General features: G+C 52.6%; 204 protein-coding genes, 10 tRNA genes, 3 rRNA genes, 1 other RNA gene and 1 pseudogene (2 of these 219 only partly in view). 118 read left to right on the top strand and 101 right to left on the bottom strand.

What is annotated here, in order from left to right; all coding sequences use genetic code 11:
• Both EL111_RS01110 and EL111_RS01115 read left to right on the top strand, forming a co-directional pair.
• On the top strand, nt 1-1,695 hold the 3' portion of the coding sequence (locus EL111_RS01110; protein ID WP_123795199.1) for an ABC transporter ATP-binding protein. 156 nt of this gene lie to the left of the window's left edge; the window shows 1,695 of its 1,851 coding nt (coding positions 157-1,851); the start codon falls outside the window, past its left edge; the stop codon is at nt 1,693-1,695.
• Nucleotides 1,696-2,049: 354 nt separating this feature from the next.
• Nucleotides 2,050-2,268: a hypothetical protein gene (locus EL111_RS01115; protein ID WP_123795200.1), complete on the top strand. Its 219-nt coding sequence runs from the start codon at nt 2,050-2,052 to the stop codon at nt 2,266-2,268.
• Between the two features lie 365 nt (nt 2,269-2,633).
• Here EL111_RS01115 and mnmG read toward each other — a convergent pair whose 3' ends face one another.
• Both mnmG and murJ read right to left on the bottom strand, forming a co-directional pair.
• Complete coding sequence (gene mnmG / locus EL111_RS01120; RefSeq protein ID WP_123795201.1) at nt 2,634-4,520, bottom strand: tRNA uridine-5-carboxymethylaminomethyl(34) synthesis enzyme MnmG; 1,887 nt, start codon at nt 4,518-4,520, stop codon at nt 2,634-2,636.
• A gap of 211 nt (nt 4,521-4,731) precedes the next feature.
• A complete protein-coding gene (gene murJ, locus EL111_RS01125) occupies nt 4,732-6,276 on the bottom strand; it encodes a murein biosynthesis integral membrane protein MurJ (RefSeq protein WP_123795202.1) in 1,545 nt (514 codons plus the stop codon).
• Between the two features lie 522 nt (nt 6,277-6,798).
• Here murJ and obgE point away from each other — a divergent pair.
• The 8 genes and pseudogenes from obgE to proB all read left to right on the top strand — a co-directional run bounded on the left by obgE (nt 6,799) and on the right by proB (nt 15,183).
• Nucleotides 6,799-7,953: a GTPase ObgE gene (gene obgE / locus EL111_RS01130; protein ID WP_123795203.1), complete on the top strand. Its 1,155-nt coding sequence runs from the start codon at nt 6,799-6,801 to the stop codon at nt 7,951-7,953.
• Between the two features lie 198 nt (nt 7,954-8,151).
• A pseudogene (locus tag EL111_RS01135) lies at nt 8,152-9,489 on the top strand (Sau3AI family type II restriction endonuclease).
• A gap of 35 nt (nt 9,490-9,524) precedes the next feature.
• The gene (gene dcm, locus EL111_RS01140) at nt 9,525-10,727 is read left to right on the top strand and encodes a DNA (cytosine-5-)-methyltransferase (protein ID WP_231998391.1); all 1,203 of its coding nucleotides are present in this window, start codon (nt 9,525-9,527) and stop codon (nt 10,725-10,727) included.
• A gap of 43 nt (nt 10,728-10,770) precedes the next feature.
• Nucleotides 10,771-12,183 carry a cysteine--tRNA ligase gene (cysS, locus tag EL111_RS01145; RefSeq protein WP_123795205.1) on the top strand — a complete coding sequence of 471 codons (1,413 nt, stop codon included), beginning with the start codon at nt 10,771-10,773 and terminating at the stop codon, nt 12,181-12,183.
• Nucleotides 12,184-12,362: 179 nt separating this feature from the next.
• The gene (locus EL111_RS01150) at nt 12,363-12,662 is read left to right on the top strand and encodes a DUF2818 family protein (protein WP_123795206.1); all 300 of its coding nucleotides are present in this window, start codon (nt 12,363-12,365) and stop codon (nt 12,660-12,662) included.
• Between the two features lie 35 nt (nt 12,663-12,697).
• Nucleotides 12,698-13,336: a leucine efflux protein LeuE gene (gene leuE, locus EL111_RS01155; RefSeq protein WP_123795207.1), complete on the top strand. Its 639-nt coding sequence runs from the start codon at nt 12,698-12,700 to the stop codon at nt 13,334-13,336.
• A 113-nt stretch (nt 13,337-13,449) separates the two neighbouring features.
• Nucleotides 13,450-13,977, top strand: a complete 528-nt coding sequence (locus tag EL111_RS01160; protein ID WP_123795208.1) for a YbaK/EbsC family protein — start codon at nt 13,450-13,452, stop codon at nt 13,975-13,977.
• Between the two features lie 81 nt (nt 13,978-14,058).
• A complete protein-coding gene (proB, locus tag EL111_RS01165; protein ID WP_123795209.1) occupies nt 14,059-15,183 on the top strand; it encodes a glutamate 5-kinase in 1,125 nt (374 codons plus the stop codon).
• 565 nt (nt 15,184-15,748) lie between these two features.
• Here proB and EL111_RS01170 read toward each other — a convergent pair.
• Together EL111_RS01170 and EL111_RS01175 are read right to left on the bottom strand one after the other, a co-directional pair.
• Complete coding sequence (locus EL111_RS01170) at nt 15,749-17,047, bottom strand: M16 family metallopeptidase (RefSeq protein WP_123795210.1); 1,299 nt, start codon at nt 17,045-17,047, stop codon at nt 15,749-15,751.
• Nucleotides 17,048-17,181: 134 nt separating this feature from the next.
• Nucleotides 17,182-18,489 (bottom strand): M16 family metallopeptidase, encoded by a 1,308-nt coding sequence (locus tag EL111_RS01175; protein WP_123795211.1) that lies wholly within the window; start codon nt 18,487-18,489, stop codon nt 17,182-17,184.
• Between the two features lie 148 nt (nt 18,490-18,637).
• On the opposite strand from EL111_RS01175, the gene cysM reads away from it, so the two are divergent.
• Nucleotides 18,638-19,522 carry a cysteine synthase CysM gene (cysM, locus tag EL111_RS01180; RefSeq protein ID WP_123795212.1) on the top strand — a complete coding sequence of 295 codons (885 nt, stop codon included), beginning with the start codon at nt 18,638-18,640 and terminating at the stop codon, nt 19,520-19,522.
• A 240-nt stretch (nt 19,523-19,762) separates the two neighbouring features.
• On the opposite strand, the gene EL111_RS01185 is transcribed toward cysM, so the two are convergent.
• The gene (locus EL111_RS01185) at nt 19,763-21,421 is read right to left on the bottom strand and encodes a glycosyltransferase family protein (protein WP_123795213.1); all 1,659 of its coding nucleotides are present in this window, start codon (nt 21,419-21,421) and stop codon (nt 19,763-19,765) included.
• A gap of 269 nt (nt 21,422-21,690) precedes the next feature.
• Nucleotides 21,691-21,906 (bottom strand): 50S ribosomal protein L31, encoded by a 216-nt coding sequence (gene rpmE / locus EL111_RS01190; RefSeq protein ID WP_123795214.1) that lies wholly within the window; start codon nt 21,904-21,906, stop codon nt 21,691-21,693.
• A gap of 175 nt (nt 21,907-22,081) precedes the next feature.
• Between rpmE and EL111_RS01195 the strand changes: the two genes are divergently transcribed.
• The 4 genes from EL111_RS01195 (at nt 22,082) to EL111_RS01210 (ending at nt 23,971) form a co-directional block, all read left to right on the top strand.
• Nucleotides 22,082-22,594 carry an acyltransferase gene (locus EL111_RS01195; protein WP_123795215.1) on the top strand — a complete coding sequence of 171 codons (513 nt, stop codon included), beginning with the start codon at nt 22,082-22,084 and terminating at the stop codon, nt 22,592-22,594.
• A gap of 69 nt (nt 22,595-22,663) precedes the next feature.
• Nucleotides 22,664-23,026, top strand: a complete 363-nt coding sequence (locus EL111_RS01200; protein WP_123795216.1) for a VacJ — start codon at nt 22,664-22,666, stop codon at nt 23,024-23,026.
• Nucleotides 23,027-23,096: 70 nt separating this feature from the next.
• Nucleotides 23,097-23,486: an acyl-CoA thioesterase gene (locus EL111_RS01205; protein ID WP_123795217.1), complete on the top strand. Its 390-nt coding sequence runs from the start codon at nt 23,097-23,099 to the stop codon at nt 23,484-23,486.
• On the top strand, nt 23,483-23,971 hold the full coding sequence (locus EL111_RS01210) for a peroxiredoxin family protein (RefSeq protein ID WP_123795218.1): 489 nt from the start codon (nt 23,483-23,485) through the stop codon (nt 23,969-23,971). Before EL111_RS01205 ends, EL111_RS01210 begins: the two co-directional genes overlap by 4 nt.
• A gap of 355 nt (nt 23,972-24,326) precedes the next feature.
• On the opposite strand, the gene gcvA is transcribed toward EL111_RS01210, so the two are convergent.
• The gene (gene gcvA / locus EL111_RS01215) at nt 24,327-25,238 is read right to left on the bottom strand and encodes a transcriptional regulator GcvA (RefSeq protein WP_123795219.1); all 912 of its coding nucleotides are present in this window, start codon (nt 25,236-25,238) and stop codon (nt 24,327-24,329) included.
• Between the two features lie 162 nt (nt 25,239-25,400).
• Between gcvA and EL111_RS01220 the strand changes: the two genes are divergently transcribed.
• From EL111_RS01220 to EL111_RS01245, 6 genes are all read left to right on the top strand, one after another.
• Nucleotides 25,401-26,174, top strand: coding sequence for an SDR family NAD(P)-dependent oxidoreductase (locus tag EL111_RS01220; RefSeq protein WP_123795220.1), 774 nt, complete (start codon nt 25,401-25,403; stop codon nt 26,172-26,174).
• Nucleotides 26,175-26,405: 231 nt separating this feature from the next.
• The gene (locus EL111_RS01225; protein WP_123795221.1) at nt 26,406-27,170 is read left to right on the top strand and encodes a TSUP family transporter; all 765 of its coding nucleotides are present in this window, start codon (nt 26,406-26,408) and stop codon (nt 27,168-27,170) included.
• Between the two features lie 20 nt (nt 27,171-27,190).
• Entirely contained in the window at nt 27,191-28,270 is a 1,080-nt protein-coding gene (locus tag EL111_RS01230; protein ID WP_123795222.1) for a flavin monoamine oxidase family protein, read from the top strand.
• Between the two features lie 62 nt (nt 28,271-28,332).
• A complete protein-coding gene (locus tag EL111_RS01235; RefSeq protein ID WP_123795223.1) occupies nt 28,333-28,674 on the top strand; it encodes a thioredoxin family protein in 342 nt (113 codons plus the stop codon).
• Nucleotides 28,675-28,946: 272 nt separating this feature from the next.
• Nucleotides 28,947-29,600, top strand: a complete 654-nt coding sequence (nfsB, locus tag EL111_RS01240; protein ID WP_231998392.1) for an oxygen-insensitive NAD(P)H nitroreductase — start codon at nt 28,947-28,949, stop codon at nt 29,598-29,600.
• Between the two features lie 103 nt (nt 29,601-29,703).
• Entirely contained in the window at nt 29,704-30,813 is a 1,110-nt protein-coding gene (locus EL111_RS01245) for an NADH-dependent flavin oxidoreductase (protein WP_123795306.1), read from the top strand.
• Between the two features lie 370 nt (nt 30,814-31,183).
• Here the strand turns inward: EL111_RS01245 and EL111_RS01250 are convergent, their stop codons facing one another.
• The 3 genes from EL111_RS01250 to EL111_RS01260 are packed head-to-tail and all read right to left on the bottom strand — an operon-like array spanning nt 31,184 to nt 32,532.
• A complete protein-coding gene (locus tag EL111_RS01250) occupies nt 31,184-31,648 on the bottom strand; it encodes an antibiotic biosynthesis monooxygenase family protein (protein WP_197717764.1) in 465 nt (154 codons plus the stop codon).
• A gap of 55 nt (nt 31,649-31,703) precedes the next feature.
• A complete protein-coding gene (locus EL111_RS01255) occupies nt 31,704-32,135 on the bottom strand; it encodes a cytochrome b (protein ID WP_123795224.1) in 432 nt (143 codons plus the stop codon).
• A gap of 22 nt (nt 32,136-32,157) precedes the next feature.
• Nucleotides 32,158-32,532: a hypothetical protein gene (locus EL111_RS01260; RefSeq protein WP_231998394.1), complete on the bottom strand. Its 375-nt coding sequence runs from the start codon at nt 32,530-32,532 to the stop codon at nt 32,158-32,160.
• Between the two features lie 329 nt (nt 32,533-32,861).
• Here EL111_RS01260 and EL111_RS01265 point away from each other — a divergent pair, with 329 nt between their 5' ends.
• The 23 genes from EL111_RS01265 (at nt 32,862) to EL111_RS01380 (ending at nt 56,060) form a co-directional block, all read left to right on the top strand.
• Entirely contained in the window at nt 32,862-33,302 is a 441-nt protein-coding gene (locus tag EL111_RS01265; protein ID WP_123795225.1) for a MarR family winged helix-turn-helix transcriptional regulator, read from the top strand.
• A 101-nt stretch (nt 33,303-33,403) separates the two neighbouring features.
• On the top strand, nt 33,404-34,294 hold the full coding sequence (locus EL111_RS01270) for a homocysteine S-methyltransferase family protein (RefSeq protein WP_123795226.1): 891 nt from the start codon (nt 33,404-33,406) through the stop codon (nt 34,292-34,294).
• Nucleotides 34,295-34,945: 651 nt separating this feature from the next.
• A complete protein-coding gene (locus tag EL111_RS01280) occupies nt 34,946-35,677 on the top strand; it encodes an LOG family protein (protein WP_123795227.1) in 732 nt (243 codons plus the stop codon).
• Between the two features lie 622 nt (nt 35,678-36,299).
• Entirely contained in the window at nt 36,300-36,656 is a 357-nt protein-coding gene (locus tag EL111_RS01285) for an NADH-quinone oxidoreductase subunit A (protein ID WP_123795308.1), read from the top strand.
• Nucleotides 36,647-37,126, top strand: coding sequence for a NuoB/complex I 20 kDa subunit family protein (locus EL111_RS01290; protein WP_123795228.1), 480 nt, complete (start codon nt 36,647-36,649; stop codon nt 37,124-37,126). Before EL111_RS01285 ends, EL111_RS01290 begins: the two co-directional genes overlap by 10 nt.
• A 9-nt stretch (nt 37,127-37,135) precedes the next feature.
• Entirely contained in the window at nt 37,136-37,726 is a 591-nt protein-coding gene (locus EL111_RS01295) for an NADH-quinone oxidoreductase subunit C (protein ID WP_123795229.1), read from the top strand.
• Nucleotides 37,719-38,981 carry an NADH dehydrogenase (quinone) subunit D gene (nuoD, locus tag EL111_RS01300; RefSeq protein ID WP_123795230.1) on the top strand — a complete coding sequence of 421 codons (1,263 nt, stop codon included), beginning with the start codon at nt 37,719-37,721 and terminating at the stop codon, nt 38,979-38,981. Before EL111_RS01295 ends, nuoD begins: the two co-directional genes overlap by 8 nt.
• Before the next feature lie 68 nt (nt 38,982-39,049).
• Entirely contained in the window at nt 39,050-39,523 is a 474-nt protein-coding gene (nuoE, locus tag EL111_RS01305; RefSeq protein WP_123795231.1) for an NADH-quinone oxidoreductase subunit NuoE, read from the top strand.
• Nucleotides 39,524-39,571: 48 nt separating this feature from the next.
• Nucleotides 39,572-39,979, top strand: a complete 408-nt coding sequence (locus tag EL111_RS01310) for an OsmC family protein (RefSeq protein WP_123795232.1) — start codon at nt 39,572-39,574, stop codon at nt 39,977-39,979.
• Nucleotides 39,980-40,142: 163 nt separating this feature from the next.
• The gene (nuoF, locus tag EL111_RS01315; RefSeq protein ID WP_123795233.1) at nt 40,143-41,438 is read left to right on the top strand and encodes an NADH-quinone oxidoreductase subunit NuoF; all 1,296 of its coding nucleotides are present in this window, start codon (nt 40,143-40,145) and stop codon (nt 41,436-41,438) included.
• A 123-nt stretch (nt 41,439-41,561) separates the two neighbouring features.
• Nucleotides 41,562-41,981: an ACT domain-containing protein gene (locus tag EL111_RS01320; protein ID WP_123795234.1), complete on the top strand. Its 420-nt coding sequence runs from the start codon at nt 41,562-41,564 to the stop codon at nt 41,979-41,981.
• Between the two features lie 190 nt (nt 41,982-42,171).
• A complete protein-coding gene (gene nuoG, locus EL111_RS01325) occupies nt 42,172-44,430 on the top strand; it encodes an NADH-quinone oxidoreductase subunit NuoG (protein ID WP_123795235.1) in 2,259 nt (752 codons plus the stop codon).
• A gap of 2 nt (nt 44,431-44,432) precedes the next feature.
• On the top strand, nt 44,433-45,506 hold the full coding sequence (gene nuoH / locus EL111_RS01330) for an NADH-quinone oxidoreductase subunit NuoH (RefSeq protein ID WP_123795236.1): 1,074 nt from the start codon (nt 44,433-44,435) through the stop codon (nt 45,504-45,506).
• A 16-nt stretch (nt 45,507-45,522) separates the two neighbouring features.
• Nucleotides 45,523-45,939 carry a hypothetical protein gene (locus EL111_RS01335; protein WP_197717765.1) on the top strand — a complete coding sequence of 139 codons (417 nt, stop codon included), beginning with the start codon at nt 45,523-45,525 and terminating at the stop codon, nt 45,937-45,939.
• Between the two features lie 15 nt (nt 45,940-45,954).
• Nucleotides 45,955-46,434: an NADH-quinone oxidoreductase subunit NuoI gene (nuoI, locus tag EL111_RS01340; RefSeq protein WP_123795237.1), complete on the top strand. Its 480-nt coding sequence runs from the start codon at nt 45,955-45,957 to the stop codon at nt 46,432-46,434.
• 12 nt (nt 46,435-46,446) lie between these two features.
• Complete coding sequence (locus tag EL111_RS01345) at nt 46,447-47,106, top strand: NADH-quinone oxidoreductase subunit J (protein ID WP_123795238.1); 660 nt, start codon at nt 46,447-46,449, stop codon at nt 47,104-47,106.
• Entirely contained in the window at nt 47,103-47,408 is a 306-nt protein-coding gene (gene nuoK / locus EL111_RS01350; RefSeq protein WP_095503504.1) for an NADH-quinone oxidoreductase subunit NuoK, read from the top strand. The genes EL111_RS01345 and nuoK overlap by 4 nt, the downstream gene beginning before the upstream one ends.
• Nucleotides 47,409-47,425: 17 nt before the next feature.
• Nucleotides 47,426-49,453 (top strand): NADH-quinone oxidoreductase subunit L, encoded by a 2,028-nt coding sequence (gene nuoL, locus EL111_RS01355; RefSeq protein ID WP_123795239.1) that lies wholly within the window; start codon nt 47,426-47,428, stop codon nt 49,451-49,453.
• Nucleotides 49,454-49,524: 71 nt separating this feature from the next.
• Nucleotides 49,525-51,024, top strand: a complete 1,500-nt coding sequence (locus tag EL111_RS01360; RefSeq protein ID WP_123795240.1) for an NADH-quinone oxidoreductase subunit M — start codon at nt 49,525-49,527, stop codon at nt 51,022-51,024.
• Between the two features lie 9 nt (nt 51,025-51,033).
• Nucleotides 51,034-52,476, top strand: coding sequence for an NADH-quinone oxidoreductase subunit NuoN (gene nuoN / locus EL111_RS01365; RefSeq protein ID WP_123795241.1), 1,443 nt, complete (start codon nt 51,034-51,036; stop codon nt 52,474-52,476).
• A gap of 302 nt (nt 52,477-52,778) precedes the next feature.
• Entirely contained in the window at nt 52,779-53,531 is a 753-nt protein-coding gene (locus tag EL111_RS01370) for a GNAT family N-acetyltransferase (RefSeq protein WP_123795242.1), read from the top strand.
• A 205-nt stretch (nt 53,532-53,736) separates the two neighbouring features.
• Entirely contained in the window at nt 53,737-54,483 is a 747-nt protein-coding gene (locus tag EL111_RS01375; RefSeq protein ID WP_123795243.1) for a lysophospholipid acyltransferase family protein, read from the top strand.
• Between the two features lie 221 nt (nt 54,484-54,704).
• Nucleotides 54,705-56,060, top strand: a complete 1,356-nt coding sequence (locus EL111_RS01380) for an MFS transporter (protein WP_123795244.1) — start codon at nt 54,705-54,707, stop codon at nt 56,058-56,060.
• Between the two features lie 444 nt (nt 56,061-56,504).
• Here EL111_RS01380 and EL111_RS01385 read toward each other — a convergent pair whose 3' ends face one another.
• The 5 genes from EL111_RS01385 to EL111_RS01405 all read right to left on the bottom strand — a co-directional run bounded on the left by EL111_RS01385 (nt 56,505) and on the right by EL111_RS01405 (nt 63,139).
• Nucleotides 56,505-57,173, bottom strand: coding sequence for a hypothetical protein (locus tag EL111_RS01385; RefSeq protein ID WP_123795245.1), 669 nt, complete (start codon nt 57,171-57,173; stop codon nt 56,505-56,507).
• Between the two features lie 493 nt (nt 57,174-57,666).
• On the bottom strand, nt 57,667-58,512 hold the full coding sequence (locus EL111_RS01390) for a hypothetical protein (protein WP_123795246.1): 846 nt from the start codon (nt 58,510-58,512) through the stop codon (nt 57,667-57,669).
• 181 nt (nt 58,513-58,693) lie between these two features.
• Nucleotides 58,694-61,498 carry a DNA polymerase I gene (gene polA / locus EL111_RS01395; protein ID WP_415065353.1) on the bottom strand — a complete coding sequence of 935 codons (2,805 nt, stop codon included), beginning with the start codon at nt 61,496-61,498 and terminating at the stop codon, nt 58,694-58,696.
• A gap of 98 nt (nt 61,499-61,596) precedes the next feature.
• The gene (locus EL111_RS01400) at nt 61,597-62,070 is read right to left on the bottom strand and encodes a PM0630 family protein (protein WP_123795248.1); all 474 of its coding nucleotides are present in this window, start codon (nt 62,068-62,070) and stop codon (nt 61,597-61,599) included.
• A gap of 64 nt (nt 62,071-62,134) precedes the next feature.
• Nucleotides 62,135-63,139 (bottom strand): quinone-dependent dihydroorotate dehydrogenase, encoded by a 1,005-nt coding sequence (locus EL111_RS01405; protein WP_123795249.1) that lies wholly within the window; start codon nt 63,137-63,139, stop codon nt 62,135-62,137.
• Between the two features lie 326 nt (nt 63,140-63,465).
• On the opposite strand from EL111_RS01405, the gene EL111_RS01410 reads away from it, so the two are divergent.
• Entirely contained in the window at nt 63,466-64,527 is a 1,062-nt protein-coding gene (locus EL111_RS01410) for an NAD(P)-dependent alcohol dehydrogenase (protein WP_123795250.1), read from the top strand.
• An 81-nt stretch (nt 64,528-64,608) separates the two neighbouring features.
• Here the strand turns inward: EL111_RS01410 and trpC are convergent, their stop codons facing one another.
• From trpC to EL111_RS01435, 5 genes are all read right to left on the bottom strand, one after another.
• Nucleotides 64,609-65,391, bottom strand: a complete 783-nt coding sequence (gene trpC / locus EL111_RS01415; RefSeq protein ID WP_123795251.1) for an indole-3-glycerol phosphate synthase TrpC — start codon at nt 65,389-65,391, stop codon at nt 64,609-64,611.
• 171 nt (nt 65,392-65,562) lie between these two features.
• On the bottom strand, nt 65,563-66,168 hold the full coding sequence (locus EL111_RS01420; RefSeq protein ID WP_123795252.1) for a trimeric intracellular cation channel family protein: 606 nt from the start codon (nt 66,166-66,168) through the stop codon (nt 65,563-65,565).
• Between the two features lie 409 nt (nt 66,169-66,577).
• Nucleotides 66,578-67,570, bottom strand: coding sequence for a YheT family hydrolase (locus EL111_RS01425; RefSeq protein ID WP_123795253.1), 993 nt, complete (start codon nt 67,568-67,570; stop codon nt 66,578-66,580).
• Nucleotides 67,567-68,211, bottom strand: coding sequence for a phosphatase PAP2 family protein (locus EL111_RS01430; protein ID WP_123795254.1), 645 nt, complete (start codon nt 68,209-68,211; stop codon nt 67,567-67,569). The genes EL111_RS01425 and EL111_RS01430 overlap by 4 nt, the downstream gene beginning before the upstream one ends.
• A gap of 193 nt (nt 68,212-68,404) precedes the next feature.
• On the bottom strand, nt 68,405-69,820 hold the full coding sequence (locus tag EL111_RS01435; protein WP_123795255.1) for an alanine/glycine:cation symporter family protein: 1,416 nt from the start codon (nt 69,818-69,820) through the stop codon (nt 68,405-68,407).
• Between the two features lie 254 nt (nt 69,821-70,074).
• Between EL111_RS01435 and EL111_RS01440 the strand changes: the two genes are divergently transcribed.
• Entirely contained in the window at nt 70,075-71,349 is a 1,275-nt protein-coding gene (locus EL111_RS01440; RefSeq protein ID WP_123795256.1) for an FAD-binding domain-containing protein, read from the top strand.
• A gap of 591 nt (nt 71,350-71,940) precedes the next feature.
• Entirely contained in the window at nt 71,941-73,206 is a 1,266-nt protein-coding gene (gene waaA / locus EL111_RS01445; protein WP_123795257.1) for a lipid IV(A) 3-deoxy-D-manno-octulosonic acid transferase, read from the top strand.
• 317 nt (nt 73,207-73,523) lie between these two features.
• Here the strand turns inward: waaA and EL111_RS01450 are convergent, their stop codons facing one another.
• From EL111_RS01450 to pgi, 5 genes are all read right to left on the bottom strand, one after another.
• Entirely contained in the window at nt 73,524-74,030 is a 507-nt protein-coding gene (locus tag EL111_RS01450) for a protein disulfide oxidoreductase (RefSeq protein ID WP_123795258.1), read from the bottom strand.
• A gap of 53 nt (nt 74,031-74,083) precedes the next feature.
• Nucleotides 74,084-74,332, bottom strand: a complete 249-nt coding sequence (locus EL111_RS01455) for a GlsB/YeaQ/YmgE family stress response membrane protein (RefSeq protein WP_123795259.1) — start codon at nt 74,330-74,332, stop codon at nt 74,084-74,086.
• Between the two features lie 655 nt (nt 74,333-74,987).
• Entirely contained in the window at nt 74,988-75,380 is a 393-nt protein-coding gene (rpsI, locus tag EL111_RS01460) for a 30S ribosomal protein S9 (RefSeq protein ID WP_123795260.1), read from the bottom strand.
• A 9-nt stretch (nt 75,381-75,389) separates the two neighbouring features.
• The gene (gene rplM, locus EL111_RS01465; protein ID WP_123795261.1) at nt 75,390-75,821 is read right to left on the bottom strand and encodes a 50S ribosomal protein L13; all 432 of its coding nucleotides are present in this window, start codon (nt 75,819-75,821) and stop codon (nt 75,390-75,392) included.
• A 229-nt stretch (nt 75,822-76,050) separates the two neighbouring features.
• Nucleotides 76,051-77,685, bottom strand: a complete 1,635-nt coding sequence (pgi, locus tag EL111_RS01470) for a glucose-6-phosphate isomerase (protein ID WP_123795262.1) — start codon at nt 77,683-77,685, stop codon at nt 76,051-76,053.
• A 349-nt stretch (nt 77,686-78,034) separates the two neighbouring features.
• Here pgi and EL111_RS01475 point away from each other — a divergent pair, with 349 nt between their 5' ends.
• The 3 genes from EL111_RS01475 to lysS all read left to right on the top strand — a co-directional run bounded on the left by EL111_RS01475 (nt 78,035) and on the right by lysS (nt 82,335).
• Nucleotides 78,035-79,081, top strand: a complete 1,047-nt coding sequence (locus EL111_RS01475) for a LacI family DNA-binding transcriptional regulator (RefSeq protein WP_123795263.1) — start codon at nt 78,035-78,037, stop codon at nt 79,079-79,081.
• Nucleotides 79,082-79,264: 183 nt separating this feature from the next.
• A complete protein-coding gene (locus EL111_RS01480) occupies nt 79,265-80,587 on the top strand; it encodes an MFS transporter (protein ID WP_123795264.1) in 1,323 nt (440 codons plus the stop codon).
• 236 nt (nt 80,588-80,823) lie between these two features.
• Nucleotides 80,824-82,335 carry a lysine--tRNA ligase gene (lysS, locus tag EL111_RS01485; RefSeq protein WP_123795265.1) on the top strand — a complete coding sequence of 504 codons (1,512 nt, stop codon included), beginning with the start codon at nt 80,824-80,826 and terminating at the stop codon, nt 82,333-82,335.
• A gap of 347 nt (nt 82,336-82,682) precedes the next feature.
• Here the strand turns inward: lysS and EL111_RS01490 are convergent, their stop codons facing one another.
• From EL111_RS01490 to EL111_RS01515, 6 genes are all read right to left on the bottom strand, one after another.
• A complete protein-coding gene (locus tag EL111_RS01490; RefSeq protein ID WP_123795266.1) occupies nt 82,683-82,967 on the bottom strand; it encodes a hypothetical protein in 285 nt (94 codons plus the stop codon).
• A 113-nt stretch (nt 82,968-83,080) separates the two neighbouring features.
• Nucleotides 83,081-83,773, bottom strand: coding sequence for a M48 family metallopeptidase (locus tag EL111_RS01495; protein WP_123795267.1), 693 nt, complete (start codon nt 83,771-83,773; stop codon nt 83,081-83,083).
• A 3-nt stretch (nt 83,774-83,776) separates the two neighbouring features.
• Nucleotides 83,777-84,508 (bottom strand): lysophospholipid acyltransferase family protein, encoded by a 732-nt coding sequence (locus EL111_RS01500; RefSeq protein ID WP_123795268.1) that lies wholly within the window; start codon nt 84,506-84,508, stop codon nt 83,777-83,779.
• Nucleotides 84,509-84,554: 46 nt separating this feature from the next.
• The gene (gene gmhB / locus EL111_RS01505) at nt 84,555-85,115 is read right to left on the bottom strand and encodes a D-glycero-beta-D-manno-heptose 1,7-bisphosphate 7-phosphatase (RefSeq protein ID WP_123795269.1); all 561 of its coding nucleotides are present in this window, start codon (nt 85,113-85,115) and stop codon (nt 84,555-84,557) included.
• A gap of 49 nt (nt 85,116-85,164) precedes the next feature.
• Nucleotides 85,165-86,223, bottom strand: a complete 1,059-nt coding sequence (locus EL111_RS01510) for a glycosyltransferase family 4 protein (RefSeq protein WP_123795270.1) — start codon at nt 86,221-86,223, stop codon at nt 85,165-85,167.
• A 66-nt stretch (nt 86,224-86,289) separates the two neighbouring features.
• Complete coding sequence (locus tag EL111_RS01515; RefSeq protein ID WP_123795271.1) at nt 86,290-86,736, bottom strand: DUF7832 domain-containing protein; 447 nt, start codon at nt 86,734-86,736, stop codon at nt 86,290-86,292.
• A 281-nt stretch (nt 86,737-87,017) separates the two neighbouring features.
• Between EL111_RS01515 and EL111_RS01520 the strand changes: the two genes are divergently transcribed.
• Nucleotides 87,018-87,530, top strand: a complete 513-nt coding sequence (locus EL111_RS01520) for a pilin (protein WP_123795310.1) — start codon at nt 87,018-87,020, stop codon at nt 87,528-87,530.
• Nucleotides 87,531-87,681: 151 nt separating this feature from the next.
• Here EL111_RS01520 and EL111_RS01525 read toward each other — a convergent pair whose 3' ends face one another.
• From EL111_RS01525 to EL111_RS01535, 3 genes are all read right to left on the bottom strand, one after another.
• Complete coding sequence (locus tag EL111_RS01525) at nt 87,682-88,374, bottom strand: 7-cyano-7-deazaguanine/7-aminomethyl-7-deazaguanine transporter (RefSeq protein ID WP_123795272.1); 693 nt, start codon at nt 88,372-88,374, stop codon at nt 87,682-87,684.
• Between the two features lie 142 nt (nt 88,375-88,516).
• On the bottom strand, nt 88,517-88,990 hold the full coding sequence (gene queF, locus EL111_RS01530) for a preQ(1) synthase (RefSeq protein ID WP_123795273.1): 474 nt from the start codon (nt 88,988-88,990) through the stop codon (nt 88,517-88,519).
• A gap of 162 nt (nt 88,991-89,152) precedes the next feature.
• On the bottom strand, nt 89,153-90,256 hold the full coding sequence (locus EL111_RS01535; RefSeq protein ID WP_123795274.1) for an anhydro-N-acetylmuramic acid kinase: 1,104 nt from the start codon (nt 90,254-90,256) through the stop codon (nt 89,153-89,155).
• A 330-nt stretch (nt 90,257-90,586) separates the two neighbouring features.
• Here EL111_RS01535 and ileS point away from each other — a divergent pair, with 330 nt between their 5' ends.
• Nucleotides 90,587-93,379, top strand: a complete 2,793-nt coding sequence (gene ileS / locus EL111_RS01540; protein ID WP_123795311.1) for an isoleucine--tRNA ligase — start codon at nt 90,587-90,589, stop codon at nt 93,377-93,379.
• Between the two features lie 133 nt (nt 93,380-93,512).
• Nucleotides 93,513-94,754 carry an aromatic amino acid transporter gene (locus EL111_RS01545; RefSeq protein WP_123795275.1) on the top strand — a complete coding sequence of 414 codons (1,242 nt, stop codon included), beginning with the start codon at nt 93,513-93,515 and terminating at the stop codon, nt 94,752-94,754.
• 514 nt (nt 94,755-95,268) lie between these two features.
• On the opposite strand, the gene argG is transcribed toward EL111_RS01545, so the two are convergent.
• A complete protein-coding gene (gene argG, locus EL111_RS01550; RefSeq protein ID WP_123795276.1) occupies nt 95,269-96,612 on the bottom strand; it encodes an argininosuccinate synthase in 1,344 nt (447 codons plus the stop codon).
• A gap of 243 nt (nt 96,613-96,855) precedes the next feature.
• Here argG and EL111_RS01555 point away from each other — a divergent pair, with 243 nt between their 5' ends.
• The 7 genes from EL111_RS01555 (at nt 96,856) to hpf (ending at nt 102,258) form a co-directional block, all read left to right on the top strand.
• Nucleotides 96,856-97,659 (top strand): competence/damage-inducible protein A, encoded by an 804-nt coding sequence (locus EL111_RS01555; protein ID WP_123795277.1) that lies wholly within the window; start codon nt 96,856-96,858, stop codon nt 97,657-97,659.
• 189 nt (nt 97,660-97,848) lie between these two features.
• Nucleotides 97,849-98,385, top strand: coding sequence for a KdsC family phosphatase (locus tag EL111_RS01560; protein ID WP_123795278.1), 537 nt, complete (start codon nt 97,849-97,851; stop codon nt 98,383-98,385).
• A complete protein-coding gene (gene lptC / locus EL111_RS01565; RefSeq protein WP_123795279.1) occupies nt 98,382-98,963 on the top strand; it encodes an LPS export ABC transporter periplasmic protein LptC in 582 nt (193 codons plus the stop codon). The genes EL111_RS01560 and lptC overlap by 4 nt, the downstream gene beginning before the upstream one ends.
• Complete coding sequence (gene lptA, locus EL111_RS01570; RefSeq protein ID WP_123795280.1) at nt 98,944-99,474, top strand: lipopolysaccharide transport periplasmic protein LptA; 531 nt, start codon at nt 98,944-98,946, stop codon at nt 99,472-99,474. Before lptC ends, lptA begins: the two co-directional genes overlap by 20 nt.
• A gap of 55 nt (nt 99,475-99,529) precedes the next feature.
• Nucleotides 99,530-100,264, top strand: coding sequence for an LPS export ABC transporter ATP-binding protein (gene lptB / locus EL111_RS01575; protein WP_123795281.1), 735 nt, complete (start codon nt 99,530-99,532; stop codon nt 100,262-100,264).
• 269 nt (nt 100,265-100,533) lie between these two features.
• Nucleotides 100,534-101,889: an RNA polymerase factor sigma-54 gene (gene rpoN / locus EL111_RS01580; protein WP_123795282.1), complete on the top strand. Its 1,356-nt coding sequence runs from the start codon at nt 100,534-100,536 to the stop codon at nt 101,887-101,889.
• Nucleotides 101,890-101,943: 54 nt separating this feature from the next.
• A complete protein-coding gene (gene hpf, locus EL111_RS01585) occupies nt 101,944-102,258 on the top strand; it encodes a ribosome hibernation-promoting factor, HPF/YfiA family (RefSeq protein ID WP_123795283.1) in 315 nt (104 codons plus the stop codon).
• A gap of 128 nt (nt 102,259-102,386) precedes the next feature.
• On the opposite strand, the gene folD is transcribed toward hpf, so the two are convergent.
• Nucleotides 102,387-103,238: a bifunctional methylenetetrahydrofolate dehydrogenase/methenyltetrahydrofolate cyclohydrolase FolD gene (folD, locus tag EL111_RS01590; RefSeq protein WP_123795284.1), complete on the bottom strand. Its 852-nt coding sequence runs from the start codon at nt 103,236-103,238 to the stop codon at nt 102,387-102,389.
• 240 nt (nt 103,239-103,478) lie between these two features.
• Here folD and EL111_RS01595 point away from each other — a divergent pair.
• The 5 genes from EL111_RS01595 (at nt 103,479) to EL111_RS01615 (ending at nt 105,511) form a co-directional block, all read left to right on the top strand.
• Nucleotides 103,479-103,556, top strand: a tRNA-Pro gene (locus EL111_RS01595).
• Between the two features lie 28 nt (nt 103,557-103,584).
• Nucleotides 103,585-103,661: transfer RNA gene (locus tag EL111_RS01600), tRNA-Arg, on the top strand.
• A gap of 10 nt (nt 103,662-103,671) precedes the next feature.
• Nucleotides 103,672-103,747 (top strand) — tRNA-His (locus tag EL111_RS01605).
• 323 nt (nt 103,748-104,070) lie between these two features.
• Nucleotides 104,071-105,255 (top strand): 5-demethoxyubiquinol-8 5-hydroxylase UbiM, encoded by a 1,185-nt coding sequence (gene ubiM / locus EL111_RS01610; RefSeq protein ID WP_123795285.1) that lies wholly within the window; start codon nt 104,071-104,073, stop codon nt 105,253-105,255.
• 180 nt (nt 105,256-105,435) lie between these two features.
• A tRNA-Lys gene (locus tag EL111_RS01615) sits at nt 105,436-105,511 on the top strand.
• 877 nt (nt 105,512-106,388) lie between these two features.
• On the opposite strand, the gene rpmG is transcribed toward EL111_RS01615, so the two are convergent.
• The 3 genes from rpmG to EL111_RS01635 form a co-directional block, all read right to left on the bottom strand.
• The gene (rpmG, locus tag EL111_RS01620) at nt 106,389-106,544 is read right to left on the bottom strand and encodes a 50S ribosomal protein L33 (protein WP_003684373.1); all 156 of its coding nucleotides are present in this window, start codon (nt 106,542-106,544) and stop codon (nt 106,389-106,391) included.
• A gap of 31 nt (nt 106,545-106,575) precedes the next feature.
• Nucleotides 106,576-106,809 (bottom strand): 50S ribosomal protein L28, encoded by a 234-nt coding sequence (gene rpmB, locus EL111_RS01625; RefSeq protein WP_002216391.1) that lies wholly within the window; start codon nt 106,807-106,809, stop codon nt 106,576-106,578.
• Between the two features lie 211 nt (nt 106,810-107,020).
• Complete coding sequence (locus EL111_RS01635) at nt 107,021-108,343, bottom strand: M23 family metallopeptidase (protein WP_415065367.1); 1,323 nt, start codon at nt 108,341-108,343, stop codon at nt 107,021-107,023.
• 501 nt (nt 108,344-108,844) lie between these two features.
• Here EL111_RS01635 and EL111_RS01640 point away from each other — a divergent pair.
• The 3 genes from EL111_RS01640 to EL111_RS01650 all read left to right on the top strand — a co-directional run bounded on the left by EL111_RS01640 (nt 108,845) and on the right by EL111_RS01650 (nt 111,564).
• A complete protein-coding gene (locus EL111_RS01640) occupies nt 108,845-109,831 on the top strand; it encodes a hypothetical protein (protein WP_123795286.1) in 987 nt (328 codons plus the stop codon).
• Between the two features lie 226 nt (nt 109,832-110,057).
• Entirely contained in the window at nt 110,058-111,224 is a 1,167-nt protein-coding gene (locus EL111_RS01645; RefSeq protein WP_197717766.1) for a multidrug effflux MFS transporter, read from the top strand.
• Nucleotides 111,211-111,564, top strand: coding sequence for a MarR family winged helix-turn-helix transcriptional regulator (locus EL111_RS01650; RefSeq protein WP_123795287.1), 354 nt, complete (start codon nt 111,211-111,213; stop codon nt 111,562-111,564). The genes EL111_RS01645 and EL111_RS01650 overlap by 14 nt, the downstream gene beginning before the upstream one ends.
• Before the next feature lie 354 nt (nt 111,565-111,918).
• Here the strand turns inward: EL111_RS01650 and apbC are convergent, their stop codons facing one another.
• A complete protein-coding gene (gene apbC / locus EL111_RS01655; protein ID WP_123795288.1) occupies nt 111,919-112,998 on the bottom strand; it encodes an iron-sulfur cluster carrier protein ApbC in 1,080 nt (359 codons plus the stop codon).
• A gap of 298 nt (nt 112,999-113,296) precedes the next feature.
• On the opposite strand from apbC, the gene dnaE reads away from it, so the two are divergent.
• Nucleotides 113,297-116,731 carry a DNA polymerase III subunit alpha gene (gene dnaE / locus EL111_RS01660; protein ID WP_123795289.1) on the top strand — a complete coding sequence of 1,145 codons (3,435 nt, stop codon included), beginning with the start codon at nt 113,297-113,299 and terminating at the stop codon, nt 116,729-116,731.
• Nucleotides 116,732-117,166: 435 nt separating this feature from the next.
• Here dnaE and EL111_RS01665 read toward each other — a convergent pair whose 3' ends face one another.
• On the bottom strand, nt 117,167-118,318 hold the full coding sequence (locus EL111_RS01665; RefSeq protein WP_123795290.1) for a cytochrome-c peroxidase: 1,152 nt from the start codon (nt 118,316-118,318) through the stop codon (nt 117,167-117,169).
• A 265-nt stretch (nt 118,319-118,583) separates the two neighbouring features.
• Between EL111_RS01665 and EL111_RS01670 the strand changes: the two genes are divergently transcribed.
• The 16 genes from EL111_RS01670 (at nt 118,584) to EL111_RS01745 (ending at nt 139,341) form a co-directional block, all read left to right on the top strand.
• Nucleotides 118,584-119,573 (top strand): NAD(P)H-dependent glycerol-3-phosphate dehydrogenase, encoded by a 990-nt coding sequence (locus EL111_RS01670; protein WP_123795291.1) that lies wholly within the window; start codon nt 118,584-118,586, stop codon nt 119,571-119,573.
• Between the two features lie 101 nt (nt 119,574-119,674).
• Nucleotides 119,675-119,998, top strand: a complete 324-nt coding sequence (locus EL111_RS01675) for a hypothetical protein (RefSeq protein ID WP_123795292.1) — start codon at nt 119,675-119,677, stop codon at nt 119,996-119,998.
• 13 nt (nt 119,999-120,011) lie between these two features.
• Nucleotides 120,012-120,311, top strand: a complete 300-nt coding sequence (locus tag EL111_RS01680) for a cell division protein ZapA (RefSeq protein WP_123795293.1) — start codon at nt 120,012-120,014, stop codon at nt 120,309-120,311.
• Nucleotides 120,312-120,318: 7 nt separating this feature from the next.
• Nucleotides 120,319-120,499, top strand: a non-coding RNA gene (gene ssrS / locus EL111_RS01685) — 6S RNA.
• 132 nt (nt 120,500-120,631) lie between these two features.
• Complete coding sequence (tpiA, locus tag EL111_RS01690) at nt 120,632-121,408, top strand: triose-phosphate isomerase (RefSeq protein ID WP_123795294.1); 777 nt, start codon at nt 120,632-120,634, stop codon at nt 121,406-121,408.
• Between the two features lie 5 nt (nt 121,409-121,413).
• Nucleotides 121,414-121,761 carry a preprotein translocase subunit SecG gene (gene secG, locus EL111_RS01695; protein WP_123795295.1) on the top strand — a complete coding sequence of 116 codons (348 nt, stop codon included), beginning with the start codon at nt 121,414-121,416 and terminating at the stop codon, nt 121,759-121,761.
• 15 nt (nt 121,762-121,776) lie between these two features.
• Nucleotides 121,777-121,862, top strand: a tRNA-Leu gene (locus EL111_RS01700).
• Nucleotides 121,863-122,219: 357 nt separating this feature from the next.
• Nucleotides 122,220-122,477 carry a type II toxin-antitoxin system prevent-host-death family antitoxin gene (locus EL111_RS01705; protein ID WP_123795296.1) on the top strand — a complete coding sequence of 86 codons (258 nt, stop codon included), beginning with the start codon at nt 122,220-122,222 and terminating at the stop codon, nt 122,475-122,477.
• Nucleotides 122,477-122,896 carry a type II toxin-antitoxin system VapC family toxin gene (locus EL111_RS01710; RefSeq protein ID WP_123795297.1) on the top strand — a complete coding sequence of 140 codons (420 nt, stop codon included), beginning with the start codon at nt 122,477-122,479 and terminating at the stop codon, nt 122,894-122,896. Before EL111_RS01705 ends, EL111_RS01710 begins: the two co-directional genes overlap by 1 nt.
• Nucleotides 122,897-123,100: 204 nt before the next feature.
• Complete coding sequence (locus EL111_RS01715; protein WP_123795298.1) at nt 123,101-123,397, top strand: type II toxin-antitoxin system MqsR family toxin; 297 nt, start codon at nt 123,101-123,103, stop codon at nt 123,395-123,397.
• Nucleotides 123,398-123,399: 2 nt separating this feature from the next.
• Nucleotides 123,400-123,798 (top strand): type II toxin-antitoxin system MqsA family antitoxin, encoded by a 399-nt coding sequence (locus EL111_RS01720; RefSeq protein WP_123795299.1) that lies wholly within the window; start codon nt 123,400-123,402, stop codon nt 123,796-123,798.
• Nucleotides 123,799-123,982: 184 nt separating this feature from the next.
• Nucleotides 123,983-124,255, top strand: coding sequence for a helix-turn-helix domain-containing protein (locus tag EL111_RS01725; protein ID WP_415065771.1), 273 nt, complete (start codon nt 123,983-123,985; stop codon nt 124,253-124,255).
• A gap of 1,091 nt (nt 124,256-125,346) precedes the next feature.
• A complete protein-coding gene (locus EL111_RS01730; RefSeq protein WP_123795301.1) occupies nt 125,347-126,975 on the top strand; it encodes an ESPR-type extended signal peptide-containing protein in 1,629 nt (542 codons plus the stop codon).
• Nucleotides 126,976-127,310: 335 nt separating this feature from the next.
• Nucleotides 127,311-137,366, top strand: a complete 10,056-nt coding sequence (locus EL111_RS01735; protein ID WP_126325828.1) for a YadA-like family protein — start codon at nt 127,311-127,313, stop codon at nt 137,364-137,366.
• A 189-nt stretch (nt 137,367-137,555) separates the two neighbouring features.
• Entirely contained in the window at nt 137,556-138,413 is an 858-nt protein-coding gene (locus EL111_RS01740; RefSeq protein ID WP_197717767.1) for an OmpA family protein, read from the top strand.
• Between the two features lie 175 nt (nt 138,414-138,588).
• The gene (locus tag EL111_RS01745) at nt 138,589-139,341 is read left to right on the top strand and encodes a class I SAM-dependent methyltransferase (RefSeq protein WP_123796347.1); all 753 of its coding nucleotides are present in this window, start codon (nt 138,589-138,591) and stop codon (nt 139,339-139,341) included.
• A 625-nt stretch (nt 139,342-139,966) separates the two neighbouring features.
• Here EL111_RS01745 and EL111_RS01750 read toward each other — a convergent pair.
• The 3 genes from EL111_RS01750 to EL111_RS01760 all read right to left on the bottom strand — a co-directional run bounded on the left by EL111_RS01750 (nt 139,967) and on the right by EL111_RS01760 (nt 142,065).
• Entirely contained in the window at nt 139,967-140,182 is a 216-nt protein-coding gene (locus EL111_RS01750) for a hypothetical protein (RefSeq protein WP_123796346.1), read from the bottom strand.
• A 426-nt stretch (nt 140,183-140,608) separates the two neighbouring features.
• Nucleotides 140,609-141,547 carry a bifunctional riboflavin kinase/FAD synthetase gene (gene ribF, locus EL111_RS01755; RefSeq protein WP_123796345.1) on the bottom strand — a complete coding sequence of 313 codons (939 nt, stop codon included), beginning with the start codon at nt 141,545-141,547 and terminating at the stop codon, nt 140,609-140,611.
• Between the two features lie 122 nt (nt 141,548-141,669).
• A complete protein-coding gene (locus EL111_RS01760) occupies nt 141,670-142,065 on the bottom strand; it encodes a hypothetical protein (protein ID WP_123796344.1) in 396 nt (131 codons plus the stop codon).
• Between the two features lie 157 nt (nt 142,066-142,222).
• Here EL111_RS01760 and EL111_RS01765 point away from each other — a divergent pair, with 157 nt between their 5' ends.
• Both EL111_RS01765 and EL111_RS01770 read left to right on the top strand, forming a co-directional pair.
• Nucleotides 142,223-143,098 carry a YoaK family protein gene (locus EL111_RS01765; protein WP_123796343.1) on the top strand — a complete coding sequence of 292 codons (876 nt, stop codon included), beginning with the start codon at nt 142,223-142,225 and terminating at the stop codon, nt 143,096-143,098.
• A gap of 199 nt (nt 143,099-143,297) precedes the next feature.
• On the top strand, nt 143,298-143,975 hold the full coding sequence (locus tag EL111_RS01770) for a YiaD family glycine zipper/OmpA-like lipoprotein (protein WP_123796342.1): 678 nt from the start codon (nt 143,298-143,300) through the stop codon (nt 143,973-143,975).
• 303 nt (nt 143,976-144,278) lie between these two features.
• On the opposite strand, the gene ptsP is transcribed toward EL111_RS01770, so the two are convergent.
• The 6 genes from ptsP to EL111_RS01800 all read right to left on the bottom strand — a co-directional run bounded on the left by ptsP (nt 144,279) and on the right by EL111_RS01800 (nt 149,267).
• Nucleotides 144,279-146,015 carry a phosphoenolpyruvate--protein phosphotransferase gene (gene ptsP, locus EL111_RS01775; RefSeq protein ID WP_123796341.1) on the bottom strand — a complete coding sequence of 579 codons (1,737 nt, stop codon included), beginning with the start codon at nt 146,013-146,015 and terminating at the stop codon, nt 144,279-144,281.
• 1 nt (nt 146,016) lies between these two features.
• A complete protein-coding gene (locus tag EL111_RS01780; protein WP_123796340.1) occupies nt 146,017-146,286 on the bottom strand; it encodes an HPr family phosphocarrier protein in 270 nt (89 codons plus the stop codon).
• A 24-nt stretch (nt 146,287-146,310) separates the two neighbouring features.
• Nucleotides 146,311-146,754: a PTS sugar transporter subunit IIA gene (locus EL111_RS01785; RefSeq protein WP_123796339.1), complete on the bottom strand. Its 444-nt coding sequence runs from the start codon at nt 146,752-146,754 to the stop codon at nt 146,311-146,313.
• Nucleotides 146,755-146,934: 180 nt separating this feature from the next.
• A complete protein-coding gene (locus EL111_RS01790) occupies nt 146,935-147,498 on the bottom strand; it encodes a hypoxanthine-guanine phosphoribosyltransferase (RefSeq protein WP_123796338.1) in 564 nt (187 codons plus the stop codon).
• A gap of 134 nt (nt 147,499-147,632) precedes the next feature.
• Nucleotides 147,633-148,856: an NADH:flavin oxidoreductase/NADH oxidase family protein gene (locus EL111_RS01795; protein ID WP_123796337.1), complete on the bottom strand. Its 1,224-nt coding sequence runs from the start codon at nt 148,854-148,856 to the stop codon at nt 147,633-147,635.
• Between the two features lie 81 nt (nt 148,857-148,937).
• The gene (locus EL111_RS01800; RefSeq protein ID WP_078275558.1) at nt 148,938-149,267 is read right to left on the bottom strand and encodes an ArsR/SmtB family transcription factor; all 330 of its coding nucleotides are present in this window, start codon (nt 149,265-149,267) and stop codon (nt 148,938-148,940) included.
• 378 nt (nt 149,268-149,645) lie between these two features.
• Here EL111_RS01800 and EL111_RS01805 point away from each other — a divergent pair, with 378 nt between their 5' ends.
• Entirely contained in the window at nt 149,646-150,527 is an 882-nt protein-coding gene (locus EL111_RS01805) for an EamA family transporter (protein WP_123796336.1), read from the top strand.
• 324 nt (nt 150,528-150,851) lie between these two features.
• Here the strand turns inward: EL111_RS01805 and EL111_RS10455 are convergent, their stop codons facing one another.
• Nucleotides 150,852-151,115: a type 2 periplasmic-binding domain-containing protein gene (locus tag EL111_RS10455; protein ID WP_164715650.1), complete on the bottom strand. Its 264-nt coding sequence runs from the start codon at nt 151,113-151,115 to the stop codon at nt 150,852-150,854.
• Between the two features lie 131 nt (nt 151,116-151,246).
• Here EL111_RS10455 and EL111_RS01815 point away from each other — a divergent pair, with 131 nt between their 5' ends.
• Together EL111_RS01815 and EL111_RS01820 are read left to right on the top strand one after the other, a co-directional pair.
• A complete protein-coding gene (locus tag EL111_RS01815) occupies nt 151,247-151,513 on the top strand; it encodes a putative hemolysin (protein WP_123796335.1) in 267 nt (88 codons plus the stop codon).
• A 76-nt stretch (nt 151,514-151,589) separates the two neighbouring features.
• On the top strand, nt 151,590-153,692 hold the full coding sequence (locus EL111_RS01820; RefSeq protein WP_331838776.1) for a prolyl oligopeptidase family serine peptidase: 2,103 nt from the start codon (nt 151,590-151,592) through the stop codon (nt 153,690-153,692).
• Nucleotides 153,693-153,876: 184 nt separating this feature from the next.
• Here EL111_RS01820 and plsX read toward each other — a convergent pair whose 3' ends face one another.
• From plsX to EL111_RS01840, 4 genes are all read right to left on the bottom strand, one after another.
• Nucleotides 153,877-154,968, bottom strand: coding sequence for a phosphate acyltransferase PlsX (gene plsX / locus EL111_RS01825; protein ID WP_123796333.1), 1,092 nt, complete (start codon nt 154,966-154,968; stop codon nt 153,877-153,879).
• Nucleotides 154,969-155,008: 40 nt separating this feature from the next.
• Nucleotides 155,009-155,539, bottom strand: coding sequence for a phosphoribosyltransferase (locus EL111_RS01830; RefSeq protein ID WP_123796332.1), 531 nt, complete (start codon nt 155,537-155,539; stop codon nt 155,009-155,011).
• 163 nt (nt 155,540-155,702) lie between these two features.
• Nucleotides 155,703-155,882, bottom strand: coding sequence for a 50S ribosomal protein L32 (rpmF, locus tag EL111_RS01835; protein WP_002214744.1), 180 nt, complete (start codon nt 155,880-155,882; stop codon nt 155,703-155,705).
• 92 nt (nt 155,883-155,974) lie between these two features.
• Entirely contained in the window at nt 155,975-156,475 is a 501-nt protein-coding gene (locus EL111_RS01840) for a YceD family protein (RefSeq protein ID WP_123796331.1), read from the bottom strand.
• Nucleotides 156,476-156,528: 53 nt separating this feature from the next.
• Here EL111_RS01840 and EL111_RS01845 point away from each other — a divergent pair, with 53 nt between their 5' ends.
• From EL111_RS01845 to EL111_RS01855, 3 genes are read left to right on the top strand one after another with little or no spacing between them, the layout of a single operon-like run.
• Nucleotides 156,529-157,119 carry a Maf family protein gene (locus EL111_RS01845; RefSeq protein WP_123796330.1) on the top strand — a complete coding sequence of 197 codons (591 nt, stop codon included), beginning with the start codon at nt 156,529-156,531 and terminating at the stop codon, nt 157,117-157,119.
• A gap of 53 nt (nt 157,120-157,172) precedes the next feature.
• On the top strand, nt 157,173-158,015 hold the full coding sequence (locus EL111_RS01850) for a hypothetical protein (protein ID WP_123796329.1): 843 nt from the start codon (nt 157,173-157,175) through the stop codon (nt 158,013-158,015).
• Between the two features lie 11 nt (nt 158,016-158,026).
• The gene (locus tag EL111_RS01855; protein WP_123796328.1) at nt 158,027-158,734 is read left to right on the top strand and encodes an SAM-dependent methyltransferase; all 708 of its coding nucleotides are present in this window, start codon (nt 158,027-158,029) and stop codon (nt 158,732-158,734) included.
• A gap of 166 nt (nt 158,735-158,900) precedes the next feature.
• On the opposite strand, the gene thrB is transcribed toward EL111_RS01855, so the two are convergent.
• Complete coding sequence (gene thrB / locus EL111_RS01860) at nt 158,901-159,818, bottom strand: homoserine kinase (RefSeq protein ID WP_123796327.1); 918 nt, start codon at nt 159,816-159,818, stop codon at nt 158,901-158,903.
• A 592-nt stretch (nt 159,819-160,410) separates the two neighbouring features.
• Here thrB and EL111_RS01865 point away from each other — a divergent pair.
• The 8 genes from EL111_RS01865 (at nt 160,411) to EL111_RS10460 (ending at nt 167,698) form a co-directional block, all read left to right on the top strand.
• Nucleotides 160,411-161,951, top strand: a 16S ribosomal RNA gene (locus EL111_RS01865).
• 104 nt (nt 161,952-162,055) lie between these two features.
• Nucleotides 162,056-162,132 (top strand) — tRNA-Ile (locus tag EL111_RS01870).
• 10 nt (nt 162,133-162,142) lie between these two features.
• A tRNA-Ala gene (locus EL111_RS01875) sits at nt 162,143-162,218 on the top strand.
• 375 nt (nt 162,219-162,593) lie between these two features.
• Nucleotides 162,594-165,484 (top strand): 23S ribosomal RNA (locus tag EL111_RS01880).
• A 121-nt stretch (nt 165,485-165,605) separates the two neighbouring features.
• Nucleotides 165,606-165,719 (top strand): 5S ribosomal RNA (gene rrf, locus EL111_RS01885).
• The 16S, 23S and 5S rRNA genes sit together here with 2 tRNA genes alongside, the layout of an rRNA operon.
• A 227-nt stretch (nt 165,720-165,946) precedes the next feature.
• Nucleotides 165,947-166,234: a ComEA family DNA-binding protein gene (locus tag EL111_RS01890; protein ID WP_126325826.1), complete on the top strand. Its 288-nt coding sequence runs from the start codon at nt 165,947-165,949 to the stop codon at nt 166,232-166,234.
• A gap of 422 nt (nt 166,235-166,656) precedes the next feature.
• Complete coding sequence (locus EL111_RS01895) at nt 166,657-167,499, top strand: GNAT family N-acetyltransferase (RefSeq protein ID WP_123795691.1); 843 nt, start codon at nt 166,657-166,659, stop codon at nt 167,497-167,499.
• A gap of 58 nt (nt 167,500-167,557) precedes the next feature.
• Nucleotides 167,558-167,698, top strand: a complete 141-nt coding sequence (locus EL111_RS10460) for a hypothetical protein (RefSeq protein WP_162842986.1) — start codon at nt 167,558-167,560, stop codon at nt 167,696-167,698.
• 105 nt (nt 167,699-167,803) lie between these two features.
• On the opposite strand, the gene miaB is transcribed toward EL111_RS10460, so the two are convergent.
• Both miaB and EL111_RS01905 read right to left on the bottom strand, forming a co-directional pair.
• Nucleotides 167,804-169,132 (bottom strand): tRNA (N6-isopentenyl adenosine(37)-C2)-methylthiotransferase MiaB, encoded by a 1,329-nt coding sequence (gene miaB, locus EL111_RS01900; RefSeq protein ID WP_123795690.1) that lies wholly within the window; start codon nt 169,130-169,132, stop codon nt 167,804-167,806.
• A gap of 146 nt (nt 169,133-169,278) precedes the next feature.
• On the bottom strand, nt 169,279-169,656 hold the full coding sequence (locus tag EL111_RS01905) for a hypothetical protein (protein ID WP_123795689.1): 378 nt from the start codon (nt 169,654-169,656) through the stop codon (nt 169,279-169,281).
• 240 nt (nt 169,657-169,896) lie between these two features.
• Here EL111_RS01905 and fabI point away from each other — a divergent pair, with 240 nt between their 5' ends.
• Nucleotides 169,897-170,682 carry an enoyl-ACP reductase FabI gene (gene fabI, locus EL111_RS01910; protein ID WP_123795688.1) on the top strand — a complete coding sequence of 262 codons (786 nt, stop codon included), beginning with the start codon at nt 169,897-169,899 and terminating at the stop codon, nt 170,680-170,682.
• 210 nt (nt 170,683-170,892) lie between these two features.
• A complete protein-coding gene (mscL, locus tag EL111_RS01915; protein WP_123795687.1) occupies nt 170,893-171,333 on the top strand; it encodes a large conductance mechanosensitive channel protein MscL in 441 nt (146 codons plus the stop codon).
• A gap of 460 nt (nt 171,334-171,793) precedes the next feature.
• Here mscL and fabG read toward each other — a convergent pair whose 3' ends face one another.
• The 5 genes from fabG to EL111_RS01940 all read right to left on the bottom strand — a co-directional run bounded on the left by fabG (nt 171,794) and on the right by EL111_RS01940 (nt 176,127).
• Nucleotides 171,794-172,540, bottom strand: coding sequence for a 3-oxoacyl-ACP reductase FabG (gene fabG, locus EL111_RS01920; RefSeq protein WP_123795686.1), 747 nt, complete (start codon nt 172,538-172,540; stop codon nt 171,794-171,796).
• A 146-nt stretch (nt 172,541-172,686) separates the two neighbouring features.
• Entirely contained in the window at nt 172,687-173,715 is a 1,029-nt protein-coding gene (locus EL111_RS01925; RefSeq protein ID WP_123795685.1) for a WaaS/CpsH family glycosyltransferase, read from the bottom strand.
• 79 nt (nt 173,716-173,794) lie between these two features.
• Nucleotides 173,795-174,721 (bottom strand): ACP S-malonyltransferase, encoded by a 927-nt coding sequence (gene fabD, locus EL111_RS01930; protein WP_123795684.1) that lies wholly within the window; start codon nt 174,719-174,721, stop codon nt 173,795-173,797.
• 57 nt (nt 174,722-174,778) lie between these two features.
• On the bottom strand, nt 174,779-175,117 hold the full coding sequence (locus EL111_RS01935; protein ID WP_162842985.1) for a DUF1294 domain-containing protein: 339 nt from the start codon (nt 175,115-175,117) through the stop codon (nt 174,779-174,781).
• Between the two features lie 47 nt (nt 175,118-175,164).
• On the bottom strand, nt 175,165-176,127 hold the full coding sequence (locus EL111_RS01940) for a beta-ketoacyl-ACP synthase III (RefSeq protein ID WP_123795699.1): 963 nt from the start codon (nt 176,125-176,127) through the stop codon (nt 175,165-175,167).
• Nucleotides 176,128-176,581: 454 nt separating this feature from the next.
• Here EL111_RS01940 and EL111_RS01945 point away from each other — a divergent pair, with 454 nt between their 5' ends.
• From EL111_RS01945 to tldD, 3 genes are all read left to right on the top strand, one after another.
• Nucleotides 176,582-177,967 (top strand): GntP family permease, encoded by a 1,386-nt coding sequence (locus EL111_RS01945; RefSeq protein ID WP_123795682.1) that lies wholly within the window; start codon nt 176,582-176,584, stop codon nt 177,965-177,967.
• Between the two features lie 16 nt (nt 177,968-177,983).
• Entirely contained in the window at nt 177,984-178,502 is a 519-nt protein-coding gene (locus tag EL111_RS01950) for a gluconokinase (RefSeq protein WP_123795681.1), read from the top strand.
• 687 nt (nt 178,503-179,189) lie between these two features.
• On the top strand, nt 179,190-180,632 hold the full coding sequence (tldD, locus tag EL111_RS01955; RefSeq protein WP_123795680.1) for a metalloprotease TldD: 1,443 nt from the start codon (nt 179,190-179,192) through the stop codon (nt 180,630-180,632).
• Between the two features lie 640 nt (nt 180,633-181,272).
• On the opposite strand, the gene EL111_RS01960 is transcribed toward tldD, so the two are convergent.
• On the bottom strand, nt 181,273-181,788 hold the full coding sequence (locus EL111_RS01960) for a cytochrome b (RefSeq protein WP_123795679.1): 516 nt from the start codon (nt 181,786-181,788) through the stop codon (nt 181,273-181,275).
• Between the two features lie 210 nt (nt 181,789-181,998).
• On the opposite strand from EL111_RS01960, the gene prmC reads away from it, so the two are divergent.
• Nucleotides 181,999-182,835 carry a peptide chain release factor N(5)-glutamine methyltransferase gene (gene prmC, locus EL111_RS01965; protein ID WP_123795678.1) on the top strand — a complete coding sequence of 279 codons (837 nt, stop codon included), beginning with the start codon at nt 181,999-182,001 and terminating at the stop codon, nt 182,833-182,835.
• A gap of 8 nt (nt 182,836-182,843) precedes the next feature.
• Here the strand turns inward: prmC and EL111_RS01970 are convergent, their stop codons facing one another.
• From EL111_RS01970 to EL111_RS01985, 4 genes are all read right to left on the bottom strand, one after another.
• A complete protein-coding gene (locus EL111_RS01970) occupies nt 182,844-183,272 on the bottom strand; it encodes a hypothetical protein (RefSeq protein WP_123795677.1) in 429 nt (142 codons plus the stop codon).
• Nucleotides 183,273-183,274: 2 nt separating this feature from the next.
• A complete protein-coding gene (locus EL111_RS01975; RefSeq protein WP_123795676.1) occupies nt 183,275-184,081 on the bottom strand; it encodes an NUDIX domain-containing protein in 807 nt (268 codons plus the stop codon).
• A 49-nt stretch (nt 184,082-184,130) separates the two neighbouring features.
• Entirely contained in the window at nt 184,131-184,508 is a 378-nt protein-coding gene (acpS, locus tag EL111_RS01980) for a holo-ACP synthase (RefSeq protein ID WP_123795675.1), read from the bottom strand.
• 185 nt (nt 184,509-184,693) lie between these two features.
• Nucleotides 184,694-185,500 (bottom strand): cytochrome C assembly family protein, encoded by an 807-nt coding sequence (locus EL111_RS01985; RefSeq protein WP_123795674.1) that lies wholly within the window; start codon nt 185,498-185,500, stop codon nt 184,694-184,696.
• Nucleotides 185,501-185,626: 126 nt separating this feature from the next.
• Here EL111_RS01985 and ffh point away from each other — a divergent pair, with 126 nt between their 5' ends.
• Complete coding sequence (gene ffh / locus EL111_RS01990) at nt 185,627-186,997, top strand: signal recognition particle protein (protein WP_123795673.1); 1,371 nt, start codon at nt 185,627-185,629, stop codon at nt 186,995-186,997.
• A 380-nt stretch (nt 186,998-187,377) separates the two neighbouring features.
• On the opposite strand, the gene EL111_RS01995 is transcribed toward ffh, so the two are convergent.
• Both EL111_RS01995 and EL111_RS02000 read right to left on the bottom strand, forming a co-directional pair.
• Nucleotides 187,378-187,704, bottom strand: a complete 327-nt coding sequence (locus EL111_RS01995) for a rhodanese-like domain-containing protein (RefSeq protein WP_123795672.1) — start codon at nt 187,702-187,704, stop codon at nt 187,378-187,380.
• A 262-nt stretch (nt 187,705-187,966) separates the two neighbouring features.
• Entirely contained in the window at nt 187,967-188,623 is a 657-nt protein-coding gene (locus EL111_RS02000; protein WP_123795671.1) for a protein-L-isoaspartate O-methyltransferase family protein, read from the bottom strand.
• A gap of 465 nt (nt 188,624-189,088) precedes the next feature.
• Between EL111_RS02000 and porB the strand changes: the two genes are divergently transcribed.
• On the top strand, nt 189,089-190,213 hold the full coding sequence (gene porB, locus EL111_RS02005; RefSeq protein ID WP_123795670.1) for a trimeric porin PorB: 1,125 nt from the start codon (nt 189,089-189,091) through the stop codon (nt 190,211-190,213).
• Between the two features lie 754 nt (nt 190,214-190,967).
• On the opposite strand, the gene dtd is transcribed toward porB, so the two are convergent.
• The 6 genes from dtd to EL111_RS02035 all read right to left on the bottom strand — a co-directional run bounded on the left by dtd (nt 190,968) and on the right by EL111_RS02035 (nt 194,435).
• Nucleotides 190,968-191,429, bottom strand: a complete 462-nt coding sequence (gene dtd, locus EL111_RS02010) for a D-aminoacyl-tRNA deacylase (RefSeq protein ID WP_123795669.1) — start codon at nt 191,427-191,429, stop codon at nt 190,968-190,970.
• A gap of 215 nt (nt 191,430-191,644) precedes the next feature.
• Complete coding sequence (locus EL111_RS02015; protein WP_123795668.1) at nt 191,645-192,415, bottom strand: peptidylprolyl isomerase; 771 nt, start codon at nt 192,413-192,415, stop codon at nt 191,645-191,647.
• A gap of 15 nt (nt 192,416-192,430) precedes the next feature.
• Nucleotides 192,431-193,303 carry a peptidylprolyl isomerase gene (locus tag EL111_RS02020; protein WP_123795667.1) on the bottom strand — a complete coding sequence of 291 codons (873 nt, stop codon included), beginning with the start codon at nt 193,301-193,303 and terminating at the stop codon, nt 192,431-192,433.
• Nucleotides 193,304-193,338: 35 nt separating this feature from the next.
• Complete coding sequence (locus EL111_RS02025; RefSeq protein WP_123795666.1) at nt 193,339-193,608, bottom strand: BolA family protein; 270 nt, start codon at nt 193,606-193,608, stop codon at nt 193,339-193,341.
• Entirely contained in the window at nt 193,608-193,898 is a 291-nt protein-coding gene (locus EL111_RS02030; RefSeq protein WP_123795665.1) for a YciI family protein, read from the bottom strand. The genes EL111_RS02025 and EL111_RS02030 overlap by 1 nt, the downstream gene beginning before the upstream one ends.
• A gap of 3 nt (nt 193,899-193,901) precedes the next feature.
• Complete coding sequence (locus EL111_RS02035) at nt 193,902-194,435, bottom strand: septation protein A (RefSeq protein ID WP_123795664.1); 534 nt, start codon at nt 194,433-194,435, stop codon at nt 193,902-193,904.
• A 315-nt stretch (nt 194,436-194,750) separates the two neighbouring features.
• On the opposite strand from EL111_RS02035, the gene EL111_RS10815 reads away from it, so the two are divergent.
• The gene (locus EL111_RS10815; protein WP_331838777.1) at nt 194,751-196,130 is read left to right on the top strand and encodes a motility hub landmark protein FimV; all 1,380 of its coding nucleotides are present in this window, start codon (nt 194,751-194,753) and stop codon (nt 196,128-196,130) included.
• A 61-nt stretch (nt 196,131-196,191) separates the two neighbouring features.
• Complete coding sequence (gene truA / locus EL111_RS02045; RefSeq protein WP_231998397.1) at nt 196,192-197,001, top strand: tRNA pseudouridine(38-40) synthase TruA; 810 nt, start codon at nt 196,192-196,194, stop codon at nt 196,999-197,001.
• A 341-nt stretch (nt 197,002-197,342) separates the two neighbouring features.
• Here the strand turns inward: truA and msrC are convergent, their stop codons facing one another.
• Both msrC and EL111_RS02055 read right to left on the bottom strand, forming a co-directional pair.
• The gene (msrC, locus tag EL111_RS02050; RefSeq protein ID WP_123795663.1) at nt 197,343-197,843 is read right to left on the bottom strand and encodes a free L-methionine (R)-S-oxide reductase MsrC; all 501 of its coding nucleotides are present in this window, start codon (nt 197,841-197,843) and stop codon (nt 197,343-197,345) included.
• A 28-nt stretch (nt 197,844-197,871) separates the two neighbouring features.
• The gene (locus EL111_RS02055) at nt 197,872-199,665 is read right to left on the bottom strand and encodes a bifunctional chorismate-binding protein/class IV aminotransferase (RefSeq protein ID WP_123795662.1); all 1,794 of its coding nucleotides are present in this window, start codon (nt 199,663-199,665) and stop codon (nt 197,872-197,874) included.
• A gap of 168 nt (nt 199,666-199,833) precedes the next feature.
• On the opposite strand from EL111_RS02055, the gene ppk2 reads away from it, so the two are divergent.
• The gene (gene ppk2 / locus EL111_RS02060) at nt 199,834-200,757 is read left to right on the top strand and encodes a polyphosphate kinase 2 (protein ID WP_123795661.1); all 924 of its coding nucleotides are present in this window, start codon (nt 199,834-199,836) and stop codon (nt 200,755-200,757) included.
• Between the two features lie 461 nt (nt 200,758-201,218).
• Here ppk2 and hemL read toward each other — a convergent pair whose 3' ends face one another.
• The 8 genes from hemL to aat all read right to left on the bottom strand — a co-directional run bounded on the left by hemL (nt 201,219) and on the right by aat (nt 210,125).
• Nucleotides 201,219-202,520 (bottom strand): glutamate-1-semialdehyde 2,1-aminomutase, encoded by a 1,302-nt coding sequence (hemL, locus tag EL111_RS02065; RefSeq protein ID WP_123795660.1) that lies wholly within the window; start codon nt 202,518-202,520, stop codon nt 201,219-201,221.
• A complete protein-coding gene (locus EL111_RS02070; protein WP_123795659.1) occupies nt 202,517-202,960 on the bottom strand; it encodes a glucosamine-fructose-6-phosphate aminotransferase in 444 nt (147 codons plus the stop codon). Before EL111_RS02070 ends, hemL begins: the two co-directional genes overlap by 4 nt.
• 51 nt (nt 202,961-203,011) lie before the next feature.
• Nucleotides 203,012-205,066 carry a polyphosphate kinase 1 gene (ppk1, locus tag EL111_RS02075; RefSeq protein WP_231998399.1) on the bottom strand — a complete coding sequence of 685 codons (2,055 nt, stop codon included), beginning with the start codon at nt 205,064-205,066 and terminating at the stop codon, nt 203,012-203,014.
• A gap of 1,396 nt (nt 205,067-206,462) precedes the next feature.
• Nucleotides 206,463-207,227, bottom strand: a complete 765-nt coding sequence (locus EL111_RS02080) for a uracil-DNA glycosylase family protein (RefSeq protein ID WP_123795657.1) — start codon at nt 207,225-207,227, stop codon at nt 206,463-206,465.
• Nucleotides 207,221-207,661, bottom strand: a complete 441-nt coding sequence (gene rimI / locus EL111_RS02085; protein ID WP_123795656.1) for a ribosomal protein S18-alanine N-acetyltransferase — start codon at nt 207,659-207,661, stop codon at nt 207,221-207,223. The genes EL111_RS02080 and rimI overlap by 7 nt, the downstream gene beginning before the upstream one ends.
• Nucleotides 207,658-208,335 carry a tRNA (adenosine(37)-N6)-threonylcarbamoyltransferase complex dimerization subunit type 1 TsaB gene (gene tsaB, locus EL111_RS02090; protein WP_123795655.1) on the bottom strand — a complete coding sequence of 226 codons (678 nt, stop codon included), beginning with the start codon at nt 208,333-208,335 and terminating at the stop codon, nt 207,658-207,660. The genes rimI and tsaB overlap by 4 nt, the downstream gene beginning before the upstream one ends.
• A gap of 171 nt (nt 208,336-208,506) precedes the next feature.
• On the bottom strand, nt 208,507-209,349 hold the full coding sequence (locus EL111_RS02095) for a PhzF family phenazine biosynthesis protein (RefSeq protein WP_123795654.1): 843 nt from the start codon (nt 209,347-209,349) through the stop codon (nt 208,507-208,509).
• A gap of 20 nt (nt 209,350-209,369) precedes the next feature.
• Nucleotides 209,370-210,125 (bottom strand): leucyl/phenylalanyl-tRNA--protein transferase, encoded by a 756-nt coding sequence (gene aat / locus EL111_RS02100; protein WP_123795653.1) that lies wholly within the window; start codon nt 210,123-210,125, stop codon nt 209,370-209,372.
• A 168-nt stretch (nt 210,126-210,293) separates the two neighbouring features.
• Here aat and lspA point away from each other — a divergent pair, with 168 nt between their 5' ends.
• Both lspA and ispH read left to right on the top strand, forming a co-directional pair.
• Nucleotides 210,294-210,791, top strand: coding sequence for a signal peptidase II (lspA, locus tag EL111_RS02105; RefSeq protein ID WP_123795652.1), 498 nt, complete (start codon nt 210,294-210,296; stop codon nt 210,789-210,791).
• 92 nt (nt 210,792-210,883) lie between these two features.
• Entirely contained in the window at nt 210,884-211,852 is a 969-nt protein-coding gene (gene ispH, locus EL111_RS02110) for a 4-hydroxy-3-methylbut-2-enyl diphosphate reductase (RefSeq protein ID WP_123795651.1), read from the top strand.
• A gap of 98 nt (nt 211,853-211,950) precedes the next feature.
• Here the strand turns inward: ispH and EL111_RS10465 are convergent, their stop codons facing one another.
• From EL111_RS10465 to EL111_RS02155, 10 genes are all read right to left on the bottom strand, one after another.
• Nucleotides 211,951-212,124: a hypothetical protein gene (locus EL111_RS10465; RefSeq protein ID WP_162842984.1), complete on the bottom strand. Its 174-nt coding sequence runs from the start codon at nt 212,122-212,124 to the stop codon at nt 211,951-211,953.
• Nucleotides 212,125-212,478: 354 nt separating this feature from the next.
• Nucleotides 212,479-212,667: a DNA gyrase inhibitor YacG gene (yacG, locus tag EL111_RS02115; protein ID WP_197717779.1), complete on the bottom strand. Its 189-nt coding sequence runs from the start codon at nt 212,665-212,667 to the stop codon at nt 212,479-212,481.
• A 51-nt stretch (nt 212,668-212,718) separates the two neighbouring features.
• The gene (coaE, locus tag EL111_RS02120; RefSeq protein ID WP_123795649.1) at nt 212,719-213,339 is read right to left on the bottom strand and encodes a dephospho-CoA kinase; all 621 of its coding nucleotides are present in this window, start codon (nt 213,337-213,339) and stop codon (nt 212,719-212,721) included.
• Between the two features lie 32 nt (nt 213,340-213,371).
• On the bottom strand, nt 213,372-214,232 hold the full coding sequence (locus EL111_RS02125; RefSeq protein WP_123795648.1) for a prepilin peptidase: 861 nt from the start codon (nt 214,230-214,232) through the stop codon (nt 213,372-213,374).
• 1 nt (nt 214,233) lies between these two features.
• On the bottom strand, nt 214,234-215,478 hold the full coding sequence (locus EL111_RS02130) for a type II secretion system F family protein (protein WP_269471079.1): 1,245 nt from the start codon (nt 215,476-215,478) through the stop codon (nt 214,234-214,236).
• Nucleotides 215,479-215,486: 8 nt separating this feature from the next.
• Nucleotides 215,487-217,166 carry a type IV-A pilus assembly ATPase PilB gene (pilB, locus tag EL111_RS02135; protein ID WP_123795647.1) on the bottom strand — a complete coding sequence of 560 codons (1,680 nt, stop codon included), beginning with the start codon at nt 217,164-217,166 and terminating at the stop codon, nt 215,487-215,489.
• Between the two features lie 555 nt (nt 217,167-217,721).
• Nucleotides 217,722-218,228, bottom strand: coding sequence for a pilin (locus tag EL111_RS02140; protein ID WP_123795646.1), 507 nt, complete (start codon nt 218,226-218,228; stop codon nt 217,722-217,724).
• Between the two features lie 754 nt (nt 218,229-218,982).
• On the bottom strand, nt 218,983-221,034 hold the full coding sequence (locus tag EL111_RS02145; RefSeq protein ID WP_123795645.1) for a M3 family metallopeptidase: 2,052 nt from the start codon (nt 221,032-221,034) through the stop codon (nt 218,983-218,985).
• A gap of 276 nt (nt 221,035-221,310) precedes the next feature.
• A complete protein-coding gene (locus EL111_RS02150) occupies nt 221,311-222,165 on the bottom strand; it encodes a mechanosensitive ion channel family protein (RefSeq protein ID WP_123795644.1) in 855 nt (284 codons plus the stop codon).
• 135 nt (nt 222,166-222,300) lie between these two features.
• A complete protein-coding gene (locus EL111_RS02155; protein WP_123795643.1) occupies nt 222,301-223,692 on the bottom strand; it encodes a 3'-5' exonuclease family protein in 1,392 nt (463 codons plus the stop codon).
• A gap of 116 nt (nt 223,693-223,808) precedes the next feature.
• Between EL111_RS02155 and EL111_RS02160 the strand changes: the two genes are divergently transcribed.
• The 3 genes from EL111_RS02160 (at nt 223,809) to lpxH (ending at nt 224,972) form a co-directional block, all read left to right on the top strand.
• Nucleotides 223,809-223,885, top strand: a tRNA-Arg gene (locus EL111_RS02160).
• A gap of 13 nt (nt 223,886-223,898) precedes the next feature.
• Nucleotides 223,899-223,973, top strand: a tRNA-Glu gene (locus EL111_RS02165).
• A 282-nt stretch (nt 223,974-224,255) separates the two neighbouring features.
• The gene (gene lpxH, locus EL111_RS02170; protein WP_123795642.1) at nt 224,256-224,972 is read left to right on the top strand and encodes a UDP-2,3-diacylglucosamine diphosphatase; all 717 of its coding nucleotides are present in this window, start codon (nt 224,256-224,258) and stop codon (nt 224,970-224,972) included.
• Nucleotides 224,973-225,447: 475 nt separating this feature from the next.
• Here the strand turns inward: lpxH and ilvC are convergent, their stop codons facing one another.
• The 5 genes from ilvC to EL111_RS02195 form a co-directional block, all read right to left on the bottom strand.
• Nucleotides 225,448-226,461, bottom strand: a complete 1,014-nt coding sequence (gene ilvC, locus EL111_RS02175; RefSeq protein WP_123795641.1) for a ketol-acid reductoisomerase — start codon at nt 226,459-226,461, stop codon at nt 225,448-225,450.
• Between the two features lie 40 nt (nt 226,462-226,501).
• A complete protein-coding gene (locus EL111_RS02180) occupies nt 226,502-226,795 on the bottom strand; it encodes a putative quinol monooxygenase (RefSeq protein ID WP_123795640.1) in 294 nt (97 codons plus the stop codon).
• Nucleotides 226,796-226,885: 90 nt separating this feature from the next.
• Entirely contained in the window at nt 226,886-227,377 is a 492-nt protein-coding gene (gene ilvN / locus EL111_RS02185) for an acetolactate synthase small subunit (protein WP_123795639.1), read from the bottom strand.
• On the bottom strand, nt 227,374-229,158 hold the full coding sequence (gene ilvB / locus EL111_RS02190) for a biosynthetic-type acetolactate synthase large subunit (protein WP_123795638.1): 1,785 nt from the start codon (nt 229,156-229,158) through the stop codon (nt 227,374-227,376). The genes ilvN and ilvB overlap by 4 nt, the downstream gene beginning before the upstream one ends.
• Nucleotides 229,159-230,104: 946 nt before the next feature.
• A tRNA-Leu gene (locus EL111_RS02195) sits at nt 230,105-230,189 on the bottom strand.
• Between the two features lie 326 nt (nt 230,190-230,515).
• Between EL111_RS02195 and EL111_RS02200 the strand changes: the two genes are divergently transcribed.
• Nucleotides 230,516-230,686, top strand: partial view of an SCO family protein gene (locus EL111_RS02200; protein WP_123795637.1) — the 5' portion only. The gene runs 480 nt beyond the window's last position; only the first 171 of its 651 coding nucleotides appear in the window; it begins with the start codon at nt 230,516-230,518; its stop codon lies beyond the right edge, outside the window.

Consider the following 230,686-nt stretch of genomic DNA (forward strand, 5'->3'; position numbering starts at 1 on the left):
ATCGGTATCATGGAGGCGTTGCTGCTGCAGTTTATGGGCAAGGTCATCGACTGGATTGGCGAGTATACGCCGGCAACGCTGTTTGCTGAAAAAGGCTGGGCATTGGCGGGTATGGCGCTGATGATGCTGTTTTCGGTGGTGTGGACGTTTTTTGCTTCCAATGTGCGGCTGCAGACGCTGCAAGGTGTGTTTCCGATGCGCCTGCGCTGGAATTTCCACCGTCTGATGCTCAACCAAAGTCTGGGTTTTTACCAAGACGAGTTTGCCGGACGGGTGTCGGCCAAAGTCATGCAGACGGCATTGGCGCTGCGCGACGCGGTGATGACCGTGGCCGATATGGTGGTGTATGTGCTGGTGTATTTCATCACTTCCGGCGTGATTCTGGCCGCGCTCGACGGTTGGCTGCTGCTGCCGTTTATCGGTTGGATAATTGGTTTCGCGCTGGTGATGCGGCTGCTGATTCCGAAGTTGGGCAAAACCGCCGCACGCCAAGCCGATGCGCGATCGCTGATGACCGGCCGCGTAACCGATGCCTATTCCAACATTACCACGGTCAAGCTCTTCTCACACGGCGCACGCGAGGCCGCTTATGCCAAGCAGTCGATGGAAGAGTTTATGGTAACGGTTCATGCCCAAATGCGGTTGGCTACCCTGCTGCACAGTTGCAGCTTTATTGTGAATACGCTGCTGACGCTCTCCACCGCCGCACTCGGCATCTGGCTGTGGCATCGGGGGCAGGTCGGCGTGGGCGCGGTTGCGACCGCCACGGCGATGGCTTTGCGCGTAAACGGCCTGTCGCAGTACATCATGTGGGAATCCGCCCGTCTGTTTGAAAACATCGGTACGGTGAACGACGGCATGGCTACCCTGACCAAACCGCATACCATCGTGGACAAACCGCAGGCACTGCCGCTTAAAGTCGGCGCGGGCGAAATCAGATTCGATCATGTGGACTTCTCCTACGAAGCGGGCAAACCGCTGCTCAATGGTTTCAACCTCACCATCAAACCGGGTGAGAAAGTCGGCCTCATCGGGCGCAGCGGCGCGGGCAAATCCACCATCGTCAATCTGCTTTTGCGCTTTTACGAACCGCAAAGCGGCACGATTTCCATCGACGGGCAAAATGTGGACGGCGTGACCCAAGAGAGCCTGCGCGCGCAAATCGGTCTGGTTACCCAAGACACATCGCTGCTGCACCGCTCCGTGCGCGATAATATCGTTTACGGCCGCCCGAGTGCCACCGATGCCGAAATGATTTCCGCCGCCGAACGTGCCGAAGCAGCCGGTTTTATTCCGAACCTGAGCGATGCCAAGGGCCGGCGCGGCTATGATGCCCATGTCGGCGAACGCGGCGTGAAACTCTCCGGCGGCCAGCGTCAGCGTATCGCCATCGCCCGCGTGATGCTGAAAGACGCGCCGATTCTGCTTTTGGACGAAGCAACCAGCGCGCTGGATTCCGAAGTCGAAGCAGCCATTCAAGAGAGCCTCGATAAAATGATGGAAAACAAAACCGTTATCGCCATCGCCCACCGCCTCTCCACCATCGCCGCGATGGACAGGCTGATTGTGCTCGACAAAGGCCGCATCATCGAAGAAGGTACTCATGCCGAATTGCTGGAAAAAGGCGGTTTGTATGCCAAACTTTGGGCGCACCAGAGCGGCGGTTTTTTGAGCGAACACGTTGATTGGGAATAAATATAGTCGAATAAAATAAGAATGAGACAAGGCAGCGAAGCCGCAGACAGTACACATAGTACGGCAAGGCAAAGCAACGCTGTATCATTCTTATTTTAAATGACTATAAAAGATTGAAGTTTTGAGGTTAAAGGCCGTCTGCAAAATGCTCTTTACGGGGCAATTTGCAGACGGCCTTTTTGTGTGAATACGGTCGAAGTAACACCGAATGGAATAACGCTGCAAACAGTATCAGCAGTGAGACCTTCGTAAAAAACAGGAAGCGAAGCCAAACGGATGGTAGGGGCGGGTTTTACGCCCGCCCGAAGTTAATCAATACCATGAAAGTGAGCACTTCAAAAAGCCCAAGTAAGCGTGCGGTGTCAAATCCACTTCTACAAGCCCTTGGTGGGCAGTAAGGCGCAGCAGGGCGGGAGTATTTTGTGTGAAATGACGATATGCGAAGGAAAAGATGCGGTGCTTAGTGCGGACAATGTTGCCAAAGATGACGGCAGCGGTGTCGGATCACTTTTTAATGCCGTCTGCATATCCGGCGGTTTGCCGCAAGCATGGTTTTGTGTGCGGATTGTGTGAGCGGGATAGTTTGGCGGTTATTATTTTGACGGTTATAGTCGAATAAAATAAGACAAGGCAACGAAGCCGCAGACAGTACAGATAGTACGACAAGGCAAAGCAACGCAGTATCATTCTTATTTTAAAAGACTATATATTGCCGGATTGTTTGCTCAGTTTGGGAAAACAGCAGGGAAAGGCCGTCTGCAAAATGGCTGTTGCCATCGAAAAGGTATGCAACAGCGATTTTGCAGACGGCCTTGATGGTTGAGCTCGGCATGGTGCGGCGTTGCGGCGTGTTGCGTTATACCATGTAAGCCGCCGCCCGCTGCTTGATTGTTTAAATCTGCAACGGACGGCGGTTGGGTTTGAATGCAGGGGGCGGTTTAGCGCGCGTCTTTAAACCCGCGTTTCAAATGCACCATCAGCAACGCCACCGCCGCAGGCGTTACGCCGGAGATGCGCGAGGCTTGGCCGACGGTTTCGGGGCGGTGTTGGTTGAGCTTCTGCTGCACTTCGGCCGATAAGCCTTTGACTTTGCCGTAATCGATGTCGGCGGGCAGGTTCAGCGTTTCGATGTCGCGGCGGCTGTTGATTTCGTCTTGCTGGCGGTCGATGTAGCCTTGGTATTTCACTTGGATTTCGACTTGCTCGGTCACGCTTTCAGACAGGCTTTCAGACGGCCTTGCGCCTTCCAGCGTCATCAGCGCGGCGTAGTCGATGTTGGGGCGGCGCAGCAGATCGTGCAGGTTGGCTTCGCGGGAAAGTTTTTGGCCGAACACGCGGATTTGTTCGCTTTCCGGCAGTTTTTGCGGGGTGTACCAAGTGGTTTTCAGGCGTTGGATTTCGCGCGCGATGTGTTCGCGTTTTTCGTCAAACGCACGCCATTGGGCTTCGGATACCAAGCCGATTTTGTAGCCGTCTTCGGTGAGGCGCATATCGGCGTTGTCTTCGCGCAGTTGCAGGCGGTATTCGGCGCGGCTGGTGAACATGCGGTAGGGCTCGTTCACGCCTTTGGTAATCAAATCGTCGACCAATACGCCCAAATAAGCCTGTTCGCGGCGCAGCAGGAGCGGATCGCGTCCGCGCACATACTGCACGGCGTTGGCTCCGGCCAGTAGGCCTTGCGCGGCGGCTTCTTCGTAGCCGGTGGTGCCGTTGATTTGTCCGGCGAAGAAGAGGCCGGCGATGGTTTTGGTTTCCAAGCTGGCTTTCAGGTTGCGCGGGTCGAAGTAGTCGTATTCGATGGCGTAGCCGGGGCGCAGGATATGGGCGTTTTCCAAGCCTTTCATCGAGCGCACGAGGGCGATTTGAATGTCGAACGGCAGGCTGGTGGAAATGCCGTTGGGATAGTATTCGTGGGTGGTTAAGCCTTCGGGCTCGAGGAAAATCTGGTGGCTGTCTTTGTCGGCGAAGCGGTTGATTTTGTCTTCGATGGAGGGGCAGTAGCGCGGACCCACGCCTTCGATTTTGCCGGTAAACATGGGGCTGCGGTCGAAACCGGAGCGGATGATGTCGTGCGTTTTCAGATTGGTGTGGGTAATCCAGCACGACACTTGGCGCGGGTGCATTTCCGCGCTGCCGCGTACCGACATCACGGGCACGGGCGTGTCGCCGGGCTGTTCTTCCAGCACGGAAAAGTCGATGGTGCGCCCGTCGATGCGCGGCGGCGTGCCGGTTTTCAGGCGCGAAACGGGCAGATTCAGTTCTTTCAGACGGCCTGACAAGCCTTGTGCGGCAGGATCGCCTGCGCGTCCGCCCTCGTAGTTTTCCAAGCCGATGTGGATTTTGCCGGCGAGAAATGTGCCTGCGGTCAGCACCACGGCGCGTGCTTTAAATTCCACGCCCATTGCGGTTTTCACGCCGGATACGCGTTCGCCCTCGAGCGTGATGTCTTCTACCGCCTGCTGGAATAGCTCCAGATTTTCTTGGTTTTCTAGCATTTCGCGGATGGCGGCTTTGTAGAGGATACGGTCGGCCTGCGCCCTTGTTGCCCGCACCGCCGCGCCTTTGCTGGCGTTCAGGCGGCGGAACTGGATGCCCGACATGTCGGTGGCCAAAGCCATCGCGCCGCCGAGCGCGTCGACTTCGCGCACGAGGTGGCCTTTGCCGATGCCGCCGATCGACGGGTTGCACGACATTTGGCCGAGGGTTTCGATATTGTGGGTGAGCAGCAGCGTTTGCGCACCCATGCGTGCGGCAGCGAGTGCGGCTTCGGTACCGGCGTGGCCGCCGCCGACGACGATAACGTCGTAAATTTTGGGGTAAATCATGTGTGTTTTGCTTTATGATCGGTTTGCAGACGGCATGGCGGGGCGGAAAGTGGTGCCGGTCAAACGCCGTCCGGAAAAGATTGATTAATTAGAAGAATAGGGGAGGGATTGTACGCTTTTTTAGCGGAGCTTGTCATTGCTCTGGCCATACATATTTTGAAAAAGGCCGTCTGCAAAATCAGCTATGCCTGTTTGCAGACGGCTTATGCGTTTAATCGGCGGTTTCCGTCCGTTTGAAATGGCGCGGACGGAAGCCCAGTAAAGCCAGTGCCGCGAAATATAATCCGCCGCCGCCGGCAATCAATATACACAGTTGCAACGCTTTTTGCAGGCCGCCTGCTTCAACCCATTCAAACGGCAGGCAGGTTTGCGCTGCCCACAGTCCGCCGCCCATCACCAGCAGTGCCGCCAGCATTTTCGCCAAAAATATCCCCCAGCCTTTGCCCGGCCGGTAGATGTCGTGTTTTCTCAGCAGGAAAAACAGCAATCCTGCATTCAAACACGCACCCAAACCGATGGCCAGCGACAGGCCGACGTGTTTCAGCGGGCCGATAAAGGCCAAGTTCATCAGTTGCGTGCAAATCAGTGTGAAAATGGCGATTTTGACCGGCGTTTTAATGTTTTGACGGGCGTAAAAACCGGGTGCGAGCACTTTAATCATAATCAGCCCGATGAGGCCGAAAGAGTAGGCGATGAGTGCGTTTTGCGTCATGAGCGCATCGTTGAGGGTAAACTCTTTATACATAAACAACGTGGCCACCAGCGGAAACGACAAGACCGCCAAGCCTACCGCTGCCGGCAGCGTCAGCAGCATACACAGGCGCAGCCCCCAATCGAGCAGGCCGGAAAACTCTTGGGTATTGTTGCCGGCGGCGTGTTTCGACAAAGTCGGCAGCAGAATCGTACCGAGTGCCACGCCGAGCACGCCCGTGGGCAATTCCATCAGGCGGTCGGCGTAATACATCCACGACACGCTGCCCGACTGCAAAAACGAAGCAAAAATCGTATTGATGACCAGCGAAACCTGCGCCACGGATACGCCCAAAATCGCAGGAGCCATCTGCTTCATCACACGGTTGACCGCCGCGTCTTTAAAGTTCAGCTTGGGCATTTTCAAAAAACCCAGCTTCGCCAGCCAAGGAAGTTGGAACGCCAACTGCAATACGCCGCCGACAAATACCGCCCAAGCCAGCGCCATTACGGGCGGATTGAAATACGGCACGAAAAACAGCGCGAACACGATAAACGATACGTTCAACAGCGTCGGCGTAAATGCGGGAATACTGAATTTATGATAGGAATTCAGAATCGAGCCCACAAAAGACGACAGCGAAATCAAGAAAATATACGGAAACGTAATCCTCAAGAGGTCAATCGAAAGCTGGAATTTGTCGGGACTTTTCGCAAAGCCCGGTGCGGAAACGTAAATCACCCACGGTGCGGCCAAAATACCGATTGCGGTAACAATCACCAACACAAACGACAACATGCCGGCCACATGGCGCACAAATGCCTGAGTCGCCTCGGGCGAGCGGTTTTCCTTGTATTCCGCCAATATCGGTACAAACGCCTGCGCGAATGCACCTTCGGCAAAAATCCGCCGCAACAGGTTGGGCAGTTTGAACGCCACAAAAAACGCGTCAGTCGCCATTCCCGCACCAAACGCACGGGCAATAATGGTGTCGCGCACGAAACCCAATATGCGAGATACCATCGTCAGGCTGCCGACTTTGGCCAAAGCACCTAATAAATTCATTTTATTGTTTCAAATGGTTGTTTCAGAAAATGCGCGCGCAGGCAAAGAGCGGATGCCGGTACTTCCCGACGAAACGGCGTATTGCCGCGCTGCCGCATCGTGGAAATATGTTTCGCGCAGAGTAAAGATACAAATTGGAATTGTACCGCCTTTTGCAGCGGTTCAGGATATTTGTTGCCGCAAGATTTTGCAGACGGCATAAACCCAAAAATTGTACCGATTTCCATGCCGCAAATCCAAATAAAATACATACAGATGGTTTCAACGGGCATCAAAACCGAAAAAGCAGAAAATGTTTGCAGGCATTCCACAGCGAGAGAAAAGGGTGATGGGATTGCTTAATACCGCAAGCAGATTGCACCTGAAAACAGCATATTTTACAGACGGCATAACCCCGCCCAAACAATATCCCGACAAACAGACACTTATCCTTTATAATATCAAACCTTATCCGAATACTTCGTTCAGACGGCATTCGCCCGAACCAGCAGCAATGCCGTCTGCAAACCCAGCGGGAACACCATGAAATTTATCGACGAAGCAAAAATCGAAGTCATCGCCGGACGCGGCGGCAACGGCGCGGCGAGTTTCCGCCGTGAAAAATTCGTACCGCGCGGCGGCCCCGACGGCGGCGACGGCGGCAAAGGCGGCAGCGTATGGGCAGTGGCCGACGAAAACATCAACACCTTGGTCGAATACCGTTTTGTCAAACGCTACCAAGCCAAAAATGGCGAGAAAGGCCACGGCTCCGACCGCTACGGCGCAGGCGCGGACGACATCGAGCTGCGTATGCCCGTGGGCACGCTGATCCGCGACTTGGATACCGACGAAATCGTCGCCGACCTCACCCACCACGGCCAACGCGTTATCTTGGCGCGCGGCGGCAAAGGCGGCTTGGGCAACATCCACTTCAAATCATCGGTCAACCGTGCCCCCAAACAAGCCACGCCGGGCGAAGAAGGCGAAGCGCGTTCGCTGCAACTGGAACTGAAAGTCTTGGCCGATGTCGGCTTGCTCGGTATGCCGAACGCCGGCAAATCCACGCTGATTACCGCCGTATCCGCCGCCCGCCCCAAAATCGCCGACTACCCCTTCACCACCATGCACCCCAATTTGGGCGTGGTGCGTCTCGACGAAAACCACAGCTTCGTCATGGCCGACATCCCCGGCCTGATTGAAGGTGCGGCTGAAGGCGCAGGCTTGGGACACCGCTTCCTCAAACATTTGCAACGCACCGGCCTGCTGCTGCACGTTGTCGATCTGGCACCGTTTGACGAGAACGTCAACCCCGCTGCCGAAGCCTTGGCGATTGTGGAAGAGCTGCGCAAATACGATGCGGAACTGTACGACAAACCGCGCTGGCTGGTGCTCAACAAACTCGATATCCTCGATGAAGAAGAAGCCGAAGCCCGCACCGCCGAGTTTCTCAAACAAATCGGCTGGAATTACCCCGAACCGGACGACCGCTTCGAATTCGACATGACCACCCCGCGCCTCTTCAAAATCAGCGCATTGGCGCATCAGGGTACGCAGGATTTGGTGCGCCAAATCAACCAATACCTCTCCGAGAAAAAACGCTTGGCGGCATTGGAAGAAGCCGCCGCCAAAGCAGCGGCTGCACCGGAAGCGGCGGAGCAACAGCCGAAAACCGATACCAGCGTGTTTTTGGCGGAGTAAGTTTGTGATAAAAGGCCGTCTGAAAGATTTCTGATATTTGCAGACGGCCTTTATTGCTAACAAACAAAGCACCACTTAACAATAGGTTAAAATATGAAAATTCTGCACCCCGACAACCAGTGTTTTTTATACGATGATGCGGATAAGCAGAGTATTCTTCGTTATGCTCTCTTGCTTCAAGGGCGGACTTTGGGCGAGATGGCTTGCCTTACCGGCAATAATGATTTGCAAAGTGGAAATAAAGGAAAATTCGGTCAGATTTTAGAGAAATATTATTTTTTCAAAAAACTGAACTCCGATTCCCGCCCTGATTTTTATGAAGCAGGTATAGAACTCAAATCTTCCCCACTAAAAAAATTCAGTAAAAAATCTATAATCAGGGCAAAAGAATGATTGGTTCTCAACATCATCAATTATGAGCAAATTGTAAACCAAGATTTCGCAAATAGCTCATTTTTACTTAAAAATGCTCATATTTTGTTGGTATTTTATGTTTACGACCGCAATCAGTCTGTTTTTGAATATCCGATTCGGTTAGTCGGTTTATGGGACTTTCCAAATGATGATTTAAACATCATCAGGCAGGATTGGCAGACCATTCAGCAAAAAGTAAAATCGGGGAAAGCGCACGAATTGTCGGAGGGTGATACTTTTTATTTGGGTGCGTGCACTAAAGGAACAAATGCTGAATCTTTGCGCACACAACCGTTTTCTCACATTCCGGCAAAACAACGGGCCTTCTCTTTAAAGCAAGGCTACGTTAACCATATTATTGCGCAACTTTCAGGTATTTCAGACGGATCATTTGGAAAAATTCTCCGCACATCCGACAAGAAATCTTTAGAAAATACCGTTATCGACAGGTTTTCCTTATATTACGGTTTATCTGAAACTGAGATTATCGACAAATTGAATTTATCCGAGCAACGAAAATCCAAACAGTTCTACGCCATCCTTACTAAAGCTATTTTAGGTATAGACTCCGATAAGGAAATTGAAGAATTCTCCAAGGCCGATATTGTCGTTAAAACCATCAGAATTCAGGAAAAAAATAACCTACCTAAAGAACATATTTCTTTTCCGTCATTCAAGTATACTGAAATCTTTAACGAGAAAAGTTGGGAAGAAAGCAGTTTGCACCAACTGATTGATAAAAAATTTCTGTTTGTTTTTTTCAAATATTCGGGCAATACCCTTTTTTTAGAAAAAGTTGTCTTTTGGACTATGCCTTATGATGATAAAAAGCAAGCATTCAAAATTTGGCAAGATTTGAAAGCACTGCTGACAAGCGGACAAATCGTCAAATCTATTTATAAAAAATCAGGTCGGAGGGCAACCTATTTTACCGACATCAAAAATAACGTAATGCACGTTCGCCCTCATGCCCGAAATGCTGCTGATACTTATCCCCTACCCAAAGCAGATGTGCTGACCAGACTAACCTCCTATACGAAGCATTGTTTTTGGCTGAATGCGGAATATGTTCGAGATGAAATTTATTTAAAAAACATTGATCATTTTGTCAGATTCAGGTAAGCTGACCGAAAAATTGCAACTCACCAGAGATTGAAGTGGATAAGAACCATATCAAAGTAGTAGAACTGTTTGCAGGTGTGGGCGGCTTCCGTTTGGGTTTGGAAGCTGCTTCCAGCAATTATCAAACGGTTTGGGCAAACCAATGGGAACCCGGTAAAAAATCCCAACATGCTTATGATTGCTATGTACGACATTTCGGCACAGTAAATCACACTAATGAAAATATCAGCACAGCCAAACACAGCATTCCCAAACATGATTTTTTAGTCGGAGGTTTTCCTTGCCAAGATTACTCCGTTGCCCGCACAGGGGCAGCAGGAATTGAAGGGAAAAAAGGAGTGTTATGGTGGGACATCCGCGATATTATTGAGGCTAATCATCCTAAATGGATTTTATTGGAAAATGTAGATCGCCTGCTGAAATCCCCATCAAATCAGAGAGGTAAAGACTTCGGCGTTATGCTTCGCTGCCTATACGATTTAGGGTATACGGTAGAATGGCGTGTAATCAATGCTGCTGAATACGGTCATGCCCAACGCCGTCGTCGTATTTTTATTTTTGCCTGTAAACGAGAATCGGGAATTGCAACTCAACTATTCCTGAATGACCCAGTCCGATGGTTGCTTGAAGATGGGATTTTTGCCAAAGCATTTCCTGTCCTCAATACGATTTCCAAGAACCGTCAAAGCCATACCTCTATTTCAGACGGCCTTGAGGATTTGAAAGCCGTTTCCGACAGGTTTACCGCTGACTTTTACAACGCTGGAGTAATGATAGATAGCAAAGTTTATTCATTAGAAACCATACCGGAGCCACACACACCAACCACCTTAGGTAGCATTTTAGAAACCCGCGCAGTCGAAGAGCATTATTTTTTAAACGGTAATTTGGAAAAGTGGCAATATTTGAAAGGGGCAAAAAGAATCCCTCGAATAAAACCTAATGGAGAGCCTTACTTTTTTGCCGAGGGTAGTATGAGTTTCCCTGACAGTTTGGATTTGCCTGCACGAACCATGCTGACCAGCGAATCGAGTGTCAACCGCAGCACCCATGTTGTTACCGATAAAAAAAGCGGCCAGCTCCGTTTACTGACCCCTATTGAGTGCGAACGCTTAAACGGCTTTCCCGACGATTGGACAAATACGGGAATGCCGCAGAAATTCCGTTATTTCACAATGGGAAATGCTTTGGTTGTACCCATTATTCAAAAAATCGGCGAAGAATTATTAAGACGCTAAATTTCTATTGTCTATTTTTAAATTTTTAATTTATTTAATACCCATGCTAAACCTCTACAACACCCTCACCCGTCAAAAAGAACCCTTCACCCCCATCAATCCCGAAAACGTGCGTATGTACGTTTGCGGCATGACCGTGTACGACTACTGCCACTTGGGCCACGCCCGCGTGATGGTGGTGTTCGACATGATTGCCCGTTGGCTGCGCCAGAGCGGCTATCCGCTCACTTATGTGCGCAACATCACCGACATTGACGACAAAATCATCGCCCGTGCTGCGGAAAACAGCGAGACCATTGGCGAACTGACCGCGCGTTTTATCCAAGCAATGAACGAAGATGCCGATGCCTTGGGTGTGTTGCGCCCCGACGAAGAGCCGAAGGCTACCGGGCATATCGCGCAAATGATTGCCATGATTGAATCTTTGATTGCCAACGGCAAGGCTTATCCGGCGGCCAACGGCGACGTATATTATGCCGTGCGCGAGTTTCCGGCCTATGGCCAGCTTTCCGGCAAGTCTTTAGATGATTTGCGGGCGGGCGAACGCGTGGAAGTGGACGGTTTCAAACGCGATCCTTTGGATTTTGTGTTGTGGAAGGCTGCCAAAGCGGGAGAGCCGTCTTGGGAAAGCCCGTGGGGTCAGGGCCGTCCGGGCTGGCATATCGAATGTTCGGCCATGGGGGGAAACCTCTTCGGCAATACCTTTGACATCCACGGCGGCGGTGCGGATTTGCAGTTTCCGCACCATGAAAACGAAATTGCCCAAAGCGTGGGCGCACTCGGCCATACCTGCGGCCACGACCACGGCGGCAAAACCATCGCCAGCCATGTGAAATACTGGCTGCACAACGGCTTTATCCGTGTGGACGGCGAAAAAATGTCCAAATCGCTGGGTAATTTCTTCACCATCCGCGAAGTGTTGAAACAGTACGATGCCGAAGTGGTGCGCTTCTTTATCCTGCGCGCCCACTACCGCAGTCCGCTGAACTACTCTGACGCGCATTTGGACGATGCCAAAGGCGCGCTGACCCGCCTGTACACCACCTTGAAAAACACCGTGCCGTCCGAATTTGCCTTGAGCGAAGCGGCCAACGACTACACCCGCCGCTTTTTCGCCGCGATGGACGACGACTTCAATACCGTTGAAGCGATGGCGGTATTGTTCGAGCTGGCGGGCGAAGTCAATAAAACCGGCAGTGCGGAGCTGGCAGGCTGCCTGAAGGCTCTGGGCGGTGTGTTGGGCTTGCTGCAACGAAACCCGACCGAGTTTCTGCAAGGCGGCAATACCGTTTCAGACGGCCTGTCCAACGAAGAAATCGATGCTTTGATCGAGGCGCGCAAACAGGCGCGTGCCGATAAAAACTGGGCAGAATCCGACCGCATCCGCGATGTGTTGAACGCAGCCAAGATTATTTTGGAAGACGGCGCGGGCGGCACGACTTGGCGGCGGGGATAATCACAAGAAGCGGATGTTTGTCCGCTTCTTGTGCGCCAAAAAGCCGTCTGCAAAACTGCCGATGGTCGGATATGCAGACGGCTTGGCGCATTTCGAGCGCCGGCGGATAAAGCCGTCTGTAAAAATAATTTGGATACGGCAACCGTATTCATGATTGGTTTCGATGACGAAAGTACCTCATGACCGCACCCATGTACATCTTATTACTGTTGGCTTTGATTTTCGCCAATGCACCGTTTCTTACCCAAAAGCTCTTGGGCGTAATCCCTTTGGCGAAGAAACACTTCGGCCATCATCTGCTGGAGCTGTTTATCGGCTTCGGCATCACAGCCGCATTGGCCTATCTGCTCGAATCACGCGCAGGAGTCGTACAGCCGCAGGGTTGGGAGTTTTACGCGATTAATATCTGCCTGTATCTGATTTTCGCCTTCCCGTGTTTCGTGTGGCGTTACTTCTGGCACAGCCGCAACCGCGAATAGGCCGTCTGAAAAGCTGTGAATGAAAGGAAAGCGTGATGTTCGGCATCACTGATATTGTGACTTATACTTTGGCTGTGGTAGTACTGATTCTGCTACCCGGTCCAAACTCTATGTTTTGCATGGCGGTGGCAGGACAATACGGTGTCAAAACCGCCCGTCGCGCCATTGCGGGTACGTTTCTTGGCAACGGCACACTGATTACCGCCTCCGCCCTCGGCGCAGGATCGTTACTGAAAGCCTATCCGTTTTTATTTGACGGTATCAAGCTGGCAGGCGGTTGCTATCTGGCCTACATCGGCCTGAAACTCATCCTCGGTGCGTGGCAAAATTGGCACAACGGCAAACCGGTCGAAGAAATCCGCATTCACTCACCGCATGTTTTCAAGAAAGCCCTCACTATTGCCCTGCTCAACCCTAAAGGATTGCTGTTTTTCCCATCTATGATGGTGCAGTTTGTCGATATTAGCTATCCCCACCCATTAGTCAGTTTTTTGATTTTAGGTTTGATTTTTCAAACCGTCAGTCTGATTTATCTGAACGCGATGGCACCGATGGCTGACCGCATCAGCCGTTGGGCGGCGCACTACCGCAAAACCGGCGCAGCAGGCAAAGGCGGCGTGGGAGCCTTGTTTTTAGCCTTCGCCGCCAAATTGTGGACGGCAGCCGCTTCGTAAAACGTGTTTCATCCAATATTCAGACGGCCTTTCCAAGCCCTCAGGCCGTCTGAAACCCGTATGCTTCTGCTGTATTTGTTTATGAGCGTCTTTAAACGTAAGAAAGAATCACAATGAAATTGGACTTCAGACCATTGATTGATCATCCGGCATTGGTTCCGGCAAGTATTTACCGCTTAAGTGAAATCTTAGCGGATCATCATCAAATTGGCGTGGCGGAAATTTGTCCCGATTTTGCCGACGGTCTGTTGTTAAGCCAAGAATACGGCGTGCCGCTCGAGATGGAATTAAACTGCCTTGTAGTTGAAGGTGTGCGAGGGGAGGAAAAACGCTATGCCGCCATTGTCTTGCCTTATGGCAAGCGTGCCAACACAGGCAGCATGGTCAAACAGCAGCTCGATGCGAAGAAAGTATCGTTCGCCCCGCTGGATTATGTCCTTGAAACCACCGGTATGGAGTTCGGCAGCATTACCCCGCTAGGTTTGCCGGATGACTGGCTGGTGTTGGTAGACAGCAGTATTGCTGAAAAAGATCGGGTGATTGTCGGAGGAGGCTTTGTCCGATCAAAAATCATGCTGCCGACCGCTTTATTGTTATCACTGCCGAATATGGTGTTATTAGACGGATTGGCCAAGGATTAAGCCATCAGATAAATTTTTTCAGACGGCCTGAATAGACAGAAAGGCCGTCTGAACCGCATACCCATCATCAGGAAACCCGCCATGACCCTGCAAAACCTTTCACAAGCCAAGCTGATTGTCGTCAAAGTCGGTTCCAGCCTCGTTACCGCCGAAGGCAAAGGCATAGACCAAGCCGCGCTCAACCGTTGGGCGACGCAGATTGCCGAACTCAAAGCCAAAGGCACCAACGTGATTTTCGTGTCCAGCGGCGCGATTGCCGAGGGCATCAAACGGCTGGGCTGGGCAAAGCGTCCCACTGCCATCAACGAATTGCAGGCCGCCGCCGCCGTCGGCCAGATGGGCATCGCACAGGCCTACGAATACGCCTTTGCCTACCACCAAATCCATACCGCACAAGTATTGCTGACCCATGAAGACCTGAGCAACCGCACCCGCTACCTCAACGCCCGCAGCACCCTGCTGACCTTGGTTGAAAAAGGCATCGTGCCGATTATCAACGAAAACGACACCGTTACCACCGACGAAATCAAGCTCGGCGACAACGACACCTTGGGCGCGCTCGTGACCAACCTCGTCGATGCCGACGCGCTGGTGATTCTGACCGACCAAAGCGGCTTATACGACAGCGACCCGCGCAAAAATCCGGCCGCCAAATTTATCCGTCAAATCGAAGCCGAACATCCCGATTTGGAAAACATGGCGGGCGGTGCGGGCAGCAGCGTCGGCACCGGCGGCATGTACACCAAAGTCACCGCCGCCAAACGTGCGGCACTGAGCGGCGCATCCACCGTCATCGCCAGCGGCCGCGAGCCGAATGTATTGGTGCGCCTGCAACAGGGCGAGAGCATCGGCACACTGTTTACCAGCGCACACAGCCGCGTGGCCGCCCGCAAACAATGGCTGCTCGGCCATGTGCAGATTGCCGGCAAAGTAATGGTTGACCGCGGAGCCGCCCGCGCCGTTGCCGAACAACACGCCAGCCTGCTGAGCGTCGGCTGCGTGGCGGTAGAAGGCAGTTTCCACCGCGGCGAACTGGTGGCGGTGGTCGATACCGAAGGCAGGGAAATCGCCCGCGGCCTCATCAATTACAGCAGCGGGGAAACCGCCAAACTGCTGCAAACCGATTCCGAGCATATCGCCGCCAAACTCGGCTACGCCCACGAAGACGAGCTTATCCACCGCGACAACATGGCAGTTCGGCGTTAACAGGCATAATGCCCGTTGATGTGTTGTAACCGTACCAAGCCGTCTGTAAAAGGAATTTACAGACGGCTTTTTGCAGTTTGTTTGTTTGGTAAGATGGGGCAACACAGGCTGCGGTGTATGGAAGCCGTCTGCAAAAGCATAGCCGTTTCAATCTGACGGCAGATTGTACCGACAGCAAGATAAGTATAGTCTTTTATAGTCATTTAAAATAAGAATGATACAGCGTTGCTTTGCCTTGCCGTACTATGTGTACTGTCTGCGGCTTCGCTGCCTTGTCTCATTCTCATTTTATTCGACTATAGTTTTGCCGTTTCAGCAATGCGGTTGAGCCTGAAAACTTTGAAAAAAGCCGTCTGCAAATGGGATTTACAGACGGCTGTTCGCATGGATACGGCTTGAAAACACGGTTTGCGGTGCGGTTGGGGCGTATCAAAAACGCATCAGCCGTGCCGTCCGAATGCGGGAAATATTGATATGGCATTGAAATGCGCGCGGTTGTTTATCAAACTGCTGTGTGTCAAACTGAAAAAGCGGGAAGCGCAGCAAGGGTAAAATGCAGACGGCATTATTCCGCGCCGACAACCACAATATGCAGATTTTTAGGGTCGACGCGGCGTTGCCAAACTTCTTTGATTTGTTCTACGGTCAGCTTTTCCACTGCTTTTGGGTAGGCTTCGAGGTAATCGTCCGGCAGGTCGTATTCGCCGATTAAGGTCAGGTAGCCCAGCAACTTGGCATTGGAATCAAAGCGCAGGGGGAAGCTGCCGATGATGTTGGCTTTGGCTTGGCGCAGTTCGTCTTCGGTCGGACCTTCGGCAATAAATTGTTCAACCACGGCTTGCGTATCGGCAAGAGCGGCGCGGGTGTTTTGCTTTTGGGTGGAAAACGAAATGCTGAACGCGCCTGCTTCGGCCGCAGGCTCGAGACTGCTGTGTACGCCGTATGTGTAGCCTTTGCGGTCGCGGAGCTGCTGCATCAGACGGCTGTCGAAACCGCCGCCGCCCAGAATGTAGTTGCCGGCGACAAGGGCGTAATAGTCGGGGTCTTTGCGCGTAATCAGCGGCATACCGAGTATGACGTGCGCCTGTTCTCCGGCAAACGGGATTTCCGTGCGGCCGGCGGTTTGTTGTGCCACAGGTGGTACGCGGCGTTCGGCAGCGGCTTGTTCGGGCAGACCTTTTAAGGCTTCGCGAACCAGTTTCTCGGCTTGGCGGCGGCCGACATCGCCGACAATGGCGACAACGGCGTTGTCTTTGCCGTAGCGGGTGCGGTGGAAAGCGCGGATGTCGTCAAGCGTAACATTTTTAAGACCGGTTATGCTCACTTTGGCGCTGCTGCCGTAAGGGTGGTGCGGATAGGCGAGGCGGGTAAAGGCGCGGCCGGCATTAAATCCGGGCATGGTTTCCATTTGTTGCAGCGCGGTAATGGCTTGGTTTTGGCGGCGTCGGAATACTTCGGGGGCGAAACGCGGTGCGGTCAGTGCTTGGTTGAGCAGCGTAACCGCCTGTTTGAGATGGTGCGGTTTGCTCAGGCTGCGGAGGGAAACAGACGCGCTTTCCTGATCGGCAGCGGCGGCGATGTTGACGGCGGCATCGTTGGTTTTTTCATTAAAGGCTTCTTCGTCCAGCTTGCGCGTGCCGCCGGTTAGGAGCGCGGCGGTAAATTCGGCTACTTGGTTTTTGTTGTCCGGATTGAATACGCTGCCTGCGCCTTTGAAGCTGATTTCCATGTCGACAATAGGGTTGTCGTGCCGCGCTACCAGCAGGACTTGCGTACCTTCGGCGGTTGTCCAGCGTTGGATGTCGATGGCTTGGGCAGTAGGGAGCAGCAGGAGCATGAGGGGAATGAGAAATTTTGCAGTCATGGCAGTATCTTTAAAAACGGGGGCAAATGCCGTCTGCAAAATAAGGGTTCGGTCGGTATGCCAAACCGTATTTGCAGACGGCCTTGACGGTATCGGAAGCGGAAAGGCGGTGCGGTCAAGGCATCGCAAAGTGTTTAACGGTGTTCCGGTTTGACCACCACCACGCCGGAGCGGTTGTCGGTCAGCAGTTTGGCGGCGGCCTGAATGTCCGACGGGCGGACGGCTTGCAGACGGCGGCGGATTTCGGCTTCATCAGTGTATCGGAAACCGCGTGTTTCCAAACGTCCCATCAGCGAGGCTTGCGCGCTCATGGAGTCGCGTGCGTAAATTTCATCGGCATAGGCGCGTTTTTGCACGCGCGACAATTCGTCTTTGCCGATACCGTTTTCCGCAATATCGCGGATTTCGGCACGAATCTGATCAATCAGCGCGTGTTCGGAAACCTCTTCGGCAGGCATGGCGGTAATGTTGAACAACGGCATTTCGCGGCTGAGCAAATCGTAGCTCGCACCCACGCTTAAGGCAGATTGTTTGCCGCGTACCAGACGGCTGTCGAAACGGCTGGAGGAGTTGCCGGCCAGAATATCGGCCAGCACATCGAGTGCGTAAGGAATGTTGTCGTCCAACTGCTTCAGCGGCGGTACGCGGTAGGAAAGCGCAATCAGCGGTTGGCGGGTAACGGCGGAAGTGGTTTCGGTATAAGCAGGCGCGCGCTCTGCTGGTTCGGTTAAGTCGTTGCGCGGCGGCGTATCTTTTGCGGGAATGCCGCCGAACAGCTCGGAGGCCGTCTGTATTGTTCGGGCAGCGTCCACATCGCCGACCACCACCAAGACGGCGTTGTTCGGCGCATAATATTGCCGGTACCAATTGCGTAAGTCTTCTGCCGTCAGCGTGTGCAGATCGTCCATATAACCGATGACGGCGGCGCGCATGGAGGGCTTGGTAAAGCTGTTGAGATAAATATGCTCCCACAGTTTGCCGGCGGCGGAATCTTCGGTGCGCTGGCGGCGTTCTTCGCGGATAACGCTCATTTCATTGAGAAATTCGTCATTGCTGAAATTGAGGTTTTGCATACGGTCGGCTTCGAGTGCCAATACCTCGGGCAGATTGGCAGCGGCAATGTTTTCATAATAAACGGTTTCGCTGCGGTTGGTGTAGGCATTGTTTTTGCCGCCCAACGCCGATACGGTGCGGTTGAACACTCCGGAAGGTACGTTTGGCGTACCTTTAAACATCATGTGTTCGAGCGCGTGGCTCAAGCCGCTTTTGCCGGGCTGCTCGTCTATGCTGCCGACTTTATACCAAAGCTGTGCCACCGCAACCGGTGCGCGCCGGTCTTCTTTCACAATAACCTTCAGACCGTTGGGCAGGGTGTGCGACAGGGTTTGCGCCCACGCGGGCAGGGCAAACGCAAGAGAAAGGACAAAAAGCGAACGGAGCATGGCATTTTCTCGAAACAGGAAATGTTTGATGATAACGGCTTTCGTTTGAATGGGCAAACGGCGGGAGGTTGGTGCATTTTGTGGTATAGTCGGTTCCAATCAAGAAAGGGCGGAACACTGCCGCCGCTTTAAACCCATCGGAACCCGTATGCACACCAAACGACTTGCCGACACCATCGGCCATACCCCCTTAGTCCGCCTCGAACGCGTTGCCGCGCACACCCAAGCGCAGGTTTGGGCGAAACTCGAAGGCAACAACCCCGCCGGTTCGGTCAAAGACCGCCCCGCCTACCACATGATCGCACAGGCCGAAGCACGCGGCGACATCCGCCCCGGCGACACCCTGATCGAAGCCACCAGCGGCAACACCGGCATCGCGCTGGCCATGGCCGCCGCCGTCAAAGGCTACCGCCTGATTCTGCTCATGCCCGCCAATTCCACACAAGAGCGCAAAGACGCGATGGCCGCCTACGGTGCGGAACTGATTGAAACCGAAAGCATGGAAGCCGCCCGCGACCAAGCCTTGGCCATGCAGGAGCAGGGCTTGGGCAAAGTGCTCGATCAGTTCAACAACCCCGACAACAAAGAAGCGCACTACCTCACCACCGGTCCCGAAATTTGGGCGCAAACCGAAGGCAAAATCACCCACTTCGTCAGCTCAATGGGTACTACCGGCACCATCACCGGCGTGGCGCGTTATTTGAAAGAACAAAACCCCGCCGTCCGCATCATCGGCCTGCAACCGGACGAGCAGTCCGCCATCGCCGGTATCCGCCGCTGGCCTGCCGCCTATATGCCGGGTATCTTCGAGGCCGATTTGATTGATGAAACATTGGATGTCAGCCAGCAGGAAGCCGAAGCCTTTATGCGCCGCCTCGCCCGCGAAGAAGGCGTGTTTGCCGGAGTGTCCTCCGGCGCGGCGGCTTTGAAGGCCGTGGAAATTGCCGAACAAAACCCGGGCGCGGTAGTGGTGTGCATCATCTGCGACCGCGGCGACCGCTATTTGTCCACAGGTTTGTTCAGTCCGCGATAGATATTGTGCCGAACGCTGTTTTGAAAATGGAAAAGGCCGTCTGCAAAATCGGGTTTCGGTATTTGCAGACGGCCTTTTGTATGTTCGAATCATTCAGCATAAGATAAGGCAGCCAAAGTAGCAGCAGTACAGGCAGTAAGGCGCGGCGGAACGGCTGTTTCAGCAGCTTGGCAAAGCCTTATTTTTTAAGCAAAGCGCGGCAATGCCGTATCGTTTTGTGTTATGGCTGTTACACAGATTTTATTCGGCGTTTGCCCGCTCCAGCAGCGCGAAACCTTCCTTATCATTACGCGGGCGCGCACCCTGCCAGCGTTTTACCCAGCCTTGCGGTGTGGCGGTATCTTTCGGCTGTTGAACGAGACGGTAACGGCATTCCGCATGGCCGGTATGCAGGGCGATGTCGCTGTACTGTCCCCAAGCAAGGCGCGCGCGGCGGTCGTTTTCGGCAACATAAAGGCATTCGCGGCCGTCTGCAAACTGCTTCGATAATTCAGACGGCAGGGCGGCCTGCATTTGTTTGACAACCGGTTCGTAGCTCTTGGCCGCGTCCAGCCACGGCAGGAATAGCGTCATCAGCAAAGCCCAAACCAGCGTAACGCCTGCCGCCCAGTTGGTTACCGCCTGGCGGCCTTTGATGTTTTTCCGTGTAATGGCCAGCAGCCACAACGGGGTAAACAAAATCGCCACCATCATCGGCACAATGTCGGTTTCCGGCGTGTAATACGGGCTGAAATATGCCGCACGTTCGGCAAGTTTCGCCGGCCAGCCGTAGTTCATGGCGAAAAAACCCACCCAAAGAAAGGCGGCGGTCAAGCCGAAAGCCATAATGCCGAACCAGTTGATGAATGCTGCTGCGCCACGCCGCAAACCGTCTAACTGCGCCGCACCGAGCAATGCCAGCGGCGGCAGCAACCACATCAAATAGTCTTGAAACTGGCGCGGCATGGCGGCCAGCAGCACCAGCGTAACGGCAATCCATGAAACCGCCAATATGCTCCACGGCTGGGAATCGGTGCGTATGCGGGTCAGTGTCCAAACGGCCAAGGGCCATGCAGGAAGCGCAAACCATAGCAGGTTTTTCAGATAGTAGGGCAGGGAAAAGGCCGTCTGCACATTGGCAATGCCGCCGAACTCGCCGAAAATGTGGCGGTTGAGCCACAGCTCAAACATATCCGGCTGTAATTTGAACAGCAGAAACGGATAAACCACCAACAGCGGCAATCCGACCGCCAATGCGCCAAACAGCGTGATGTAATAGCGTTTGAACCGCCATTGCGGGTGCAGCGGCAGAACCAAGGCCATGGCCAGCAAAGCCAGCGGCAGGGCGAAACCGGCGGTAAGCGACAGCAGCGCCGCGCCGCCGCCCAGCAGCAGCGAAGAAACGATAACGCGGCGGCGGGCCAGCGAAAAACCGTTTAACACCATGCCCAATGCGGCAAAACCGACGGTCATGTCGCTCATGAAATGCGCCATCTGCAGCAGGCCGAAGCAGCCGATTAAAATCAGTACCACGCTGCGGCCGTGGTGCCGTCCGAGAAAGTTGAAGCCGGCAAAACCGCAACAGGTCAGCCCGATTACGGTAAACAGCACGCTGGCAAACCGTGCGGCATCATAAGCACCGGCCGCCCACGGCGTGAGCAGGTTTTGAAAAGCCGCCGCCGTCCAAAGATACACGGGGGAAATACGGAAATCGGTTTCCCCCAAAACATCGGCAACCAAGGGCGATGCGCCGCTTTGCATGGCTTCTACGGCGGCGAAAACGGCAGGCTCGCCCGGATTCCACAGCCCGTGTGAAAATACGCCCGGCCACAGCCAAGCAAACGCCATCAGCAGCAGCAACCACGGCTGTTCGCGGGTTTTGGCAATCGGTCGGGATTCGGGCGGGGTGTAGGTCAGCATGATGGATATTGTATTTGCAAAGAGACTTAGTGTAACAAATTCTTCACGCAACGGGAAACGGCGTATGAAAGGCCGTCTGTAAAATGTTTTATGGTGTGCGGCAGGCAGTTGAAATCCGAGCGGCGGGAGAAAGCATCATCGCTTGCCGGTAAGGTGTCGATATGCAGACGGCATTTTGGTGCGGGAGGCGTACTTTTGCTGCGAAATCTTTTGTGCTGATGTAAAAAAAGACCGCTGAAGCGGTCTTTTTTGGGCAAAATCCAAACGGATTAGCGTTTGAACAGGTTGCCGAATTTGTTGTTGAAGCGGTCAACGCGACCGGTGGTGTCCACGATTTTTTGAGTGCCGGTGTAGAACGGGTGGCACAAAGAGCAAACCTCGATGTTGAAGCTGTCTTTTTCCATCGCAGATTTGGTAGTGAATTTGTTACCGCAAGAGCAGTTTACAGTGATTTCGTGGTAATTTGGGTGAATACCTTGTTTCATGGAATTTCCTTTCTGTTAAGCGGGTATAGGGGTTTTGCCTATACTTCAAGACAAGCTGGCAATTATTGCTATTTTTTGCTGTTTCGTCAAGCGGATATTGTGCCGTTTGGTGGTTTTGCAACAGCACGCGGCTTTGGTGGTATAGTCATGCCGTCTGAACATTCGGGGTGTGCCGATGAAAACCAAAATCCTTTTGAAACTCCTGATGGTGTTGGGGCGTATGCTGCCGCCTTCGTACAGCAGACCGTTCGGCAAGTCGGCAAAAGCCGTGCGTTACCGGCTGGCGGCGGCAATCAGCCCGAACATCGGGCGCAACGCCAATATTGAAAAAGGTGCGTATGTGCTGCCCGATACGGTGTTGGGAGAGAATTCGGGCATCGGCGTAAACTGCGAAATCTGCCGCGGTCTGACCATCGGCAAGCGCGTGATGATGGGGCCGGAGTGTCTGTTTTATTCGACCGCACACCGTTTTGATCGAGAACGGCGCGTATTCAACGGCTATACGGAAGTCAAGCCGATTGTGGTGGAAGACGATGTATGGATAGGCCGCCGCGCCATCATTATGGGCGGGGTAACCATCGGGCGCGGAGCAGTGATTGGCGCGGGTGCGGTGGTAACGAAAGACGTGCCGCCCTATACGCTGGCGGCGGGCAATCCGGCAGTGGTGATAAAGTCGCTGCTCGACTGATTTGCAGACGGCTTTCAATCTTGCTGTCTTTCCTATATCATTGTTCTGTTATTTCAAAAGGAAACCGCCATGTATGAAGTTAACCGCAGCGTATTCTTGCTGATTCCGCTGGAACCGTTTTGGAACTGGCTGCAAAGTTTGCCGGGCAACCATCTCGACGGTATTGCGCTGGAGGATTTGCAGGCAGATGCCAATGCTTATCTGGTGCGCCCGTGTGAAACTTCCGACGAGGTTTGGGACGAAATCGAAGCGCGGTTTGAAGACATTTTTGCCGCTGAACTTGCCGACTGGTGTGAAGATGAAAGCGAATGGCCGGATTTGCACGCCGATATTTTCAACGAGTGGTTTGATATCCAGCTTTCTACCGTGATTACCGATTTGGAAGCCGAACCTTTGGCCCGTGAGGCTTTCCAGCCCATCAATCTGAATTGATTTGCCGCAAGTATCCGCGTTTATGCCGTCTGCAAAAAGGCGGTATGCGCGGGAATCGGCGTAAACAGCAATGAATTTTTTTGTCCGAAACTATCATCTGGACGGCTACGGTCATGTCAACCATGCGCGTTATCTCGAATTTCTCGAAGAAGCGCGCTGGACGTTTTTTGATGAACACAACCTGCTGCCGTTACCGGACGGCGTACAGCTGGTGGTTGCCCGTATCGACATCCGCTACCGCCGTGCCGCCAAAGCGGGCGATGTGTTGCGGGTGTCCAACCAAATTAAGGAGCTGACCGCACGCCATTTGGTGTTGCGCCAGCAGATAATGTTTGCGGAAAGCGGCAAAAGCGCGGTTGAGGCAGAGATTACCTTGATGCCGGTTGACGGCGCGAGCGGCCGCAGTATCCGCTTTCCCGAAAAAATTTCAGCTTTTTTGCAGACCTTACCCACAAAATGAAAAAACTGCTTACCCTTGTCGCAATCGCCGTTGTCGGCGTATTGTTGGCTTTTGTCCTGATTCCCGAAAACAAAACCGCACCGGCATTCAACCTGCCCGATTTGCAGGGCAAACCTGTTTCCAATGCCGATTTGCAGGGCAAAGTTACCTTTATCAATTTTTGGTTTCCCTCCTGCCCCGGCTGCGTGAGCGAAATGCCCAAAGTCATCAAAATGGCCAACGATTATCAGGGCAAGGATTTCCAAGTTTTAGGGATTTCCCAGCCGTTTGACCCGATTGAAAGCGTGCATGAATACGTTAAGCAATACGGGCTGCCGTTTACCGTGATGTACGACGGCGATAAAGCCGCCGCCCAAGCTTTCGGTACACAGGTTTATCCGACTTCGTTTTTGATTAACAAAAAAGGCGAAGTGCTGAAAACCTTTGTCGGCGAGCCTGATTTTAACGAGGTGTACAAAGAAATCGACCGCGAATTGGCCAAATAAATATCAAATATATTGTCGGACAAATCCGGTTGCGTGGTTTTATCCGACAGATCATCTCGAAATTCATAAAAGGCCGTCTGCAAAATCCATCATCGGTTTTGCAGACGGCCTTTACTTTTATAGTCATTTAAAATAAGAATGATACATCGTTGCTTTGCCTTGCCGTACTATGTGTACTGTCTGCGGCTTCGCTGCCTTGTCTCATTCTTATTTTATTCGACTATATATGTTCGGACAATAAGGCAGAAAAACGGAGGGCAGGACGCAGAAAGTACGGGTTTGCCGGCGTGCCGGCTTGGTTGCTCCCTTTGTTTTGAAAGAACGTATTCTTATTGGAATGGCTGTTTATCAAGATTTATTTTTGCGCCACACCCAGCAGCCATTCTTGAAACAGCTTGATTTTCTGCCGGTTGCCGTATTCCTTAGGATAAACCAAAAAATACGACAGCGGCGATACGGATTTGATGTCGGGAAACAGCCGCACCAGCCGTCCGCTCGCCGCATCGTCTTTTGCCATCACGCTGCGGGCAAGCGCCACGCCTTGTCCGTCTATCGCGGCTTGCAGCACGGCGGCGGAATTATTAATCTGCAAACCCTGTTTGAGCAGGAAAACCGGAACCCCCGCATCTTCAAACCATTGCTGCCACGACATAAAACCGCTTTGGCTGTCTAAAGACACATCATGAATGAGCGTGGCATTCAGCAGTTCGAAAGGCTCGCTTGTCGGGTGCCGTGCCAGCCAGTTGGGCGAGCAGACGGGGAAAATTTCTTCGTCCAGCAGTTTTTCGCTGTGCAGATTCGCCCAGCTGCCTTTGCCGTAGCGGATGCCTGCATCGATGTCGTGCGCGGCAAAATCCAGCAGCTGCAAATCGGTATGCAGCCGCACTGCAATGTCGGGATGAGCGGTCTGAAACTGCTCCAAACGCGGCAGCAGCCATTTGGCGGCAAAGGCAGGGCTTGTGGTCAGGGTAAGTGCGCAAGGATTGTTTGCCTGCTGCAACTGTGCCAACCCTTTTTCCAAACGGGCAAAGCCTGCCTGAATGTCCGGCAGGGCTTGCTTGGCAGGTTCGGTGAGCGCAAGGCGGGTTTTGCCGCTTTGGCTGCGATGGAAAAGCGGTGTGCCAAGCTGGGTTTCCAGTTGTTTCACCAACTGCCCGACTGCAGCCGAAGTTACAAACAACTCTTTGCCTGCTTCACTAAAACTGCCCAGCCGTGCGGTGCTTTCAAAGGCTTTTAGGGATTTTAGGTAGGGGGTGAGGGGCTTCATTATAAATCTACCATTAAACATTTTCTTTATTATACCCAAAATTTATCTCGTTTGTCATCGCCTTTAAAATTCAAGATAATACACACATCAAAACCAAACACGCATTTTCAGACGGCATGAAAATCGTGTTTTACATTTAACTTAAACTTTAAAGGTAATCTTATGAACAAACGTTTTGAAAATAAAGTCGTCATCATTACAGGCGGTGCGTCAGGCATGGGCTTGGAAGCAGCACGTCGTTTTGTGGAAGAAGGCGCGAGCGTGGTCATCGGCGGTCGCAGTGAGGGCAAATTGGCGGATGCCGCCAAAGTGATTGACCCGACAGGCGCAAAAGTCCGCACCGTGGCGGGCGATATTTCCAAACCTGAGACCGCTAAAGATTTGGTTTTGGTAGCGACTGAAAACTTCGGCGGCGTGGACATTCTCATCAACAACGCAGGGATTTTTAACCCGAAACCATTTTTGGAACTCACCGAAGCCGAATACGACAACTTCGTGGATATCATCTTAAAAGGCAAATTTTTTATGGCGCAAGAAGCCGCCAAAGCCATGCAAAAACGCGGCGGCGGCGCGATTGTGCAGACAGGCTCTTTGTGGGCGCTGCAAGCCATCGCCGCCACGCCAAGCTCGGCATATTCTGCCGCCAATGCGGGCGTACACGCTTTGACCAAAAACTTGGCGATTGAGCTGGCAAGCGAAAATATCCGCGTCAATGCCGTTGCCCCTGCGGTGATTGAAACGCCGATTTACGGCACGTTTATGAGCGAAGAGCAGGTAAAAGAAACCTTGCCGACTTTTAACAACTTCCACCCGATTGGTCGTAATGGTCAGCCAAAAGACGTTGCTGAAGCCATGCTGTTTTTGGCAAGCGATGATGCGTCGTTTATTACAGGTACGGTGTTGCCTGTAGACGGCGGCGTGATGGCGGGGCATTAAGGCAAGCGCGGTCGGTTTGGCAAGTGTATCAAGCCGACTTTGTGCTTAAATTTGCTATTAAATGCCGTCTGAAAATCCGTTTCAGACGGCATTGTCGGTACATCAATTCATCTGTCAATCAAACACTTGTTTATCAAGGCATTTGATGTGCTTGCTAAGATTGGCTATTGCTGCATTTCTTTCCCTATTAGCAAACCCCAGTCCTAGGTTATAAAACACATAAGGAGTACCATGCCTACATTTGGTGGCGGCGAGCTTGTCTTGATTGCGGTGTTTGTCATCGCTGCTTTGTTGCACGGCATTACAGGCACAGGGTTTTCGCTGATTGCCATCGGCGGGCTGTCTATGCAGTTTACACTGACCGAATCGGTGCTTTTGGTGTTGTTGCCGACCGCTTTGCTGAATCTGATTGCGTGGCTGTGCGGTGGCGGTTCGCTTTGGTTTAACTTGACTTATTATCTGCGCCGTTATTGGCTTTTGGTGTCGGTTTCGCTCGTTGCCGCCATGCTTGGGGCAAAACTTTTGCTGTGGGTTAATCAGGCTTATCTGCTTATCGCGCTGTCTACCGTTATCTTGTGGTATGTGGCGGCAGCGGCAACGGGGCGGCAGTTTGTCCTGCCTGATACGCAAAAGTCCATGATTGCTGTAGCGGTGGCAGGTGGTATTGCAGGCGGTGCGGTTAATGCCATGTCGCCGATTTTGATGATGTATCTGCTTGCCGTCCGCGCCGACAAACTGACTGTAATCAAAGTGGGCAACGTGTGCTTTTTTGCAGGCAAGCTCGCCCAACTGGTTGTGCTGTATCCTGCATTTGACACGCTTTCACCTAAGATGTGGCAACTGATGTGGCTGGCAACGGCTCTGGCGGCGGCAAGCGTTTTTGTGGGGTTGTTTTTGGGTAGGTTTTTACCGCAAAAGCAATTTAAGCAACTGATTTTAATCGTATTGTTTTTGATTGCCTTAAAGTTGGGCATACAGGGCGTGCAGGGGATTTAACCTGAATCAAAGGAGATTTTATGCGTACGCAAACACTCATCATCGGCGGCGGTTTGGCAGGCTTATACGCCGCTTATCTGCTGGAACAACAAGGCAAAGATTATCTGCTGTTAGAAGCGCAAAACCGCTTCGGCGGCAGGATTGACGGCTTTGAGGCGGAAAACTTCGAGCTTGGGGCAACGTGGTTCTGGGGCGGTTTCCAGCCGCAGCTTCAGGCATTGGTTGATGAGTTGAAACTACCCGTGTTTGAGCAGTACGAACAAGGCGATTTGGTGTACGAACACTCGCCAAGCCAAGCACCGATACGCACGCACGGCTATCACAATTCGCCTGCCTCACTGCGGATTGCAGGCGGCATGAGTGCGCTTGTCAATGCTTTGCTTGCCAAACTGCCGCCCCGTAAACTCTGCACCGACCGCCAAGTGCAAAGCATTACGCAGCAGTCGGAAGGCATTTCAGACGGCATTTTGGTGCAGGCGGCAAATGCAGAAGGCGCGGTGTTTGATTATGAAGCTGACCACGTTTTGCTTGCGCTGCCGCCGCGTTTGGCGGCAAATCTGGCGTTCAGCCCCAGCCTGCCAAGCGATTTGCAGACGGCATGGGCGGATACGCCGACATGGATGGCACCGCACGCCAAATATGTGGCGGTGTACGAGCGTCCGTTTTGGCGCGAGCAGGGTTTGTCAGGTGAAGGGCGCAGCAGACAGGGTATTTTGGGCGAAATCCACGACATCTCCATGCCAAACGGCAAGGCGGCATTGTTCGGTTTTTTTAATGTGCCTGCCCAAGTGCGCAGACAAGTCAGCGATGATGATTTGCAAGCCCATTGCCGCGCTTTGCTGGTGCGACTGTTTGGCGAACAAGCCGCCTCACCTGTGGCGCAAGTTATCAAAGACTGGGCAAACAGCCCCTTTACCACCACCGAACAAGACATCAAAGACGGCGGACAGCACCCAATGCCTGCACCAAGCCAGACACAGCAAAGCGTTTGGGCGGATAAAATCATCGGCATCAGCAGTGAATACTCACCGCAGTTTTGCGGTTATCTCGCCGGTGCGGTGGACGCGGCTGCGCGTGGTGTAAAGCGTTTGGGCGGCTAATGCGCCAAAATAAAACCAAGCCACAAATACAGACGGCATCAACACGATAATATGAAGCAACCATGAAACCCTTAACCACACTCGAGCAAGTGCAGCAGCACGTCCGCCATCAAGGCATCAGGCTATTGTACGTTGGTGCGCAGCATTGCGGTGTCTGCCACGCGCTTTTGCCCGCCATCACCAAAGCTGTCGCCGAATTTTCGCACATCAGCGCCGCCCAAGTGCGCATTGATGACGTGCCTGTGCTGGCGTCTTATTTGCAAGTGATGAGTGTGCCTGCGGTGCTGCTGTTTGCAGACGGCAAAGAATATCACCGCGTGGCGCGTTTTGTGCCACTGGCGCCATTGGTACAGGTGTTTGAAACAAGTAAACATTGGACAAATGCCCAGCCCAGCACGCTTTAATGCCGTCTGTAAAATCGCCCAAAACGGTTTGGCTGAATTTTGTAAGTTGTGAAAACTTGAAAATCTTAGAAACTTGACAATGTTGGCGATTTTAAAAACCTTGCAAATTCAAAACTGACAAGTTGGCAAATCCAGCTTTGTCATTAAATTTTTTCTTTAATGAAAGAGAAGTTTAAATGAATTGCAAATATCCGCACAAACCCTATAATATCCCACCAAAGGCAGCCATTTTAATCAAAATTGCCGAACAAAACTTAACTTTTTAGGATTTTATGATGAACATCACCGAACTTACCCAAAAGCGTTATGCCACCAAACAATTTAACCCAAACAAGAAAATCTCTGACGCAGATTTCGCCCACATCAAAGCCGCGCTGCGCAACAGTCCGTCAAGCGTAAACATCCAGCCGTGGCATTTTGTGGTGGCGGATGACGAAGAGGGCAAGGCGCGCATTGTCAAGGCGGCGCAGGATTTCCCGTTTAACATCGCTAAAATCGCAGACGCGTCTCATGTGGTGGTGTTTGCCAGCCGTATGCACGCCGATGATGCATTTTTGAACGAACTGCTTGAAAAAGAAGACCAAGACGGACGCTACGCCCTGCCTGAGCACAAAAAAGGCGGTGATGATGCACGCCGCACTTTCCTAGGCATTCACCGCGACACCATCAAAGATGAAAAAGAGTGGCTTGCCAACCAAGTGCACATCGGCATGGGCTATGCGCTGATGGCAGCGGCGGTTTTGGGCATTGACAGCATTCCGATGGAAGGTGTGGATTTGGCTGTGTTGGATAAAGAATTCGGCCTGACTGAAAAAGGCTACAAAGCCCTTGCGGTGGTGTCGTTTGGCTATCATGCTGATGAAGATTTTAACGCCAAATTGCCAAAATCACGCTTGGCAGAAGCGCAAATTTTCACCCAAGCCTAAAACGAAAACCCTGCACGTTCGCAGGGTTTTTTACCGATTCAAAAAACAAAACTGCAAACTTGCCCTGCGCCCGTTTTAGCGTTTACGTCAGAGTTATTTCATGATGAATCCCAAATTCGCCCCGCTTTTTACCCCGTATACACTAAACAACGGCGTAACCATCAAAAATCGCCTTGTCGTTGCGCCGATGACCCATTGGGCATCAAACGACGATGGTACAATGAGCGAGCCCGAACGGCATTTTTTACAAGGTAAGGCAAACGGCTTCGGCTTATTCATTTCAGCGGCAACGCTGGTGCATTCCAAGCAGGGCAAAGCCTTTGAGGGGCAGCCCTACGCCTTTGCAGAGCACCATTTGCCGAGTTTGCGCCAAGTGGCGGATTTGGCACGCCAAGGCGGCGCAAAAGCGGTTTTGCAAATCCATCACGGCGGCGCAAAAGCTATTACGGATAACGCTGTCGCACCGTCTGCCACCGAGAATGCCAGAGAATTGAGTGCACCTGAAATTGACGAATTGGTACAGGCGTTTGCTTTTACGGCAAAACTTGCCATACGAGCAGGCTTTGACGGCGTGGAAATCATGGGTTGCAACGGCTTTTTGATTCAGCAGTTCAGCTCGCGCCAAACCAACCGCCGCACCGACAAATGGGGCAAGCCGTCTGCATTCCCCCTTGCCGTCACCCAAGCAGTGATTGCAGCAAGAGAGCAGGCAGGCCGCCCCGATTTCATCATCGGCTACCGCCTATCCCCCGAAGAAGCAGGCGGCGACGGCTTAACCATGGCGGATACTTTGGATTTGCTGGACAAACTTGCCGAATTGCCGATTCAGTATCTGCACGTCTCATTGTGGGATTTTGACAAAAAAGCACGGCGCGGGGCGGATACAAGCCGCACGCGTATGGATTTGCTACACGAACGCCTAAACGGCAGATTGCCGCTGATTGGCGTGGGCAACTTACGCACACCACAGCGTATGCTTGAAGCTTTCAAAACAGGCTGGGCAGAGTTTCTGGCATTGGGCAAGGCGGTGCTGATGAACCCTGATTTGGTGCATAAATTGCAAAACGGGCAGGAAGCGACAATCCAAACCGAAGTTGACTTGGCGCAGCCTGATTGCTACCGTTTTCCCGAGCGGCTGTGGGCGATGCAGCAAAAAGGCTTGGCATTTTTACCGCCGAATAAGGGAAGCGATTGGCAGCCTGTGGATTTGTAGGCTTTGCAAATTTTATGAGATTTACAAGCATTGACGGCTAAGTGTGAATGGTAAAACTGCGAAATTCGTTTTACAAACCACCCACATCCTTTTAACGCCGCCAAACACACCCTTAAACGCCACACCCAACGCCATGCCAAACGCAACAAAGCCACAACCTTTGGGCTGTGGCTTGGGTGGGGGTATTTGAAGTGAGCAAATATTGGGTAAACATCCGGCTAAGCCGCCTGTAAGGCCGTCTGCAAAATCTTTGATTCATTTGCAGACGGCCTTTTGTTTTTTATAGTCATTTAAAATAAGAATGATACTGCGTTGCTTTGCCTTGTCGTACTATGTGTACTGTCTGCGGCTTCGCTGCCTTGTCTCATTCTTATTTTATTCGACTATATTTGTGTTCCAAGCGTTTTTGCCACATTTTTGAAAACGGGTCTTTGCCGTCCGCGCGGATAACTTCATACAAAGCGGGGTGGGCTTGCGTGCCTTGCGGCAGAGGGTTGTCCGACTCGTTCCGCATTTTGGCGGTGGCGGCGGCAAAGTCTTGCTGCGTTTCCCATTGGGCGATATTGACTAAGGCAAATTTGCCGTTTGGATTTAGGCTTTTGTGCAGGCGTGTATTGATGTAGCCGGGCTGTTTGGCGAGAAAATCACGCGATTTCTCCCAAGAGGCGACGGCTTCGTCCACTTTGCCCTCCGGCACTTCAAAGACGTTAATCAGTACGACGGCTTCTTGGTGTTTGGCAAAGAGGTGTTTGTGGTGCATACCGCGCATACAGCCTGTCAGTATGACGGCGGCCAGCGGCAGGGCGATTAATGCGGTTTTGAATATGGGTTTCATACGGTTTCCTCTTCAGTTGGGTTGGGGGCGGCGGTTTTGCCGGACCGCCGAATGGTTACAGCATACGCTGCATCAGTTTTTCGCCTTTGCATTGGTGGACGAGTGCCATCGCAATATGGCCTGCCGCCAGAACCAGCAGCAAAAATGCCAAAAGACCGTGTATGCCGCCGAAAGGCACTTGCGCCATACGCGCCATGCCGGAGGCGGGGACGGCAAACATCAGCATGTACAAGGCAAGGTGTCCGATACGCACGGCAAGAGCGTGCTGCGGACGGCGGCGGAAGTTTTTCACGGCGGTAACCAAGCGGGCAAGCGTCAGCCAAAACAGCAGAATTCCGACCGCTTTATGGGGCGTTGCCAAAAATGCCAAGCCGTCGTCGATGTTCCATGCCAGCGCACTGCCGAACATGAATACATATCCCAATGCGGTTGCCCAATGCACAAAGCGGGTGAATGTGCCGTAGCGTTCGGGGGTGTCGATTTTCATAGCAAGTCTCCTTTGGGGCGGATTAACGGGCGGTGCGGTTTTTCGGTTTGCGGATGGCAAAGCCGTCGCGGATATTGCGTGCCATCATCATCAGATTTACCGCACCCGCCAGCAGCTCGACCGCCTGCACGGTGTAAAACACGCCGTCAAAGCGGCCGGCCTGAGCCGAATGGTTGAGATAAAACGCGCAGGGCAGCAGGACAAGCAGGCCGTTTGCAGCGATAAGCGGCATACGGCGGCGTTTGGCGGCAATCATCGGATGTCTGCTCCCGCCGCCCATTTTGTTGCCGGTAATGCCCGCCGCCATCATCGCGGGGATAAACAGAACAAAGGCGCAGACGATGTATTGCTTGACCGCCGCCACCGCCGCATGGCTCAGAAACAGCTCGGCAACCACGCTGCCCGTTCAAAAAGAAGCAATAAACAGGAAGCCGGCAAAGCCCGAGGCGGCGTGCAGGGAAACCAATGTTTTGCGGTTCATCAAAATACTCCGTAGTGTGTATAACTTGGAAACCAGTTTACAAATATGAAAACCGGTTGTCAACATTAGGCAGGTTAAAAACCGTAAATATCGACAACCGGTTGCTGTTTTTATATACTGGACAACCGAAAGGCCATCTGAAAAACACACGGCAGCATTCAGACGGCAGGCAAACGGATAAAAACACATCCGTACCGCTGCTGTCAGATTTCCAAAATCCAAATTTTAATCACAGAGCAACCGATATGAACCGTGCAGAAACCCTAAGCCGCCTCATCACCCGAATCTTCCATGCCAACGGCGCGATACTGGCATGGGGCGACCGTTTTGCCGCCGATTTCGGGCTGACCTCCGCCCGCTGGCAAATGCTCGGCGCGCTGGTGTTGGCAGGAGAGCCGCAAACCTCGCCGCAAATTGCCGAACGCATGGGCATCAGCCGCCAAGGAGCGCAAAAGCAGCTCAACCTGCTGGTTGCAGACGGCATGATCGAACAGGAAGACAACCCCGCGCACAAACGCTCGCCGCTGTATGCGCTGACCGATGCGGGCAGGCAGAAATATGCCGAAATCAACAAAAACTGGCTGGAAACGGCGCAACGCTGGGCGGCGGATACGGATGCGGCGGATCTGGCTGCGGCGGAAAAAGTGCTGGAACACTTGGTCAGACAAGCGGGAAGGGAGCGTTGAGGCGGGGTTTTACGCGGCGGATAGGGCGGCGTACAATTCTTATTTTGGGCAAACCGCTGTATTAGAGCGGAATAACAGTAAAATTTTAGAAAGTAACAAGTATGGGTACAATCTTACTTCTCGACGGCGGCATGGGGCGCGAACTGCACCGCCGTGGTGCGCCGTTCCGCCAGCCGGAGTGGTCGGCATTGGCATTGACCGAAGCGCCGGATATTGTCCGTGAAACCCATTTGGACTATATCCGCGCCGGCGCGGACGTGATTACGGCCAACAGTTATGCCTTGGTGCCGTTTCATATCGGCAGCCGTTTCGAGTCGGAAGCGGAGACATTGGCGGCAACGGCGGGCAGATTGGCGCGTGAAGCCGCAGACCAAGGAGGGCGCAAGGTAGAGGTTGCCGCTTCGCTGCCGCCGCTGTTCGGTTCGTACCGTCCTGATTTGTTTGATGCCGCCGCCGCTCCTGTGCTTGCCGAGCCTTTGTTGAACGGTTTGGCGCAATATGCCGATATTTGGTTGAGCGAAACCCAAAGCAGTACCGCCGAAGCCTTGTTTTGGAAAAGTGTTTTGCCGCAGGACGGCAAGCCTTGGTGGGTATCGTTTACCTTGGAGGATACGCGGGAGCATGACAAACCGCTGTTGCGCTCGGGCGAACAGGTCGGCGATGCGGTAAAGGCCGTCTGCAAAGCGGGCGCGGCGGCGGTGTTGTTCAATTGCAGCCGTCCCGAAGTGATGAGTGCGGCGGTTGCGGAAGCACGCGCTGTATTGGATACGCTCGATTCGCCTGCGCGTTTGGGTGTCTATGCCAATGCTTTCGAACCGGTGGTGGAAGAAATGAATGCGGCAAACGAGGGCTTGGACGAAATCCGTAAAGACACTACGCCGCCCAATTATTTGGACTGGGCGAAAGAATGGCTGGCGGCGGGCGCGGATACCGTCGGCGGCTGTTGCGGTATCGGGCCGGAACATATTGCGGCTTTGGCAGCATTGAAATAGTTTGAAAAATATACTCTCCGCCTACCAAGCCGTCTGCATTTTGCAGACGGCTTGCTTATATGGTGCGGTGGTAATGAATCCGCTGCGTGCCGCGGCTTTTGCGTACCGGCATGGAAGCTCGGTTTTTCACCGCCCTAAAGCGTATACACATGATACGGCGTTAAGCCTTGCCGCACTTGCTGCTTTTACTTTATGCAGGGTGCGGTAAAGCCGTATGATTTTGTATGAAATGGCTCATTTTGCAGACGGCCTTGCGGCAGATTTTGTGGTGTGTCGGGAAGCCGTCTGTATTTTTATCGGGTGGTGCAATCCGTTTTTCGTTGTATAGTCTTTTAAAATAAGAATGATACTGCGTTGCTTTGCCTTGTCTCATTTTATTCGACTATAAAAGGGCAAAAGGTGCAAAGGCCGTCTGCAAAACCGCATATTGATTCAATCGCCGGTATCGGACGGATAAGCAGGCAATACCGGCGATGCCCGAGGGTTCGGTCAAGCGCAGTTTGATGCAAGGGTGCGGCTGCAACATGGAAAGATTTGATGCGGGTATGGTAGCCGTTTTCGGTTTTGTATGCTACTTTACAGACTGCACACTGCGGTTGCGGTATGGTTGGCAGCCCAACCGCTTTGTCGGAACACAAAGGAGAAACCAATATGAGCCTGCATAAAAAACTGCCCACTCCGATGCTGCCTGATGAAACCCGCCGTGAAATTCACGGGCGCGAGTCTTATCATGTGTTGAAAATTATTTCCGAGTTTGTCGAGGCGGGCGAAGAGCTGCGGGCGATACAGCCGGCGGTCAGTATTTACGGCAGCGCGCGCACGCCTGAAGATCACGAGGAATACCTGTTTGCCGAACGCTTGGCGCGCAAACTTTCCGATGCCGGTTTTTCCGTGATTTCCGGCGGCGGCCCCGGCATTATGGAGGCGGCCAATAAAGGTGCGTTTGCAGGCGCAAGCCCGGCGGTGGGCTTGAATATCGTCTTGCCGCATGAGCAGCAGGCCAATCCGTATCAGGATTTGTCGATTGAGTTCCAACACTTTTTTCCACGCAAGGTCATGTTTGTCAAACATGCGGTGGCTTATGTGGTGATGCCGGGCGGTTTCGGTACGTTGGACGAATTGTTTGAAAGCCTGACGCTGGTGCAGACGGGTAAAACCCCCAGCCGTCCGATTATCTTGGTGGGGCAGGCATTTTGGTCGGGCTTGGTTGAGTGGATTAAAGAACAGTTGCTGGGTAACGGTCTGATTTCTCCTGAAGACATGGATTTAATCCGGTTGATTGATGATGAAGACGAAATTATCGAATATATTTTTGCCCATTATGAAAACCGTTTGGAAGAACTGGCGGATTTGAAAGCCGATACTTGGCTGTTGGGGCTTTGATTGGCCGCTGCGGGCAGTATCGGCAGAAAAAGGCCGTCTGCAAAACGAACATTTATCCGTTTTGCAGACGGCCTTTTTTATAGTCATTTAAAATAAGAATGATACAGCGTTGCTTTGCCTTGCCGTACTATGTGTACTGTCTGCGGCTTCGCTGCCTTGTCTCATTCTTATTTTATTCGACTATATTTTCGGTGTGGGATTCGCCGGTGTGATGTACGCGGTATATTCGTGCGTATGCCGATAGGACCGTCAGACGGGCGTATGGTTGTTGGGAAGGGGCAGATGACGGCACGATGCATGATTGCCGTGCCGCTTTATCCGAAGTATGGCGGCTGTTTGTTTCAGAATGTCAGATACGGTTTTTTGGGGGGCAAAGGATTGATTTATCATGAAAATAGCAATGTTAAGCAACATATCGATAGCTATTATTAATAATAAATTAAATTTGTTGCGCTTTTTTGTGGTTTTTGGCAGGGAGCTGCTTTAAAGTGTGGTTGAAAACCGTTAAAATACTAAGATTACGGTAAAAACGGGTAAGGCACGGCGAGATTTCCGAATATTGCGTGCCGGGTCGTTTGATTGTGCCGTCTGAATTTTATATCAACAAACTGCAGGTATGACTATGCTGGCCAGCTACTTTCCTGTCCTTGTCTTTATCCTCATCGGCCTGATTGCCGGTGCGGCTTTCATTTTATTGGGTACGGTTCTCGGCCCGAAACGCCATTATCATGAAAAAGATACGCCGTTCGAGTGCGGCTTCGAGGCTTTCGAAAATGCGCGCATGAAGTTTGACGTGCGTTATTATCTGGTGGCGATTCTGTTTATCCTGTTTGATTTGGAAGTAGCCTTCATGTTTCCGTGGGCGGTGGTCTTTAAAGAACTGGGTGCTTTCGGATTCTGGTCGATGCTGGTGTTTATCGCGGTACTTACCGTCGGTTTTGTTTACGAATGGAAAAAAGGTGCGCTGGAATGGGAATAGAAGGCGTTTTGAAAAAAGGTTTCATCACCACCAGCGCGGATACGGTGTTGAATTATATGCGTACCGGCTCGTTGTGGCCGGTTACGTTCGGTTTGGCCTGCTGTGCGGTCGAGATGATGCACGCGGGTATGGCGCGTTACGACCTTGACCGTTTCGGCATTATCTTCCGCCCGTCGCCGCGCCAGTCGGATTTGATGATTGTGGCGGGTACGCTGACCAATAAAATGGCGCCTGCGCTGCGCCGCGTATACGACCAAATGGCCGAGCCGCGTTGGGTGTTGTCGATGGGATCTTGTGCCAACGGCGGCGGGTACTACCACTATTCGTATTCGGTGGTGCGCGGTGCGGACAGGGTGGTGCCGGTCGATGTGTATGTGCCGGGCTGCCCGCCGACTGCCGAAGCGTTGATTTACGGCCTGATTCAGTTGCAGCAAAAAATCAAGCGCACTTCAACGATTGCGCGCGATTAAGGAGCGGTAATGTCAAGTTTGCAGAATTTATATGAAGCGGTAAGCCGTGTATTGGGCGGTAAGGCTTCCAAAATCATTTCCGCTTTGAGCGAAATTACCGTGGAGTGCCTGCCGGAGCATTACGCTGCCGTTATGACCGAATTGCGCGATCATGAAGACCTGCATTTCGAGTTGCTGGTTGATTTGTGCGGCGTCGATTACAGCACTTATCAAAACGAAGTATGGCAGGGCAGGCGTTTTGCCGTGGTCAGCCAGCTTCTGTCGGTGAAAAACAACCAACGCGTGCGCGTGCGCGTATGGGCGGCGGATGATGATTTTCCCGTGGTGGAGTCGGTAGTGGGGATTTATAACAGTGCCGACTGGTATGAACGCGAGGCTTTCGATATGTACGGCATTATGTTCGACAACCATCCGGATTTGCGCCGCATCCTGACCGATTACGGCTTTGTCGGCCATCCTTTCCGCAAGGACTTCCCCGTGTCCGGCCATGTCGAAATGCGTTACGACGAAAATGAAAAACGTGTTGTTTACCAACCTGTAACCATCGAACCGCGCGAGATTACCCCGCGTGTCGTGCGCGAGGAGAACTACGGTGGCTAATGCAAACAAATTAAGAAATTACACCATCAACTTCGGCCCGCAACACCCTGCGGCGCACGGCGTTTTACGGATGATTTTGGAGTTGGAGGGCGAAACCATCGTCCGTGCCGACCCGCATATCGGCCTGCTGCACCGCGGTACGGAAAAATTGGCCGAAACCAAAACCTATCTGCAAGCCCTGCCTTATATGGACCGTTTGGACTATGTTTCCATGATGGTCAACGAGCAGGCATACTGCCTGGCGGTGGAAAAACTGGCGGGAATCGATGTTCCCGTCCGCGCCCAGTATATCCGCGTGATGTTTGCCGAAGTCACCCGAATCCTGAACCACCTGATGGGTGTCGGTTCGCACGCGCTCGATATCGGTGCGATGACTGCTATTCTGTATGCGTTCCGCGACCGTGAAGAACTGATGGACTTATACGAAGCGGTTTCCGGTGCGCGTATGCACGCCGCGTATTTCCGTCCGGGCGGCGTTTACCGCGACCTGCCCGATTTCATGCCCAAATACGAAAGCAGCAAATTCCGCAATGCCAAAGTATTGAAGCAGCTCAACGAAGCACGCGAAGGCACGATGCTGGATTTCATCGATGCGTTCTGCGAGCGTTTCCCGAAAAATATCGACACCTTGGAAACCCTGCTGACCGACAACCGTATTTGGAAACAGCGTACGGTCGGCATCGGCGTGGTGTCGCCGGAGCGTGCCATGCAAAAAGGCTTTACCGGCGTGATGTTGCGCGGTTCGGGCGTGGAGTGGGACATCCGCAAAACCCAACCGTATGAAGTCTATGACCAAATGGATTTCGACATTCCCGTCGGTGTCAACGGCGACTGTTACGACCGCTACCTCTGCCGTATGGCGGAGATGCGCCAGTCCGTCCGCATCATCAAACAATGCGCCGACTGGCTGCGCGCCAATCCCGGCCCCGTCATTACCCAAAACCACAAATTCGCCCCGCCCAAACGCACCGACATGAAGCAGGGCATGGAGGATTTGATCCACCATTTCAAACTCTTTACCGAAGGCATGCATGTGCCGGAAGGCGAAACCTATACCGCCGTCGAGCATCCGAAGGGCGAGTTCGGCGTGTACATCATTTCAGACGGCGCCAACAAACCCTACCGCCTGAAAATCCGCGCCCCCGGCTTCGCCCACCTGCAAGGCATGGACGAAATGGCAAAAGGCCACATGCTTGCCGACGTAGTGGCGATTATCGGCACCCAAGACATCGTATTCGGGGAAGTTGACCGCTGAACAAACGAAAAGGCCGTCTGCAAAACAGGCCGTCTGAAAACCGAATAAACAGAAAACAGGCGCATACCATGTTATCCGAACAATCCTTGCAACAAATCGATACCGAACTGGCCAAATACCCCGCCGACCAACGCCGCAGCGCAACCATGAGCGCGTTGCGCATCGCACAAGTCGAAAAAGGCTGGCTCTCGCCGGAAACCATCGCGTTCGTTGCCGACTATATCGGCATACCCGCCGCCCAAGTTTACGAAGTGGCCACTTTCTACAATATGTACAACCTCGAGCCGGTCGGCAAATACAAGCTGACCGTGTGCACCAACCTGCCGTGCGCCTTGCGCGGCGGCGTAGATGCGGGCGAGTATTTGAAGAAAAAACTCGGCATCGGCTACGGCGAAACCACCGCAGACGGCAAATTTACCCTGATTGAAGGCGAATGCATGGGCGCGTGCGGAGATGCGCCGGTAATGCTGGTCAACAACCATAAAATGTGCAGCTTTATGACTGAAGACGCGATTGAAGCGAAACTGGCGGAATTGCAGTAAAGGCCGTCTGAAATTTTCAGGCAGCCTGAAAAAACAAAGAGAACATCAATGAAGAACACCAAAGTCCAATATCAAGGCACGCTCCGCAATCAAACCATACATCTGTCCAACGGACAAACCTTGTTGACGGATGCAGGCAAAAGCGTTGGTGGTTTAGGTGAAAATATCTCTCCGGCAGACCTGCTTGCCAGTACCTTGGCATCGTGCGCCATGACGATTATGGCAATTCGAGCCGAACAACTGGGTGCGGATTTTTCAGGCTGCTATGCCGAAACCGAAAAAGATGCAGATATGCAAAACTTCCGTGTAACCCGCATCGGTATCGACTTTCACCTGAAGGCCGCATTCAGCGCAGAAGTCCGTCAAGCCGTAGAAAGTGCATCACGGGATTTGTGCATCGTCGGGCGTAGCCTGAATACCGATTTAGTGCAAGATTTTCGGTTTATTTACGAATAACCTTTTGGCCGTGCAGGTTGGGTCTCTATTCGACAAAACCCTTAAGGCCGTCTGAAATTTCAGACAGTCCGAACAGCAAAAGCATTTTACAGACGGCCTTAACCCGACCATATGCCGTCTGAAACAAAAAAAACAAAAACTTACCGAGAAAAGGCAATCCAAAATGGCCATCTACCAATCCGGTGTCATTTTCAACCGAGTGGACACCCAACACCCCGACTGCTGGAAACTGGCTGCCTACGAAAGCCGAGGCGGTTATCAGGCATTGCGTAAGATTCTTTCCGGCGGTATGACGCAGACCGAAGTCATCGAGGAAATGAAAACCTCCGCCCTGCGCGGCCGCGGCGGTGCGGGCTTTCCCACAGGACTCAAATGGAGCTTTATGCCGCGTTCGTTTCCGGGCGACAAATATGTTGTCTGCAATACCGACGAGGGCGAACCGGGTACGTTCAAAGACCGCGACATCATCATGTTCAATCCGCACGCGCTGATTGAAGGCATGATTATCGCCGGTTTCGCCATGGGCGCGGGTGCGGGCTACAACTATATCCACGGCGAGATTTTCGAAGGCTACCAACGCTTTGAAGCCGCGCTGGAAGAAGCACGCAGGGCAGGTTATTTGGGCAGGAACATTTTAGGCTCGGCGTTTTCGTTCGAGCTTCATGCCCACCACGGTTACGGCGCGTACATCTGCGGCGAAGAAACCGCCTTGCTCGAATCGCTGGAAGGCAAAAAAGGCCAGCCGCGCTTCAAACCGCCGTTCCCCGCCTCCTTCGGCCTCTACGGAAAACCGACCACCATCAACAATACCGAAACCTTTGCTTCCGTTCCCTTCATTATCCGCGACAGCGGCAAAGCCTTTGCCGATTTGGGCGTGGAAAATGCCGGCGGAACCAAACTGTTTTCGATTTCCGGTCATGTCGAGCGTCCGGGCAACTATGAAATCCCGCTGGGTACGCCGTTTGCCGAACTCTTGGAAATGGCCGGCGGTATGCGTAACGGCAAAAAACTCAAAGCCGTGATTCCCGGCGGTTCGTCCGCACCGGTATTGCCTGCCGACATCATGATGGCGTGCAACATGGATTTCGACTCCATTTCCAAAGCCGGCTCCATGCTCGGTTCGGGCGCGGTGATTGTGATGGATGAAGATGTCTGTATGGTTAAGGCATTGGAACGGTTGAGTTATTTCTATTTTGAAGAGTCATGCGGACAATGCACGCCCTGCCGCGAAGGTACGGGCTGGCTCTACCGTATCGTCCACCGTATCGTACAGGGCAAAGGCCGCATGGAAGACTTGGAACTTTTGGATTCCGTCGGCAACCAAATGGCCGGCCGCACCATCTGCGCGCTCGCCGATGCCGCTGTTTTCCCCGTGCGCAGCTTTACCAAGCATTTCCGCGACGAGTTCGTGCATTACATCGAACACGGCAAACCGATGAAAGAGCATAAGTGGTGCTGACACGATAAGCCGGGTGAGCAACCCGACATCATTTCAGAACCGCCCCGCAGCGTTGGGATTCCATGCCAACCTGCACAGGTTTCATTTTCAGACGGCCTGAACCAAAAGACCCGAAAGCAAAACATGAACCGTCCCATCCGCGACCTTGATGTATTAATCAGCACCATGCAGCCGGAGCTGCACGAGGGTGTGTATTGTTTTGCAACCGTGAACGCGGCGGCTGCCGCGCAACTGAGTGCCGCCGAAATCGTGGCTTCCATTGTCGAAGCCGAAGGTTTGTCGGTGGTGGTGCGCGAAGAAACAGCATTGAAACACGGTTTATCCGCAGATTTCCGCGCCGCGCGGATTACCCTGACGGTACATTCCGACCTCGCCGCCGTGGGCCTGACCGCCGCTTTTGCCGCCGCATTGGGGCAGGCGGGCATCAGTTGCAATGTTGTCGCAGGCAACTGCCACGACCATATTTTCGTGCCATACGATACGGCGGAGCAGGCAATGGGCGTATTGCGCGCGTTGCAGCAGAATGCGGCAAAGGCCGTCTGAAAAATATTTGTACGGGTCATTTTTTCAGCCGTTCTTCGGAGGGCGGCTGTATCAGAATGAGCCGGTGTTACTTAAGTTTAACAGTGGATTCCCGCCTGCGCGGGCATGACGGCGGTTTTGAGAAAAACTTTTCAGACGGCCGCACGAAACTTTTTTAAAAAACCAAGAAACCGTAACTAGGAACGAAACCATGTTACAAATTGAAATCGACGGCAAACAGACTACGGTGGCGCAAGGTACAACCGTTATTGAAGCGGCGAACCAAGTCGGTACTTACATTCCGCACTTCTGCTACCACAAAAAGCTGTCTATCGCCGCCAACTGCCGCATGTGCTTGGTGGAAGTGGAAAAAGCCCCCAAACCGCTGCCGGCCTGTGCCACGCCGGTAACAGACGGCATGGTGGTACGCACCCGTTCGCCCAAAGCCAAAGAAGCCCAAGCGGGCGTGATGGAGTTTTTGCTGATCAACCATCCGCTGGACTGCCCGACCTGCGACCAAGGCGGCGAGTGCCAGTTGCAGGATTTGGCGGTGGGCTACGGGAAATCCGCCAGCCGCTATACCGAAGAAAAACGCGCTGTGGCAGGTAAAGACATGGGGCCGCTGGTTTCCGCAGAGGAAATGAGCCGCTGTATCCACTGTACCCGCTGCGTGCGTTTTACCGAAGAAATCGCCGGCGTGCAGGAAATCGCCATGGCAGGCCGCGGCGAACATTCCGAAATCATGCCGTTTATCGGCAAGGCAGTGGAAACCGAGCTGTCCGGCAACGTGATTGATTTGTGTCCGGTAGGCGCGCTGACCAGCAAACCCTTCCGTTTTGATGCGCGTACATGGGAATTAAACCGCCGCAAATCGGTTTCGGCACACGATTCGCTGGGTTCCAACCTTATCGTGCAAACCAAAGACCACACCGTGCGCCGCGTGCTGCCCTTGGAAAACGAAGCCATCAACGAATGCTGGCTGTCCGACCGCGACCGTTTCGCCTATGAAGGCCTGTACCATGAAAGCCGTCTGAAAAATCCGAAAATCAAGCAAGGCGGGGAATGGCAGGATGTCGATTGGAAAACCGCGCTGGAATATGTGAAAAACGCGGTGGAATGCATCGCCAAAGACGGCAACGAAGACCAAGTGGGCATTTGGGCCAATCCCATGAACACGGTGGAAGAGCTGTATCTGGCGAAAAAACTGGCCGACGGCTTGGGCATCCGCCATTTTGATACCCGGCTGCGCCAATCGGACAACCGTCTTTCAGACGGCCTTGAAGGGGCGCAATGGTTGGGGCAGAGCATTCAGGAGTTGGCGCAAAACGATGCCGTATTGGTGGTCGGTGCCAATTTGCGCAAAGAGCAGCCGCTGCTGACGGCACGTCTGCGCGGTGCCGCCCGCGAACAAATGGCATTGAGCGTTATCGGCAGCAGCAAGGAAAGCCTGCACATGAAATTGGCGGCGCAGGAAGCGGTGCATCCCGACGAATGGGCAGGCCGTCTGAAATCGCTGGCGGGAGATTTGAGCCACGGCATACCGGCCAGCCTGAAAAACGCGGAAAAAGCGGCTGTCGTATTGGGTGCGGAAGTGCAAAACCATCCGGATTATGCCGCCGTTTATGCCGCCGCCCAAGAGCTGGCCGATGCGACGGGTGCGGTGTTGGGTATTTTGCCTCAGGCAGCCAACAGCGTCGGCGCGGACTTGCTGGGCGTGAACTCGGGCAAAACAATCGCCGAAATGATTGCGGAGCCGAGACAGGCGGTATTGCTGTTTAATGTCGAGCCGGAAATCGATGTCGCCAACGGTGCGAAAGCCGTTACCGCTTTGAAACGGGCGAAAAGCGTGATGGCGTTTACCGCCTATGAAAGCGAAACCCTGCTGGACGTTTGCGACATTCTGCTGCCGGTTGCGCCGTTTACCGAAACTTCGGGCAGTCTGGTCAATATGGAAGGCCGTCTGCAATCGTTCCACGGCGTGGTTCAAGGTTACGGACAATCGCGCCCGTTGTGGAAAGTATTGCGCGTATTGGGCAATCTGTTTGATGTGCCGGGCTTTGAATACACACGCTCCGAAGAAGTATTGGCCGGGGCGTTGGACGTGCAAACCATTCCGACCCGCTTGAACAACCGCAGCAAATGGAACGGCAATATCCAGACGGCCTCAGGCCGGTTGCTGCGCGTAGGCGGTATCGGCATCTACCATACCGATGCCATCGTGCGCCGCAGTGCGCCGTTGCAGGCTACCGTCCACGCAGCCGTTCCTGCCGCCCGGGTCAACCCGCAGACATTGGCGGCACTCGGCCTCCAAAGCGGCTGCGAAGCGTGGGCGAAGCAAAACAGCGCGCGTTTCAGCGTAACCGTCGAGGCCGATCCGTCTCTGCCTCAAAATGTGGTGTACCTGCCCCTGCACAGTAAAAATGCAGGTCTGGGTGCGCTGATGAATACAATCGAACTGGCGGGAGCTTAATCATGCAGGAATGGTTCCAAACGCTGTTTGCCGCCACGCTCGGCTTGGGCGGTGTCGGCAACATCATCGGCCTGGTGGTGTCGGTAGTACTCAAAATCGTCATTATTTTGGTACCGCTGATTCTGACCGTGGCTTATCTGACTTATTTCGAGCGCAAAGTCATCGGCTATATGCAGCTCCGCGTCGGTCCGAATGTCACCGGCCCGTGGGGTTTGATTCAGCCGTTTGCCGACGTATTCAAACTTTTGTTTAAAGAAGTTACCCGTCCGAAGCTGTCAAACAAAGCCTTGTTCTACATCGGCCCCATGCTCTCGCTCGCACCCTCTTTCGCAGCGTGGGCGGTGATTCCGTTTAACGAAGAGTGGGTGCTGACCAATGTCCATGCCGGTTTGCTGTTTATCCTGATGATTACCTCGCTGTCGGTTTACGGCGTGATTATCGCGGGCTGGGCTTCCAACTCCAAATACTCGTTTTTGGGCGCGATGCGCTCTTCCGCGCAAAGCATTTCCTACGAAATCGCCATGAGCGCGGCTCTGGTGTGCGTGGTGATGGTGTCGGGCAGCATGAATTTCAACGACATCGTGGCGGCGCAGGCAACCGGTATCGCCGGCGGCTCGGTTTTCTCGTGGAACTGGCTGGCCTTGTTCCCCGTGTTTGTCGTGTACCTGATTTCCGCCGTGGCCGAAACCAACCGTGCGCCGTTTGACGTGGCGGAGGGTGAGTCCGAAATCGTTGCCGGTTTCCACGTCGAATACTCCGGCTTCGCATTCGCCCTGTTTTTCCTGGCCGAATACATTTTCATGATTCTGATTGCCGCGCTGACTTCGCTGATGTTCTTCGGCGGCTGGCTGTCGCCGTTTCCGCAAAGCTGGGGCCTGATCGGTACGCCTTCCGCGTTTTGGATGTTTGCGAAAATGGCATTTGTTTTATACGGCTATCTGTGGATTCGTGCGACTTTCCCGCGCTACCGCTACGACCAAATCATGCGCTTGGGCTGGAAAGTGTTAATCCCCATCGGTTTTGCCTGCATCGTCCTTCTGGGCGCGTGGATGATTTCGCCTTTGAGTTTGTGGTAATAATAGGAGAAGTGTAATGAAAAAAATAATTACATTGCTTTTATCTTTACCGGTAATCTGCTTTGCTGCCCCGATTGAGGACAATAATGCACTGATGAACCGAGCAGTTGATGCGTTTTTTAAAACGTATAGAGAAGCAGGAATGCTGGGAGCTGCCAATGAGATTGGTAACTGCTACAAGAGTCGAAAAAAAGATAAGTTGTATTGTCTATATTTTGATTACACCGCCCGTATTTTTGATGCCCGAATGTCAGAGGCAATGAACTTTCCTGCAACGGAGTTTTTTGATGATGAGCGGTTTGCAGAGAGGACTATTTCTAAAGTTTATTTGCCCCGTGATGTATCAATGGATGAAGCGAATCAACATTTAAGTGAACTGTACGGAAAGTTAACACAAAAAATTAGTGTGAAAATTTATACGTCGGTTCAATAAGAAACGGAAGTTGGAATGGCAAACCTAGTAAAAACCTTTCTGCTCGGCGAACTCGTCAAAGGCATGGGCGTGACGCTCAAAAACTTTTTCGCCCGCAAAGACACGATTTATTTCCCCGAAGAGAAAACGCCGCAATCGGTGCGTTTCCGCGGCCTGCACGCGCAGCGGCGGTATGCCAACGGCGAGGAACGCTGCATTGCCTGCAAGCTGTGCGAAGCGGTGTGTCCGGCGATGGCGATTAATATCGAAAGCGAAGAGCGTGAAGACGGTACGCGCCGTACTACGCGCTACGACATTGATTTGACCAAGTGCATTTTCTGCGGTTTCTGCGAAGAAGCCTGTCCGACCGATGCGATTGTGGAAACCCATATTTTCGAGTATCACGGCGAGAAAAAAGGCGATCTGCATATGACCAAACCGATTCTGCTGGCTATCGGCGATAAATACGAAGAAGAAATCGCCAAACGCAAAGCCGCTGATGCGCCGTATCGTTAAGGGAGCGGGCAAATGACTTTTTCTGCGATTTTATTTTATATTTTGGCCGCGATTGTGCTTTACGGTGCAGTCGGTACGGTGGTTTCGAAAAACCCGGTACACGCCGCCCTGCATCTGGTGCTGACTTTTTGCGTGAGCGCGATGATTTGGATGCTGATGCAGGCCGAGTTTCTCGGTCTGACTTTGGTGGTGGTGTACGTCGGTGCGGTGATGGTGCTTTTCCTGTTTGTGGTGATGATGCTGAATATCGACATCGAGGAAATGCGTGCGGGCTTTTGGCGGCATGCGCCGGTGGCCGGTATCGTCGGGGTATTGCTGGCAGTGGCGCTCATTCTGATTCTGGTTCATCCGAAGACGGACTTGGCGGCTTTCGGCCTGATGAAGGATGTTCCGGCCGACTACAACAATATCCGTGATTTGGGCCGTCAGATTTATACCACTTACTTCCTGCCGTTTGAATTGGCGGCGGTGCTGCTGCTCTTGGGTATGGTGGCGGCGATTGCGCTGGTGCACCGTAAAACCGTCAATCCGAAATACATTAATCCTGCCGACCAAGTGAAGGTCAATCCGAACGAAGGCCGTCTGCGTTTGGTGAAAATGCAGCCGGCCAAACCCCAAGCCGAACCGGAGCTTTCAGACGGCCTCAAACAGGAAGGGGAGGGCAATACATGATTACTTTGACACATTATTTGGTGTTGGGCGCACTCCTTTTCGGCATCAGTGCGATGGGCATTTTTATGAACCGCAAAAATGTTTTGGTTCTGCTGATGTCGATTGAATTGATGCTGTTGGCCGTGAATTTCAACTTTATCGCGTTTTCGCAGCATTTGGGCGATACGGCCGGCCAGATTTTCGTGTTTTTCGTGTTGACCGTGGCTGCGGCGGAATCCGCCATCGGCTTGGCCATCATGGTATTGGTGTACCGTAACCGTCAAACCATCAACGTGGCCGATTTGGACAAACTCAAGGGCTGATCGGGAGAATAAAAAGAATGAACGATATGACTTTATATTTGACGATAGCCTTGGTGCCGCTGGCAGGATCCGTGCTGGCGGGTTTGTTCGGCAACAAAATCGGCCGCGCCGGCGCGCATACGGTTACGATTTTGGGCGTGGCCGTATCGGCGGTATTGTCGGCTTATGTGCTGTGGGGCTTTATCAGCGGCACGCGTACCAAGTTTGACGAAAATGTCTATACATGGCTCACCATGGGCGGCTTGGATTTTTCCGTCGGCTTTTTGGTGGACAGCCTGACCGCGATGATGATGGTGGTGGTGACTTTCGTGTCGCTGATGGTGCATATCTACACCATCGGTTATATGCACGATGAAAAAACCGGCTACCAACGCTTCTTCAGCTATATTTCCCTGTTTACCTTCTCCATGCTGATGCTGGTGATGAGCAACAACTTTATCCAGCTCTTCTTCGGCTGGGAGGCGGTAGGATTGGTTTCGTATCTGCTGATCGGTTTCTATTTCAAACGGGAGAGCGCGATTTTCGCCAACCTGAAAGCCTTCTTGATGAACCGCGTCGGCGACTTCGGCTTCCTGCTGGGCATCGGCTTGGTACTGGCGTATTTCGGCGGCAGTTTGCGCTATGCCGATGTGTTTGCCTATCTGCCGAATCTTCAGACGGCCACAATCCAATTATTCCCCGGTGCGGAATGGTCTTTGCTGACCGTAACCGCCATTTTGCTGTTTGTCGGCGCAATGGGTAAATCGGCACAATTTCCGCTGCACGCCTGGCTGCCGGATTCCATGGAAGGCCCGACACCGATTTCCGCATTGATTCACGCGGCAACCATGGTAACAGCAGGCCTGTTTATGGTATCGCGTATGTCGCCGATTTACGAAATGAGCGATACCGCCCTGAGCTTTATCATGGTGGTCGGTGCCATTACCGCGCTGTTTATGGGCTTTTTGGGCGTGATTCAAAACGACATCAAGCGCGTGGTGGCGTACTCTACGTTATCGCAACTAGGTTACATGACCGTGGCACTGGGCGCGTCTGCCTACTCCGTCGCCATGTTCCATGTGATGACCCACGCTTTCTTTAAAGCCCTGCTGTTCTTGGCTGCGGGCAGTGCCATTATCGGCATGCACCACGACCAAGACATGCGCCGCATGGGTAATCTGAAAAAATACATGCCGATTACATGGCTGACCATGCTGCTGGGTAATCTTGCCCTGATCGGTACGCCGTTTTTCTCCGGTTTTTATTCCAAAGATTCGATTATCGAAGCAGCGCACGCCAGCACGCTCCCGGGCAGCGGCTTTGCCTACTTTGCCGTACTTGCCAGCGTATTCGTGACCGCGTTTTACGCCTTCCGTCAATATTTTATGGTGTTCCACGGCGAAGAGAAATGGCGCAAGCTGCCTGAGCACCACGACGGCCGTCACGGCGGTGAAGAGCATCACGGCTTGGGTAAAAACGACAATCCGCACGAAAGCCCGCCGGTGGTTACCCTGCCGCTGGTTCTGCTGGCCGTTCCTTCCGTGATTATCGGCTATATCGCCATTGAACCCATGCTTTACGGCGACTTCTTCAAAGACGTGATTTTTGTGAATGCCGCCGCGCATCCGACTATGGAAATCATGCGTGAGGAATTCCACGGGCCGCTGGCCATGGTGGCGCACAGCTTCTCCACGCCGGTGCTGTATCTGGCGGTTGCCGGTGTCGTTGCCGCGTGGTTCCTGTATGTGAAAGCACCGCACCTGCCGGCCAAAATTGCCGCCGCGTTCAGCCCCGTGTATAAGCTTTTGGACAACAAATACTTCATCGATGCGGTTTACTTCAATGTCTTTGCCAAAGGTTCGCAGGCATTGGGACGCTTCTTTTGGAAAGTCGGCGACGTGGCCGTTATCGACAACGGTATCGTCAACAACTCCGCCAAGCTGGTCGGCTCCTTGGCCGCCCAAGTACGCAAAATGCAGACCGGCTTTATCTATACCTATGCCGCCGCCATGGTGTTCGGCGTATTGGTACTGATCGGCATGACCTTCTGGGGGCTGTTTGCCTAAAAGCATTTTACAGACGGCCTCTGCTACCCGAAGGCCGTCTGTAAAAACACAATTCAATATTCGGATGATGAATTATGTCAGATAACTTACTGAGCTTAGCAATATGGGTGCCGATTGTATCGGGCCTGCTGGTGCTGGCTACCGGCAACGACAGCCGCGCACCTTTGGCGCGGGTGCTTGCGCTAATCGGCGCATTGGCGGGCTTTTTGGTCACGCTGCCCCTCTTTACCCGGTTTGACCGTTTGAGCGGCGGCTACCAATTTACCGAGTTTCACGAGTGGATTCCGCTCCTGAAAATCAACTACGCGCTCGGCGTGGACGGTATTTCGGTATTGTTCATTATTTTGAACGCGTTTGTCACCGTGATGGTGGTGGCGGCAGGCTGGGAAGTGATTCGGAAGAAAACCGCGCAATATATGGCGGCTTTCCTGATTATGTCCGGTTTGATTAACGGCGCGTTTGCCGCACAGGATGCCTTGCTGTTTTATGTGTTCTTCGAGGGTATGCTGATTCCGCTTTATCTGATTATCGGCGTATGGGGCGGCCCGCGCCGCGTTTATGCGTCGGTCAAGCTGTTTCTTTATACCTTGTTCGGCTCGCTGCTGATGCTGGTGGCACTGGTATACCTGTCGTATCAGGCCGGCGGCAGCTTTTCGATTGTGGATTTCCAAAACATCAAACACATTCCGTTGGGCGTGCAGCAATTATTGTTTGCGGCGTTTTTCCTGTCGTTTGCGGTGAAAGTGCCGATGTTTCCGGTACACACTTGGCTGCCGGACGCGCACGTTGAGGCTCCGACCGGCGGTTCGATGGTTTTGGCCGCGATTACGCTGAAACTCGGCGCATACGGCTTCCTGCGCTTTATCCTGCCGATTGTGCCCGACGCATCGCGCTACTTCGCGCCGGCCGTCATCGTATTAAGCCTGATTGCCGTGATTTACATCGGCATGGTGGCATTGGTGCAAACCGACATGAAAAAGCTGGTGGCTTATTCCTCCATCAGCCACATGGGGTTCGTGACTTTGGGCATGTTCCTGTTTTTAGACGGCAGTCTGAACGATTGGGCGTTGAAAGGCGCGATTATCCAAATGATTTCGCACGGTTTCGTTTCCGCCGCCATGTTTATGTGTATCGGCGTGATGTATGACCGGCTGCACTCGCGCAATATTGCCGACTACGGCGGTGTGGTCAACGTGATGCCGAAATTCGCCGCTTTTATGATGCTCTTCGGTATGGCCAATGCCGGTTTGCCCGCAACATCAGGCTTTGTCGGCGAATTTATGGTGATTATGGGCGCGGTGGAAGTGAATTTCTGGATTGGCGCATTGGCTGCGCTGACGCTGATTTACGGCGCATCTTATACTTTGTGGATGTACAAACGCGTGATTTTCGGCGCGGTGTCCAATCCGCATGTCGGCGAAATGAAAGACATCAATTGCCGCGAATTTGCCGTTTTGGCGGTTTTGGCGGCAGCCGTATTGGGCATGGGCCTGTACCCCCAAGCCTTTATCGAAGTGGTGCATCAGGCGGCAAACGATCTGATTGCCCAAGTGGCGCAAAGCAAGATTTGAGGTGTGCGAATGAACTGGACTGATTTGAATTTAATTCCCGCTATGCCTGAAATCGTGCTGCTGGCGTTATTGAGCGTGATTTTGCTGGCCGACTTGTGGATTAGCGACAGCAAGCGTTACCTCACCCACACCATGAGCCTGCTGGCGGTGGCCGTGGTAACGCTGACCCAGCTTGCCGTATGGGAGCAGGGCAGCGTGTCGGCTTTCAACGGCATGTATATTGCAGACGGCATGTCGCGTCTGGCGAAACTGGTGCTGTATGCGCTGACTTTCGGCCTGTTTGTTTACAGCAAGCCGTATAACCGGGCGCGCAATATGTTTAACGGCGAATTTTACACCTTGTCGCTGTTTGCCCTGTTGGGCATGAGCGTGATGGTGAGCGCGGTGCATTTTCTGACCGCCTATATCGGTTTGGAACTGCTGTCGCTGGCACTCTACGCCATGATTGCCTTGCGCCGCGATTCGGCGCGCGCGGCCGAAGCGGCTCTGAAATATTTCGTGCTCGGCGCATTGGCCTCGGGCTTGCTGCTTTACGGTATTTCCATGGTATACGGCGCAACCGGCTCGTTGGAATTCGCCACCGTATTGGCAACCGCTTTCGACGAGCAATCCAACGAATGGCTGCTGAAACTCGGCTTGGTGTTTATCGTTGTTGCCGTGGCATTCAAACTCGGAGCCGTACCCTTCCACATGTGGGTGCCCGATGTGTACCACGGCGCACCGATGTCCGTTACCGCCATGGTCGGCACCGCCCCGAAAATCGCCGCTGTTGTCTTTGCCTTCCGCATTTTGGTAACCGGCTTGGGCACAACCTTTGAAGACTGGTCGCCGATGTTGGCTGTTTTGGCCGTGGCTTCCCTGATTGTCGGCAACCTTGCCGCCATCATGCAGACCAATGTCAAGCGCATGCTGGCCTATTCCACCATCTCCCATATGGGCTTTATCCTGCTGGCGTTTATGGCGGGTGCCGTCGGTTTTGCCGCCGGCCTGTATTACGCCATTACCTACGCCATTATGGGCGCGGTCGGCTTCGGCGTATTGATGGTATTGTCAACCGAAACCGTCGAATGCGAAGAAATCAGCGATTTGGCCGGTTTGAACCAACGCCATTCCTGGTATGCGTTTTTAATGCTGCTGGCGATGTTCTCAATGGCAGGCATTCCGCCGCTGATGGGCTTCTACGCCAAGTTCGGCGTGATTAAAGCCTTACTGTCGCAAGGTCATGTATGGTTGTCGGTATTTGCCGTCGTAATGTCGCTGATTGGCGCGTTTTACTACCTGCGCGTCGTCAAAGCCATGTACTTCGACGATGCCGGACACGACCGGCCGGTCGGCGGCAACTACGCCGTCAAGTTTGCCCTGAGCGTCAACGCCCTGTTGCTGGTTTTGTGGGGCGTGATGCCGCAAACCGTTATCGACTGGTGCGCGGCGGCGTTGAACAACACCTTGTAAGTTCCGCCAAAGCAGACGGCAGCCCCCACAAAGGCTGCCGTCTGCTTTTTAAGCAGGACATAAGAAGATTTGAACGGTTTTAGCCGCATGATATAATTTACGGCTATTGGACACAGAATGATACGCCCTCTCCGCGCCTTGCTTAAAAAGGAGCGGGTTGAACGGCCGAAGCAGCAAGTTTGCCGCTCCGCATTGCCGGCAGTTTCGCTGCTTTGTATCATTCCGTGTAATCCGACTGTCCGAACAGTTATTTGATTATGCAGACGGCCTTGCCGCACAAACCGCCTGATGGGAAACAAAACATGACCGAATCCGCCCGTTTCAATACCAACGGCCCAAAAATCGGCTTAAGTGTCCGACTTGCTGAAACTCCGCAAGAAATTGAAGCCGCGCAACGCCTGCGCTATCGGGTATTTGCCGAAGAACTCGGTGCCGACATCCAAAGCGAAGACGGGCGGGATACCGATCGTTACGATGAGCATTGCAGCCACCTGTTGGCTTTTGATGAGGCAACAGGGGAAATCATCGGTTGTTACCGTTTGTTGACGGCAGAGGGCGCACAAAAAGTCGGCGGCTGGTACAGTGCCGGAGAGTTTGACTTATCGCCCTTGGCAGACATATTGCCGCAGACTGTCGAGCTGGGCAGAGCCTGTATCCACCCGGATTACCGCCACGGCGGGTTGATTATGCTGTTGTGGACAGGTCTGATGAAGTTTATGAAAGAGCACAACCTGCGTTTTATGATTGGCTGCGGCAGCATCAGCACCGCCGACGGAGGCCATGAAGCAGCAGGGCTGTACCACGTTTTGAAACAAAAATACCTCGCGCCCGAACAATGGCGCGTTACCCCGCTCAATCCGATGAAATGGGGCGAACTCACGCCGGCAGAAAAACCGGAATGCCCGGCGTTGATTAAAGGCTATCTGAAAGCCGGCGCATGGTTTTGCGGCGAGCCTTGTGTGGACGAAGCCTTTAATTGTGCCGATATTCTGATTATGATGGACATCTCGCAACTCAGCGACCGTTACCTGCAACGATTTGCCCCCACTATTTGACGCGTGTCTGTTTTCACGTTACACAGTGATGCTGCCGTCTGCTGCACATGATGCAACGGCGGCATAACCGATTTTCCGAACACCAATCCATCTATAATCGTTCCGTCGGTTTGCTGCGGCGTTCCCGCATCTTGCAGCGCACGGAACGGTGGCAATATAAACCGAACAAAAGCCGTATTTTACAGACGGCATAACAGCCTGTCCCATGACCATATTACGCCTGACTTACCGCTTGATATTGATAGCCGTCTGCATTTTTTACGGCATGGCGGAAATGTTTTTCCTGTTTCCTGTCTATTCCAAACAGCGTAAACTGCGCGCCATACAACTTTGGTCGCGTCGGGTGCTGGCTGCCTGCGGTATGGAGCTGTCTGTTTACGGCACGCTGCCGTCTCAGGGTGTCGGCAGCATGATTATCGCCAACCATATCTCATGGCTCGACATCATGGCGGTTAATGCAGCCTTCCCCAACCGTTTCGTTGCCAAAGACGACGTTGCCAAATGGCCGTTGGTCGGCTATCTCGCCACCCAAGCACAAACCGTTTATGTTGCCCGCAACAAAGGCAGCAGCGGCAACAGCGATAAGCTGCGTACCGTAACCGACGCGCTGAAAAACGGCGATACCGTTACCCTGTTTCCAGAGGGAACGAGTTCCGAAGGGCGCAGTATACTGCCTTTCAAAACCAGCTTTTTCCAAGCCGCATTTGAGGCGCGGACACCCTTGATACCCGTTCTCTGCCGTTATCCTAATCCCGACGGCAGCAGTCCCAATCCGGCCGCCGCTTACTATGGCGACATCAGTTTGGTGCAGTCGATCAAAATGATTTGCAGCCGGCGAAGCAGCAAGGTCGAACTGCATTTTCTGCCGCCCGTCCTGCCGGAAGGAGACCGCCGGCAATGCGCCCAAGCTGTCCGAACCGCGTTGGAGCGCAAACAGCGCGCATTGGGCTGAAACATACACGAAAGGCCGTCTGCAAAATACCCCGTGGTTTTGCAGACGGCCTTTTCAGTATTCAGACCGAAACACGGCATATTTTATCGCTACACAGCCCAAGATGTTGTGTATGGTTCTTTTCGGAATCTGACCCAACTCAAAAATATCACTAAAATAAAAACCGAGGGTATGACATTGAGTTAAAATATCGTACTTCACAGACCGAAAACGGAGCAAATATGCTGTCCCTCTTAAAATCCAAGCCCGGCAAACCGGTGCCCGAAGCCGAGGTGCTGGAACGCTACAACCGGCTGCGCTGGCACGCGCTGTTCGGGATTTTTATCGGCTACGCCGCGTATTACATTCTGCGTAACAACTTTCTGCTTTCATCGCCCGAGCTGATTGCCGAATTCGGCTTTACCAAAAAAGACATCGGCTTTATTTCCGGCACCATGCTGATTGTGTACGGCATCAGCAAAGGCGTGATGTCCGCACTGGCCGACAAATCCAACCCCAAACACTTCATGATTTTCGGTTTGGTCATGTCCGCGCTGGTCAACCTGATGATGGGCTTTTCCGCCTCGTTTTGGATTTTCCTGCTGCTGTGCATCCTGAACGGTATTTTCCAAGGCATGGGCGCAGGGCCGGCCTATGTGGTTTTGGCAAGCTGGTTTCCCCGCAAATCCCGCGGCGTCACCACAGCGTTTTTCAATGTATCGCACAATGTCGGCGGCGGCCTGATTGCCCCGATTTCCGGTGCGGCAGTGGCATGGTTGGGCACGGAACACTGGCAGGCGGCGCATTTTATCGTACCTTGCGCGATTGCAGCAGTGGTTGCCGTCATCGTGTATGTGTTCGGCGCAGGACGCACCTACAACGAAGGCCTGCCGCCGATGAACCAGATTCTGCACAACCAGAACGAAGAACTGGTGGTAACGAAGCAGGAAAACATAGATTTGACGACTTGGCAGATTTTCAAAGAATACATCGTTAAAGACATCAATGTCTGGTTCGTATCGTTTATCGACGTGTTTACCTACATGATCCGCTTCGGCGTACTGACTTGGCTGCCGCTTTATCTTTTGGAAACCAAAGGTTTCACCAAAGGCCAGATGGCGGCGGCGTTTGCCATTTTCGAATGGGCGGCGATTCCCTCCACGCTGCTGGCGGGCTGGGTAACGGACACTTATTTCAAAGGCAAACGCATGCCGCTGTCGATGATAACGCTGGTGGGCGTGGGCATCGCGATTTTCGCCTACTGGGGCGGCAGCGACTTGCTGACGGTAACCATCGGTGCGGGCGTGGTCGGCTGCCTGATTTATGTACCGATGTTTTTGTCTTCGCTGCAAACCATCGAACTCGTTCCCTCCTTTGCCGCCGGATCCGCCACCGGCCTGCGCGGTCTGCTCAGCTACGTTTTAGGCAGCTTCTCCGGCACCGCACTGTTCGGCATTCTCGCCGAACGCTACGGCTGGGACGCGGGTTTCTACCTGCTGCTGTTTGCCGTTGTTGCGTGTATCTTCTGCTGCTACATGACCCACCGCGGCGTGATGAAGCTGGAACGTAAAAAACAAGAAGCCGCAAACCAAGCGTAGTGATTTCTAAATCATAGCAAAGGCCGTCTGCAAAACAATTTGCAGACGGCCTTTTTGGGATTCGTACAACGAAAAACAGGCGTGCAGCGTGTATTGTGCGGTACGCATACGGATTTCGATGGTTGGGAATGGAAATGCGGAAAATATATAGTCGAATAAAATAAGAATGAGACAAGGCAGCGAAGCCGCAGACAGTACACATAGTACGGCAAGGCAAAGCAACGCTGTATCATTCTTATTTTAAATGACTATAGTTGGAGAACACAAAATGAAATAAGACAGTAAGGTTCGGCAGACTTGCCGCTTCGAAAGTTTACTCAAACCCTTCCCCGAATCAGGTGTAAATATAATATATCACTTTGATTTTAATGATTAAAAATAAATAATGCCGTCTGCAAAATATGGTTTTCAGACGGCATGAATCGGATAAAGTGCGTGCGCGGCTTATGTCGTTCCGATGCTCGCCACACTTTTTTTGTCGGACTCGGGTTGATACAGAAAAACGGCAATACAGAATAAAACCGGCAACACCATTTCGGTAGATTCCTCCAGAGACCGGATAACCGCCTCCGAGCGTTCGGAAAGCGTAATGTCGAATAATTTGTTTAATTGCGCATTCAGGCGGTCGGCAAACTTGCTTGCCGCCAGCAATATCAAAGCCAAAACAGTATAACCATATGCCGCCTGCCATGAACGTGGCGATTGGCGCAGATGTTTGAGAAAGGTTCTGCCCAAATAAAATACCAAAAATAATAAAAACAGAATAATTGCGATACCGGCCAGCTTATCGGATAAAGGAATGAAGCCGCTGCGGTAGAAATGGATTTTTAAAAAGCTCATATCGGATAAAGACTTGTGCAAATCCATTTCGCGCAAACCAAACAATACCGCTGCGGCAGCCGCCGCCAAGCGGATTGGAACGGTAAAACGGCCGCACAGACACACAACCGCCAATAAAAACCACAAACAGGTGCTGAAGATTTCAAAAGTGCCCGATTCGCCGAATAAGAAATCAACCAAATCCAGCGGCGCAAAAACCGCAATATGCAAAACCGCCGCCCAATAGACAAACAGTAATAAAGTGCTGATTAAAAAATGACGGGATACACTCATGACCGGCTTCAATACATTCAAGAATGTATGTAATTTTATACCAATATAGGCAGCAGGTGTTAACTTTTATAAAAATGCGGCATTAGGAACATTTCGGATACCTTTCAAATTTCCAAAATAATCCTTAACAAACAGAATCTTACTCTATTTACTCATGCCATGATGAAATGCCGGACTGCGAAGTCTGCAAATCATCCATCGGGCAGATTGGTGGTTTTATGAATACTTAAATCGGGTATTCATCAAAAATGAACAAGTTATCTATGATTCCGTATCAGGCTGAAACAGGCACCTCTTAACGGTGTATGGGTGCAGCAAGTGAGGGGAGCAGTGGTACGCATACAGGTTTCGATAATCGGGGATATGGGAATACAGGAAATAAAGAATGCCGTCTGAAAAAAGGATATGGGATTTCAGACGGCATCAGATTGGGGAAAACGCGTGCGTGGTTTACGCTACACACACTACGCTTGTTATGTGGTACTACGTTTGCTTATGAAATACATTTTTGTATGGATAATTTTGGTTTCTCAGGGTTAATATCAAAATTTATAAAATCATTTTCTTCGTTATTTTTTACGCCGTATCTAATAATGCCCCACACATCTTGCTGCTCGATACTTGTATTGTCGACCAGTACATATTGATGATTAGGATCAATGTAAATAAATTTCCCATTTTCTAAATCTTTAGGTAATTTACAAGCTTTATTAGAATAGAAATCCAGTGTTTGCGCCAATGCATAAACCTTTGTGCTTAATATATTTTTATGGAAATATTTATTATTGAATTTGTAAAAAAATATGATACAACAAATTGTAGAGATGACAAAAAGTAAATGTTGAATATGGGATTCAACTCCAAATGCTCCAGTTTTCTTAATCCAGTCATATAACTGGTAACTAAAGATAAGAACCATGATACCCATCAAGGCCATCACAAATGGATAAACTTTTTTGAAAAATAAAATGCCTGTTAAAAAAGATCTTGAAAAAGGAAATAAGGAAGCATCAACATAATAAACGCTATTGATGATGCTTGATGCTTCTGCTGTACAAACGATTACTACCCCTGTTATCGTTAGCGTAATTGTTATCTTTGTCAAAAATAGTTCTAAAATGGGCGAGAAAATCCTTTCAAGCGAGCTTATTAAAAATAAAACTGAGAAAAAGACACCTATTAAAAACAAAGAATCATTAGTTATCCCGAACCAACCTAAAAAGTTATCTTCTTCCTCACTCTGCCAACTTAAAAAAATCATAAAACAACCAATTAAGGCAAAAATGCCACGAGTTAACCCTAACCATTGAAATTTTTTCTGTATGTCAGTTTCAGACATTGTGCTTATCTCTTCAAAATATATAAATCAAAACTTTTGTTTAATGGCAAACTGTAACCTGCATGAATTCCAATATCTCAGAGTACGGTGTTAACCCACCATTTCTCATTTTGGAAAGTGGTGGGTTGACACCCACCCTACTCATGTCATCGCAACCTGACCATTTTCAGATGGCCTCAAATCAATGCGCCTCTTCCCAATTCTCCCCATTTCCAACTTCCGCTACCAGCGGCACAGCCAGCAGCCCGCCGTCCACTTCCGCCATAATCTGCGGCAGCTTTTCTTTCACCAAATCCAATTCTGAATCAACTACTTCCAACACCAATTCGTCATGCACCTGCATAATCAGTTTGCTGGCAAGGCCGTCTGAACGCAGCCAGTCGCGCACGTCTATCATGGCGCGTTTGATGAGGTCGGAGGCGGTGCCCTGCATGGGGGCGTTGATGGCGGCGCGTTCGGCTCCGGCGCGGGCGTTGCCGTTTTTGCTGTGGATGTCGGGCAGGTAGAGGCGGCGGCCGAACAGGGTTTCGACGTAGCCTTGCTGTGCGGCCTGCTCTTTGGTGCGCTGCATGTATTCGGCCACGCCGGGGTAGCGGGCGAAGTAGCGGTCGATGAAGTTTTTGGCGGAAAGGTTGTCGATGCCCAGCGATTTGGCGAGCCCGTATTGGCCCATGCCGTAAATCAGGCCGAAGTTGATGGTTTTGGCGTAACGGCGTTGCTCCGAACCGACGAGTTCGGGGGCGAGGCCGAATACTTCGGCGGCGGTGCGGCGGTGGATGTCTTCGCCGTTTTTAAAGGCTTCGATTAGGGTTTTGTCGCCGCTCAAATGTGCCATGATGCGCAGCTCGATTTGGGAGTAGTCGGCGGAGACGATGGTTTTGCCTGCGGGTGCGGTGAAGGCGCGGCGCACGCGGCGGCCCTCAAAGGTGCGGATGGGGATGTTTTGCAGGTTGGGGTTGTTGCTGGCGAGGCGGCCGGTGATGGCGACGGCTTGGGCGTAGTTGGTGTGGACGCGGCCGGTTGCCGGATGAATCATTTCGGGCAGCTTGTCGGTGTAGGTGGATTTGAGTTTGGCCAAGCTGCGGTTTTCGAGAATGATTTTGGGCAGCGGATAATCGTGGGCGAGGCTTTCCAATACGGCTTCGTTGGTGGAAATGCCGCCGGAGGCGGTTTTTTTCAGGCCTTTGGTGGGAATGCCCATTTTGTCGAACAGGATTTCCTGCAATTGTTTGGGCGAATTGAGGTTGAAGGGCTGGCCTGCGGCTTGGTAGGCCTGCTGCTCCAGCTCTAAAATGCGCGCGCCGAGTTCGCGGCTTTGTGCGGCGAGTTCGGCTTTGTCGATGTGCACGCCGTTGCGTTCCATTTCAAACAATACTTGGGCAACGGGCAGCTCCATTTGTTCATACATTTCAAGCTGTTTGTCATCCATTTGCGCTTTCAGACAGGCTTCGAGGCGCAGGGCGAAATCGGCATCTTGGCAGGCGTATCCGGCGGCTTGCTCAAGGGCGACGTCGGCAAACGAAATCTGCTTGGCGCCTTTACCGCACAGGGATTCGTAGGTAATGGTATCCAAGCCGAGCCAGCGTTCGGCGAGTTCGTCGAGGCCGTGTCCTTTGTGGCTTTCAACGATGTAGGAGGCAAGCATGGCATCGCCGGAAATGCCGCGCAAGGCGATGTTGCAGTTGGCGAAAACGTGTTGGTCGTATTTGAGGTTTTGGCCGGTTTTTTTCAGCTTTTCGCTTTCAAGATACGGTTTCAGACGGCCTAATGCCGTCTGCAAATCAAGCTGTTCGGGCGCGGCGGTGGGATTGTGTCCCAAAGGAACGTACACGGCTTCGCCGGCTTGGAATGCGATGCTGATGCCGACCAGCTGCGCGTTCATGGCATCGAGCGAGGTGGTTTCGGTGTCAAGGCCGATTTGCCCGGCAGCAGCGAGTTTTTCCAGCAGCGCGGCAAACTGCGCTTCGGTGGTAATGGCTTGGTAGTTTAGGGTTGCAGGAGGTTCGGGGCGTTCGATTATGTTTTCGCGGGGCAAAGTCTGACCGTTGTCCGGCATGTCGGCAAGTGCGGCCTGCTCTCCGATATGGCTGCCGCCGAACAAATCTCCGGCGGCTTCGTGCCGGCGTTCTTCCGCTTCTTTGAGCCAAGTGCGGAAATTCAGGCGTTTGAACTCGACTGCAAGCTGCGTCCATTTCGGCGTGCGGCGGCGCAGGCTGTCGATGCCTTCGGGCAGTTCGCCGTGCAAATCCAAATCGGTTTTGATGGTAACAAGGTCGTAAGAGAGCGGCAGCTGCGGCAAGGCCGTCTGAAGGTTTTCGCCGACTTTGCCTTTGATTTCGCCTGCGTGCGCCATGACACCTTCGAGCGAACCGTATGCTTCCAGCCATTTGACGGCGGTTTTCGGACCGCATTTTTCCACGCCGGGGACGTTGTCCACTTTGTCGCCCATCAGTGCGAGATAGTCGCGGATTTGGTCGGGGCGCACGCCGAATTTGTTTTTCACCCCTTCGATATCGAGCGTTTCGCCGCTCATGGTGTTGACCAATATTACTTTATCGTCAACCAGTTGCGCCATGTCTTTGTCGCCGGTGGAAACAATTACGTCCAATCCGTTTTCCGCACCCTGCCGCGCCAGTGTGCCGATAACGTCGTCCGCCTCCACATCAGGTACGACCAACACCGGCCAACCCAGCAGGCGCACCAGTTCGGGCAGCATTTCCGCCTGCGGGCGCAAATCGTCGGGCATGGGCGGACGGGTTGCCTTGTAGTCGGGAAACATTTCGTGGCGGAAGTTTTTTCCTTTGGCATCGAATACGCAGGCGCAATAATCATGCGGATAGTCGGCGCGCAGACGGCGCAGCATGTTCAATACGCCGTACACCGCCCCCGTGGGCGTGCCGTCGGGCGCGGTAAGCGGTGCCATGGCGTGGTAGGCGCGGTAGAGGTAGGAAGAACCGTCGACGAGGAGGAGGGTTTGTTGGGTCATGATGAGGCCGTCTGCAAATTGATGGAAATGGGGAAATTATAAAGGAAAAAGCCGTCTGAAACCCAAACATCGGTTTTCAGACGGCTTTTAAGGCGGGATTACCAGCTTTTGAATTCAAAAGTCTGCTGCGGATAGGATACGCCGTTGACCTGTACCTGCCAACGGTATTCGCCTGCCGGATCGGAGGCTTCCATGCGCCAGCATTTTTGGACAACAGGGGATTTGCCTGCTTCACGGATAACTTTGATGCGGCTGTCGATACGGTGGGTTTTGCCGTCAACCGAGCTGTGGGCATCGGCAAATACGGCTTTTTTCGGCGACTCGAAAGTTTCGACTACGTCTGCTTCCAGTGCCAAATCGGGCAGGTTGGAGGCTACCCAGCAGAACAGATGGTCGGGCTGGTTGCGGTAGAGCACTTTCGGATCGGGCAGGAAGCCACCTGCCAGATTGTTTGCATCGACTGCGCCGTAATCGATACGCGGCGCATTGTCGGGTTGCGCGTCTGTGTCGGCAGCGTGGACACCGAACGGGAGAAAAGCAGCGAGTAAGGCTGTTGCAGCAAATTTGTTCATGATTTTCCTCAAATGTTTGATGTGCCCTGACGGGCTTTGGTTTTCAGACGGCCTGCAACGGCGGTTAACGAATCGTTTGCAGGCATTCTTTGATTAATGCGGGGCCGCGGTACACCAATCCGCTGTACACTTGGACAGCGGTTGCGCCCAAGCGGATTTTTTCAGCAGCATCACGGCCTTCCATAATGCCGCCGACACCGATTACCGGTAATGCGCCGTCGATGTGTCCGACAAGCAGCTTCAGCACTTGGTTGCTTTTTTCGAGCACGGGCAGACCGCTCAAACCGCCTTGTTCGCCCGCCAATTTGTGGCTGCCCAAAGCGGATTTGTCGATGGTGGTGTTGGTGGCAATGATGCCGTCCATTTCTACTGTTTTCACAACATGGGCAATGTCGGCAATCTGCGCTTCGTCTAAGTCGGGAGCGATTTTTACCGCCAGCGGAACATATTTGCCATGCGCCGCGTGCAGATGGGCTTGTTTGTTTTTCAGGCTTTCCAACAGTGCGCTCAATTCATCGCCGCCTTGCAGCGCGCGCAGGTTTTTGGTGTTGGGCGAAGAGATGTTGACGGTAATATAGCTTGCATGGGCATAGGCTTTTTCCAAGCAAATCAAGTAGTCGTCAGCGGCATTTTCCAGCGGCGTAACCGCGTTTTTGCCGATGTTGATGCCGAGAATGCCTTGATAGCTGCTAGCTTCGATGTTTTTAATCATGGTATCGATGCCGTCGTTGTTGAAACCCATGCGGTTGATGATGCCGCTGTGTTCGGGTACGCGGAACAGACGGGGTTGCGGATTGCCGGGCTGCGGCTTGGGCGTTACCGTACCGATTTCGAGAAAGCCGAAACCGAGTGCGCCCAAGGCATTGATATATGCTCCGTTTTTGTCCAAACCTGCGGCCAAACCTACGGGATTGGGCAGGTTCAAACCCATCAGTTCGGTGGGGTGGGTGCGGTGGTCGGCAACCGGAACCAAACCGAGCTTATGTGCGGTTTTGAGGCTGTCCAATGTCAGGTGGTGTGCTTTTTCGGCATCGAGTTTGAACAAAAATTTACGGGCAAGCGAGTACATAATAATTTCCGCCGATTGGAAACAAATAATGCCATTTTACCTGAAAATTGCATGATGCCGTCTGCAAATTGAATGATTGCTTGGAAACCGGCTAATTTGCAGACGGCAATCTGTTTTGTTTCACGGGAGATTCGGAAATTTTGTAATTTATGCGGTTAAATATTGTGTAGATTGGCCGGTCTCACACAGTATTACGTTTTAAGGCATACCTTTCATAGGAAGCAAGGTGTATCATGATGAGAGGCCGTCTGAAAAGTGGCTTGTATATTTTTGTAACTTCCGCATTTTTCAGACGGCATACGTCAACAAACAATAAGGAGCTACCCATGACCATTCCCGTTAAAGCCTATGCCGCGCAAAGCCCTTCCTCACCTCTCGCACCGTTTGACTTCGAGCGGCGCGATTTGCGCGACAACGATGTTGAAATCGACATCCTTTACTGCGGCGTGTGTCATTCCGACCTGCACACCGCCCGCGCCGATTGGGGCGAAGCATTTTCACTTTATCCGGTTGTTCCCGGTCATGAAATCGTCGGCCGCGTCAAAAGCATCGGTAGTGCCGTCAGCAAATACAAAGTCGGCGATTTGGTCGGTGTCGGCTGCATGGTGGATTCTTGTCAAGAATGCCCGCCCTGCCATCATGATTTGGAACAATTCTGCGAACAGGGTATGACCGGCACTTACAGCAGCCGCGACCGCATCGACGGCAGCATTACCCAAGGCGGCTACAGCACCGGCATCGTCGTGCGCGAAGAATTTGTTTTGCGCGTTCCCGAAAGCCTCGACACCAAAGCCGTCGCACCGCTTTTGTGCGCCGGCATCACCACCTATTCCCCCTTGCGCCATTGGAACGTAAAACCCGGCAGCAAAGTCGCCGTCATCGGCCTCGGCGGATTGGGGCATATGGCAATCAAACTCGCCAAAGCCATGGGCGCGGAAGTGAGCCTGTTTACCCGCTCCAAAGGCAAAGAGCAAGACGCTTACGCATTGGGCGCAAGCCGCGTGATTTACTCCACCGACGAAGCCGCCATGCAGGCTGCCGCCAACCAATTCGATCTGATTATCGACACCGTACCCTACACCCACGACTTAAAACCCTATATCCCCACCTTGGCGTTGGACGGCACGCTGGTGTTGGTCGGACTGGTCGGCGAACTCGAGCAAACCATCTCCACCGTACCGCTCCTGTTCGGCCGCCGCTCAATCGCCGCCTCGCTCATCGGCGGCATCAAAGAGACTCAGGAAATGCTGGACTTCTGCGCCGAACACAACGTCTTGCCTGAAGTGGAAATGATTGATATGCAGAATATCAACGAAGCCTATGAGCGTATGCTCAAAAGCGACGTGAAATACCGCTTTGTGATTGATATGGAAAGTTTGAAAAAATAAAGTTGTTCATAAAAAGGCCGTCTGCAAAACACAATTTGTGCATTTTGCAGACGGCAGGTGCTGTATTGCCCGCATATGATGTCAAAATAGTTTTTTCACTTCCGCTTCGATGTCGGCGGCGCGCATGAAGGTTTCGCCGATGAGGAAGGTATGCACGCCGCGGCCGCGCATAAAATCGACATCGTTTTTGTCGCGGATGCCGCTTTCGGTGACAACGGTTTTGCCGTTTAAATGCGGCAGCAGGTCCAGCGTTTGCTTCAGGGAAACTTCAAATGTACGCAGGTTGCGGTTGTTTACGCCCACCAGCGGGGTGGTCAGGTTGCGGCATTTGGCCAGTTCGCCCTCGTCGTGCAGCTCCAGCAAAACCGTCATGCCCAGTTCGTGGGCGGTATGCTCCAGCTGTTCCAACTGTTCTGCTTCCAGCGCGGCGGCAATCAGTAAAACCGCATCCGCGCCCCATGCGCGGGCTTGGTAAACCTGATACGGGTCTATCATAAAGTCTTTACGCAACACCGGCAGCGATACGGCGGCACGGGCTTGTTTCAGATATTCGGGCGAGCCTTGGAAGTATGGTTCGTCGGTCAATACCGATAAGCACGCTGCTCCTGCATTCTCATAGGATTTGGCAATTTCGGCAGGGTGGAAGTCGGGGCGGATCAGCCCTTTGCTGGGGCTGGCTTTTTTCACTTCGGCAATCACGGCAGGCAGATTCTGCGCGTGTTTGGCTTGGATGGCGGCGTAAAAACCGCGCACCGGCGGGGCTTCGGCAGCGAGGCGTTTCATTTCTTCCAAAGGGGTGGCAGCTTTTTGCGCGGCGACTTCTTGTGCTTTGGTGGCGAGGATTTTGTTGAGGATATCGGTCATGGCATTCTTTCGGGAGGGCGGAAGAGTAGGGTGTGTGCGGTACGCACGCGTTTTGCGGAGTTCGGGCCGCTGGAAAGTGCATACGCGGTTTGTGCCGCCTGTTTTGTTATCGTGATGTAAGTTTCAGACGGCCTATCTTACCACCGATAGGCCGTCTGAAACATATGCGTATTACAATTTCGGCAGCCTGAGCCGCGTTTGGTACGCCCACATTCTGAGCGCGTAGCCGCCAAACAATAAAATCTGCAAAGTCAAAGGGTTGACCATACGGAAGTGGTCGAGCAGGTACAGAATGAAGGCGACAATCACGGCAACCGTGCCGTAAAAACCTTCGCGCATGATGACCGGAATTTCGTTTACCAGCATATCGCGCACGATGCCGCCGCCGACTGCGGTGACAAAACCCATCATCACCACGCCGAAGACGTTGAGGTTGTAAAGCAGTCCGACTTGCGCGCCGATGATGGTAAACGCCACCAGTCCGAGCGAGTCGGCCCACACAAACGCCTGTGCCAGCACTTTTTTCTGTGTGTGCTGCAATTTAAACAGATAAGCCGCCGCCAACGTAACGGCGATGACGGCGAGCGGGGCGTATTCCACGAATATCATCGGCGTGCGCCCCACCAAAACATCGCGCATCATGCCGCCTCCGATGGCAGTGAGCAGGGCGCAAATCAATACGCCGAGCATATCCAGCCGTTTGCGTACGCCGACCAGATAGCCCGCCAGAGTGAAGGCGGCTGTGCCGGTGATGTTGATGAAGTCGAATGAGGTCATGGGTTTTACAGCTATTTAATACAAAGTGATACGGTGTTGCCGCGCCTTGCCCGAAGAGGGGCTTGGCCGGGCTGCCGGAACAGCCGATCCGTACCGTCTGCGGCTTTGCTGTCTTGTCTCGTTTTTATTTTATTCGACTATATGTGAAAAATGAAGCGTGAATGACAATCCGGAGCTTTGGCCGAACGGAAGAGGCCGTCTGCAAATTTCCGGTATCAGGGGCTAAGGACGAGACCTTTGCAAAAAACAGGAAACGAACCAAAACTGATTGCAGGGGCGGGTTTTACACCCGCCCGAAAATCGAACACCTTGAAAGTTACCACTTCAAAAAGCCCAAGCGGGCGGATGTAAAGCCTGCTCCTGCAAGCCCTTGTCATGAATTTTGCAAAGGTCTCAGGCTGCGGCGGGCTTAAGGTGTTGCCGTGGCATCGAAATAGGCCAACACCGTTTTCGGCAGCCATTCGATGTTCAGACGGCCGCGGTCGCGGCTGACGAAGCCGACGTGCCCGCCGTGGGGCGGCTGCAACAGCGTAACCGACGGCGAGACTTCGGTTGCGGACGGCAGGGCTTCGGGCGGCAGGAAAGGATCGTTTACGGCATTGAGCAGCAGCAGCGGCACGGCAACGTCTTTCAAAAACGGTTTGCACGATGATTGGCGGTAGTAGTCGTGGCGGTCGGCAAAACCGTGCAGCGGCGCGGTAAACAAGTCGTCGAAATCCCCCAGCGTTTTGCATTGAGAAAGAGACAAGGCCGTCTGCAAACGGGCAGGGCGGGTTTCTGCGGAGCTGAAACGGCTGAAAGCGCGGGCTTTGGGCACCAGCGAATTGAGGAAGTAGCGTGTGTAGAGCAGGCGTGTGAGTCCGCGGTCGAAGCGCGTGCCCGCCGCAGCCAAGTCCACCGGTGCGGAGACGGCGGCAGCGGCTTTGACGGGCGCGGCCCGGTTCAGACGGCCTTGTTCGCCCAAATATTTTGCCAAGGCATTGCCGCCCAGCGATACGCCCACGGCGTAGATTTTCGGATAACGTGCGGCGAGCGTGTCGAGCATGAAGCCGATTTCGCGCGTGTCGCCCGAATGGTAAAACACGGGCGCGGTATTGGTGATGCCGCCGCAACTGCGGAAATGTGCGACGACACCGTGCCAGCCTTTGCGTTGCACGGCTTTCATCATTTCAATGGCGTAATGGCTGCGGCTGCTGCCTTCCAAGCCGTGAAACACCACCAGCAGCGGTACATCGGGGTCGGGGCTGTCGATGAAGTCGTAGGCGGTCTGCGTTTCGCCGGTGCTGTCGGGCAGCAGTTCGCGGCGGTAGGCGGGCGGCTTACCTTGCAGCAGCTTGGAAAACAGGGTGTCGGCGTTGCCGTTGCACAGCCAGAAAGGGGTGTTCGGAGCGGTTGCGTTCATTTGTGCAGGTATTTCCGGAAAAAACAAAAATAAACGGCGCATACGGTGGCGCAGCCGTTAATCCAGCCGGCCAAAACGTCAGTAGGGTAGTGTACGCCCAAATACACGCGCGAGAAACCCATCAGCAGGGTAAACACGATACCGCCGGTGAGAAGCAGCGTGCGCTTTGGGGAATGCAGGAAAATGATGAACAGCAGGGTGGCGAGAGCGGCGGCAAAGGTGGAGTGGCCGCTGGGAAACGAAGTGTTGCTCTCTTCGATAAGGCGCGGCCACAGCATCGGACGCGGACGGTCGAACACAGCCTTGGACAGCAGCATAACCAGTGTCGGCAGCGCGGTGGAGAGAATCAGGAATGCGGCGTAACCCGTGCGCTTTCTGAAGTGCAGCCACACGGCGGCAAGCGTAATCAGCGGCACCGCCAGCGAAGTTTTGCCGACGTAGTGCATGATGACGGCGACAGGTGCGAACCAAGAGCCGACATGGTGGTGTATCCACAACATCAGCGGTACTTCAAAGGCAAAACCCTGACCTGCCCAAATCCGTGCGGCAATCAGGCCGACGAGGGCGGAGGGAATCAAAACGGCGGCGGATAATGCCGACAGCCGCAGCAGCAGCGGCAGATAAGCGCGTAAAAGAAGCATAGGGTAAGGTCAGCCGGAATGGAATGACAGGGGCGGCAAAGCATAAACCGTTGTTGTTCGGGTAACGGTTTCCTGCATTATACAGACGGCAGGGCTGCCTGCATAATGCGGGCATTTCCCATAAAAAGGCCGTCTGCAAACCGGCGGCAGTGCGCGCGCGGATATACAGACGGCCTTTTTGTGCTAATCAGCGTTACCAGATGTCCGATTTGATTTTGCGTTTCAAGCCCGGGTGTTCGGAGAGCTTAAATTCGGGGTCTTTACCCAGCTTCAACTTGGCGGTGTAGTCTTTCAGCAGCAGGAAAACCAGCGGAGAAAGCAGCAGAATGGCAATCAGGTTGATCCACGCCATGGTGCCCATCGCCATATCCGCCATGTCCCATACCAGCGGTACGCTCTGTACGGCACCGAAATACACCATGCCCAATACCGCCATGCGGAACACCGCCATAATCAGCCAATGGCTCTTGATAAAGCGCACGTTGGATTCCGCATAAGCGTAGTTGCCGATGATGGTGGTGAAGGCAAACATAAACAGCAATACCGCCAAGAAGTCCGCACCCCACGCACCGACATGGCTCACAATCGCCGCTTGGGTAAGCTGCGCGCCGCTCAAATCACCGGAAGGAACGTCCGACATCAATACGATAAACGCGGTGCAGGAACAAATGATGATGGTATCGACAAACACGCCCAGCATTTGAATCATACCTTGCGACACAGGGTGTTTCACTTCCGCCGCCGCCGCCGCGTTCGGTGCAGAGCCCTGACCGGCTTCGTTGGAATACAGGCCGCGTTTGATGCCCATCATCATGGTTTGGGAAATCAGACCACCGAGCAAGCCGCCGCCTGCCGCATCAAATTGGAAAGCCGTGCCGAAAATCAAAGAAACAACTTGCGGAATCATGCCGATGTTGGTCACGATGATGTACAAGGCCAGCAGCAGATACAGCACCGCCATCAGCGGCACAATCATTTCCGCCAGTTTCGCCACACGGCGGATGCCGCCGAAAATAATCGGTGCGGTCAGAATCACCAAAGCCACGCCGACAGCGTGTTTGTCCCAACCCCAAGCAGCTTCGGCCGCCGCCACGATGGTATTGGCCTGTACGGCCTCATAGACCAAGCCGAAGCAGAAAATCAGGCTGACGGCAAACAGAATACCCAACCATTTCTGTCCCAAACCCTGCGTGATGTAGTAGGCAGGGCCGCCACGGAAATGATGGTTGTCGTAATCGCGGATTTTGAAAAGCTGCGCCAGCGACGATTCGGCAAACGCCGAGCTCATGCCGATGATGGCAACCAGCCACATCCAAAACACCGCACCCGGGCCGCCCACGCTGATGGCAATCGCCACGCCGGCGATATTGCCCACGCCCACGCGGCTGGCCAAGCCGGTAACAAAAGCCTGAAATGGCGTGATACCGTGCGGATCGTCTCCCTGCTTGCGGCCGCCGAGCATGGCTTTGATACTTTGTCCGAACAGGCGAATCTGCACAAAGCCTGTTGCCAGCGTAAAAAACAAACCCGTACCCAGCAGCAGGATAATCAGCAAATCCCACATCGGACCGTTTACCGCATTAACCCACGAATGTAAGGTTTCGGTCATACAATACCTTTCTTTGCCGTTTGCAGACGGCATAAGGCCGTCTGCAAACAGTCTGTAAATGAAAAGAAACGGATTTTAACAGATTGCCGACAATCGTGTAAAATTTTACGCAGAGATATTTTGTTTATTTTCAAATGGTTATATTGAAAATGCAGGTTGACGGACAAGCCGTTCGGTCGGGTACGGCAAAAAAACCGTCTGAAAAAACAACCTTCTGATAAAATCGGAAGAATCATTTTACAGACGGCATATTTATGCAACCGACCACGCTGATTTGGTTTCGCCGCAACCTGCGTGTTGCCGACAACGCCGCCCTGCACACCGCTTTGCAGCGCGGTTTGCCCGTTGCCGGCATATGGATTTCCGAAGAAGGACGTACCAATCCGCGCCAAGCCTTGTTTCTGCACCGCTCGGCGGCGGAACTGCATCAGGCATTGGCGGCGTGCGGCATACCGCTGTATGGTTTGCAGGGCAATGCCGAACAGCTTGTTTCCGAATGGGCGGACGCACTCCATGCAGCAGCCGTGGTGGCAGATGAAGCCTACACGCCGTCCGAGTTGTGGGCGGACAACCGCATCTGGCACGCGCTGGACAAAAAAAACATTCCCTTTATCCGTGTCAACGACCGCAGCATTTTCGCCAAATCCGAGCTGACCGACCGCTACGGAATGCCCTACCGCACATTTCCCGAATACCGTCAGGCATGGCTTCAGGCATACGCGCAGCGTTTCCGGTACAAACAACCGGTTTCGTACACAGCCGCAGACGGCATTTTGCAGACGGCATTGGACGGATTGCCGCCTTTTCCTGCCAATTTATACACCCCCTCAATCGTGGTGCAGCACAAAGGCGGAGAAGCGGCGGGAGAAAAACAATGGGCGCAGTTTGCCGCCGAGATAGGTTTTTATCCGTTGCAGAAAGACTTTCCCGCCCGAAAGGGTACAGGGCAAATCAGCGCATACCTCACTGCAGGCTGCCTGTCTGCCCGCAGCTTGGCGGCGCAGGCATGGCAGCAACAGCACCGCGCATGGCTGGACACCTTAATACGGAGGGATTTCCATTTGCAGACGGCCTTCCATATGCCGTCTGCAAATCAAGAGCCCGCCGACCACCCCGTGTCTTCCCGCTATCTCGAGCGTTGGCAGGCAGGGCAAACAGGTTTTCCGCTGATTGATGCCGCCATGCGCGCCTTGAAACGCAGCGGCTGGCTGCATCCCGCTTTGCGTGAAGCCGTTGCCTTGTTTTGGTGTGGCACGCTGAAGCAACCGTGGCAGAGCGGCGCGGCATGGTTTGCCGCCCAACTGACCGATTACGAACCGGCCGCCAATCAGGGGAATTGGCAGGAAGCGTGCGCGCAAACCGCACCGCCGCCGCTGTATTGGGCGCAAAAACTCGATCCCGACGGCACGTTTGTCCGCCGCCATCTGCCCGAGCTGGCGCATTTGCCGTCAGAACTCGTCCACACCCCGCACTTGGCCGGTGCGAATGCCGATACACACGGCTATCCGCCGCCGATGATTAAGGTTTGAAACGCTGCGGAACGGGATAAGCGTATTGATTGATATGCTCCGCTGTTGACAGAGATTGTGGATGTTGCCGCTTGTAGACGATGCAGCAGTTGCCGCCATTTTGCAACCCATCATGCCCCAAAGCCGTCTGTAAAATATCGGTCTGTACGAAGATAGAGATTTTGCAGACGGCCTTTTATATCTCTGCCAAAATGATGATGATTGCCGCCGCTCCCGTTATGCTTGGAGACCCGCTTGCTTCGGCGGTTAAGCATTTGGCAAGAGATTGAATGACAATAAAAATCAACCGCTTGCATGGTGGTACGGCAGGCGGTTTTTTTAACGTGGGTTTTATAGTCGAATAAAATAAGAATGAGACAAGGCAGCGAAGCCGCAGACAGTACACATAGTACGGCAAGGCAAAGCAACGCTGTATTATTCTTATTTTAAATGACTATATTTTCGGGGAAGTCGCGGTTGGAGCAAGGCGGAGGAGATGCGGGTAGCGCGGGAGGGCGGTCAGGTAATATGGTGCGGCAGCGGCAATTAATTTCTTCGGCAGGGCGCAAAATCCGCTAAAATGAATGCTTCTTTTTCTTGAAAAGCCGTTTCATGATTCGCCGGTTTTATAATTTGTTGTGGTGCGTTGCGCCGTTGTTTATCCGCCGTTATTTGAAAAAACGTGCCCGAAAATCTCCTGCTTATTTGGAAAATTGGCATGAGCGGTTTGGCGGTTTTGTTGCAAACCCGGTGCAGCAGCCGGTTTGGATTCATGCGGTATCGGTGGGGGAAACGCGTGCGGCGGTGCCGTTGGCGGCAGCGTTGAGGCAACGCTTTCCCGATGCACCGCTGTTATTGACGCAGATGACTCCGACGGGACGGGAGGCGGCAGAAATTTTGTTTCCCGACGCGCAGTGCCGTTATCTGCCGTATGACAAACCGGAGTGGGTAAGGCAGTTTTTGCGCGAACACCGTCCGCGTTTCGGCATATTGATGGAAACGGAAATCTGGCCGAATCTGATGCATGGTTGTCGTGATGAAGGTGTGCCGCTGTTTTTGGCCAATGCGCGCTTGTCGGAAAAGTCGCAGCGCGGTTATCTGAAAATCCGTAATCTGGTCGAGCCGGCAATGCGGACACTCAGCGGTTGTTTTGCTCAAACGGCAGCGGACGCGGAGCGGCTGCATTTGATTGGTGCTTCGAATGTTCATGTGTGCGGCAATACCAAATACGATATTGCACCGCCCGATAATATGCGCGCGTTGGCGGCGGCGTTTCGCGAACGTATCGGTTCGCGGCCGGTGGTGTTGTGTGCCAGTACGCGTTTTTATAAAGGGGCGGACGAAACGGCAATGTTGTTGGAGGCATGGAAGGCATATCGGGGCGATGCGCTGCTGGTGGTTGTTCCGCGCCACCCCGAACGGTTTCAGACGGCATTCGATACGGCACGTTCTTTGGGATACCGGGTGCAGAAGCGCAGCGATGACAAGATGGTTGCGGCGGATACTCAGGTTTGGATTGGCGACAGCATGGGCGAACTTTTTGCTTATTATTTGAGCAGTAATGTGGCTTTTGTCGGGGGCAGTTTGGTCGATACCGGCTGTCAAAACATCATCGAGCCGATAGCCTGCGGTATTCCGACTTTGTTCGGCCCGTCAACTTATAATTTTGCGGCCGTCTGCGAAAGTGCGAAGGAAAGCCGTGCGGCGCGGCAGGTTGCGGATGCGGAAGAATGGCGGCAGGTTGCGGAGGCGTGTTTGGAGAACGGCAGACTGCGTGAGGAATGGGCGGCACAGGCAGAGGCGTTTGTATCGGCTCATCGGGGAGCAAGCAGGCGTATGGCAGATGAAGTGGTTAAGAGTTTGGGCCGTGTGGTGTAAAGCGGGGGTACAGTTATTGAATACAGAATGGCGGCGTTGCTGTTTCTGGCTCAAAGAAGAAGTTTGAATAAGCTGATGAAGCAGCCGCTCCGTTGCCCTGTACTGTCTGCTGTTTGGTTGCTTGGTTATTCTGTGTGATCCGACAATACTAAAGATATTATAGTCATTTAAAATAAGAATGATACAGCGTTGCTTTGCCTTGCCGTACTATGTGTACTGTCTGCGGCTTTGCTGCCTTGTCTCATTCTTATTTTATTCGACTATAAAAGGCCGTCTGCAAAATCCGATTTTGCAGACGGCCTTTGGTATGAGAATGTTTAAGAAAGTTTGTCTGCCAGCCAAATCCGACCGCGCAAACCCCAATAACTGCTCAGTCCGGTGGTGTGATGTACCATTTTTCCGTTTTTAATCAGGATAATGGTGGGGGTAACGCCAACCTGCCATTGTCGGGACAGCGAGCCGTCTGCATCGTTGACGGTAGGGAAGTGGAACGAGTGCTGTTGCAGATAGCTGCCGACGGTGGCATCATTACCCGAGTTTAAGGCAATGCTGAGTACGGGAATGCCTGCTTGGTGCAAATCTTCGATAACGGGCGAAGTATAGCGGCAGATACCGCACCAACTGCCCCAAAAATACAATACGGCAGTTTGATCGCGGCTGAGTTCTGCCAAAGATGTGGTATGTCGGGTGAGGGTGAGCAGAGGTTTGTCGGCAGATTGAACCGGCTGTTCCGGCGACCGCCACCAGTCAACGGCGGCGGATAAAACGGCAAACAATACCAGTGCCTGTAATAAAGGAATCAGATAGGCGCGTAAGGTGGACATGGGAATAGGGCAAAACGGCGGAAAGGCCGATAACGGCTTTTCCGCCTGATGGATTAACGCTTTTTAATCACTCGGGTGTACACGGCCAGAATAATGATGGCGGCAACGGTGGAAGCAATCCAACCGGCAGGTTGTCCGACTTCGTACCAGCCGGCAGATTCTCCGACAAAACCTGCCAAGGCTGCACCGCCGATACCCAGCAGCGTGGTCATGATGAAACCTAAATCGTCTTTGCCCGGGTGCAGAATTTTAGCCAGTACACCGATGATAAATCCGACAATAATCGTACCTAACCAACTCATTTTATTCCTTTCTTATATATACTGTGCGGGGCGGGGCTGTCCGTTGTTGCATTTTATCTGCTTTATGGCTGTATTGCCTGCTGTGTTGCCACAGAATCGAAGTGATGACAATTAAAGTGCATACGGCGGGATTTGCAGACGGCTTTTGCAAAAGATAAACAGACAAAATCTTACTATACGGTGAAATCATACCGAGTAAATGGCGGTAAGTCTGTGAAGATTGCATGATTTTTCATAAAATTAAAATATTTTATGTAGAAATTTCATTTGATAGGCGGGAAACGGTTGGGTGTCGGGAATCGGTTTGACGGGGAGGGAGCAGTATAGTCGAATAAAATAAGAATGAGACAAGGCAGCGAAGCCGCAGACAGTACACATAGTACGGCAAGGCAAAGCAACGCTGTATCATTCTTATTTTAAATGACTATATCAGGTGGCGAAACCGGATAAGCGGCGGGTAAGCCGGGTGGGGGGTTCAGGCAGGTGCAGCTCATATTCGGGCAAACACAATGCTGTGCCATGAATTTTCTTACGGTTTGATGTGCTGTGTTGTCTGATGTTGCGGGAACTGATGATATTGTCGGATTGCTGGAATACTGAATAACAGGCAAAGAAAAACCCACCGTAAGGTGGGTTTCGCATATTTGAAAACGGATTAGCGTTTTGAGAATTGTTTGGCGCGGCGTGCTTTGCGCAGACCCGGTTTTTTACGTTCAACTTCACGGGCATCGCGGGTAACGAAGCCTGCTTGTGACAGAGCCGGTTTCAAAGCAGCATCGAAATCGATCAGGGCACGGGTAATGCCGTGGCGGATTGCGCCGGATTGACCGGTTTCACCGCCGCCGATGACGTTTACTTTAATGTCGAAAGATTCTGCATTTTCAGTCAGAACCAAAGGTTGGCGAACCACCATGCGGCTGGTTTCGCGAGAGAAAAATTCGTCAACCGGACGGCCGTTTACGATGATTTGGCCTGTACCTTTGGTCAGGAATACACGAGCCACTGAACTTTTGCGGCGGCCTGTGCCGTAGTAGTATTTACCGTTCATGTCGTGTCCTTATCGCAATTCTAAAACTTTAGGCTGTTGTGCGGCATGACCGTGCTCGGCACCGGCATACACTTTCAGCTTTTTAATCATAGCGTAGCCCAAAGGACCTTTAGGCAGCATGCCTTTTACGGCTTTTTCCAAAGCGCGGCCCGGGAATTGCTCTTGCATTTCGCGGAAGCTGCGTTCGTAAATGCCGCCCGGGAAGCCGGAATGGCGGAAGTATTTTTTGTCTTCGAATTTGGCACCGGTAACGCGCAGTTTGTCGGCGTTGATGACGATGATGTAGTCGCCGGTGTCAACGTGCGGCGTGTATTCGGGTTTGTGTTTGCCACGCAGACGGTGGGCAACTTCGGCAGCCACGCGGCCCAGAACTTTGTCTTGGGCATCGATGACGAACCATTCGCGCTTCACCTCGTGCGGTTTCGCTGAAAAGGTTTTCATAGTGGAAATCCAGATAGATATAGAAAGTTGCAGATTTTAAAGATGAGTTTGTTTTTTGTCAATCACATATTCAAGGTCATGGCGCGAATTGTTTGCGAAAGGGCAGGGATTGTGTCGGAAGGCCGTCTGTAAATTCGGGGTAAAGGGCGGTGTGCCTGTACAGTTACATGATTTTGTATGGTTTTTTGCAGATTGCTGCGAATTTGCAGACGGCCTTCGGGGTTGGCGGTTATTGTTTTTTAAGGTGTGCGCGGTAATAGGCAATCAGTCCGTTGGTGGAGCTGTCGTGTTGCGGGGGCGTGTCGGCGGAAAGCTCCGGTTCGATGGTTTTGGCGAGAATTTTGCCGTATTCGACGCCCCATTGGTCGAAGGGGTTGATGCCCCAAATTGTGCCTTGGACGAAGATTTTGTGTTCGTATGCCGCCATCAGCATGCCGAGGGTAAAGGGAGTGAGTTCGTCTAACAGGAAGCTGTTGCTGGGGCGGTTGCCGGGGAAGGTTTTGTGCGGCGCAAGGGCTTCCCGCTCGGTTTCGGGCAGGTGGGCGAGTTCGGCACGGGCTTCGTCCAATGTTTTGCCTTTCATCAGGGCTTCGGCTTGGGCAAGGGCGTTGGCAACGGTAAAGCAGTGCTGGCTGCCGATTCGGTAGGGGGTGTTGACGGGGACGATGAAGTCGCAAGGTATCAGGCGTGTGCCTTGGTGCAGCAGTTGGAAATAGGCGTGTTGGCAGTCTACGCCTTCTTCGCCGAATACGATGCCGCCGGTTTTGCGGGTAACTTCTGCTCCGTATTCGGTACGGCTTTTGCCGCAGCTTTCCATATCAAGCTGGTTGAGCCAAGCGGGAAAGCGGCGCATATTGTGGCTGTACGGGACAACGGTATGGCCGTCTGCATGATGGAAGTTGTTGTACCAAATATGCAACAATCCCATCAGTACGGGGATATTGCGGCGGAAATCGGTGTGGAAGAAATGTTCGTCCATGGCGTGTGCGCCGCGCAGCAGCTCGCGGAAGTTTTGTGCGCCGACGGCAACCATGACGGGCAGTCCGATGGCTGACCAAACGGAGTAACGTCCGCCGACCCAGTCGAACATGGCAAAAATGTGTTCGGGGGTAATGCCGAAGTTTTGTGCGGCATCAACATTGCTGGAAATGGCGCAAAAGTGGCGGTGGATTTCCTGCTCGGGTAAGCCTGCCTGCTGATACCAAGCGCGGGCGGCCCGGGCGTTGAGCAGGGTTTCGGGTGTGCCGAAGGATTTGCTGGCAATGCAGAACAGGGTGGTTTCGGGGTTCAGGCGGGCGAGTGTTTGGGCAATGCCGGCATCATCGGCGTTGCTGACGAAATGTACGCGGAGATGGTTGCGCCAAGGGGTGAGCGATTGTATGCAGACCAATGGCCCGAGATATGAGCCGCCGATGCCGATGTGGACGAAATCGGTAATGGGTTTGCCGGTGCAGCCTGTGTGGCTGCCGTTGATGATGTCTTCGGCGAAGCGGAGGGCGCGCGTCAGCTCTTGATGGACTTTGGGTACGATGTTTTCGCCGTCTGCTTGAACCGCGGCGGCGTGTTCGGGCAGGCGCAGGGCAGTGTGCAATACGGCGCGTTTTTCGCTTGGATTGAGTATGCCGCCGTGCTGCATGGCGGCCATTTTTTCGGGCAGGCCGGCGGCTTCGGCAAGTTCGCACAGCAGGGGCAGGGTGTCGTCTGTTATGCGGTTTTTGCTGTAATCAAACAGCAGGCCGTGCAGGGTTTCGTGCATTTTGTCGAAGCGTTGCGAATCGGCGGCAAATTGGTCGCGCAGGTGTAAATGGGCGGTTGAGTGGTAATGTTCTTCCAATGCCTGCCATGCGGCGGATAAACGGGTCATTCCTGCTTCCTTATTTTTAGACGGCTTTTATGGTTTTGTTTGATGTCATTGCAAATGTAGTAGTGTGTAGTTTAGCAAAATCCGACAGGTTTGTGTCGGATAAGCCGTCTGCATTTTTGGGGATACGGCGGTTTTGCGTTAGGCAAATAGGGTGTTTGCGCTTCATCGTGCTGATGCGTGTCGACTGTTTGGATTAGGGCGCACAGGGGGAATGGTTAACAAATGTTGGGATTTGGTGCAGGCTTGCTTGATTTTTATCAAGATTTCGTTAAAAATCTAATATGACACCGATGTCATCTGTGCTATCCTTGTAACAATCCGAAAATGTATACAAAGATAAAACCGTAAGATGGCTACAATTTATGATGTTGCGGGGCGGGCGGGGGTATCGCCGAAAACGGTCAGCCGTGTGATTAACGGCGATGCGCCGGTAAGCGAGCGAACCCGTGCCAAAGTCGAAGCGGCGATTGGAGAATTGGGCTATATTCCTTCATCGGCAGCGCGGGGTATGCGTTCGCACCGTTCGGGTCTTGTCGGGCTGATTACCGGTGCGATTTCGCGCACGGGAGAAGATTTCCGCGTACACGGCTTGCCGGATATGTTTTTGATTAAAGGGGTACAGCAGAAAATCCGCGAGGCGGGCAAAACGCTGATGATTGCCGATACGGGTAATCGCGGCGAGAGCATAGAGCCGCTGATTCGCACATTTATCGAACATCGTGTCGAAGGCATTCTGTATGTGGCCGAATATCATCAGCAGGTTGTTTTGCCCGATATGCCGAAAAGCTGCCCGATTGTGCTGGTAAATTGTTTTGACGATAAAGGCACGCCGTCGGTACTGCCCGACGATATGCAGGGGCAGTATGATTTGGTGCGGCAGATTATCCGCAACGGCCACCGGCGTATCGCCTATGTTACGTTGCAGCCCAATATCGAGGCGACGCGCCTGCGGATTGCAGGTTACCGCCGGGCTTTGGAAGAAGCGGGTATTGCGTTTGACGGGGATTTGGTGCAGACGGGCTATCCCGACCACAGCAACGACAGCGCGGCGCTGCTGGCGGCAATCGGCAACCTGCTGGCGTTGCGCTGCCCGCCGACCGTTATCTGCTGCGGCAACGATGAAATGGCGGTAAGGGTGTACGGCATTTTGCGAACGCGCGGCATTCGCGTACCCGAGCAGGTTTCTGTGGCAGGGTATGACAACCACAGTGCGATTGCGGAAACGCTGTTCCCGCCGCTGACCAGTACCGAGCTTCCTTATATGAAGATGGGCGGGCAGGCGGCGGAAATGCTGTTTCAGGCGGTAGACGGCGGCGTGTCTGCTGCCGTTTCACCGCTTAAAGTAATCGGAGAAACCGTCTGGCGGCAATCTGTGCTGGCGCGGACATCATCATAAATCATCATAATAAGACGAAACAGAAAAATATAAAACGAAATAAAAAGCCTATGCCGTCTGCTTTTTCGGGCGGTATGTGCAGAGAAGAAAAAATGTTTGCCGTATGCGGCGCACCTCAAAATGCAGACGGCATAACAAGCGCGGTAAATCCTTATCCTTTCCTCAACCAGGAGCTTCTTCCAAATGAAAGTATCCCCACAAGTGGCGATGACGCTTCGCCAGATTATGCTGATGAACTTCGGCTTCTTCGGCATTCAATACAGCTTCGGCTTGCAGCAAACTGCAATCAACCCGATTTTCAGTTTCCTGAATGCCGACCCCGGCCAACTGCCTATTTTGAACATGGCAGGTCCGATTACCGGTTTGCTGGTTCAGCCGATTATTGGTGCGATGAGTGACCGCACATGGATTCCCGGCCTCGGCCGCCGCCGCCCGTATTTCTTAATCGGCGCAATCGGTTGCAGCTTGTGCCTGTTTATTTATCCGCACGTTACCGCCTTGTGGGTAGCCGTGTTGCTGCTGTGGCTGTTGGACATCTCCAACAATACCGCCATGGAGCCGTTCCGCGCATTTATCGCCGACAAAGTGCCGGAACACCAACAATCCACCGGCTTCCTGATGCAGTCCGTGTTTACCGGCTTGGGCATCACGCTGGCAAACTTCTCGCTGTATATTTTCCAGCAAATCGGCTGGCTGCAGCAGACTTCCGAAGCCGGCATTCCTTACTGGGTATTCGGTTCATTCTATATCGGCGCATTCTGTTCGATTGCCTCCGTGTTGGTAACCGTATTCTCCACGCCTGAAAACGAACCCACCGCCGAAGAATTTGCCGCGCTGAAAGCGAAAAAAGAACATTCCGCCATCGGCGAAATCTTTATCGCCATCAAAGAAATGCCGTTTGCCCTGTGGCAGTTGGCTTTGGTTTACCTGTTCCAATGGTACGCGCTGTTTATCTACTGGCAATACATTTCCCACTCCATCGTAGCTTCCGTTTGGAATGCCACGGCTGCCGATAAAGCCGCATATGAGCAGGCGGTAGCGTGGACGGGCTTGGTAAACGGTTTTTACAACATCGTTACCTTTATTTCCGCATTCGGCCTGATGGTGATGGCGAAAAAATATGCCGCGAAATATGTACACGCATTTGCCGTTGCCCTTGCCGCCGCTGCGTTGCTGTCGATTCCGCACATCAGCGACAAATACCTGATGTTTGTTCCGATGATTGGTTTCGGTATCGGCTGGGCAAGTATGATGGGCGTACCGTTTATGATTGTTGTGAAAGCCATTCCTAAAGAGCGTTACGGCGTATATATGGGCATTGTGAACATGATGATTGTGATTCCGATGCTGATTCAAACCGTTACCTTCGGCGCGATTTACGACACCTTCCTGAAAACACCTGCTGCCGCGATGACATTCGGCGGCGTGTTCCTCGCGATTGCCGCCGTGCTGACCCTGTTTATCCGCAGCAGCAACAAAGCACCGGAAGCGCCGCAGGCAGGATAATCCCGTTACGGCACGACAAAGGCCGTCTGCAAAACAGCTTGGCAAACCCGATTTGCCTGACAAGCCGTTTGCAGACGGCCTTTTTTCCTTTACCGCGCCGGCGCATTGGCAGGAATGCATACCGTCTTGTTTGCAGACGGCATTTGTAGATAAAAACGCCCATATCGCGTAAAATAACGGGAAACAATATGCAATCAGGCCGTCTGCAAAACGGTCTTCTTTTTTCGGAAACCAAAATGAGCGAACAACACAATCCGCAAACCGAGCCGCAACTCGACGAAAACCAAATCATCGCCTTGCGCCGCGAAAAACTAAACGAAATCCGCCGCCAGCGCATCGCGTTTCCCAACGATTTCCAACGCGACCACTTTGCCGGCGACCTGCACGAAAAATACGATGCCCTAAGCAAAGAAGAGCTGGATCCGCAAGGCATTCCGGTAAAAATTGCCGGCCGCATGATGCTCAAGCGCGCCATGGGCAAGGCCAGCTTTGCAACGGTTCAGGACGTAAGCGGACAAATCCAACTGTACATCAACAATCAAGGTGTGGGCGAAGCCGTACACGACGATTTCAAACATTGGGACATGGGCGACATTGTCGGCGCCTCGGGTACGCTGTTTAAAACCAACCACGGCGAGCTGACCGTGCGCGTATCGGAAATCCGCCTGCTCTCCAAAGCATTGCGCCCGCTGCCCGACAAACACAAGGGTCTGGCGGATCAGGAAGTCAAATACCGCCAGCGTTATGTAGATTTGATGGTAAACCCCGAATCGCGCGATACCTTCATCAAACGCAGTAAAATTATCCAAACCGTACGCAATTACATGGTCGGCGAGCAGTATCTGGAAGTGGAAACCCCGATGATGCACCCGATTCCCGGTGGCGCAACGGCCAAGCCTTTCGTTACCCACCACAATGCGCTGGATATGCCGCTATATCTGCGTATCGCGCCGGAATTGTATTTGAAACGCTTGGTAGTCGGCGGCTTGGAGCGCGTGTTTGAAATCAACCGCAGCTTCCGCAACGAGGGTATGTCCACCCGCCACAATCCCGAATTCACCATGATGGAATTCTACGAAGCGTTCTGCACCTATGAGCGCATGATGCAGATGACCGAAGGCGTGATTCGCGCGGCGGCGCAAGCAGTGTGCGGTACGGCGAAAATTTCCTACAACGGCAAAGAAGTCGATTTGGAAAGCCCGTTCGAACGCCTGACCATTCTGGAAGCCATCAAAAAATACAATCCGCACTACACCGACGAACAGCTGCACGACGAGGCGTGGTTGAAACAGGAAATCGTCAAACACGGCGAAAAAATCCCGCCGTCGCCCGGTATTGGCAGCCTGCAACTGGCGTTGTTTGAAGGTTGTGCCGAAGGCAAACTGTGGAACCCGACGTTCATCATCGATTATCCCGTTGAAGTTTCCCCGTTGGCGCGCGCGTCCGACACTAAGCCGGGTTTGACCGACCGCTTTGAGTTGTTCGTCGTCGGCCGCGAATTGGCCAACGGCTATTCTGAGTTGAACGATCCCGAAGACCAAGCCGCCCGTTTCAAAGCGCAAGTGGCACAAAAAGATGCGGGCGACGATGAAGCCATGCATTATGATGCCGATTACATCCGCGCCATGGAATACGGTTTGCCGCCGACAGGTGGCAGCGGTATCGGTCTCGACCGCTTGGTGATGCTTTTGACTGATGCGCAAACCATCCGCGATGTCATTTTATTCCCTCAGATGCGTCCGGAATAAAATATCGGCAGTAAAAGGCCGTCTGCAAATCTTCCTGTTGTCGGAAGAATTTTGCAGACGGCCTTTTGTATGGGAGAAACGCGCGGAACAGAGCCAAAGCACAAGCAGACGGTGTGTCGGGCTTGCTGTGTCAGCAGTTTGGTCAAGCCCGCTCTTTTAAGCAAGATGCGGCACACTGTATTGTTCCCAACAAAAAAACTGCCCGATGAAGGCGGATTTGGAAAAGGTGTATGCATTCGGAATCAGCGGTTTGCCTGATATAGTCATTTAAAATAAGAATGATACAGCGTTGTTTTGCCTTGCCGTACTATGTGTACTGTCTGCGGCTTCGCTGCCTTGTCTCATTCTTATTTTATTCGACTATACGAAAACAGAGCAATCAAACTGGAAACTGCTGAGCCCGGCAGAAAGCCCAATCCTGCACAAATCGGAGACATGAGACAGGTGGCAAATGTTGCAAAGAAAAGAGCAAACAGTGCAGAGACAACAGGGGTTTCAAATGAAAACAGTTCCATAAACACATAGCCGAACACCATCAGGTAAAGTATTCCTGAAAACAAATATCCGAAAAAAATCCACATGTCTGCAAAATCAACGGAATGATTCGGGCGGGAAGTTCTATCGGCATTCATGGCAAATCCTTTTCAATCTGCTGTCGGCTTGATATGAAAGCCGTGTTAAATGGCCATAAATATCGTGATGGGATTTCTTCTTTGTTTGGGTTCGATTTTGCGCCCAATCCCGTTCAGCCCAAGGCAAACAATTCCCTGCCGTGCGCTTTGAGCCAGCTTTTGGCGGCTTCGGTGTGCGGGGTGTGCGCGTTGACCATAGACCAAAAACGCGGGCTGTGGTTGGGGTGGGGCAGGTGGCAGAGTTCGTGAATACAGACGTAATCGGCAACGTATTCGGGCGCGCCGACAAGCCGCCAGTTGAGGCGTATGCCTGTGCGGGAGCGGCACACGCCCCAAAAGGTTTTGGCATTGGAAAGCGCCATGGCGGCCGGATGCAGGTTCAGCGCGGCGGCATGTTCCGCCAATCGGGGCAGCAGGTATTCGGCGGCGCGTTCGTTCAGGAAGCGGCGCAGGCGTTGTTTTTGTCGGGCGGCGGTTTGGTCCGGTATCAGGATTTCAGACGGCCTCAGGCAGACGGTTTCGCGTTCGCAGGCGGTCAGGGCGGTTGGTATGCCGTGATACCAAATCCAATCGGGCAGGCTGTCGGCGGCGGGCAAGGTCTTTGCGCCTTTTGCCAAGGTTTGCCGCAGCAGGGTTTCGTTGCCGCGCAGCCATGTGTGCAAACGGCGTTCGCTGACAAACGGCGGCAGGTTGATGGCGATTGTCTGTGCGTCGACGGGGCGCAAAATCAGATTTTTCTTGGCACTGCGTTTCAGCTCGACGGCAATCTCCATGCCGTCTGAAAGGGTGTGGGGCAAACGGGGCATGTTTCAGACGGCCTTTTGTGCAAACGGCCCTTTGCCGCCGATTTCCTGCTGGCGCGCTTCAATCCAGTTTTCGCATTCCGCCATCAGTTCGGCTTCGCTGCCGCTGCCGTGGGCAATCGGTTTGCCGATGACAACGGTGATTTCGCCGGGGTATTTCAGAAACGAGTTTTTCGGCCAAAATTCGCCGCTGTTGAGGGCAACGGGAACGATGTCCATTTCAAACATTTTCGCCATGCGCGCGCCGCCGAGTTTGTATTTGCCGCGCCCGCCCGGCGGCAGACGCGTGCCTTCGGGAAAGATGGTAATCCAATAGCCTTCGTTTTTGCGCGCCAAGCCTTGTTTCATCAGCTGCTCGTTGGCTTCGCGGCGGTTGCTGCGGTCGATGCCGATGGTTTTGACCAGTTTCAGCCCCCAGCCGAAAAACGGGATTTTAAACAGCTCGCGTTTGGCAACGTAAACCTGCGGCGGAAAAATTTCCTGCAGGGCGAGGGTCTCCCAGCCGCTTTGGTGTTTGGCGCAGATAACGGCAGGGCGGGAAGGGATATGTTCCGCACCGATGAGCCTGTATTTCAAACCGATGATGTGTTTGAGCGACCAGTTGAGGATTTTCACCCATACTTGCGCCATTTTGTGCGCGCCGCCGGGAATTGGGGCGGCAAGGAGCATGAAGGGGAACAGGGCAATCAGGCTGACGGATAAAATCAGCCAGTAAATCAGGTTTTTAATCAGCAGCATAAATAATATAAGCCTTTTGTTTTGCAGACGGCATGATGGTGCGGTATCAGGCGTTGTTGCCGTTTTCGTTTTGTGCAATGTATTGTGCGAAGGCCAGCAGGTTGTCGAAAACCTGCGTGTTGTCGGGCAGTTCTTCGCCTTTTTCCTGTAAGGTTTTTTTGCCTTTTCCGGTTAATACCAGCGCGGATTTGCCGCCTACGGCATCAATGGCCTGCAAGTCGCGCAGGCTGTCGCCCACCAGCCATGTTTCGGCGGCATTGGCTTGGAAGCGGTCGAGAATGTCCCGCACCATGCCGGGTTTCGGTTTGCGGCAGTCGCAATTGTCATCGGCCAAGTGCGGGCAGAACCAAATCCCGTCGATAACGCCGCCGGCCTGAACGGAAAGGCGGTGCATTTTGGCGTGCATTTCGGTTAAGTCCTGCAGGGTGAAATAGCGGCGGGAAATGCCGGATTGGTTGGTGGCAACGGTGATGGTGTAACCCGCTTCGGTCAGTATGGCGATGGCGTCCATGCTGCCTTCGATGGGAATCCATTCGTCAACGGATTTAACGAAGTCGTCGCGGTCTTGGTTGATGACGCCGTCGCGGTCGAGAATGATGAGTTTCATGGTTTTCCTTGATGGATAGGCAGGCGGGGATTTTTGTTTCAGCAGTTTTTCAGACGGCCTGCAGCATTTCTTCCAGTTTGTCGATATGGTGCGACAGCGTAGGATTGTATGTCAGCGCGGCAAGGGGGTCGGTAATTTTATGCCCTGCTCCCTCCTGTTTGAGTGATACTGCTGCGCCGATGGCGGCAGACAGGGTTTCGGGCCGGTTACGTGAGAAGAAAAATCCGGCTTCCGGTGTCATGATTTCGGTACACGCCATATTGTCGGCAAGCACGACTTTGGTGCCGCTCAACACGGATTCCACGCCGACCAATCCGAACGGCTCGTACAGCGAAGCCATAATGGTGTAGTCGGCGGCGCGGTACAGCTCGGGCATATTTTTGCAAAAGCCCAATTCGATGACGTTTTTCATCGGGCGCGGCAGCGGAGAGCCGGCTACGGCGAGTTTGACCGGCAAATCGGTTTGCTCGAAGAATCCGGCCAGCAAATCCAAGCCTTTCCGTTTGTGGCCGGTGGAGGGAAACAGGAAAACGGTATCGCCGTCTGCAAAACCGTATTTGCGGCGCAGCGCGGCGGTTTGCTCGGGTTGCGGAAAGAAGCGGCTTGTGTCGGCGGGCGGATAGACCACGCGGATTTTTTCGGACGGCACGTTGTAGTATTCGATCAGCTCGCGCTTCATGAGCTGCGAATGCGCCATGATGGATTTTGCGCCGGCGTAGTTGCTGCGGTTGCGCGCGATGGTCAGGCGGTCGAGCAGTCCGGCGGATTGCGCCATGTTTTTCAGATAACCCAAATGTGTGCCGCCGCAAACGAAAATATCGGCATGGTCGCTGGGATTGCAGGCAATCAGCGGTGTGTTGCGCCGACGGCGGAGTTTGGCCAACTGATGTGTGAAGAAAAACGGCCGCAGTTTTTTGGGTACGGCTTTCTGGTTCACCAAGTGGGCGGTGATGTGTGCGTATTCAGGAACACTTGTATCGATTTTGGCGGCGAAAATGTCCACCGCTGTTCCGCGTGCGGTCAGGCCGCGGACGAGGTCGAAGGTGTAGCTTTCCATGCCGCCGCCCTGTTGGAAGCGGTTGATGGCAATGTCGAGATGGGTTGTCATAAGTGTAGGCAAAAATGGGTTGCAGACGGCATATGGCAAACCGGAGGCCGTCTGTAAATCAGGGATTCAGCGTTTCAGGCTTGCCGCCCAGCGGTTGAAGGCCGTCTGAAAAACAGGGGCAAGCGCGGCAAAGTTTTCGGGGGTGTCGGCAACATGGTAAATACTGCCGAGCGAAGGGGTATCGAGCGCGGCAACATAGTCTTCCATAAATGCGCCGTAACCGTCTTCTTCATCGTCGTAATAAAATTCGGTAAACCATTGTCCGACATCGGTAAAATCATCGGGTGTTATCGCGCCGCCCATGTGTTTCAGCACAAACTGCGCGCCGCTGAAGCTGCCTTGCTGCATGGCAGCGAAATCGGCGGCGGTTTCCGGCGCACTTTGCCAAACGGGATTAACCAAGCCTTGCGAAGCCGCCCATTGGAAATACATACCGATGTGGGTGGCGGCATTTTCTTCGGGCAAACCGGCGGGGTAGTCTTCTTCGGTGTGGAAAAGAATGTGGTCGTACATGGCGGTGCGGCGCAGAAAGAATCAATAGTGCATTATAGGGAATAAGCGGTTAGAAATAAAGAAACGGTATGCGTTTGCCATCGTCAGGCCGTCTGCAAAATGCGCGTGGTTTTGCAGACGGCACGGCGTTGTTTTATGGTATGATTAACGGATAACACATTACATGATTCATCGTTTCCATTCCGGGCGGATACGGCGTTGCCGTGCGGCTTGCCGGCGGCGGTTGCACGACTTGTCTGCCTGAACGGAAACGGCTGTACATTTCCACTAGAGAACACAAAATGATATTTCGGAAATGCGGGAAGCATGCCGGCAAAGCATACGGATTTTCCGTACTCGAGCTGGTGATTGTCTTAACGATTTTAGGCGTATTTGCCGCCGTTGCCATACCGGTTTACCAGATTTATGTTGCCCGCGCGCAGGTCAATGAAGCATTGACGGCATTGGCGGTGTTGCGGCGGCAGGTCGATCAGAATTATGCGGAAACCAGCCGCGACTATATCGATATTCAACCCGAAGCGTTCAACAGCCGCTTTATCAAAGGGGTTCGCATTCAAAACGGCAACAGCATCGCCGCCGAATTCAGCGATGAGGCCGCCGAACCGTTACGCCGCAAATCGCTGGTGTTTGTGGCGGAATATCCGAATAAGGTTACGCCGCAGGCTGCTGCGTTTTCATTGATGGCGGCGGCGGAAGAGCCGCCCGTCAGCCCGCAAGACAAAATCCGCTGGACGTGCGAATCGGAATTGGACGACGTTTATCTGCCTTCGGTGTGTAAAAGCGGACAGAGGTAGCGCGGCGAAGCGTGTCGGAGATAAAAGGCCGTCTGCAAAATATACAATGAAACCTTTGAGTTCAAATGTATATTTTGCAGACGGCCTTTTTGCGCGAATGTCGGGCGGTCGGGATTGCTGCCGCACCGCTGCTTTGCCGTGTCGCCGATAACTATACGGTACGCGCTTCTTCCCCGATATGCCGTTCCGTTGCGGTATTTGCAGACGGCAGGGAGGTGAGTTTGCGCGTCAGAACATTCAGGACGACACCGTAGGCAGGCAGGAAAAACAAGGTGCAGATAACCAGCTTGAACAAATAATCGACAAAAGCGATTTCCGGCCAGTGCGCCGCCATAAACTCATCGCTGCCGGCATAAAAGGCAACGGCGAAAAAGACCAGCGTATCCAAAGCATTGCCCAAAAAAGTAGAAGCGGTTGGCGCAACCCACCAAGATTTCAGGCGGCGCAGGCGGTTGAACACGAAAATATCGAGAATCTGCCCGAGAGCGTAGGCGGCGAAACTGGCCAAGGCAATGCGGCCGACAAAGGTATCGAATGTGCTTAAGGCTGCCCAGCCCGTCCAACTGCCGCTGCTGAACAGTACGGATACCAAATAGGACAGGGCGAGTGCGGGAAACATCACGCGGAAAATAATCCGCCGCGCCAGCGTTGCGCCGAAAATCCGTACCGTCAGGTCGGTAGTCAGGAAAATAAAGGGGAACGTAAAGGCGCCCCAAGTGGTGTGTACGCCGAAAATCTGAAACGGAAACTGTACCAGATAGTTGCTGGCGGCGATAATCAAGATGTGAAACAACACCAGCCAAAACAGGGCTTTGCGTTGTTGCGCGGGGGTAAACGAATACATAAGAATCTTTCGGGAAAGTCGGTTTGGCGCGTCAAAGGCCGTCTGCAAAAAGGGCGGTCGGGCAGATGCGGCATGACGGCACGGGAACAGCCTGCTGCGGTGCGTTTGCAGCAGGCTGCTTCAATATGCAGACGGCTTGGCCTTACTGCATATCGTGTTCAAACAGGCGTTTGCGGGCGAGGGCTTCAAATTCGGTGTCTTTGCGGCCGTAGTTGGCAAACGGGTGAATGGCAATACCGCCGCGCGGGGTGAAATCGCCATAGACTTCGATGTATTTGGGATTCATCAGCGCAATCAGGTCTTTCATGATGATGTTGACACAGTCTTCATGAAAATCGCCGTGGTTGCGGAAGCTGAAGAGATAGAGTTTCAGCGACTTGCTTTCTACCATTTTGACATCGGGAATGTAACGGATATACAAGGTAGCGAAGTCGGGCTGGCCGGTCATCGGGCATAGGCTGGTAAATTCGGGGCAGATGAATTTGACGAAATAGTCGTTGCCGGGGTGTTTGTTGTCGAAGGCTTCCAAGACTTCCGGCGCGTATTCGCTGTGATATTGCGTGTTTTGGTTGCCGAGAAGGGTAATGCCTTCCAGCTCTTGAGCATTGCGGGACATTGTGTTTTCCTTAGTTTTGTCGGGCGGCCTGTTCCGGCTGCACCTGTGGGAGGTTTGCGAACCACGGCGCGGATTGTAACACAATGCTTTTTGTCTGCACAAAATACGGCTGCCGTCTGCAAACGGTCAGCCGTATGGGTGTGTGGGGCAGGTGTCGGGGCTTCAGGCGTAATGCCCCGCACCCAGAATACAGGGCTTGTTTGCGCCGGTGGCATGGTGCGGATTGCCGGGAATGCGGTTGACCCAACAGGCGGCAAGCCAGCCGAAAGCGGCAGCTTCAACCTGCTGCGGATCGAGATTGAGTGCGGCCGTGCTGTGCAGGCGGACACCGTGCGGTGCGAAGTGTTGCGACAAGGTGTCCATCAATGCGCCGTTGCGGATGCCACCGCCGCAAACATAAATATTCCGTACATCGGGTGCAGCAGCGATAACGGCATCGAAAATGGTTCGGGCGGTGTAATGCAGCAAGGTCTGCAACACGTCTTCCGGTGCTTCGCCGCCTTGCAGACGGCCTCTGAGCCATTCCAGCGAAAACAGCTCGCGTCCGGTACTTTTCGGATAAGGTTGGGAAAAATAAGGGTGATCGAGCAGGGCAGCCAGCAAATCGGGCAGCAGCCTGCCTTGCGAGGCTTTTTCGCCGTTTTGGTCGTAAGGAAGCTGCCAGATGTGCTGCATCCATGCGTCCATCAGCATATTGCCCGGGCCGGTGTCGAAGCCGAAAGCGGCATCTTGCGGCGGCAGCACGCTGATGTTGGCAATGCCGCCGATGTTCAAGACAACGCGCGTTTCGCCGGACTGTCGGAACAGGGCCTGATGAAAGGCAGGAACCAGCGGCGCACCTTGTCCGCCCGCCGCCAAATCACGGCTGCGGAAGTCGCCGACGGTGAAAATACCGGTCAGCTCTGCCAAGAGCGGCAAATCCGCCAGTTGCACGCTGTAAGCATATTCGGGTGCGTGGCGTACTGTTTGGCCGTGGCAGCCGATGGCGGTGATGTCGGACGGTTGCAGATTGTGCTGCGCCAGCAGTGTTTGCACGACATCTGCATACAGACGGCTTAAGGTTTGCGACAGCATGATGCTGCGGTGCAGCTCATTGTAGCCGGTGTCTTGAAGTGCCAGCAAATCCTGCCTCAGGCCGTCTGCAAACGGTACGAAAGCATGGCCTGCCGCGCCCAGCCACCTGCCGCCGTCCATCTGAATCAGTACGGCGTCTGCACCATCCATGCTGGTGCCGGACATCAGACCGATATAGTATTGGGAAGCCATTTGCGCCCTGCGAGTGGAAAAATTTCATTGTATCGTCAAAGCAACAAGTTTTCCATACGGATACGGCGGTACGGTTCGGGTTTCGTTTTGCAGACGGCCTGATGTGCAGGCAGTATGCGGCGGCCTGCGGGATTGTGTGAAACCCCTTATAAAAACAATACAATTCGGCTACAATAAGTCCTTTGAATAAATATTTTGCAGACGGCCTGAATTTCCAAACAGGCATGACGCTTTGGGCAGATTGGGTTGCACCCGTTCCCGCCGCCGTTGCGCTGCCGGCTGCTCAAAGGCCGTCTGCAAACCATTTTGACACCGACCGAGATACACGACATGACCGATTACAGCAAAACCGTCAACCTGCTCGAAAGTCCGTTTCCCATGCGCGGCAATCTGGCCAAGCGCGAACCCGAATGGCTGAAAAGCTGGTACGAGCTCAAACGCTATCAAAAGCTGCGCCAAAAAGCAGCAGGCCGCCCGAAATTCATCTTGCACGACGGCCCGCCGTATGCCAACGGCGACATCCACATCGGCCATGCGGTCAACAAAATCCTGAAAGACATCATCATCCGCAGCAAAACCCAAGCCGGTTTCGACGCGCCGTACGTCCCCGGTTGGGACTGCCACGGCCTGCCGATTGAAGTGATGGTGGAAAAGCTGCACGGCAAAGACATGCCCAAAGCCCGTTTCCGAGAATTGTGCCGCGAATACGCCGCCGAACAAATCGCCCGCCAGAAAAAAGACTTCATCCGCTTGGGCGTATTGGGCGATTGGGACAATCCCTATCTGACCATGGATTTCAAAACCGAAGCCGACACCGTGCGCACCTTGGGCGAAATCTACCAATCGGGCTATCTCTACTGCGGCGCGAAACCCGTCCAATTCTGTCTCGACTGCGGTTCTTCCTTGGCCGAAGCCGAAGTGGAATACAAAGACAAAATCTCTCCCGCCATCGACGCGGCCTACCCCTTTAAAGACAACGCCGCACTCGCCGAAGCCTTCGGTTTGAGCAACATCGACGGCGAAGCCTGCGCCGTCATCTGGACGACCACGCCGTGGACGCTGCCCGCCAGCCAAGCCGTTTCCGCCGGAGCGGAAATTGTTTACCAGCTGATAGATACGCCGAAAGGCAAATTGGTATTGGCGAAAGATTTGGCCGAAGATGCGATGAAACGCTACGGCTTCGATGCAGACGGCCTCACCGTCTTGGCCGAAACCACCGGCGCGGCATTGGAAAACCTGCACCTCAGCCATCCGTTTATCGAGCGCGACATCCTGATGCTCAACGGCGACCATGTTACCACCGATGCCGGTACCGGCTTGGTGCACACCGCGCCCGCACACGGTTTGGAAGACTACTTCGTTTCCAACAAATACGGCATCGAACTTTACAACCCCGTCAATGCCGAAGGCCGCTACATCAGCGAAGTGCCCCGCGTGGCCGGCATGACCGTATGGGAAGCCAATCCGGTCATCATCGAGTGGCTGCAGGAAAACAACCGCCTGCTCGCCAATGCTAAGCTGGAACACAGCTACGCCCACTGCTGGCGGCACAAAACCCCGCTGATTTACCGCGCTACCGGCCAATGGTTTATCGGCATGGACAAAGCGGGTGCCGACGGCAGAACCCTGCGCGACAAAGCCCTGAAAGCGGTGGACGATACCGAGTTTTTCCCGTCTTGGGGACGTGCCCGCCTGCAGGCCATGATTGAAGGCCGCCCCGACTGGGTGGTTTCCCGCCAGCGTTATTGGGGTACGCCGATGACCTTCTTCGTCCACAAAGAAACAGGCGAGTTGCACCCAAACTCCGCCGAACTTTTGGAACAAGTGGCGCAACGCATCGAAGAAAAAGGCATCGAAGCTTGGTTTGCCCTCGATAAAAGCGAACTCCTGAGCGCGGAAGACTGCGAACAATACGACAAGCTCACCGACACCATGGACGTATGGTTCGACTCCGGCTCCACCCACTATTCCGTTTTGAAACAGCGCGACGGATTGGCATGGCCTGCCGATTTATACCTCGAAGGCAGCGACCAGCACCGCGGCTGGTTCCAATCCTCCATGCTCACCGGCTGCGCCTCCTCAATGGCGCGCGCACCGTACAAACAACTGCTGACACACGGCTTCGTAGTCGACCAAAACGGCCGCAAAATGTCGAAATCCATCGGCAACGTCGTCGCCCCGCAAGAGGTGTACAACGAATTCGGCGCGGATATTTTGCGCCTGTGGGCGGCCTCGACCGACTATTCGGGCGAACTGGCGATTTCCAAAGAAATCCTCAAGCGCGTAACCGAAAGCTACCGCCGCATCCGCAACACCTTGAGCTTCCTGTTTGCCAACCTCAGCGACTTCAACCCCTTCGAACACGCCGTACCGCAGGACCAAATGGTCGAAATCGACCGCTACGCCCTGATTCTGGCGCGCCGGCTGCAAGAGCGTGTGGCAGGCGACTACTACCCGCGCTACACCTTCCATTTCGCCGTGAAAGACATCGTATCTTTCTGCTCGGAGGACTTGGGCGCATTCTATCTCGACATCCTGAAAGACCGCCTCTACACCACCAAAGCCGACAGCCACGCCCGCCGCAGCGCGCAAACCGCGCTCTACCACATCACGCGCAGTCTGGTTCTGCTGATTGCACCAGTTTTGTGTTTCACCGGCGAAGAAGCGTGGGACATCATCGGCGGCGGCGAAGAAGACAGCGTCTTGTTCCACACTTGGCACGAGTTCCCGCCCGTCAACGAAAAAGCAGAAGCCGAAATCGTGAAAAAATGGACAGCCGTCCGCGAAGTGCGCGAAGCCGTTACCGCCGCCATCGAACCTTTGCGTACCGACAAAACCGTCGGCTCGTCACTACAGGCCGAAATCGAAATCAGCGCACCGGAAGAAAGCTACCGCGCCTTGCAGGCATTGGGCAGCGAACTGCGCTTTGCCCTGCTGGTTTCCAAAGCCGCCGTTACCAAAGGCGATGAGCTGAATGTCAGCGCACACGCCAGCCAAGGCGGAAAATGCGAACGCTGCTGGCACTACACCGACGACATCGGCTCCGTTTCCGGCCATGAAACCATCTGCGGCCGCTGCGCGGACAATATCGACGGCAAAGGCGAAGAGCGTCATTACGCTTGATTGCCTGACAAGTAATTGCCGGCACAATAAAGGCCGTCTGAAAAACTTGCTGTTTTCAGACGGCTTTTTCTATTCAAACGGGTTGTTTTACGGCATAATAGTTCTTAACAAATTTTAATAAAGGCCGTCTGAAATGTCTGATAAAACTCCGTCGCTGTTCGGCGGCGCCATGATTATTGCCGGTACGGTTATCGGCGCGGGTATGTTTGCCAATCCTACCGCCACTTCGGGGGTGTGGTTTGCCGGTTCGGTTGCGGTATTGCTTTATACTTGGTTTTCCATGCTCTCCAGCGGCCTGATGATTTTGGAAGTGAACACCCATTACCCCCACGGGGCGAGTTTCGACACCATGGTGAAAGACCTGCTCGGGCGCGGCTGGAATGTGGTGAACGGCTTGGCCGTCGCCTTCACCCTTTACCTGCTCACCTATGCCTATATTTTTGTCGGCGGCGATTTGACCGCGCAAGGTTTGGGCAGCCTGACGGGCAGCGAAGTGGGGCTGCCGGCGGGACAATTGGTATTTTTCGGCGTATTGGCAGCCTGCGTGTGGATTTCGACACGCTTGGTCGACCGTTTTACCAGTATTTTAATCGGCGGCATGGTGCTGGCGTTTGTCTGGGCGACCGGCGGGCTGGTTGCCGGCGTGAAACTTCCGGTGCTGTTGGACAGCAATGCCGCCGCCGGTACGGAGTATTGGATTTATGTTGCTGCCGCGCTGCCGGTTTGTCTGGCTTCATTCGGTTTCCACGGCAATGTATCCAGCCTGCTGAAATATTTCGGCGGCAATGCCCCGAAAGTCTCAACGGCCTTGAAAACCGGTACGCTGATTGCATTGGTGATTTATGTTTTGTGGCAGCTGGCGATTCAGGGCAACCTGCCGCGCAATGAGTTTGCGCCGGTCATTGCTGCGGGCGGACAGGTGTCGGTATTGATTGAAACGCTGTCGGCTTTTGTGCCGACGGGCAGCATGGGGGAAATATTGGCGGTTTTCGGCTATATGGCGATTGCTTCTTCTTTTTTGGGGGTAACGCTGGGCTTGTTCGACTATATTGCCGATTTGTTCAAATGGGACGATTCTGCCGCCGGACGCACTAAAACAGCTGCGGTGACTTTCCTGCCGCCGCTGGTGTGCTGCCTGCTGTTTCCGACCGGATTCGTAACGGCCATCGGCTATGTCGGCTTGGCGGCTTCGGTGTGGGCTGCCATTATCCCTGCCATGCTGCTTTACCGTGCGCGCCGGAAATTCGGTGCGGGAAAAGGCTACCGTATCAGCGGCGGTGCATTCCTCATGGTATGGGTATTTGTGTTCGGACTGGCCAACATCGCCGCACAGGTTTTGAGCCAGCTCGAATGGGTGCCGGTATTTAAAGGTTAGCCCGCGTGTCGGGCAGGCAGATAAACAGACGGATTGGTTTGGTCTGTTTGGCGAAAGTTTGGTATTGGATAATACAGGATAAACAAGGCAGTCTGTGCGGCAATACTGTACCGTTCCTGTTTTGAAAGGCGGAAAATATCGCTGTTGCCGTTTTGGTTTGATGCGGCGTTTGCACTTTGCCGTATGATGAGTGCTGCCAACTGCCTGCGGTCTTATTCCGACTTAAATTGAAACAACTACTATAAATATAGTCGAATAAAATAAGAATGAGACAAGGCAGCGAAGCCGCAGACAGTACACATAGTACGGCAAGGCAAAGCAACGCTGTATCATTCTTATTTTAAATGACTATAAATATAAAAAAGCCAAACGGTATGGGCTTGCCGTTTGGTTTTTTTGTGCGGAAACCATGTGTATGAAAAAACATGCCGTCTGCAAATTGCTCCGTATATTTACGGTGTTGTTTTGCAGACGGCATGGTGTGGTCGAATTTTAAACCAAACTTGATATACGGTTATTTTTTATGACCCAGTTGCGGCAATACCGAACCTTCGCCCAGTTGCAGCAGACCGCTTTGCGAATAGATGCCCAATTTGCCGCGGGTATCGACGATGTCGAGGTTACGCATGGTCAGTTGGCCGATGCGGTCAAGCGGGGTAAATGCCGCGTCTTCCACTTTTTCCATGCTCAAACGCTCCGGCTGATAGGTCAGGTTGGGCGATTCGGTGTTCAGAATCGAGTAGTCGTTGCCGCGGCGCAATTCCAGCGTTACTTCGCCGGTAACGGCTTTGGCTACCCAACGTTGTGCGGTTTCGCGCAGCATCAGTGCCTGACTGTCGAACCAGCGGCCTTGGTACAGCAATCTGCCCAAACGTAAGCCGTTGATGCGGTATTGCTCGATGGTGTCTTCATTGTGGATACCGGTCACCAAACGCTCGTAGGCGATGTGGAACAAGGCCATGCCCGGGGCTTCGTAAATGCCGCGCGATTTGGCTTCGATGATGCGGTTTTCAATTTGGTCGCTCATGCCCAAGCCGTGGCGGCCGCCGATGCGGTTGGCTTCGAGGAAGAGTTCTACCGGGTCGGCAAATTCTTTGCCGTTCAAAGCGACGGGTACGCCTTCTTCAAAGCGCACGGTCACTTCTTCCGGTTTCACTTCGACGTTTTCGTCCCAGAAGGCTACGCCCATAATCGGTTTGACGATTTTGATGCCGCTGTTCAGAAATTCCAAATCTTTGGCTTCGTGGGTAGCACCCAGCATATTCGAATCGGTGGAGTAAGCTTTTTCCACCGACATTTTGTAGTTGAAACCGTTGGTAATCAAAAATTCGCTCATTTCGTGGCGGCCGCCCAGTTCGTCGATAAATTGCTGGTCGAGCCACGGTTTGTAGATTTTCAGCGCAGGGTTGGTCAACAGGCCGTAGCGGTAGAAACGCTCGATATCGTTGCCTTTGTAGGTAGAACCGTCGCCCCAGATGTTGACATCGTCTTCCTTCATGGCCGATACCAGCATGGTGCCGGTTACGGCGCGGCCTAAAGGCGTGGTGTTGAAATAAGCGATACCGCCGGTGGCAACGTGAAACGCGCCGCATTGGATGGCAGCGATGCCTTCGTGCGCCAGCTGGCTGCGGCAGTCAATCAGACGCGCCTGTTCCGCGCCGTACTCCATGGCTTTTTTCGGAATCGCGTTGTAATCGTCTTCGTCGGGCTGGCCGAGGTTGGCGGTGTAGGCATAGGGCAGCGCGCCTTTGAGTTTCATCCACAACAGCGCGGCGGAAGTATCCAAGCCGCCGGAGAAGGCGATGCCGACTTTTTGGCCGACAGGCAGATTTTGCAGAATGGTATGGTTTTGGCTCATGGGGAATCCTTGGCAAATCGCAGTCTGCCGCCGTTGCCGCACAGGCGGGAACAGCGGGAATCCGGCGATTTTCAGTCGGGTGGGCAAATCCTCAAGCGAATGAGGGCAATAGTAAAAGAGTTATTATAATGAAACCGTTGACAATCCGCTAGGTTGGTAGGATAAAGAAGAGGTTCGGACAGTCGGAGCGGGTGGGTTTCCCGACCATACTTTGTTTTGCAGACGGCCTTAGAAAGAAAAAACATGAATACGGCATTCAATCTCATTATTATTGGTGATGAAATCCTGCACGGTACGCGCACGGACAAACATTTTGCGTTTTTCAAATCGATGCTGGAGCAGCACGGCCTCAAGCTCAATCAGGTACAGTATCTGCCTGATGAACCCGATTTGCTGACCAAGCAACTGCACCGCAGTTTTGCAGACGGCCTGCCGACTTTTGTAACAGGCGGTATCGGCGCAACGCCGGACGATCACACGCGGCAGGCGGCGGCAGAGGCTTTGGGTGTGCCGCTGGTGCGCCATGCGGAAGCGGCTGAAATCATCGACGGCGTTACCTTGGGGCGCGGCGAGGGGTTGGATTCTGCCGAACACCGCCGGCGGCTGATGATGGCGGATTTTCCCGAAGGGGCGGCGCTGATACCTAATCCGTTTAATAAGATTGCCGGTTTTTCGGTTCGGGAGCATTATTTCTTGCCCGGTTTTCCGGTGATGGCGCACCCGATGGCGCAATGGGTGTTGGATACTTATTATGCCGACCGCTTCCATCAAACCGCGCGCGGCAGCCGCCATGTATATGTGTTCCGCCAGCCCGAATCGCGGATTGCGCCGCTGATGCAGTGGGTGGAGGAGCATTATCCCGAAATCCGCTCGTTCAGTCTGCCGAGCGTGGGTTGGACGAATGCAGACGGCCAAACCGTTGCGCCGCATATTGAGTTTGGTATCAAAGCCGAGGGTGCGGCGGTGGCGCAGTTGGACGGGGCATGGGAAGCCTTACTGGAAAAGCTGCATGACTTGGGTGCGGAATGGAAAGACAGGGCGGAATAAGGCCGCTGTTTGCCGCCGTCTTTCCCGATGTGCCGACTATTTTTACATTTTCAGACGGCTGTTGCGTACGAACATGATAAAATGCCGTCTGCAAAAGTCTGCCGTCCGTATCTGCCGAACAGTATTTTGCAGACGGCCTTGATGTGTGATTCGTGGCCGCGGCAGGCTGAAATTGATTCAGGATATGTTATGCAAACCCTTACGCCGGAATTGCGCGCGCGCGCCGAAAAAATCAAACTGCTGGTTCTCGATGTGGACGGGGTGCTGACCGACGGCCGTATCTATATCCGCGACAACGGCGAAGAAGTCAAATCCTTTCACACGCTGGACGGGCACGGCTTGAAAATGTTGCAGGCAAGCGGTGTACAGACGGCCATCATTACCGGCAGGGACGCGCCGTCTGTTGGGCTGCGTGTGCAGCAGCTCGGCATCAATTATTATTTCAAAGGCATACACAACAAACGCGCCGCCTATGCCGAATTGCGCGCGCAAGCGGGTGTGGCGGAACACGAATGTGCCTTTGTCGGCGATGATGTAGTGGATTTGCCGGTAATGGTGCGCTGCGGACTGCCTGTTGCCGTACCCGAAGCACATTGGTTTACATTGCAGCACGCGGCTTATGTAACCAACCGTCCGGCAGGCAAGGGCGCGGTGCGCGAAGTGTGCGATCTGATTATGCAGGCACAAGGAACGCTTGAGCTTGCTTTGCAAGAGTATGTGAAATGAAAATACGTTGGCGGTACGGCATAGCGTTTCCACTGGTGCTGGCGGTGGCCTTGGGCGGTTTGTCCGCATGGCTGGGGCGCATCAGTGAAATCCAAACCGAAGAAGTCAAACTCAATCCCGATGAGCCGCAATATGCCATGCAGGTTATTGACGGCAGGCATTTTGACGAACAAGGCCGTCTGAAAGAGCACCTGACTGCCGAAACCGCATGGCAGCTTCCCGAAAGCAAAGAAGTACATTTCGGTATGCCCAAGCTGCTGGTCTATGCAGACGGCAAGCTGCTGTATCAGGTAGACAGCCGTTTGGCGGCATACCATACCGACAGCAAACAGGTATGGTTCGAGCAGGATGTGGTGATGAATAAAACCGCCGAAGCCGACCGCCCCGCAGGAGTGGTGAAAACCGACAAGCTGCACGTCGATACCGAAACCCGCTTTGCCAGCACCAAATCGCCCGTTGAGTTTGAATACGGCCGGTCGCACGGTTCGTCCGTGGGCATGACTTACGATTACGAAAAAGGTCTGCTGACCTTACCTTCACGAGTGAAAGCAACGATTTATGATGTCAAAAATCTATAAAGCCGCCGCATTGGTTTTGATTTCCGCCGCCGCGCCCGCGTTTGCCCTGCAAAGCGACAGCCGGCAGCCGATTCAGATTGAAGCCGACCAAGGTATGCTGGACCAAGCCAACCAAACCACTACTTTCAGCGGCAACGTCATCATCAGACAGGGAACCATCAACATCAATGCCGACAGCGTAACCGTTGCCCGCGACGGAAAGGGCAACCAAATCATGCAGGCAAAAGGTTCGCCTGTGCGGTTCAGTCAGACATTGGACGATAACAAAGGTGTCGTCAAAGGACGCGGCAGCCGTGTGGACTACACCTCTGCTAACGGCGTGGTCGTGCTGACCGGCAGTGCGCGGGTCGAGCGCGGCGGTGATGTTGCCGAAGGTTCGGTAATTACTTACAACACCCACAGCGAAGTCTATACCATTGCCGGTCCGTCTAAAACGGGCGGTACGAAATCCGCCGCCAAATCCGGCCGCGTGAGTGTGGTGATTCAGCCAAGCAGCGTCGGCAAGCAATAGGCTGTCTGTAAAACGGCAACGCGCCCTTCCAAACGAAATACGGAAAAGCCTCATCATGACTGTTCAAACCAGCCGCCTTGTCGCGCAAAATCTGCAAAAAAGTTTCAAAAAACGCCAAGTCGTCAAAAACTTCTCGCTTGAAATCGAGAGTGGGGAAGTCATCGGCTTGCTCGGGCCGAACGGCGCAGGTAAAACCACCAGCTTTTACATGATTGTCGGGTTGATTGCTGCCGATGCGGGCAGTGTAACCTTGGACGGCAAGGAGTTGCGCCATCTGCCGATACACGAGCGCGCCCGTTTGGGGGTCGGTTATCTGCCGCAGGAAGCATCGATTTTCCGCAAGATGACGGTGGAGCAGAATATCCGTGCCATTCTGGAAATCTGCACGGAAGATAAAAGCAAAATCGGCGAAGAATTGGAAAAACTGCTTGCCGATCTCAATATTGAGCGTTTGCGCCATAATCCCGCTCCCTCGCTTTCGGGCGGCGAACGGCGGCGGGTTGAAATCGCCCGTGTGTTGGCGATGAAGCCGCGTTTTATCTTGCTGGACGAGCCGTTTGCCGGTGTCGATCCGATTGCGGTGATTGATATTCAGAAAATCATCGAATTTCTCAAATCGCGCGGTATCGGCGTGCTGATTACCGACCACAACGTGCGCGAAACCTTGAGCATTTGCGACCGTGCCTACATCATCAGCGACGGTACGGTACTGGCTTCGGGCAAGCCGCAGGACTTGGTGGAAAACGAACAAGTGCGCTCTGTTTATTTGGGCGAGAACTTCAAATACTGATTACAACAGTTTGCTCCGGCTGCGTTGCCGAAAAAAGCAGAAATATGCAGACGGCATAGTAAGAGCGGTGTCGCACATTATCGCACCGGGGCAGTCGAAACCTTGCGGATTGCCGTAATGCCGTCTGCAAAACAGCCGTTTTCTCCAATCATTGTTTTATTGTCGGTTCACGCAAAACAAGACAAGGCCGCAGGAAGTACGGTAAGGTGCGGTAACGCTGTATCGTTTGGTGTGCAACGACTGTATTTTTAAACTCCCATCATGTAGCCATGAATCCCCATTTCGGTTTACAACTCAAACAAACCCAGCAGCTGAACCAGAATTTGCAGCAGGCATTGCGTGTGTTGCAGCTGTCGAGTATTGACCTTGAGCGCGAAGTGGAAGACTGGCTTCAGGAAAATCCTTTGCTGGAGCGTGAAGAGGGGGAGACCGCGCCCGAAGCGGATTGGGGCAAACTTACCGCGTCAAGGGGCGCAGGCCGTCTGCATTCCGAAGATTTTGAAGACGAATGGCTGAATATTGCCGGCGAGGAAGACTTTTACGGCTATCTGCACGCTCAAGTATGCGAACACCCCTTATCCGAGCGGGAAGCCGGTTTGGTGCATATCCTGATTGATTTTCTGGACGAACAGGGCTATCTGACCGAACAGGCCGCCGATATTATCGAACATACCCCGCTGGACTGGATGCTTGATGAAGAAGATGTTCATCAGGCCGTAGATGCTTTGCAGGCTTTCGATCCGCCCGGCGTGGCCGCTTCGGGGTTAACCGAGTCGCTGATGTTGCAACTGATGCGGTTGCCTGCCTCGCCGGAACGCCGTCTTGCCGCCCGTCTGGTTCAAAATCATTTCAGCGAATTGGGTAAAAACCGTGCCCAAAATATCAAGCGTTTCCGCAAACTGTTTCCGCAAGCGGACAGCAGTACCATTCAGACGGCTTTGGATTTGATTGCTTCGCTGCGTCCTTATCCTGCTTACGGTTTTGCCGTGCAGGAGCCGACTGCCTATATCAGACCCGATGTTTGGGTAAAAGAAGACAAAGACGGCTGGAAAGTGGTCAGCAATGAAGCCGCATGGCCGAGAATCAGGCTGAATCAGGAATATTGCGACCTGTTTAAAGATACCGACGATGTCTCGCCCGAATGGAAAGAAAAGCTGAACGAGGCGCGCCAGAAGGTCAACAGCCTGCTGTTGCGCGAAAGTACCGTAGTGCGTTTGGCAGAGTATATTGTTGAACGCCAGCAGGATTTTTTCATGTTTGGCGAAATCGGCATGACTCCGCTGCTGCTCAAAGATGCCGCCGCAGAATTGGGCGTGGCGGAAAGTACCGTTTCCCGCGCCGCCAACCAAAAATATTTAGCTTGCCCGCGCGGATTATTTGCGTTACGCTATTTCTTCACACAGGCAGTCAATGCCGATGCGGACGGCGAAGGAGTCAGCCAAGAAGCCGTGAAAGCCATTATCGTGCAGTTGGTGGAAAATGAAAACGGCAGCAAGCCTTATTCCGATGAGGCATTGGCGCAACTGCTCAAACAGCAGGGCATTTCCATCGCCCGCCGCACGGTTGCCAAATACCGAGAATTGTTGGATATTCCGCCCGCGCATAAGCGCAAAGCAGGCGGATAGCGATAAGCGTTTCCCGTCCGTTTTACGGATTTACCCAAACGAAGGAGCTGTATCATGAACCTGAAAATTACCGGTTTGAATTTCGATGTTACCGATGCCATCAAAAACTATGTTGGCGACAAATTGGAACGCATCAACCGCCATGCTGCCAACGTAATTTCCGTAACGGTTACGCTCTCTGTGGAAAAAATCAACCAAAAGGCCGAAGCGGATTTACATCTTGCCGGTAAGGATTTGCACGTTGAAGCGGTGGAGCAGGATATGTATGCCGCGATTGACGTATTGATGGACAAACTCGACCGCGCGGTGTTGAAACACAAAGAAAAAAGCGGCGATGTCCGCACCGCCCGCCCGAACGTAACGGAATAACAAAACCGTTTGCCGGCCGGCTGCCCCGAAATGAGCGGAACAGCCGGTCGGAACCCATAAAAGGCCGTCTGCAAAATACCGATGTGGTTTTGCAGACGGCCTTTGGTATGAATATCGGCTAAAACCGTTTAATCATGCAGTTCTGCCGCGTGTAAAGTATTTTCCAGCAATGTGGCAATCGTCATCGGGCCGACTCCGCCGGGAACGGGGGTAATCATGCCGGCACGTTCTTTGGCAACATCAAACTCCACATCTCCGCACAGGCTGCCATCTGCCAAGCGGTTGATGCCGACATCGATTACGATTGCGCCGGGCTTGATCCATTCGCCTTTGACAAAGTTCGGAATGCCGACGCCGACCACCAAAATATCGGCCTGTGCGACTTCTTCCGCCAAGTTTTGCGTGGCGCTGTGGCAGACAGTTACCGTAGCGCGGGAGAGCAGCAGCTCGAGGGCTTGGGGTCTGCCGACAATATTCGATGCGCCGACAACAACGGCTTTTTTGCCTTTGGGGTCGACTCCGTAAGACTCCAGCAGCGTCATCACGCCTTTGGGCGTGCAGGGGCGCATCAGCGGCATTTTGACCACCAAACGGCCGACATTGTAAGGGTGGAAGCCGTCCACATCTTTATGCGGCAGAATGGTTTCCAACACCACTTGGCTGTCGATATGCTCCGGCAGCGGAAGCTGTACCAAAATGCCGTCTACTTTCGGGTTGCTGTTGAGCTCGTCAACCAGCTTCAGCAACTCGTCTTGAGTGGTTGAAGCAGGCAGCTCGTAAGAGAGCGATTCGATACCGGATTTTTGGCAGGCCAGTTTTTTATTGCGGACATACACCGCGCTGGCGGGATTGTCGCCGACTAAAATAACGGCCAGACAAGGAGTGTGCAAACCGGCAGCAGCACGTTTTTCTACTGCGGCGGCCACTGCTGCCAGACGTTGTTGGGAGATTTCTTTACCGTTGATGAGTTGGGCGGTCATGTTGTTCTCTGCTTGAAGTCAATGAGGGGAAAATGAAAGATAAAATCCATACTATTTTAACATTTATACCACAGATGTTCACGGACTTTATTTTGCAGACGGCATGGTTTCGGCTAAGATAGATAAAATATGCTTAAATAAATCCTGATTAAAAATAAACAGATAACTTTTTACAGTAAAAAAATTTCCAATAGGTGTTGACGTTGTTTCGAAGTGTCAATATAATTCGGTCTTCTAAGTCGGGGCGTAGCGCAGCCTGGTTAGCGCATCTGCTTTGGGAGCAGAGGGTCGTGAGTTCGAATCCCACCGCCCCGACCACCAGTTTACTTGGTACGAGACGGCATGAGCGCCCGTAGCTCAACCGGATAGAGCACCGACCTTCTAAGTCGGGGGTTACAGGTTCGATTCCTGTCGGGCGTGCCAAAAGTTTACGGTGGCTATAGCTCAGTTGGTAGAGCCCCGGATTGTGATTCCGGTTGTCGTGGGTTCGAGCCCCATTAGCCACCCCAAATAAAAACCCGCATAGCAATATGCGGGTTTTTTCATTATCGGCTGCCGTTGAAGGTATAGTCGAATAAAATAAGAATGAGACAAGGCAGCGAAGCCGCAGACAGTGCACATAGTACGGCAAGGCAAAGCAACGCTGTATCATTCTTATTTTAAATGACTATAATATCGGCTTAAGGTAATAGAAGGATATTATCTGAATATTTGTTTTAAGCTATTATTAAATTTGCTATAATCAATCAGATTTTGCGGATTGTCCGAATGGTACCGAAACAGTACGCCGAAAGCCGTCTGAAAATCCGCTCATTTACCGTAAAGGATAATTATGAGTTTACACAGTGATATTCTCGTTGTCGGCGCAGGGCCGGCGGGTTTGAGTTTTGCTGCTGCACTGGCAGGCAGCGGGCTTTCGGTTACGCTGATTGAGCGCAGTCCGCTGGCTGTTTTGCAAAATCCGCCGTACGACGGCCGCGAAATCGCCTTGACGCATATGTCGCGTGAAATCATGCAGCGCTTGGGCATGTGGGCACTGATTGCGCCGGACGAAATCTATCCCTTGCGTGATGCCAAAGTATTGAACGGGCAATCCGATTACCAGCTTCATTTCCCGCAACCTACCGAAGCACGGGGCGAACCTGCCGACTGTTTGGGTTATTTGATTTCCAATCACAATATTCGCAAAGCCGCTTATGAAGTGGTGTCCAAGCTGGATAATGTTACCATTTTGGCGGAAACGGCCGTAAAAGAAGTGCGGACCAACGACAACAGTGCGGAAGTGGTATTGGAAAGCGGAGAAGTGCTCAGCAGCCGTCTGCTGCTTGCTGCCGACAGCCGTTTCTCGCAGACCCGCCGCCAATTAGGCATTTCATCGGATATGCACGATTACAGCCGTACCATGTTTGTCGGCCGCATGAAGCATACCTTGTCCAACCAGCATACCGCTTACGAATGTTTCCATTATGGGCGGACGATCGCGCTGCTGCCGCTGGAAGAGTACGTTACCAATACCGTGGTTACTATGGATACCGATCAGGCCGACAGTATCCGCAATTTGAGTAACGAAGAATTGGCGGAAATGGTAAAAACCCAGTTGAAAGGCCGCTTGGGCGATATGGAAGTTGTCAGCAGTTTCCACCATTATCCGTTGGTGGGCATGATAGCCCAGCGTTTCTACGGCAAGCGCAGTGCGTTAATCGGAGATGCGGCGGTCGGTATGCACCCGGTTACGGCGCACGGCTTCAACTTGGGTTTGTCCAGCGCGGATATTCTGGCAAAACTGGTGGCCGAAGCCGCGCAGCGTGGACAAGACATCGGTGCGGCATCGTTGCTGGAAAAATACAACAGCAAGCATATGCTGCACGCCCAGCCGCTGTACCACGGTACCAATATGTTGCTGAAGTTGTTTACCAACGAAACCGCTCCGGCCAAATTGCTGCGGGGTTTGGTTTTGCGTGCCAGCAATAATTTCCCGCCATTGAAAAAGCTGATTACCAAGCAGTTGACCGGCTAGGTAACACTGCTCGGAATGAGCAGGTGGCAGATAGAAGCTGTGTTTCGATTTGCAGACGGCCTTTTTGAGTCAATCCGATTGAAAACAAAGCGATTTGTTTGAATATCTGATGATGTGTGAAAATAAATACCGAAAAGGCTTGACGAAAACATCAGCTTTCTATATAATTCAAAACTTATCGGGTCGTTAGCTCAGTCGGTAGAGCAGCGGACTTTTAATCCGTTGGTCGAAGGTTCGAATCCTTCACGACCCACCAGATATAAAAAAGCCTAAACGCAAGTTTAGGCTTTTTTGCGTTTGGAAGGCATGAGCATGGTTGAAATATGGGGGAGATGTTGTTTACTGACTCATCGAATGTATAGTCATTTAAAATAAGAATGAGACAAGGCAGCGAAGCCGCAGACAGTACAGATAGTACGACAAGGCAAAGCAACGCAGTATCATTCTTATTTTAAAAGACTATAACGGGGATTGTTTGATTGGAGCAGATAAACAAGCGAGGTTCTCAATGTGGTAAACGGTTTGGGTGTTGCAGGACATCTAAAGGTTTTGTGATTGGCTGTGAGATGCGTTCTGAATCGCTTGCTGCCGGTTTTTTGTTTCGGCTGCACATCACTGAAGCATACAAAATGAGATAAGGTGGTCAAATTGCAGACGGCATGGATAGTGAGTGCGGGTGCTTGGCTTCAAATCTTTTTTTGAACAAGGTGCAGCAACGCAGTATTCTGCGGTGTCAAACAGCTATATTGGTTTATTTTGCGTTGCAACATAATAGGGTTTGTGTGGAATATGACCGCTCATCATTTGATGACGGTATGTCGAATAAAATAAGAATGAGACAAGGCAGCGAAGCCGCAGACAGTACACATAGTACGGCAAGGCAAAGCAACGCTGTATCATTCTTATTTTAAATGACTATATTTGCCGTGCTGCTTTCTGCTTGTGGCGTTCTGTGTGTCGCTTATTGTGCTATTCCTGCTGAAATTGTGGGCTTTGATATGGGCGGAGTGTGGTCAGGCCGTCTGCAAAACAGTTGGGCAGGGTGGGGCTGACGGCTGCATGAGTTTGGCGGAAGGGTTAAATAAAAAGCCTCTGTACGGACAGAGGCTTTTGTATGCTCAAACACACGCAAATTATTTCAATTTGGTTTCTTTGTAGATAACGTGTTTGCGGGCAACCGGATCGAATTTTTTGATTTCCAGTTTGCCGGGCATCGTGCGTTTGTTTTTAGTGGTGGTGTAAAAGTGGCCGGTACCGGCGCTAGATTCCAGTTTGATTTTATCGCGCATTGCAGTAATCCTTAATTAAGCGTTCGTTAAATTAAGCTTCGCCGCGAGCACGCAAATCAGCCAATACGACATCAATGCCTACTTTGTCGATGGTACGCAAAGCAGCGTTAGATACGCGCAGGCGAACCCAGCGGTTTTCACTTTCTACCCAAAAACGACGTGATTGCAAGTTAGGCAAAAAACGACGTTTGGTTTTGTTGTTGGCGTGTGATACGTTGTTGCCAGACATCGGGCGCTTACCGGTCACTTTGCAAACTCGTGCCATGGTTAGTCTCCAAACTTCTAAAATAGTAAAACGCGATTTATACCATAAAAAGCAATGTTGTTTCAAGCAGTTTTCTGAAAAAACGGTATTTTTAGGGTTTTAACCGCTGATGTGTTGTTTCGGGGAAACGGTTTCAGCCTGCTTTGTCAGGCCGTGCCGTCTGCAAAAACGGTGTGCGGATGGGTATCGTATTTGCAGATGGCTTGGCGGCTCAGTCGAGCTGGGCCACGGACACCGGCAGATCGCGAACGGCTGCCAGCATATTGCCGGCGGCTTTTTGCTGCTTGCGGAATGCGGTCATGTTGGTCGGTGTCAGCTTTGGCGTAGGCAGGGCTACGGTAGCGGGGTTGACGGGCTGACCGTTTACCCGGGCTTCGTAGTGCAGGTGGGGGCCGGTGGATTGTCCGGTCGAGCCTACATAGCCGATGATGTCGCCCGCACGGACGCTGCCGTTTGCGGTGGAAAACGCGCTCATGTGGCCGTAGAGGGTTTCTACGCCGTTGTTGTGGCGTACCATAACGGTGTTGCCGTAGCCGCCTTTCCAGCCTCTGAAGGTTACCACGCCGTCTGCTGCCGCTTTAATCGGCGTGCCGCTGGGGGCGGCGTAGTCTATGCCGGTGTGCATGCGGACGGTGTGCAAAACCGGGTGGACGCGGTAGCCGTAGGGCGATGAAATGCGTGTATAGGCAACGGGTTCACTGGTAAAGCCTGCTTTTTGCTGCAAGGATTTGCCGTTTTGATCGTAGTAGCTGCCGTTTTCTTCATCGCCTTTGCCTTGGCTGTAATAGTAGGCTTGGTAGGTTTTGCCGCCTTTGACGATTTCGGCGGCAAGAATGTCGCCTACGGCCATCTGCTGGCCGCGGAAATACATGCTGTTGTACAGCAGGCGGATGATGTCGCCTTCTTTCAGGCTCTGCATATCGAAGCGGTCGGCAAAAATTTCTTTGAGCTGGATATACAGGTCGGCGGGGATTTCAGCGCGCAGCATATCGCCGATGGCGGAACTGCGGATGTGTACGGAGCGCAGGGTGGGCATGGTTTTCATGTCGGCTTCGGCGTGGGATACGCGCCATTTGCCGTCTGTTTTTTCCAAGGCGACCAGATTGCGCTCTAATTCTTCATCGCTGAAAAACTGTACGTCGGTGACTTCGCCGGCGGCGTTCACGCGGATATTGACCGATTGGTTGGTGCTGAGGTTTTTCATGTCGCGTCGGGCGTTGTTTTTTGCCATGATGGCTCGAATGTCGTCTTGCGGGACGTTCAGGCGGCTTAAAACATCGGCCAGCGAATCATTGGGCTGAACGACTTCTTGCGCCCAGTAGCCGCTTTGGGTTTCTGTGGCGGTAATAACGGGCATGGGAAGTTCTTCCGAAATGCGCTCGATTTTGAAATCAGGCTTGTGCGGAAGCGGTTCGGTAACGGCATAGGCGGTCATCACGCCGGATACGGGCAGCAGGATACCCAATAGCGACCAGCGTACCGGTTTGTTGTGCCAAAAACGGTTGAGGAAAGAAGGTTTGTTCTGATTGTCCACTCATTATCCTTTTTGCGTCGCCGTGTTGTGGCGGCGGTATGCAAGGTTTGGAAGCATCGGTTCAGGCTCTGATTGTTTATCTTTAATCTGCAATGTGTTGGATTGATACGGTTTTGCAGACGGCATCAGACTTTGTCGCTTAGGTTTTGGGCAAGCGGCAAAAAACGGGCGGCATAACGTAAAAAAGAACGAAGCCGCAGCGTATCGTTCCCATTTTAATGCAGCGGAAAAGGTATTGTGTTGATTTATACACAAATTTTCCGAAATTTACGCCGGATATTTTAACATAAAACGTCTGTTTGCGCCATTAATGCCGTCTGCAAAACGGTTTGGGCGGTATGCGGCAGCGCATTTTGTCTGCCGGTGTTCTCGCGTAAAATGTGGCCGGATAAAATAACGCAACGGGCTGTGCCGTCAGGCCGTACTTTGCAATAGGGAGTAGCGGTGCTGTTTCTTCATTATTGCGAATCATCATGAATTGTTTGGAAATTTTTCGATGTTATGAAATTGACCCTTGTTATCCCTTCGCTCCACCGCTTGCCCGATGAAACGCCGCCGCTGCTGAAGCTGCCGGCGTTCAATCGGATGTTGCGCTATGGCCGTCTGCAAAAAGCCACACTCCGCCCTTCGGAATGTTATGCACGTTATTTGTGGCAGGGCAGCCTGCTTGAGCGTGCCAAAGCCTGCCTGAACCTGCCTGACGAGATACATACCGCGTTTGCCAGCCCGCTGTGGCAGCAGATGGGGCTGCACCATGTCAGCATTGTCGGCGGCGCGTATGCGGGCATTACTTCCGAAGAGGCTGAACACCTGTGCAGCGGATTGAATGAATTTTACCGGCAGGACGGCTGGCGGTTTTACCCCGTTTCCCCTGATTTGTGGCTGCTGGCCAAACCGTTTGCCAGCGAATGGAATGTGGCGCCGGTTTGGGATATTTGCGGACAAATCGGCAGTACGGATCAGGCAGACGGCCAAGACGCGCTGGAATGGCTGGGCAAGCAGACCGAAATCCAAATGTGGCTGCACGACCACCCCGTCAACCGTGCCCGCGCCGCGCAAAACCTTCCGCCGCTCAACGGTTTGTGGCTGTGGCAGGATATTCAGGGCAGCGGGGCGGCGGAGTTGACGGCGGCGGACGGCGTTTGGGCAAAACTCGGCGGCGGAACGGTAATCGATGTACCGTATGATTTTCCGGCTTACCGGCGCGCGGCTCAGGAGTGCGGGCGGGAAAATGCAGACGGCCTAATCTGCTTGGAAGACTTGGTTGTTACCGCGCAAACAGGCGATGTGTGGGCTTATCAGGAGATTTTGGAAAGCTGGGAAGCGCGCTGGTTTGAACCGTTGTGGCAGGAATTGCGGACAGGCCGTCTGCAAAAGTTGACCATCGCAACCGACGGGGAAAACGGTGGTGAATTAACGCTGACACCCCGCTCGCACCGGGCTTTTTGGAAACGTCCTAAAACATTTCGCGGCATGGGTTGGGAATAGGTGTCGGCTTGCAACCGATGCGGCAAAATTGTTGGCAAAGTCCGCCTGACAAAGCATGAATCATGACACAGGCCGTCTGCATATTTTGCAGACGGCCTGTGTCGTATCCGAAAAATCAAAATATTTGCAATTAGTCTTAATTAGGACTATTGTAGTCCTATTAAAGACCAATTGGTCTGGTTTTTTGCCTTTAAGAGAATGAAATGAAGAAAAACAGTCAGACTTTTTGATTTTGCTGCTCAGTGCGCTGTCGGCGTTTGGTCCGTTTGTGGTGGATTTGTATCTGCCTGCCTTGCCTGCCTTGCCGGACTTGGCGGCGTATTTCGACAGCAGTACATCGATGGTGCAGATGACGCTGACCACGGGTATGATCGGTTTGGCGGTGGGGCAGCTTCTGTTCGGGCCGCTCAGCGACAAATACGGGCGTAAGATACCGCTGTTGGTATCGTTGGCGGTGTATATTGTCAGTACGGTGGCGATTGTGTTTGCGCCGGATATGGAAACGCTGATTGCGCTGCGCTTCGTGCAGGGCTTTATGGCGGCGGGCGGTGTGGTGGTGTCCCGCGCGGTGGTGGCGGATTTGTACCACGGCAGGGAGATGACCCGCTTTTTCGGTCTTTTGATGACAGTTAACGGCTTGGCGCCGATTGTGTCGCCGGTTATCGGTTCGGCGGTACTGGGCTTTACCGATTGGTGGGGGATGTTTGTGCTGCTGGCACTCATCGGTGCGGCTGCTTTTGCCGGCTCGGCACGCCTGTATGAGTCGCTGCCGTCTGAAAAACGCCTGGCGACTCCGCTTTCACATACGTTTGCTACTTTGTTTAAGGTTGTGAAAAACCGTACTTTTATACTGTTTGTGGCGGTTGAGTCATTCGCTTTCGGCGGTATGTTTGCCTATATCTCCGCCTCTCCGTTTGTGTTTCAGGAATATTACGGTTTGAGCAGCTTTATGTTCAGCCTGTGTTTTGCCGCCAACGGTGCGGCTTTGGTTGTCGGCTCGAACTTGGGCGGCCGTCTGCAAAATGCAACGGCAACGCGTTCGGGTGTGTTCGGCAGCCTTTTGATGGGGTTGGGCGTGGCCGCTGTATTGGTTACGCAGGGCAATGTGTGGCTGCTTGAAGCAGGGCTGTTTTTGATGCTGCTCTTCATCGGCTTGATGCTGCCTGCTTTGTCGGCCTTGGCGATGAGTGCGGAACGCCGTTATGCAGGTTCGGCTTCGGCGTTGCTCGGCTTTTTGGTGTTTATGGTCGGCGCGGTGGTGTCGCCGTTGGTAGGCATCGGCAATATCTTTTATGCAACGGCAACTGTCATCGTGGCCAGCAAGCTGCTGATGTTGGCGTCTTATTGGGCGGTGCGCGGTAAAATAGCGGAGGAGGCAGATGAAACAGCATGATTTGGCAGCATTTTTCCAAACTGTTGCCGATATTGAAAAAAATTACGAACATCTCGCCAAACAAGAGGGGGTAGGCTATGTCGAGCCGGCAGTATTCCATATGCTGTGGCACTACGCGCCCTGTCTGCAAAAAAACATTGCCCATATTTGGCAGCTGCCGAAGCAGACGGTGAACAACCACTGCAAGACACTCTTGGAAAAAGGGCTGATTACGGCGGTGCAGGGCGATGACAAACGCGAAAAACTGTTGGTGCTGTCCGAACAGGGCAAGGCGTTTTGTCGCCCGCTGATGGAAAAGCTGGCGCATATCGAGCAGCAAGCCCTTGCTATAGTCGAATAAAATAAGAATGAGACAAGGCAGCGAAGCCGCAGACAGTACACATAGTACGGCAAGGCAAAGCAACGCTGTATCATTCTTATTTTAAATGACTATAAAATGGGGGAGGAACGCTTTGTCCGACTGCTTGAGTTGGTGCGCGACTACCGCCGGTGTTTCCAAGAAAGCATTGAACAAGAAAGCATTGAAGAGGAACAGTAAGTCGGAAATCGATAAGTTGGAAATTGCTGGGAAACAGGCTGTGCAACTGCAAAAGGCCGTCTGCAAATGAGAAGTCATGGAATTTGCAGACGGCCTTTTTCGGCTTGATTTGCTTAAAAACAAGCCGGACAGCGGTTTGTCGGCTTGTTCCGTTGCTTATTCGACGACGATTTTCGGGAAGCGGCTGCTGAAGTCTTTGCCTTTATCCGACACGGCCAGCGCGATTTGGAATGCGGCGCGGGTGTAGATGTCGGCGATTTCGGGGTGTTCTTCCAGCAGTTGGCGCGCGCTGCCGCCGTCCATGGCTTCGCGTACCGGCAGGCTGAGCGGTAATTGGCCAAGCAGCGGTACGTTTAAGCGTTCTGCCAGATTTTTGCCGCCCGCGCTGCCGAAAATGGCTTCGCTGTGTCCGCAGTTGGAGCAGATGTGTACCGACATGTTTTCCAGTACGCCGAAAATCGGAATGTTGACTTTGTTGAACATATCAACGGCTTTGCGTGCGTCAATCAGCGCGATATCTTGCGGCGTGGTTACCACTACCGAGCCGGTAACGGGTACTTTTTGCGACAGGGTAAGCTGAATATCGCCCGTACCCGGCGGCAGGTCGATAAACAGATAGTCTATATCGTCCCATTCGCTTTGAAACAAAAGTTGCTGCAGGGCTTGGCTGACCATCGGGCCGCGCCAAACTACGGCTTGGTCGGTGTCCACCATAAAGCCGATGGACATGACTTGGATACCGCTGTCGGCTTCAACCGGAAGCAGTTTTTGGTTGTGCTGTTCGGGCTTGATTCCGGCAACGCCCAGCATGGTCGGCTGGCTCGGGCCGTAGAGGTCTGCATCGAGTACGCCCACGCGTGCGCCCATGCGTGCCATAGCGGTGGCGAGGTTGGCGGTGGTGGTGGATTTGCCGACGCCGCCTTTGCCGGAAGCGACGGCGATGATGTTTTTCACCCCTTTGATGGTTGAAACGCCGGGTTGGACTTTGTGTGTGTCGATGGCGGTGTCGATACTCAAATGGATAGCGGCATCGGCGGTGTGGGCAATCAGGGCTTCCTGAACGCGGTTGGCAATTTCGTTACCGATGTGGTGGACGGGAAAACCGAATTGGAGTTTGACGTGCAGGCCGTCTGCTTTTTCTTCAACGGATTGTACGGCTTTTTCGCTGCCGAGCGTGCGTTCGGTTTCGGGAATCTGTACCGCAAGCAGTGCGGTTTGGATAGCGGGGATATTCATGACGTTCTTTCCAAAAGCGATGAGGGGCAAATCGGGTTGTCTGTCGGAAAATCAAGACCGTTTGCAAAGTGTCTGCACACTATTGTAGCAGAGCCGTTTGCTGCGGCGCATTTTTCAAACAGCTTTAACGTTTTTTTTAACGGGTAGGCGCGAAGTGTAAAGGTTTGCCTTGGTTGGAACGTGCCATCTGGCGTTAAAGGCCGTCTGCAAATCGTTGTGCCACCGTTTTGCAGACGGCATGAAAACGGTTAAATTGCGATACAATACGGCTTTGTTTTGTTTTGTCTGAAAAGCCGCCATGACACAGCCGACCTATATCCCCTTGCGCCTGCATACCGAATTTTCGATTACCGACGGTATGGTGCGCATCAAGAAAGTAGTGGCCAAAGCGCAGGAATACGGGCTGCCTGCTTTGGGCATCAGCGATCTGATGAACGAATTCGGTTTGGTGAAGTTTTACAAAGCCTGCCGCAGCGCGGGCATCAAACCGATTGGCGCGGCGGATGTATGGATTGAAAACCCCGCCGCGCCCGACAAACCTTTCCGCGCCATGCTGGTTATCCGCAACGATAAGGGCTATTTGCGGCTGAACGAATTATTGACCGCCGCCTATGTCGGCAAAGACCGCAATGTCGACCATGCCGAATTGCGCCAAAGCTGGTTGGACGAAGGAGACAACAGCGGTTTAATCTGCTTGAGCGGCGCGCATTACGGCGAAGTGGGCGTAAATTTGTTAAACGGCCACGAGGAAGCCGCCCGTGCCGCCGCGCTGAAATATGCGGCTTGGTTTCCCGATGCGTTTTATCTGGAACTGCAACGCCTGCCGGAACGCCCCGAATGGGAGTCCTGCGTATCGGGCAGCGTGAAATTGGCCGGAGAGCTGGATTTGCCGGTGGTGGCGACCCATCCTGCCCAATTTATGAGCAGCGACGATTTTCAGGCGCACGAGGCGCGGGTGTGCATCGCCGGCGGCTGGGTGCTGACCGATAAAAAGCGTCCGCGCGATTTTGTGCCGGGCCAATACTTTATCCCGCCCGAAACCATGGCGGAGCGTTTTGCCGATTTGCCGGAGGCCTTGGAAAATACGGTTGAAATCGCCAAACGCTGCAATCTGCACATCACGTTGGGTAAAAACTTCCTGCCCGATTTTCCGACGCCCGACGGAATGTCGCTCAATGATTATCTGACGCAGCTTTCTAACGAAGGCTTGCGGGAGCGCATGATGCAGCTTTATCCCGACGAAGCCGAGCGTGCGGCGAAAATGCCGGAATATCAGCAACGCTTGGATTTCGAGCTGGGCATCATTATCCAAATGGGCTTTCCGGGTTATTTCCTGATCGTACAGGACTTCATCAACTGGGCGAAACAAAACGGCTGCCCCGTCGGGCCGGGACGCGGTTCGGGCGCGGGTTCGCTGGTGGCGTATTCCTTAAAAATCACCGATTTGGACCCGTTGAAATACGCGCTGCTGTTTGAACGCTTTTTGAATCCCGAGCGCGTTTCCATGCCCGACTTCGACGTGGACTTCTGCCAAAGCAACCGCGGCCGCGTCATCGAATATGTGCGCGAAAAATACGGCGCGCAGGCGGTGAGTCAGATTGTGACCTTCGGCACGATGTCGTCCAAGGCGGTCATCCGCGACGTGGGGCGGGTGTTGGAGCTGCCGTTCGGCCTGTGCGACAAACTTTCCAAACTGATTCCGCTGGAAGCCAATAAGCCGTTGGGCTTGGACAAGGCCATGGAGGCCGAGCCGCAAATCCGCGAACTGATTGAAGCGGAAGAGGCGGAAGAGCTGATTGTGCTGGCAAAAAAACTGGAAGATTTGACGCGCGGATTGGGTATGCACGCGGGCGGCGTATTAATCGCACCGGGTAAGATTTCCGATTACAGCCCCGTGTATCAGGCCGACGAATCCGCTTCGCCGGTATCGATGTACGACAAGGGCGACGTAGAAGACGTGGGCTTGGTGAAATTTGACTTCTTGGGCTTGCGTAACCTGACCATTATCGAGATGGCGCAGGAAAACATCAAAAACACCACCGGCGACATTGTCGATGTCGGCAAAATCCCGCTGGACGACCAAGCGGCCTATAAAATTTTCCGCGATGCCAATACCACCGCCGTATTCCAGTTTGAATCGACCGGCATGAAAAAAATGCTGAAAACGGCGCACACGACCAAGTTTGAAGAATTAATCGCCTTCGTATCGCTGTACCGTCCCGGTCCGATGGACAATATTCCCGACTTCGTCGCCCGCATGAAAGGCAGTTCGTTCGAGTATATCCATCCGCTGCTGCAAACCATTTTGGAGCCGACCTACGGCATCATGGTGTATCAGGAGCAGGTCATGCAGGCCGCGCAGATTATCGGCGGCTATTCGCTGGGCGGAGCGGATTTGCTGCGCCGCGCCATGGGTAAGAAAAAGCCCGAAGAAATGGTGAAACACCGCGAAATTTTTGCCGAGGGTGCGGCAAAACAAGGCATCAGCCGCGAGAAGTCCGATGAAATTTTCGACTATATGGAAAAATTCGCCGGCTACGGTTTCAACAAATCCCACGCCGCCGCCTACGCGCTGATTTCCTATCAGACGGCATGGCTCAAAGCGCATTACACCGCCGAATTTATGGCGGCAACCATGTCGAGCGAGTTGGACAATACCGATCAGCTCAAGCATTTTTACGACGACTGCCGCACCAACGGCGTGGAATTCCTACCGCCCGACATCAACGAATCCGACTACCGTTTTACCCCCTTGAAAGACCACAAAATCCGTTACGCACTGGGAGCCATCAAAGGCACGGGCGAAGCGGCGGTGGAGTCCATCATCGCCGCACGGAAAGCAGGCGGAAAATTCACCGGATTGTTGGACTTCTGCGAACGCGTCGGCAAAGAGCATATGAACCGCCGCACCCTCGAAGCACTGATTCGCGGCGGCGCGTTCGACAGCATCGAACCCAACCGCGCCATGCTGCTGGCCAATATTGATTTGGCGATGGACAATGCCGACCAAAAAGCCGCCAACGCCAATCAGGGCGGACTGTTTGACATGATGGACGACGCCATCGAACCCGTCAGGCTGGCAGACGCACCGATGTGGAGCGAATCGGAAAAGCTGGCCGAAGAAAAAACCGTAATTGGTTTTTACCTTTCCGGCCACCCCTTCGGCCCGTATGCAGGAGAAGTACGCCAAATCGCGCCGGTCAAATTAGGCCGTCTGAAACCGCAAGACAGCGTGCGCGTGGCCGGATTCTGTACCGCCGTCCGCACCATGATGGGCAAGCGCGGCAAAATAGCGTTTGTTACCTTGGAAGACCAAAGCGGCCAAGTAGAAATCATGGTCAGCGGACAAACGCTGGAAAACAGCGCGGAAATCCTCAAAGCCGACCAAGTGCTGATTATCGAGTCCAAAATCAGCCGCGACGATTACGGCGGCGGCGAGGGCTTGCGGATTATGGCCAACCAAGTGATGACGCTGCAAACGGCGCGGCAAAACTACGCCCGCAGTGTGAGCCTTTCCCTAACGCCCGAACACGACATCGACAAGCTGGTACAGCTTCTGAGAGCGGAAAGGGAAAGCGGGGGGGGCTTGATTCCCCTGCTGCTGTCATACAGCAACGGCAAAGCATCGGGCAAATTGAAGCTGCCGAGCAAATGGCGGATTAAAGCGGATGCAGGATTGTTTCACGAGCTGGAAGAGCTGCTGGGCAATCGCGCGGTTCGGGTAAACTGGTAGGCGCAAGGGCGCATGACGCACAAAGGCCGTCTGTAAAATGCACGATTTGCAGACGGCCTTTCAAAGTGCAAACGCTTGAATCAAATACTGATAAAAGTTGTTCGATGTTATAGTCATTTAAAATAAGAATGATACAGCGTTGCTTTGCCTTGCCGTACTATGTGTACTGTCTGCGGCTTCGCTGCCTTGTCTCATTCTTATTTTATTCGACTATATTTATTGTCGGGGTGGGATTCCAGCGGGCTGGACAACGGCAGCTCCGTCATGGTGCGTGCAGCTTCGGGAACAGCACTCGGCAAAATATTGGGAAATGCAACAATATTGCCCGCATTGTCCGTTTCCTGATGGAAAAGGCCGTCTGCAAAATGCCAATTTGCAGACGGCCCTTTTAAAGCGCAAACGCTTGAATCAAATACCGCGAAAAATTATCCGATATTATTTATTGTCGGGGTGGGATTCCAGCGGGCTGGACAACGGCAGCTCCGGCATGGTGCGCGCAGACTCGGGAACAGAGCCGGACAAGGTGTTCAGGAATGCAACAATATTATCCACTTCTTCCTGCGGCAAGTCTTTGCCAAGCTGAGCCTGACCCATGATTTTCACTACTTTGTCCAATTCCCAAACGCTGCCGTTGTGGAAATACGGATAAGTTTTGGCGACATTACGCAATCCCGGAACGCGGAAGAAAAATTCGTCTGCCTTGTTGCCGGTAACATCGGCACGGCCTTTGTCTTTGTTCGGGGCTTCGATAAACTTCCAATAAGGGCCTTGAACCAAACCGAATTTCTGGAATGACGAGCCGCCCAAGTTGATACCGGTATGGCAGGCAATACAGCCGTTGTCCATAAATGAGCGCACACCTTTGCGTTCTTTTTCGGTTAAAGCACCGATATTGCCTTTCAGATACTCGTCCCACTTGCTCGGAGTAAGCAGCGTGCGCTCAAAAGCGCCGATGGCAGTGGTGATGTTTTCAAACGATACCAAACCGTCATCAGGGAACGCCGCTTTAAATGCGGCTTGGTATTCGGGAATATTGGCGATTTTGGCGACAACGGCTTCCTTGCTTTCATTAGCCATTTCGACAGGATTCAGCAGCGGACCGCCGGCCTGCTCCTCAACATCTGCCGCACGTCCGTCCCAAAACTGCATATCCAAAGTGGCCGCGTTCAACACCGTCGGAGAGTTGCGCCCGCCGAAAGCACCCTTATGCCCTTGGCTGGTCGGCATATTGTCCACGCCGGCCGAAGCGAGGTTGTGGCAGGAGTTGCAGCTGACGGTATTGCCTTTCGACAAGCGCGGCTCGTACCACAGTTGTTGGCCGAGTTTGATTTGCTCTGCGCTGAACGGTCGGATTTTCTGCATTTCTTCTGCGCTCGGCAGCGGTTTGAACACTCCTTGTGCGCGTTGGAGCAAATCCAAATCCTCGGCAGAAGCCCCGCTGTTGTCTGCCGTTTGTACGGCGGAAGCCTCAACGGCATTTGCAGACGGCATATCCGCCGCTTTGTCGGCAACTTGCTCGCCGCAAGCAGACAAAACCGTTAAAACAGCCAGCGAAAGGGCGGCGGTACGGAATAATTGGCGTTTCATGATTCAGTTCCTTTTCCATCAATATGAGACGTAAACGAAGGTAAACCGCTATATTTGATGCCCGAAGCGTCAGCCCGCCCGGGTTGTTCTGATGAATGTAAAGTGTACGCAGAAGGGCGCATGACTTTTTTGCGGCAAATCAAGGAAAACTTTGCTATAGTTTTACTTAATTTAATCCATAGTTCGAGTAAACCGCAGTCGGCTGCTTGCACCGCAAAGCGGTTTGTTTTAAAGTTGGAAAAATCGACTGATCAGAAAGCAGAGCATGAAAATAACAGTAATGGGCGCCGGCTCTTGGGGTACGGCGTTGGCAATCCATTTTGCACAACACGGCAACGAAGTTGCTTTGTGGGCGCGGAATGCGGAACATATCCATACCCTGCAAAACGAACGTGAAAATAAAAAAGCACTGGCAGGGTTTCCCTTTCCGGAAAACCTTACGCCCCACACCGACTTGGCAGAAGCATTGAAAGACAGCGGGCTGGTGTTGGTGGTTACTTCCGTTGCCGGTCTGCGCAGCAGTTGCGAATTGCTGAAAGCCCACAATGCAGGGGATTTGCCCGTATTGGCCGCATGTAAAGGCTTCGAGCAGGATACCGGCTTGCTGACTTTCCAAGTTGTCAAAGAAGTTTTGCCGGAAAACAAAAAAATCGGCGTATTGTCCGGCCCCAGCTTCGCGCAGGAATTGGCGCAGCAGCTTCCTTGTGCCGTGGTACTCGCTTCCGAAAATACCGAATGGATTGAAGGGCTGGTAGGACAGCTCAACAGCAATGTCATGCGACTGTACGGCAGCAGCGACGTTATCGGCGTAGCAGTCGGCGGCGCAGTAAAAAACGTTATGGCGATTGTCACCGGACTTTCAGACGGTCTCGAATACGGCCTGAATGCCCGCGCCGCCTTGGTTACGCGCGGATTGGCCGAGATTACGCGCCTTGCCACCGCAATGGGCGCGCAGCCTAAAACCATGATGGGCTTGGCAGGCATGGGCGACCTGATTCTTACCTGCACCGGTGCACTTTCGCGCAACCGCCGTGTTGGATTGGGCTTGGCAGAAGGCAAAGAGCTGTATGAAGTCCTCAAAGAAATCGGCCACGTTTCCGAAGGTGTCAGCACCATCGAAGAAGTGTTCAACACCGCCTGCAAATACCAAATCGATATGCCGATTACCCAAACCCTGCTTCAGCTTATCCGCAAAGAAATGACCCCGCAGCAAGTTGTGGAACGCCTGATGGAGCGCAGCGCGCGTTTTGAATAACCCCAAGCCGTCTGCAAATCCCATCGAATTTGCAGACGGCCTAATTGAAACATTCAGGCGGTATTCCTGCCTGTCCACTAACCCGAACCGGCGATTCACACATGAACCAATCCCTAGAAAAACTCGAAATCAGCGTTTACCAGTTGGCGCAGAAATTTGAAACCATACTTGGCGAAAACCGCCGCCTGCAAGAAGAAATCAGCCGCCTGAAACTCGAGCAGGAACAAAGCAAGCGCGAACACGAAGCCGCAGTAGACGAACTGAGCGAAGCCCTGCTTGTCCAAGTGAGCAAACTCAAAGAAGACCTGCAAAGCAAAATCGACGTATTGACCGAAGAAAAAGAGCAATACCGCAACGCCTTGGCGCAGAGTGCCGAAAAAGTCCGCCACCTGCTTTCCCGCCTGCCGCAAGAAGAAACCTATTGATAAAGGAGCATACATGAGCATCGAACAAGTCCAAATCGACATCATGAATGTCAACTTTACCGTCAACACCCCGAGCGAAGAAAAAGACACCCTGCTTCAAGCCGTGGAAATGCTGAACAAAAAAAGCGAAGCCATCAAAGAAAGCGGCCGCATTGTCGGCAGCGACAAAATCCTGATTATGGCCGCGCTCAACGTCGTACACGACCTGCTCAAAACCACCTTCAAAGACGATTTGGCAATCGGAGAATTTGAGCGTAAAATATCAGACATGACCCAAGCGTGCGACAAAGCCCTGTCCCGCTTGGAGCAGTAAGTTCCCTTTTTCCCTGCGGTGTGCGTGAAGGCATACAATTCCTTTGAACCAATAAGTTCGCTTAAGGTTGCCGGGAGCAGTAGTGGGCGCGATTGTCTGTTTACAGACGAACCCGAAACTACCCGAGGCGACCGCCTTGTCAGCAAGGTTCAAGCGGATTACGCCCGAGCGGCATCAGCGGGGATTCCCATACAAGCCATACTCCCCAAGAGTATGGCTTCAATATTTCAGACGGCACAGCGTGCCGCCGGAATATTGCCAAGCCAACACAGATGAATTACACTCTGCAACACCAAACCAGTACGCATGGAGCAAAAAAGATGCATCACAATACCAGCATTTGGGAACAAAAATGGGTAATCGGCAACTGGAAAATGAACGGCCGTCTGCAAAACAACAACGCCCTTATGCACCGCTTCCGCATACTTCCCTCCGCCGACCGCGTACTCATCGGCTTGGCAGCCCCCACCGTTTACCTGCTGCAACTGCACAACGCCATGCAGATAGTGCTCAATAACCGCATTCTCACCTGCGCCCAAGACGTCAGCCGCTTCCCCAACAACGGCGCCTACACAGGCGAAGTATCCGCAGAAATGCTGGCCGACATCGGCACAGACATCGTACTCATCGGCCATTCCGAGCGCAGCCTGTATTTTGGCGAAAAAAACGAAATCCAACGCCGTAAAATGGAAAACGTCCTGAATGTCGGCCTCATTCCGCTGCTGTGCGTCGGCGAAAGCCTCGAAGAGCGCGAAGCAGGCAAAGAACAAGAAGTCATCGCCCATCAGCTTACCGTTTTACAAGGATTGGATACCAAAGAAATCGCCGTAGCCTACGAACCGGTATGGGCGATTGGCACAGGAAAAGTCGCCACCGTACAGCAAATTGCGGAAATGCACGCATTTATTTACCAACAAATCTTGTCATTGTGCGGAGACGATGTTAAAATCCGCATTCTTTACGGCGGAAGTGTCAAAGCAGAAAACGCCGCAGATATTTTTGCCGTACCGCATGTAGATGGCGCATTGGTCGGCGGCGCGTCATTATCCTATGACTCCTTTACCGCCATCATTAATGCAGCACAAGCCGCCAAGTAAAGAATATGGAAGCCTTTAAAACCATTATTTGGATATTCAACATCATGTCCGCATTAGCCGTTATCGTGCTGGTATTGTTGCAGCACGGCAAAGGTGCGGACGCAGGCGCTACTTTCGGTTCCGGCAGCGGCAGCGCACAAGGCGTATTCGGCTCCGGCGGCAACGCCAACTTCCTGAGCCGCTCTACCGCCATCGCAGCAACCGTATTTTTCGCCACCTGCATGGCAATGGTGTATATCCACTCCAATACTACACGTCACGGATTGGATTTCAGCAACGTACAACAAAGCAAACCGGCAAACACCCAAAGCGCGCCGGCCAGCACACAACCTGCCGCCCCGGTGCAGCAGTAAACAAAACAGATTAAAGCCGACATGGTGGAATTGGTAGACACGCTATCTTGAGGGGGTAGTGGCCATAGGCTGTGCGAGTTCGAGTCTCGCTGTCGGCACCAAATAAAAAAAGCCCGCTGGAAACAGCGGGTTTTTTTACATCTCATACCATCAACCCAATCTATAGTCATTTAAAATAAGAATGATACAGCGTTGCTTTGCCTTGCCGTACTATGTGTACTGTCTGCGGCTTCGCAGCCTTGTCTCATTCTTATTTTATTCGACTATAAAACGGATAAAACTTTGCTCCGGATTAGATTTTTTGCGCCACCGCCCGAAACTCCCATCGACTTACCGATACAACGGCAACCGACAATCAAACACCGCCCCCGTGCCGGTATCTTTCGCTTGCGTACACTTGCCGCACACACTAAATTGTCATAACATCGATACATAAATCCAAAAGAGGAGGTGTCATCATGCAAACTTTCAGCAGCCGCGAATTTAACCAACGCACCAGCCAAGCCCAAAAAGCCGCACACACCGCACCCGTATTCATTACCAATCGGGGCAAACCCGATTTGGTATTGCTCAGCCATACCGAATATTTGCGGCTGACGGGTAAAAAGCAAACCGCCTTGGACGTATTGAACAGCATAGAATCAGACGCAGCCGATATAGAATTGGAAATCCCCCCGCGAAGCCCGGCACAACGTCGAACCGTGGAGTTCGAATAATGTACCTGCTGGATACCAACATCATTAGTGAAATGCGGAAGGTCAAACGCGGCAAAGCAGACAAAAACTTTACCGCTTGGCTGGAAAATACCGACAGCCGTCTTTTTTACACCAGTACAGTAGTTGTCATGGAGTTGGAAAGAGGCGTTTTAGGCATGGAGCGCAAAGACAAAGCACAAGGCACAATATTGCGGAAATGGTTGGCGGAAATCAAAGAAAAAATGTTTTCCAACCGCGTCCTGCCGATAGACGAAAGCACCGCCGAGATATGCGTCGCGCTGCATATTTCCGACAAAAGCCCCGAAAACGACTCATGGATAGCCGCCACCGCCAAGCAGCACCGCCTGATACTGGTTACACGCAACACCGCTGATTTCAAGCGCACCGGCGCGAAGCTGTTTAATCCCTTTACCGAGTAGGAGAAACCGTAGTCCGAACCCGACACAAAGGCCGTCTGCAAAGGCCGTCTGCAAAACCCGGCGCAACCACCATCAAACACCGCCGTTTGCCGGCGGTGTTTTTTTATTGCATTGACAACAGCTCCCGCATACGCAGGAAACAGCAGAATAGACAAAGCAGGGAATACCGGGTATATTAACCGAAAAGGTTAATTAATCCCCATTATGGAAAAACGAATACCACATACCAAGCTGGCCAAAGTCAAAGCCCTGTTAAAGAGCGGCAAAGTGAGAACCACCCAAACCGCCTTAATCGGAGCAGTACAAATGGGTTTTGATTATGATTCCATGCTTGCAGTCGTTCACAACCTAACCCCCGCCGATTTTTACAAAAGCATGACAACACACGCAAATCACACCATTTGGCAAGACGTTTACAGACCCGATACCGATTTAGGCCGCGTATATCTCAAATTAACCGTGATTGATGATGCATTGATTGTATCATTCAAGGAGTTGTAACCATGAAATGTCCCGTTTGCAACCAAGCCGAATTAATCCGCGACACTCGTGATATGCCTTACACCTACAAAGGGCAAGACACCGTAATCCCCGCCGTTACCGCCGATTATTGCCCCGCCTGCAACGAAGTCGTAACAGATGAAGCAGAAAGCCGCCGCATCATGGCGGCAATGCAGGCATTCAACAAACAAATAAACTCCGCAACTGCCGACCCGGCCTATATTCAGAGCGTGAGAAAGAAACTGCAGCTGGACCAGCGCCAAGCAGCAGAAATCTTCGGTGGTGGCGTTAACGCCTTTTCACGTTACGAAACAGGCAAAGCAACCCCGCCGCTGGCATTGTTGCAACTGTTCAAGATTTTAGACAAACACCCCGCCTTATTGTCGGAAATCCGACCATAAGAGCAGCCCGATTGAGCAACCACAAAGGCCGCCCGTTAAGCACGCATACAGCAAACCAACATACAGCCGCCGCCGTTATGCCGGCGATAACAGACGAACAAATCGACACAGCCGTCAAGCAACAAGCATTAACGGAGATACAGCCATGAAATACAAAAGCGACATCATGGAAGTCGTGCATAGCATGATGGAAGACGCGCACAAAGTCGGGCTATTGAGCGACAGCAAAATGAAAGAGATGGATCGCCTTTGCCTGACCAAAATCACCCCCCTAACCCCCGCCGACATCAAAGCCATCAGAGAACGCGAATTGCTGACCCAAGCCGCATTTGCCATACATCTCAACATCAGCAAAAACCAAGTTTCCGATTGGGAGCGCGGCGTGAAAAAGCCCAGCGGTACAGCCTTGAAGCTGCTTACGCTGGTTAAAAACAAAGGCATAGAAGCCATCGCCTAGCCAAACGAAAAAAGGCCGTCTGCAAAACCGCCATATGCAGACGGCCTTTTTATAGTCATTTAAAATAAGAATGATACAGCGTTGCTTTGCCTTGCCGTACTATGTGTACTGTCTGCGGCTTCGCTGCCTTGTCTCATTCTTATTTTATTCGACTATAAAGCCGTCTGCAAATTGCCCCACATATCGGTTAAGCAACTTCTGCCGTTTCTCCGCGCTTGGGTGGGGAAATCTCTACTATTAAGCTGTGATTGAATTAAAAATCCCTGTTATTGCGCCGTGCTTGGGTAAAAACTTCCGCAACTGCTCCGCATTTTTTTAGAAAACCGCCGTTGTGGAAATTGCTTTGCGCCTTGTGGCAGGGGCGGATAAAGTGCGGTGCAATAAGCGGCGGGAAATAGTCGGCAGGCAAGGTGCAGGGCGGGATTATCCGTTGAAACTGCCTGCATATCGATAAAGGCCGTCTGCAAATTGTTCCGTTATCCGTATCCAAGCAAGCAAAGCCTTGCGGTCGCCCTGTGTTTGAGTAAAAAAACTCCCGCAAACCGCCCCCACATCTCGACAAACCCCATCTGCAAAAGGGTGCAAAATATGCAGACGGCCTAAATTGATTATTCAAAAAAATTCAAATTAAATAAGCAAAAAATCCGTCTGAAAAATCCTGTAAAAACCCCTTAGCCAACCATTCCCAAATTTAACTCAAAATAACTCGCCCCCCCCCCCGAGAAAAGATATTGGCACAAAACTTGCTTAAAGCCCAAACATACGGAGCAGGGCGCGGGGTGCGGTAGTGTAAAGACAGCCCGAAAAGAGTTGTTGGCGCGCAACAAAACGCCCGCCTGCTCTCTAACGAATGTTGCATGGATTGGCATGATATGACAAAATAAGAGAGTGAGTGAAAAATGCCCGCATGGAAATCGTCCTGAGGGTATCGTGCATTTTTATGCCTTGTAAGCGGAATATCGCAGCATAAAAATCCAGCAGAAGCCATAATATTTATTAATTGGATTAATAAGTTTTTCTAATGGCTAACCAAGCCGTCTGCAAAACAGCGGTATCGGAAAAGTCAGACACAACATTGGAAATGTTTATATATGAATAAAATTTACAAAACCAAATACAACGCCAGCCTCGGCAAAATTGTCGTTGTATCAGAGATTGCCTCAAACCGCGGCAAGACCTCCAGCAAGGGCGATAGCGCGGTAAGCAGCGTTCGCGTCTTGCGTAGCGCGGTGTTGGCAGCATTGGGCGGCTTGGCGCTGTCCGCGCCTGCTGTGGCAGCCACTGCCGTGGAATCGCCGGGTCAAGATGGTATCGCTTATACCTATAATGACGGCAACAGCGTAGCAACTGCTACCCACCCATACAGCATCGCCATCGGTCGTGCAACGGCTGAAGGTGCGTACACTTATGCACTAGGTTCTGACTCTGTAGCGAGTGCAAAAAACGAATCCGGTGCGGTAGCCATTGGTAAGCAAGCGAATGCCACCGGTCAGCAAGCGACTTCTATCGGTGTGCAAACTACGGCAAGTGCTAATGGTGCAACTGCTATCGGTGCAGACGGCACAACTGCTGCTGGCTACCAATCTACCGCCATCGGTGAAAGCACTTTCTCGCTTTCTTCAAACTCCGTTGCCATCGGTTCTGACGCTACGACAGCAGGTAGTGAAGACGGCACAGGCAAATACTCAACCGCATTGGGTTATAAAGCCGTTGCAAGCAACGATTCCGATAAAAAATTCCGCGACGACGGCGTTCAGTTGCGTGATGTAGACAACACAGATGATTCACACGCCATTGCAGCAGGTTCATCATCAAAAGCAGACGGCTATTGGGCATCTGCCATCGGTGGTCACGCCAGTGCAACGGGTGATCGCACAACCGCAATCGGTGGTGCGGCAAAAGCCAGTGCCTTGCGTGCGACTGCTGTAGGTTCAGGCTCGTTGGCAAACAATGTAGGTGCGACCGCTTTGGGTAACGCATCTGATGCAACCGCTGCTGGTGCAACCGCACTAGGTCAATTCAGCGTCGCAGACGTGCCAAACTCAGTAGCTCTAGGTTCATACTCCATCGTTACCGCTGAAAGAACCGACAACACCGCCGGTACCACCACCTACGACAGCGTAGAAATCAACGGCGTGGATTACGAAGGCTGGGTAGGCGGTACTACGCACGAATTTGAAGGCGGTACGCCGATTTCTGTGGTGTCTGTGGGCGGTAAGCAAACCATCACTGATGAGCAAGGCAATAAGAAAGAAATCCTCGTCAGCCGCCGTCTGCAAAACGTATCAGCAGGCTTAATCTCTGCGACTTCTACCGATGCGGTAAACGGCTCGCAGCTTTATATGCTGGCAGCGAAAACCAAGCCGAATTACACCCACGTTAACGATGGCGAGAGTGCGTCTCCAATCGACCGAAGCGGCACAGCAGAAGGCGAAGCACTTAATGCTCTGATTTTCAATAAATCAGGCAATAACTACTATTTGAAATCCGAAGCAGACATTTTGGCAATGCCGACCAGCACGCCGAAAGAAGTTGCTACCTTTGAAAAAGCCAAAAAACTCTACTACAACTACAAACAAAACAGAGGCTTGTACCACGAAGGCGGCGGTGCGACCAACCTTGGCGACATCGCAATGGGTATGGGGCACACACCGCAGGCTATAACGGCGGTGCAAGCAGCAACTCTATCGCCATCGGTACAGACGCCCAAGCTGGTCTGAACACGGTTTCAGACAGACTTGCCGGTGCGACAACGGCTGCACGGGCTGCCTCTACACACAATAGAGACGTGATTGCCATCGGTACGCGTGCTACGGCGGTTGACCGTGCAAGCATAAGCTCGTTCTCATTGCAAACCCCGGGCAACGCCTCTTGGGGCGATGCGATCGCGACCGCAGTTGATGGTACCTCTGGCGGAGCAACCAATATTTACAACCGCACCAAGCAAAGCACCAAGAGTGCAGCCGCACCAGAAGGCTATAGTGCTAGTGAGCTGACAAACTCTAATGCAGCTCATTATCATCAAGCTACGATTGGTAGAAACGGACCTCCTTCGATGAACGAAGAGTTGGGTATCCGAAACCACGACTATAACCCTAACGAAGCCTTTGCCCGTGCAACGGTATTGGGTTCTGACGCAACTGCTACCACAGGCTCTATCGCCATCGGCTCAAATGCAACGGCAGGCCGTATTCCGGGCTTGTATGGCAACCCGGGCGAAGGTTTCGGCTTGGCGGTTGCCGTGGGCTCAATGGCATCGGCATTGGGCAACTCTTCTGTTGCCGTGGGTAACAACGCAATGGCAGGCGGCTATGGTGCAATGGCGATGGGTCGCCAAGCAGCGGCGTTGAAAAACAACGCAATGGCATCAGGTGTGGCATCAGCAGCATTGGCTGCAGGCTCTATCGCCTTTGGTGCCCAAGCCCAAGCAGAAGATAAAGACGGTATCGCCTTCGGTGTGGGTATGAAATCTGAAGAGATTACCACCAACACCGCCAACGATTTGTACTCAGTGCGTAAAGAGCAAACCCTCTCTCAAGGTGAAGGGGCGATTGCCTTCGGCTCCGGCGCGCGTGTAGAAAACGGCAGAACAGTACGAAATGCACTGAATGTCAACGATACAACACTGACAGCCACCGGCAACACAGACGGTGCGATTGCCTTCGGTCACGACAGCCGTACCTACTCCAAAGCAGGTTTGGCAATGGGTGAAAACACCGTATCGGGTGTGAAAGGCGATCAGGCCATCATCGAAACCGTCGCCATCGGTAACAAAGCTCAAGCCGTGGGTAACATCTCACTTGCCATCGGCTCAGAAGCAATGGCGAAGGGCAACCAAACCATTGCCATCGGCTCAGAAGCAATGGCGAAGGGCAACCAAACCATTGCTATCGGCTATGCCAACGTGGTTGAAGGCGACTTCTCCGGTGCCATCGGTGACCCTTCTACCATTCGCGGTACCAACTCATACACCGTGGGTAACGACAACATCGTCGCTGACAACACAGACGGTGCATACGGCTTTGGTGCGAACAACCAATTTGGTGGTACGACTGCTTACTCAGACGATGGTAAAGCAAAACGTGATGCGTTGATCACAAACAGCACTTCGGCAAGCAATTCTGCCGCCGTGGGCAGCCGCAACTACATCAATTCACAAAATACCTATGTATTGGGCAGCGGCATCAACACCAAGCCGAATCCGAAAGGCTATCTGGCCCCGCTTAGCAACACCGTAGCCAACTCGGTTTACTTGGGTTCAGACAGCACGGTAACAGCCGGTCAAGGCTCAGTTACAGACGGCGTTGGCTCATTGAAAAATGCAATTAAAGACGACGTAACAGCAGGTGCAACCTCTACCGGCGGTGCAACTGGCAAGGTTGATAAAGGCACGATTTACGGCTTAGGCCACACAGGTGAGTCAATCGCCCTAACTTACGGCACTTATGCAGGTGCGACAGCGGTAGGCGGTGTGTCTGTGGGTGCGTCTGGTGCAGAACGCCGTATCCAAAACGTAGCGGCAGGTGAAATCTCATCAACTTCTACCGATGCGATCAACGGCTCACAGCTTTACACCGTTGCGAATGTAGTAATGAAAGCAATGCCGAAAGTGAAAGCGGGTAAGAACGTAACTGTAGACGCAGAAACTGACCTTAAAACTGGTGCCATTACTTACACCGTAAACACAGGGGCGGCAGCACCAGTACAAAGCTACGCCCACGTTAACAATACAGTGGAGGATGAATTCCAGCCGAAAGGCAATCCGGGCACCAACTTAGGCACTTATGACTCTATCGGCGGTGCATTGGGTAAGAATGACATTGCCATCGGTATCGGTGCTAAATCTGCTGGCGGTTCTAACAGTATCGTCATTGGTACGAATGCACAAAGCTCGTCAACCTCTAATGCAACAAACATCGTTATTGGTAAAGACGCACTGACAAACGCCGAGAGTAACGTTGTTGTGGGCAAGTCGGCAAACATTGCAGGTGCTGAAAACGCGGTTGCTATCGGTACTAAAGCACAGGTTACCGGTGAGAATGGCGTTGCCATTGGTAAGGAAGTGACAGCGACTGGCCCGCAATCGGTTGCCGTCGGTGCCAAATCGGCAGCAAGCGGCCGACGTGCTATCGCCATCGGTGATAACGCTCAAGCTCAGAACAGCCAATCTGTTAGCATTGGTCGTGATTCTGTAGCGAATGTCAATAACTCTGTTGCTTTGGGTAACAACTCTCAAACCGTAGAATCAGGTGCTCACACTGGCGGTACAAGCATTATCAGTAATGCTACTGTAAACGGCGTTACTTACTCAGGCTTTGCAGGCTCGAATCCGGGCACGCTTGGTGTGGTATCTGTAGGTACTGCTTCCGACCCTCGCCGTGTTCAGCACGTTGCCGCAGGTCTGATTTCAGATCAATCGACAGACGCCATCAACGGCTCGCAGCTCTATTTGGTAGCTGATAAGCTGAAAACCGAAATCGATACCAAAATCACCGATTTCACCACCAGCGTAAATGGCAAGCTTGTTGAAACCATCAACAAAGACAACAAAGACGTGAACTTTGTCAATGGTACAGGCACAACCGCCCGTGCAGACGGACAAAACATCACCTTTGATGTGAAATACGACAACAGCACCATCACCTTGAACGACAAAGGTGAGTTGCAAGCAAACGTGAAAACGCCTGAAACCTCTGATTTGGCTCCGCAAAACAACGGCACAGTCAACGTAGCCGGCGACACCTTGAACTTGGTAACCGCAGGTCAAGTGGCGAATGCCATCAACAAATCAGGCTTCAAGCTGACCACAGGTGCAAATGGTGGCGAAAATCTGACCGCTTCTCCGTTAAAAGCAGACGGCGATATGATCAACCCGGGTGATACCGTAACGATGATTGCAGGCAAAAACCTGACCGTTACCCAAACCACCGAGGGCAACATCACCTATGCAACAGGCGAAACCGTTGACTTCACCACCGTAACCATCGGCGGCGAAACCCCAACCATTACCATCAACACCGATGGCATTGATATGGGCGATACGTCAATCACCAACTTGAAACCGAACCTGACCCCGACCTTCAACAAAGACGCGGTAACGCCAAACGGCGACACCACCGAAGGCAAGCCGGCGGTAACTGTGTCAGCTAAACTGCCTGACAATGTTAATGAAATCGTAAACAACGCAGCAACCGTAGGCGATATTCTGAACTCAGGCTGGAACCTGCAAAACAACGGCAACTCTGTTGATTTTGTGAAACCATACGACACCGTAAACTTCGTTGACGGCAAAGGCACAACCGCGGTAGCGAAACCGAACGATGACGGCACTGTATCTAACGTTCAATACGACATTAACGTAGACAACAGCACCATCGTGTTTGAAGAAGCACCGAAACTGGACGAAAACGGCGCCCCTGTACTGAACGCAGACGGCAGCCCGGTAACCGTAACCCAGTTGAAAGTGAACACCGGCGACATCAACGCCAACCCGATTGGTGACGTAACAGGTCCTGTAACTCAGGAAATGAAAGACGACTTGGCAGCTGCTGAAAAAGCCTTGGCTGACTTGCCAGACACTGCAACTGAAGATGAGAAAGCAGCGGCACAACAAGCTGTTGAAGACGCACAAAACGCCATCAACCAAGCAGGCAACAAAGTTGCAACAGCACAAAACGTAGCTGATGCGATCAACAACTCAGGTTGGAACGTCACCGCAGCGGGCGACAACGCCACAGGTTCAACTGTTGAACTGGTACAGCCGGGTGAAACCGTTACCTTCCAAGCCGGCAAAAATATGAAGCTGGTTCAAGAAGGTCAAACCTTCACTTACGCAACCCAAGACGATGTTGAGTTCAACAGCGTGAAAGTGGGCGATACCACGAACAACCCAAGCCCGATTACCATCGATAACAAAGGTATCGATATGGGCGACCGTTCGATCACCAACCTCGCACCGAACTTGACGCCGACCTTCAACAAAGACGCGGTAACGCCAAATGGCGACACCACCGAAGGTGCAGCACCGGTAACCAAAGAAGCCAAACTGCCTGATAATGTGAACAACATCATCAACAACGCCGCAACAGTAGGCGACATCCTGAACTCAGGCTGGAACCTGCAAAACAACGGCAACTCAGTTGACTTCGTGAAGCCATATGACACCGTAAACTTCGTTGACGGCAAAGGCACAACCGCGGTAGCGAAACCGAACGATGACGGCACTGTATCTAACGTTCAATACGACATTAACGTAGACAACAGCACCATCGTGTTTGAAGAAGCACCGAAACTGGACGAAAACGGCGCCCCTGTACTGAACGCAGACGGCAGCCCGGTAACCGTAACCCAGTTGAAAGTGAACACCGGCGACATCAACGCCAACCCGATTGGTGACGTAACAGGTCCGGTAACTCAGGAAATGAAAGACGACTTGGCAGCTGCTGAAAAAGCCTTGGCTGACTTGCCAGACACTGCAACTGAAGATGAGAAAGCAGCGGCACAAAAAGCCGTTGATGACGCACAAAACGCCATCAACCAAGCAGGCAACAAAGTTGCAACAGCACAAAACGTAGCTGATGCGATCAACAACTCAGGTTGGAACGTCACCGCAGCGGGCGACAACGCCACAGGTTCAACTGTTGAACTGGTACAGCCGGGTGAAACCGTTACCTTCCAAGCCGGCAAAAATATGAAGCTGGTTCAAGAAGGTCAAACCTTCACTTACGCAACCCAAGACGATGTTGAGTTCAACAGCGTGAAAGTGGGCGATACCACGAACAACCCAAGCCCGATTACCATCGATAACAAAGGTATCGATATGGGCGACCGTTCGATCACCAACCTCGCACCGAACTTGACGCCGACCTTCAACAAAGACGCGGTAACGCCAAATGGCGACACCACCGAAGGTGCAGCACCGGTAACCAAAGAAGCCAAACTGCCTGATAATGTGAACAACATCATCAACAACGCCGCAACAGTAGGCGACATCCTGAACTCAGGCTGGAACCTGCAAAACAACGGCAACTCAGTTGACTTCGTGAAGCCATATGACACCGTAAACTTCGTTGACGGCAAAGGCACAACCGCGGTAGCGAAACCGAACGATGACGGCACTGTATCTAACGTTCAATACGACATTAACGTAGACAACAGCACCATCGTGTTTGAAGAAGCACCGAAACTGGACGAAAACGGCGCCCCTGTACTGAACGCAGACGGCAGCCCGGTAACCGTAACCCAGTTGAAAGTGAACACCGGCGACATCAACGCCAACCCGATTGGTGACGTAACAGGTCCGGTAACTCAGGAAATGAAAGACGACTTGGCAGCTGCTGAAAAAGCCTTGGCTGACTTGCCAGACACTGCAACTGAAGATGAGAAAGCAGCGGCACAACAAGCTGTTGAAGACGCACAAAACGCCATCAACCAAGCAGGCAACAAAGTTGCAACAGCACAAAACGTAGCCGATGCGATCAACAACTCAGGTTGGAACGTAACCTCAGGTAAAGACGGTTCAGGCGTCGTTTCAGGCACAAGCAACGAGTTGGTACAACCGGGTGAAACCGTCACCTTCCGTGCAGGCGACAACCTGACACTGGTACAAGACGGCCAAACCTTCACCTTCTCAGTGAACGCCCAAAACACAGTTGAAAACGCACAACTGCCGGTTGTTTACACCGATGACAAAGGTAACAAAGTTACCCTGATTGACGGCAACTTCTATCCGGAAGGCACCACCCTGAACGAAGAAGGCAAACCTGTTGACGCAGACGGCAACGAAGTTAAACCGCTGAACAAAGGCGACATCATCGCCTCTATGAACAACGGCGACGACAGCACAGCCAAACCGATGGTTCTGCGTAACGTAGGCTCTAACCTGACCCCGACCTTCAACAAAGATGCGGTAACGCCAAATGGCGACACCACCGAAGGTGCAGCACCGGTAACCAAAGAAGCCAAACTGCCTGATAATGTGAACAACATCATCAACAACGCCGCAACAGTAGGCGACATCCTGAACTCAGGCTGGAACCTGCAAAACAACGGCAACTCAGTTGACTTCGTGAAGCCATATGACACCGTAAACTTCGTTGACGGCAAAGGCACAACCGCGGTAGCGAAACCGAACGATGACGGCACTGTATCTAACGTTCAATACGACATTAACGTAGACAACAGCACCATCGTGTTTGAAGAAGCACCGAAACTGGACGAAAACGGCGCCCCTGTACTGAACGCAGACGGCAGCCCGGTAACCGTAACCCAGTTGAAAGTGAACACCGGCGACATCAACGCCAACCCGATTGGTGACGTAACAGGTCCTGTAACTCAGGAAATGAAAGACGACTTGGCAGCTGCTGAAAAAGCCTTGGCTGACTTGCCAGACACTGCAACTGAAGATGAGAAAGCAGCGGCACAACAAGCTGTTGAAGACGCACAAAACGCCATCAACCAAGCAGGCAACAAAGTTGCAACAGCACAAAACGTAGCCGATGCGATCAACAACTCAGGTTGGAACGTAACCTCAGGTAAAGACGGTTCAGGCGTCGTTTCAGGCACAAGCAACGAGTTGGTACAACCGGGTGAAACCGTCACCTTCCGTGCAGGCGACAACCTGACACTGGTACAAGACGGCCAAACCTTCACCTTCTCAGTGAACGCCCAAAACACAGTTGAAAACGCACAACTGCCGGTTGTTTACACCGATGACAAAGGTAACAAAGTTACCCTGATTGACGGCAACTTCTATCCGGAAGGCACCACCCTGAACGAAGAAGGCAAACCTGTTGACGCAGACGGCAACGAAGTTAAACCGCTGAACAAAGGCGACATCATCGCCTCTATGAACAACGGCGACGACAGCACAGCCAAACCGATGGTTCTGCGTAACGTAGGCTCTAACCTGACCCCGACCTTCAACAAAGATGCGGTAACGCCAAATGGCGACACCACCGAAGGTGCAGCACCGGTAACCAAAGAAGCCAAACTGCCTGATAATGTGAACAACATCATCAACAACGCCGCAACAGTAGGCGACATCCTGAACTCAGGCTGGAACCTGCAAAACAACGGCAACTCAGTTGACTTCGTGAAGCCATATGACACCGTAAACTTCGTTGACGGCAAAGGCACAACCGCGGTAGCGAAACCGAACGATGACGGCACTGTATCTAACGTTCAATACGACATTAACGTAGACAACAGCACCATCGTGTTTGAAGAAGCACCGAAACTGGACGAAAACGGCGCCCCTGTACTGAACGCAGACGGCAGCCCGGTAACCGTAACCCAGTTGAAAGTGAACACCGGCGACATCAACGCCAACCCGATTGGTGACGTAACAGGTCCGGTAACTCAGGAAATGAAAGACGACTTGGCAGCTGCTGAAAAAGCCTTGGCTGACTTGCCAGACACTGCAACTGAAGATGAGAAAGCAGCGGCACAACAAGCTGTTGAAGACGCACAAAACGCCATCAACCAAGCAGGCAACAAAGTTGCAACAGCACAAAACGTAGCCGATGCGATCAACAACTCAGGTTGGAACGTAACCTCAGGTAAAGACGGTTCAGGCGTCGTTTCAGGCACAAGCAACGAGTTGGTACAACCGGGTGAAACCGTCACCTTCCGTGCAGGCGACAACCTGACACTGGTACAAGACGGCCAAACCTTCACCTTCTCAGTGAACGCCCAAAACACAGTTGAAAACGCACAACTGCCGGTTGTTTACACCGATGACAAAGGTAACAAAGTTACCCTGATTGACGGCAACTTCTATCCGGAAGGCACCACCCTGAACGAAGAAGGCAAACCTGTTGACGCAGACGGCAACGAAGTTAAACCGCTGAACAAAGGCGACATCATCGCCTCTATGAACAACGGCGACGACAGCACAGCCAAACCGATGGTTCTGCGTAACGTAGGCTCTAACCTGACCCCGACCTTCAACAAAGATGCGGTAACGCCAAATGGCGACACCACCGAAGGTGCAGCACCGGTAACCAAAGAAGCCAAACTGCCTGATAATGTGAACAACATCATCAACAACGCCGCAACAGTAGGCGACATCCTGAACTCAGGCTGGAACCTGCAAAACAACGGCAACTCAGTTGACTTCGTGAAGCCATATGACACCGTAAACTTCGTTGACGGCAAAGGCACAACCGCGGTAGCGAAACCGAACGATGACGGCACTGTATCTAACGTTCAATACGACATTAACGTAGACAACAGCACCATCGTGTTTGAAGAAGCACCGAAACTGGACGAAAACGGCGCCCCTGTACTGAACGCAGACGGCAGCCCGGTAACCGTAACCCAGTTGAAAGTGAACACCGGCGACATCAACGCCAACCCGATTGGTGACGTAACAGGTCCGGTAACTCAGGAAATGAAAGACGACTTGGCAGCTGCTGAAAAAGCCTTGGCTGACTTGCCAGACACTGCAACTGAAGATGAGAAAGCAGCGGCACAAAAAGCCGTTGATGACGCACAAAACGCCATCAACCAAGCAGGCAACAAAGTAGCGACTGCACAAAACGTAGCCGATGCGATCAACAACTCTGGTTGGAATGCAACATCAGGTGCAGTTGACGGTGGTGTGGTAGAAAATGCTACCAACGAACTGGTACAGCCGGGTGAAACCGTAACCTTCCAAGCCGGTAAGAACATGAAGTTGGTACAAAACGGCCAAACCTTCACTTACGCAACCAAAGATGACGTTGAATTTAACAGCGTACAATTTGGTGCGAACGGTCCGAAGATCACTAACGTAGATGGCAACATCAATGTTGGCGATGCAAACGGCGCTCCTGTGAAGATTACCGGCGTGGCAGACGGCGACATCGGTCCTGACTCGAACGATGCCATCAACGGCAGCCAGTTGTACTGGGCAGCCGCAGGTGCGAAAACCGAAGTACGCGCAGGCACCAACGTGGCGAACGTAACGCAAACCGTAGGCGAAAACGGTCAGTCTGTTTACACCGTGAATGCCGAAGGTACCAACGTGAAAGCGGGCAGCGACAACGTTACCGTAACCCACGGCAAACGTGACGGTGAAAACGATGTTACTTACACCGTGGACATTGCCAAAGACTTGGTACTGGACAGCGTAACTACCGGTAATGCAACGCTGGACGGCAAAGGTCTGAGCATTGTAGGCGGCCCGAGCGTTACTGTTGACGGTATTGATGCCGGCAATAAGGTTATCTCCGGTGTGGCCAACGGCGTGAACCCGAACGATGCGGTAAACGTAAGCCAGCTTAATGCAGCGGTGAACGGTGCGAAGAGCACGGTATCTTCTGCCGATGATTCGGTAACGGTACGCGAATCCGTACATCCGGGTACAGGCATTACCAACTACGACTTGTCCGTGAAGGTTGATGGTACGACCATCACTAATGTTCCGGGTCAAGGCTTGGTAGTGAACACTACTCCGCTGACTGTTGATACCGATAACGGTAAGGTTAATGTTCCGACCGGCGAAGATGCAGGCAAACTGCCGACTGCAGGTGATGTTGCCAATGCAATCAACAACTCCGGCTTCAAACTGACCGCCCAAGGCGAAAACGGTTCGATGGTGAATCCGGGTAGTACAGTCGATATGCGAAATACCGACGGTAATATCCTCATCAGCAAACCTGCCGACAGCAATGCCGTAACTTACGACTTGAATCCGGATGTGAAAGTTAATACCGTTCAAGTCGGCGGCGGCAACGGTCCGGTAATCGGCGGCGACGAAGAAGGCAATATCCGTATCGGTGATGCCAACGGTGCTCCGGTTCGCATTACCAATGTTGCTCCGGGCGTGAATGATACCGATGCGGTGAATGTGAGCCAGTTGAAAGCGACCAACGCGCGCATCGACGGCGTGGAAAACCGAGCCAATGCCGGTGTTGCACAAGCTCTCGCTACTGCAGGTCTGCCGCAAGCCTATCTGCCGGGTAAGAGCATGATGGCTATCGGTGGCGGTGTGTACCGTGGTGAAACCGGTTATGCTGTGGGCTACTCCAGCATCTCCGACGGCGGTAACTGGATTATCAAAGGTACTGCTTCCGGCAACTCTCGCGGCAACTTTGGTGCGACGGCTGCTGTAGGTTACCAATGGTAATGTGAATCACCGGTCAGGTTGCGTCGTTTTACAGACGGCGTAACCCCCGATAATCGGATAGGCGGTGCAAGCTGCTTATCCGATTTATTGGGCGTTATGCATATTGATTGACGTTACCTGCCGGGTTCATCTATAATTTCTCGCTATCTGATGGTTTTATTACGGAAACTGTCTTAAATTAAGGTAAATATGATGAAAACAAATAAATTGAAATGGGCGGCTTTGGCTGCTACGGTGCTGCTGGCGGCTTGTGCCACCAAAAGCAACGTGAAAGCAGACGGTACAACCGACGAGCCGGTATTCCCAAAACCTTACTCACTGACTTTCAATAACGATCGCGGTACATTCCCTACTGACGATGAACTGGACAAAATGCGTCCGGGTCTGACCAAAGACGACATCTATAAAATCTTGGGTCGCCCTCATTATGACGAAGGTATGTTCAACGTGCGCGAATGGGACTACCTGTTCCATTTCTACACCCCGGGCGTCGGTGTCGATCCTGACAATACTTCAGGTGTAGAAGGCATTACTACCTGCCAATACAAAGTAATCTACGACAAAGACAAATTTGCCCGCAGCTTCTACTGGAAACCTGTGTTCCCTGAAGATGCCGTTTGTCCGCCGCGCGGTCCGGCCAAACCGAAAACCCAATCTCTGAACTTGGGTGCAGATGCCTTGTTCGCCTTCGATAAGAGCGGACCGAACGATATGCTGCCTGCCGGTTATGCCAAACTCGACCGCTTTGCCGAAGACATCAAACGCTTCGAGCGCGTAAGTGCCATCCGCATTATCGGTTATACCGACCGCAAAGGTAGCGATTCCTATAATAATGCGCTGTCACAACGCCGTGCAGAAACTGTACGCCAATACTTGATTACCCGTGGCGTACCTGCTGTGGTGATGTCTGCTCAAGGTTTGGGCAAACGCAATCCGTTGGTAGAATGTAGCACCAGCCTGCCGCGCAATGAAGAAATCGCGTGTCTGCAACCGAACCGCCGCGTTGTCATTGAGGTGGACGGTGTAGGTGAGCTGACCGTCGAATAATTTGCAGACGGCATTTGCTTGAAAAAAACCGCAGGAAGTTTTCCTGCGGTTTTTTATTTTCAGGTAGCTTGTCGTAAAATACCGTTTTGATTCGCAGTAAGCACGATACGGTTTGCAGCGTTGTTCCGTGTGATGTTTCCGACCGTATATCAGGTTTTTCCACAGTAGGCAGCTTATGACCTTTATCCATTTTACCCAAGAGGCAACCCGAGAGGCACGGGAAGCGGCGGAATATTTCGGCTTGAGGCCGTCTGCAAATGAGCCGCCAAGCGGTGTGTACTTGCTGGCGGATGCGGAGGGAATCAGCTTGTGCCGTGCCGGAGAAAAAGGCCGTGTCCGCGTGGATTTCGGCGGCGGGGCGGCGCAATACCGGCGGCTGAAAGGAGGCGGGGAGCTGATAGCCAAGGCGGTCAACCACACTTCGCAACCGACGGTATGGGACGGAACAGGCGGTTTGGGGCGGGACAGTTTTGTATTGGCTTCCTTAGGCTTGTCCGTCAGAACATTTGAGCAGAATCCTGCGGTTGCCTGCCTGCTTGCAGACGGCCTCAAGCGCGCGTTGCAGCAGCCGGAAGTGGCCGAAATCGCGGGTCGGATTGCTTTGCAGTTCGGCGATGCCGGTAAGTTGTTGCCGATGGCGGCGGAGCAGTTCGGCAGGCCGGATGTGGTGTATCTCGATCCGATGTACCCCGAGCGGCAGAAGTCGGCAGCCGTTAAGAAAGAGATGGCGTATTTTCACGATTTGGTCGGTGCGGCGCAAGATGAAGCCGCGCTGCTGTCGGCAGCCCGTATGGTTGCCAAAAAGCGCGTGGTGGTCAAACGCCCGCGTTTGGGAGAATATTTAAACGGCGAAAAGCCCGCGTACCAATATACGGGCAAAAGTACCCGTTTTGATGTGTATCTGCCGGACAATCCCGCGAAGGATTGATGGCAGGGCAAAACAGCAAAAAGGTTACGGCTTGCTGCGTTTTAACAATCGAACAGCACAGCATGAGACAAGATAGCAAAAAGCAGCACAGATAATACGGCAAGGCGCAGCAATACTGTATCTTCCTTATTTGAAATCACTATATTTATCAGGCATAAAAAAGCCGTCTGTATTTTGCAGACGGCATTTTTGTACGCCGGTTTGATTTATATTGAAATAAGTTGGCGAAATAGCATTCTTCTTCGTAAGAACGACAGGATAGAGTGTTTACGTTAAACTGACAAAAATTGTCAGTTGGCAATCAAAGCCGGGAGAAGTAAAAACATATGTTGCCATTCGGTAAGTTTGCATGGTTGGGATATGCGCGCTCTGTAAGGTAGGTTTGTCTTTTTGTGGCCTGATTGGATTTTGAATTGTGCGGGCAGAAAAAAGTGACAATTTTTGTCAGCTTTGAAATTGGTTTTTATCGATGGTGCTTCGGCATGGGCTGAGACTGCTGCGCGGCAGGAGAGAGGCTGATTTAAAATAAGGTGCGCGAATGCGGTATTGTTTCGATTTAAATGGGGCTTTCGATTACCGCCATAAAAGGACGGCATCCGGCAGATATTTGAATATTTGATGAGTTTTATTCGGCAACAGCCGTCTGCAAAACAGCCTGTTCCCCTGCTTCACGCCATATCAGGGCTTCAAGCAGAGCGGTTTTGGACATTCCTTTTTCGGCGGCCAGCTCTTCCAGCTTGGCAATGGTTTCCAGTTTGAATTTGTATGAGCAGAGCTTGACCCCGCGCTTTTCGTCTGATTTGCGGTTGTAGGCAACTTGGTCGTATTTCTTGGCGGTCATGGTTGATTTTCTTTTTAGGGTTGTGTATGATTAGGGCATCGGGTTTGGTAGTGCCACCTACCGCCCCCGATTTCTTAATCTTTAGTAGGCGTTACAGCTTGCCAACATCAGGATTAAGAAGAAGATGATTTGAATGGCTAGATTCATTTCATTTCTCCCTAGGTGAGTGCCCATCGGAAACGGTGGGCATTTCCGTTTGTTGAATCACCCAACAGGAATAAATCTAATATTTATAGTCATTTAAAATAAGAATGATACAGCGTTGCTTTGCCTTGCCGTACTATGTGTACTGTCTGCGGCTTCGCTGCCTTGTCTCATTCTTATTTTATTCGACTATATTAGATTAAAAATCAAGTATTTATGAAAAATCCGCCGTAAAAGGCGGATTTTTTATTGTTTGGCAGATTGATTCGGAGTGATGTTTATTTATATGTTTGTTGCAGGCTGCCAGTTAAGGGCGGCTGCCATGTCCTGTTCGATTTGTGCCTGTAAATCGGTGATGTTGCCGAACTTGATTTCATCGCGTAATTTGTGCAGAAAGCGGACGTTGAGCCGTTCGCCGTAAAGGTTTCCATGAAAATCAAAAAGATGGACTTCCAGCTTTTGCGAGCGGCTGCTGCTGACGGTGGGGTTGAAGCCGAAGCTGGCAACGCCGCGTCGTACGCCGAACGAGCCTTCTGCTTCGACAACGAATACGCCGTTTAAGGCGTAATGGTGGGGCGGAAGTTGGATATTGGCGGTGGGAGCGTTGAGGGTGCGCCCGAGTTTGCGCCCGTGTTTGACTTTGCCGCTCAGGGTGTAATCGTGGCCGGAGAGGGTGCGCGCGTAATCGAGCAGGCCGTCTGAAAGTGCTTGGCGTATGGCGGTGCTGCTGGTGCGGATGTCTGCGGTAATGACGGAGGGGGTGCGTTCGGTTTGTATGTCGGGCTGGGCCGAGAGCATTTCAAAGCTGCCTTCCCGCCCTGCGCCGAAACGGAAATCATCGCCGATGAGCAGATACCGGGTACGGAGGCTGTTTCTCAGCAGGCGGTCGATAAATTCCTGCGCGCCCATGTCTGAAAAGGCTTGGTTGAAACGTAAAACCCAAACGGCATCTACACAGCCGGTTTGCCGCAGCAAATCGAGTTTGGTACGCAGGGGGGTAATGCGGTAGGGCGGTGTTTTGCCGTTTTTGCGGGCGAAAAATTCCCGTGGTTGCGGCTCGAAAACAACGGCGACAACCGGCAGCGCCAGCGTGTCTGCTTTGCGCTTGAGTTGTTGCAGAATGTGTTGGTGCCCGAGGTGTACGCCGTCGAAATTGCCGATGGTGACTGCCGTGCCTTGCGGAAAGTCAGGCGCGCGGCACTGACCGAACCAGATTTTCATGGTGGTGTTTGGTGTTGGTGGAACAGGCGGCTATTGTAAACGGAATTGCGGTGTCGATAAAGGTGGAATGCCGTCTGCAAACGGAATATGCGTTTTTGCAGACGGCCTGATTTTGCCGGGGATTACCACCAACCGTACGGACGGCGGCGGAACGGGTAATAGAAGTCTTCCCAGTCGTAGTAGCGGCGCATTTCCTGCAAACGCTGTTGGGCGATATGGTTTTGCCATGCCATTTTGTAGCAGGCTTGGAACATGGGATCGTTGATTTTGTCGATGTATTTGAGACGGAAGGATTGTTGTGCTTCGGTTGCTTCGGCAGAAGATTGTTCGGCCAAGGCAAATTGCTGCCGCATCAGATTGGCGGTTTCGGGGTCGCATTGGCCTGCCAGCGCAATTTGCAGGGATTGTTCGTAATGTTTTTGTGCGGCCGCACGCCGGGCCTGTTGTTCGGGGGTAATCGCGCAGGCCGCAAGGGTGGCAGCTGCGGCGGAGAGCAGCAGAAGACGTAATGTGTTCATTATATTTTCCTGATGAAGGTAAGGTTTGAATGTACGCTATTTCACGGTGATTTTGCAAGCAGACGGATTTTCCTATACATTTTGGCAGACGGATAATATGATAAGCAGAGGGTAAAGCAGACGCAGGCCGTCTGCAAATCATGAGACGGATAAAGTGATGGATAAATCTGTAAGCAGACATTCTTCCGGCGGCCGGCATACACGCCACCATGCGCCTCCGTTTTGGCAGGCGGACCGCCCGTACCTGCACGAGCAGCAGATTTCGGATGCGCGCTTCCGCCGCTTGGGGTATATCATGGCGTTTTTGGCGGGGGCGATTAATGCGGGCGGTTTTTTTGCATTTGCACGTTATACGTCGCATGTTACCGGCTCGATGTCGCTGGCGGCGGATATGGTCTATACGCGGGAATGGAGTGTTTTGCTGCTGGCATTGGCGAGTGTGTGCTGTTTTATCGGCGGCGCGGCGCATTCGGCTTGGGTGATTTTTTGGATGCGGCAGAAACGGTTTCGCGGCAGCTTCGGCTTTTCGATGTGGCTGGAGGCGGTGTATCTTCTGGTATTCGGATTGTTCGGCGCAACGCTGCTGCACGTTGATTTGGGTTGGGACGGTATGGTGATGCCGTCGCTGGCGTTGTTCCAACTCTGTTTTATTATGGGTATGCACAATACGGTGGTAACGGTGTTGTCGGGTGGGGCAATCCGTTCGACACACATGACCGGCTCGGCAACGGATTTGGGTATTGAGTTGGCCAAATCGGTTTATTATGCCAAAAACCACCCGCGCTTGCCCCATGTGCGGGTAAACCGTCCGAAAATGCTGCTGCTGGCCGGATTGATGGCGGCGTTTCTCGGCGGCGGTGTCGTAGGGGCTTGGGGGTATCAGACGGCAGGACACCATTTTGCGTTGCCGGTGGCGTTGGTATTGTTTGTATTGGGTGCAGGCTCGGTAGGTTATGATGTGAAACTGCGCTTGAAATTTATTTTGCTGCGTTGGTATAAAAAACGTAAAAACCTTCGCAAAAAATCTGTTTAAATTCTGATAAAACAGCTATTTATGGGTAAAATGCAGACGGCCTAACAAATGTTAGCATAGGGGCTTGCTGTGTAATATCGGGTTAAACGTGCTTTTGCGGGCGGAAATTGTTGGTTATGATGAATGCAGTTTGAGGCGGCTGACGCCCGATTCCTGTTTTGCAGACGGCCTTGCCGTCCCCTGAGAAAGGACTGATCCCATGAAATTTACCAAACCCCTGACTTTGGCAGTATTGGCCGTACCTTTGGCTTTGTCCGGCTGTGTAACCAACGCGACTACCGGCGAACAATCTGCCAGCAAAACCGCTCTGTACGGCTTGGGTGGTGCGGCAGTGTGCGGCATTGTCGGTGCATTAACACACGGCAGCAAAGGCGCGCGCAACTCCGCATTGGCTTGCGGCGCATTGGGTGCGGGCGTAGGCGGTTATATGGATTACCAAGAGAAAAAACTGCGTGAAAGTCTGGCGAACACCAATATCGAAATCGAACGCCAAGGCAACCAAATCAAACTGGTTATGCCTGAAAGCGTAACATTTGCCACCGGCAGCGCGGCGTTGAGCGGTCAGGCACAAAGCGCGTTGGCCAATGCGGCGCAAACTTTGGTGCAATATCCTGACACTACCATTACCATCAACGGTCATACCGATAATACCGGCAACGACGGCATCAACGAGCCGCTGTCCCGCAACCGTGCACAATCTGTGGCCAACTTCCTGCAAACACGCGGTGTGAGCGCAAACCGTATGGCGACTGCCGGTTACGGCTCCCGTCAACCGATTGCCAGCAATGCAACTGCGGAAGGCCGTGCACAAAACCGTCGTGTTGAAATCCTGATTAATCCGGATCAAAACGCCATTAACGCGGCAAGCCGTCGTTAATATCTTTGCAGTAAATAGAAAAGGCCGTCTGAAAGTATGATTTTCAGACGGCCTTTTTGTTATGGTTTTACGTTTGAGCGGCAAACAGGGAAAACCATAGGCAGACGGTTAATCAATACGATTTGCTGTTGTACCGGATATGCCTGTTTTGACAGTTTTTATAGTCATTTAAAATAAGAATGATACAGCGTTGCTTTGCCTTGCCGTACTATGTGTACTGTCTGCGGCTTCGCTGCCTTGTCTCATTCTTATTTTATTCGACTATATTTTATCGAAGCAAGGGGAGGGCAGTATCGGCTGTTGCTATTGATTGAGTGTTTTCAGCAGTTTTTCCGATTTTTCCGGATCTTCGTTGCGCATGATTCTGGCAATGCCGTTTTCCAGCTTGCCGGTGTCGCTTTGCAGGACGATGTTTTTTACGGCCAGCAGATTGTTCGGATTCATGGAGAAACGCCGCAGCCCCATGCCGAGCAGGACCCGGGTAAACTGGGTGTCGCCGGCCATTTCGCCGCAGATGGAAACGCTTTTTTCCATGCGGTTGGCGGTTTTGATGATGTGCTGCACCATTTTCAGTACGGCCGGATGGCTGGGCTGGTAAAGGTGGCTGACGGCATCGTCGCCGCGGTCGACCGACAAAACGTATTGGATTAAGTCGTTGGTGCCGATGGAGATGAAGTCGACCAGTTTCAAAATGCTGCCGACGGTCATGGCGGCTGAGGGGATTTCAATCATGCAGCCGACGGACACTTCACCGAAGGCTTCGCCGCGCTCGCTAAGCTGGCGGCGGGCGGTTTCCAAGTGGATCAGGCATTGGCGCACTTCGGAAACCGAGGTAATCATCGGCCACATGATGTGTACGGTGCCGTGTCGGGCGGCACGCAGGATGGCGCGCATTTGTGTGCGGAACATCACCGGTTCTGCAAGGCAGAGGCGGATGCCGGTGAGGCCCAGTGCCGGATTCAGGCTGCCGTTTGGGGTGGCGTTTTGGCCGAACCAGCGGGGGTTTTTGTCCACGCCCAAATCTACGGTGCGGATGGTGAGGGGTTTGCCTTTCATTTTTTTGACGATGCCGCCGTACACTTCGTATTGCTCGTCTTCAGACGGCATGGTGTCGCGGTTGAGGTAGAGGAATTCGCTGCGGAACAGGCCGACTCCGTCCGCGCCGACGGTGTGCAGTGCTTTGATGTCTTCGTGGGATTCGATATTTGCCGAGAGTTCGATGTTGATGCCGTCTGCGGTGGTGGCGGCGGTTTTTTTCAGTTTGCTGAGTTCGCGCTTGTGGCTGCGGTATTCGCGTTCGAGGCGGCGGTATTCGTTGAGGACGATGTCGTCAGGGGCAATGATGAGAATGCCGTTGATGCCGTCGACAATCACGATTTCGTTTTCGGTAATCAGACGGCGTGCGTTGTGCAGGCCGATAACGGAGGGGATATCGAGGCTGCGCCCTAAAATTGCGGTGTGGCTGGTCGGGCCGCCGATGTCGGTAACGAAGGCGGTGATGTGCTGCTCTTTGAAGAGTACGGTGTCGGCGGGCGACAAATCGTGAGCAATCAGTACGGTGTCTTCAAAGGGATTGTCGCTCAGGTTTAAATCGTTGCTCAGGCCGGCGAGGTTGTTGTGGATGCGTTGGACGACTTGGAGCATGTCCTGTTTGCGTTCGCGCAGGTAGGCATCGTCTATGCTGTCGAATTGGGCGGCGAGTTTGTCGCTTTGCTGTTTCAATGCCCATTCGGCGTTGATGTGCTGTTCTTTCAAGATGTCTATCGGCTCGCGCGACAGGGTCACGTCGGTCAGCAGCATCAGGTGCAGCGAGATAAACGCGCCCAGCTCGGTCGGTGCGTTTTCCGGAATGGCGTTGCGCAGCTGCTCCAGCTCTTTGCGCGTGGCTTTGACGGCCGCTTCGAAACGGGCGGTTTCGGCCGCAATGCCGTCGTCGTCGATATCGTATTGCGGCACTTCGGCCGTGCCGCGCGTAATCAGGTGTGCGTGGCCGATGGCAATGCCTTTCCCTGCCGCTACGCCGTGCAATACGATGCTCATATTATTCGCCTTCGCCGAAGTAGTCGTTGATTAAATCCGCCAAGCCCTGCATGGCGGCGGCTTCGTCGGGACCGTCGGTTTCCAATTCGATGACGGTGCCTTTTGCTGCGGCCAGCATCATCAAGCCCATGATGCTTTTGCCGTTGACGCGGTTGCCGTTTTTGGTGACCCATACTTCGCTTTGGAATTGCGAGGCGGTTTGGGTGAACTTGCTGGAAGCGCGGGCGTGCAGGCCCAATTTGTTGATGATTTCGATGGATTGTTTCTGCATGGGTGTCCTCTGTATTCAGGCTGCTTAGAGTCTTTTTGCCTGACCTTCGGCGCGGCACATCAGGCCTTCCGGCTCTTCGGTGATGGCAAAGATGCCTTTGACGGCGGCTTCGCGCACGGTTTCGGTGAAGGTGTTCAGGTTGTCCGCCCGTTCTGCATGGGAAACTGCTTTAATCATCATCGGCGCATTCAGGCCGGTGAGGATGGCGGATTTGCCGGCGCGCACTAAGCGGCGGGCGGCGTTGCACGGTGTTGCCCCGAAAATGTCGGTGATAATCAGCACGCCGTTGTTATCGGGAAATTCTTGGATTTCCGCAATCGCCCGGTTGATGATGTCGTCTTGGTTTTCAGACGGCTGTACGCCGAGAATGCGGACGTTGGCGGGGAAACCTTGCGGGAAGAAATGGTTGGTCAGCCCGCGGTAGGCTTCGCCGACGGTTTCGTGGGTAATGATGAGCAAACCGATCATGGTGGTTTCCTAAGTATTCTTGATGGGGCAGGTATGGTATATGGCTGTATCGCAGTGGAAAAACAAGGCCGTCTGAAACGGAAAGTGGTGTAAAGTATTTTGGTTAAGATGCGCTGGGGCATATTTTATGCGGAGAGGCCGTCTGCAAAATGCCACATAATTTTTCAGACGGCCTGTCTGCTAATCCTGATTCAACGCATAAATTTCGTCCAGATTGCGCCAGCAGCCCGCGGCATCCATGCCGTAGCCGAACACATAACGGTCGGGCACGTCCAAGCCGACGTAATCACCTTTGGTCGGCTTTTCCTTATCAATCAGTTTGTTGGCGAATACCGCCGCACGGCAGCTTGCCGCACCCATTGCCAGCAGCTTTTCCTGAATCGCCGCCATCGTATGGCCTTCGTCGAGAATATCGTCCAGCACCACCACATGGCGGCCCCGGATTTGTTCCGGATCGGGCATCCGTTTCCAGTTGAACGCGCCGCCCGAAAGTTTGTCGCCGTAGCGGGAAACGTGGACATAATCGAAATCCAGCGGAAAGCGCAAAAGCGGCAGCAGCTTGCCGGTAAACACCACCGCACCGCCCATTACCGGCAGCAGCAGCGGGTATTTGCCGCCCAAGTCGCGGGTGATTTCGTCGGCTACTTTTTGCAGCGCGGCACGGCATTGTTCGCGGGTAAACAGTAAATCCGCATTGTCGAGTATGGCTTGGGTTTGGCGGCGTTTGGCTTCTAAATCGGTCATGGCGGTAATGATGCTTTATAGAAATATAGAAAGAATGATTATAAACCCAAAGGCCGTCTGAAAGTAATGAATTGCTTTTCAGACGGCCTCAATGAAAGCGTACAAAATTTCCTTGAAACCAGATTGCTTGCAGCCTACGCCCGTTCCCGTCTAAACGCCCCTTTGCCCTGTGCGACAAGCATTGCAAAGAAAATCCCCCACGCCGATTTGTTCGGATTGGGCTGTTTGCCTTGACTGATCAGTTTCATTTGGTGCATATACCAATTCATCTCAACCATCGAGCCGAGCATTTTGTCCAGTTTTGCTACGCCCAATCTTGGTTGCGGTGTGGTTAGGGTTTGGTATGTGCCGCCAAAAATGCGGTTCGGCAAATCAGGCAACAAGGCAAAAGGTTTGGCAAGCCCGACCATATCCAAAACACCGCTTGCCACCGCTTCGCTCATTGCCGTCTGCGAACGAAAACCTCCTGTAATCACCAATGGCACGGTGCAAACCGACCGCACTTTTTGGGCATAATCCAAGAAATACGCCTCGCGTTTTTTGGTGCTTTCTTTCACGCCGTCCAGCATCGCAGGCGCTTCGTAGTTGCCGCCTGAAATTTCCACCAAATCAATGCCTTCTTTGACCAAACACTCCACCACCTGCACGCTTTCTTCTTCTGAAAAACCGCCTTTTTGGAAGTCTGCCGAATTGAGTTTGACGGCGATAATAAAATCAGACGAAGTTGCCGCACGCATCGCACGGTAAACTTCCACCAAAAACCGCATACGGTTTTCAAGGCTGCCGCCCCATTTGTCGTCCCGCACGTTGTGGATTGGCGATAAAAACTGGCTGATGAGATAGCCGTGTGCCGCGTGGATTTGCACGCCACTAAAGCCAGCTTTTTCAGCAACGTGTGCCGCTTTCGCAAAACGCTTGATTAAATCCAAAATCTCATTTTCGCTGAGCGCACGCGGTTTGTTGAAAAATCCCGCAACCGCACCGCCCAACGCCACGCTGCTCGGGGCAACCGGCACAGGCGACAAATCTTTTGGCGACTGCTTGCCGGGGTGGTTGATTTGCATTAGCAGCACAGTGTCGTTTGCCGTGCCTGCCTTCGCCCACGCTTTGAGCAAGTCCAAATCACGCTCGTCTTCAATCACCACATCGTCCGCCGAACCCAAAGCGGTGTAATCCACCATCACATTGCCCGTTACCAGCACGCCCGCACCACCGTTTGCCCACGCACCGTAAAGCTCGGCATACGCCAAATCAGGGCGGTTGCCTTTGGTGATTTGCTCGCTCATCGCCCCTTTAAAAATACGGTTTTTAATGACTTTGCCGTTTTTTAGGCTAAGCGGTTGGTTAAGATTGTTCATTGTGTTACCTCATGTTAATAAGTTTAAAAATATAAACTTGTTTTGCGGTTAAAAATCCCGATTGCTCGGGATAGCCTTGTTTTAAACATCAGCAGGTAAAGCACTGTCCAAACAGCCGTCTGCAATAAACGCCGCCATCAAATGCTGAAAGTGCCTGCCTGCATTTTCCAGTGTTACCAAATAATAACGCTCCTTGCCGACCTGCTCCACACCGACCAAACCCGCCGCCAGCATCAGTTTTAAATGGTGCGACACCGCGGGGCGTGAAAGGTGGAGCTTTTCAGTTAAAGCATTGACATTAAGCCTGCCTTCGTCTTTGAGTATTTTTAAAATCAGCAGTCGGTTATCGTCCGCCAACGCACTAAATACAGGAACGGCTTCTTGCAACAGCTCAATGGTGGTTTTAGGCATTATCTGATTATATGTTTAAAAATTTAGACGTATTTTAGCGTGTAAGGAAAGGGAAGTCAAGAGGCGGAGCATAAATTTGAAATGCGTATGAAAGAGCGGTCGGATTTGGCGAAGTTTTTGCAAGATTTACCAAAAAACCGACCGCTCTTTTAAGACAAATAATAAATGCCGTCTGCATTTAATCAATTTGCAGACGGCATTATTAGTCTAAGCTTTAACATTTTGGTGAATATATCCTTGACTAAATTTTCATACATCTTCTTTCTTCACAATCACACAGGTCAAACCAATCTTTATCTGCCCGCTGTTTCTCATTACGCCTGCTTGAAATTTAACAATACTTAACAGATAATTTAACAAAAAATAGAGGTGTTTGATATGACGGTTAAAGACGGTTTGATTGCCCTTTTTGTGATTGTTGCTTGGGGCATCAATTTTTTATTTATGAAATTACCCTTGATGGAAATCTCGCCCATTTTGCTTGGCTTTTTGCGTTTTGTATTTTTGCTGTTTCCAGTGATTTTATTTGTTAAAGTGCCAAAATGCGATTACCGTTGGCTGATTTTTTATGGCTTAGCGATTAGTTTCGGGCAGTTTAGTTTGATGTTTTTGGCGATACATCAGGGAATGCCGACCAGTCTTGCCGCTTTGGTTCATCAAGCCCAAGTGTTTTTTACCGTGATTTTGGCGAGCGTATTCTTTAAGGAAAAAATCAGAGTGTGGCACGTTATCGCAATGACGATGGCAATAATGGGGCTTGCTTTGATTGGTGTCGGGCAATATCAAGGCGTGATGCCGATGATAGGGGTATGGCTGGTGCTGGCATCTGCGTTTTCGTGGGCAGTGGGGAATTTGATTGTTAAAAAATTGGGCAATGTTAAGCCTTTGCCGCTGGTTATTTGGGGCAATGTATCTACTTTGATCGCATTTGGGGCGATGTCTGTGGTGATGTATGGTATCGGCGGCGTTGCCGAGCAGATAGGTTCTTTAACGTGGCAAGGTTGGATAGGCGTGCTGTATTTGGCGTATGTGGCGGGGCTTTTGGGTTATAGCAGTTGGGGTTATCTTTTAAGCCGTTATCCTACCAGCCAAATTGCTCCCCTCACGCTGATTGTGCCTGTGCTCGCTTTGTTTGTTGGTTTCAGTCTGCTAAAAGAAACATTGAATGCGTGGCATTGGATTGGTGCGGTGGTAATCATGACGGCGTTGGTGGTGCAGGTGTTTGGCGGGCGGATTTTGAAAAAATTGGGCAAATCTTAATTCAGCCTATGGTTAAGTGATTTTTAACATAAAGAGCGGTCGGATTTGGCAAAGTTTTTGCAAGGTTTGCCTAAAAACCGACCGCTTGTGAGCTGATGAAATGAAGAAATGCCGTCTGCATAGTCATTTAAAATAAGAATGATACATCGTTGCTTTGCCTTGCCGTACTATGTGTACTGTCTGCGGCTTCGCTGCCTTGTCTCATTCTTATTTTATTCGACTATAAAATCGGTAATCGGTTTTCAGACGGCATTTATCTTTTTCAAACCACCCTTACGGTCAAGGACAGGGCAGATGTTTGAAAATCAGTCGCGCGTTGGCTGCTTAAATCAATGGCAATGCCTGCAAGCGGCCGTCTTCCGCCAGTTTTTTGCGGAAATAGTCCATCACGAATTTCACGCGCGGTGCGAGCAGTGTGCGGTGCGGATAAAGCAGGTTTAAAGAAAGCGGTTCGCTGTGGTGCGTATCGGTCAGGACGGGCTGCAATATGCCGTCTGAGATGGGTTCGTCAAACAAGACGGTAAATAGCTGATTGCCAAGCGGGTGGCGGAGTTTTTGATTAGCGAAGAAAGAGCTTTGTAAAAACATTGGTAAGATTGACAAAAATCTGACCGCTTGTGAATTGTTGAAATGAAGAAATACCGTCTGTAAACTTTGATATGGTTTTCAGACGGCCTTCCGGCCTGTCTGCCGATAATGTCCAAAAAGGAGACCCAACCATGAAAACTCCTCTGATGCTTTCCCTGTCCGCCGTTTTGCTGCTGGCCGCCTGTGCGGGCGGACACCACCGGCCGCACAGTGATGCACCTGCCGCGTCCTCCGCGCCTGCCGCCGGTGTCGCGAATCCGGCTTCCGTTTTCTGTATCGAGCAAGGCGGCAAGTCTGAAACGCGCAAAGACGTGAAGATGAACGAATACGGCGTGTGCATCCTGCCCGACGGCAGGGTGTTGGACGAGTGGGATTATTTCCGCGAATACAAACGTTAAGCCGCAAAGCCTGTCCGGATATTTCCGGACAGGCTTTTCAGACGGCCTTGGTCGTGCTTTTTGCTATAATCGCGGTTTGTTTATTGACAGACCGTTTGCGCGGCAGGGCAGGTCGGAGCCCCGCTCTGCCAAGTTCGGACGGCCTCACGCAGATTCCCACGCTATGTCCCATCACGACCCTTATCTTCATTTTGAAAACTTAGATTCCGCCGAAACGCAGGCCTTTGCAGCGGCCGCCCATGCCGAAACGCGTCGCCGTTTTTTGGAAAATGCCGAAGCCCGAAGGCTTTCAGACGGCATTTTGGCGCAAATGCAGGATACGCGGCAGATTCCGTTTTGTCAGGAACACCGCGCGCGCATGTACCATTTCCATCAGGATGCGGAGTATCCAAAAGGCGTGTACCGCGTGTGCACCGCCGCTACTTACCGCAGCGGTTATCCTGAGTGGGAGGTGTTGTTTTCGGTGGCGGACTTCGATGAGATTTTAGGCGACGACGTTTACCTCGGCGGGGTGTCGCACTTGGTCGAGCAGCCGCACCGTGCGCTGCTGACCCTCAGCCGGGCGGGCGGCGATACGGCCTATACTTTGGAAATGGATTTGGCACAAGGGTGCTTGGTGGAGGGCGGCTTTCACTTTCCGGCGGGCAAAAACCATATTTCGTGGCGCGATGAAAACAGCGTGTGGGTATGCCCCGCTTGGGACGAGCGGCAGATGACGGCTTCGGGCTATCCGCGCGAGGTGTGGCTGGTGGAGCGGGGGCAGAGTTTTGAGGAAAGCACGCCCGTATTCCAAATCGATTCAGACGGCATGATGGTCAATGCGTGGCGTTATCTCGACCCGCAGGGCTCGCCGGTTGATTTAATCGAGGCTTCCGGCGGTTTTTATACCAAAACGTATCTGCAGGTGGCGAAAAACGGCGAAGCCGTGCCGCTGAACCTGCCGGAAGATTGCGATGTGGCGGGTTATCTGTGCGGCCATCTGCTGCTGACTTTGCGTAAAGACTGGAAACGCGCCAACCGGAGTTATCCCAAAGGCAGTCTGGTGGCGGTAAAGCTGAACAAGGGAGAGCTTGGCGCGGCGCAGTTGCTGTTTGCCCCCGATGAGATGCAGGCTTTGGAAAGCGTGGAAACCACGCGGCATTTCGTGGTGGCTCATATTTTGGAAAACGTGCAGGGCCGTCTGAAAGCATGGCGTTTTTCAGACGGCCTGTGGCAGGAGGCAGGATTGCCGCGCCTGCCTTCGGGTGCCTTGGAAATCGCCGACCAGCCGTGGGGCGGCGATGTGGTGTATCTGGCCGCCAGCGGTTTCACCACGCCGCTGACGCTGTATGCGCTGGATTTGAATGTGATGGAGCTGACGGTGATGCGCCGCCAGCCGCAGCAGTTTGATGCCGGCGGTATCCGGGTTGCCCAGTATCGTGCGGAATCGGAAGACGGTACGATGGTTCCGTATTTCCACATCGGCAAAACAGCCTCGCCCGATACGCCGACGCTGGTGTATGTGTACGGCGGTTTCGGCGTGCCCGAGCTGCCGCATTACTTGGGCAGCATCGGCAAATTCTGGCTGGAAAAGGGCAATGCGTTCGTATTGGCCAACGTGCGCGGCGGCGGCGAATTCGGCCCGCAGTGGCATCAGGCCGCGCAGGGTTTGCACAAGCATAAAAGCGTGGACGATTTGCTGGCGGTAGTGCGCGATTTGGGCGCGCGCGGTTTGGGTTCGCCGGCAAAAACCGCCCTGCAGGGCGGCAGCAACGGCGGCTTGGTGGCAGCATCGGCATTTGTGCGCGAGCCGCAGCAAATCGGTGCGCTGGTGTGCGAAATGCCGCTGACCGATATGCTCCGCTATCCGCTGCTGTCGGCGGGTGCGAGTTGGACCGACGAATACGGCAATCCGCTCAAATACGATGTCTGCCGCGATTATTGGGCGGCGCAATCGCCGTACCACAATCTTTCAGACGGCAGGGATTACCCGCCCGCGCTGATTACCACCAGCCTCAGCGACGACCGCGTCCACCCCGCGCACGCGCTGAAGTTTTACGCCAAACTGAGGAAAAACGCCCCGCAAAGCTGGCTGTACGCCCCCGACGGCGGCGGACATACCGGCAACGGCACGCAGCAGGATGCCGCCGAAGAACTGGCCTGCGTGTTGGTGTTTTTGCAGGAAGTATTAGGTGCATAAAAAAAGCCGTCTGCAAATGGCTGATGAAATCGCTGATTTCGTTTCAAACCATTTGCAGACGGCTTTTTACAGACGGCCTTAGCGGTTTCAGACTGTTTGGCCGGATAGAACCTTGCAAACTTCCGGCGGAGTTCGGGCTGCTCCGAGTGATGGCCGGGTCTGCGCTTGTCCCGTGTTCGGGATATTATTCGGTTAAGGAGTTGCTGCCTGACGGTTCTGCCGTATCGGCGGCTTTTTCGACTTCAGCCTGTAATTTGGCTGCTTCCAGTGCAGCAAGTTGTTCGGCTACGCCTGCTTCGATTTTGGCGAGGCTGGCAGCTTCGGCTTCATGGTAGGCTTCTTCCAATGCGAAGGTAAAGCCGGTTTCGTCTGTACCGCCGTGGCTTTTGACGACTACGCCGCGCAAGCCGAGAAAGATGGCGCCGTTGAATTTGCGCGGATCGAATTTTTGCTTGAAGCCGCGCAGGGCAGGCAGGGCGGTTAAGGCGGCCAACTTGGTCAGCAGGTTGCGGGCAAATTCCTGTTTGAGGGCGCTGCCGATGAATTTGACCGAACCTTCTACGGTTTTCAGCATGATGTTGCCGACAAAGCCGTCTGCAACCACAACATCGGCTTTACCGCTGAAAATATCGTCTCCTTCTACGTTTCCGATAAAATTCAGACGGCTGCTTTGCAGCAATTTATAGGTTTGCTTGACCGTATCCGTACCTTTGATGTCTTCCGCGCCGACATTGAGCAGCCCCACGCGCGGCGCGCCGCGTTCGGGGTGGAAGGCGTGTACCAGCTCGCTGCCGATAACGGCAAATTGGGTAAGCTGTTCGGCGGTGCAGTCAACATTTGCGCCCAAGTCGAGTACCAACGTCATGTGGTTGTTTTTGCCGGGCAGGAACTTGGCGATTGCGGGGCGTTCGATGCCCGGAATGGTTTTGAGCACGAAGCGGGCGGTAGCCATCAGTGCGCCGGTATTGCCTGCGGAAACAGCGGCTTGCGCGTTACCTTCTTTGACTTGGTTGATGGCAATACGCATGGAGGAATCTTTTTTGTTTTTCAAGGCCAGTTGCGGCGCTTCGTCCATTTCGACAACCTGAGAGGCGTGTACGATTTGAATCCGCTCCATCGGCGCTTGAGCTTTATCCAAGGCTTGGCGCAGGGCGGTTTCGTCGCCGACCATTATCAGGGAAGCGTTCGGTTGTTGTTTTAAAAAGGCAACGGCGCCGGGAACGGTAACGGATAATCCGGCATCGCCGCCCATGGCATCTACGGCCAATGTAATCATAATTTGCTCCGGTTTGGCTTTTTACAGACGGCCTTGAGTGTTATTCTGCGTGGCCTGCGGCGGCTTGGCGGTTGTGTTCGTCGATGTCTTCCGCGTCCCACGGGTAGTTAATCCACCAGTCTTCTACGGTGATACCGCTGAAGTAGGGTACTCCTTCGGGGATTTTGCCGGTTTTGGCTTTGATTTTTTCGTGCAAAACGGCCACTCCGACTGTACCGAAGTCTTCTTTCATCAGCTCGTTCAGGCAAAATTCCATGGTAACGCGGCTGTCGTCCACTTCATCGACCACCAGTACGTTTTTGCCTTTCAATGCTTCCGGTACGGGATCGAGCCATTGTACTTTTTTGACTTCGTCCGTTACCTGTCCTTCATTGTCGCTGTCGTAATAGGCGGTGGTAACGGCGTAAATCGGGATTTCCAAAAAGCAGCGCAGCATACGCGCGGGAATAAAACCGCCGCCGCCGATGGCAATCATGGCATCGTATTGTACGCCGGATTGTTGGATTTTTTCTGCCAAGCCTTTGATTACGCGATGGATGTCGTCGTAGGTGTACCAGATTTTCTGTTTCATACGGAAGTTCCGTTATCGGAAAGAAAAAAGAGGGGATTTGCAGACGGCATAAACGGGCTTAAATGCGGTTCAGGCCGTCTGCAAATCGGAAAACGTGTGAAAACCAACGCAAAAAAGCCAGCATTGCAGGGCAATATTCTGGCTTTTCGGGCATTCGGATAAATTATTCGCCTTTGGCTTTTACGACTTTGCGGCCGCGGTACATGCCGTTTGGAGAAATGTGGTGCGGACGGTGTACTTCGCCGGTAGTGCTGTCAACAGACAGTGCAGGTGCGGTCAAAGCGTCGTGTGAGCGGTGCATACCGCGTTTTGAAGGGGATTTTTTGTTTTGTTGAACGGCCATTTCAAGCTCCTAGATAAATAAAACTGTGTCCTAATTTGCAGAACCTGTATCGGAAAGCGGATTTTGCTGCTTGCGGTACGGTTCTTACTGATTCAACGGCTTTTGAGGCCGACCAAAACAGCAAAGGGGTTGGGTTTGTCCTGATTGACTGCTTGCAGTGCGGCATTGTCGCAATCGTCATGGCGCGGTGAAAACGGTAAAGCCATCAGGATTTGGTCTTCAATCAGCGTCCGCACGTCCAGCTCTTTTTCAAGCAGCATGCCTTCCAATTCTTCATCGGCAAGCATGGCTTCGTCCAAGCGGTTTTCATCGGCAAACAAAACGATATGGCTTGTTTCTTCCAATTTGAAAGGCATCGGTTTGATGCAGCGCTGGCACAGCAGCGGCACATCCGAGCGGACTGTCAAATCGAGAAACAGGCGCTGCCAGCGGTCGCGTCCGCCTTTGAGCGAAAACGATACGGCAGCCTGTTTGTCGGCAAAATATTCGTGCGACCAGACGCGTTCGTCCAGCTCGTCAAGGCGGAAACTGCTTTGCAATTCCTGCCCTTCGGCGGCAAACACCTCAGGGTCAATCAAATTAGGGTCTGACATAAACGAGATATGATATAATTTCGGCAGTCTAACGTCAATATTTTTAAGAAAAAATGAGTAAGAAGCTGCCTTTGGTATTAGGATCGAGTTCGGTTTTCCGCCAAGCCCAGCTTGCGCGTTTGGGTTTGGATTTTCAGACGGCTGCGCCTGATTTTGATGAAACACCCGTTGCCGGAGAAAGCGCACAGGATACGGCTTTACGCTTGGCAGAAGGTAAGGCGCGGTCGCTGGCGGCGGATTTTCCGGATGCGCTGGTGATTGGTGCGGATCAGGTTGCATGGTGCGGCGGCCGCCAGCTCGGTAAGCCGATGTGCGTGGCGAAAGCACAACAAATGTTGGCTGCTCTTTCCGGGCAGCGGATTGAATTTTACAGTGCAATCGTGCTTTTGAATACTGCTTCGGGACGGATTCAGCGTTATGTCGATAAAACCGTTGTAACCATGCGCGAATTGGACGATGCACAAATCCGCACCTATCTCGAGCGGGAGCCTGATGCGGTTTATTGTGCGGGTGCGGCGAAAAGCGAAGGTTTGGGCGCGGCGTTGTTGCAGCAAATCGACAGCAGCGATCCGAATGCTTTAATCGGGCTGCCGATTTTTTGTTTGGTTGATTTTTTGGCCAACGAGGGCGTGGACGTTTTATAGTTTTTATTATTAGGTTTCGGCATGGCTCAGGTTGTGCGGATTGGGGAAAATAAGTGAATATTTTTCAGATTTATTATTTGGAGTCGCAGCAAGCGGGTTTGGATAAGGGGTTTGTTCCGGTTTATAACCGTCCGAACGGGAATGAAAAATGGTTTGAATATGGTGTCATGCGTTATTTGTGGCAGCACCGCCGTGAGTATTTTCAAGGTCTTACCGGGGTATTCAGCCATAAGTTTTATGAGAAAACCGGCTTGAGCAGTGATGAGGTTAAGGCGTTTGTCGAGAAAAATTCGGGGGGGGCAGACGCTGCAGACGTTTACCTGTTTAATCCGATTACTGCGCCCAGCCATTTGTTTGCCAACCAATGGCTGCAGGGCGGAAGCTACCATAAGGGTTTGGTAGAGGTTACTCAAAATATTTTGGATATACTCAGAATCCCGGTACATCTGAATACGCTGATGGATACGAGCGGGAGTGTGGTGTATTGCAATTATTGGGTGGGCAGTCCGAAGTTTTGGCAGGCGTATATGGATTTTGCCGAGATGTTTTACCATATGATTGAAGGGGATACGGAAAACCGCTTAGGGGCGCAGAATTTGGTGGCGCATTCCGGCAGCCACAGCTATCCGATGATACCGTTTATTTTTGAACGGCTGCCGACTTTGTTTTTGCGTTTGAATCCGCAATTTAAATGTGTGGCTTACGAATACCCCGATGAGATGTTGCGTAAGCGGTGGGGTATGGTGTATCACGATATGATGGCGATGAAGCAGGCGAAAGATTTGCAAAACCCCACTGCGTTTTATCAAGTTTGGGAGCAGTTGCGTGCCAAAGTAACCCGTGAACAGTTGCTTGCGCTGTATGCACAAAATGCTTGCCCCGATGTGAAAATTTAAAGGTACGTTTTATGCCGGTTCTTTATTTGATTCCTACTCCGCTGGGCGCGCCCGATACGCCCTGCCTACTGCCGCACGAGCAGGCGCAGATTGTCGGTTTGACGGATTTTGTCGTTGAGGCGGAAAAAACCGCCCGCGCGCATTTGAAGCATTTGGGTGTTACGACACCGATTCGGGAATTAAATTTGCAAACGCTCAACGAACATACCGATTTGAAAACCCTGCCCGAACTGCTCAAGCCTTTGCGGGAAGGGCGGAGTATGGGGATTGTCAGCGAGGCGGGCTGTCCTGCCGTGGCCGATCCGGGAGCGGATTTGGTGGCTTTGGCGCATGCACACGGTTTTGAAGTCCGTCCGCTGGTCGGTCCTTCCAGTCTGCTGCTGGCATTGATGGCTTCGGGGGCGAACGGGCAGAACTTTGCGTTTAAGGGTTATCTGCCGTCTGAAAAAAGCGAGCGTATTCAGGCATTGAAAGCCTTGGAGCAGCGTTCGCGTTCGCACAACGAAACCCAGCTTTTCATTGAAACGCCTTACCGCAACGATGCGCTGCTTGCTGATGCGCTGGAACAACTGCACCCGGCAACGCGCGTTTGCGTAGCGTGCGATTTGACCCTGCCGAGCCAGACAGTTATCAGTAAAACGGTGGCGGACTGGCGCAAGCTGGAGACGTTGCCGAATTTGAAAAAACGCCCGACGATTTTTGTATTACACGTGGCTTAGCAGGTTGATTCATATACATAGGCGTATATGGTGATTTAAAGCGGTAACGATACGGTGTTATTGCTGCGTTTCGTGTTTATTTGCTTATATTGGGTACAAAAGGCCGTCTGCAAAATGCGATGTTTGGAAATGCATCGTATTTTGCAGACGGCCTTTTGATAAAAAATCAACGGAGCGTCAATAATAAATCGCGAAAAGCGTTCGGATCTTTGATAAAAGTCATTTCTCCCGATTGCGGGAAATGGAAATCCAGCAGGCGCGATACCCAAAAGCGGATACAGCCTGCTCTTTGGGCAATCGGAAAATAAGTGCGTTCTTCATCGGACAGCGGGCGCACGCTTTCGTAGCCGCGGATAAAGGCATCAGCAAGCGGCTGGTCTAAATGGTTGTCTGCCGTCCGCGCCCAGTCGTTGACCGCAATCGCCAAGTCGTACATAAAATTACCGTTGCAGGCGTAGTAGAAGTCGATGAATCCGGCAACTTGTTCTCCGTCGAGCAAGACGTTGTCTTTAAACAAATCGGCATGAATAATGCCGGAGGGTAAGTGTCCGCCGAGATTGTCGTCTAAAAAAGCAATCTCTTCCAAAAGCAGAGCAGCATCGCTTTCATTCAATACAGGTAATAATTGTTGTGCTGATTCATGCCACCATTTGTTATAGCGGGGGTTGTTCATTTTCAGCGGAAAATCCTGCCCCGCCAAATGCATCTTGGCCAACATCGCGCCAGTATGGAAACATTGCATTTCCGTTGCCCAGCCGGTATCCGAACCTTTCAAACAGGTAACGACGCAAGCAGGTTTGCCCGCCAATACGGAATCCAGTTTGCCGTTTTTCCGGACAATCGGTGCGGGGCAGGCAACGCCGTTGTTGCTTAAATGCTGATTCAATAAAAGAAAAAACGGCAGCTCTTCCTGTTTCAACACTTCAAATACAGTTAAAACATAGCGGCCGGCAGAGGTGGTAAGAAAATAGTTGCTGTTGGTAATCCCTTGGGCAATACCCTGTAAGGAAACAAATTCACCTAAATCATATTGAGTGAGAAACTCTCGCATTTCCTCATCGGATACACTGGTATAAACAGACATATCGGGACACCTGAAAAATAATCGGAAAAATTTTAAGCAGTAATCATACCAAACTTTTTTATAAGGCAGAAAGCAGAGTATCAGATAGATGGCCGGTCGGGAGTTGGAAAGATAAAGGGTTTTACTTGAAGATTGCGTGTGGATTGGAATAAACAGAAAAAAGCCGTCTGCAAATCCCAAAACGCAGACGGCCGGTTGGCGGCGGCATCACAGTTTGTCATTTCGGTGCAAATTTCCCTCAATAAAATTTCCTTACCAAACAGATAGATGAGTATTTTCCCGATTTTATTTGTATTTTTAGGGTTGACTGGGGTGGTTTGGAGGGGTATAGTTCGGTTCTTCGCTGCTTCGGCGGTGAAAGCGAACTGTTTATTATAGCAGATTTATTTGGAAGTTTTAAGCTGGTTGGTAAAAAACATTTGACAAATAAAAACAAGCTGTAGTAAAATTCGAATTTAGCTCTTTAACAAACAGATTACCGATAAGTGTGAGTGCGGAAAGCCTCACACTGCGACAAAAACAGACAAGATGTAGAAATTCTATATCCTGTCGGTTTCTTTGAAGCAGACCAGAAGTTATTAAGTTAGAGATTGAACATAAGAGTTTGATCCTGGCTCAGATTGAACGCTGGCGGCATGCTTTACACATGCAAGTCGGACGGCAGCGGGGAAGTGCTTGCACTTCTGCCGGCGAGTGGCGAACGGGTGAGTAACATATTGGAACGTACCGAGTAATGGGGGATAACTGATCGAAAGATTAGCTAATACCGCATACGCTCTGAGGAGGAAAGCAGGGGACCTTCGGGCCTTGCGTTATTCGAGCGGCCAATATCTGATTAGCTGGTTGGTGGGGTAAAGGCCTACCAAGGCGACGATCAGTAGCGGGTCTGAGAGGATGATCCGCCACACTGGGACTGAGACACGGCCCAGACTCCTACGGGAGGCAGCAGTGGGGAATTTTGGACAATGGGCGCAAGCCTGATCCAGCCATGCCGCGTGTCTGAAGAAGGCCTTCGGGTTGTAAAGGACTTTTGTCAGGGAAGAAAAGGGAGATGCTAATACCATTTCCTCATGACGGTACCTGAAGAATAAGCACCGGCTAACTACGTGCCAGCAGCCGCGGTAATACGTAGGGTGCGAGCGTTAATCGGAATTACTGGGCGTAAAGCGAGCGCAGACGGTTACTTAAGCAGGATGTGAAATCCCCGGGCTCAACCTGGGAACTGCGTTCTGAACTGGGTGACTAGAGTATGTCAGAGGGGGGTAGAATTCCACGTGTAGCAGTGAAATGCGTAGAGATGTGGAGGAATACCGATGGCGAAGGCAGCCCCCTGGGATAATACTGACGTTCATGCTCGAAAGCGTGGGTAGCAAACAGGATTAGATACCCTGGTAGTCCACGCCCTAAACGATGTCAATTAGCTGTTGGGCAACTTGATTGCTTAGTAGCGTAGCTAACGCGTGAAATTGACCGCCTGGGGAGTACGGTCGCAAGATTAAAACTCAAAGGAATTGACGGGGACCCGCACAAGCGGTGGATGATGTGGATTAATTCGATGCAACGCGAAGAACCTTACCTGGTCTTGACATGTACGGAATCCTCCAGAGACGGAGGAGTGCCTTCGGGAGCCGTAACACAGGTGCTGCATGGCTGTCGTCAGCTCGTGTCGTGAGATGTTGGGTTAAGTCCCGCAACGAGCGCAACCCTTGTCATTAGTTGCCATCATTTGGTTGGGCACTCTAATGAGACTGCCGGTGACAAGCCGGAGGAAGGTGGGGATGACGTCAAGTCCTCATGGCCCTTATGACCAGGGCTTCACACGTCATACAATGGTCGGTACAGAGGGTAGCCAAGCCGCGAGGCGGAGCCAATCTCACAAAACCGATCGTAGTCCGGATTGCACTCTGCAACTCGAGTGCATGAAGTCGGAATCGCTAGTAATCGCAGGTCAGCATACTGCGGTGAATACGTTCCCGGGTCTTGTACACACCGCCCGTCACACCATGGGAGTGGGGGATACCAGAAGTAGGTAGGGTAACCGCAAGGAGTCCGCTTACCACGGTATGCTTCATGACTGGGGTGAAGTCGTAACAAGGTAGCCGTAGGGGAACCTGCGGCTGGATCACCTCCTTTCTAGAGAAAAGAAGAGGTTCTCCGCATTCACACTTATCGGTAAACTGTAGAAGATGCAAGAAGAAGAGCAACAATATTCGATAGGATATATTGCTCACGACCTTGGGTTTGTAGCTCAGCTGGTTAGAGCACACGCTTGATAAGCGTGGGGTCGGAGGTTCAAGTCCTCCCAGACCCACCAAACACATACTGGGGGCATAGCTCAGTTGGTAGAGCACCTGCTTTGCAAGCAGGGGGTCATCGGTTCGATCCCGTTTGCCTCCACCAAAAAGACTTCACAAATTAAAATAAGCTGCTATAATCGCCGCTCATTTTAATTTGCGAAGTCGGACAAAGTCCGCAAGCATCGATCTTTAACAAATTGGAAAGCCGAAATCAACAAACAAAGACAAAGTTGGTCGGATTGGATAGAGAACGGTTGCGACCGTTTAACATCTCTTTTAAGCAAAGCGCAAGCAAAGCTAAAAAGAAAAACAAACCGGCCACAGTATTTGGGTGATGATTGTATCGAGTTGTTCCCGAAACACAAAAGGCGGGAACAATACACAACAAAGCAGTAAGCTTTATCAAAGTAAAAATCTCTAGTCCCTGTTCTAGTCAACGGAAGAGCGGATTAAGTCAGAGAGGTTCTTGAAATGATAGAGTCAAGTGAATAAGTGCATCAGGTGGATGCCTTGGCGATGATAGGCGACGAAGGACGTGTAAGCCTGCGAAAAGCATCGGGGAGCTGGCAATAAAGCTATGATCCGGTGATGTCCGAATGGGGAAACCCACTGCATTCAGTGCAGTATCCATACCTGAATACATAGGGTATGAGAAGCGAACCCGGAGAACTGAACCATCTAAGTACCCGGAGGAAAAGAAATCAACCGAGATTCCGCAAGTAGTGGCGAGCGAACGCGGAGGAGCCTGTATGTGATAGCCGTTGAGATAGAAGAACAAGCTGGGAAGCTTGGCCATAGTGGGTGATAGCCCCGTATTCGAAATCTCATCGGTGGTACTAAGCATACGACAAGTAGGGCGGGACACGTGGAATCCTGTCTGAACATGGGGGGACCATCCTCCAAGGCTAAATACTCATCATCGACCGATAGTGAACCAGTACCGTGAGGGAAAGGCGAAAAGAACCCCGGGAGGGGAGTGAAACAGAACCTGAAACCTGATGCATACAAACAGTGGGAGCGGACTTGTTCCGTGACTGCGTACCTTTTGTATAATGGGTCAACGACTTACGTTCAGTAGCGAGCTTAACCGGATAGGGGAGGCGTAGGGAAACCGAGTCTTAATAGGGCGATTAGTTGCTGGGGCGTAGACCCGAAACCGAGTGATCTATCCATGGCCAGGATGAAGGTGCGGTAACACGCACTGGAGGTCCGAACCCACGCATGTTGCAAAATGCGGGGATGAGCTGTGGATAGGGGTGAAAGGCTAAACAAACTCGGAGATAGCTGGTTCTCCCCGAAAACTATTTAGGTAGTGCCTCGAGTAAGAGACTGATGGGGGTAAAGCACTGTTATGGCTAGGGGGTTATTGCAACTTACCAACCCATGGCAAACTAAGAATACCATCAAGTTGTTCCTCGGGAGACAGACAGCGGGTGCTAACGTCCGTTGTCAAGAGGGAAACAACCCAGACCGCCAGCTAAGGTCCCAAATGACAGATTAAGTGGTAAACGAAGTGGGAAGGCCCAGACAGCCAGGATGTTGGCTTAGAAGCAGCCATCATTTAAAGAAAGCGTAATAGCTCACTGGTCGAGTCGTCCTGCGCGGAAGATGTAACGGGGCTCAAATCTGTAACCGAAGCTGCGGATGCTAGCAATAGCATGGTAGGGGAGCGTTCTGTAGGCCGAAGAAGGTGTGTTGTAAAGCATGCTGGAGGTATCAGAAGTGCGAATGTTGACATGAGTAGCGATAAAGCGGGTGAAAAGCCCGCTCGCCGAAAGCCCAAGGTTTCCTACGCAACGTTCATCGGCGTAGGGTGAGTCGGCCCCTAAGGCGAGGCAGAAATGCGTAGTCGATGGGAAACGGGTTAATATTCCCGTACTTTGATTCAATGCGATGTGGGGACGGAGAAGGTTAGGTTAGCAAACTGTTGGAATAGTTTGTTCAAGCCGGTAGGTGGAAGACTTAGGCAAATCCGGGTCTTCATAACACCGAGAAGTGATAACGAGTGTCTACGGACACGAAGTAACCGATACCACGCTTCCAGGAAAAGCCACTAAGCTTCAGTTGAATCAGAACCGTACCGCAAACCGACACAGGTGGGCAGGATGAGAATTCTAAGGCGCTTGAGAGAACTCGGGAGAAGGAACTCGGCAAATTGATACCGTAACTTCGGGAGAAGGTATGCCCTTCGATGTGAAAGACTTGCTCTGTAAGCATTGGAGGGTCGCAGAGAATCGGTGGCTGCGACTGTTTATTAAAAACACAGCACTCTGCTAACACGAAAGTGGACGTATAGGGTGTGACGCCTGCCCGGTGCTGGAAGGTTAATTGAAGATGTGAGAGCATCGGATCGAAGCCCCAGTAAACGGCGGCCGTAACTATAACGGTCCTAAGGTAGCGAAATTCCTTGTCGGGTAAGTTCCGACCCGCACGAATGGCGTAACGATGGCCACACTGTCTCCTCCCGAGACTCAGCGAAGTTGAAGTGGTTGTGAAGATGCAATCTACCCGCTGCTAGACGGAAAGACCCCGTGAACCTTTACTGTAGCTTTGCATTGGACTTTGAAGTCACTTGTGTAGGATAGGTGGGAGGCTTAGAAGCAGAGACGCCAGTTTCTGTGGAGCCGTCCTTGAAATACCACCCTGGTGTCTTTGAGGTTCTAACCCAGGTCCGTCATCCGGATCGGGGACCGTGCATGGTAGGCAGTTTGACTGGGGCGGTCTCCTCCCAAAGAGTAACGGAGGAGTTCGAAGGTTACCTAGGTCCGGTCGGAAATCGGACTGATAGTGCAATGGCAAAAGGTAGCTTAACTGCGAGACCAACAAGTCGAGCAGGTGCGAAAGCAGGACATAGTGATCCGGTGGTTCTGAATGGAAGGGCCATCGCTCAACGGATAAAAGGTACTCCGGGGATAACAGGCTGATTCCGCCCAAGAGTTCATATCGACGGCGGAGTTTGGCACCTCGATGTCGGCTCATCACATCCTGGGGCTGTAGTCGGTCCCAAGGGTATGGCTGTTCGCCATTTAAAGTGGTACGTGAGCTGGGTTTAAAACGTCGTGAGACAGTTTGGTCCCTATCTGCAGTGGGCGTTGGAAGTTTGACGGGGGCTGCTCCTAGTACGAGAGGACCGGAGTGGACGAACCTCTGGTGTACCGGTTGTGACGCCAGTCGCATCGCCGGGTAGCTAAGTTCGGAAGAGATAAGCGCTGAAAGCATCTAAGCGCGAAACTCGCCTGAAGATGAGACTTCCCTGAGGGTATAACCCTCCTGAAGAGTCGTTCGAGACCAGGACGTTGATAGGTCGGGTGTGGAAGCGCAGTAATGCGTGAAGCTAACCGATACTAATTGCTCGTGAGGCTTGACTCTATCATTTGAAGAACTTCAGATGAAAGCTTACTGATAAGCGATACAACATTACCGAAGTTGATTAAAGAATAAATAAGTGCAGGAGACTGCATAACGGCTTAACCGATTTGTACAGTTTAAGTTTGGCGGCCATAGCGAGTTGGTCCCACGCCTTCCCATCCCGAACAGGACCGTGAAACGACTCAGCGCCGATGATAGTGTGGTTCTTCCATGTGAAAGTAGGTCACTGCCAAACACCCATTCCGAAGCCCCTGACATCATGTCGGGGGCTTTTACTTTGTTGCTTGCCGGGTAGCGGAGATATGGGGGAGGTATGGAGTATGGTGTTGCACAAGTCAGACAGAAGATTGCTGTGCTTCGGCAAAAGGCTTGAAGCACTTGGGGGCTTTATTTATGATGGGGTTGTAGGCGGTATCCGCTCGGATGCCGGGTTGACATCTTGATAACAGAAGGAGAAAGCTCATGAAAAAATTCCTGTTCGGTGCGCTGGCTGCGTTGGCGGCAGGCTTGTCGTTGGCGGCGGTAAACATCAATACGGCCGCTCAGAGCGAGTTGGAGGCCCTGCCGGGCATCGGCCCTGCGAAAGCCAAAGCGATTGTGGCCTACCGTCAGCAGAACGGCGGTTTCAAAACGACGGAAGAGCTGAAGAATGTGAAGGGTATCGGTGAGGGAATTTATGGCAAACTGAAGGCCGAGGTCACGGTGGCGCCGGTACAGAACAAACGTAAGGCCGTGCCGGCTAGCAAGTAGGCTGAACGAAGAACCCGGAAAATCACCGGGGAAAAAGCCGTCTGTAAATCAACTATAGGATTGCAGACGGCTTTTATTGGGGGATCGGTAGCGTTGGGGAGTTAGGAACAGTTGTTTAAATGGTATGGTCATTTCGCATGGAATGCTATAGCGTTGCTGTATTTTGCTTCAGGAGAGGATTGACTAAACTGCTGAAACAGTAAGCCTGCTATTCAGTATCATTTGTACTGCTTGTGGTTTTGCTGTCTTGTTTTATTTCGTGTGATCCGACTATATATCTGGGAATGGAAAATGGCTTGCTAGTTATTTCTTCTGTACTTTGCGGAAATGATGTCAAAAATTTTATTATTTCTAGGGCAAACATATAAGCAAAAGCTGTTACTCGGGTATAATAGAAAGATTATTTCTTTTGGGAATCTGCGATGTTGGTTTGTAATCCTTACGAAGTTGTAATACACGGTACGACGAATAAAGGCAAAGTATTCCGTCCTAGTGACTGGGCGGAGCGTTTGTGTGGTATTTTGTCTTCCTTTGATAAGAATAACCGTTTGTCGTATTCGCAATGGGTTCGTCCGATTTTGGTGGATAAGGTCCGGTGTGTGGCGGTGGATAAGAAGCTGGAAGCGGATAATCCTGCCATGTTCCGTTTTCTGATGGACTTTGCGGCGGACAACGATTTGCGGGTGATTGACTGCAAAGCATTGCTGGAAGAGCGTGAAGAGGCGGCAGGGCAGAACCAATCCGACGGGCGTGTATCGCTGGCGGAAGCGATTGAAGAGAAACACGCGGCAGAACAGAAGAAAACGCAGGAGCAAATGCCTGTTGTCGGCATATTGCGTGAGATTATGCCTGAAGAAACGGTTACGGCATTTGCGGCATTGAGCGTGTTGCGCTCGTCGTTAACCGACATCAACCGTTTTGTAGAGCAGATTAATACGCATCAGCGTCCTGCAGGATACCGTCTGCTGGGTATTTTTGAAGAAGGCAAACATAATGCGGTTGCGGTGTGCGGCTTCCATGTTGCGTATAATTTGGCAAGCGGCCATCATATTCATATTGATGACATTGTTACCATGCCGCAAAACCGTTTGAAAGGCTATGCTTCGCGCTTGTTGGAAGAGGTTCGCAGAATCGGTGCGGAAGCGGGAATTGAAAAAATCCATTTGAATGTGCATGTCAGCCACGATCGTGCGGATGCACACCGCTTGTATTTCAAAAATGGTTTTGAAATCATGGCGTATCATTTCCGCTGCAATACCAAATAGCAACATGCCGTCTGTAAATGTGATTTGCAGACGGCCTTTTTATCTTCGGAGGTTTGTAATGTTGGGAAAACTGAGTACTGTTTTGTCTGTATTGCTGCTGTCGGCTTGTGCGGGCGGGCTGTCTTCCGGCGGCTCGAATGAGTTTTACGGTGAAATCAAGGCAGGGGTGGAAAGTTCGCATACGCGGATAGGCCGTTAGCGTATGATGCGGTAAATCCATCGGCACATATTGTGATGAGATATGGAAAAAGCCGTCTGCAAATTTCCGGCGGATATTTGCAGACGGCTTTTTGTCGGCTTTTGATTATGCTTCGACCGGTTTGCCGCGTAATGAGAAAGTGTAGGCTTCGGTGATTTCCAGCTCTACCATTTGGTTAATCAAATCGGGCGTGCCGGTGAAGTTGACCACTCGGTTGTTGGCGGTACGCGCTTGCAGTTGGTCGGGGTCTTTTTTGGAAATGCCTTCAACCAAACAGCGTTGTACCGTGCCGATCATGGTTTGGTTGATGCGTGCGGTTTCCGCTTCGATGACTTCGTTTAAGGCTTCCAAGCGGCGCACTTTTTCTTCGTGAGGAGTGTCGTCGGGCAGGTTGGCGGCGGGCGTACCCGGGCGCGGGCTGTAAATGAAGACGAAACTCAAATCGAAAGCGATGTCTTTTACCAGCTTCAATGTCTGCTCGAATTCGCGTTCGGTTTCGCCCGGAAAGCCGACGATGAAGTCGGAGCTCAGGCACAAGTCCGGACGGATGGCGCGCAGTTTGCGGATGATGGATTTGTATTCCAAGGCGGTGTAGCCGCGCTTCATCGCGCTCAATACGCGGTCGGAACCGCTTTGAATCGGCAGGTGCAGGTGTGAAACGAGCTTGGGCAGGTCGCGGTAGCATTCGATGATGGCATCGGAAAATTCGCGCGGATGGCTGGTGGTGAAGCGCATGCGTTCGATGCCGGGGATTTCGTGCACGATACGCAGCAGGGTGGCAAAGTCGCAGATTTCGCCGTTGTCCATTTCGCCGCGGTAGGCGTTGACGTTTTGTCCCAACAGGTTGATTTCTTTCACACCCTGCTGCGCGAGACCTGCGATTTCGGTCAATACGTCGTTGAGCGGGCGCGAAAATTCTTCGCCGCGCGTGTAAGGCACTACGCAAAACGAGCAGTATTTCGAGCAGCCTTCCATAATGGAAATAAACGCGCTGCCGCCTTCCACGCGGGCGGGGGGCAGGTGGTCGAATTTTTCAATTTCGGGAAAGGAGATGTCGACTTGGGAATGTCCGGTGGTTTCTTTATCGACAATCATTTTGGGCAGGCGGTGCAGGGTTTGCGGGCCGAAAACCACGTCTACATACGGTGCGCGTTTGATGATGGCTTCGCCTTCCTGTGAAGCGACACAGCCTGCTACGCCGATAATCAGGTCGGGATTTTTTTCTTTCAGCGGGCGAACGCGGCCGAGGTCGGAAAAGACTTTTTCTTGTGCTTTTTCGCGCACGGAACAGGTGTTGAACAAGATGATGTCGGCATCTTCGGCGGCATTGACCTGCTCGATGCCGCCGTGTTCCTTTGCTAAAACGGCCAGCATTTTGTCGCTGTCGTATTCGTTCATCTGGCAGCCGAAGGTGCGGATAAATACTTTTTTCATGGGGTGGTTTCTTTCTCAGGTAGCCCGTAATCGCGGGGCTGATTGGTCATGTTTGCAGACGGCCTTGTCGGAGGAAAAGCCGTCTGCAAAGTGATTTTATGGCGCTTGGGAGGACAAGGCGGCTTGCTGTTGCCACATTGGCTGTATTATTGCTTGCGCTGTGCCGCTTGGTTTTGTTCGGCTGCGTTTAAAATCCAAATTTCTTGTACAACGCCCGAACCGTCTTGCTTGAGTGCGACAGTTTTACCGGTTTGTATGCCCAGCCGCCCGATAACGATAAAACGGTTGCGCTCGTTTTTAATGCGGACAAAGCGGGATACCGGCAGTCTTGCGGTTTGGCCACTGCTGATGCCCAAGCTCAACAGTTTCTGCCAAGAAAAGCCGCCGTAATCTACCGTAATGTAGGGCAAATCGACATTTTTTAAGACGGCGGTGTCCATATCGGCGGGAATCTGACGTTGCGCCCATGCGCCGCCGTGCAGCACAATCAGGCAGCTCAGAAACAAGCCGTGCAATGGTTTCATGGCAGCTTCTCCGAATAGCGGGGCGAAATTATAGCACAAGCCGTCTGCAAAATCGCGTAATGTTTGTTTTTAAAGCATTATTTTCATGTGTGTGCAGACGAAAAATTTTGATGGGGGCAAGTCGGAAGCGCCTGCCCCGCCTTTTGCAGACGGCATTATGCTGTTTTCTATGCGGAAATAATTGTTTTTTGTTATAATCAACGGTTTAAACAAACCGAAATACCACTCTAAGGATAAAAAATGGGTTTCCTGCAAGGTAAAAAAATTCTGATTACAGGTATGATTTCCGAGCGTTCCATCGCTTACGGCATTGCCAAAGCCTGCTATGACCAAGGTGCCGAGTTGGCCTTTACTTACGTTGTCGACAAGCTGGAAGACCGTGTGCGTAAGATGGCGGCGGAATTGGGTTCCGAACTGGTTTTCCGTTGCGATGTAGCCAGCGATGAAGAAATCAACCAAGCATTTGCCGAGTTGGGCAAACATTGGGACGGTTTGGACGGTTTGGTACACTCTATCGGCTTTGCGCCAAAAGAAGCGTTGAGCGGCGATTTTCTCGACAGCATCAGCCGCGAAGCCTTTAATACCGCTCATGAAATTTCCGCATACAGCCTGCCTGCACTGGCCAAGGCCGCCCGTCCGATGATGCAGGGTCGCAATGCTTCGATTGTTGCACTGACCTACTTGGGCGCAGTGCGTGCCATTCCGAACTATAACGTGATGGGCATGGCAAAAGCCAGCTTGGAAGCCGGTATCCGCTTTACCGCTTCCTGCTTGGGCAAAGAAGGTATCCGCTGCAACGGCATTTCCGCCGGCCCGATTAAAACGCTGGCCGCTTCGGGCATTGCCGATTTCAGCAAACTGTTGAACCATGTTGCCCAGCAAAATCCGTTGCGCCGCAATGTTACCATCGAAGAAGTCGGTAACGCCGCCGCTTTCCTGCTGTCCGATCTGTCTTCCGGCATTACCGGGGAAATCACTTATGTGGACGGCGGTTACAGCATTAATGCGTTGAACGATGGCGAATAAGCCTTATTGCCGGCAGAGAGGCCGTCTGTAAAACAGGTGCGTTTCATGCTTTCCTGTTTTGCAGACGGCCTTGAAACACCAAGGGAGCAAATTTAAGCAAGTCATACAAAATTTAACCTGCATAAAATATTTTTAACCGATAAATCGGTATTATGCTCCCCTTTCTTATAATATAAACAGCTATTTACATTAGCTATCAGGAGTTTGAAAATGTCTATCTCTTCAGAATTTAAAGAATTTATCATGCGCGGCAACGTGGTTGATCTGGCTGTCGGTATGGTAGTCGGTACAGCGTTCAGCGCGATTGTGAAATCATTGGTTGATGATGTGATTATGCCGCCAATCGGTATGTTGCTGGGCGGTGTGGATTTCTCCAACCTGTTCCTGACCCTGAAAGAAGGTGCAAATATGCCTGAAGGCGGCTACGCCACGCTGGCAGCTGCCCAAGAAGCGGGTGCGGTTACCATCAATCTAGGTTTGTTCATCAACAGCATCATCAGCTTCCTGATTGTGGCCGCTGCCATTTTCTGTGTGGTTAAGGCATTGAACAGCATGAAGAAAAAGGCTGAAGAAGAAGCCGAAGCACCTGAAGAACCAAGCGAAGAAGTATTGCTGTTGCGCGAAATCCGCGATTCTTTGAACAAAAAATAACCGGTTGCATCGTTTCAATCCGACCGCAGACGGTGCGAGCATCGTCGAATAGCTCAAAATGAGAGGCAGCCAATCCGCAGACCGTACAGAGGCAGCGGATTGGCTGCTTTGTTTAATCAAACACGCTTCTTTGAGTAAGGCGCGGCAACGCGGTATCCAACCGCATTATAGTCATTTATAGTCATTTAAAATAAGAATGATACAGCGTTGCTTTGCCTTGCCGTACTATGTGTACTGTCTGCGGCTTCGCTGCCTTGTCTCATTCTTATTTTATTCGACTATAAAACAACCGGAAATGGGCAAAAGCCGTCTGAAAAATGAATACAGCATTTTTCAGACGGCTTTTTGTTGTGTAGAGCGGAAAACCGGGCAGCGGCGAAAGTGCAGGGCGGGCAGTACGGCAGTGGCCGTCTGCATTTTGCCGCATTCGGTATTTCCGTATCGGATATGCCGCGACGGCTTAAGGCATCAGCATACCGCCGTTGACGTGCAGCGTTTGGCCGGTGATGTATTTGGCTTGGTCGGAGGCCAAGAACAATACCGCGTCGGCGATGTCTTGCGGGTCGCCGAATTTGCCCAAAGCGGTTTGCGCTTCAAACATTTTGCGGGTTTCTTCCGACAGGGCGCGGGTCATGTCGGTATCGATAAAGCCGGGGGCAACACAGTTTACGGTAATGCCGCGGCTGCCGACTTCGCGCGCCATCGATTTGGCAAAACCGATTAAGCCTGCTTTGGCGGCGGCATAGTTGGTTTGACCGGCATTGCCCATCGCGCCGACCACGGAAGTGATGTTGATGACGCGGCCACTGCGTTGTTTCATCATGCCGCGCAATACGGCTTTGGAGGCGCGGAATACGGATTTCAGGTTGACCTGCATGATGTTGTCCCACTCTTCTTCTTTCATCCGCATTAAGAGGTTGTCGCGGGTAATGCCGGCATTGTTGACCAAAATATCGAGTTTGCCGAATTCTTTTTCGATGTCGGCAACCAGCGTTTCAATGCTTTCCGGTTCGGCGGCATTCAATGCTCTGCCTTGTCCGCCCCATTGAGCCAAGCGTTCGCCGATGGCGGCGGCACCGCTTTCGGAAGTTGCCGTGCCGATTACGGTAGCTCCTGCGGCGGCCAAAGTGTCGGCAATGGCTGCACCGATGCCGCGCGATGCGCCGGTTACTAAGGCAATTTTGCCGCTCAAATCTTGATTGCTCATGGTCTGTCCTTTTATGTGATGGGTTTTGAATGGGTATCAGACGGCTTTATAGCATAAATGGAACATTTAATCTAATCGTGTGCTGCCGAATAGGGGAAAGGCCGTCTGCAAATAAACAGGGTATTTTGCAGACGGCCTTTGCGGGTTTATGTTTCGGGCAGGGTAATTTTCTGATGAGGTTCGATGTCGAGAATGTATTTTATCCAGTTGCCGAAGCTGTATTTTTCGTAAATTTCAGGCGGCAGCTCGTGCAGCGGTGAGGCGGTAAATTCGGCCAAGCCGTTAAAGTTTTCGCCGTCCCAAACAAAGATGTTGTTCGGGTGGTAGAAATCGTATTTTTTGATTTCGGCATTGGTGGTGATGAGTTTTTTGCGGTAGCCGAGTGCTTCAAAGGCGCGGTAGGACAAGCCTTGGTGTGCATCGCTGACAAAATCGAGCAGTATCGCACTTTGGCGGGCTTTTTTCAGGTTTTCGACAAAGCTGATCGGTTGTTTCATCAGGCGGATGCGGGGATTGGAATAAACGGCACGGGCTTGCCGCTCTTTCTTTTTCCAGATGATGTAAATGTCGGTACGCAAACCCTGCTGCGTCAGGTAATCTGCCAAAGCGTTAATCATGGCAGCGCGGCTGGGGTCGTGTATGCCGATGAAATAGCAGTCGGTGGTTACGGCGGGCTGCCGGTTCAGGTTGTAGTCGAAATAGAAATTGGTGGTGGGCAGTACGTTGGGATATTGTTTGCGGTCTTGCGCGTCGAAAACGTAAAAACGGTCAAACTCGCCCATCAGCGGGAAAATATTGGGGAAGCGGTGCAGTCCGTCGAATTGGTAGTTGACTGCTCCGTGGCGGCTGTTTTGGCGGATAAAGCGGATGAGGTCGCTGCTGTATTGTTCGGCGCTGATGAACAGGGCGTAATCCAAACCGCCCGCTTTTTGGATTTGGGCGGCGATTTTTTGCTGGAGTACCTGCCCTTTGAGCCGCTTGGCGGTGGCTTTGTCACGATGGACGACTTTCCGCCATTTGGCGTAAAAATGTTTCGCCGGCGAGGGATAACCGGTGTTCAGACGGTATTCGGCCAGATTGATGACGTTGAAACCGTGATGCCGCAGATTGTGCTCGATAAGGAGGTGCAAGCCTGCAATATCGGGTGCGCTGAACAGCAGGGTGGGTGATTTCATGGCTCGGCGGAAAAAAGGGTGGTCGGTATGGTTTTACAGACGGCCTTCGGGTGGGAAATGCCGTCTGCAAAACAGGGGGTCAGTGTGTTTCGATGAAGGCGGCAACCTGCTCGGCGTTGGTCAGCGCGGTGCACACGGCTGCTTTGTTGATGCGTTTGGCCAAGCCTGCCAATACTTTGCCCGGGCCGCATTCGGCGGATTCGGTAATGCCTTCTTTAACCAGTATATCGACGGTTTCCGTCCAGCGGACGGGGCTGTAAAGCTGGCGCACGAGCGCATCTTTGATTTTGTCGGCTTCGTCGTAGGCGGCAACGTCGGCGTTGTGGATAACGCGGATTTGCGGTTGCTTGATTTCGATAGTTTTGAGCGCTTCCGCCAGTTTGTCGGCAGCGGGCTTCATCAGGCTGCAATGGGAAGGAACGGATACCGGCAGCGGCAGGGCGCGTTTGGCACCGGCTTCTTTGGCGGCAGCCATGGCGCGTTCGACTGCGGCAGCGTTGCCGGCAATCACGACTTGGCCGGGCGAGTTGAAGTTGACGGCTTCAACTACTTCTTCTTGCGCGGCGGCGGCGCAGATGTCTTTGATTTGTTGGTCTTCCAAGCCCAAAATCGCTGCCATTGCCCCCACGCCTTGCGGTACGGCAGACTGCATCAGTTCGGCACGCAGGCGGACCAGTTTGACGGCATCGGCAAAATCCAATGCACCTGCTGCAACCAAGGCGGTGTACTCGCCCAAGCTGTGGCCGGCAACCACGTCGGGTGTTTTGCCGCCTGCTTCGAGATAGGCGCGGTAAGTGGCGACACCGGCGGCCAGCATGATGGGTTGGGTGTTGACGGTTTGTCCGATGATTTCGGCATCTTCGCCGTTAATCATTGCCCATAAATCTTGGCCGAGTACGGCGGAGGCTTCGTTGAAAGTGGCTTTGACGGTTGCGTTGTGTTCAAAGCCGTTCATCATGCCGAGGCTTTGGGAGCCCTGACCCGGAAAGAAAAATGCAAAAGACATGGGAGTTCCTTATATTGGGGAGAACCGCTGCGGAAAGGTGGCAAGGCGGTTCGGTAATCAAATTCGGGTCAGTCGCCAAATCCCGTAAGTCAGGGCGGCATTGCCCGCAACGCTTAACCAAAATACGGTAATAAAAGAGGTTTTGGCGGTTTTGTGCCGGTAGCGGTGTCGCGCTGCCCATGCGCCGACCCAGCCGCCGAGCAGGTCTGCGGTGTGCAGGGCGTTTTCGGGTATGCGGCGCTGTTGCCTGACGGCAGCGGTTTTGTCGCGGCGGTACAGGAAAAAGCTGATTGCTCCTGCGGCAAGATAAGCTGCGGCCAGCTTCGGGGATACGGCGGCGGCAACGGCAATCAGGTAGGCGGCAGGCAGGATAACGGGCAGGGCGGTTGTGTTCATAAAAGGTTTTGCGTGAGGCCGTCTGTATTTTGCAGACGGCCTTCGGATCAGTATTTGATCAATACCGCACCCCATGCAAATCCGCCGCCGATTCCTTCGAGCAGCAGGTTTTGTCCGCGCCGGATTTTGCCGCTTTTAATGCCGGTATCCAGTGCCAGCGGAATGGAGGCGGCGGAGGTGTTGCCGTGGTCTTGTACGGTGAGAATGACTTTTTCCTGCGGCAGCCCCAAATGCTTGGCGGTGGAATCGATGATGCGTTTGTTTGCCTGATGGGGAATCAGCCAGTCGATTTGTTCCGCGCTGTAACCTGATTCGGTCAGTACTTCGTCTGCAACTTTGGACAGCATCTTCACGGCGAATTTGAATACGCCCGGGCCGTCCATTTTGACAAACGGGCTGCCGCAGATTTTGCCGTCTGCAATTTGCGCGGGAACATTGAGCAGATCGAGGTAGTTGCCGTCGGCGTGCAGTTTGCTGTGGATAATGCCCGGCTCGTCGGACGCGCCCAAAACTACCGCTCCGGCACCGTCGCCGAACAATACGCAGGTGGTGCGGTCGTTCCAATCGAGAATGCGGCTGAAGGTTTCTGCGCCGATTACCAATATTTTTTTGCTCATGCCGCTTTTGATGTAGGCATGGGCGGTGTTGAGGGCATACATAAAGCCCGCACAAACGGCTTGTACGTCGAATGCGGGGCTGCCGTTGGTCATGCCGAGCTTCTGCTGCACGATGGTGGCGGTTGACGGAAACTGCATATCGGGTGTGGCGGTGGCTACGACAATCAGGTCGATTTCGTCGGGCGCTACGCCGGCATCTTCCAGTGCAAGCCGGGCGGCGGCGGCGGCCAAATCGCTGGTTTTCTCCTGCTCGTCTGCAATATGGCGGAATTTGATACCGGTACGCGTGGTAATCCATTCGTCGGACGTATCGACTTTCTGTGCCAAGTCGTCGTTGCTGACGCGCTTGGCAGGGAGGTAGCTGCCGGTACCGAGGATTTTGGCATACTGCATGGGCATACTCTCTTTATAGGTGTTCAATCGAATGGCGTTTATTGTAAGCGAAATTGTGCAGGTTTTGGAATATATAGTCATTTAAAATAAGAATGATACAGCGTTGCTTTGCCTTGTCGTACTATCTGTACTGTCTGCGGCTTCGCTGCCTTGTCTCATTCTCATTTTATTCGACTATAGTTGATTAAAATAAGAAAATGCGGTTTGGCGGGGCGGCGAAGGTGTGTTTGCCTTGGGCTTGAGGCCGTCTGCAAATGTGCGGTGTAATCGGGAATTACAGGCAAATGGTACGGTGCGGGGAGTACGGGCGGAATATTTTATCTATGAAAAATAAAAACTTGATTTTGCAGACGGCCTTTCAGGCTCAAACACCCGAACGGATTGTGCTAAGGTAAACGGTTTGGCTTCTCAAACAGTAAAAGCTGTATTTTTATTACAAAGAAAGGTTTGAAAGATGGACGGTTGGACTCAAACACTCGGTGCGGGTCAGCTGCTGGGCATTGCAGCGGCGGCGGTGCTGCTGATTCTGGTGCTGATTATCAAATTCCGCGTACACGCGCTGCTGACGCTGGTGTCGGTCAGCCTGCTGACCGCGCTGGCAACGGGTTTGCCGATGGGTGCGCTGGTCAACGATGTGTTGGTGAAAAACTTCGGCGGCACGCTCGGCAATGTGGCGTTGCTGGTGGGCTTGGGCGCGATGCTCGGCCGTTTGGTGGAAACTTCGGGCGGCGCGCAGTCGCTGGCGGACGCGCTGGTGAAAATATTCGGTGAAAAGCGTGCGCCGTTTGCATTGGGCGTGGCTTCGCTGATTTTCGGTTTTCCGATTTTCTTTGATGCCGGTCTGGTGGTGATGCTGCCGATTGTGTTTGCTACGGCGCGGCGGATGAAGCAGGACGTATTGCCTTACGCGCTGGCTTCCATCGGCGCGTTTTCGGTGATGCACGTTTTCCTGCCGCCGCACCCGGGGCCGATTGCGGCTTCTGAGTTTTACGGTGCGAATATCGGCCACGTTCTGATTGTCGGCCTGCCGCTGGCGGTTGTGGTGTGGTATTTCAGCGGGTATCTGTTGGGTCAGGTTTTGGGGCGCAAAATCCGCGTACCCGTACCGGATTTGCTCAGCGGCGGCAAACAAGACGACGACGCGCCGAAAGTGCCTGCCAAGGCGGGTACGGTCATCGGCATCATGCTGATTCCGATGCTGCTGATTTTCCTGAATACCGGCTTGGCCACGCTGATTAGCGAGGGTGTGGTCGATAAAGGCGAAACTTGGGTGCAGGCGCTGCGTATGGTCGGCTCGACTCCGGTGGCGTTGCTGATTTCGGTATTGGTTGCCCTGTTTGTATTGGGGCGCAAGCGCGGCGAAGAGGCAAGCGCGTTGGAAAAAACCATTGACGGCGCACTGGCTCCGGTCTGCTCGGTGATTCTGATTACCGGCGCAGGCGGAATGTTCGGCGGCGTGCTGCGTGCTTCGGGTATCGGTCAGGCATTGGCCGACAGCATGGCGGATTTGGGTATTCCCGTGTTGCTGGGCTGTTTTTTGGTGGCGTTGGCACTGCGTATCGCACAAGGTTCGGCAACCGTGGCACTGACAACCGCCGCCGCGCTGATGGCACCCGCCGTAGCCGCCGCCGGTTTCAGCGACTGGCAGTTGGCCTGCGTGGTACTGGCAACAGCGGCCGGCTCTGTGGGCGTAAGCCATTTCAACGATTCGGGCTTTTGGCTGGTAGGGCGTTTGCTGGATATGGACGTGCCGACCACGCTGAAAACGTGGACGGTCAACCAAACGCTGATTGCATTAATCGGCTTCGCGCTGTCGGCTTTGGCGTTTGTCATCGTATAAAGGTAAGGAGCAAAACATGACGGTACATTTTGTTGTCATGGGCGTGAGCGGCTGCGGCAAAACCACAACCGCGCTGGCCTTGCAAAAGCATTTGAACCAATGCTCGTATGCGGAGGGCGATGATTTCCACACCCAAGCCAACCGCGACAAAATGGGTGCGGGGATTCCGCTTACCGATGAAGACCGCTATCCGTGGCTGCACAATCTGCGCGATTGGATGACGGAGCAGGCGCAGGCGGGCGCGGCGTATTCCATCGTAACCTGCTCGGCACTCAAGCGGCAATACCGCGATATTTTGCGCGGCGCGGAAGGGAAAACGGTATTTATCCACCTCTCTCCGCCGCAAGATGTCAACTTGGAACGTATGCTGTCGCGCCAAGGGCATTACATGAAAGCCGGTATGCTGGATTCCCAACTGGCGATTTTGGAAACGCTCGGTGCTGACGAATACGGCATTAAAATCGACAACGCCGGTGCGCCCGAAGCGGTTGAGGCCGATATTTTGGCTTGGCTGAAAGCGGAAGGTTTGCTGTAAAGGCAAAGTACCGTTTTGCAGACGGCCTTTTGCTTGCCAAGCAATCCGAGAACTTGGTAAAACTCATGACAAGGGCTTGTAGGGGCGGGTTTTACATCCGCCCGTTTGCTTGGTTTTTTTGAAGTGGCAACTTTTTCAAGATATTCAATTTTCGGGCGGGTGTAAAACCTGCTTCTGCCATCAGTTTGGGTTTGTTGCCTGTTTTTTGCCAAGGTCTCAAGCCATACCGGTTGCAAAGGCTTGTATGAAAACGCCGATGCCGTCTGCAAAACAGACGGCATCGGCGTTTCGGTTTTGAGTATTTGAATATAGGGTGTTTATGTTTCGTCTGGGCGTACTCCGGTATCAAGAATTGTAGAGGATAAGATAGGGAATCAATCAGCGTTTAATGGCCCGTCAGGAAGACTGTCGGGTTGTTGTTTATTATACGCAAATAATAATTATTATCAATATTTCTTTAAAAATAAAATCAAGTTTTTTGATAATTATTTGAAAAGTAAGGGAAGAAAATATATTTGATGGTTTGGATAATTCTAGAAAAGACAGCTCCTCCATCGGGGCAGATGCAGGATTCGGCAGTTTGCGGTTTCCTACAAGCCGTCATAGCCAGAGGCAATCAGCAATATCAAACTGCCGGCAAATCTCGTATAATTTGCGCTTATTTTCTGTATAAAGCCGTCTGAATCCATGCAGCACATTTATTCTACTGTTCACCGTGATTTGCTCGAGGCCAATCATCTTTCTGCCGATTTGTTGAAACAGGGCTTGGCCGTTATCGGCAGCCGCCAAGTCGATTATGCCGACATCTACTGCCAGCGCACGGCTTACGAAAGTTGGCATTTGGAAGAGGGCATGGTGAAATCGGGCAGTTTCCAAATCGATCAGGGTGTCGGTGTGCGGGCGGTATCGGGCGATAAAACGGCGTTTGCTTATGCCGACAGCCTCAATTTCGATTCCATCAAGCGTTCTGCCGAGGCCGTGCGCGTGATTGGCGCGCTGGGGCAGAGCAAAAGTGCGGACGTATCGGTGCGGCAGCCGGAAAGAAGCATACACGGCGGTTTTAATCCGACGGCCAGTTTGGATTCTGCCGCCAAAGTTGCGTTGTTGCACAAAGTCGAAGCCTTGGCAAAAGCCGCCGATCCGCGCATTGTGCAGGTGATGGCGGGGCTGACTTGCGAATACGACATGATTTATCTGGCAAGATTGGACGGCAAACACGCTGCCGACATCCGCCCGATGGTGCGCTTGAATGTTAATGTTATCGCCAAGCAGGGCGAGCGGCGGGAGCAGGGCAGCGCGGGCGGCGGCGGGCGGTATGACTTGGCTTATTTCGATGAAACGCTGGTTCGGCAATTTGTCGATACCGCCGTCAAGCAGGCTTTGACCAATCTGGAATCCCGTCCTGCTCCGGCGGGGGAAATGACTGTGGTACTGGGCAACGGTTGGCCGGGGGTATTGCTGCACGAAGCGGTGGGGCACGGTTTGGAAGGCGATTTCAACCGCAAGCAGACCAGCGTGTTCAGCGGCCGAATCGGCGAACGCGTAGCGGCCAAAGGCGTTACCGTGGTCGATCAGGGCGATATTCCCGACCGCAGGGGTTCGCTCAATATCGACGACGAGGGAAATGAAACGCGCCGCACGGTATTGATTGAAGACGGCATTTTGGTCGGTTATATGCAGGACGAAACCAATGCGCGGCTGATGGGTTGCGAGACCACCGGCAACGGCCGCCGCGAAAGTTATGCCGCAACCACCATGCCGCGCATGACCAATACTTTTATGGAAAACGGCGGCTACCTTCCCGAAGAAATCATTGCTTCGGTGGATAAAGGCATTTACGCCGTCAACTTCGGCGGCGGCCAAGTGGACATTACCAGCGGCAAATTTGTTTTTTCCGCTTCCGAAGCGTGGTGGGTGGAAAACGGCAAGCTGCAATATCCGGTAAAGGGTGCAACCATTATCGGCAACGGGCCGGAAGTGTTGAAATACGTTTCGATGATCGGCAACGACAGCGCGTTGGACAGCGGCGTGGGCGTGTGCGGCAAAGAAGGGCAGAGCGTGCCTGTGGGCGTGGGGCAGCCGACTTTGCGGATTGACCAAGGTTTGACCGTAGGGGGCAGCGAAGTGTAAGCCTTACTTCCTGCCGAAGCAGCTATTGAAAAGGCCGTCTGCAAAAATACCATCGGTGTTTTGCAGACGGCCTTTTTTATGGGCAGCAGTCAAATTTCTGAAACATCTGTTTATTACAATCAATTTGCCTGACCAGCAATGCGGCTGCTGGTATCGGATTGGGAATATTCAGCCGGAGGCGGCAGAAAGGTTGCTTGGGTTTGCCCGAAGGAATAAGCGGTCGGGCAGGTTGCGGACGAATAATCATGAAAGGAATAGGCGATGACTTTGCTGAATGTAAGTTTGTGGCTGTTGGCTGCGGTATTGGCGGTTGTACTGGTTTCGATGGTGTTCGGTTTGCTGCACATGGCGGTGATGATGGCAAGGCAGCAGGAGTTTTGAATATCGCCATCGGTATGGCCGCACCACGCAGCATGAGATAAAGCGGCAACGATGTGTCATTTTTGCCTTGAAATCAATATATTATCTAATATTTTGGCATTTTGCCTGCTGCGTGGTTTGGGATTTGCTGTTTCATTTTATGCCATGCAGTCGGGTAATAGGAAAAGTTTTGCCCTGCACGGCAAAGGTTGAAGAAAGGCCGTCTGCAAAATGGAATTTGCAGATGGCCTTTTTCTTTTATGAAAGAACCTACAAGCGTTTATTGGCGGCCAATCATGCGCTGCATGATTTTTTCGCCTTTGATTTGATGGATAACCGCCATGGCAATGTGTCCGGCGGCAAGCGCGAACAAAATCCATGCCAGCGTGCTGTGCCATTGGTTGCCCAGTTGCGTCATCCACTCGATTTTTTCCGGAGAGCCTTGCATCACTTCGATACCGAATACTTTCAGCGGGCCTCTGCCGCCGCCGTATTGTCGGATTAATGCGATGGCAGGTACGGCCAGCATCAGCACATACAGCGCGAGATGACCGAGCTTCGCCGCGGCATTGTCGGCGGCCGGGCGGCGGGCTTTGGTTATTGCCCACAGCAGGCGCAGTACGGCTAACAGTATCAGCAGCGAGCCGACCGATTTGTGAAGATTCATCAGATTGGGAATGTCGGCTTCAATAAAAAACAAAACGGCGGTTGCCAGCATAATGGCAAAGCAAAGTGCCATGATCCAATGGAAAAAGCGGCTGATGCTGTCGTAAGCGGTGGGGGTTGGTGTGGTCATAATGGTATAAAAAATAAAGATATAGATAGTGATATTTTATCCGTTTGGGATTTTAAATACGGTTGGACAATAATTAATAAATGTAAATATTGCAGACGGCATCAAACCGCGCCAATAAGGCAACAGGCAAACATAGCGCCACAATCATGTGTTTTGTGCCGCGCCGCTATATAATAAACAGAGTTTGATAAACAGAAAGGCCGTCTGAACATGACTTTGGAACAATGGTTGCGCCAATGTCCGCTGCCGAAAGCCGAAGCGCGGATGTTGTTGCAATATGCCGGCGGTTATACGCGCGTCCGGCTGGTAACGTGCGGACACGACAAGCTGCCCGAGAATGTCGGGGCGGCGTTGGCGGCATTGCAGCAGCGGCGGCAAAACGGCGAACCGATGGCGTATATTTTGGGCGAACGCGAGTTTTACGGCAGACGGTTTGCCGTGAACCGCAACGTATTGATTCCGCGCCCTGAAACCGAACATTTGGTAGAAGCCGTGTTGGACAAACTGCCCCCGAACGGGCGGATATGGGATTTGGGTACGGGCAGCGGCGCGGTGGCGGTAACAGTCGCTTTGGAGCGCGAAGATGCCGAAGTGCACGCCTCGGACATCAGCAGCGGCGCTTTAGCGGTGGCACGGCAGAACGCGGCGGATTTGGGTGCGGCGGTAACCTTTGCCTGTGGTTCGTGGTTTGAAGCCGGGCTGCCGCAGGGCGGGAGTTCTTCAAACGGGCAGGGCAGCTATGACGTGATTGTTTCCAATCCGCCGTATATCGAAGCAGAAGACGAACATTTGGCGCAGGGAGATTTGCGTTTCGAGCCGCAAAACGCATTAACCGATTTTGCAGACGGCCTGAGCTGTATCCGCATTTTGGCACAGGGAGCGCCGGCATATTTGAAAAACGGCGGCTGGCTGGTGTTGGAACACGGCTACAACCAAGGGGCAGCCGTGCGCGATATTTTGAGCAGTCGGGGTTTTACGGCGGTCAGCACTTTGCCCGATTTGGCAGGATTAGACAGAATCACGCAGGGGCAGTGGTCGGGAAGCTGAACGCGGCATTATTCCGCGGTAAAGGCCGTCTGAAAAACCGTACCGCCGATGTTAAGGTCTGCCAGATAATCGCTGCGCCGTTCGACACACAGCGGCAGGCGGATCTGGCGGGCCGCCCACACACCGCCACCTTCCGGCAGCAGCTTGTAGCGGTTGAAACCCATGTCCATATCTTTCATGGAAAAGCTGACCGTGATTTCGCCGACCGTATCCGGTACGCCGCGCAGCTCGATGTCGAACGGCTCTTTGGCGGCAATGCGGCTGCTGAATTTGACATAAACCCCGTTGGGCAGCGTACAGCCTTGCGTAACTTTGCAGACGGCATTTTGCGCGTTCGGGGCGCGTTGCTGCTGCCATTGGTTCAGCAGCAGGAGTTTGGCGGCGGCAAACAGTAGCAATAAAACTGCGGCGGCAAGCATTTTTCGGCGGGTATTCATGTTCAGACGGCCTCTACGGTTTCATGTGCCAGCAGCGCGTGAGCCCCTGCTTCCGACCAGCGTTGGCGGTATTGTTCCAACAGCGGCGGCGCGGCGGCAATCACCAAGGGCAGCGAAACACCCTGCTGGAGGCGCGTTAACGCAGCTTGCGCGTCGGTTTCATTTTCAACCTGCCATACCGCTACATCGGCATCTTGAATATTCTCCCATTGTGAGGCCGTCTGCAAAACGATCCATACGCTGTCGGCAGCCGGCATTTTGCCCAAAGCCGCCAATTTTTCTGCACCAATCAGAATATGGCGGTGGTGCGGTTCGGCGGTTGCGTATGGTGCGACAAAATACAAACCGGCCGCGTTTTCGCCATACAGGCCGCTGTTCAGGCTGCCGGAAAGTACACGCGGTACGGACAAGGCTTTCAGCAGCGGCCCGTTGGCAGGCAGCATCGGCGATACGGTAAAGTCTCCGGCTTTCTGCCAAGACCAAGACTGTCCTTCCTTGGCCTGCAGACGGCCCGACCAGTCGTCGGGGTTTATCCATAAAAAACGCAGGTGTACGCGGGCGTGTTCGTAGGAATGGATTTTGGTCAGCCACGGCACGGCACGGTGGATGTCAATGCCCAATTCTTCGGCAAACTCGCGGCGCAGGGCTTCAAATCCGCTTTCTCCGGCTTCGACTTTGCCGCCGGCAAATTCCCAATAACCGGCATAAGGTTTGCCTTCGGGGCGAGAGCTGAGCAGGTATTCGCCGTTGCGGTTCATGACGATACCGGCAACAACGTCAACCAAGGTGCGGGTGTCTAGTGTATTCATCTTAAAAAACGGGGTGGAAAAGGTAAAAAATGCTTCCGGTCGGGAAGCATTACTGTTCGGCAACAGCAAAAGCCAAAACCATGCCGTCTTCATCGCTCAGGCTCAGGCTGACACGGGCAATGCCTTGTTCTGCCAGCCAAGCGGACAATGCGGGCGTATAGAAAAATTCCGGCTTGCCCAGTTTGTCGTGGCCGATACCGATATGGGAAAACGATACCGCACCGCGTATGCCCGTGCCGACCGCTTTGGCGAATGCTTCTTTGGCGGCAAAGCGTTTGGCCAGATAATTGTCGGAATCGGCGGCTTGCGGCAGCTCCCGCAATTCCTCGGAGCAGAGAATGCGCTCGGCAAATGCCGCACCGAATTTCCGGTAAAGCCGGGCAATGCGCCCGACAGACAAGAGATCTGTACCGATGCCGTAAATCATGCGTGTCCTTCAAAGTGGAGCGCGGCCGTATAGCCGTTTCATCATCGCGATACGGCGTTGGCTTCAGCTTGAGCCGTATCGGTATGGCGTTTTGATTTTATTGATGCGGTATGGCAGGACATACTGCAAACAGACGGCTCAAAACGGCAGGAAATCGCACATCATGCCGTCTGCAAAATGGCGGTTTAATGGTTCAGTACCACTTCCAAAACGAATTTGCTGCCGACATAGGCCAGAATCAGGCTGATAAAGCCGATAATCGTCCAAACCGCCGCTTTTTTGCCGCGCCACGACATCATGCTGTGTTTCAGCAGCAGGCCGCCATAAATCAGCCAAGAAGCAATACCGAAAACGGTTTTGTGGGTAAGCGCCAAGGGTTTGCCGAATACGCTTTCGGAAAAAAACGTGCCGCTGACAACGGAGTAAGTCAGCAACACAAAACCGGCTGCCATGCCCCGAAACATCATTTTTTCCAAACTCAGCAAAGGCGGCAGAAAACGCACCACGGGCGACAGACGGCGGCGGTGCAGATTGCGGTTGAGCAGCAGGATTAACACGGCAAACAGCGTAACGATGCCGAACAAACCATATGCCAGCAGCGATGAGCCGACGTGTAGCATAAACGGCAAATCGTCCACCTGATAGCCGATAAAGCGGCCGGGAAACAGCAGCCCCAGCAGCAGCGACAGTGCGGCGCAGGGATAAAGCAAGAGTTGCAGGCCGCGCAGGTTGTAAAAGAAGCTGCCCAAGCAATACATCATCAACATCAGCCAGACAATCAGGCTGAGCGAGTAGCCGAAGCCGGTAATCAATACCTGATCGCGCAAAACCGGCAACAGCAACACCGTACCGTGCGCCAGCAGCGCGGGTGCCAACACCGCCCATTCCAATCTGACGGGATAGTGCGTTTCGCCGCGTTTGCGTTGGTGCAGCCACACAAAAACGCCCAACCCCGCATAAACTGCTATCAGGCAAATCAAAATTATCGGCATAGCAAACTTTCCGTGTGCGTATTCAGAAGCGCACACCTAGTGTAAAATAAACTCAATTTCATTTTATCAAAAGAACGCCCTATTGTGGGCAGCAATCATATTGCCGTCTGTAAAATAAGGATAGCCATGTTAGACAACTTAACCGGCCGCTTCAACAGCGTGCTGAAAAACATCAGAGGCCATGCCCGTCTGACTGAAGACAATATTAAAGAAGCCTTGCGCGAAGTAAGGCTGGCATTGCTGGAGGCAGACGTTGCCCTGCCGGTGGTCAAAGACTTCATCAATAAAGTCAAAGAAAAAGCCCTCGGTCAGGAAGTAACCGGCAGCCTCACGCCGGATCAGGCCTTCATCGGCGTGGTCAACGAGGCTTTAGTCGATTTGATGGGCAAAGAGAACAAAACACTCGATCTTGCCGCCGCGCCGCCTGCCGTGGTGCTGATGGCGGGCTTGCAGGGCGCGGGTAAAACGACGACGGTCGGCAAATTGGCGCGCTTGCTGAAAAACGATCACAAAAAGAAAATCTTGGTTGTTTCTGCCGACGTGTACCGTCCTGCCGCCATCGAGCAGCTCCGCCTGCTGGCCGAGCAGGTGGGCGTGGACTTTTTCCCGTCCGATGTCAGCCAGCAACCGGTCGATATTGCCAAAGCCGCCGTTGATTATGCCAAAAAACATTTCTACGATGTCTTGATGGTCGATACCGCAGGCCGTCTGGCTGTTGATGAAGAGATGATGAACGAAATCAAGGCACTGCATTTGGCGGTTAATCCGGTGGAAACCTTGTTTGTCGTCGATGCCATGCTCGGTCAGGACGCGGTGAATACCGCTCAGGCGTTTAATGAAGCCCTGCCGCTTACCGGTGTGGTGCTGACCAAAATGGACGGCGATTCGCGCGGCGGTGCGGCCTTGTCGGTGCGCCATGTTACCGGCAAGCCGATTAAATTTATCGGTATCGGCGAAAAAATTACCGGCCTCGAGCCGTTTCACCCCGACCGTATCGCCAGCCGTATTCTCGGTATGGGCGATGTGTTGAGCCTGATTGAAGACGTACAAAAAGGCATAGACGAAGAAGCCGCCGCCAAAATGGCGAAAAAGCTGCAAAAAGGCAAAGGCTTTGATTTAAACGACTTCAAAGAGCAAATCCAGCAGATGCGGAATATGGGCGGCTTGGAAAGCCTGATGTCGAAAATGCCGGGCGAATTGGGGCAGCTTTCCAAACAAATCCCCGAAGGCACGGCGGAAAAGGCCATGGGCAAAGTCGAAGCCATTATTAATTCGATGACGCCGAAAGAGCGTGCCAATCCCGCTTTGATTAAAGCCAGCCGCAAACGCCGTATCGCCGCCGGTGCGGGTACGGATGTGCAGGAAGTCAACAAAATGCTCAAGCAGTTTGAACAGTCTCAGCAGATGATGAAGATGTTCAGCGGCAAAGGCTTGGGCAAACTGATGAAAATGGCGAAAGGAATGCGCGGCATGAAGGGAATGTTCCCCGGTATGTAAGGCGAAAAAAGGCCGTCTGCAAAACAGCGATTTTGCAGACGGCCTTTTTTGTTTCGGCTGCCTTGTTTGTCGGATAAAGGCGGGAAATCCAAAATAAGACAGATATAGTCATTTAAAATAAGAATGATACAGCGTTGCTTTGCCTTGCCGTACTATGTGTACTGTCTGCGGCTTCGCTGCCTTGTCTCATTCTTATTTTATTCGACTATAAGACAGATATAGTCATTTAAAATAAGAATGATACAGCGTTGCTTTGCCTTGCCGTATTATGTGTACTGTCTGCGGCTTCGCTGCCTTGTCTCATTCTCATTTTATTCGACTATAAAACAATCGGTTTTATATGTTACAGACATACACCCATATGCAGACGGCAGGCATCGTTAATAACGGCGCATGGTGGAATCCACCGTTTGCGCCCAAGCATCGATACCGCCCTGCAGATTGTACAATTCCCCGAAACCCGCATCGGCAAGATACATTGCCGTATGCAGGCTGCGGATACCGTGATGGCAGTAAACCACCAGCGGCACATCGCCATCAGGCAGCTCGTTTTGGCGCAGCGGAATCAAATTCATCGGAATATGCAGCGCATCAGGCAGCGTGCAGATTTCCCGCTCCTCATCGGTGCGAACGTCCAGCAATATGCAGGGTTTGCCCTCGTCCAGCCATTGTTTCAGCTCCGTGGCAGAAAGTTGCACAATATCCATAAATTTTCCCGTTTTCAGTGTGTATCTGTTTCACCATCAGCACGCTACGGCATTGCCGCTTGGTCTCAATCCGAATGGAACAACTAATTATAGTCATTTAAAATAAGAATGATACAGCGTTGCTTTGCCTTGCCTACTATGTGTACTGTCTGCGGCTTCGCTGCCTTGTCTCATTCTCATTTTATTCGACTATAAAATGCTGTATGGCAATAAAAGCCGTCTGCAAAATACAGACGGCAGTTTGCAGACGGCCTGACGGCGGTTAAAAATCAAAATCGCCGAAAGGTTTGTTGGTACGGTCGTCCAAACCGGCTGCTACCGTATCGAACAACACTTTCTCTGTAAATTCGTTACCGCTTCGCGTAATCAGCACCGCGCGTTGGACAGGCGCAGTACCGACAATCGCCGCAATCCGTCCGCCGTCGTTCAACTGCTGCTTTAAAACTTCCGGTACGGCAGCCACCGAGCCGCCGAGATAAATCACATCAAAAGGCGCGTAAGCAGAGGCTTCCAGCAAGCCGTCGTGTTGCGTGAAGATAATATTCGAGTAAGCCAAATCTTCCAAAACCGCTTGGGCAGACTGTTGCTGTACCGCATCAATATCACAGGTAACTACCTCACCCGCCAGCGCAGCCAACAGCGCAGCCGCATAGCCCGAGCCTGTGCCGATTTCCAACACCTTGTCCTGTTTCGACAGCCCCAATCCCTGAACCAAACGCGCAACCACCTTAGGCTCAAGCATTTTTGCGCCGTTGTCTAACGGCAGCTCCGCATCGGAATAAGCCAAGCCCCGAAGCCGCTCCGGTACAAAGCGTTCGCGCGGAATCTCCATCAGCGCGTCCAATACATCAAAGTCCAACACGTCCCACGGGCGGATTTGCTGCTCCACCATATTAAAACGCATTTTTTCAAAGTCCATAAACAGCCCTCCGCACGGCCGAATCCGGCATCTGTATATAATAAAAGTAATCCAGCTGATAATTTGAGAATTATAGAGCCTAATACCGCAAACCGCCATATTTGCAGACGGCAAGTTTCCGACCGGAAAACAAGTTTGAGTATCCGACAATACCGGCAGGCATCACGGAAATATGCCGCATTTTCTTTTCGCGCTATGCGGGTGTGTAAGCCTGTGTTGTAAAAAAGCACACTGCCAAACAAAATCATTACCGATTGATTTAAAAAGAAAATAAATGTAGAAAAACAAAAAGCGGGCAATGCAAAACAGCAAAAACACGCCCCGCGTGAAACAATAAGTTTGTTTTTTTGTAAAGGCTCAATTATAGTTATCCGCATGGAACCGCTGCATATCAGCGGTAAACACTAAAGCCGGACGGGGCCGCCCGTTTGGATTAAACCTTTAAAACAGAAAAGGAATACAGCAATGAAAAAATCACTGATTGCCCTGACTCTGGCCGCTCTGCCGGTAGCTGCAATGGCTGACGTAACTCTGTACGGTCAAGTCAAAGCAGGCGTTGAAGTATCACGCGTAAAAGCCACCATCGGCGGCGAGAAAGTAAAATCTGCTACTGCTACCGAAATCGCTGACTTCGGTTCGCGCATCGGTTTCAAAGGTCACGAACACTTGGGTAACAACCTGAACGCCATTTGGCAATTGGAGCAAAACGCTTCTATCGCCGGTACCGATTCAGGTTGGGGTACTCGTGAATCATTCATTGGTTTGGAAGGCGGCTTCGGTAAAATCCGCGCCGGTAAACTGAATACTACCGTTCGCGATACCAACGATGCCATCGACCCTTGGGATTACAGCAACCCTGCATTGGGTATGGGCGTATTTACCCGCGGCAGCATCGGCGAGCGTAAAGTATCCGTACGCTACGACTCTCCTGTATTCGCAGGCTTCAGCGCAAGTGCACAATTCGCACCTCGCGACAATGAAAACCCTGATGACAAATACACCCACGAAGTTGCTACCGGTGAATCTTACTACGGTGGTCTGAACTACGAAAACTCAGGTTTCTTCGGCCAATACGCCGGTGGTTACCGCAAACACACTTTGGGTGCTGTAGAAAATGCGGCAGGTGAGAAAGAATTGGTTAAACGTGCCAAAGACGGTCAAGTACATCGCTTGACTCTGGGTTACGATGCCAACAACCTGCTGGTAGCCGTTTCCGGTCAATACGGTAAAAACTGGGAAACCGTAGGTCAATATACTTCTGCATTGTCTAACGGCGCATTGGACGCTGATGTGATTAATGCTGCTGTTTCAGGTGCTGGCGACCTGCCTGTAGAGACTGTTGAAATTGCCGGTACTGCTGCTTACCGCTTCGGTAACCTGACTCCGCGCGTTTCTTACGCTCACGGTCTGAAACCTAAAGTTGACGGTGAAAAAGTAAACTTCCAATACAACCACGTTGTTGTGGGTGCTGATTACGACTTCTCTAAACGCACCAGCGCTTTGGTATCTGCCGGTTGGTTGAAAGCCGGTAAAGGCGACAACAAAATCCAAAACGTAGGCGGTTTGGTTGGTCTGCGTCACAAATTCTAATCCGTTACGGATAGTCTGAAAAAAAAGCCTGCTGAAAAGCAGGCTTTTTTTGTTTGTTTGAAAAGTAAAAATGGAAAAATACGGATTGATTCAAACAAAATATAGTCGAATAAAATAAGAATGATACAGCGTTGCTTTGCCTTGCCGTACTATCTGTACTGTCTGCGGCTTCGCTGCCTTGTTTCATTCTCATTTTATTCGACTATAGATTGAACAACCCCGCCGAAAATGCAGACGGCCTTACCAACAGGTTTGCAGCAAAAGCGTCAATATCGGGCAGCCAATCCGTCCGGAGCATCATTTCAAACAGTTTAGGCCGTCTGCAAAATACCGCTTATCGTTTCCAAATAGGGCGGCAAATCATAACGGCTGCACATATGGCTGTTCGTTGGATTGATACGGTATTGCCGTGTGTTGCCATGCCGTTTGTACCGATTGTACTGTTTGCGGTTTTGCTATTTTGTGTGATCCGATGATGGTTTTATCCGCGTGGAAACGATTGTATGGTTGGGCGGCACGATATGGAATAAAGCAGCAAGCCTGCCGAAACCCATAATGGATAATGTTGGTAGGCCGGTTGTTTTGTGTGAACAGTGGGCAGATTTTTATTGCTTATGACGGTATTTTCCACGTCGCACGGCATTGGTGTCGGCGGCGTATGGAAAGAATGTCTTGATTTGTTTGGACGGTGTATGGGTGTTTGGTGGGGAAAGGGGAAATCCGCCTTTGATACGGCGGCGTGAAAACGGATTTTTTAAAACAGCTTTTGTGAATCCAGCATCAGGGTAACAGGGCCATCGTTGCAGAGTGAGACTTGCATATGGGTTTGGAAGCGTCCGGTTTCGACCGCGATGCCGTGTTCGCGCAGACAGCGGGCGGTGTGTTGGTAGAGTGCTTCGGCTTGTGCGGCGGGTGCAGCTTGGGAGAAAGAAGGGCGGCGGCCGTTGCGGGCATCGGCATAAAGGGTAAATTGCGAAACCAGCAAAATAGAGCCGCCGACATCTTTCAGCGACAGGTTCAACTTGCCTGCTTCGTCTTCAAAAATGCGGAGATTGGCGGCTTTATCGGCGATATAACGCGCATCGGCTTCGGTATCGTCGTGGGTAACGCCAAGCAGTATCATAAAGCCGGCTTGGATTTTTCCGGCGGTTTCCCGTTGTCCGCCTTCGAGTACGTCAACGTGTGCGTGGGTAACTTTTTGGATAATGGCTCGCATGATGTATGAATCGGTAAAAATGCCGTCTGCAAAAATGTATAGTCATTTAAAATAAGAATGATACAGCGTTGCTTTGCCTTGCCGTACTATGTGTACTGTCTGCGGCTTCGCTGCCTTGTCTCATTCTTATTTTATTCGACTATATATCCGGAAAAATGGCCCTTACTGCGGCATTATCTTCAATTTTGTGCCGCCGGCCATTTTTCCGGTGATTGTCAGTGATGGGGAGGGGTAATGCCGTTGTCTTGCAACAGGCGGTCGATTTGGTGGCGGACTTTCTGCTGCTTAAATTCGCGTTCGACTTGACGGCGTACCAGCTCGAAAGGTTGCGCTTCGGGATTGCGCTCGACTGCGCTGAGTTTGAACAGGTAATAGCGTCCGTGAAGCGCCACAGGAGTGCGGGTAACATCGCCGCGGTTGAGTGTTTCGACTGCGGCCGCTACTTCGCCGGAAAGTTGTTGCGGCATAATGAATTGGTCGAACGCCTGTTCGTCATTGGGGTGGCGTTGCATCAATTCTTCAAACGACAGTCCTTTCAGCAGCAGCTCTTGTGCGGCAAAGGCATCTGCTTCGCTCTCGAAGCTGACTTGCTGCAATTTAATCATGCGGGTCTGCTGGTCGTAAAAACGGCGTAAGTCGCGCTCGCTGACTTCGGTTTGGCGTTCCAGCCAGTCGGTGTACTGTCCGGCATAGAATTGCGCCTGCATGGTTTCAAATTGGTGCTGCACTTCGGGATCTTTATCCAGTCCGAGCTTGATTGCTTCGTTTTTCAGCACTTCCAGCGTTTGCAGACGGGTAATGACATCTTGGCGCAAGGCTTTTCCGTCCGGCCTGTGGGTCTGATCGGGACTCTGGTCGGCTTGCTTGAGAATTTGGGCAACCATGCTGTCCACGCGGGCAGGGTCGATTTCGGGGGCTTTGGCGAGGGCAAACCCCGCCAGCGCTGCCGCACAAAATCCGGCGGCGGCAAACTGGGTAGGTTTCATGCGGTTACTCCGGGTTTATTTTGCCGGCTTGATGTCGGCTTTTTGCAGCAGGTTTTGAACGGCTGCATCAACGCGTGCGGCCTGCAAATCGTCGGCAATGTCGTTTTTTGCCTGCTCGTAAGTCGGCACTTGGACGTTGCGGCGGTCGTTTACATAAAATACGCCGTAAAGATTGCCGTCTTGCAGCGGTTTGTTGGTATAGCCGCCTTTTTTCAGGTCTTTCACCGCTTCATATACGATAGGGGAAGATTGTTGCAGGTCTTTCAGCGGAACATAGCCCTGCGGAATACCGCCTGCTTGTTTGGCGCGCTCGTCAATAGAATATTGGTTGACGATTCCGGCAAAACTTTTTTTGGCTTTCAAGTCGGCAATGGCTTTTTCGGCATCGGCTTTGCTGCGGGTAATGACTTCGCCCAACTGTACTTCCTGAGTACCCCGGTAGTATTTGCTGAAATTGTCGTAAGCGGTTTTGATGTCTGCTTCTGGTACGGGATTTTGGCGGACGGTATGCAGGGCGTAGGCTTGACCCAGCAGGCCGCTCTCAAAAGCTGCCCATTCGGTTTTGAAGTGGGGCTGTTTGTCTGCACCGCTCTGTTTGGCTTGGGCGCGTGCTTGCTCGACGGCTTTTTTGAAGTCCGCGCTTTGGTCGAGTTTCAGACGTTTGGCTTCTTGGCCGACTACGGTATTGATGATGTGGCGTTCGGTCAGGCTTTGGCGCAGGGCGGGGCTGTCCTGAATTTGGCTGTTTTCCGCACGAATGGCTTTGACTTGAGCGTCAATCACGCTGCTGTCGATGGCTTTGCCGTTAACGGTAACCAGAGTTTGGGCAAACAGGCTGCCGGATACGGCGGCCAGCATCAGGGCTGAAGCAAAATGGGTTTTTTTCATAAATGACTTTCGAAAATAACAGAAATAACGGAACATTAATGGAAATATTCTTCGGGCGTTTGAGCTTTGATGCTTAAAGCGTGAATCATGCCGTCTGCAAAAAGGTCGTGCAGCAGGTTTTTTACCATGCGCTGGCGGGCGAGGCGGCTGTGATTTTGAAAGGCATTGCTGACAAGCAGTACGGAGTAGTGTCCGCCGCCTGTGTTCCCCGCATGGCCAACGTGCAGGTGGCTGTCGTCCTGAAACTCGAACACCTGTATTTCCAAACTTTGCAGACGCTCTGCGATGGTTTGGCGCATATCCATTATTTGAACACCGCTTTAAAAGGTTTGATCAGCACTTCGGCATATACGCCGGCATCAACATAAGGATCTGTTTCCGCCCATTCCTGCGCGGCATCCAAAGATTCGAACTGCGCCACAATCAGGCTGCCTGATACGCGCTCGGGATTGTCCGGCAGGGGGTTCGGGCCGGCGGTAAGCAGACGGCCTTCGGCTTTCAACGCTTCCAAACGCTCGAGATGGGCGGGGCGTGCCGCCATGCGCGCTTCATGTACGTCTTCGGCATCGGTTGCCAGCAGCATAAAGTATTCCATCAGTCAGTCCTCCCTTGGTAGATGGCGGCTCAGATACAAGCCTTGTGCGATAAAGAAAACAATCATCAAACCGGTTGAGCCGAACAGTTTGTAGCTCACCCAGAAATCTTTGCTGAAATTTTGAAACACGAAAATATTGGCAAGCCCCATGAAAATCAAGAAACCTACCCAAGCGAACGTCAGATTGCGCCATACGCCGTCTGCAAGTTGGATTTCCTTGCCCATGGCGGCTTTTAAACCGTTTTTGCCGATAAAGTGGCTGCCGGCCAAGAGCAGCGCGCCTATCCAAAACAACACGGTCGGTTTCCACATGATGAAGCGGTCGTCTTTCAGCAGAATCGTTGCTCCGCCCATGACTACAATCAAAATCAAACCGACCCATTGCATGGTGTCGAGTTTTTTATGTTTCCAATAAGTGGCCGCCGCTTGGACAACGCCGACAACCAATGCTACCGCCGTTGCTAAAATCATGTCTTTCGTCAGGGTGTAGGTGGCGAAAAACAGAATGACCGCCAGCAAGTCGCTTAAAATTTTCATATAAATGGGCAAACGAATCAAACAAACCGTCATCATACAGCCTGATGGTGGTTTTTGCACCTGTTTGCCGCCGTGCCGTGCCGGTAAGGGAAGCGGTTTGTGTCGGGCAGGTTTAAAAATATGTAAATTCAGACGGCCGTAAAACGGCGGCAGACGGCAAATCATTACGCTGCGTAAAGAAATAGCGGCAAATGGTGGTAGAATGAGCGGTTTATTGTGAAAGTTTTAACCGGAATTTATCCGTACCGTGCTTGGCGGGCGTTCAGGCCGTCTGCAAACGGATCAAACGCAAAACGAAAAAAGTTAAGGAATATCTTGAAACAATACGCCATTAAATTGACAGCGGCAGCAATGGTTTTAGGGGCAGCGTTGGAAGCTGCGGCCGGGTTGGGCGGCCTGAATGTGCAGTCCAGCCTGTCCGAACCGTTTAGCGCCAGTATCGCGGTAACGGGCAAGGAAGCCGAGTCCCTGCTGGAAAGCGGCAGCGTCAGCGTATCCGACAGCAACCTTCAGGCGGAGGTGCGCGAGGCAGGAGGCCAAGCCGTTATCCGCATACATTCGCACCGGCCGGTAAACGAACCGGTTTTGGTATTCCAAGTGGATACCGGCACGCAGTCGCGCGAATATACCGCCATTATCGACCCCAAAGGTTATGACAGACCAAAGGCGGATAAGCCTGCCGAACGCCGCGGCAATATTGCGGTGTTGCTGGAAGACCCGACATGGCCGGAAGGCGGTACGCCGCTGGTGCGGGAGCAGGAAGAATGGCCGGCAGCAGCAGAACATACCGAGCCGGCCGATTCGGAAGTATCTCCTTCTGAGCCGATCGAACAAAATGCTGCCGCCAAGCCCGCACCGCGCCGCGCCACACGCGCCGAAACAGCGGTGCGGAAACCTGATACGCGGGTGCAGCCGCCTCGCCCTGCAAGGCAAAGCGCAGAGCTTGCCGAGACCATGCCGTCTGCAAATTTGCCTATGGAAAGTGCAGACGGCCTGAGCCATGAAGCGCAGGTAAAAAACGAAGCAGCCGCAGTATCGTCCGTATCGGCAGCCTCAGATATTTCCGTTGCAGAAGCTGTTGCAGCCTCGGCAGAAGTTGAAGCAGCAGTTGAAGCCGCGTTGCCGGAACAGACGGCCTCGGCAGCGCCTGTCCAACACAAAACCGCAGATTCCAACGGCTATATCTGGCATTGGCTGCTGCTGGGCTGTGTGGCGCTGGCCGCCTTGATGACAGTGGTCAAACGCAAGAACAAATCGGAACAGGGGGCAGAACAGCCGTTGTTTGCAGACGGCACAAGCAACGGTATGCCGTCTGTAGAAGCCGCCCAAACACCGCCGATGCAAAAAGATGCCGACAGGCCGTCTGCAAAACCGTTGGCAGAAGCGGTTGGCAATACGGCAGATATGCCGGCAACGGCTGAGCTCGCAGGGCAAACCGATACGCGGCCGGAGCCGCTATTTGCAGACGGCATGCAGACGGCAGCAGATACCGCCCGCCATCGGCTTGGTGCAGTTCCCCATCCTGCCGAGGGGCTGACGGTTCCGTTGACCGCCAAATATGACTTGGCGCAAATGTACATCGAGCTTGGCGATTGGGAAGAAGCGCGCGCGACGCTGCTTGAGTTGTCGGAAGAAGCAGACGACCGCTTGCTCGCCGAGGTACACACCCTGCTCGGCAGATTGGACAACAGATGAACGGCATGATGGTGTGTTGTGCGGCCAAAATACAGACGGCCTGTTTGTGTGGAGCAGAAGCATGACGGAGGTAATGCAAGATTTGCCGCGCCAACGCTGGGCGTTGACGCTGTCCTACGACGGCAGCCGCTTTTTCGGCTGGCAGAAACAGGCAGACGGCCTGCCGACCGTGCAGGAAGCATTGGAAACCGCTTTGAGCCGTATTGCTTGCGAACCGATTACGGTAACCGTAGCGGGGCGCACCGATACCGGCGTGCACGCCAGCGCGCAAGTTGTGCATTTCGATACCGCAGCCAATCGCCAGCCGCAAGCATGGATACGCGGTGTCAACGCCCATTTGCCCGAAGGTGTGGCCGTTTGGCAGGCGCAGCAGACCGCTCCGCATTTTCATGCCCGTTTCGACGCATACGGGCGGCATTACCGCTATCTGCTGCAATCGTCTCCCGTCCGTTCGCCGCTGTTGGCAGGGCGTGCGGGTTGGACGCATTATCCGTTGAATCTCGACACCATGCGGCAGGCGGCGGCATTGTTGGAGGGCGAGCATGATTTTTCCAGCTTCCGCGCCGCGCAATGTCAGGCAAAATCGCCGGTGAAAACGTTATACCGCGCCGAAATCAGCGGCTCTTCGGAGTGGATAAAATTGGATTTGCACGGTAATGCGTTTTTGCACCATATGGTACGCAATATCATGGGCGCGCTGGTGTATGTCGGCAGCGGCCGCTTGAGCGTGGCGGAATTTGAAGCATTGATTGCTGCCCGAAGCCGTCTGCAAGCACCGCCAACTTTTATGCCGGACGGCCTGTATCTGACCGGAGTGGATTATCCGCCCGAGTTCGGTATCGTCCGGCCGCCGTTGCCGGAGTGGTTGTAACGCCGTATCCTGTCGGCAGGATTGGGCAGGGTACGGCCTGTGTTACCCCGTTCAAAAAGGGCGGATTGGGCTGCTCCGTATGATTTATAGTCGAATAAAATAAGAATGAGACAAGGCAGCGAAGCCGCAGACAGTACACATAGTACGGCAAGGCAAAGCAACGCTGTATCATTCTTATTTTAAATGACTATAATATGGTTGATTGTCGGCGGTTGCGGTTTCATGGTATTCCGCCTGTTAAAGGATTCTGTTTTCTGATTTTTGCCGCGGTGTGGCGGTTTGAATGCCGGAAACAAAAAAGCATGGTATGCACGCCATGCTTTTTTTGTTTCGGTTGCTGTTCAGACGGCTTGGCGGTCAAACAGCGGTTGCAGGATACGCGCCAGCTCGCCCAGATATTCCGCATCGGTTTCGTCAAATTGTGCTGTTTGCGCCGCATCGGCATCCAGTACGCCGATACAGTTGCCGTTGCCGTCATACAGCGGTACCACAATTTCCGATTGGGACAGGGAAGAGCAGGCGACGTGGTCGGGGTGGGCATGAACATCGGCAACAACAATGGTTTCGCCAGTCGCCCAAGCCTGTCCGCATACGCCGCGCCCGTGTGGAATGCGGGTACAGGCAAGCGGGCCTTGAAACGGGCCGAGTACCAGTGTGTTGTTGCTGCCGTCAACCAGATAGAAGCCTATCCACAGCCAGCCGAATGCTTCCTTTAAAACGGCGGCAGTATTGGCAAGATTGGCGGTCAAGTTCGGTTCGTCTGCAATAATGCTGCGGATTTGCGGCAGAAGTTCCTGATAGAGCGCGGCTTTGTTTGTGGCGGAAAAATTGAGCGTGTACATATTTGTTCCTTGTGGTGGTGTGTTTTTTTCAGACGGCCTGATCAAGCAAACAGACGGCAAATACCCCGCGCAGGGCGTTGCTCAGGCGGATTTCTTCGGCGGCGGCGAGCATTCCGCGTGTGATGTGGCTTTCCGATACTTTGTCCGTACCCAAATACCTCCGGGGATTTTGCAAAACTTCCTGCCGCATCACGCCGTTTAAAATATCCAAATCCAAAGCGGGTGTGTGCCACGCGCCGTTGATGTTGACAAATACATTGCTGCGGCCGCCTTCGAGCAGGAGGCCGTCTGAATTGAACAATAAGCCGTCAAACGCGCCTTGTGCTTCGGCGTTTTGCCATACCCGGTCGAACACGTCGCGGCGGTCGGTTTTGAAGCGGCGCAAATAATCGCGCACGGGCAGGGTTTGCGGTGCGATAACGGCTTTCTGCACGCCGGATAAGGCACGGGCTTCGGCATGGGTAAAAGTGAGGCCGTCTGAAGTCAGACTGATTTTCAGACGGCACAAACCCGGCGGCAGGGCTTGGAGGGCGGCGCGGATGTGCGTTTTCCAGTTGTCGGGCAGCGGCAGGTTGAGCGCGGCGGCGGAAGCGTTCAGACGGCCTAAATGCCTCTCCAGCAAGGCGCAGCGGTTGTTTTCTACGCGAAGGGTTTCAATCAGGCCGAATTCGGGGCGCAGGCCGCTGAGAAATCGGGCTTTCCAGCCGCATTCTTCGTATTCCGCCTGCGGGTCGCTGTCGATGACGATGCCGGAGCCGACACCATATTCGCCGTCGTAAATGCCGTCTGAAACTTCATTGAGCTGCAAGGTGCGGATAACGACGTTCAAAACGCCTTCAAATCCCAAGCCGCCGCTGCAAGGTTGGAGAAAGCCGATGCTGCCGGTGTAGAGGCCGCGCGGTGAGGTTTCCAAGTTTTCGATAATCTGCATGCTCATGCGCTTGGGAGCGCCGGTAATCGAACCGCAGGGGAAGGCGGCACGGAAAATGTCGGCGGCGCAAACCTGCTCTTTTGCCTGCGCCTCGATTTTGCTGGTCATCTGCCATACGCTGCCGAAGCGGGACACTTTAAACGGCTCGGGAACGCGCACGCCGCCGGTAACGGCGATTTTGCCCAAATCATTGCGCAGCAAATCGACAATCATGATGTTTTCGGCACGGTTTTTCGGATCGGCCTGCAACGCGTGCGCACGCTGATCGTCGTGTCCGTCGTGCAAAACCGGTGCCGTGCCTTTCATCGGTTCGGTGGTGATGAGACCGTCCGAACCGGTTTTTAAAAACAATTCGGGTGAAAAACACAATGTCCATTGCGCACCGCCGCCGTGTTGCGGCAGGTGGGCGAGTGCGGCGTAGGGAACGGGCTGGCGCAGGCGGCGGTAGAGCGACACAGGGCTGCCGTAGCTCTTGAAATGCAGGCGGGTGGTATAGTTGATTTGGTAGGTGTCGCCGCGGCGGATGGCTTCGTGGATTTTGCAGACGGCATCCAGATAGCCGGTATGCGGCATATCGGATTGCGGCGTGGAAATGCCTGCGGGCAGGCCGTCTGAATGTTTTGCAAGCCAGCTTTCGGCATCAACAGTATCGCAATGCTCGAACCAGTGCAGGGCCAGACGGCCGCTGTTTGCAGACGGCAGGTTTTGCAGGGGCAGGCCGAACGCGTAATCGGCGCATATCACGGCGTGCAGGCCGGCTGCCCAATTTTGTTGCAACAAACTGTCCAGCTTGTCCAAATCCTCAGGGGCGACAAACTGCGTTTCCCTATGATTCTGATAGAGTTTCGCACTGCCGGAGACGGCATCGTCCAGCAGGACGAAGAAAGGCATATTGCGATGGCAAATGTTTTGATTGTACATGATTTTTACAAAAATTATCGAATTAATTGCCGGAAAACGGATTGATGTAATTTTATGTATGATAAGTCGGTAAAAAAGGGTAAAATAACCATAAAGCAAGAATCATATCACTATTGACAAGTAGAACAAGGAGCAGACATGACCGATCATCAATTACAGCCGTTCGAGCCGATCAAACTGGACGCGGAAGAAAACAAACTGGAAGTTTTTGAAAAAGCCGTGTTGGAACACAACGGCCCTGCCAGCGCCGAAGATTCGGGCCGTGCGCCCTTGCCGGCAAATTATCCGTACAAAAACCGTATGCGCCGTGCAGCTTATGAAGCAGAGAAGAAAAAACTGCAAATCGAGCTTTTAAAAGTTCAAAGCTGGGTAAAAGATACCGGACAAAAAATCGTCTGCCTGTTTGAAGGCCGTGATGCGGCGGGCAAGGGCGGTACCATCAAACGCTATATGGAACACCTGAACCCGCGCGGCGCACGCGTGGTGGCTTTGGAAAAACCGACTTCTGTCGAACGCGGCCAATGGTATTTCCAACGCTATATCCAAAATCTGCCGACTGCCGGCGAAATGGTATTCTTTGACCGCTCATGGTACAACCGCGCCGGTGTGGAACGCGTGATGGGCTTCTGTGAGCCGAACGAATACATGCTGTTTATGCGCCAAACGCCTGAATTCGAGCGTATGCTGGTGGCCAGCGGTATCCATCTGTTTAAATTCTGGTTCTCCGTTTCCCGCGAAGAGCAGCTGCGCCGCTTTATTTCCCGCCGCGACGATCCGCTGAAACACTGGAAACTGTCTCCTGTCGACATTCAGTCTCTCGACCGTTGGGACGACTACACAGAAGCCAAAGATGCGATGTTCTTCCATACGCATACTGGCGATGCGCCGTGGACGATTATCCGTTCCGACGATAAAAAACGCGCACGTTTGAACTGTATCCGCCACTTCCTGCATACCTTGGATTATCCGGGTAAGGACGTGGAAGCCATCGGCAAAGTGGATACCAAGCTGGTACTCTCTCCAAACACGCGCAATCAAGGCATGGACGTAGGCCATGATTAATGCCCAATGATTTGAGCATTTGAAACAAAGCCGTCTGCACCGGAAAACCGGTTTGCAGACGGCTTTTTATTGCCGGTTGGTTTAAATATAGTCGAATAAAATGAGAATGAGACAAGGCAGCGAAGCCGCAGACAGTACACATAGTACGGCAAGGCAAAGCAACGCTGTATCATTCTTATTTTAAAAGACTATAACGGGAAACACGGGTTTCCGCATGAGCCTGATACCGATGCAGCTGCATGATTCTGTATCAAATCACCATTGTGTTTTAACGGCTGATTTTACAGACGGCCTTGAGCGGTAAGCGGCTGTTATGCCGTCTGTAAAACGTGCCGTATTCGGCTTGGGAATGGTCGGGTACTGCTGCCGTGTTATAGTCATTTAAAATAAGAATGATACAGCGTTGCTTTGCCTTGCCGTACTATGTGTACTGTCTGCGGCTTCGCTGCCTTGTCTCATTCTTATTTTATTCGACTATATTTTGCCATGTCCGCAAACACGCTTCGGGCAACGGCAACGGTTTCTTCCACCAATTCGGGCGTATGCGCCGCCGACATAAAGCAGGCTTCAAATGCCGACGGGCCGAAGGCCACGCCGCGTTCGAGCATGCCGTGGAAGAAGCGTTTGAAGGCATCGGTGTCGCTGCGGGTCATGTCGGCGTAGCTTTGCGGAATGCCGTCTGCAAAATACAGGCCGAACATACCGCCCACGAAATCGGCGCTGAAGGTTACGCCCGCATCTTGGGCGGCGGCGGTAAAACCTTGTACCAGCTGTTCGGTACGCGCAGTCAGGTTTTCATAGAAACCGTCGCGTCGGATGATTTCCAGCGTTTTCAAACCGGCGGCCACCGCCAGCGGATTGCCCGACAGCGTACCGGCTTGGTACACGCCGCCGAGCGGGGAAATACAGTTCATGATTTCGCGCTTGCCGCCGAAAGCCGCCAGCGGCATGCCGCCGCCGATGACTTTGCCCATGGTGGTCAAATCGGGAGTAATGCCGTGCAGCGATTGTGCGCCGCCCAAAGCCACGCGGAAGCCGGTCATCACTTCGTCGTAAATCAATACCGCGCCGTGTTGTCCGGTCAGCGCGCGCAGGGTCTTGATAAAACTTTCAGACGGCCTTACCAAATTCATGTTGCCCGCAAACGGTTCCAAAATCACGCAGGCGATTTCGCCGCCGATTTGGGCGAAGGTTTCTTCCAGTTGCGCCGTATTATTGTATTCCAACACCAAAGTATGCTTGGTGAAATCGGCCGGTACGCCGGCGGAACTCGGGTTGCCGAAGGTCAACAGGCCGCTGCCCGCTTTCACCAGCAGACTGTCGGAATGGCCGTGGTAGCAGCCTTCGAATTTGATGATTTTGTCGCGTCCGGTGTAGCCGCGTGCCAAGCGGATGGCGGACATGGTGGCTTCCGTGCCGGAGCTTACCAAGCGCAGGCTTTCTACGCTTGGCAGGATTTTGGCGATTTCTTCGGCAATAATGATTTCGCCTTCGGTGGGTGCGCCGAACGACAAACCGCCCAAAGCCGCTTCGCGCACGGCTTCAACCACTTCGGGGTGGGCATGGCCGACAATGGCAGGCCCCCACGAGCCGACATAGTCGATGTAGCGGGTATCGTTTTCGTCCCAAACATACGCGCCTTCTGCTTTTTTGATAAAGCGCGGAATGCCGCCCACGCTGCCGAATGCGCGTACAGGAGAATTGACGCCGCCGGGAATGATGGCTTTGGCGCGGTTGAAAAGTTGTTCGTTGCGGTTGGTCATAACGGGTTCCTTGATGGTTTCGATAATGGTGGTCGGAGGCCGTCTGCAAAATCTTTCAGCAGACTGCCCGCCGGAGAGTCGGTTTTTATGTCGGCCGTATGGCTGAAGCGGTAGTCGCGTACCGTGTCGCCGTTGTAGTCGATGCACAACCGCCAGTGTTCGCTGCGGCTTTTCATGTAGAGAAAATTGGTCGGCAGAAAATTGTAAAACGGCATTGAGGAAACATGGTAGCTGTAGCAGCCTTCCTCGTAAGGGGCGGGTTTGCCGAACAGGGTTTCGATTTCCGAACGGGTGGTCTGCCCCTTGATGATTTTCTGCGTCAGCGTGGTTTCGGTTTCATGCCGCAGAAAGGCATGTTCGCGTTGGCCGAAGTCGGAAACGCAAGCAGCAAGCATGAGTATTGCCGCGCAGGGCAGCAGGAGGTTTGTGGTGTTTTTCATCCGGATTCCGATGGTGCAAACCGGTATTTGCAGACGGCCTTTTGCAGCGGTTTAGCCGTAAGTTGCCCATAAATCGTCTTGCAGGCTGACGGCAGGTTCATTTGCAGACGGCTTTTTGCGGACATAGCTGCCGTCCGGCTGCATTTGCCATGCTTTGACATTGTCTTCCAACGCCAGCGTCAGGCCTTCGCGGATAACACGTGCTTTCAGAGCGGCATCTTCAATCGGCGTTGCCACTTCGATACGGCGGAAGAAATTGCGTCCCATCCAGTCGGCACTGGAGATGTAGGTGTTTTCTTCGCCACCGTTGTAGAAATAGTAAATGCGCGAGTGCTCGAGTTGGCGGCCGATGATGGAGGTAACACGGATATTGTCGGAAAGACCTTTTACGCCCGGCCGCAGGGTGCACATACCGCGAACAATCAAATCAATCTGCACGCCCGCACGGCTGGCGGCATACAGGGCATCGATGACTTTGGGCTCGATCAGCGAGTTCATTTTCGCCATAATTCTGGCCGGTTTGCCGGCGGCGGCGTTGAGGGCTTCCTGTCCGATACGCGCGATGACCATGTCGTGCAGGGTAAACGGGCTTTGGTAAAGTTTGTTCAGGCGGCCGGGTTTGCCCAAGCCGGTAATTTCTAAAAACAAGGTGTTGACATCGGCGGTAATCTGCTCGTCTGAAGTAATCAGGCCGAAATCGGTATAAATACGCGATGTGCTTTGGTGGTAGTTGCCCGTGCCGAGGTGGGCATAGCTTTTCAGGCGGCCTTCTTCGCGGCGGATCACCAATGCCATTTTTGCGTGGATTTTGTAGCCGAATACGCCGTATACGACGTGTGCGCCGGCATTTTCCAACTGCTGCGCCCAGTTGACGTTGTTGGCTTCGTCAAACCGTGCCATCAGCTCGACGACTACGGTAACTTGTTTGCCCGCGTGTGCCGCTTTCATCAGCGCGCGTACCAGCTCGGAATTGCTGCCGGTGCGGTAAATCGTCATCTTCACCGCCAACACGTCGGGGTCGGCAGCGGCTTCGCGTATCATTTGAACCACCGGATCAAACGATTGGTAAGGGTGGTGCAGCAAGATAGGGCTTTGCCTGGCTAAGTCCAATACAGAGCCGTGCTTGCCCAGATTTTTCAGACGGCCTGCGGTTTTGGGCGGGAATTTCAAATCGGGGCGGTCCACCAAGTCGGGTACTGCCATCAGGCGCACCAGATTGACCGGACCTTTAACCTGATAAAGCTCGGAGGGTGTGAGCTTGAATTGGGCAAGCAGGAAGTCGTGGATATGGGGCGGGCAGGTGTCGGCCACTTCCAAGCGCACGCCGTCTCCGTATTCACGGTCTTGCAGCTCGTTTTGTACCGCTGTACGCAGGTTGGTCAAATCGTCTTCATCTACACTCAAATCGCTGTCGCGGGTCAGGCGGAATTGGTGGCAGCCTTTAACCTTGATGCCTAAAAACAGTTTGTGGACATAGGCGTGCAGGATAGACGACAGAAACACAAAGCCGTTGCCGCCGCCGCATAATTCGGAGGGCAGCGGCACGAGGCGGGGCAGAATACGCGGTGCCTGCACAATGGCCATGTCTACCGGACGGCCGAATGCGTCCGTACCTTCCAATTCCACGGCGAAATTCAAGGATTTGTTGAGCAGGCGGGGGAAGGGATGTGAAGGATCGAGGCCGACAGGTGTCAAAATCGGCATCAGCTCGCGGTCGAAATATTCTTCAATCCAGCGTTTTTGCGCCTCCGTCCATGAATTGCGGCGGTAAAAGCAGATATTTTCCGCCTCCAATGCCGGCTGCAAGACTTCGTTGAACAATGCGTATTGCTCGGCAATCAGCGCTTGCGCCTGTTCGGATACTTCAATCATGGTTTCGGACGGCGTTTTGCCGTTGTCCAATACCGTATGCGGCAGCAGCTTGTGTTTGCGTTTGAGCCACGCCATACGCACTTCGAAAAACTCATCCAAATTCGACGAAACAATACATAAGAAGCGCAAACGCTCTAACAGCGGCACGCTTTCGTCCTGCGCCTGCGCCAAAACGCGGCGGTTGAAAGCCAGCAGGCTCAGTTCGCGGCAGAGAATGGGATTTTGTTCAGGCACAGTGCGCTCCTTTGTATTGTTGGTTTTACAGACGGCATGGGAAACAGTATAACGCTTTTGCGCCGCGCCGTTAACCGCTGCAAGCCGTGAAACGACTGTTGCGCGGCTTTTTCCGGTAAAGCGCGGTGTTGCCGGCCGTTTGGTTTGGATTTTTAGCGGCGGTTATCGGGAAAACCGGTTTTGCAGACGGCCTTTCGTGGTGTGCATAGGGTTGGGCGGTTTTGCCGGCTTGTAATGATGCAACAAATATTTGTTTCATGTATCTATATGAATATTAACGATTATGTTATTTATTCATTTGCGGTTTTGGTAAAAATACAACAGTTTTTCTGATGAAAAAAGTGTTTTGCTGCGGTTTTTGTAATCGTGGCGTAATGAGACACCGATGTCATTTAGACAGACATCGGTGTCATTTTTATATCTGAACATAAATTATCAAAAAAGTTTAATTTGTATGATTTATAATAAAATTATTTACAAAAATGTTAATTAATTTAACAATTAAGACGGTATGATGGCTTCAACAAAGCAGGAACTTGGTCTGAACGGTGCGATTGAATTGTTGTCAAACAACATTCGAAAACATCAAAGTAGTGAAATAACAATGAACGGGTTCGGCAATATCCGTTTCGGAGGCATCGCTTTTGCCGCCGCTACGTTTTCCCCGACCTGCACATTAATGGAAAGAAAGACACAGACATGAAAGCATTATTGAAATTGGCCGCAGCATCGTTAATTGGTATGTCCGGCTTGGCTGTATCCGCAACCCACGTTGCCCAAAATATGCACGACGCAGCTAACTGAATACATTATACGCGCACAAACGCAAAAGAAAGTCCCGCCGTCTCCCACAAGACAGCGGGCAATAATCAAACGGTTGCTTAAGAGCGGTTGGCAGGCTGTCAAACCGGCCGCCGCATCTTGAATAGTCATTTGAGACAGAATTGGAAAGGGAAGAAACGGCTTTGCCGCTTTGTTTCATTCCGGTTTGTCCGACTATACCCAGAGCAACGGGACTTTAAAAACCGCCCAAACGGAGCTTGCAGCGAAATCCGAGATTTCCGCCAAGTCGTTGGGCGGTTTTTTTATGCTCAAACAATACGGAACGGATAAGACGGCATTTTGCAGACGGCCTGACGGGGCATAAAGCCGTGCGTTTTAGGACAGGAAGTATAGTCATTTAAAATAAGAATGATACAGCGTTGCTTTGCCTTGCCGTACTATGTGTACTGTCTGCGGCTTCGCTGCCTTGTCTCATTCTTATTTTATTCGACTATAAAAGGGTTATTTTGCAGACGGCATAGTGGGTGTTTATCCGAGCAAAGCAGCAGGACGGGGTGGCTTATCAGGTGCGGAAACGGGGCGGCACGGAAATAAAACGGGTAAGGCCGTCTGTTTATTTGTTCAGCAGTTGTTTGACTTTTTTCAATTCCGCCCATGCTTGTGCTTTTAATTGCGGTTGGCGCAGCAGTCGGGCGGGGTGCGGAATGATGAAATAGGGCGTGCTGCCGCATAATTTGTCCAGCAAATCCTTTTGTTGGGGCGATTCGAAAATCTGCCCCAGAAACAAGACAACCCGCGCATCGGTGGCGGTCAGCTCTTGTTGGAGTTGGGGTAAGGCGGCTTCTATTTGTTCGGGTTCGGGCGTAGGATTGAATACAGGCGCGGATTTTACCCAGCAGGTTTTGTGTGCCTGCGCGGCTTGCAGGCCGATGGCGGCCAACATATTGTCCAGCAATACGCCGATGCTGCCGCTGAACAGTTTGCCGGCCATGCTGTCTTCGGTCGAGGGGCAGATGCTGACGGCCATGATTTCGGAGGGTTTGGCATCGGTATGTGGAAAGGCAGCAAGGCCGTCTGCAAGTGCCGTGTGTGCGGCTTGCGCGGCGGGTGCGGGGTCGGTGGACGGGGTGGGCGGTGCGGCGGTTTTTTTGTGCGCGCCCACTGCCTGCATGGCGGCCAAACGCGCGGCATTGCCTGAGACTGACGTTTCGGCGGCAGATTGTACGGCGCGGGCAATGGGGCGGACGGTTGCGGCAGGTTGCTGGTCGGGCTGTTCGTTTTGTCCGGCTGCGGCAGACTTGAAGACAGCGGCGCGGTTCAGCCACATCGGCCCCAGTCCCAATGCTTCGTGCAGATGCAGGTAGCGGCTGCTTAACATGATTTCTCCATTAATACGGCATCTTCGCGTGCGCCGTTTTCCAGCGGGTAATAGGCTTTGCGTCTGCCGCATTCCTGAAAACCGTATTTGCGGTACAGCGTTTGTGCGGCGGTATTGCTTGCGCGGACTTCTAAAAACAGCCGCCCGCCGTCTGCTGTTGTGTGATCGAACCAGTGTTGCATCAGACGGGTGGCGATTCCTTGGCGGCGGCATTCGGGTGCGGTGGCAATCAGGTGCAGCTCCGATTCTCCGCATATGTTTTGCCAAACAATCAAACCGCACAGGCCGTCTGCATTTTCGGCCAGCAAAACGGTATCGAAGCGGTTTTGCAGGGCGGCGGCAAATTGGGTGGCAGACCAAGGCGAGGGATTACAGCGGGCATCCAGCGCGGCCAGTGCGGTGCAGTCGTTGGCGGCGGCGGGGCGGACAATCATGGCTGAGCCTTTCGTTCGGCCTGTTCTTTGGCGGTGAGGGCGATTTTGTTGCGGACGTACAATAGCTCTGCATGTGCCGCACCTGTTGCCGGATACCTGCCGCACAGTGCCAAGTTCAGATAGTCGGCAGCGGTCGGCATATCGGGTGTGCCGTCGAAAGGAGGCTTGTCGGCGAGTGCGAACGCATTGCCAATGCCGTCTGCATATTCCGTATGTTCGGGCAGGGTAATGTCCGCTGCTTTGCCGACATGGTAATCGCTCAAGCGGCGGTGGTGTTGCGTGTCGAACCATGCGTAAAACACTTCGCCCATGCGCGCATCGGTTGCCGCCAATACGCAGGTTTGGTGCGGGCGCAAATAGGCGGCGGCATCTAAACAGGGAACGCCGATTAAAGGAGTGTTAAACGGTGTGGCCAAGCCTTGCGCTACGCCGGTGCCGATACGCAGACCGGTAAATGCGCCCGGCCCTTGTGCGTAAACAATCGCGCCCAAGTCGGCAGCAGTAATGCCTGCTTCGGAAAATAAGGTGTTGATGTGCGGCAGAATCAGGCTGGATTGTTTTGTTCCCGCTTCGCTGTGGTGCAACAGGGTGTTTCCCTGATGGCGGAGAGCGAGCGACAGGAAAGAAGTGCTGGTGTCGATGGCTAAAGTCGGGCGTTCGGTATGGAAGGGCATGGGGGTATCCAAATATTCAGACGGCTTGTTCGGGTTTTGTCGCGCTTATGGGGCGGGACATTGATTCTCTGCGTTCGGCCTGTTGTGCCGATGATACGCTAAAACGGATATTTTACGCAAAATTGCCGCCTTGCAGCGGTTTTGCAGACGGCATGATGCGTGCGGCCACCGTCAGGCTACGGTAAATTCGCCGCTGCCGACTTTGATGACGTTACCGCCGACAAAAATTCTGCCGTCTGCTTCGACTTTCAAGCTCAGGCGGTTGGGTCTGCCGATTTCGTCTCCCTGACGAATCATCAGTTCGGCAGGAATCTGCCTGCGGGCAAGCAGCCAACCGCCGAGATTGGCGGCTGCGGAACCTGTACCGGGATCTTCAATCAGGCTGCTGCCATGCTGCGCGAACAGTCTGACTTGCGCGGTGCCGGCTTCGGCAAACCAAACGTAGCAGGACGGGGATAATGCGCCATCAAATGCTTCGGCAAAGGCAGTCGGGGAAACGCGGCAGCGGCTGACAGCCTGCCGGTCGGCAAGTTGTATTAAAAGCTGCCAAGTGCCGGTGTTGACCCATTGCGTTTCGGCGATGTCGCATTCCTGCAAACCCAAGACTTCGGCCAGCCGGTCGCGGGCAATATGGCAGGGTTCGGTTTGTACTTCGCCGTTTAGCGCGAAGGTAATCAAATCGTTTTGGTGGGTAATTTCAGCCAGTTTTGCTTCGGTTTCGAGGGTGTAACGGTCTGCATCGGTAAACAGTTGGCGGATAATGAACGCCGAACCGATGGTAGGGTGTCCGGCAAACGGCAGCTCGTGGTCGGGAGTGAAGATTTTGAGTTTTCTTACCGCGTCCGTTCGCGTGGGCGACAGGATAAACACGGTTTCCGACAGATTGAACTGGCGGGCAATCTGCTGCATTTGGGTTTCGGTCAGGCCGTCTGCTTCCGGGAAAACGGCCAAAGGGTTGCCGCCGAAATGTTGTCGGGCAAAGACGTTGACAAGATAAAAGCGGTAGGTTTGCATGGGTGTGCTTTCAAAAGGGTTCAGCAAGATTGCTCGGGAAATTTTGCAGACGGCATACAGGTATCGGCCAAGACGGCTGGTCGGATATTCTGTATTAACGGCAACCTGTTCAAGCGGTGTAATGCCGTCTGAAAATCATCGAATGCCATGTTTTCCGAACCGAAACGGCGCAGGTGGTCGGTATCCTGCTGGCAGTCGATGAGCTCGATGCCGCATTGTGCCAGATGGGGAACGGCGAGGGAAAAGGCGGTTTTGGAAGCGTCCGCATGGCGGGCAAACATGGATTCGCCGTAAAACACGCGGCCGATTTGTACGCCGTACAGCCCGCCGGCAAGCTGTAAAATGCCGTCTGCATCGGGATACCAGCACTCAAAAGAATGGGCGTGCCCCGCGCGGTGCAGGGCGGTATAGGCCGCCTGAAATTCAGGGGCAATCCAAGAACCTTGCTGATTGGGGCGTTCGGTTGCGGCGCAGGCGGCAATGACTTCGCTGAAGGCAAGGTTGACGCTGACGCGGTAGGGCTTGTTGCGTAAGGTTTTGGCCAGCGATTTGCCGATATGCAGTTTGTGCGGCAGCAGCACGGTACGCGGCGCGGTGGCAAACCAGTAGATATAGCCGCGTTCGCTGTGCCACGGGAAAATGCCGTTGCGGTATGCCGACAGCAGCCGTCCGATGTCCATGTCGGTACTGACGCCGACCAAGCCGTCGCATTCGGCAAGCGCGTAGGCCGGATCGGGAAAACGGTAGTCGTCGGGCGGGAGCAAGGGGATATTCATGGGCGTTTTTGCAGACGGCATACAGGTATCGGGTTGCAACGGGCAGCCGGCGCGAGGAGGTAGGTGCGGCGTTGGGTTTGATTGATTTTACCACAGCGTTTTGCAGACGGCTTTGTGCGGATAAGGCTTTCGGGTAGAATAACACTTTTATTTTCAGGCCGTCTGCATATGTCTGCATCTTCTTCCAAAATTCCTTATCTGCTGCTGGCTTTGGCGGCAATCGCGCTCGATCAGGTAACCAAGCTGGCGGTGTTGGCTACGTTTCAGGATTTTGAGCGGGTCAACGTGATTCCGTCGTTTTTCGATTTGACGCTGGTGTACAACCCGGGCGCGGCATTCAGTTTTCTTGCCGATCAGGGCGGCTGGCAGAAATATTTCTTTTTGGGTTTGGCGGCGGTCATCAGTTTGTATTTGTGGCGTTCGATTGTGCGCAACGACTTTGCCCGTTGGGGAAAAATCGGGGCGGCGATGATTATCGGCGGAGCAATCGGGAATGTCATCGACCGTTTGGCTTATGGCCATGTGGTTGATTTTTTACTGTTTTACTGGCAGGATTGGTATTATCCTGCGTTTAATGTCGCCGACAGCTTTATCTGTGTCGGTGCGGTACTGCTGGTGCTTGACGGCTTGACCAACAAGAAAAAAGAACCGGAAAAGGCCGTCTGAATATTTGAGATTAAGATGGTTCGCAATTTGCAGACGGCATACGCGGTCTGCTGCCGTCTGCAACACACACCAACTGAAAAGAACAGCCCATCATGAACGAGAAAACCATTGTCCTTGCCAATCCGCGCGGCTTTTGCGCCGGTGTCGATCGCGCCATCAGTATTGTAGAACGCGCCTTGGAAGAATTTGGCGCGCCGATTTATGTGCGCCATGAAGTCGTACACAATAAATTTGTGGTGGACAACCTGCGCGATAAAGGCGCGGTGTTTATCGAGGAATTGTCGGAAGTGCCGGAAGGTGCGACGCTGGTGTATTCGGCACACGGCGTTTCCAAAGCGGTACAGCAGGAGGCGGCGGATCGCGGTTTCCGTGTGTTTGATGCAACGTGTCCGCTGGTAACGAAAGTGCATAAGGAAGTGGCGCGTTTGGACGAGCAGGGCTACCAAATCATTATGATCGGGCATAAGGGTCATGTGGAAGTAGAAGGCACGATGGGTCAGCTTCCGCCCGGCAAAATGCTGTTGGTGGAAGTGGTCGGGGACGTGGCGGCTTTGGAAGTTGCCGATCCCGACAAGCTCGCTTATGTCAGCCAGACAACTTTATCGGTTGACGAAACCAAAGACATTATCGAAGCCCTGAACGCGCGCTTCCCGAATATCCGCAATCCGCATAAGGAAGACATCTGCTATGCAACGACAAACCGCCAAAAAGCGGTGAAAGAGCTGGCGGAAGAATGCGATATTGTGATTGTGGTCGGGTCGCCCAATTCTTCCAACAGCAACCGCTTGCGCGAAGTGGCCGCGCATTTGGGTGTCGATGCCTATATGGTCGATAATGCTTCGTATCTGGAAAAATCTTGGTTTGAGGGCAAGCAGAAAGTCGGCGTTACCGCCGGAGCTTCCGCGCCGGAAGTATTGGTCAAAGAAGTGTTGCAGACGATTCAGGGCTGGGGGCACGAAACCGTACGCGAAGGCGAAGGGGCGGAAGAAAGTATTGTGTTTGTATTGCCGAAAGCATTGCGCCGCGAGGGTGAAAACAAGCAGGAATTGAACAAAGGCTGAGGTTTTTTCAATAGCAAAAGGCCGTCTGAAGATTGGATTACCCGGTGTAATCCAATCTCCCATGTTTCCATTTTCTTAAGACATCGGAAAAGCGGTCATCATCTCGATACCGCAGCCTGCTCGAGAAGGCGGCCGAGTGTGTGTGCAAGTGATTTCGAGCCTTGCCCGATGTCTTCATCTCTTTTTTTCTCCATCAGTTTTTTGATTTCTTTTTCGTTACCGGTTCGGTACGGCTGCCAATATCCTTCTCTCACATCGTTAATATCTCTCAAAACAATCCATCAATACTCTTGATTGCGTCGGCTTGTCAAAACTATAGTCATTTAAAATAAGAATGATACGGCGTTGCTTTGCCTTGCCGTACTATGTGTACTGTCTGCGGCTTTGCTGCCTTGTCTCATTCTTATTTTATTCGACTATAATTCTCTGTACTCTCTGATGATATGGTCAGGATTGGCCGGAAAATCAGGCGAAAAGCATAAAAAGCGCGTTTCAGGCCGTCTGCAAATCAAGCTGCAATCTTACACATCGCCTGTGAAAGCCTGCTTAAAACAGCCTTTCACAGCCTTGAAGTTTTTTCATTCGGATAAGAAGTGTTTTGACAGTAAACCCGATTGCAGGGTGTATTACTTCACTTCATTGTTCCACTCCGACAGCGGTTCTTCTTCTGCCGCCACGGTGTAACGCTCCTGCGCCCATTCGCCCAAATCAATCAGCTTGCAGCGTTTGCTGCAAAACGGACGGTAGGGGTGTTCGTCCGTCCATGCGACGTTTTGGCGGCAGGTGGGGCATTTGACGGTAAGGGTCGGGTTCATCATCACTACCTTTCAAAATGCAGACGGCCTATCATGAGGCCGTCTGTAAAATCAGCGGATACGGCAGCCGGCCGTTTGTTTCAAGTGGCGGTAAAAGTGGTGCAGCCGTTGTATTTTCTGCGCCAAATCCGCCGTACTGCCTTCGTTGCACAAAATGTCGTCGGCGTGCAGCAGGCGTTGCCTCCTCGGCGCTTGGTTGGCAATAATGCGGCGGATTTCGGCCTCTTTCAAACCGCTGCGCGACTGTACGCGGCGGATTTGTGTGTCCTCGGAAACATCGATTACCAGTATGCGGTGTACCAATGCCCGAAACAGGGGCTGCTCGATCAGGAGCGGTATGTCGAGGATTCCGTAAACAGCGCGGGAGCAGGTTTGCAGACGGCATATTTCCGACAAAATCAGCGGAAACATGATGTCTTCAAGCTGTTTTTTGGCTTCGGGCCGTCTGAAAACCAAGTCGCGCAAGGCGGTGCGGTTCAGGCTGCCGTTCTCGCAGAATACCGCTTCGCCAAACAGGCGGCGGATTTCCGGCAATGCTGCGCCGCCGTCTGCAGTCAGGCTGCGGCTGACGGCATCGGCATCAATGTGCGGCACACCCAGTTTGGCAAATTCGGCGGCAGCTTGGGATTTGCCGCTGCCGATTCCGCCGGTTAGTCCTATCCATACGGTCATATCCGCCGTCCTTTATGATATGGGAAGAATGGCTACAACCCCGAGGCATTCAGCCACCAGTCGGTAAGCTGTTGCAGCGGTTCGTAGGCAATGAAGATAATCCAGCCAGCCAATGCCAGACTGGGGCCGAAGGCGAAAGCCTGCCCTTTGGCGGTTTTCGTTAACACCGCGCCCATAATGCCGATGAGCGAGGCGGCAAACACCAACACGGGCAATACGCCGACCCCCAGCCATGCGCCCAATGCGGCGAGCAGTTTGAAATCGCCGTTGCCCATACCGGTTTGGCCGGTCAGCAATCTGTATGCGGCGCAGAGCAACCACAGGCAGGCATAGCCGCATACAGCACCGAGTACCGCGGATTGCAGCGCTACCATGCCGTCTGCAAAATTAAACAGCAGCCCCAGCCAAACCAGCGGCAGGGTAAGCGAATCGGGCAGATAGTGCGTATCGGCATCAATGAAGGCCAGTGCAATGAGAAAAGCGGTGAATACCCAGCCGCCGAGCGTAATCCAGCTTGCTCCGTATTGCCATGCTACGACGGCAAACGCCGCAGCGGTCAGCAGTTCGACCAGCGGATAGCGGAGGGAGATGTGCGTACGGCATAGGCTGCATTTGCCACCGAGCAGCAGATAGCTGATGACGGGAATATTGTGCCGTGCTTTGATTTTTTCTCCGCATTCGGGGCAATGCGAATCCGGCTTCATCAGATTAAACGGCTGCTGCTCTTTTGCAGACGGCTTCAGGCCGAGATGCTCTTTGGCAAACAGCGTCCAATCGCGCTCCATCATGATGGGTATGCGGTGGATAACCACGTTTAAAAAGCTGCCAAACAGCAGACCGAGCAGGGCGGCGGCAGGTACGATAAACGGCGTATAGATATCGAATGTCCACATATCAGCCTACCGCCTTGCCCAAATTCAATAAGGGCAGATACATGGCAATCAGCAGGATACCGACGGTTACGCCGATGACAATCATGATAATCGGTTCAATCAGGGCGGAAAGCCGTGAAATCAGATTGTCCACTTCGTCTTCATAAAATTCGGCGGCTTTGTTGAGCATATCGTCCAACGCGCCGGATTCTTCCCCGACCGCCGCCATTTGCACCACCATATTGGGAAACATATTGGTTGGCTGCATACTGGAAGCCAGCGACAAGCCTTGTGTTACCTGCGCCCGAATATCGAGGGTGGCTTCTTCGTACAGCAGATTGCCCGAAGCGGCGGCAACCGAGTCCAAAACCTCTACCAGCGGCACGCCGGCGGCAAAGAGCGTCGATAAAGTACGCGACCAGCGGGCGATGGCGGCTTTGCGGACAATGCTGCCGAACAGTGGTGTCCGCAGCAGCAAGGCATCGGTGCGCTTTTGCAGGCTGTATGATTTTTCATGCAGACGGTACAGCGACACGCCGGCAACAATGGTCGCAACCAGCAGCAGCCAACCGTATTCGACCACAAAATCGGAAAGGTTGATGGCATATTGCGTCAACAGCGGCAGTTGCGCGCCCATATTGGTATAGATTTCTTTGAAAGCAGGCAATACGAAGCGCATCATGACAAACACCAAGCCTGACGACACCACCAGAATCGCCATCGGGTAAATCATCATGGTTTTAATTTTTCTTTTGACGGCCAGCGTTTTTTCACGATAAGTTGCCAGCTTGTCGAGCAGCGTTTCCAATACGCCGCCGGTTTCACCTGCTGCAACCAGATTACAGTAAAAACGGTCGAAATATTTCGGATATTTGCCAAACGATACGGCAAGAGAGCTGCCCTGTTCCACATCGGTGCGGATACCGGTCAGCATTTGCGTGACCGCAGGGTTGGAGTGGCCGCGTGCGATGATGTCGAATGCTTGGAGCAGCGGCAGCCCCGCTTTCATCATGGTGGCTAGTTGGCGGGTAAAAACCGTAATGTCTTCTTGCGTAATCTTGCGTGTGCGGACGGTTTTTACCTTGTCGATACGCAAAGGGCGGATACCGCGTCGTTGCAGCTTTTTGCGGGCTTCCTCTTCATCTGCCGCCACAACTTCGCCGCGGACAAGACGGTCGGTATAAATATTTTTGCCTTCAAAGGCAAAGCGGCGGTCTTTTCCGCCCATGCTGAAAAAAGCAGCAAGTGTTTTATGGGAGCGGGACATGGCAAACCTCAATCATTGGTACGGGCGGTTACTTCTTCCAGCGAAGTCAGCCCCCTCATGACTTTCAGCAAACCGGCGCGGCGCAAGTCTACTATGCCTTCCTGATAAGCCAGATTGGTGATGTCCACTTCCGTGCCGTTATCCATGATGACATGCTGCATTTCCTTGCTGACCGGCATGACTTCATATACGCCGATACGCCCTTTGAAACCACTGCCGCGGCAGGATTCGCAACCGGCAGGGCGGTACAGCGTCCACGGCTGCTGCAAGTCTTCATCGGTAAATCCGGCCTGCTTCAATACGGTATTAGGCGGACGGGCAACGGCTTTTTTACAGTGCGGGCATAAGCAGCGCAGCAGGCGTTGCGCCACAATCAGGCTGATGGAGCTGGCGATGTTGAACGGGGCAACGCCCATATTCAGCAGCCTCGACAAAGTGGCGGGCGCATTGTTGGTATGGAGGGTGGAAAACACCATGTGGCCGGTTTGCGCGGCTTTGATGGCGATGTCGGCAGTTTCCAAATCGCGGATTTCCCCTACCATGATGATGTCGGGGTCTTGGCGAAGGAAAGCGCGCAGCGCGGAGGCGAACGTCAGTCCTTGTTTGTCGTTGACATTGACTTGATTGATGCCGGGCAGGTTGATTTCTGCCGGATCTTCAGCCGTGGCGATATTGACTTTCTCCGTATTCAGAATGTTCAGGCAGGTATAAAGCGATACGGTTTTGCCGGAACCGGTCGGGCCGGTAACCAGCACCATGCCGTAAGGACGGCCGATGGCATCGAGCAGCATATCTTTTTGAAACGGCTCCAAGCCCAAGGTATCGATATTCAAATCGCCCAAATCGGAATTTAAAATCCGCATCACGACTTTTTCGCCAAACAGCGTTGGCAAAGTGCTGACACGGAAGTCTATCGGACGGCCGTTTTTTTCAAAAGCAATTTGGATACGGCCGTCTTGCGGGACACGTTTTTCAGCAATATCCAAATGCGCCATGACTTTGATTCGTGAAGCAAGCTGGCCGCGCACGGCAACAGGCGGCTGCACCACTTCGCGCAGTTGGCCGTCCACGCGGAAACGTACTCTGGCGATGTGTTCGTAAAATTCAAAATGAATATCCGATGCGCCCGCCTGAATGGCGTCGGATAAGGTTTTATGGATAAAGCGCGGAATCGGGCCGTCTTCGGCCTCTTCGTTGTCGATGTATAAAATCTGTGTGCCGCGAACCGTTTCCTGTTCGTGGCGGATTTCTTGCAAAATGCTGGTCGAACGCTGCCCCAGCCATTCCAATAAGGCGGATAACTGGTCATCGCGCACGATAACCAAATCCATTGTTTCGCCGGCGGCAAACGCCATTTTTTGGAAATCCTGAATGCGCGTAGGATCGGAAACCGCCAGATAAACCGTGTGTCCGCGCCGAAACAGCGGTACGCAGCGGTTTTTCAACATTTGCTCTTCGGTAATGATGTCGGTCAGGATATGGGTGCGCGGAACGTGCTGCAAGTCGAGCAGCGGGTAATTGAACGTGGCGGCAAGCATTTCTCCCAGCGCGCGCGGTGTGATGATGCCGTCTGCAAAAAGCATGGGCAGTACCGCTCTGCCCGATTGTGCGGCGGCTGTGTAGTATCCGATACGCTCTTCGGTTAGGACGTGATGCTGGGAAAGCACGCGCAATAATCCGACGCTCATGATGTAATCCGTTTCTGTTGGGCGTTGTGGGAGGGCAGGGCGTTGGCTACGGAGGCAGGCTCTGTTTGTCTGCCGTTCTGCTTGGTTTGGGTATGAAAAAATCAGTATGGTTAATCCAATCCCTTATGTGTCGGTCGGGCAGCGTACTGGCCGTTTGCTGCATAAGGGATTATCCGTCTTTCAAAATATAGTCATTTAAAATAAGAATGATACAGCGTTGCTTTGCCTTGCCGTACTATGTGTACTGTCTGCGGCTTCGCTGCCTTGTCTCATTCTTATTTTATTCGACTATAAAGTGGCCACAGTATTGAGGCCTGTCTTTAAGTTTGCTGACGGTTATGTCTCATTATAGTGGAAATCTTGAAAATTCCCTATAAGGTTGCGGTGGTGCGGAGCGGTAAAATAAGGTCGGGCGGGTAAACGGTTGAGCCGTGTTTTACTGCCTGCAAATGCAGCAAAGGCCGTCTGAAATTCAGACGGCCTTTGCCGGTTTTCCACGTAATCGTGTTTGCTTTTGTTATAGGGTACTGCTAAACAGAAATCGGTTGCCGCTTGTTAAGGAGCGGGTGTTGTGGCGGTATTTTCGCCGGTTGAGCGACAGGCAGATGGCAGGAATTTTTCGTTTACGCCATCGGTTGCGCCCGGGGTACATTTCCAAGTGAATGCGCCGTCTCGGGAAGTTGCGCCGCTTTCAGTTGTGGTAGTGGCGGGAGCATTGGGAGTAAGCTCTAAAGTTTTGCCGCGAATGTCAACATTGATGTTGCTGTTTTTCATGGTGGCGGTAATGGTACCGTTTGTGCCGACTTTTACCGAGGCAACGTATTGCCCTTCGATGTTTTCGGCAATCCCTGCTTCGGAATTGCTGGTCGGCCATTCGCCTTTATCCGAATAATATTCGACTACCGACGATTTTTGCGCCTCCAAGAGAGACAGCGCTTCGGATACTTGGGCGCGGCCGGTGTAGTCTTGGTAGGCGGGCAGGGCGATGACGGTCAGAACGCCGACAATGGCGATGGCAATCATCAGCTCGATAATGGTAAAGCCCTTTTGGACAGCTTTCATGTGATACTCCGTTGGGTGCGCTTATTGGTTTTTAAAAAATAATCCGTAATGCGTTTGGCGCGTTTTAGTGAGTTAAGACTCTTTTAGAAGGAATATACAGCTTCCGACACGGGCTATCCGTTTTAACCTTATCGGACACTGTACATATAAGAAATTATCGTGCCAAAGTTCTGGTATGTGAAAAATATTTTTATAACTACTTGTTTTTAATAATAAAAAAATCGTTTTTTTTTTTTTGAGTGGCGGCGGGCATCGGCCCGGGTAAACAGTTGTCAGATTGTGACAAAAATTGTCGCTTGTTTGAAAATGTGTCAAAAACCGGCAGTATGGTTGTTTAAAATAAAAATAATACTGCGTTGCCGCGCTTTGTCGCACTCATCTACGGTCTGCGGCTTTGCAGGCTGGCGGCATGATGATTTTTATCGACCATGATGTTTTGCAGACGGCCTAATCGGTTTTTGTATGGCTTGAGTTTAATTTACCTGATTGGGTTTTTCAATAGCTTTGATAATGAAACTCGGTTTGCTGTTTTACTATGGATAAAGCTGCTGTTGTTTGGGAAGCATAATCTGTGCCAAATGTGTTTGAAAGCAAAAAAAGGCCGTCTGCAAATGGAAACCCGATTTTGCAGACGGCCTTTTATAGTCGAATAAAATAAGAATGAGACAAGGCAGCGAAGCCGCAGACAGTACACATAGTACGGCAAGGCAAAGCAACGCTGTATCATTCTTATTTTAAATGACTATATTTCACGTTATGCGGCTTCGCCGTCGAAACCGCTGTGTCGCAATAATGCGTCTATGCTCGGCTCGCGGCCGCGGAAAGCCTGAAACGATTCCGCCGCGCTGCGCGAACCGCCCACGGCCAGAATTTCGCGCCAGAACTGTTTGCCGGTGGCACGCAAATCGTCGCTTTCTTCAAAGGCGGCATAAGCATCGGCACTCAGCACTTCCGCCCATGCGTAGCTGTAATAGCCTGCGGAATAGCCGCCTGCGAAGATGTGGCCGAAGCTCTGGGCGAAGCGGTTGTATTCCGGCGGCTGAACCACGGCAACTTCTTGGCGCACGCGCTGCAACACCTCCGCCCAATTTTGCAGACGGCCTGCATCGGTTTCGCTGTGAATCAGCATGTCAAAAAGTGCGAATTCCATTTGGCGCACGAGGAACATGCCGCGTTGGAAGTTTTTCGCCGCCAGCATTTTGTCGAACAATTCGCGCGGTAAGGCCGCGCCGTCGTCTTCATGGGCAGACATTTCGGCGAGTACGCCGTATTCCCAGACGAAGTTTTCCATAAACTGGCTCGGCAGCTCGACCGCATCCCATTCCACGCCGTTGATGCCGGATACGCCGAGCTCTTCCACTTGCGTGAGCAGGTGGTGCAGGCCGTGGCCGGTTTCGTGGAAGAGGGTCAGGATTTCGTCGTGGCTCAAACGTGCTTCCCTGCCGCCGACGGGCGGGGTGAAATTGCATACCAGATAGGCTGTCGGCGTTTGGATTTGGCCGGCTTTCGCGCCGTCTGCAAAACGGCGGCGGCCTTTGTAGTCGTTCATCCATGCGCCGCCGCGTTTGCCTTCGCGGGCGTAGAGGTCCATATACACGCCGCCGATAATCGCGCCGCCGTTTTCCAATTCGAAATAACGCACGTCTTTATGCCAGACCGGTACGTTTTTTTCGATGAAGTTGACACCGTACAAACGGTTGATTTGGGCAAACAGGCCGGACAGGACGCGGCTGACGGGGAAGTATTTTTTGACTTCGGTTTCGCTGAAGGCATATTTGGCTTGGCGCAGCTTTTCGCCGGCATAGGTCAAATCCCACGGCTGCGGGTCGTCCAAGCCCAAGTGTTCGGCGGCGAAGGTGCGTACTTCCGCCAAATCTTTTTCGGCAAACGGTTTGGCGCGGGCGGCCAGATTGCGTAAAAACGCCAATACCTGATCGGGGGTGTCCGCCATTTTGGTGGCGAGCGACAATTCGGCGTAATTTCGGAAACCTAAGAGTTTGGCGGTTTGCAGCGCGATTTCCAGCGTGCGGTTGATGTTGGCGGTGTTGTCGAATTTGCCGTCGTTGCTCAATTCGCTGGCGCGGGTAACGTAGGCGCGGTAAATCTGTTCGCGCAAACCGCGGTTGTCGGCATAAGTCATCACGGCAATATAGTGGGGCATTTGCAGGCCGACTTTGTAGCCGTTTTTGCCTTCTGCTTCAGCGGCGGCGGCAAACATCGCCAGCGCGTCTTCGGGAATGCCCGCCAGCGGTTCGGCATGGTCGAAATAGAGGGCGAACGCATCGGTCGCATCGAGTACGTTTTGTGAGAATTGGGCGGAAAGCTGCGCGCCTTCGGTTTGCAGTGCCGCCAGTTCGGCCTGCTGTTCGGGCGGCAGCTCCGCGCCGCTCAATACGAAATCGCGCAGGTCGTGGTTGAGTTTGGTCTGCTGTGCGTCCGACAGCTTGGCAAATTCGGGGGCGGCTTTGATGGCTTTGAAGCGTTCGTACAATCCGATGTCTTGGCCGATTTCGGTGAAAAAGAGGGTGACTTCGGGCATAAGTTCGTTGTACACCGCCCGCAGTTCGGGGGTGTCGACCACGGAGTTCAAATGCGCGACCACGCCCCAAATGCGGCCGACGCGTTCGGTAATGTCGGTCAGGCGTTCCACTGTGTTGAGCCAAGTGGTATCGGCTTCTTTTTTAATGTCGGCGATTTGCGCGCGCGCTTCTGCAATCGCGGTTTGCAGTGCGGGTTTGATGTGTCCGGTTTTGATTTCGTCGAAACGCGGCTCGTCGCCGAGGTTTAACAGGATATTGTCGGTCATGGGAATCCTTTGTGTGGTGTGTTGGGGTAGGAAACAAATGTATAGTCATTTAAAATAAGAATGATACAGCGTTGCTTTGCCTTGCCGTACTATGTGTACTGTCTGCGACTTCGCTGCCTTGTCTCATTCTTATTTTATTCGACTATATTTTGCCCTCTGATGGGGTCTATATGGGGCGGAAAGAGGAGATTGGAAGTGCAGGGCTTGCAATTAAGCTCTGCTGTTGCGTTAATTTTTGTGTACGCGGCGAGGTTATGCCGTCTGCAAAATGCGTATTCAGTTGCTGCTCGGGTTCAGCAGGCGGTATTGTACGCGCAGAAATTCGTCCAGCACCGCCTGCTGGATTTCCAAGCGTTTTTCTACCGGCGCAGCAAAGCGCACGATGATTTTATAGACTTTGTCATCGAACGGTACGCGTGTAATGCGCGGCTGTGCGGCGGGGGTGATGAAGAGTTTTTCGGTTTGGACGTTTTTCAGATAGCGGGAAACATTTTGGATATGCGGTTGGCACATCGGCTCGAGAATGGTTTTCAGCGGCGGAATGATGGCATCGGAATCCAAGTGGACGGGTACGGGGATTTCCAAGGTATGGATAACGAAGGGGCCGAGAATGTTGTCGCGCCGCACGGAATGGCTCAGTAGCAGGCTGTTGGGGAAGGAAAGAGTCTGCCCTGAAAGCTGGCCGACTAAGGCATTGGGGCCGATTTGCATCATTAAGGTGTTCAGCAGGTTGATGTCGACCACTCTGCCGCGCATACCGTTGATTTCGATGTAGTCGCCTACGGAATACTGTTTGGTCACCGCTCGGAGCAAACTGCCCGACAAACACATAATCAGCTCTTTGGTGGCCAATACTATGGCAGCGGCAACCGCAAGCATGGATAAGGCGAGCGATTGGATTTGCGCGGCCCAAATCATGGCCAGCCCGAGCAAAATGAGAATCAGCGTCAAATTGCGGCTGACCACCAGCGAGCGGCGTTTGCTTTCTAATTCCAATTCGGGATGGCTGCGGAAATGCGCGCTCAGCAGTATGCTGCGTAATGCCAGCAGGGAAATAATCATCAGTACGGATTGGATAATCTCGCTGCTGACGGGAACGGCAGCCAGCCATTGTTGTAGGGTTTGCCACATGATTGGGAAAGCTCCGGTTTGCAGACGGCTTGTTCGGGAAATATTGATGTTTATTATAGTGGAATCATAGCAGTTCGGGCCGGAAAATGTATGAAAGGCGCTGTATGGCCTTCATCATGCCGTCTGTAAAACGGCTTATGCAATGATTCGCACCGCTTCACGGCCTTGTTTGAATTTGCTTTTCAGAATACCCGGCAGCGTTTCGTCGAAATACCAACTTCCGTCGGGGAGGGATAATGCACCGCCGGCACAGGTGAACGTGAGGCTGTTGCCGGAAACGGGGTTCGACTCGGTGATTTCGATTGCGTGTGCATGACCCCAATCGGCAACGGGCAGCAGTACCGCCAGCTCCCGGATGCGTTCGTTTTGACGGCTGATGCCGTCTGCAGTTTGGCAGGCACCGTTGCATTGGCCGACAGCCTGAACGGGGCAGGGTACGCCTTTGGCATGGTTGGTCGGCAGAATGTTCAAGGTGTCGGGGCAGAGCTGGTGTGTGTGCGCCCACTCCGACAAGGCGCGTTTGGCGGCTTTTTTGTGCAGGAAAAAACCGTAGGGGCGGACGGGGCGGCTGCCGTTTTTCAACGGCACAATCCGCGCTTGTAATGCGCCGTGTTCATCGGGCGCGAAGTGTACCGTGCTGAACGTACGTAAAGATTCGGAGGGCATGATGCGGTATTCCTGCATGGCCTGAGCTTTGAGCCACAAGGTATGCAGACTACCGAGCGCGGGCAGGAAGCGCACGGAGGCGGCCGATTGCATATAAGGCGGTACTTTTTTGGAATGCAGCAGCGAGGCGGTTTCCGAATAGGCGCGGTTGTGTGCCTCAACCGCCTGCGCTTGGCCGAATGTATCCAGCCACACCAAAACGCCTTCGCTGTCTGGGAGGGCATATAGCTGTTGTGCCAGCGCATCGGGCAGCCAAGTCGGCAGCATTTTCGGGTTCATGAGGGCGCGGCATTGGTTTTCCCAGTCGGTACTGTTTTTTTCCTGCAGGCTGTGTTCCAAAAAATCACATAAAGCCAAGACATCGGTCATGGCGCGGTGGCGTTGTTCTGCCGAAATCTGGAAGCGTTCGATGATGCTGTCGAGATTGTGTTTGTGAAACTGGGGATACAGACGGCGTGAAAGCTGTACGGTACACAAAGCAGGGGCGGAAAATGGAATGCCCGCGCGTTGGAACTCATTGCGTAGGAAAGTATGGTCGAAGCGGCTGTTGTGTGCAATCAGCAGCGCACCGCGCAGCAGCGGCAGGAGGCTTGGGGCAAGCTGTTGGAAACAAGGCGCATCGGCAACCATCGCATCATTAATGCCGGTCAGGTTTTCGATAAAGGGCGAAATCGGCTGCTGCGGGTTGACCAGCCATTCATATCGCTTTGCCTTGCCCTGCTCAAAACGCATGATGGCGACTTCGGTAATCCGGTCTTGTTGGAAATTGCCGCCGGTTGTTTCCAAGTCGACAACCGCGACGGGCAGACCGAAGCGGGCGGAAGCGGCAGCCAGCTTCGGCCAACGCGAATTGTGCGCCATTTCTTTTCCTTTAAATTCAACAGGCAAACGCGCATTCTACACTTTTTTTGAGAATTTTCCAGTTTAATGCTTGACAGGATTTTCCGCTAACCCTATAATTCAATCTTTCTTACAGCGCACCCGTAGCTCAGTTGGATAGAGTATCTGGCTACGAACCAGAGGGTCGGGCGTTCGAATCGCTCCGGGTGCGCCATTTGAAAATTTCCGCGCCCATCGTCTAGCGGTTAGGACATCGCCCTTTCACGGCGGTAACCGGGGTTCGATTCCCCGTGGGCGTGCCAAATTCCAAAAATCCCTGCAATGCTTGCAGGGATTTTTTTATGCCGTTTTGTTTGGCAGGAGATTGGCCTACAATAGGCAAACATCGGGCCGGCTGCAATCGTTGAGCCGTGTCAAATAAGGCAAAGCGGCCAAGCCTCAGGCGGTACGGATAGTATGTGGCGGCGGACTTGCTGCTCCGGCAGTTTGCTCAAGCCCCTGCTGTGGACAGGGTGTTGCAATGCTGTATCATGTTGTGCGATTCGGCTATATTTCTTCCGCTTGCTTTGTTAACAGGAATCATCATGAAACCGATTTATTTTATTGCTGATTTGCATTTGAGCGAGGCGCGTTCCGATCTGACTGATTTGTTTGTCCGCTTTATGGCGGGCAGGGCGCGTACGGCTCAAGCGGTTTATATATTGGGGGATTTGTTTGATTTTTGGATTGGCGATGACGAGCAGTCGGCAGTGATTGATGCGGTCAAACAGGCCGTCTGCAAATTAAAGGAACAAAACGTGCCGTGTTATTTTATCCACGGTAATCGGGATTTTCTGATTGGTGAGCGTTTTGCTGTGGAAGCGGGAATGACGCTGCTGCCGGAGTATCAGCTTGTCGAAGCGTTCGGCAATAAGATTTTATTGTGCCACGGCGATACGCTGTGTACCGATGATGTGCGTTATCAGGCATTCCGCCGCAAAGTGCAGCAGAAATGGCTGCAAAAATTATTTCTGCTGCTGCCTTTGTCTTGGCGCTTGGCCGTTGCACACCGTATCCGTGCGGTCAGCCAAAAAGAGCAGCGGCAGAAAATGGCGGAGATTATGGACGTTAATCTTCAGTTTACTGAAGATACGGTGCGGCGATACGGCGTGAAGCTGTTGATACACGGACATACCCACCGCCAGAATATCCATCATGAAGCAGGGTGGCAGCGGATTGTGTTGGGCGACTGGAAGAAAGACCAACCTTCTATTTTGCGGTATGATGGCAAGCAGTTTGAATTTGTCGGTTTGGACGGGTAGTTGGCGCGTTAAACACAATCAGTGTGGAAGAAATGCGGGCAGGGCGGTATTGTTTTGTATGGTGTTTGGTTGTATGGCGTTTGGTTGTGTGGTGATTTGGTTTGAGAGGGTGTTGCCGCGCTTGGTTGTATGACTTTGTGCTGCCTGCGGCTTGCTGTTTTGGCCATTTGAATCGAAACGGGTATATCATGCCGTCTGCAAAACAGGGGTATGGAGAAAGGCCGGATTTGCAGACGGCATGATACGGCTTGGATTGGTTTTCGATGATAAATAATTGAAAAATATAGCCATTTAAAATAAGAATGATACAGCGTTGCTTTGCCTTGCCGTACTATGTGTACTGTCTGCGGCTTCGCTGCCCTGTCTCATTCTTATTTTATTCGACTATAATTGAAAAATAATTAAATTTTTGAATCAGATATAAAAAAGACCTGCCCGAGTATTCGGACAGGTCTTTTTGATTGGAGAGAACAGATTAGTTTTTCTCTAAGTCAACCAATTTGTTTTTCGCAATCCACGGCATCATGCTGCGCAGTTGTGCACCGACTTTTTCGATTTGGTGGTCGGCGTTCAAACGGCGGCGGGCAGTCATTGAAGCGTAGTTGGTTGCGCCTTCTTGAATGAACATTTTCGCGTATTCGCCGGATTGAATGCGGTACAGGGCTTTTTTCATCGCTTCTTTGGTGGCAGGAGTAACGACTTCGGGGCCGGTAACGTATTCGCCGTATTCGGCATTGTTGGAAATGGAGTAGTTCATGTTGGCAATGCCGCCTTCGTACATCAGATCCACAATCAGTTTCAGCTCGTGCAGACACTCGAAGTAAGCCATTTCGGGCGCGTAACCGGCTTCAACCAGCGTTTCAAAGCCGCATTTCACCAGTTCTACCGCACCGCCGCACAATACGGCCTGTTCGCCGAACAAGTCGGTTTCGGTTTCTTCACGGAAGTTGGTTTCGATAACGCCGCCTTTGGTGCCGCCGTTGGCCGCTGCGTAAGACAGGGCGATGTCGCGCGCTTTGCCGCTGTTGTCTTGGTAAACGGCAATCAGTGAAGGCACGCCGCCGCCTTTCAGGTATTCGCTGCGTACGGTGTGACCCGGGCCTTTTGGCGCAACCATGATTACGTCAACATTTTTCGGCGGAACGATTTGGTTGTAGTGTACGTTGAAGCCGTGTGCGAAGGCCAAAGCGGCGCCGGCTTTCAGATTGGGCTCGATTTCGTTTTTGTACACAACCGGTTGGTTTTCGTCGGGAAGCAGAATCATCACCACATCGGCGGCTTTGGTGGCTTCGGCAACGGTGCGTACATCGTGGCCGGCGGCAACGGCTTTGTCCCAAGAAGTGCCTTGACGCAAACCGATGACTACGTTTACGCCGGAGTCTTTCAGGTTGGCGGCGTGGGCGTGGCCTTGCGAGCCGTAGCCGATGATGGCAACGGTTTTACCTTTAATCAATGACAAATCTGCGTCTTTATCGTAATAAACTTGCATTTGGTTTCCTTATAATACGGGTTTGTTGGGTGATAAAAAATCAGATGGAGACATCGTTCAGCAGGACGATTTCCAAAGCATCGGTTTTGCCGTCTATGGCTTGCACGAAGTTTTGGAAATGCGCGCTGGCGTTGTGGCTGTCCACAGCGACTTGTGATGCCCAGTTTTCAAAGAATACAAACCGGTTCGGGTTGCCGATTTCCTGATGCAGGTCATAGCTGATGTTGCCTTCTTCTGCACGGCTGGCGCGGACGAGTTCTTTAAACTGTACCGCCAGCTCTGCGGTGTATTCCGGTTTGACGGTAATCAAAGCGGCAATTTTGATGTTGGACATGAAACAATGCTCCGAAATGGTGGTTTTACAGACGGCGTTTACGGTAAAAATCCTGCAAAAGGCCGTCTGCAAATGGATATGCGCGGGGTATCAGATTTTTAAAATGCGCTCGCCGCGACCGATACCTGCCGCACCGGTACGCACGGTTTCCAAAATGGCCGCACGACCGACGGTTTCCAAGAAAGAGTCCAGCTTTTCGCTCGATCCCGTTACCTCGATGGTGTAGCTGCGGTCGGTTACGTCGATGATGTTGCCCCGATAGATTTCGCTCAAACGGAGAAACTCGTCCCGATCTTTGCCGACGGCGCGTACTTTTACCAACATCAGTTCTCGCTCGACAAAACGGCTTTCGTTCAAATCCACTACTTTGATGACTTCAACCAGCTTGTTGAGCTGTTTGGTAATTTGTTCGATAACGGTTTCATCGCCGTGGGTAACGATGGTCATGCGCGACAGGGTTTTGTCTTCCGTGGCGGCTACCGACAGGGAGTCGATGTTGTAGTCGCGGGCGGAGAAAAGACCGACTACACGGCTCATCGCGCCTGATTCGTTTTCAATCAAAATCGATAAAATCCTTCTCATGGCACGCTCCTTGTGTCGTAATCGCGGTCTGTAACATCGTTGACATCGCTGTCGGCTTTGGTTTCGCGCATGTGTACCGGCAGTACCATTTCATCGAGACCTTTGCCGTTGCCGACCATTGGGAATACGTTTTGTTTTTTATCGGTAATGAAGTCGATAAATACCAGACGGCCTTCACGGTTCAGACGCAAGGCTTCGCGCAATGCGCCTTCCACTTCGGAAGTCTTGTCCACGCGGATGCCGACATGGCCGTATGCTTCGGCGAGTTTGACGAAGTCCGGCAGAGAATCGAAATAAGTTTCCGATTCGCGGTTGTCGTAATACAGCTCCTGCCATTGGCGCACCATACCCAGATAACCGTTGTTCAGGGTAACGACGGTCAGCGGGATTTTGTATTGGAAGCAGGTGGAAAGCTCTTGAATATTCATCTGAATCGAGCCTTCGCCGGTAATACAGAATACGTCTTGATCCGGTGCGGCAAGTTTCGCGCCCATTGCATAAGGCAGGCCTACACCCATCGTGCCCAAGCCGCCGGAGTTGAGCCACTGGCGCGGGCGTTCAAACGGATAATATTGGGCGGCAAACATTTGGTGCTGGCCGACATCGGAGGTAACAATCGCTGAATTTCCGGTAATTTCCGCCAGTTTTTTGACGACATATTGCGGCTTGATGGTTTCGCTTTCGTTTTCAAACCACAAACAGTCGCGGATACGCCAAGATTCGATGGTTTTCCACCATTTGTCCAAATGCTCGCGGCTCGGGATACTGTTTTGTTTCTCAATCAGCCCAATCATTTCCGCCAGTACGTTTTTCACATCGCCGACAATCGGTACGTCGACACGCACGCGCTTGGCGATGCTGGAAGGATCGACATCGACATGGATGATTTTTTTCGGTTTTTCCATGAACTTGGAGGGTACGGAAACCACACGGTCGTCAAAACGTGCGCCGACAGCCAGCACTACATCGGCGTTCTGCATGGCAAGATTGGCTTCGTAAGTGCCGTGCATACCCAGCATGCCCAAGTATTGGCGGTCTCTGGAAGGGAATGCGCCCAAGCCCATCAGTGTACCGACACACGGTGCACCGGTAGAGCGGACGAAATCAATCAGTTCGCCGCTGGCATTGCCCAGCACGATACCGCCGCCAAAGTAAACCAACGGACGTTTTGCCGAAGCAAACATCTGAACCGCTTTTTTAATCTGTCCGGTATGACCCTGTACAACAGGTTGGTAGGAACGGATAAAGATATCTTCCTGCGGATAGCTGAATTTTGCCATCGCTTGGGTAACGTCTTTCGGAATATCCACCACAACAGGCCCCGGGCGGCCGCTGGCGGCGATTTGGAAGGCTTTTTTAATGGTAACCGCCAAATCGTTGATGTCTGTTACCAAGAAATTGTGCTTCACACACGGACGGGTAATGCCGACGGTATCGACTTCTTGGAACGCATCCGTACCGATGGAAGGCGTACCCACTTGTCCGGTAATCACCACCATCGGAATCGAATCCGAATACGCCGTCGCAATACCGGTCAGCGCATTGGTCGCCCCCGGGCCGGACGTTACCAAAGCCACGCCGACTTTGCCGCTGGTACGCGCATAAGCGTCTGCCGCGTGTACCGCAGCCTGCTCGTGTCGGGTCAGAATGTGTTTGAATTTGTTGAGCTGGAAAATGGCGTCGTAGATTTCGAGAACTGCACCGCCGGGATAACCGAAAACATATTCCACGCCTTCGGCTTTGAGACTTTGCACAACGATTTGTGCACCTGATAATTGCATAACAACCTCTTTTTTACGGCGTCGGCCCAACCGGACTGGCTGCCTTACCACAGCACCTGTAATGCAAGTCCGACAAGCAGCGGTTTAGGGTACGCGCTTTGCCGGAACACGGTAACGGCAACATAATCCGAGCATTGAACCAAGGCTCAGAGTTTATGGAAAAGAAGAATGCCAACGATAACGCAAACACGCGTTTCAGGCAAGACAAAAACTTTCATTTTTAACATTATTTTGAAGAAGGATTTATTAATACTTGATTTTTATAAAATAAATATCGGCGCAAAATCAAGAATACAGGGGCATATTGTCAACACTTTGAGTGCTTGCTCCATGTTTCGGCGGGGCTGGCAAGCGCAACCGGTTTCTGTTGCGTTGCATTGATGCGGCGGATACATGACATGGCGAATGGTTTGAACGGTAAACCGCAATCATGCCGTCTGTATATATGAATTTGCAGACGGCATGATGGGGCGGAATTGGTTTTTGTGGCGATACGGCTATTTGGGCAGGTGTGGTTGTATGGTGTTGCGGAGGAGCGGTAGATTTGAACGGGCGGAGACAGTTTTGTTTGTCATTTGCTTGGTTGCTATAGGGCTGGTTTAAGGTGAGGCGGTAGAACGCGTTTTCTGCGGTCGGTTAGCAATAAGAAAGCAAGGGAATATTTGCAGAGGAAAGGCAGCTTGGTAAGAGGGTGTTGCGGACAAGCAAGGGAGAGGTGTGTAGAAAGTCTGATATATTGGATACTTGGTTTATCACATTTGGGGGTATTTTTTCGGGGGTATTTGGTCGATACCCCCAATAATACCCCCTAAATATGGTTGCTTCAATGCAACGGCATTAGACGGTAAGGAACAGGTAAAGTCGTTTGAAAGCCTTATGTATCGGGCGTTTGGTTTACGGCATTAGATGGTGTTAGACAAAAAAATAACCGCTTCAGAGCGGTTAGTGGTGCCCAGGGTCGGACTCGAACCGACACACCTTGCGGCGGGGGATTTTGAGTCCCCTGCGTCTACCAATTTCGCCACCTGGGCAGGTGAGAAAGACGCTATTATAGCTGCGTGGATAAAGTTGTAAAGGCTTTTATGTTCGGATTTGTGATTTATTTTTTATTTGTTTGATTTTTAAAAATATTATTTGAACGATTTGGAGAGGTTTTATGTTTTGTGCGGTATGGGTAAATAGGGTAGGCATGAGAAGCGGGCGGGAGGAAACCGGGAATTTATGCTGTTCATGATAAAAATAGTTAAAAATAACTACATTTCATCGCTTAAACGCGTTAAGATAGGCAGATATTTTTGTTTTTATTTAAAGTCTAAACAACCGTTTTGCGGTAAACCTTTGAATTGGAGATTCCGTTATGCTGACCATGAACAAATCTTTTTTGCTCGGTGCTTTCGCGTTGGCGGCGCTGACTGCCTGCAGCCCTAAGGCGGATAATGCCGGACAGGCCGCGCCGCAGACTTCCGCTCCTGCAGCGGAACAGGCCGCACCTGCCGCACAATCCCGCGGTATCGATATGCGTAAAGAA

It is taken from the genome of Neisseria animalis (assembly GCF_900636515.1).
In the GTDB taxonomy this organism is placed as follows: domain Bacteria; phylum Pseudomonadota; class Gammaproteobacteria; order Burkholderiales; family Neisseriaceae; genus Neisseria; species Neisseria animalis.

Coding starts and splice junctions, on each gene's coding strand:
- EL111_RS01480 (WP_123795264.1), top strand. CDS start 79,265: ATGAAAGTATCCCCACAAGTGGCGATGACGCTTCGCCAGATTATGCTG.
- EL111_RS01890 (WP_126325826.1), top strand. CDS start 165,947: ATGAAAAAATTCCTGTTCGGTGCGCTGGCTGCGTTGGCGGCAGGCTTG.
- fabD (WP_123795684.1), bottom strand. CDS start 174,721: ATGTCTTTTGCATTTTTCTTTCCGGGTCAGGGCTCCCAAAGCCTCGGC.
- EL111_RS01650 (WP_123795287.1), top strand. CDS start 111,211: ATGAAACAGCATGATTTGGCAGCATTTTTCCAAACTGTTGCCGATATT.
- EL111_RS01840 (WP_123796331.1), bottom strand. CDS start 156,475: ATGTCAGACCCTAATTTGATTGACCCTGAGGTGTTTGCCGCCGAAGGG.
- apbC (WP_123795288.1), bottom strand. CDS start 112,998: ATGAATATCCCCGCTATCCAAACCGCACTGCTTGCGGTACAGATTCCC.
- acpS (WP_123795675.1), bottom strand. CDS start 184,508: ATGATTTACGGCATCGGTACAGATCTCTTGTCTGTCGGGCGCATTGCC.
- EL111_RS02020 (WP_123795667.1), bottom strand. CDS start 193,303: ATGAAAAAAACCCATTTTGCTTCAGCCCTGATGCTGGCCGCCGTATCC.
- secG (WP_123795295.1), top strand. CDS start 121,414: ATGGAAGCCTTTAAAACCATTATTTGGATATTCAACATCATGTCCGCA.
- EL111_RS01405 (WP_123795249.1), bottom strand. CDS start 63,139: ATGTACTCGCTTGCCCGTAAATTTTTGTTCAAACTCGATGCCGAAAAA.
- EL111_RS01435 (WP_123795255.1), bottom strand. CDS start 69,820: ATGACCGAAACCTTACATTCGTGGGTTAATGCGGTAAACGGTCCGATG.
- trpC (WP_123795251.1), bottom strand. CDS start 65,391: ATGACCGATATCCTCAACAAAATCCTCGCCACCAAAGCACAAGAAGTC.
- obgE (WP_123795203.1), top strand. CDS start 6,799: ATGAAATTTATCGACGAAGCAAAAATCGAAGTCATCGCCGGACGCGGC.
- EL111_RS01270 (WP_123795226.1), top strand. CDS start 33,404: ATGGGTACAATCTTACTTCTCGACGGCGGCATGGGGCGCGAACTGCAC.
- EL111_RS01230 (WP_123795222.1), top strand. CDS start 27,191: ATGCGTACGCAAACACTCATCATCGGCGGCGGTTTGGCAGGCTTATAC.
- nfsB (WP_231998392.1), top strand. CDS start 28,947: ATGATGAACATCACCGAACTTACCCAAAAGCGTTATGCCACCAAACAA.
- EL111_RS01285 (WP_123795308.1), top strand. CDS start 36,300: ATGCTGGCCAGCTACTTTCCTGTCCTTGTCTTTATCCTCATCGGCCTG.
- ilvB (WP_123795638.1), bottom strand. CDS start 229,158: ATGCAATTATCAGGTGCACAAATCGTTGTGCAAAGTCTCAAAGCCGAA.
- rplM (WP_123795261.1), bottom strand. CDS start 75,821: ATGAAAACCTTTTCAGCGAAACCGCACGAGGTGAAGCGCGAATGGTTC.
- nuoF (WP_123795233.1), top strand. CDS start 40,143: ATGGCCATCTACCAATCCGGTGTCATTTTCAACCGAGTGGACACCCAA.
- EL111_RS02070 (WP_123795659.1), bottom strand. CDS start 202,960: ATGAAAAACACCACAAACCTCCTGCTGCCCTGCGCGGCAATACTCATG.
- ptsP (WP_123796341.1), bottom strand. CDS start 146,015: ATGAGCATCGTATTGCACGGCGTAGCGGCAGGGAAAGGCATTGCCATC.
- EL111_RS01950 (WP_123795681.1), top strand. CDS start 177,984: ATGACGGTACATTTTGTTGTCATGGGCGTGAGCGGCTGCGGCAAAACC.
- nuoK (WP_095503504.1), top strand. CDS start 47,103: ATGATTACTTTGACACATTATTTGGTGTTGGGCGCACTCCTTTTCGGC.
- EL111_RS01265 (WP_123795225.1), top strand. CDS start 32,862: ATGAACCGTGCAGAAACCCTAAGCCGCCTCATCACCCGAATCTTCCAT.
- EL111_RS01195 (WP_123795215.1), top strand. CDS start 22,082: ATGAAAACCAAAATCCTTTTGAAACTCCTGATGGTGTTGGGGCGTATG.
- EL111_RS01675 (WP_123795292.1), top strand. CDS start 119,675: ATGAACCAATCCCTAGAAAAACTCGAAATCAGCGTTTACCAGTTGGCG.
- EL111_RS01390 (WP_123795246.1), bottom strand. CDS start 58,512: ATGTCTGAAACTGACATACAGAAAAAATTTCAATGGTTAGGGTTAACT.
- EL111_RS01670 (WP_123795291.1), top strand. CDS start 118,584: ATGAAAATAACAGTAATGGGCGCCGGCTCTTGGGGTACGGCGTTGGCA.
- EL111_RS01490 (WP_123795266.1), bottom strand. CDS start 82,967: ATGAATGCCGATAGAACTTCCCGCCCGAATCATTCCGTTGATTTTGCA.
- EL111_RS01710 (WP_123795297.1), top strand. CDS start 122,477: ATGTACCTGCTGGATACCAACATCATTAGTGAAATGCGGAAGGTCAAA.
- queF (WP_123795273.1), bottom strand. CDS start 88,990: ATGTCCCGCAATGCTCAAGAGCTGGAAGGCATTACCCTTCTCGGCAAC.
- coaE (WP_123795649.1), bottom strand. CDS start 213,339: ATGACCGTATGGATAGGACTAACCGGCGGAATCGGCAGCGGCAAATCC.
- EL111_RS01795 (WP_123796337.1), bottom strand. CDS start 148,856: ATGAACAATCTTAACCAACCGCTTAGCCTAAAAAACGGCAAAGTCATT.
- EL111_RS02030 (WP_123795665.1), bottom strand. CDS start 193,898: ATGGAATACTTTATGCTGCTGGCAACCGATGCCGAAGACGTACATGAA.
- EL111_RS01220 (WP_123795220.1), top strand. CDS start 25,401: ATGAACAAACGTTTTGAAAATAAAGTCGTCATCATTACAGGCGGTGCG.
- rpoN (WP_123795282.1), top strand. CDS start 100,534: ATGAATCCCCATTTCGGTTTACAACTCAAACAAACCCAGCAGCTGAAC.
- EL111_RS01475 (WP_123795263.1), top strand. CDS start 78,035: ATGGCTACAATTTATGATGTTGCGGGGCGGGCGGGGGTATCGCCGAAA.
- truA (WP_231998397.1), top strand. CDS start 196,192: ATGACGGAGGTAATGCAAGATTTGCCGCGCCAACGCTGGGCGTTGACG.
- EL111_RS01150 (WP_123795206.1), top strand. CDS start 12,363: ATGACCGCACCCATGTACATCTTATTACTGTTGGCTTTGATTTTCGCC.
- EL111_RS01200 (WP_123795216.1), top strand. CDS start 22,664: ATGTATGAAGTTAACCGCAGCGTATTCTTGCTGATTCCGCTGGAACCG.
- tpiA (WP_123795294.1), top strand. CDS start 120,632: ATGCATCACAATACCAGCATTTGGGAACAAAAATGGGTAATCGGCAAC.
- EL111_RS01830 (WP_123796332.1), bottom strand. CDS start 155,539: ATGAAACAGAAAATCTGGTACACCTACGACGACATCCATCGCGTAATC.
- EL111_RS01770 (WP_123796342.1), top strand. CDS start 143,298: ATGAAATTTACCAAACCCCTGACTTTGGCAGTATTGGCCGTACCTTTG.
- EL111_RS01750 (WP_123796346.1), bottom strand. CDS start 140,182: ATGACCGCCAAGAAATACGACCAAGTTGCCTACAACCGCAAATCAGAC.
- EL111_RS01375 (WP_123795243.1), top strand. CDS start 53,737: ATGACCATATTACGCCTGACTTACCGCTTGATATTGATAGCCGTCTGC.
- EL111_RS01175 (WP_123795211.1), bottom strand. CDS start 18,489: ATGCTCCGTTCGCTTTTTGTCCTTTCTCTTGCGTTTGCCCTGCCCGCG.
- ilvC (WP_123795641.1), bottom strand. CDS start 226,461: ATGCAAGTTTATTACGATAAAGACGCAGATTTGTCATTGATTAAAGGT.
- EL111_RS02000 (WP_123795671.1), bottom strand. CDS start 188,623: ATGGACTTTGAAAAAATGCGTTTTAATATGGTGGAGCAGCAAATCCGC.
- EL111_RS01450 (WP_123795258.1), bottom strand. CDS start 74,030: ATGTCCACCTTACGCGCCTATCTGATTCCTTTATTACAGGCACTGGTA.
- EL111_RS01760 (WP_123796344.1), bottom strand. CDS start 142,065: ATGAACACATTACGTCTTCTGCTGCTCTCCGCCGCAGCTGCCACCCTT.
- rpmB (WP_002216391.1), bottom strand. CDS start 106,809: ATGGCACGAGTTTGCAAAGTGACCGGTAAGCGCCCGATGTCTGGCAAC.
- ileS (WP_123795311.1), top strand. CDS start 90,587: ATGACCGATTACAGCAAAACCGTCAACCTGCTCGAAAGTCCGTTTCCC.
- EL111_RS01560 (WP_123795278.1), top strand. CDS start 97,849: ATGCAAACCCTTACGCCGGAATTGCGCGCGCGCGCCGAAAAAATCAAA.
- EL111_RS01800 (WP_078275558.1), bottom strand. CDS start 149,267: ATGCCTAAAACCACCATTGAGCTGTTGCAAGAAGCCGTTCCTGTATTT.
- EL111_RS02140 (WP_123795646.1), bottom strand. CDS start 218,228: ATGAAAGCTGTCCAAAAGGGCTTTACCATTATCGAGCTGATGATTGCC.
- EL111_RS02080 (WP_123795657.1), bottom strand. CDS start 207,227: ATGTTAAGCAGCCGCTACCTGCATCTGCACGAAGCATTGGGACTGGGG.
- hpf (WP_123795283.1), top strand. CDS start 101,944: ATGAACCTGAAAATTACCGGTTTGAATTTCGATGTTACCGATGCCATC.
- EL111_RS02125 (WP_123795648.1), bottom strand. CDS start 214,232: ATGTGGACATTCGATATCTATACGCCGTTTATCGTACCTGCCGCCGCC.
- EL111_RS02130 (WP_269471079.1), bottom strand. CDS start 215,478: ATGTCCCGCTCCCATAAAACACTTGCTGCTTTTTTCAGCATGGGCGGA.
- EL111_RS01545 (WP_123795275.1), top strand. CDS start 93,513: ATGTCTGATAAAACTCCGTCGCTGTTCGGCGGCGCCATGATTATTGCC.
- EL111_RS01975 (WP_123795676.1), bottom strand. CDS start 184,081: ATGAATACACTAGACACCCGCACCTTGGTTGACGTTGTTGCCGGTATC.
- prmC (WP_123795678.1), top strand. CDS start 181,999: ATGACTTTGGAACAATGGTTGCGCCAATGTCCGCTGCCGAAAGCCGAA.
- EL111_RS01970 (WP_123795677.1), bottom strand. CDS start 183,272: ATGAATACCCGCCGAAAAATGCTTGCCGCCGCAGTTTTATTGCTACTG.
- EL111_RS01310 (WP_123795232.1), top strand. CDS start 39,572: ATGAAGAACACCAAAGTCCAATATCAAGGCACGCTCCGCAATCAAACC.
- EL111_RS01225 (WP_123795221.1), top strand. CDS start 26,406: ATGCCTACATTTGGTGGCGGCGAGCTTGTCTTGATTGCGGTGTTTGTC.
- EL111_RS01185 (WP_123795213.1), bottom strand. CDS start 21,421: ATGCTGACCTACACCCCGCCCGAATCCCGACCGATTGCCAAAACCCGC.
- EL111_RS01425 (WP_123795253.1), bottom strand. CDS start 67,570: ATGAACGCAACCGCTCCGAACACCCCTTTCTGGCTGTGCAACGGCAAC.
- EL111_RS01205 (WP_123795217.1), top strand. CDS start 23,097: ATGAATTTTTTTGTCCGAAACTATCATCTGGACGGCTACGGTCATGTC.
- lpxH (WP_123795642.1), top strand. CDS start 224,256: ATGAAACCGATTTATTTTATTGCTGATTTGCATTTGAGCGAGGCGCGT.
- EL111_RS01455 (WP_123795259.1), bottom strand. CDS start 74,332: ATGAGTTGGTTAGGTACGATTATTGTCGGATTTATCATCGGTGTACTG.
- EL111_RS02035 (WP_123795664.1), bottom strand. CDS start 194,435: ATGAAAATTTTAAGCGACTTGCTGGCGGTCATTCTGTTTTTCGCCACC.
- lysS (WP_123795265.1), top strand. CDS start 80,824: ATGAGCGAACAACACAATCCGCAAACCGAGCCGCAACTCGACGAAAAC.
- EL111_RS01255 (WP_123795224.1), bottom strand. CDS start 32,135: ATGAAAATCGACACCCCCGAACGCTACGGCACATTCACCCGCTTTGTG.
- fabG (WP_123795686.1), bottom strand. CDS start 172,540: ATGAGCAATCAAGATTTGAGCGGCAAAATTGCCTTAGTAACCGGCGCA.
- EL111_RS01785 (WP_123796339.1), bottom strand. CDS start 146,754: ATGATCGGTTTGCTCATCATTACCCACGAAACCGTCGGCGAAGCCTAC.
- EL111_RS01400 (WP_123795248.1), bottom strand. CDS start 62,070: ATGAACAAATTTGCTGCAACAGCCTTACTCGCTGCTTTTCTCCCGTTC.
- tsaB (WP_123795655.1), bottom strand. CDS start 208,335: ATGCCCTTCCATACCGAACGCCCGACTTTAGCCATCGACACCAGCACT.
- EL111_RS01715 (WP_123795298.1), top strand. CDS start 123,101: ATGGAAAAACGAATACCACATACCAAGCTGGCCAAAGTCAAAGCCCTG.
- EL111_RS01170 (WP_123795210.1), bottom strand. CDS start 17,047: ATGACTGCAAAATTTCTCATTCCCCTCATGCTCCTGCTGCTCCCTACT.
- EL111_RS01235 (WP_123795223.1), top strand. CDS start 28,333: ATGAAACCCTTAACCACACTCGAGCAAGTGCAGCAGCACGTCCGCCAT.
- rpmF (WP_002214744.1), bottom strand. CDS start 155,882: ATGGCCGTTCAACAAAACAAAAAATCCCCTTCAAAACGCGGTATGCAC.
- rpmE (WP_123795214.1), bottom strand. CDS start 21,906: ATGAAACAAGGTATTCACCCAAATTACCACGAAATCACTGTAAACTGC.
- nuoN (WP_123795241.1), top strand. CDS start 51,034: ATGAACTGGACTGATTTGAATTTAATTCCCGCTATGCCTGAAATCGTG.
- EL111_RS01430 (WP_123795254.1), bottom strand. CDS start 68,211: ATGCTTCTTTTACGCGCTTATCTGCCGCTGCTGCTGCGGCTGTCGGCA.
- EL111_RS01510 (WP_123795270.1), bottom strand. CDS start 86,223: ATGACAACCCATCTCGACATTGCCATCAACCGCTTCCAACAGGGCGGC.
- EL111_RS01520 (WP_123795310.1), top strand. CDS start 87,018: ATGATATTTCGGAAATGCGGGAAGCATGCCGGCAAAGCATACGGATTT.
- cysS (WP_123795205.1), top strand. CDS start 10,771: ATGCTAAACCTCTACAACACCCTCACCCGTCAAAAAGAACCCTTCACC.
- EL111_RS01440 (WP_123795256.1), top strand. CDS start 70,075: ATGCAACCGACCACGCTGATTTGGTTTCGCCGCAACCTGCGTGTTGCC.
- folD (WP_123795284.1), bottom strand. CDS start 103,238: ATGACCGCCCAACTCATCAACGGTAAAGAAATCTCCCAACAACGTCTG.
- rpsI (WP_123795260.1), bottom strand. CDS start 75,380: ATGAACGGTAAATACTACTACGGCACAGGCCGCCGCAAAAGTTCAGTG.
- aat (WP_123795653.1), bottom strand. CDS start 210,125: ATGAATATCCCCTTGCTCCCGCCCGACGACTACCGTTTTCCCGATCCG.
- hemL (WP_123795660.1), bottom strand. CDS start 202,520: ATGACCAACCGCAACGAACAACTTTTCAACCGCGCCAAAGCCATCATT.
- lptB (WP_123795281.1), top strand. CDS start 99,530: ATGACTGTTCAAACCAGCCGCCTTGTCGCGCAAAATCTGCAAAAAAGT.
- thrB (WP_123796327.1), bottom strand. CDS start 159,818: ATGTCTGTTTATACCAGTGTATCCGATGAGGAAATGCGAGAGTTTCTC.
- ppk2 (WP_123795661.1), top strand. CDS start 199,834: ATGACCGATCATCAATTACAGCCGTTCGAGCCGATCAAACTGGACGCG.
- mnmG (WP_123795201.1), bottom strand. CDS start 4,520: ATGATTTACCCCAAAATTTACGACGTTATCGTCGTCGGCGGCGGCCAC.
- EL111_RS01895 (WP_123795691.1), top strand. CDS start 166,657: ATGTTGGTTTGTAATCCTTACGAAGTTGTAATACACGGTACGACGAAT.
- EL111_RS02150 (WP_123795644.1), bottom strand. CDS start 222,165: ATGTGGCAAACCCTACAACAATGGCTGGCTGCCGTTCCCGTCAGCAGC.
- EL111_RS01525 (WP_123795272.1), bottom strand. CDS start 88,374: ATGTATTCGTTTACCCCCGCGCAACAACGCAAAGCCCTGTTTTGGCTG.
- EL111_RS01705 (WP_123795296.1), top strand. CDS start 122,220: ATGCAAACTTTCAGCAGCCGCGAATTTAACCAACGCACCAGCCAAGCC.
- EL111_RS01945 (WP_123795682.1), top strand. CDS start 176,582: ATGGACGGTTGGACTCAAACACTCGGTGCGGGTCAGCTGCTGGGCATT.
- EL111_RS02095 (WP_123795654.1), bottom strand. CDS start 209,349: ATGCAAACCTACCGCTTTTATCTTGTCAACGTCTTTGCCCGACAACAT.
- miaB (WP_123795690.1), bottom strand. CDS start 169,132: ATGAAAAAAGTATTTATCCGCACCTTCGGCTGCCAGATGAACGAATAC.
- EL111_RS01385 (WP_123795245.1), bottom strand. CDS start 57,173: ATGAGTGTATCCCGTCATTTTTTAATCAGCACTTTATTACTGTTTGTC.
- nuoE (WP_123795231.1), top strand. CDS start 39,050: ATGTTATCCGAACAATCCTTGCAACAAATCGATACCGAACTGGCCAAA.
- dtd (WP_123795669.1), bottom strand. CDS start 191,429: ATGCGAGCCATTATCCAAAAAGTTACCCACGCACACGTTGACGTACTC.
- EL111_RS01730 (WP_123795301.1), top strand. CDS start 125,347: ATGAATAAAATTTACAAAACCAAATACAACGCCAGCCTCGGCAAAATT.
- ispH (WP_123795651.1), top strand. CDS start 210,884: ATGAACGAGAAAACCATTGTCCTTGCCAATCCGCGCGGCTTTTGCGCC.
- nuoG (WP_123795235.1), top strand. CDS start 42,172: ATGTTACAAATTGAAATCGACGGCAAACAGACTACGGTGGCGCAAGGT.
- lptA (WP_123795280.1), top strand. CDS start 98,944: ATGATGTCAAAAATCTATAAAGCCGCCGCATTGGTTTTGATTTCCGCC.
- EL111_RS01935 (WP_162842985.1), bottom strand. CDS start 175,117: ATGAACACAACCGCCCTGCCCGTTATCCTGCCTGCCGCCTACCTGATT.
- nuoH (WP_123795236.1), top strand. CDS start 44,433: ATGCAGGAATGGTTCCAAACGCTGTTTGCCGCCACGCTCGGCTTGGGC.
- leuE (WP_123795207.1), top strand. CDS start 12,698: ATGTTCGGCATCACTGATATTGTGACTTATACTTTGGCTGTGGTAGTA.
- EL111_RS01535 (WP_123795274.1), bottom strand. CDS start 90,256: ATGGCTTCCCAATACTATATCGGTCTGATGTCCGGCACCAGCATGGAT.
- EL111_RS01335 (WP_197717765.1), top strand. CDS start 45,523: ATGAAAAAAATAATTACATTGCTTTTATCTTTACCGGTAATCTGCTTT.
- EL111_RS01995 (WP_123795672.1), bottom strand. CDS start 187,704: ATGGATATTGTGCAACTTTCTGCCACGGAGCTGAAACAATGGCTGGAC.
- polA (WP_415065353.1), bottom strand. CDS start 61,498: ATGACCCAACAAACCCTCCTCCTCGTCGACGGTTCTTCCTACCTCTAC.
- ubiM (WP_123795285.1), top strand. CDS start 104,071: ATGAGTTTACACAGTGATATTCTCGTTGTCGGCGCAGGGCCGGCGGGT.
- lspA (WP_123795652.1), top strand. CDS start 210,294: ATGTCTGCATCTTCTTCCAAAATTCCTTATCTGCTGCTGGCTTTGGCG.
- EL111_RS02145 (WP_123795645.1), bottom strand. CDS start 221,034: ATGACCGACAATATCCTGTTAAACCTCGGCGACGAGCCGCGTTTCGAC.
- plsX (WP_123796333.1), bottom strand. CDS start 154,968: ATGATTACATTGGCCGTAGATGCCATGGGCGGCGATGCCGGATTATCC.
- fabI (WP_123795688.1), top strand. CDS start 169,897: ATGGGTTTCCTGCAAGGTAAAAAAATTCTGATTACAGGTATGATTTCC.
- cysM (WP_123795212.1), top strand. CDS start 18,638: ATGCACACCAAACGACTTGCCGACACCATCGGCCATACCCCCTTAGTC.
- dnaE (WP_123795289.1), top strand. CDS start 113,297: ATGACACAGCCGACCTATATCCCCTTGCGCCTGCATACCGAATTTTCG.
- EL111_RS10455 (WP_164715650.1), bottom strand. CDS start 151,115: ATGTTTTTACAAAGCTCTTTCTTCGCTAATCAAAAACTCCGCCACCCG.
- argG (WP_123795276.1), bottom strand. CDS start 96,612: ATGAGCCAAAACCATACCATTCTGCAAAATCTGCCTGTCGGCCAAAAA.
- EL111_RS01250 (WP_197717764.1), bottom strand. CDS start 31,648: ATGAAACCCATATTCAAAACCGCATTAATCGCCCTGCCGCTGGCCGCC.
- EL111_RS01295 (WP_123795229.1), top strand. CDS start 37,136: ATGTCAAGTTTGCAGAATTTATATGAAGCGGTAAGCCGTGTATTGGGC.
- EL111_RS01160 (WP_123795208.1), top strand. CDS start 13,450: ATGAAATTGGACTTCAGACCATTGATTGATCATCCGGCATTGGTTCCG.
- EL111_RS01665 (WP_123795290.1), bottom strand. CDS start 118,318: ATGAAACGCCAATTATTCCGTACCGCCGCCCTTTCGCTGGCTGTTTTA.
- EL111_RS01680 (WP_123795293.1), top strand. CDS start 120,012: ATGAGCATCGAACAAGTCCAAATCGACATCATGAATGTCAACTTTACC.
- EL111_RS01925 (WP_123795685.1), bottom strand. CDS start 173,715: ATGAAATCACCCACCCTGCTGTTCAGCGCACCCGATATTGCAGGCTTG.
- nuoL (WP_123795239.1), top strand. CDS start 47,426: ATGAACGATATGACTTTATATTTGACGATAGCCTTGGTGCCGCTGGCA.
- ilvN (WP_123795639.1), bottom strand. CDS start 227,377: ATGAGAAGGATTTTATCGATTTTGATTGAAAACGAATCAGGCGCGATG.
- lptC (WP_123795279.1), top strand. CDS start 98,382: ATGAAAATACGTTGGCGGTACGGCATAGCGTTTCCACTGGTGCTGGCG.
- EL111_RS01420 (WP_123795252.1), bottom strand. CDS start 66,168: ATGACCTCATTCGACTTCATCAACATCACCGGCACAGCCGCCTTCACT.
- EL111_RS01345 (WP_123795238.1), top strand. CDS start 46,447: ATGACTTTTTCTGCGATTTTATTTTATATTTTGGCCGCGATTGTGCTT.
- rpmG (WP_003684373.1), bottom strand. CDS start 106,544: ATGCGCGATAAAATCAAACTGGAATCTAGCGCCGGTACCGGCCACTTT.
- EL111_RS02015 (WP_123795668.1), bottom strand. CDS start 192,415: ATGAAACCTACCCAGTTTGCCGCCGCCGGATTTTGTGCGGCAGCGCTG.
- EL111_RS10460 (WP_162842986.1), top strand. CDS start 167,558: ATGTTGGGAAAACTGAGTACTGTTTTGTCTGTATTGCTGCTGTCGGCT.
- EL111_RS01370 (WP_123795242.1), top strand. CDS start 52,779: ATGACCGAATCCGCCCGTTTCAATACCAACGGCCCAAAAATCGGCTTA.
- EL111_RS01280 (WP_123795227.1), top strand. CDS start 34,946: ATGAGCCTGCATAAAAAACTGCCCACTCCGATGCTGCCTGATGAAACC.
- gmhB (WP_123795269.1), bottom strand. CDS start 85,115: ATGAAACTCATCATTCTCGACCGCGACGGCGTCATCAACCAAGACCGC.
- tldD (WP_123795680.1), top strand. CDS start 179,190: ATGCAGCACATTTATTCTACTGTTCACCGTGATTTGCTCGAGGCCAAT.
- EL111_RS02055 (WP_123795662.1), bottom strand. CDS start 199,665: ATGCCTTTCTTCGTCCTGCTGGACGATGCCGTCTCCGGCAGTGCGAAA.
- EL111_RS01905 (WP_123795689.1), bottom strand. CDS start 169,656: ATGAAACCATTGCACGGCTTGTTTCTGAGCTGCCTGATTGTGCTGCAC.
- EL111_RS02155 (WP_123795643.1), bottom strand. CDS start 223,692: ATGGCGCACAATTCGCGTTGGCCGAAGCTGGCTGCCGCTTCCGCCCGC.
- waaA (WP_123795257.1), top strand. CDS start 71,941: ATGATTCGCCGGTTTTATAATTTGTTGTGGTGCGTTGCGCCGTTGTTT.
- EL111_RS01745 (WP_123796347.1), top strand. CDS start 138,589: ATGACCTTTATCCATTTTACCCAAGAGGCAACCCGAGAGGCACGGGAA.
- rimI (WP_123795656.1), bottom strand. CDS start 207,661: ATGATTGTCCGCCCCGCCGCCGCCAACGACTGCACCGCACTGGCCGCG.
- EL111_RS01940 (WP_123795699.1), bottom strand. CDS start 176,127: ATGCAGTATGCCAAAATCCTCGGTACCGGCAGCTACCTCCCTGCCAAG.
- pilB (WP_123795647.1), bottom strand. CDS start 217,166: ATGAGCGTCGGATTATTGCGCGTGCTTTCCCAGCATCACGTCCTAACC.
- EL111_RS01320 (WP_123795234.1), top strand. CDS start 41,562: ATGAACCGTCCCATCCGCGACCTTGATGTATTAATCAGCACCATGCAG.
- EL111_RS01500 (WP_123795268.1), bottom strand. CDS start 84,508: ATGCTGCTGATTAAAAACCTGATTTACTGGCTGATTTTATCCGTCAGC.
- EL111_RS01780 (WP_123796340.1), bottom strand. CDS start 146,286: ATGCAGAAACAATCCATCGAAATCATCAACAAATTGGGCCTGCACGCC.
- EL111_RS01725 (WP_415065771.1), top strand. CDS start 123,983: ATGATGGAAGACGCGCACAAAGTCGGGCTATTGAGCGACAGCAAAATG.
- gcvA (WP_123795219.1), bottom strand. CDS start 25,238: ATGAAGCCCCTCACCCCCTACCTAAAATCCCTAAAAGCCTTTGAAAGC.
- EL111_RS01765 (WP_123796343.1), top strand. CDS start 142,223: ATGGATAAATCTGTAAGCAGACATTCTTCCGGCGGCCGGCATACACGC.
- EL111_RS01410 (WP_123795250.1), top strand. CDS start 63,466: ATGACCATTCCCGTTAAAGCCTATGCCGCGCAAAGCCCTTCCTCACCT.
- EL111_RS01555 (WP_123795277.1), top strand. CDS start 96,856: ATGAATACGGCATTCAATCTCATTATTATTGGTGATGAAATCCTGCAC.
- msrC (WP_123795663.1), bottom strand. CDS start 197,843: ATGTACACGCTCAATTTTTCCGCCACAAACAAAGCCGCGCTCTATCAG.
- EL111_RS02025 (WP_123795666.1), bottom strand. CDS start 193,608: ATGGATATGCGCCAAACCATCGCAGAGCGTCTGCAAAGTTTGGAAATA.
- EL111_RS01245 (WP_123795306.1), top strand. CDS start 29,704: ATGAATCCCAAATTCGCCCCGCTTTTTACCCCGTATACACTAAACAAC.
- ffh (WP_123795673.1), top strand. CDS start 185,627: ATGTTAGACAACTTAACCGGCCGCTTCAACAGCGTGCTGAAAAACATC.
- ribF (WP_123796345.1), bottom strand. CDS start 141,547: ATGAAAATCTGGTTCGGTCAGTGCCGCGCGCCTGACTTTCCGCAAGGC.
- EL111_RS01210 (WP_123795218.1), top strand. CDS start 23,483: ATGAAAAAACTGCTTACCCTTGTCGCAATCGCCGTTGTCGGCGTATTG.
- EL111_RS01720 (WP_123795299.1), top strand. CDS start 123,400: ATGAAATGTCCCGTTTGCAACCAAGCCGAATTAATCCGCGACACTCGT.
- EL111_RS01735 (WP_126325828.1), top strand. CDS start 127,311: ATGAACGAAGAGTTGGGTATCCGAAACCACGACTATAACCCTAACGAA.
- murJ (WP_123795202.1), bottom strand. CDS start 6,276: ATGAATTTATTAGGTGCTTTGGCCAAAGTCGGCAGCCTGACGATGGTA.
- EL111_RS01985 (WP_123795674.1), bottom strand. CDS start 185,500: ATGCCGATAATTTTGATTTGCCTGATAGCAGTTTATGCGGGGTTGGGC.
- EL111_RS01380 (WP_123795244.1), top strand. CDS start 54,705: ATGCTGTCCCTCTTAAAATCCAAGCCCGGCAAACCGGTGCCCGAAGCC.
- pgi (WP_123795262.1), bottom strand. CDS start 77,685: ATGACCCGTTTATCCGCCGCATGGCAGGCATTGGAAGAACATTACCAC.
- EL111_RS01640 (WP_123795286.1), top strand. CDS start 108,845: ATGAAATTGACCCTTGTTATCCCTTCGCTCCACCGCTTGCCCGATGAA.
- nuoI (WP_123795237.1), top strand. CDS start 45,955: ATGGCAAACCTAGTAAAAACCTTTCTGCTCGGCGAACTCGTCAAAGGC.
- EL111_RS02180 (WP_123795640.1), bottom strand. CDS start 226,795: ATGTCCAACATCAAAATTGCCGCTTTGATTACCGTCAAACCGGAATAC.
- mscL (WP_123795687.1), top strand. CDS start 170,893: ATGTCTATCTCTTCAGAATTTAAAGAATTTATCATGCGCGGCAACGTG.
- porB (WP_123795670.1), top strand. CDS start 189,089: ATGAAAAAATCACTGATTGCCCTGACTCTGGCCGCTCTGCCGGTAGCT.
- EL111_RS01790 (WP_123796338.1), bottom strand. CDS start 147,498: ATGACCGATTTAGAAGCCAAACGCCGCCAAACCCAAGCCATACTCGAC.
- EL111_RS01845 (WP_123796330.1), top strand. CDS start 156,529: ATGAGTAAGAAGCTGCCTTTGGTATTAGGATCGAGTTCGGTTTTCCGC.
- EL111_RS01740 (WP_197717767.1), top strand. CDS start 137,556: ATGATGAAAACAAATAAATTGAAATGGGCGGCTTTGGCTGCTACGGTG.
- EL111_RS01515 (WP_123795271.1), bottom strand. CDS start 86,736: ATGTACGACCACATTCTTTTCCACACCGAAGAAGACTACCCCGCCGGT.
- EL111_RS01495 (WP_123795267.1), bottom strand. CDS start 83,773: ATGCCCCGTTTGCCCCACACCCTTTCAGACGGCATGGAGATTGCCGTC.
- EL111_RS01290 (WP_123795228.1), top strand. CDS start 36,647: ATGGGAATAGAAGGCGTTTTGAAAAAAGGTTTCATCACCACCAGCGCG.
- EL111_RS01855 (WP_123796328.1), top strand. CDS start 158,027: ATGCCGGTTCTTTATTTGATTCCTACTCCGCTGGGCGCGCCCGATACG.
- proB (WP_123795209.1), top strand. CDS start 14,059: ATGACCCTGCAAAACCTTTCACAAGCCAAGCTGATTGTCGTCAAAGTC.
- EL111_RS01805 (WP_123796336.1), top strand. CDS start 149,646: ATGACGGTTAAAGACGGTTTGATTGCCCTTTTTGTGATTGTTGCTTGG.
- EL111_RS01815 (WP_123796335.1), top strand. CDS start 151,247: ATGAAAACTCCTCTGATGCTTTCCCTGTCCGCCGTTTTGCTGCTGGCC.
- EL111_RS01960 (WP_123795679.1), bottom strand. CDS start 181,788: ATGACCACACCAACCCCCACCGCTTACGACAGCATCAGCCGCTTTTTC.
- yacG (WP_197717779.1), bottom strand. CDS start 212,667: ATGAACCCGACCCTTACCGTCAAATGCCCCACCTGCCGCCAAAACGTC.